The 230,686-nt window shown below is 39.2% G+C and carries 221 protein-coding genes, 1 tRNA gene, 1 rRNA gene and 5 pseudogenes; 41 read left to right on the forward strand and 187 right to left on the reverse strand.

Annotation, left to right across the window (positions count from 1 at the left end; translation table 11 throughout):
• Positions 1-105 precede the first annotated feature (105 nt).
• The 7 genes from AC4PHI_RS09900 to uppS all read right to left on the reverse strand — a co-directional run bounded on the left by AC4PHI_RS09900 (position 106) and on the right by uppS (position 12,167).
• Positions 106-1,665, reverse strand: a 16S ribosomal RNA gene (locus AC4PHI_RS09900).
• 408 nt (positions 1,666-2,073) lie between these two features.
• On the reverse strand, positions 2,074-2,517 hold the full coding sequence (locus AC4PHI_RS09905) for a Fur family transcriptional regulator (protein ID WP_492199733.1): 444 nt from the start codon (positions 2,515-2,517) through the stop codon (positions 2,074-2,076).
• A gap of 360 nt (positions 2,518-2,877) precedes the next feature.
• On the reverse strand, positions 2,878-7,215 hold the full coding sequence (locus tag AC4PHI_RS09910; protein WP_492199734.1) for a PolC-type DNA polymerase III: 4,338 nt from the start codon (positions 7,213-7,215) through the stop codon (positions 2,878-2,880).
• A 238-nt stretch (positions 7,216-7,453) separates the two neighbouring features.
• Positions 7,454-9,163 carry a proline--tRNA ligase gene (locus AC4PHI_RS09915; protein WP_492199735.1) on the reverse strand — a complete coding sequence of 570 codons (1,710 nt, stop codon included), beginning with the start codon at positions 9,161-9,163 and terminating at the stop codon, positions 7,454-7,456.
• 23 nt (positions 9,164-9,186) lie between these two features.
• Positions 9,187-10,464 carry an RIP metalloprotease RseP gene (gene rseP / locus AC4PHI_RS09920; RefSeq protein WP_492199736.1) on the reverse strand — a complete coding sequence of 426 codons (1,278 nt, stop codon included), beginning with the start codon at positions 10,462-10,464 and terminating at the stop codon, positions 9,187-9,189.
• A gap of 87 nt (positions 10,465-10,551) precedes the next feature.
• Entirely contained in the window at positions 10,552-11,358 is an 807-nt protein-coding gene (locus AC4PHI_RS09925) for a phosphatidate cytidylyltransferase (protein WP_492199737.1), read from the reverse strand.
• Positions 11,355-12,167 carry an undecaprenyl pyrophosphate synthase gene (gene uppS / locus AC4PHI_RS09930; RefSeq protein WP_492199738.1) on the reverse strand — a complete coding sequence of 271 codons (813 nt, stop codon included), beginning with the start codon at positions 12,165-12,167 and terminating at the stop codon, positions 11,355-11,357. Before uppS ends, AC4PHI_RS09925 begins: the two co-directional genes overlap by 4 nt.
• Positions 12,168-12,650: 483 nt before the next feature.
• Between uppS and AC4PHI_RS09935 the strand changes: the two genes are divergently transcribed.
• A complete protein-coding gene (locus AC4PHI_RS09935; RefSeq protein ID WP_492199739.1) occupies positions 12,651-12,782 on the forward strand; it encodes a hypothetical protein in 132 nt (43 codons plus the stop codon).
• Positions 12,783-12,826: 44 nt separating this feature from the next.
• Here AC4PHI_RS09935 and frr read toward each other — a convergent pair whose 3' ends face one another.
• The 6 genes from frr to AC4PHI_RS09965 all read right to left on the reverse strand — a co-directional run bounded on the left by frr (position 12,827) and on the right by AC4PHI_RS09965 (position 17,542).
• Positions 12,827-13,384, reverse strand: a complete 558-nt coding sequence (frr, locus tag AC4PHI_RS09940; RefSeq protein ID WP_492199740.1) for a ribosome recycling factor — start codon at positions 13,382-13,384, stop codon at positions 12,827-12,829.
• A gap of 1 nt (position 13,385) precedes the next feature.
• Positions 13,386-14,108, reverse strand: coding sequence for a UMP kinase (gene pyrH, locus AC4PHI_RS09945; RefSeq protein ID WP_492199741.1), 723 nt, complete (start codon positions 14,106-14,108; stop codon positions 13,386-13,388).
• Between the two features lie 137 nt (positions 14,109-14,245).
• A complete protein-coding gene (tsf, locus tag AC4PHI_RS09950; RefSeq protein ID WP_492199742.1) occupies positions 14,246-15,124 on the reverse strand; it encodes a translation elongation factor Ts in 879 nt (292 codons plus the stop codon).
• 117 nt (positions 15,125-15,241) lie between these two features.
• Positions 15,242-16,036: a 30S ribosomal protein S2 gene (rpsB, locus tag AC4PHI_RS09955; protein WP_492199743.1), complete on the reverse strand. Its 795-nt coding sequence runs from the start codon at positions 16,034-16,036 to the stop codon at positions 15,242-15,244.
• 323 nt (positions 16,037-16,359) lie between these two features.
• Entirely contained in the window at positions 16,360-16,971 is a 612-nt protein-coding gene (locus tag AC4PHI_RS09960) for a class I SAM-dependent methyltransferase (protein ID WP_492199744.1), read from the reverse strand.
• Complete coding sequence (locus AC4PHI_RS09965; RefSeq protein ID WP_492199745.1) at positions 16,964-17,542, reverse strand: SGNH/GDSL hydrolase family protein; 579 nt, start codon at positions 17,540-17,542, stop codon at positions 16,964-16,966. The genes AC4PHI_RS09960 and AC4PHI_RS09965 overlap by 8 nt, the downstream gene beginning before the upstream one ends.
• Positions 17,543-17,633: 91 nt before the next feature.
• On the opposite strand from AC4PHI_RS09965, the gene AC4PHI_RS09970 reads away from it, so the two are divergent.
• The 3 genes from AC4PHI_RS09970 to guaA all read left to right on the forward strand — a co-directional run bounded on the left by AC4PHI_RS09970 (position 17,634) and on the right by guaA (position 20,739).
• A complete protein-coding gene (locus tag AC4PHI_RS09970) occupies positions 17,634-18,158 on the forward strand; it encodes an acyl-CoA thioesterase (protein ID WP_492199746.1) in 525 nt (174 codons plus the stop codon).
• Positions 18,159-18,246: 88 nt separating this feature from the next.
• Positions 18,247-19,170, forward strand: coding sequence for a type I pantothenate kinase (gene coaA / locus AC4PHI_RS09975; protein ID WP_492201579.1), 924 nt, complete (start codon positions 18,247-18,249; stop codon positions 19,168-19,170).
• An 18-nt stretch (positions 19,171-19,188) separates the two neighbouring features.
• Positions 19,189-20,739, forward strand: coding sequence for a glutamine-hydrolyzing GMP synthase (guaA, locus tag AC4PHI_RS09980; protein WP_492199747.1), 1,551 nt, complete (start codon positions 19,189-19,191; stop codon positions 20,737-20,739).
• Between the two features lie 97 nt (positions 20,740-20,836).
• Here guaA and AC4PHI_RS09985 read toward each other — a convergent pair whose 3' ends face one another.
• The 7 genes from AC4PHI_RS09985 to AC4PHI_RS10015 form a co-directional block, all read right to left on the reverse strand.
• Positions 20,837-21,643, reverse strand: coding sequence for a site-specific integrase (locus AC4PHI_RS09985; RefSeq protein ID WP_492199748.1), 807 nt, complete (start codon positions 21,641-21,643; stop codon positions 20,837-20,839).
• Positions 21,644-22,262: 619 nt separating this feature from the next.
• Positions 22,263-23,093 (reverse strand): beta-keto acid cleavage family enzyme, encoded by an 831-nt coding sequence (locus AC4PHI_RS09990; RefSeq protein ID WP_492199749.1) that lies wholly within the window; start codon positions 23,091-23,093, stop codon positions 22,263-22,265.
• Positions 23,093-23,878: a cyclase family protein gene (locus tag AC4PHI_RS09995; protein ID WP_492199750.1), complete on the reverse strand. Its 786-nt coding sequence runs from the start codon at positions 23,876-23,878 to the stop codon at positions 23,093-23,095. The genes AC4PHI_RS09990 and AC4PHI_RS09995 overlap by 1 nt, the downstream gene beginning before the upstream one ends.
• 22 nt (positions 23,879-23,900) lie before the next feature.
• Positions 23,901-25,217, reverse strand: coding sequence for a GntP family permease (locus AC4PHI_RS10000; RefSeq protein WP_492199751.1), 1,317 nt, complete (start codon positions 25,215-25,217; stop codon positions 23,901-23,903).
• Between the two features lie 4 nt (positions 25,218-25,221).
• Positions 25,222-26,406 carry an acetyl-CoA C-acetyltransferase gene (locus tag AC4PHI_RS10005; protein ID WP_492199752.1) on the reverse strand — a complete coding sequence of 395 codons (1,185 nt, stop codon included), beginning with the start codon at positions 26,404-26,406 and terminating at the stop codon, positions 25,222-25,224.
• Between the two features lie 17 nt (positions 26,407-26,423).
• Positions 26,424-27,071 (reverse strand): 3-oxoacid CoA-transferase subunit B, encoded by a 648-nt coding sequence (locus AC4PHI_RS10010; protein ID WP_492199753.1) that lies wholly within the window; start codon positions 27,069-27,071, stop codon positions 26,424-26,426.
• Positions 27,061-27,756, reverse strand: coding sequence for a 3-oxoacid CoA-transferase subunit A (locus tag AC4PHI_RS10015; RefSeq protein ID WP_492199754.1), 696 nt, complete (start codon positions 27,754-27,756; stop codon positions 27,061-27,063). Before AC4PHI_RS10015 ends, AC4PHI_RS10010 begins: the two co-directional genes overlap by 11 nt.
• 132 nt (positions 27,757-27,888) lie before the next feature.
• Between AC4PHI_RS10015 and AC4PHI_RS10020 the strand changes: the two genes are divergently transcribed.
• On the forward strand, positions 27,889-28,800 hold the full coding sequence (locus tag AC4PHI_RS10020) for a LysR family transcriptional regulator (protein WP_492199755.1): 912 nt from the start codon (positions 27,889-27,891) through the stop codon (positions 28,798-28,800).
• A gap of 536 nt (positions 28,801-29,336) precedes the next feature.
• Here the strand turns inward: AC4PHI_RS10020 and AC4PHI_RS10025 are convergent.
• From AC4PHI_RS10025 to AC4PHI_RS10125, 21 genes and pseudogenes are all read right to left on the reverse strand, one after another.
• Entirely contained in the window at positions 29,337-29,585 is a 249-nt protein-coding gene (locus tag AC4PHI_RS10025; RefSeq protein ID WP_492199756.1) for a hypothetical protein, read from the reverse strand.
• A gap of 131 nt (positions 29,586-29,716) precedes the next feature.
• Positions 29,717-29,959: a hypothetical protein gene (locus AC4PHI_RS10030; protein WP_492199757.1), complete on the reverse strand. Its 243-nt coding sequence runs from the start codon at positions 29,957-29,959 to the stop codon at positions 29,717-29,719.
• Positions 29,960-29,992: 33 nt separating this feature from the next.
• Positions 29,993-30,139 (reverse strand): annotated as a pseudogene (locus AC4PHI_RS10035) (DUF4767 domain-containing protein); the annotation flags it as partial.
• 23 nt (positions 30,140-30,162) lie between these two features.
• Positions 30,163-30,444 (reverse strand): hypothetical protein, encoded by a 282-nt coding sequence (locus AC4PHI_RS10040; protein ID WP_492199758.1) that lies wholly within the window; start codon positions 30,442-30,444, stop codon positions 30,163-30,165.
• 132 nt (positions 30,445-30,576) lie between these two features.
• Positions 30,577-32,448 (reverse strand): DUF262 domain-containing protein, encoded by a 1,872-nt coding sequence (locus tag AC4PHI_RS10045; RefSeq protein ID WP_492199759.1) that lies wholly within the window; start codon positions 32,446-32,448, stop codon positions 30,577-30,579.
• The gene (locus tag AC4PHI_RS10050) at positions 32,448-33,800 is read right to left on the reverse strand and encodes a DUF262 domain-containing protein (protein WP_492199760.1); all 1,353 of its coding nucleotides are present in this window, start codon (positions 33,798-33,800) and stop codon (positions 32,448-32,450) included. The genes AC4PHI_RS10045 and AC4PHI_RS10050 overlap by 1 nt, the downstream gene beginning before the upstream one ends.
• A 297-nt stretch (positions 33,801-34,097) precedes the next feature.
• Positions 34,098-34,541 (reverse strand): recombinase zinc ribbon domain-containing protein, encoded by a 444-nt coding sequence (locus AC4PHI_RS10055; protein ID WP_492201580.1) that lies wholly within the window; start codon positions 34,539-34,541, stop codon positions 34,098-34,100.
• A 28-nt stretch (positions 34,542-34,569) separates the two neighbouring features.
• Positions 34,570-35,019: pseudogene (locus AC4PHI_RS10060) on the reverse strand (hypothetical protein); the annotation flags it as partial.
• Positions 35,012-35,299 (reverse strand): annotated as a pseudogene (locus AC4PHI_RS10065) (GIY-YIG nuclease family protein); the annotation flags it as partial. The pseudogenes AC4PHI_RS10060 and AC4PHI_RS10065, both read right to left, overlap by 8 nt.
• A 509-nt stretch (positions 35,300-35,808) precedes the next feature.
• Positions 35,809-36,543 (reverse strand): 23S rRNA (adenine(2058)-N(6))-methyltransferase Erm(G), encoded by a 735-nt coding sequence (erm(G), locus tag AC4PHI_RS10070; RefSeq protein ID WP_117474513.1) that lies wholly within the window; start codon positions 36,541-36,543, stop codon positions 35,809-35,811.
• A gap of 56 nt (positions 36,544-36,599) precedes the next feature.
• A complete protein-coding gene (locus tag AC4PHI_RS10075; protein WP_492201581.1) occupies positions 36,600-36,659 on the reverse strand; it encodes an erythromycin resistance leader peptide in 60 nt (19 codons plus the stop codon).
• A gap of 112 nt (positions 36,660-36,771) precedes the next feature.
• Positions 36,772-38,235: an ABC-F type ribosomal protection protein Msr(D) gene (gene msr(D) / locus AC4PHI_RS10080; protein ID WP_117474512.1), complete on the reverse strand. Its 1,464-nt coding sequence runs from the start codon at positions 38,233-38,235 to the stop codon at positions 36,772-36,774.
• A 323-nt stretch (positions 38,236-38,558) separates the two neighbouring features.
• Positions 38,559-40,103 (reverse strand): recombinase family protein, encoded by a 1,545-nt coding sequence (locus tag AC4PHI_RS10085; RefSeq protein WP_492201582.1) that lies wholly within the window; start codon positions 40,101-40,103, stop codon positions 38,559-38,561.
• Between the two features lie 19 nt (positions 40,104-40,122).
• Complete coding sequence (locus tag AC4PHI_RS10090) at positions 40,123-40,539, reverse strand: hypothetical protein (protein WP_061106162.1); 417 nt, start codon at positions 40,537-40,539, stop codon at positions 40,123-40,125.
• A complete protein-coding gene (locus tag AC4PHI_RS10095; RefSeq protein ID WP_492199761.1) occupies positions 40,540-42,102 on the reverse strand; it encodes a recombinase family protein in 1,563 nt (520 codons plus the stop codon).
• Positions 42,103-42,163: 61 nt separating this feature from the next.
• Positions 42,164-42,379, reverse strand: coding sequence for an SHOCT domain-containing protein (locus AC4PHI_RS10100; protein WP_214710947.1), 216 nt, complete (start codon positions 42,377-42,379; stop codon positions 42,164-42,166).
• Between the two features lie 55 nt (positions 42,380-42,434).
• Positions 42,435-44,375 carry a DNA polymerase gene (locus AC4PHI_RS10105; RefSeq protein ID WP_492199762.1) on the reverse strand — a complete coding sequence of 647 codons (1,941 nt, stop codon included), beginning with the start codon at positions 44,373-44,375 and terminating at the stop codon, positions 42,435-42,437.
• 72 nt (positions 44,376-44,447) lie between these two features.
• Entirely contained in the window at positions 44,448-44,990 is a 543-nt protein-coding gene (locus AC4PHI_RS10110; protein WP_425354863.1) for a DUF2815 family protein, read from the reverse strand.
• A gap of 14 nt (positions 44,991-45,004) precedes the next feature.
• Entirely contained in the window at positions 45,005-46,141 is a 1,137-nt protein-coding gene (locus AC4PHI_RS10115; protein WP_492199763.1) for a DUF2800 domain-containing protein, read from the reverse strand.
• On the reverse strand, positions 46,134-46,451 hold the full coding sequence (locus AC4PHI_RS10120; RefSeq protein WP_492199764.1) for an rRNA biogenesis protein rrp5: 318 nt from the start codon (positions 46,449-46,451) through the stop codon (positions 46,134-46,136). Before AC4PHI_RS10120 ends, AC4PHI_RS10115 begins: the two co-directional genes overlap by 8 nt.
• A complete protein-coding gene (locus tag AC4PHI_RS10125; protein ID WP_492199765.1) occupies positions 46,426-46,644 on the reverse strand; it encodes a hypothetical protein in 219 nt (72 codons plus the stop codon). The genes AC4PHI_RS10120 and AC4PHI_RS10125 overlap by 26 nt, the downstream gene beginning before the upstream one ends.
• A 280-nt stretch (positions 46,645-46,924) precedes the next feature.
• Here AC4PHI_RS10125 and AC4PHI_RS10130 point away from each other — a divergent pair, with 280 nt between their 5' ends.
• Positions 46,925-47,278, forward strand: coding sequence for a helix-turn-helix domain-containing protein (locus AC4PHI_RS10130; RefSeq protein WP_492199766.1), 354 nt, complete (start codon positions 46,925-46,927; stop codon positions 47,276-47,278).
• A 56-nt stretch (positions 47,279-47,334) separates the two neighbouring features.
• On the opposite strand, the gene AC4PHI_RS10135 is transcribed toward AC4PHI_RS10130, so the two are convergent.
• The 39 genes and pseudogenes from AC4PHI_RS10135 to AC4PHI_RS10325 form a co-directional block, all read right to left on the reverse strand.
• Positions 47,335-47,502, reverse strand: coding sequence for a cysteine-rich KTR domain-containing protein (locus tag AC4PHI_RS10135; protein ID WP_000336323.1), 168 nt, complete (start codon positions 47,500-47,502; stop codon positions 47,335-47,337).
• Positions 47,503-47,620: 118 nt separating this feature from the next.
• A complete protein-coding gene (tet(M), locus tag AC4PHI_RS10140; RefSeq protein WP_000691736.1) occupies positions 47,621-49,540 on the reverse strand; it encodes a tetracycline resistance ribosomal protection protein Tet(M) in 1,920 nt (639 codons plus the stop codon).
• 15 nt (positions 49,541-49,555) lie between these two features.
• Positions 49,556-49,603: pseudogene (locus tag AC4PHI_RS10145) on the reverse strand (hypothetical protein); the annotation flags it as partial.
• 313 nt (positions 49,604-49,916) lie between these two features.
• A pseudogene (locus AC4PHI_RS10150) lies at positions 49,917-50,201 on the reverse strand (conjugal transfer protein); the annotation flags it as partial.
• Between the two features lie 156 nt (positions 50,202-50,357).
• Positions 50,358-51,296: a GH25 family lysozyme gene (locus AC4PHI_RS10155; protein ID WP_492199767.1), complete on the reverse strand. Its 939-nt coding sequence runs from the start codon at positions 51,294-51,296 to the stop codon at positions 50,358-50,360.
• Positions 51,297-51,298: 2 nt separating this feature from the next.
• On the reverse strand, positions 51,299-51,706 hold the full coding sequence (locus AC4PHI_RS10160; RefSeq protein ID WP_138190523.1) for a phage holin family protein: 408 nt from the start codon (positions 51,704-51,706) through the stop codon (positions 51,299-51,301).
• 60 nt (positions 51,707-51,766) lie between these two features.
• Complete coding sequence (locus AC4PHI_RS10165; RefSeq protein WP_492199768.1) at positions 51,767-54,235, reverse strand: glycosyl hydrolase family 18 protein; 2,469 nt, start codon at positions 54,233-54,235, stop codon at positions 51,767-51,769.
• Positions 54,235-54,819 (reverse strand): hypothetical protein, encoded by a 585-nt coding sequence (locus AC4PHI_RS10170; protein ID WP_117474503.1) that lies wholly within the window; start codon positions 54,817-54,819, stop codon positions 54,235-54,237. The genes AC4PHI_RS10165 and AC4PHI_RS10170 overlap by 1 nt, the downstream gene beginning before the upstream one ends.
• 202 nt (positions 54,820-55,021) lie before the next feature.
• Entirely contained in the window at positions 55,022-57,547 is a 2,526-nt protein-coding gene (locus tag AC4PHI_RS10175; RefSeq protein WP_492199769.1) for a phage tail spike protein, read from the reverse strand.
• A gap of 4 nt (positions 57,548-57,551) precedes the next feature.
• On the reverse strand, positions 57,552-58,328 hold the full coding sequence (locus tag AC4PHI_RS10180; protein WP_492199770.1) for a distal tail protein Dit: 777 nt from the start codon (positions 58,326-58,328) through the stop codon (positions 57,552-57,554).
• A 12-nt stretch (positions 58,329-58,340) separates the two neighbouring features.
• Positions 58,341-60,947, reverse strand: a complete 2,607-nt coding sequence (locus tag AC4PHI_RS10185; protein ID WP_492199771.1) for a phage tail protein — start codon at positions 60,945-60,947, stop codon at positions 58,341-58,343.
• Positions 60,948-61,152: 205 nt separating this feature from the next.
• On the reverse strand, positions 61,153-61,536 hold the full coding sequence (locus AC4PHI_RS10190) for a hypothetical protein (protein WP_067632680.1): 384 nt from the start codon (positions 61,534-61,536) through the stop codon (positions 61,153-61,155).
• A gap of 3 nt (positions 61,537-61,539) precedes the next feature.
• Complete coding sequence (locus AC4PHI_RS10195) at positions 61,540-62,133, reverse strand: major tail protein (RefSeq protein ID WP_275163592.1); 594 nt, start codon at positions 62,131-62,133, stop codon at positions 61,540-61,542.
• Between the two features lie 2 nt (positions 62,134-62,135).
• The gene (locus AC4PHI_RS10200; protein ID WP_067632684.1) at positions 62,136-62,480 is read right to left on the reverse strand and encodes a hypothetical protein; all 345 of its coding nucleotides are present in this window, start codon (positions 62,478-62,480) and stop codon (positions 62,136-62,138) included.
• Entirely contained in the window at positions 62,477-62,908 is a 432-nt protein-coding gene (locus tag AC4PHI_RS10205) for an HK97-gp10 family putative phage morphogenesis protein (RefSeq protein WP_067632687.1), read from the reverse strand. The genes AC4PHI_RS10200 and AC4PHI_RS10205 overlap by 4 nt, the downstream gene beginning before the upstream one ends.
• Complete coding sequence (locus AC4PHI_RS10210; RefSeq protein ID WP_067632690.1) at positions 62,895-63,236, reverse strand: head-tail adaptor protein; 342 nt, start codon at positions 63,234-63,236, stop codon at positions 62,895-62,897. The genes AC4PHI_RS10205 and AC4PHI_RS10210 overlap by 14 nt, the downstream gene beginning before the upstream one ends.
• 23 nt (positions 63,237-63,259) lie before the next feature.
• Positions 63,260-63,568 carry a head-tail connector protein gene (locus tag AC4PHI_RS10215; protein ID WP_067632692.1) on the reverse strand — a complete coding sequence of 103 codons (309 nt, stop codon included), beginning with the start codon at positions 63,566-63,568 and terminating at the stop codon, positions 63,260-63,262.
• 22 nt (positions 63,569-63,590) lie between these two features.
• On the reverse strand, positions 63,591-63,815 hold the full coding sequence (locus AC4PHI_RS10220; RefSeq protein ID WP_067632694.1) for a Head fiber protein: 225 nt from the start codon (positions 63,813-63,815) through the stop codon (positions 63,591-63,593).
• A gap of 12 nt (positions 63,816-63,827) precedes the next feature.
• The gene (locus AC4PHI_RS10225; RefSeq protein ID WP_275163596.1) at positions 63,828-65,024 is read right to left on the reverse strand and encodes a phage major capsid protein; all 1,197 of its coding nucleotides are present in this window, start codon (positions 65,022-65,024) and stop codon (positions 63,828-63,830) included.
• Positions 65,025-65,040: 16 nt separating this feature from the next.
• A complete protein-coding gene (locus AC4PHI_RS10230; protein ID WP_275166368.1) occupies positions 65,041-65,772 on the reverse strand; it encodes a head maturation protease, ClpP-related in 732 nt (243 codons plus the stop codon).
• Positions 65,708-67,030, reverse strand: coding sequence for a phage portal protein (locus AC4PHI_RS10235; protein ID WP_492199772.1), 1,323 nt, complete (start codon positions 67,028-67,030; stop codon positions 65,708-65,710). Before AC4PHI_RS10235 ends, AC4PHI_RS10230 begins: the two co-directional genes overlap by 65 nt.
• Positions 67,031-67,044: 14 nt before the next feature.
• A complete protein-coding gene (locus AC4PHI_RS10240) occupies positions 67,045-68,646 on the reverse strand; it encodes a terminase large subunit (protein ID WP_230698135.1) in 1,602 nt (533 codons plus the stop codon).
• Positions 68,647-68,755: 109 nt separating this feature from the next.
• Positions 68,756-68,935: a DUF5049 domain-containing protein gene (locus AC4PHI_RS10245; protein WP_101355239.1), complete on the reverse strand. Its 180-nt coding sequence runs from the start codon at positions 68,933-68,935 to the stop codon at positions 68,756-68,758.
• Positions 68,925-69,155 (reverse strand): DUF4314 domain-containing protein, encoded by a 231-nt coding sequence (locus AC4PHI_RS10250; RefSeq protein WP_275166363.1) that lies wholly within the window; start codon positions 69,153-69,155, stop codon positions 68,925-68,927. Before AC4PHI_RS10250 ends, AC4PHI_RS10245 begins: the two co-directional genes overlap by 11 nt.
• Positions 69,142-69,831 carry a virulence protein gene (locus AC4PHI_RS10255; protein WP_275166361.1) on the reverse strand — a complete coding sequence of 230 codons (690 nt, stop codon included), beginning with the start codon at positions 69,829-69,831 and terminating at the stop codon, positions 69,142-69,144. Before AC4PHI_RS10255 ends, AC4PHI_RS10250 begins: the two co-directional genes overlap by 14 nt.
• Before the next feature lie 94 nt (positions 69,832-69,925).
• A complete protein-coding gene (locus tag AC4PHI_RS10260) occupies positions 69,926-71,662 on the reverse strand; it encodes a DNA cytosine methyltransferase (RefSeq protein WP_492199773.1) in 1,737 nt (578 codons plus the stop codon).
• Positions 71,655-72,890: a site-specific DNA-methyltransferase gene (locus tag AC4PHI_RS10265; protein ID WP_492199774.1), complete on the reverse strand. Its 1,236-nt coding sequence runs from the start codon at positions 72,888-72,890 to the stop codon at positions 71,655-71,657. Before AC4PHI_RS10265 ends, AC4PHI_RS10260 begins: the two co-directional genes overlap by 8 nt.
• Positions 72,880-74,043 carry a methionine adenosyltransferase gene (gene metK, locus AC4PHI_RS10270; RefSeq protein ID WP_492199775.1) on the reverse strand — a complete coding sequence of 388 codons (1,164 nt, stop codon included), beginning with the start codon at positions 74,041-74,043 and terminating at the stop codon, positions 72,880-72,882. Before metK ends, AC4PHI_RS10265 begins: the two co-directional genes overlap by 11 nt.
• Position 74,044: 1 nt before the next feature.
• Complete coding sequence (locus AC4PHI_RS10275; RefSeq protein ID WP_122864841.1) at positions 74,045-74,584, reverse strand: P27 family phage terminase small subunit; 540 nt, start codon at positions 74,582-74,584, stop codon at positions 74,045-74,047.
• A gap of 118 nt (positions 74,585-74,702) precedes the next feature.
• On the reverse strand, positions 74,703-75,086 hold the full coding sequence (locus tag AC4PHI_RS10280; RefSeq protein WP_492199776.1) for an HNH endonuclease: 384 nt from the start codon (positions 75,084-75,086) through the stop codon (positions 74,703-74,705).
• Positions 75,087-75,204: 118 nt separating this feature from the next.
• Positions 75,205-75,630 (reverse strand): DUF1492 domain-containing protein, encoded by a 426-nt coding sequence (locus AC4PHI_RS10285; protein WP_492199777.1) that lies wholly within the window; start codon positions 75,628-75,630, stop codon positions 75,205-75,207.
• Positions 75,627-75,851 (reverse strand): hypothetical protein, encoded by a 225-nt coding sequence (locus AC4PHI_RS10290; protein ID WP_492199778.1) that lies wholly within the window; start codon positions 75,849-75,851, stop codon positions 75,627-75,629. Before AC4PHI_RS10290 ends, AC4PHI_RS10285 begins: the two co-directional genes overlap by 4 nt.
• Positions 75,848-77,200 (reverse strand): SNF2-related protein, encoded by a 1,353-nt coding sequence (locus tag AC4PHI_RS10295; RefSeq protein ID WP_492199779.1) that lies wholly within the window; start codon positions 77,198-77,200, stop codon positions 75,848-75,850. Before AC4PHI_RS10295 ends, AC4PHI_RS10290 begins: the two co-directional genes overlap by 4 nt.
• Positions 77,181-77,462, reverse strand: coding sequence for a VRR-NUC domain-containing protein (locus AC4PHI_RS10300; RefSeq protein ID WP_492199780.1), 282 nt, complete (start codon positions 77,460-77,462; stop codon positions 77,181-77,183). Before AC4PHI_RS10300 ends, AC4PHI_RS10295 begins: the two co-directional genes overlap by 20 nt.
• Before the next feature lie 224 nt (positions 77,463-77,686).
• Positions 77,687-80,044: a virulence-associated E family protein gene (locus AC4PHI_RS10305; RefSeq protein WP_492199781.1), complete on the reverse strand. Its 2,358-nt coding sequence runs from the start codon at positions 80,042-80,044 to the stop codon at positions 77,687-77,689.
• A complete protein-coding gene (locus tag AC4PHI_RS10310) occupies positions 80,041-80,475 on the reverse strand; it encodes a DUF7768 domain-containing protein (RefSeq protein WP_492199782.1) in 435 nt (144 codons plus the stop codon). Before AC4PHI_RS10310 ends, AC4PHI_RS10305 begins: the two co-directional genes overlap by 4 nt.
• A gap of 1 nt (position 80,476) precedes the next feature.
• Entirely contained in the window at positions 80,477-81,259 is a 783-nt protein-coding gene (locus tag AC4PHI_RS10315) for a phage antirepressor KilAC domain-containing protein (RefSeq protein ID WP_492199783.1), read from the reverse strand.
• 64 nt (positions 81,260-81,323) lie between these two features.
• On the reverse strand, positions 81,324-81,866 hold the full coding sequence (locus tag AC4PHI_RS10320; protein WP_492199784.1) for an RNA polymerase sigma factor: 543 nt from the start codon (positions 81,864-81,866) through the stop codon (positions 81,324-81,326).
• A gap of 302 nt (positions 81,867-82,168) precedes the next feature.
• A complete protein-coding gene (locus AC4PHI_RS10325) occupies positions 82,169-82,312 on the reverse strand; it encodes a hypothetical protein (protein WP_167620309.1) in 144 nt (47 codons plus the stop codon).
• A gap of 245 nt (positions 82,313-82,557) precedes the next feature.
• On the opposite strand from AC4PHI_RS10325, the gene AC4PHI_RS10330 reads away from it, so the two are divergent.
• The 5 genes from AC4PHI_RS10330 to AC4PHI_RS10350 are packed head-to-tail and all read left to right on the forward strand — an operon-like array spanning position 82,558 to position 86,753.
• Positions 82,558-83,559, forward strand: a complete 1,002-nt coding sequence (locus AC4PHI_RS10330) for an ABC-three component system protein (protein ID WP_492199785.1) — start codon at positions 82,558-82,560, stop codon at positions 83,557-83,559.
• Positions 83,552-84,004 carry an ABC-three component system middle component 2 gene (locus AC4PHI_RS10335; RefSeq protein ID WP_046391918.1) on the forward strand — a complete coding sequence of 151 codons (453 nt, stop codon included), beginning with the start codon at positions 83,552-83,554 and terminating at the stop codon, positions 84,002-84,004. Before AC4PHI_RS10330 ends, AC4PHI_RS10335 begins: the two co-directional genes overlap by 8 nt.
• A gap of 5 nt (positions 84,005-84,009) precedes the next feature.
• Positions 84,010-85,839 carry an ATP-binding protein gene (locus AC4PHI_RS10340; RefSeq protein ID WP_046391919.1) on the forward strand — a complete coding sequence of 610 codons (1,830 nt, stop codon included), beginning with the start codon at positions 84,010-84,012 and terminating at the stop codon, positions 85,837-85,839.
• Positions 85,840-85,868: 29 nt separating this feature from the next.
• Positions 85,869-86,075, forward strand: coding sequence for a helix-turn-helix domain-containing protein (locus AC4PHI_RS10345; RefSeq protein ID WP_492199786.1), 207 nt, complete (start codon positions 85,869-85,871; stop codon positions 86,073-86,075).
• 24 nt (positions 86,076-86,099) lie between these two features.
• The gene (locus AC4PHI_RS10350) at positions 86,100-86,753 is read left to right on the forward strand and encodes an NgoBV family restriction endonuclease (protein ID WP_492199787.1); all 654 of its coding nucleotides are present in this window, start codon (positions 86,100-86,102) and stop codon (positions 86,751-86,753) included.
• A gap of 17 nt (positions 86,754-86,770) precedes the next feature.
• Here the strand turns inward: AC4PHI_RS10350 and dcm are convergent, their stop codons facing one another.
• The 15 genes from dcm to AC4PHI_RS10425 form a co-directional block, all read right to left on the reverse strand.
• Entirely contained in the window at positions 86,771-88,267 is a 1,497-nt protein-coding gene (dcm, locus tag AC4PHI_RS10355) for a DNA (cytosine-5-)-methyltransferase (protein ID WP_492199788.1), read from the reverse strand.
• A gap of 320 nt (positions 88,268-88,587) precedes the next feature.
• Positions 88,588-89,955, reverse strand: a complete 1,368-nt coding sequence (gene rlmD, locus AC4PHI_RS10360) for a 23S rRNA (uracil(1939)-C(5))-methyltransferase RlmD (RefSeq protein ID WP_492199789.1) — start codon at positions 89,953-89,955, stop codon at positions 88,588-88,590.
• Positions 89,956-90,030: 75 nt separating this feature from the next.
• On the reverse strand, positions 90,031-91,053 hold the full coding sequence (locus AC4PHI_RS10365; RefSeq protein ID WP_492201583.1) for a diacylglycerol kinase: 1,023 nt from the start codon (positions 91,051-91,053) through the stop codon (positions 90,031-90,033).
• Between the two features lie 13 nt (positions 91,054-91,066).
• Positions 91,067-92,497: an Asp-tRNA(Asn)/Glu-tRNA(Gln) amidotransferase subunit GatB gene (gene gatB, locus AC4PHI_RS10370; RefSeq protein WP_492199790.1), complete on the reverse strand. Its 1,431-nt coding sequence runs from the start codon at positions 92,495-92,497 to the stop codon at positions 91,067-91,069.
• Between the two features lies 1 nt (position 92,498).
• Entirely contained in the window at positions 92,499-93,965 is a 1,467-nt protein-coding gene (gene gatA / locus AC4PHI_RS10375; RefSeq protein WP_492199791.1) for an Asp-tRNA(Asn)/Glu-tRNA(Gln) amidotransferase subunit GatA, read from the reverse strand.
• On the reverse strand, positions 93,965-94,270 hold the full coding sequence (gene gatC / locus AC4PHI_RS10380) for an Asp-tRNA(Asn)/Glu-tRNA(Gln) amidotransferase subunit GatC (protein ID WP_492199792.1): 306 nt from the start codon (positions 94,268-94,270) through the stop codon (positions 93,965-93,967). Before gatC ends, gatA begins: the two co-directional genes overlap by 1 nt.
• Positions 94,271-94,430: 160 nt before the next feature.
• Positions 94,431-95,522 carry a CamS family sex pheromone protein gene (locus AC4PHI_RS10385; protein WP_492199793.1) on the reverse strand — a complete coding sequence of 364 codons (1,092 nt, stop codon included), beginning with the start codon at positions 95,520-95,522 and terminating at the stop codon, positions 94,431-94,433.
• Complete coding sequence (gene ligA, locus AC4PHI_RS10390; RefSeq protein ID WP_492199794.1) at positions 95,509-97,536, reverse strand: NAD-dependent DNA ligase LigA; 2,028 nt, start codon at positions 97,534-97,536, stop codon at positions 95,509-95,511. Before ligA ends, AC4PHI_RS10385 begins: the two co-directional genes overlap by 14 nt.
• Positions 97,537-97,560: 24 nt before the next feature.
• On the reverse strand, positions 97,561-99,804 hold the full coding sequence (gene pcrA / locus AC4PHI_RS10395; protein ID WP_492199795.1) for a DNA helicase PcrA: 2,244 nt from the start codon (positions 99,802-99,804) through the stop codon (positions 97,561-97,563).
• A gap of 167 nt (positions 99,805-99,971) precedes the next feature.
• On the reverse strand, positions 99,972-100,796 hold the full coding sequence (locus tag AC4PHI_RS10400; protein ID WP_492199796.1) for an aldo/keto reductase: 825 nt from the start codon (positions 100,794-100,796) through the stop codon (positions 99,972-99,974).
• A gap of 117 nt (positions 100,797-100,913) precedes the next feature.
• Complete coding sequence (locus tag AC4PHI_RS10405; protein WP_492199797.1) at positions 100,914-102,173, reverse strand: ABC transporter permease; 1,260 nt, start codon at positions 102,171-102,173, stop codon at positions 100,914-100,916.
• Positions 102,166-103,065, reverse strand: a complete 900-nt coding sequence (locus AC4PHI_RS10410; protein WP_492199798.1) for an ABC transporter ATP-binding protein — start codon at positions 103,063-103,065, stop codon at positions 102,166-102,168. The genes AC4PHI_RS10405 and AC4PHI_RS10410 overlap by 8 nt, the downstream gene beginning before the upstream one ends.
• A 42-nt stretch (positions 103,066-103,107) precedes the next feature.
• Positions 103,108-103,407 carry a hypothetical protein gene (locus AC4PHI_RS10415; protein ID WP_492199799.1) on the reverse strand — a complete coding sequence of 100 codons (300 nt, stop codon included), beginning with the start codon at positions 103,405-103,407 and terminating at the stop codon, positions 103,108-103,110.
• A 64-nt stretch (positions 103,408-103,471) separates the two neighbouring features.
• Positions 103,472-105,274, reverse strand: a complete 1,803-nt coding sequence (uvrC, locus tag AC4PHI_RS10420) for an excinuclease ABC subunit UvrC (protein ID WP_492199800.1) — start codon at positions 105,272-105,274, stop codon at positions 103,472-103,474.
• Between the two features lie 126 nt (positions 105,275-105,400).
• Positions 105,401-106,282, reverse strand: coding sequence for a hypothetical protein (locus tag AC4PHI_RS10425; RefSeq protein WP_492199801.1), 882 nt, complete (start codon positions 106,280-106,282; stop codon positions 105,401-105,403).
• 172 nt (positions 106,283-106,454) lie between these two features.
• Between AC4PHI_RS10425 and AC4PHI_RS10430 the strand changes: the two genes are divergently transcribed.
• Positions 106,455-107,036: a prepilin peptidase gene (locus tag AC4PHI_RS10430; RefSeq protein WP_492199802.1), complete on the forward strand. Its 582-nt coding sequence runs from the start codon at positions 106,455-106,457 to the stop codon at positions 107,034-107,036.
• A gap of 264 nt (positions 107,037-107,300) precedes the next feature.
• Here AC4PHI_RS10430 and AC4PHI_RS10435 read toward each other — a convergent pair whose 3' ends face one another.
• The 5 genes from AC4PHI_RS10435 to AC4PHI_RS10455 all read right to left on the reverse strand — a co-directional run bounded on the left by AC4PHI_RS10435 (position 107,301) and on the right by AC4PHI_RS10455 (position 110,363).
• Positions 107,301-107,873: a hypothetical protein gene (locus tag AC4PHI_RS10435; protein WP_492199803.1), complete on the reverse strand. Its 573-nt coding sequence runs from the start codon at positions 107,871-107,873 to the stop codon at positions 107,301-107,303.
• A gap of 149 nt (positions 107,874-108,022) precedes the next feature.
• Positions 108,023-108,907, reverse strand: coding sequence for a hypothetical protein (locus AC4PHI_RS10440; RefSeq protein WP_492199804.1), 885 nt, complete (start codon positions 108,905-108,907; stop codon positions 108,023-108,025).
• Entirely contained in the window at positions 108,904-109,446 is a 543-nt protein-coding gene (locus AC4PHI_RS10445) for a DUF6932 family protein (protein WP_492199805.1), read from the reverse strand. Before AC4PHI_RS10445 ends, AC4PHI_RS10440 begins: the two co-directional genes overlap by 4 nt.
• Before the next feature lie 142 nt (positions 109,447-109,588).
• Complete coding sequence (locus AC4PHI_RS10450; RefSeq protein WP_492199806.1) at positions 109,589-110,029, reverse strand: hypothetical protein; 441 nt, start codon at positions 110,027-110,029, stop codon at positions 109,589-109,591.
• Positions 110,030-110,290: 261 nt separating this feature from the next.
• Positions 110,291-110,363, reverse strand: a tRNA-Val gene (locus tag AC4PHI_RS10455).
• A 277-nt stretch (positions 110,364-110,640) separates the two neighbouring features.
• Here AC4PHI_RS10455 and AC4PHI_RS10460 point away from each other — a divergent pair.
• Positions 110,641-110,913, forward strand: coding sequence for an amphi-Trp domain-containing protein (locus AC4PHI_RS10460; protein ID WP_492199807.1), 273 nt, complete (start codon positions 110,641-110,643; stop codon positions 110,911-110,913).
• A gap of 126 nt (positions 110,914-111,039) precedes the next feature.
• On the opposite strand, the gene AC4PHI_RS10465 is transcribed toward AC4PHI_RS10460, so the two are convergent.
• The 13 genes from AC4PHI_RS10465 to AC4PHI_RS10525 form a co-directional block, all read right to left on the reverse strand.
• Positions 111,040-112,326 (reverse strand): TrkH family potassium uptake protein, encoded by a 1,287-nt coding sequence (locus tag AC4PHI_RS10465; protein ID WP_492199808.1) that lies wholly within the window; start codon positions 112,324-112,326, stop codon positions 111,040-111,042.
• A gap of 297 nt (positions 112,327-112,623) precedes the next feature.
• Positions 112,624-113,250, reverse strand: a complete 627-nt coding sequence (locus tag AC4PHI_RS10470) for a V-type ATP synthase subunit D (RefSeq protein WP_492199809.1) — start codon at positions 113,248-113,250, stop codon at positions 112,624-112,626.
• A 6-nt stretch (positions 113,251-113,256) separates the two neighbouring features.
• Positions 113,257-114,633 (reverse strand): V-type ATP synthase subunit B, encoded by a 1,377-nt coding sequence (locus AC4PHI_RS10475; protein WP_492199810.1) that lies wholly within the window; start codon positions 114,631-114,633, stop codon positions 113,257-113,259.
• Positions 114,626-116,410, reverse strand: a complete 1,785-nt coding sequence (locus AC4PHI_RS10480) for a V-type ATP synthase subunit A (RefSeq protein ID WP_492199811.1) — start codon at positions 116,408-116,410, stop codon at positions 114,626-114,628. Before AC4PHI_RS10480 ends, AC4PHI_RS10475 begins: the two co-directional genes overlap by 8 nt.
• 51 nt (positions 116,411-116,461) lie before the next feature.
• Positions 116,462-116,773 carry a V-type ATP synthase subunit F gene (locus tag AC4PHI_RS10485; RefSeq protein ID WP_492199812.1) on the reverse strand — a complete coding sequence of 104 codons (312 nt, stop codon included), beginning with the start codon at positions 116,771-116,773 and terminating at the stop codon, positions 116,462-116,464.
• Positions 116,770-117,762 carry a V-type ATPase subunit gene (locus AC4PHI_RS10490; protein ID WP_492199813.1) on the reverse strand — a complete coding sequence of 331 codons (993 nt, stop codon included), beginning with the start codon at positions 117,760-117,762 and terminating at the stop codon, positions 116,770-116,772. Before AC4PHI_RS10490 ends, AC4PHI_RS10485 begins: the two co-directional genes overlap by 4 nt.
• A 3-nt stretch (positions 117,763-117,765) precedes the next feature.
• Positions 117,766-118,356, reverse strand: coding sequence for a hypothetical protein (locus AC4PHI_RS10495; RefSeq protein WP_492199814.1), 591 nt, complete (start codon positions 118,354-118,356; stop codon positions 117,766-117,768).
• Positions 118,357-118,398: 42 nt separating this feature from the next.
• Complete coding sequence (locus tag AC4PHI_RS10500) at positions 118,399-118,875, reverse strand: V-type ATP synthase subunit K (RefSeq protein WP_492199815.1); 477 nt, start codon at positions 118,873-118,875, stop codon at positions 118,399-118,401.
• Positions 118,876-118,916: 41 nt separating this feature from the next.
• Positions 118,917-120,905 carry a V-type ATP synthase subunit I gene (locus AC4PHI_RS10505; RefSeq protein WP_492199816.1) on the reverse strand — a complete coding sequence of 663 codons (1,989 nt, stop codon included), beginning with the start codon at positions 120,903-120,905 and terminating at the stop codon, positions 118,917-118,919.
• The gene (locus AC4PHI_RS10510; protein WP_492199817.1) at positions 120,895-121,218 is read right to left on the reverse strand and encodes a hypothetical protein; all 324 of its coding nucleotides are present in this window, start codon (positions 121,216-121,218) and stop codon (positions 120,895-120,897) included. The genes AC4PHI_RS10505 and AC4PHI_RS10510 overlap by 11 nt, the downstream gene beginning before the upstream one ends.
• Before the next feature lie 313 nt (positions 121,219-121,531).
• A complete protein-coding gene (locus tag AC4PHI_RS10515) occupies positions 121,532-121,909 on the reverse strand; it encodes a VOC family protein (RefSeq protein ID WP_492199818.1) in 378 nt (125 codons plus the stop codon).
• 188 nt (positions 121,910-122,097) lie between these two features.
• A complete protein-coding gene (locus AC4PHI_RS10520) occupies positions 122,098-122,931 on the reverse strand; it encodes a Cof-type HAD-IIB family hydrolase (protein ID WP_492199819.1) in 834 nt (277 codons plus the stop codon).
• A 129-nt stretch (positions 122,932-123,060) separates the two neighbouring features.
• Positions 123,061-123,912: a MurR/RpiR family transcriptional regulator gene (locus AC4PHI_RS10525; protein WP_492199820.1), complete on the reverse strand. Its 852-nt coding sequence runs from the start codon at positions 123,910-123,912 to the stop codon at positions 123,061-123,063.
• Positions 123,913-124,238: 326 nt separating this feature from the next.
• On the opposite strand from AC4PHI_RS10525, the gene AC4PHI_RS10530 reads away from it, so the two are divergent.
• Positions 124,239-125,504, forward strand: coding sequence for an MFS transporter (locus tag AC4PHI_RS10530; protein ID WP_492199821.1), 1,266 nt, complete (start codon positions 124,239-124,241; stop codon positions 125,502-125,504).
• A gap of 88 nt (positions 125,505-125,592) precedes the next feature.
• On the opposite strand, the gene AC4PHI_RS10535 is transcribed toward AC4PHI_RS10530, so the two are convergent.
• The 8 genes from AC4PHI_RS10535 to AC4PHI_RS10570 all read right to left on the reverse strand — a co-directional run bounded on the left by AC4PHI_RS10535 (position 125,593) and on the right by AC4PHI_RS10570 (position 134,706).
• Complete coding sequence (locus AC4PHI_RS10535) at positions 125,593-128,016, reverse strand: ribonucleoside triphosphate reductase (RefSeq protein ID WP_492199822.1); 2,424 nt, start codon at positions 128,014-128,016, stop codon at positions 125,593-125,595.
• Between the two features lie 55 nt (positions 128,017-128,071).
• Positions 128,072-128,767, reverse strand: a complete 696-nt coding sequence (locus AC4PHI_RS10540; RefSeq protein WP_492199823.1) for an anaerobic ribonucleoside-triphosphate reductase activating protein — start codon at positions 128,765-128,767, stop codon at positions 128,072-128,074.
• A gap of 557 nt (positions 128,768-129,324) precedes the next feature.
• Positions 129,325-129,996: a DUF624 domain-containing protein gene (locus AC4PHI_RS10545; RefSeq protein WP_492199824.1), complete on the reverse strand. Its 672-nt coding sequence runs from the start codon at positions 129,994-129,996 to the stop codon at positions 129,325-129,327.
• Between the two features lie 2 nt (positions 129,997-129,998).
• On the reverse strand, positions 129,999-130,814 hold the full coding sequence (locus tag AC4PHI_RS10550; protein ID WP_492201584.1) for a carbohydrate ABC transporter permease: 816 nt from the start codon (positions 130,812-130,814) through the stop codon (positions 129,999-130,001).
• Positions 130,815-130,862: 48 nt separating this feature from the next.
• On the reverse strand, positions 130,863-131,762 hold the full coding sequence (locus AC4PHI_RS10555; protein ID WP_492199825.1) for a carbohydrate ABC transporter permease: 900 nt from the start codon (positions 131,760-131,762) through the stop codon (positions 130,863-130,865).
• An 84-nt stretch (positions 131,763-131,846) separates the two neighbouring features.
• On the reverse strand, positions 131,847-133,145 hold the full coding sequence (locus tag AC4PHI_RS10560) for an ABC transporter substrate-binding protein (protein WP_492199826.1): 1,299 nt from the start codon (positions 133,143-133,145) through the stop codon (positions 131,847-131,849).
• 25 nt (positions 133,146-133,170) lie between these two features.
• The gene (locus AC4PHI_RS10565; RefSeq protein WP_492199827.1) at positions 133,171-134,325 is read right to left on the reverse strand and encodes a glycoside hydrolase family 88 protein; all 1,155 of its coding nucleotides are present in this window, start codon (positions 134,323-134,325) and stop codon (positions 133,171-133,173) included.
• Between the two features lie 21 nt (positions 134,326-134,346).
• Positions 134,347-134,706 carry a hypothetical protein gene (locus AC4PHI_RS10570; RefSeq protein ID WP_492199828.1) on the reverse strand — a complete coding sequence of 120 codons (360 nt, stop codon included), beginning with the start codon at positions 134,704-134,706 and terminating at the stop codon, positions 134,347-134,349.
• Positions 134,707-135,387: 681 nt separating this feature from the next.
• On the opposite strand from AC4PHI_RS10570, the gene AC4PHI_RS10575 reads away from it, so the two are divergent.
• The gene (locus AC4PHI_RS10575; RefSeq protein ID WP_492199829.1) at positions 135,388-136,455 is read left to right on the forward strand and encodes a LacI family DNA-binding transcriptional regulator; all 1,068 of its coding nucleotides are present in this window, start codon (positions 135,388-135,390) and stop codon (positions 136,453-136,455) included.
• Between the two features lie 140 nt (positions 136,456-136,595).
• On the opposite strand, the gene AC4PHI_RS10580 is transcribed toward AC4PHI_RS10575, so the two are convergent.
• From AC4PHI_RS10580 to AC4PHI_RS10615, 8 genes are all read right to left on the reverse strand, one after another.
• A complete protein-coding gene (locus tag AC4PHI_RS10580) occupies positions 136,596-138,401 on the reverse strand; it encodes a DUF2264 domain-containing protein (RefSeq protein ID WP_492199830.1) in 1,806 nt (601 codons plus the stop codon).
• Between the two features lie 12 nt (positions 138,402-138,413).
• Positions 138,414-139,373 (reverse strand): sugar kinase, encoded by a 960-nt coding sequence (locus AC4PHI_RS10585; protein ID WP_492199831.1) that lies wholly within the window; start codon positions 139,371-139,373, stop codon positions 138,414-138,416.
• Positions 139,374-139,469: 96 nt separating this feature from the next.
• Positions 139,470-140,633, reverse strand: a complete 1,164-nt coding sequence (locus tag AC4PHI_RS10590) for an MFS transporter (RefSeq protein ID WP_492199832.1) — start codon at positions 140,631-140,633, stop codon at positions 139,470-139,472.
• Positions 140,634-140,713: 80 nt separating this feature from the next.
• Entirely contained in the window at positions 140,714-141,508 is a 795-nt protein-coding gene (locus AC4PHI_RS10595) for a gluconate 5-dehydrogenase (RefSeq protein WP_492199833.1), read from the reverse strand.
• A gap of 14 nt (positions 141,509-141,522) precedes the next feature.
• Complete coding sequence (gene kduI / locus AC4PHI_RS10600) at positions 141,523-142,359, reverse strand: 5-dehydro-4-deoxy-D-glucuronate isomerase (RefSeq protein ID WP_492199834.1); 837 nt, start codon at positions 142,357-142,359, stop codon at positions 141,523-141,525.
• Between the two features lie 206 nt (positions 142,360-142,565).
• Positions 142,566-143,354 (reverse strand): hypothetical protein, encoded by a 789-nt coding sequence (locus AC4PHI_RS10605; RefSeq protein WP_492199835.1) that lies wholly within the window; start codon positions 143,352-143,354, stop codon positions 142,566-142,568.
• Between the two features lies 1 nt (position 143,355).
• A complete protein-coding gene (locus AC4PHI_RS10610) occupies positions 143,356-144,120 on the reverse strand; it encodes an IclR family transcriptional regulator (RefSeq protein WP_492199836.1) in 765 nt (254 codons plus the stop codon).
• Between the two features lie 412 nt (positions 144,121-144,532).
• Complete coding sequence (locus tag AC4PHI_RS10615; protein WP_492199837.1) at positions 144,533-144,856, reverse strand: KxYKxGKxW signal peptide domain-containing protein; 324 nt, start codon at positions 144,854-144,856, stop codon at positions 144,533-144,535.
• 601 nt (positions 144,857-145,457) lie between these two features.
• Here AC4PHI_RS10615 and AC4PHI_RS10620 point away from each other — a divergent pair.
• The 3 genes from AC4PHI_RS10620 to AC4PHI_RS10630 are packed head-to-tail and all read left to right on the forward strand — an operon-like array spanning position 145,458 to position 147,759.
• Complete coding sequence (locus tag AC4PHI_RS10620; protein WP_492199838.1) at positions 145,458-146,222, forward strand: methionine ABC transporter ATP-binding protein; 765 nt, start codon at positions 145,458-145,460, stop codon at positions 146,220-146,222.
• Positions 146,219-146,905, forward strand: coding sequence for a methionine ABC transporter permease (locus AC4PHI_RS10625; protein ID WP_492199839.1), 687 nt, complete (start codon positions 146,219-146,221; stop codon positions 146,903-146,905). Before AC4PHI_RS10620 ends, AC4PHI_RS10625 begins: the two co-directional genes overlap by 4 nt.
• 11 nt (positions 146,906-146,916) lie before the next feature.
• Positions 146,917-147,759 carry a MetQ/NlpA family ABC transporter substrate-binding protein gene (locus AC4PHI_RS10630; protein WP_492199840.1) on the forward strand — a complete coding sequence of 281 codons (843 nt, stop codon included), beginning with the start codon at positions 146,917-146,919 and terminating at the stop codon, positions 147,757-147,759.
• Positions 147,760-148,054: 295 nt separating this feature from the next.
• Here AC4PHI_RS10630 and AC4PHI_RS10635 read toward each other — a convergent pair whose 3' ends face one another.
• From AC4PHI_RS10635 to AC4PHI_RS10645, 3 genes are read right to left on the reverse strand one after another with little or no spacing between them, the layout of a single operon-like run.
• Positions 148,055-149,116, reverse strand: coding sequence for a Gfo/Idh/MocA family protein (locus tag AC4PHI_RS10635; RefSeq protein ID WP_492199841.1), 1,062 nt, complete (start codon positions 149,114-149,116; stop codon positions 148,055-148,057).
• Between the two features lie 36 nt (positions 149,117-149,152).
• Positions 149,153-149,884: a ThuA domain-containing protein gene (locus tag AC4PHI_RS10640; protein ID WP_492199842.1), complete on the reverse strand. Its 732-nt coding sequence runs from the start codon at positions 149,882-149,884 to the stop codon at positions 149,153-149,155.
• A gap of 17 nt (positions 149,885-149,901) precedes the next feature.
• Complete coding sequence (locus AC4PHI_RS10645; protein ID WP_492199843.1) at positions 149,902-150,978, reverse strand: Gfo/Idh/MocA family protein; 1,077 nt, start codon at positions 150,976-150,978, stop codon at positions 149,902-149,904.
• A 110-nt stretch (positions 150,979-151,088) separates the two neighbouring features.
• Between AC4PHI_RS10645 and AC4PHI_RS10650 the strand changes: the two genes are divergently transcribed.
• Positions 151,089-151,880: a helix-turn-helix domain-containing protein gene (locus AC4PHI_RS10650; protein WP_492199844.1), complete on the forward strand. Its 792-nt coding sequence runs from the start codon at positions 151,089-151,091 to the stop codon at positions 151,878-151,880.
• Between the two features lie 400 nt (positions 151,881-152,280).
• Here AC4PHI_RS10650 and AC4PHI_RS10655 read toward each other — a convergent pair whose 3' ends face one another.
• Positions 152,281-154,554 (reverse strand): glycoside hydrolase family 65 protein, encoded by a 2,274-nt coding sequence (locus AC4PHI_RS10655; protein ID WP_492199845.1) that lies wholly within the window; start codon positions 154,552-154,554, stop codon positions 152,281-152,283.
• A gap of 31 nt (positions 154,555-154,585) precedes the next feature.
• A complete protein-coding gene (locus tag AC4PHI_RS10660) occupies positions 154,586-155,194 on the reverse strand; it encodes a DUF624 domain-containing protein (protein ID WP_492199846.1) in 609 nt (202 codons plus the stop codon).
• 296 nt (positions 155,195-155,490) lie between these two features.
• Between AC4PHI_RS10660 and AC4PHI_RS10665 the strand changes: the two genes are divergently transcribed.
• The 5 genes from AC4PHI_RS10665 (at position 155,491) to AC4PHI_RS10685 (ending at position 161,909) form a co-directional block, all read left to right on the forward strand.
• Positions 155,491-156,732, forward strand: a complete 1,242-nt coding sequence (locus AC4PHI_RS10665) for an ABC transporter substrate-binding protein (protein ID WP_492199847.1) — start codon at positions 155,491-155,493, stop codon at positions 156,730-156,732.
• The gene (locus AC4PHI_RS10670; RefSeq protein WP_492199848.1) at positions 156,716-157,678 is read left to right on the forward strand and encodes a carbohydrate ABC transporter permease; all 963 of its coding nucleotides are present in this window, start codon (positions 156,716-156,718) and stop codon (positions 157,676-157,678) included. Before AC4PHI_RS10665 ends, AC4PHI_RS10670 begins: the two co-directional genes overlap by 17 nt.
• Before the next feature lie 11 nt (positions 157,679-157,689).
• Entirely contained in the window at positions 157,690-158,499 is an 810-nt protein-coding gene (locus AC4PHI_RS10675) for a carbohydrate ABC transporter permease (protein WP_492199849.1), read from the forward strand.
• Between the two features lie 139 nt (positions 158,500-158,638).
• The gene (locus AC4PHI_RS10680; protein WP_492199850.1) at positions 158,639-160,387 is read left to right on the forward strand and encodes a sensor histidine kinase; all 1,749 of its coding nucleotides are present in this window, start codon (positions 158,639-158,641) and stop codon (positions 160,385-160,387) included.
• Positions 160,365-161,909, forward strand: a complete 1,545-nt coding sequence (locus AC4PHI_RS10685) for a response regulator (protein WP_492199851.1) — start codon at positions 160,365-160,367, stop codon at positions 161,907-161,909. The genes AC4PHI_RS10680 and AC4PHI_RS10685 overlap by 23 nt, the downstream gene beginning before the upstream one ends.
• Before the next feature lie 592 nt (positions 161,910-162,501).
• On the opposite strand, the gene AC4PHI_RS10690 is transcribed toward AC4PHI_RS10685, so the two are convergent.
• The 5 genes from AC4PHI_RS10690 to AC4PHI_RS10710 all read right to left on the reverse strand — a co-directional run bounded on the left by AC4PHI_RS10690 (position 162,502) and on the right by AC4PHI_RS10710 (position 167,269).
• The gene (locus AC4PHI_RS10690) at positions 162,502-163,317 is read right to left on the reverse strand and encodes an MBL fold metallo-hydrolase (RefSeq protein ID WP_492199852.1); all 816 of its coding nucleotides are present in this window, start codon (positions 163,315-163,317) and stop codon (positions 162,502-162,504) included.
• 11 nt (positions 163,318-163,328) lie between these two features.
• On the reverse strand, positions 163,329-164,717 hold the full coding sequence (locus AC4PHI_RS10695; protein WP_492199853.1) for a PTS transporter subunit EIIC: 1,389 nt from the start codon (positions 164,715-164,717) through the stop codon (positions 163,329-163,331).
• A gap of 103 nt (positions 164,718-164,820) precedes the next feature.
• Positions 164,821-165,663, reverse strand: a complete 843-nt coding sequence (locus AC4PHI_RS10700) for a PRD domain-containing protein (protein ID WP_492199854.1) — start codon at positions 165,661-165,663, stop codon at positions 164,821-164,823.
• A 9-nt stretch (positions 165,664-165,672) separates the two neighbouring features.
• Positions 165,673-166,119 carry a PTS sugar transporter subunit IIA gene (locus tag AC4PHI_RS10705; protein WP_492199855.1) on the reverse strand — a complete coding sequence of 149 codons (447 nt, stop codon included), beginning with the start codon at positions 166,117-166,119 and terminating at the stop codon, positions 165,673-165,675.
• A gap of 175 nt (positions 166,120-166,294) precedes the next feature.
• Positions 166,295-167,269 (reverse strand): dipeptidase, encoded by a 975-nt coding sequence (locus AC4PHI_RS10710; protein ID WP_492199856.1) that lies wholly within the window; start codon positions 167,267-167,269, stop codon positions 166,295-166,297.
• A gap of 293 nt (positions 167,270-167,562) precedes the next feature.
• Here AC4PHI_RS10710 and AC4PHI_RS10715 point away from each other — a divergent pair, with 293 nt between their 5' ends.
• The gene (locus AC4PHI_RS10715; protein ID WP_492199857.1) at positions 167,563-168,522 is read left to right on the forward strand and encodes an IS30 family transposase; all 960 of its coding nucleotides are present in this window, start codon (positions 167,563-167,565) and stop codon (positions 168,520-168,522) included.
• 12 nt (positions 168,523-168,534) lie between these two features.
• Here AC4PHI_RS10715 and AC4PHI_RS10720 read toward each other — a convergent pair whose 3' ends face one another.
• The 6 genes from AC4PHI_RS10720 to AC4PHI_RS10745 form a co-directional block, all read right to left on the reverse strand.
• Positions 168,535-170,202, reverse strand: a complete 1,668-nt coding sequence (locus tag AC4PHI_RS10720; RefSeq protein WP_492199858.1) for an IS1182 family transposase — start codon at positions 170,200-170,202, stop codon at positions 168,535-168,537.
• 562 nt (positions 170,203-170,764) lie between these two features.
• The gene (locus tag AC4PHI_RS10725) at positions 170,765-171,331 is read right to left on the reverse strand and encodes a GrpB family protein (RefSeq protein WP_492199859.1); all 567 of its coding nucleotides are present in this window, start codon (positions 171,329-171,331) and stop codon (positions 170,765-170,767) included.
• A 416-nt stretch (positions 171,332-171,747) separates the two neighbouring features.
• Positions 171,748-172,440 carry a tryptophan synthase subunit alpha gene (gene trpA / locus AC4PHI_RS10730; protein WP_492199860.1) on the reverse strand — a complete coding sequence of 231 codons (693 nt, stop codon included), beginning with the start codon at positions 172,438-172,440 and terminating at the stop codon, positions 171,748-171,750.
• Complete coding sequence (gene ulaA, locus AC4PHI_RS10735; RefSeq protein ID WP_492199861.1) at positions 172,440-173,723, reverse strand: PTS ascorbate transporter subunit IIC; 1,284 nt, start codon at positions 173,721-173,723, stop codon at positions 172,440-172,442. Before ulaA ends, trpA begins: the two co-directional genes overlap by 1 nt.
• Before the next feature lie 17 nt (positions 173,724-173,740).
• Positions 173,741-174,016 (reverse strand): PTS sugar transporter subunit IIB, encoded by a 276-nt coding sequence (locus AC4PHI_RS10740; RefSeq protein WP_492199862.1) that lies wholly within the window; start codon positions 174,014-174,016, stop codon positions 173,741-173,743.
• Position 174,017: 1 nt separating this feature from the next.
• Entirely contained in the window at positions 174,018-176,054 is a 2,037-nt protein-coding gene (locus tag AC4PHI_RS10745) for a BglG family transcription antiterminator (RefSeq protein ID WP_492199863.1), read from the reverse strand.
• Positions 176,055-176,569: 515 nt separating this feature from the next.
• Between AC4PHI_RS10745 and AC4PHI_RS10750 the strand changes: the two genes are divergently transcribed.
• A complete protein-coding gene (locus tag AC4PHI_RS10750) occupies positions 176,570-176,845 on the forward strand; it encodes a DUF1905 domain-containing protein (protein ID WP_492199864.1) in 276 nt (91 codons plus the stop codon).
• 121 nt (positions 176,846-176,966) lie between these two features.
• Positions 176,967-177,113 (forward strand): hypothetical protein, encoded by a 147-nt coding sequence (locus AC4PHI_RS10755; RefSeq protein ID WP_492199865.1) that lies wholly within the window; start codon positions 176,967-176,969, stop codon positions 177,111-177,113.
• Positions 177,114-177,462: 349 nt separating this feature from the next.
• Here AC4PHI_RS10755 and AC4PHI_RS10760 read toward each other — a convergent pair whose 3' ends face one another.
• The 3 genes from AC4PHI_RS10760 to AC4PHI_RS10770 form a co-directional block, all read right to left on the reverse strand.
• A complete protein-coding gene (locus AC4PHI_RS10760; RefSeq protein ID WP_492199866.1) occupies positions 177,463-178,413 on the reverse strand; it encodes a hypothetical protein in 951 nt (316 codons plus the stop codon).
• A gap of 1 nt (position 178,414) precedes the next feature.
• On the reverse strand, positions 178,415-179,254 hold the full coding sequence (locus AC4PHI_RS10765) for a hypothetical protein (protein WP_492199867.1): 840 nt from the start codon (positions 179,252-179,254) through the stop codon (positions 178,415-178,417).
• 1,027 nt (positions 179,255-180,281) lie between these two features.
• Complete coding sequence (locus AC4PHI_RS10770) at positions 180,282-181,130, reverse strand: P-loop NTPase (protein WP_492199868.1); 849 nt, start codon at positions 181,128-181,130, stop codon at positions 180,282-180,284.
• Between the two features lie 565 nt (positions 181,131-181,695).
• On the opposite strand from AC4PHI_RS10770, the gene AC4PHI_RS10775 reads away from it, so the two are divergent.
• Positions 181,696-182,307: a hypothetical protein gene (locus tag AC4PHI_RS10775; protein WP_492199869.1), complete on the forward strand. Its 612-nt coding sequence runs from the start codon at positions 181,696-181,698 to the stop codon at positions 182,305-182,307.
• Positions 182,308-182,568: 261 nt separating this feature from the next.
• Here AC4PHI_RS10775 and AC4PHI_RS10780 read toward each other — a convergent pair whose 3' ends face one another.
• From AC4PHI_RS10780 to AC4PHI_RS10795, 4 genes are read right to left on the reverse strand one after another with little or no spacing between them, the layout of a single operon-like run.
• Positions 182,569-183,855: an ABC transporter substrate-binding protein gene (locus tag AC4PHI_RS10780; RefSeq protein ID WP_492199870.1), complete on the reverse strand. Its 1,287-nt coding sequence runs from the start codon at positions 183,853-183,855 to the stop codon at positions 182,569-182,571.
• Between the two features lie 16 nt (positions 183,856-183,871).
• A complete protein-coding gene (locus tag AC4PHI_RS10785) occupies positions 183,872-184,702 on the reverse strand; it encodes a carbohydrate ABC transporter permease (RefSeq protein ID WP_492199871.1) in 831 nt (276 codons plus the stop codon).
• A 12-nt stretch (positions 184,703-184,714) separates the two neighbouring features.
• Complete coding sequence (locus AC4PHI_RS10790) at positions 184,715-185,608, reverse strand: carbohydrate ABC transporter permease (protein ID WP_492199872.1); 894 nt, start codon at positions 185,606-185,608, stop codon at positions 184,715-184,717.
• A gap of 4 nt (positions 185,609-185,612) precedes the next feature.
• Positions 185,613-187,859, reverse strand: a complete 2,247-nt coding sequence (locus AC4PHI_RS10795) for an FAD-dependent oxidoreductase (RefSeq protein ID WP_492199873.1) — start codon at positions 187,857-187,859, stop codon at positions 185,613-185,615.
• 121 nt (positions 187,860-187,980) lie between these two features.
• Here AC4PHI_RS10795 and AC4PHI_RS10800 point away from each other — a divergent pair, with 121 nt between their 5' ends.
• Entirely contained in the window at positions 187,981-188,757 is a 777-nt protein-coding gene (locus AC4PHI_RS10800; protein WP_492199874.1) for a helix-turn-helix domain-containing protein, read from the forward strand.
• A 227-nt stretch (positions 188,758-188,984) separates the two neighbouring features.
• On the opposite strand, the gene glnA is transcribed toward AC4PHI_RS10800, so the two are convergent.
• A complete protein-coding gene (gene glnA / locus AC4PHI_RS10805) occupies positions 188,985-190,325 on the reverse strand; it encodes a type I glutamate--ammonia ligase (protein WP_492199875.1) in 1,341 nt (446 codons plus the stop codon).
• A 266-nt stretch (positions 190,326-190,591) separates the two neighbouring features.
• On the opposite strand from glnA, the gene AC4PHI_RS10810 reads away from it, so the two are divergent.
• Entirely contained in the window at positions 190,592-191,482 is an 891-nt protein-coding gene (locus AC4PHI_RS10810) for a cation diffusion facilitator family transporter (RefSeq protein WP_492201585.1), read from the forward strand.
• Positions 191,483-191,554: 72 nt separating this feature from the next.
• Here AC4PHI_RS10810 and AC4PHI_RS10815 read toward each other — a convergent pair whose 3' ends face one another.
• Positions 191,555-192,988, reverse strand: a complete 1,434-nt coding sequence (locus tag AC4PHI_RS10815; RefSeq protein WP_492199876.1) for a hypothetical protein — start codon at positions 192,986-192,988, stop codon at positions 191,555-191,557.
• Positions 192,989-193,361: 373 nt separating this feature from the next.
• Here AC4PHI_RS10815 and AC4PHI_RS10820 point away from each other — a divergent pair, with 373 nt between their 5' ends.
• The 3 genes from AC4PHI_RS10820 (at position 193,362) to AC4PHI_RS10830 (ending at position 195,006) form a co-directional block, all read left to right on the forward strand.
• The gene (locus AC4PHI_RS10820) at positions 193,362-193,601 is read left to right on the forward strand and encodes a hypothetical protein (protein ID WP_492199877.1); all 240 of its coding nucleotides are present in this window, start codon (positions 193,362-193,364) and stop codon (positions 193,599-193,601) included.
• A 262-nt stretch (positions 193,602-193,863) separates the two neighbouring features.
• Positions 193,864-194,574, forward strand: a complete 711-nt coding sequence (locus AC4PHI_RS10825) for a YdeJ family lipoprotein (protein ID WP_492199878.1) — start codon at positions 193,864-193,866, stop codon at positions 194,572-194,574.
• 261 nt (positions 194,575-194,835) lie between these two features.
• Positions 194,836-195,006, forward strand: a complete 171-nt coding sequence (locus AC4PHI_RS10830; protein ID WP_492199879.1) for a hypothetical protein — start codon at positions 194,836-194,838, stop codon at positions 195,004-195,006.
• A gap of 24 nt (positions 195,007-195,030) precedes the next feature.
• Here AC4PHI_RS10830 and AC4PHI_RS10835 read toward each other — a convergent pair whose 3' ends face one another.
• Positions 195,031-195,900: an ROK family protein gene (locus tag AC4PHI_RS10835; protein ID WP_492199880.1), complete on the reverse strand. Its 870-nt coding sequence runs from the start codon at positions 195,898-195,900 to the stop codon at positions 195,031-195,033.
• Positions 195,901-196,116: 216 nt separating this feature from the next.
• On the opposite strand from AC4PHI_RS10835, the gene AC4PHI_RS10840 reads away from it, so the two are divergent.
• A complete protein-coding gene (locus tag AC4PHI_RS10840; protein WP_492199881.1) occupies positions 196,117-196,530 on the forward strand; it encodes a universal stress protein in 414 nt (137 codons plus the stop codon).
• Between the two features lie 73 nt (positions 196,531-196,603).
• On the opposite strand, the gene AC4PHI_RS10845 is transcribed toward AC4PHI_RS10840, so the two are convergent.
• The 3 genes from AC4PHI_RS10845 to AC4PHI_RS10855 form a co-directional block, all read right to left on the reverse strand.
• A complete protein-coding gene (locus AC4PHI_RS10845) occupies positions 196,604-198,499 on the reverse strand; it encodes an endonuclease MutS2 (RefSeq protein WP_492199882.1) in 1,896 nt (631 codons plus the stop codon).
• 536 nt (positions 198,500-199,035) lie between these two features.
• Positions 199,036-199,614 carry a histidine phosphatase family protein gene (locus AC4PHI_RS10850; protein WP_492199883.1) on the reverse strand — a complete coding sequence of 193 codons (579 nt, stop codon included), beginning with the start codon at positions 199,612-199,614 and terminating at the stop codon, positions 199,036-199,038.
• 10 nt (positions 199,615-199,624) lie between these two features.
• Positions 199,625-200,476 carry an aldo/keto reductase gene (locus AC4PHI_RS10855; protein WP_492199884.1) on the reverse strand — a complete coding sequence of 284 codons (852 nt, stop codon included), beginning with the start codon at positions 200,474-200,476 and terminating at the stop codon, positions 199,625-199,627.
• 116 nt (positions 200,477-200,592) lie between these two features.
• On the opposite strand from AC4PHI_RS10855, the gene AC4PHI_RS10860 reads away from it, so the two are divergent.
• A complete protein-coding gene (locus tag AC4PHI_RS10860) occupies positions 200,593-200,988 on the forward strand; it encodes a MerR family transcriptional regulator (protein WP_492199885.1) in 396 nt (131 codons plus the stop codon).
• A gap of 116 nt (positions 200,989-201,104) precedes the next feature.
• Here AC4PHI_RS10860 and AC4PHI_RS10865 read toward each other — a convergent pair whose 3' ends face one another.
• The 18 genes from AC4PHI_RS10865 to AC4PHI_RS10950 all read right to left on the reverse strand — a co-directional run bounded on the left by AC4PHI_RS10865 (position 201,105) and on the right by AC4PHI_RS10950 (position 217,281).
• On the reverse strand, positions 201,105-201,677 hold the full coding sequence (locus tag AC4PHI_RS10865) for a hypothetical protein (RefSeq protein WP_492199886.1): 573 nt from the start codon (positions 201,675-201,677) through the stop codon (positions 201,105-201,107).
• Positions 201,678-202,029: 352 nt separating this feature from the next.
• Positions 202,030-202,293: a hypothetical protein gene (locus tag AC4PHI_RS10870; protein ID WP_492199887.1), complete on the reverse strand. Its 264-nt coding sequence runs from the start codon at positions 202,291-202,293 to the stop codon at positions 202,030-202,032.
• A 185-nt stretch (positions 202,294-202,478) separates the two neighbouring features.
• Complete coding sequence (locus tag AC4PHI_RS10875) at positions 202,479-203,681, reverse strand: MalY/PatB family protein (protein WP_492199888.1); 1,203 nt, start codon at positions 203,679-203,681, stop codon at positions 202,479-202,481.
• Positions 203,682-203,697: 16 nt separating this feature from the next.
• Positions 203,698-205,284: a maltose/glucose-specific PTS transporter subunit IIBC gene (malX, locus tag AC4PHI_RS10880; RefSeq protein WP_492199889.1), complete on the reverse strand. Its 1,587-nt coding sequence runs from the start codon at positions 205,282-205,284 to the stop codon at positions 203,698-203,700.
• An 84-nt stretch (positions 205,285-205,368) separates the two neighbouring features.
• Positions 205,369-206,181: a PRD domain-containing protein gene (locus AC4PHI_RS10885; RefSeq protein ID WP_492199890.1), complete on the reverse strand. Its 813-nt coding sequence runs from the start codon at positions 206,179-206,181 to the stop codon at positions 205,369-205,371.
• A gap of 279 nt (positions 206,182-206,460) precedes the next feature.
• Positions 206,461-207,252 carry an acetyl-CoA carboxylase carboxyltransferase subunit alpha gene (locus AC4PHI_RS10890; RefSeq protein ID WP_492199891.1) on the reverse strand — a complete coding sequence of 264 codons (792 nt, stop codon included), beginning with the start codon at positions 207,250-207,252 and terminating at the stop codon, positions 206,461-206,463.
• A complete protein-coding gene (gene accD / locus AC4PHI_RS10895; protein ID WP_492199892.1) occupies positions 207,245-208,126 on the reverse strand; it encodes an acetyl-CoA carboxylase, carboxyltransferase subunit beta in 882 nt (293 codons plus the stop codon). The genes AC4PHI_RS10890 and accD overlap by 8 nt, the downstream gene beginning before the upstream one ends.
• A gap of 15 nt (positions 208,127-208,141) precedes the next feature.
• Positions 208,142-209,509 (reverse strand): acetyl-CoA carboxylase biotin carboxylase subunit, encoded by a 1,368-nt coding sequence (locus tag AC4PHI_RS10900; protein ID WP_492199893.1) that lies wholly within the window; start codon positions 209,507-209,509, stop codon positions 208,142-208,144.
• 3 nt (positions 209,510-209,512) lie between these two features.
• Positions 209,513-209,944 (reverse strand): 3-hydroxyacyl-ACP dehydratase FabZ, encoded by a 432-nt coding sequence (gene fabZ, locus AC4PHI_RS10905; RefSeq protein ID WP_492199894.1) that lies wholly within the window; start codon positions 209,942-209,944, stop codon positions 209,513-209,515.
• A gap of 12 nt (positions 209,945-209,956) precedes the next feature.
• On the reverse strand, positions 209,957-210,436 hold the full coding sequence (accB, locus tag AC4PHI_RS10910; protein WP_492199895.1) for an acetyl-CoA carboxylase biotin carboxyl carrier protein: 480 nt from the start codon (positions 210,434-210,436) through the stop codon (positions 209,957-209,959).
• A 3-nt stretch (positions 210,437-210,439) separates the two neighbouring features.
• Entirely contained in the window at positions 210,440-211,681 is a 1,242-nt protein-coding gene (gene fabF, locus AC4PHI_RS10915; protein ID WP_492199896.1) for a beta-ketoacyl-ACP synthase II, read from the reverse strand.
• A 12-nt stretch (positions 211,682-211,693) separates the two neighbouring features.
• The gene (gene fabG / locus AC4PHI_RS10920; protein ID WP_492199897.1) at positions 211,694-212,425 is read right to left on the reverse strand and encodes a 3-oxoacyl-[acyl-carrier-protein] reductase; all 732 of its coding nucleotides are present in this window, start codon (positions 212,423-212,425) and stop codon (positions 211,694-211,696) included.
• A gap of 11 nt (positions 212,426-212,436) precedes the next feature.
• Positions 212,437-213,369, reverse strand: a complete 933-nt coding sequence (gene fabD / locus AC4PHI_RS10925; RefSeq protein WP_492199898.1) for an ACP S-malonyltransferase — start codon at positions 213,367-213,369, stop codon at positions 212,437-212,439.
• Between the two features lie 63 nt (positions 213,370-213,432).
• Complete coding sequence (gene fabK / locus AC4PHI_RS10930) at positions 213,433-214,398, reverse strand: enoyl-[acyl-carrier-protein] reductase FabK (protein WP_492199899.1); 966 nt, start codon at positions 214,396-214,398, stop codon at positions 213,433-213,435.
• A gap of 84 nt (positions 214,399-214,482) precedes the next feature.
• Complete coding sequence (locus AC4PHI_RS10935; RefSeq protein WP_126809449.1) at positions 214,483-214,713, reverse strand: acyl carrier protein; 231 nt, start codon at positions 214,711-214,713, stop codon at positions 214,483-214,485.
• A 52-nt stretch (positions 214,714-214,765) separates the two neighbouring features.
• Positions 214,766-215,746: a beta-ketoacyl-ACP synthase III gene (locus AC4PHI_RS10940; RefSeq protein WP_492199900.1), complete on the reverse strand. Its 981-nt coding sequence runs from the start codon at positions 215,744-215,746 to the stop codon at positions 214,766-214,768.
• Between the two features lie 20 nt (positions 215,747-215,766).
• Entirely contained in the window at positions 215,767-216,210 is a 444-nt protein-coding gene (fabT, locus tag AC4PHI_RS10945; protein ID WP_492199901.1) for a fatty acid biosynthesis transcriptional regulator FabT, read from the reverse strand.
• 513 nt (positions 216,211-216,723) lie between these two features.
• A complete protein-coding gene (locus AC4PHI_RS10950; RefSeq protein WP_492199902.1) occupies positions 216,724-217,281 on the reverse strand; it encodes a TetR/AcrR family transcriptional regulator in 558 nt (185 codons plus the stop codon).
• 202 nt (positions 217,282-217,483) lie between these two features.
• On the opposite strand from AC4PHI_RS10950, the gene AC4PHI_RS10955 reads away from it, so the two are divergent.
• Complete coding sequence (locus AC4PHI_RS10955; RefSeq protein WP_492199903.1) at positions 217,484-218,596, forward strand: ABC transporter permease; 1,113 nt, start codon at positions 217,484-217,486, stop codon at positions 218,594-218,596.
• An 11-nt stretch (positions 218,597-218,607) separates the two neighbouring features.
• Positions 218,608-219,285 carry an ABC transporter ATP-binding protein gene (locus tag AC4PHI_RS10960; protein ID WP_492199904.1) on the forward strand — a complete coding sequence of 226 codons (678 nt, stop codon included), beginning with the start codon at positions 218,608-218,610 and terminating at the stop codon, positions 219,283-219,285.
• 63 nt (positions 219,286-219,348) lie between these two features.
• On the opposite strand, the gene AC4PHI_RS10965 is transcribed toward AC4PHI_RS10960, so the two are convergent.
• Positions 219,349-220,815 carry an aminotransferase-like domain-containing protein gene (locus tag AC4PHI_RS10965; protein WP_492199905.1) on the reverse strand — a complete coding sequence of 489 codons (1,467 nt, stop codon included), beginning with the start codon at positions 220,813-220,815 and terminating at the stop codon, positions 219,349-219,351.
• A gap of 108 nt (positions 220,816-220,923) precedes the next feature.
• Here AC4PHI_RS10965 and thiD (AC4PHI_RS10970) point away from each other — a divergent pair, with 108 nt between their 5' ends.
• Genes thiD (AC4PHI_RS10970) through AC4PHI_RS10980 form a run of 3 tightly spaced genes read left to right on the forward strand, consistent with a single transcriptional unit; the run spans position 220,924 to position 223,155 of the window.
• Positions 220,924-221,751 carry a bifunctional hydroxymethylpyrimidine kinase/phosphomethylpyrimidine kinase gene (gene thiD / locus AC4PHI_RS10970; RefSeq protein ID WP_492199906.1) on the forward strand — a complete coding sequence of 276 codons (828 nt, stop codon included), beginning with the start codon at positions 220,924-220,926 and terminating at the stop codon, positions 221,749-221,751.
• Positions 221,752-221,771: 20 nt separating this feature from the next.
• A complete protein-coding gene (gene thiD, locus AC4PHI_RS10975) occupies positions 221,772-222,581 on the forward strand; it encodes a bifunctional hydroxymethylpyrimidine kinase/phosphomethylpyrimidine kinase (protein WP_492199907.1) in 810 nt (269 codons plus the stop codon).
• A gap of 16 nt (positions 222,582-222,597) precedes the next feature.
• The gene (locus AC4PHI_RS10980; RefSeq protein ID WP_492199908.1) at positions 222,598-223,155 is read left to right on the forward strand and encodes an ECF transporter S component; all 558 of its coding nucleotides are present in this window, start codon (positions 222,598-222,600) and stop codon (positions 223,153-223,155) included.
• A 44-nt stretch (positions 223,156-223,199) separates the two neighbouring features.
• On the opposite strand, the gene AC4PHI_RS10985 is transcribed toward AC4PHI_RS10980, so the two are convergent.
• The 3 genes from AC4PHI_RS10985 to guaC all read right to left on the reverse strand — a co-directional run bounded on the left by AC4PHI_RS10985 (position 223,200) and on the right by guaC (position 225,660).
• Positions 223,200-224,144, reverse strand: a complete 945-nt coding sequence (locus AC4PHI_RS10985; RefSeq protein WP_492199909.1) for a permease prefix domain 1-containing protein — start codon at positions 224,142-224,144, stop codon at positions 223,200-223,202.
• Position 224,145: 1 nt separating this feature from the next.
• Positions 224,146-224,472 (reverse strand): PadR family transcriptional regulator, encoded by a 327-nt coding sequence (locus AC4PHI_RS10990; RefSeq protein WP_492199910.1) that lies wholly within the window; start codon positions 224,470-224,472, stop codon positions 224,146-224,148.
• A 210-nt stretch (positions 224,473-224,682) separates the two neighbouring features.
• Complete coding sequence (guaC, locus tag AC4PHI_RS10995) at positions 224,683-225,660, reverse strand: GMP reductase (protein ID WP_492199911.1); 978 nt, start codon at positions 225,658-225,660, stop codon at positions 224,683-224,685.
• A 268-nt stretch (positions 225,661-225,928) separates the two neighbouring features.
• Between guaC and AC4PHI_RS11000 the strand changes: the two genes are divergently transcribed.
• Complete coding sequence (locus AC4PHI_RS11000; RefSeq protein ID WP_492199912.1) at positions 225,929-226,132, forward strand: DUF2187 domain-containing protein; 204 nt, start codon at positions 225,929-225,931, stop codon at positions 226,130-226,132.
• 31 nt (positions 226,133-226,163) lie between these two features.
• On the opposite strand, the gene AC4PHI_RS11005 is transcribed toward AC4PHI_RS11000, so the two are convergent.
• From AC4PHI_RS11005 to AC4PHI_RS11035, 7 genes are all read right to left on the reverse strand, one after another.
• Positions 226,164-226,892: a class I SAM-dependent DNA methyltransferase gene (locus AC4PHI_RS11005; protein ID WP_492199913.1), complete on the reverse strand. Its 729-nt coding sequence runs from the start codon at positions 226,890-226,892 to the stop codon at positions 226,164-226,166.
• Position 226,893: 1 nt separating this feature from the next.
• Positions 226,894-227,223: a ribosome silencing factor gene (gene rsfS / locus AC4PHI_RS11010; protein WP_492199914.1), complete on the reverse strand. Its 330-nt coding sequence runs from the start codon at positions 227,221-227,223 to the stop codon at positions 226,894-226,896.
• Between the two features lie 84 nt (positions 227,224-227,307).
• Positions 227,308-227,892, reverse strand: coding sequence for a bis(5'-nucleosyl)-tetraphosphatase (symmetrical) YqeK (yqeK, locus tag AC4PHI_RS11015; RefSeq protein ID WP_492201586.1), 585 nt, complete (start codon positions 227,890-227,892; stop codon positions 227,308-227,310).
• A complete protein-coding gene (locus AC4PHI_RS11020; RefSeq protein WP_492201587.1) occupies positions 227,882-228,490 on the reverse strand; it encodes a nicotinate-nucleotide adenylyltransferase in 609 nt (202 codons plus the stop codon). Before AC4PHI_RS11020 ends, yqeK begins: the two co-directional genes overlap by 11 nt.
• Before the next feature lie 60 nt (positions 228,491-228,550).
• On the reverse strand, positions 228,551-228,865 hold the full coding sequence (gene yhbY / locus AC4PHI_RS11025) for a ribosome assembly RNA-binding protein YhbY (RefSeq protein ID WP_492199915.1): 315 nt from the start codon (positions 228,863-228,865) through the stop codon (positions 228,551-228,553).
• A 17-nt stretch (positions 228,866-228,882) separates the two neighbouring features.
• Entirely contained in the window at positions 228,883-229,992 is a 1,110-nt protein-coding gene (gene yqeH, locus AC4PHI_RS11030; protein ID WP_492199916.1) for a ribosome biogenesis GTPase YqeH, read from the reverse strand.
• The gene (locus AC4PHI_RS11035) at positions 229,989-230,516 is read right to left on the reverse strand and encodes a YqeG family HAD IIIA-type phosphatase (protein WP_492201588.1); all 528 of its coding nucleotides are present in this window, start codon (positions 230,514-230,516) and stop codon (positions 229,989-229,991) included. The genes yqeH and AC4PHI_RS11035 overlap by 4 nt, the downstream gene beginning before the upstream one ends.
• Between the last annotated feature and the right edge of the window lie 170 nt (positions 230,517-230,686).

Genomic DNA, 230,686 nt, shown 5'->3' on the forward strand with positions numbered 1-230,686 from the left:
AATAGAAAAAAATAAAGCTTTGAGAGTAGACCTCTCAAAACTGAACAATGTTTAAGACGTGTGTAGTTTCCGCAGCCAGAACAATGTCTGGCTCTTATTCCTTAGAAAGGAGGTGATCCAGCCGCACCTTCCGATACGGCTACCTTGTTACGACTTCACCCCAATCATCTATCCCACCTTAGGCGGCTGGCTCCCGAAGGTTACCTCACCGACTTTGGGTGTTACAAACTCTCGTGGTGTGACGGGCGGTGTGTACAAGGCCCGGGAACGTATTCACCGCGGCGTTCTGATCCGCGATTACTAGCGATTCCGGCTTCATGCAGGCGAGTTGCAGCCTGCAATCCGAACTGAGAACAGTTTTAAGAGATTAGCTAAACCTCGCGGTCTCGCAACTCATTGTACTGTCCATTGTAGCACGTGTGTAGCCCAGGTCATAAGGGGCATGATGATTTGACGTCATCCCCACCTTCCTCCGGTTTGTCACCGGCAGTCTCGCTAGAGTGCCCAACTGAATGATGGCAACTAACAATAAGGGTTGCGCTCGTTGCGGGACTTAACCCAACATCTCACGACACGAGCTGACGACAACCATGCACCACCTGTCTCTTTGTCCCCGAAGGGAAAGCTCTGTCTCCAGAGTGGTCAAAGGATGTCAAGACCTGGTAAGGTTCTTCGCGTTGCTTCGAATTAAACCACATGCTCCACCGCTTGTGCGGGCCCCCGTCAATTCCTTTGAGTTTCAGCCTTGCGGCCGTACTCCCCAGGCGGAGTGCTTAATGCGTTTACTGCAGCACTGAAGGGCGGAAACCCTCCAACACTTAGCACTCATCGTTTACGGCGTGGACTACCAGGGTATCTAATCCTGTTTGCTCCCCACGCTTTCGAGCCTCAGCGTCAGTTACAGACCAGAGAGTCGCCTTCGCCACTGGTGTTCCTCCATATATCTACGCATTTCACCGCTACACATGGAATTCCACTCTCCTCTTCTGCACTCAAGTTCCCCAGTTTCCAATGACCTTCCCCGGTTGAGCCGGGGGCTTTCACATCAGACTTAAGGAACCGCCTGCGCTCGCTTTACGCCCAATAAATCCGGACAACGCTTGCCACCTACGTATTACCGCGGCTGCTGGCACGTAGTTAGCCGTGGCTTTCTGGTTAGATACCGTCAGGGCGGGAATAGTTACCCTCCCGCTGATTCTTCTCTAACAACAGAGTTTTACGATCCGAAAACCTTCTTCACTCACGCGGCGTTGCTCGGTCAGACTTGCGTCCATTGCCGAAGATTCCCTACTGCTGCCTCCCGTAGGAGTCTGGGCCGTGTCTCAGTCCCAGTGTGGCCGATCACCCTCTCAGGTCGGCTATGCATCATGGCCTTGGTGAGCCCTTACCCCACCAACTAGCTAATGCAGCGCGGGTCTATCCATCAGTGACACCCGAAAGCGTCTTTCATCCGATGACCATGCGGTCACTGGAATTATGCGGTATTAGCACCTGTTTCCAAGTGTTATCCCCCTCTGATGGGCAAGTTACCCACGTGTTACTCACCCGTCCGCCACTCTTTTTCTTTCGATGGAGCAAGCTCCGGTGAAAGAAAAAGCGTTCGACTTGCATGTATTAGGCACGCCGCCAGCGTTCGTCCTGAGCCAGGATCAAACTCTCAATAAAAGTATGATTACATCTTGCGATGTTTAGCTCATTAAATATTTTGCTAGCGAATTGACTTCACTAAATTTAGTATGGTTTTACTAGAAGTAAACCCCCTACACATTTGGTTCGTCTTATTCATTGTTCAGTTTTCAAAGGTCTACGTGACAGCCGCAAAAGCTGTCGGTTGCCTTGTTGCGACAACTTCTAAATATTAGCATCATTAGTTGAGTATGTCAACTACTTTTGTTAACTTTTTTAAAAGTTTTTTTGCACACTTTTTAACGAGACAACTTTTACAGTCTATCATGGCCTCGTTTGTTTGTCAAACTATTTTTTTAAATAAAAAAAGCTTTTCAACACAAGACAACATCGTCCTAGGGACTCTTATTACTATATCAAGTCCTGTGTTAAAAAGCAACTAAAAATCTATTGTTGATTCTCTAATTTTTTTTGGCACTCTGGGCACAAGCCGTAAAGCTCCATACGATGCTCTTTTATCTGAAAGCCAGTAAGTCTTTCGACTGCGACTTCCACATCTTCCAATCCAGGATAAAATGTATCGACAATTTTTCCGCAAGACTCACAAATAGCGTGATAATGCTGCTGAGAGCTGAAATCAAATCTGCTTGATGCATCTCCATAAGCCATTTCCTTTACGATGCCAATTTTAGTAAACAGTCTTAGATTATTATAAACAGTTGCCACACTCATATTCGGAAAACGAGAGACTAGAACTTGATAAATTTCGTCAGCGGTCGGATGGTTGTCACTGTCAATTAAATATTCTAAAATCGCATGTCTTTGTGGTGTGATTCTTATGTCTGATTTTTTTAATTCAGCCACTGCGTGTGTTACTTTATCACTTGTCATTTTCTCGCCTCCTTCTTACCTTCTACAAGTATCATACTATATAAGTATCTTATTTTTCAAGAAAGTAGTCTGTGTTTGTTCAAACCTTTCTTCTTTGAAACGGATTTCTCATAAGCGTGATTAGTCTTTGTTTCCTACTTAGTGTTTAAAGTACCCTCTGTCAAATTGCCAATCCGTCAGATGAATCAATACCTAGTGAACTTAATCATGCTTAAAAGTCAGTAATCATTTTCACTATTTCCGATTTCATCCGGGACAAAAAGCGGCACGAAATTTTCGGCCGCCTTTCATATCCTATTAGTCAATCAGTATGTTTATTTTTTCAAAATCCTTAAAGCCTTCTCTGATGAATCGTTAGTGTTACAACATATCAAATAATGATAATTGATTTTCCTCCGGCATCCCGTCTAATACACCATTTTCTGAAAGGTACTCAATGATGGTTTTAGAAACTTTTCCTCTGGTGGACAGATCTTCTTTAGAAAGAAACTCTTTTTCTTCTCGTGCAGCGATGATTTGTTTCGCCACGTTTTCACCTAAACTGGGGATTGCGCGGAAAGGTGCAATAAGTGCATTCCCCTCAATAATAAAATCGTTAGCATCAGATTTATACAAATCAACCATTTTAAATTCGAAGCCTCGTTCAAGCATTTCGTTAGCAATTTCCAAAACGGTCAGCAGATTTTTTTCTTTGGTAGAAGCTTCCAACCCTTTGTCCATGATTTCTTTCATGCGGGCTTTTACCGCTTCTTTACCTTTGGACATGGCAACTAGATCAAAGTCGACTGCCCGCACTGAAAAGTAAGCTGCATAATACAAAACAGGAAAATGAACTTTAAAGTAAGCCACCCGCAAGGCCATTAACACATAGGCAGCCGCATGGGCTTTCGGAAACATGTACTTAATTTTAAGACAAGAATCGATATACCACTCCGGAATCCCTTCTTCACGCATAGAGGTTTGCCAGTCGTCAGGAATCCCCTTGCCTTTTCGCACGCTTTCCATAATTTTAAAAGCCAAGCCATCTTCCAGTCCATTGTGAATCAGATAAACCATGATATCGTCACGACAGCCGATAACTTCCGCTAAATTAGCCCGTCCCTGACGAATCAATTCCTCTGCATTGCCCAGCCAAACATCCGTTCCATGAGACAACCCTGAAATTTGGAGCAATTCGGCAAAAGTTGTGGGATGGGTCTGTTCAAGCATCCCTCTGACAAATTTCGTACCGAATTCCGGGATACCTAAAGAGCCTGTTTTAGAAAAAATTTGGGCACTATCGACACCAAGCACTTCGGGGCCTGAGAATATTTTCATTACTTCCGGATCATCAGTGGGAATAGTCTGAGGGTCGATTCCAGACAAATCCTGCAACATACGGATCATGGTCGGATCATCATGTCCGAGAATATCTAGTTTCAGTACGTTATCGTGAATGGAGTGGAAATCAAAGTGAGTCGTTTTCCATTCTGCTTCCTGATCGTCCGCCGGATACTGGATAGGGGTAAAATCATAAACATCCATATAATCAGGGATGACGATGATCCCGCCCGGATGCTGCCCAGTCGTCCGCTTGACCCCGGTAGCCCCTTTAGCTAACCGATCTATCTCGGCACTGCGCAAGTTTAAATTAAAATCTCTTTCAAATCCTTTCGCAAAGCCAAAGGCCGTCTTATCTGCAACTGTTCCAATGGTTCCCGCACGATAGACATACTCTTCACCAAAAAGCTCCTTCGTATAATCGTGTGCTTTCGGCTGATAATCCCCTGAGAAATTCAAATCTATATCGGGAACTTTGTCTCCATAAAATCCTAGGAACGTTTCAAAAGGAATGTCGTGCCCGTCTTTGGCTAAACGGCACCCGCATTTCGGACATTTTTTTTCAGGCAAATCGAAACCAGAACCAACCGACCCGTCTTCAAAGAATTCCGAATATTGGCACTCAGGACAGCGGTAATGGGGAGCGAGAGGATTGACCTCTGTGATTCCTGTCATTGTAGCAACAAAACTTGAGCCTACTGACCCGCGAGAACCGACTAAATAGCCGTCGCTAATACTTTTATGAACTAATTTTTGAGAAATCAAATAGATCACTGAAAATCCGTTACCGATAATACTATCTAATTCTTTTTTTAGACGTTTTTCAACAATATCCGGCAATGGATCCCCATATAACCGTCTGGCTTCATTGTAACTTAAATTGGTGATTTCCTCTTCAGAACCTTCGATTTTCGGCGTATACAGTTCGGTCTTGACCGGGGAGACTTCATCAAATGATGCCGCCAGCTCCTGAGTATTGCTGACCACCACTTCCATTGCTTTATCTTTGCCCAAAAAGGCAAACTCTTCCAACATCTCATCTGTTGTCCGGAATTGAACATCAGGCAAGTCATAGCGGTTTAGCGGGTTCGCTCCCCCCATGGAATTAATCAATACTTGCCGATAGATTTTATCCGTTTGCTCAAGGTAGTGGACATTGCCCGTTGCGATTACCGGCTTGTTCAAATCTTTGCCAATTTGGACTAAATTACCGATGATTTCTTCTAAATCTTCCTCGCTTTTTACTAATTCCTGTTGAAGCAAGGGAGCATAAACGGGTTTAGGCATGATTTCTATGTAATCATAAAATTCCGCCCGACGACGCGCTTCTTCATAGCCTTTCTGCATCATCGCTTCGAAAATTTCCCCGTTGCTGCAAGCCGAACCCACCATCAATCCGTCACGCATCTCACTGATTAATGAGCGGGGCACTCTTGGAACCCGGTAAAAATATTCCACATTGGAAGCAGAAATAATTTTAAACAGATTTTTTAAACCTTTTTGATTTTTCGCCATGATCACTCCATGGAACGGACGCGCTCTTTTATAAGCATCTCCTTCGCCTACATGAGCATTCAGCTCGTTATGTTTCAAGATGCCGTGCTCTTCTTCCGCTTTTTTGATAAAGAGCCAGCACAAATAACTGGTAGTTTCAGAGTCGTAAATTGCCCGGTGATGCTGCTCCAGATGGACGCCGTATTTTTTGGCCAATGTATTTAACCGGTGACTTTTCCATTGGGGGTGTAAAAACCGCGACAACTCTAGTGTATCGATTACGGAATTAGGTGCTTCAGGCAAATCGTATTTTTCATAACTGGTATTAAGAAAGCCCATATCAAAACTGGCATTATGGGCAACTAAAACCGCATCGTCGCAAAAATCTTTAAACAGGCGGAGCACTTCTTCTTCCGATTTTGATCCGCGGACCATATCATCAGTGATTCCCGTCAAATTAATCGTTGTTTGAGACAGGGGATGTCCAGGGTCGATAAACTCCTCAAAGGTTTCAATGATGTTGCCTTTTTGCATCTTTACGCCTGCCAGCTCGATAATCGTATCATAAACGGCTGACAAACCTGTGGTCTCCACGTCAAAAACTACATAGGTGGCATCAGATAAAAGGATGTCTGCTTCGTTGTAAGCAATCGGCACACCGTCATCAATGATGTTGGCTTCCACGCCATACATAATTTTCACCCCATGTTTTTGGCCCGCATGGTGCGCATCCGGAAAGGCCTGTGCCCCGCCATGATCTGTGATGGCAATCGCAGGCATCCCCCAGTCTGCGGCCTTTTTAACTAAATCGGCTGCACTGGGTAGTGCATCCATAGTACTCATGTTGGTATGGGCATGAAATTCCACACGCTTTTTATCATCAGGCGCTTTATCTTGACGGACTGCTTTCTTGACTTCTATCAAATCCTGCCCGTTCATCACCAAATCACGCATAAACGTGTCTTCCTGCACACTGCCTCGCGCTTTCAGCCACATCCCTTTTTTGATGTTCGCAAAAACCGCTTCGTCTCTCTCCCCATTGGAAAATTTCTTCACAATGAAAGAGGACGTATAGTCTGTCATTTTGATTATCAAAATCTGTCTTCCTGAACGGAGATCTCTGGCTTCAGCATCGAACACATAACCTTCAATGGTCACCCGGCGTTCTTCTTCCAAAATTTCCGCCATAGGAGTGATAGGTTCATCATTGGGAATATTTCTTCCCAGTTGAACAGGTCCTTCCAGCACAGCCGGCTCATTTTTTTTCTGCTGCTTGATTTGATCATTTTTTACAATCGCCTGAGCCGCAGCTTCCATCATTTTTTCCTGTTGATCTTTTTGTTTTTGCTCAAATTCCAGTCGGCGCGCCTCCGCTAAACGGTGATCTAACTTAGGAATGATTTTAAACTTGGGAAAACCAAACTGTTCATAACATTTAGCTATTTCAGGGAAAAACTGCGTTTCCAAATAGGATAGCAGTCCTTCTTTTTCCAGCGAAACGATGATCTGTTCACCAGCAATTACTGGTAAAACACCCTGCAAAGAACCGTTAATCATTGATTTATTCCCGTTGCTCTGCTGGATACAATACTGCCAATATTCCTGAAGCTGCTGTTCTGTGTATTGGTTGTTGTCTGCTATAATATTCAGCTCAATCGTTGCGATTCCGGAAAATCCCCGGTGAAGCTTCAACGTAAATTTTTGCAGCAACTCAATAGGCAACAACTCAAAGAAAGCAAAGTGAAATTCCCAAATCCGGCTTTGCTTTTTTACGATTACCTTCTTGATCTGCCCTTCTTTCATCAAAGGGACCTCATGCAGTTCTTGCTCCGGGTCGATCTGGTCTAATAATTTTTGAAAAAGTTCGTAGGGGTTTAAAGCCATCAGCTCGTCCTCCTTCTTATCACTAAATCCTACTTTCGGATAAGTCCCTAGCTGACTCAAGGTCAACTGAAATCAGCTAAAAACGCTGATACGCAACGCAAAGTCTATTTGTATTAAGAACTTATCGGGTTCAGATGTGGATTTCCTAAAAGAAAGAGACATCCAACAAAAAGGTTTTGTTGATTGCCTCTTTTCTTTTATATTATACTCTTTTTTGATTTTATTTCCAAGGCAGAGTCTAATCTTTCGACTTCAATAAAATATGAAGTGTACTGACCAGCTCATCCTTACGCACTTCAATCATCTCGCCAGTATTGCGAATTTTGACTTCAACTACACCGTCTGCGGCTTTTTTACCAATCGTGATACGGATAGGCAAACCGATCAAATCGGCATCCATAAACTTCACACCGGCACGCTCATTGCGGTCGTCAATCAGTACCTGATAACCTGCCTCTACCATTGTCTGATAAATCTCATCTGTTAGAGCGCTTTGATACATATCTTTCAGATTAAGGGGAACTAGATGCAAATCAAAAGGAGCGATTGCCAGCGGCCACTTCAAACCGCCTTCGTCAATATTTTGTTCTGCGATTGCGGCAACCAACCGAGAGACTCCAATGCCGTAACACCCCATGATGACGGGTGTTTTCCGTCCTTTTTCATCAAGAACTTCCGCTTCCATATCCACACTATAGCGTGCGCCCAATTTAAAGATATGGCCGATTTCGATTCCTTTCGTAAAAGCCAAGACACCCTCTCCATCAGGTGAGGGATCCCCTTCTTGTACCAAACGGATATCTTCAAAAATATCTGGCTCAAAATCCCGGCCCACATTTACATGTTTGAAGTGATAACCGTCTTCGTTGGCACCGGTTATACCGTTTTCAATATCTTGGGTATGCAAATCGGCATAGATTTTAATCGTGTCCGGAATTCCCACCGGTCCGAGAGAACCGAAATCAGCCCCAAGAAATTCTAAAGCTTGACTGTTTCCTGCCCGCTCCAACACGCTTGCCCCCACCGCATGCCGTAATTTTATTTCATTTACTTCGTGGTCGCCCCGCACCACAGCTAAAACCGGCTTCTCGTCTGCTATAAATAAAATCGACTTAAAGACTTTGTCAGCGGGAATACCAATATATTCGGTCAGCTGTTCCACAGTGTCGCAATCAGGGGTGGCGATTTTTTCCAAATCCTGCAGTGTCTCCCCTTTATGTTTAGGTGTATACAGACTTGATGCCATCTCCAAGTTGGCAACGTAGTCTCCGCTGGTAGAATAACAAATCGTGTCTTCACCGATATCCGACAGCGCCATAAATTCTTTGGACTCTCCGCCTCCCATAGCACCCCCATCGCCAATGATGACACTGAAATCTAAACCGCAACGTGCAAAAATTTTCGTATAGGCGGCTTCAAACTGCCGATAGACATTATCTAAACTTTCCTCGGAAGCATGAAAAGAGTAGGCATCTTTCATTATAAATTCACGACAGCGAAGCAAGCCAAATCTTGGCCGGCTTTCATCACGATACTTAGTTTGTATCTGATAGAGTGTCAACGGCAAGCGTTTATACGAAGTGATTTCATTGCTGATCAATTCAGTAAATGCTTCTTCATGAGTCGGCCCCAGCAAATACTCATGCTTGGCACGGTCTTTCAATTTAAACAGTAGTTCTCCATAGGTGTCATAACGACCAGTTTCCTGCCACAACTCCGCCGGCAACAAGGCTGGCATAGTCATTTCTACCGCATCGATTTTCTCAAGTTCTTCCCGAACGATTCTTTTGATACGTTCTAAAACTTTCTGTGCCAAAGGTAAATAGCTGTAAATCCCGCTTGCTACTTGCCGGATATACCCTGCCCGGAGCAGCATCCGGTGACTTAAAGCTTCCGCGTCGCTTGGTTCTTCACGCAATGTCGGTACCAACATTTTAGACTGTTTCATTTCTTTTCCTCCCAAAGTAAAAACTATCTGCCTAAAAATCTCATAATGTCATTCCACATTACTAATACCATCAGCCCAATCAAAAAGGCAGCCCCTACCATTGTAATCCGCATCTCCCATTCCGGACTCAATGGCTTCCGTCTAATCCCTTCTACCAAATTAAACAATAATTTCCCGCCGTCCAGCATTGGAATCGGCAGCAAATTCATAATCCCCAAGTTGACGCTTAATACTGCAGTAAAACTTAGAATGGCGATGATATTTTGATTGGCTATCTCTGAAGAAGCCTGAAAAATCATCACCGGTCCGCCCAATTTATCTAAACTGAAACTGCCCAATAAATCCCTTAACAAATTAAAAATCAATAATGCGTTTTTCTTTGTCTGTCTGCCTGCCTCCTTAATTGTCCCGGCAATCCCTAACTGCTCCAGTTCAACACCAGATGTGATACCAATCATCACTCTTTGCTCCCCATTATCCGTCATCTTTTTCGGAGTAATGGAAAGAGTTTTTTCCTCTCCGTCTCTGTCAACAACAATCGGAACAGTTGTGTCAGCATTTTTTTGAACCGCTTTGCCAATATCAGCATAGGCATCAATCTTTTCTCCTGCAATGGAAATAATTTTATCCCCGTCTTTCAATCCAGCTTCCATTGCCGGACTGTCTTCACTCACGCCGGCGATTTGATTGCTGGGCGTATAGATACCACCCTGATAAGTCAACATAATCACAAACAAGATAAAAGTCAAAATAAAATTAAACAAAGGACCAGCGAAGTTTGTCAGCATCCGCTGATATAATTTAGCCGACTGAAACTGGACATCAACGGGGGCAATACGGACTTCCGTACCGTCCTCTTCAATAATCATCGCGTCGTGGATGACGGAATAAACTGTTTCTTTTTCTTCGTCTCCATTGAGATAACCTTTGACAAATAGTTTTTCCTCCAAGTCTACTTCCAAGACTTCCATCGGCACACTATTAGCCAACTGAACCTTACTGCTCGTATTTATTCTAATTACTTCCTGCTGGTCATTTAATTCTAGAGAGATGGCTGTCCCGGGATTCAACTCTACTTCTTCCTCTCCAAGTCCTGCCATCCGAACATATCCGCCTAACGGCAATATCCTGATCGTATAGGTCGTTCCCGACTTATCTTGATAAGAAAACAGTTTAGGCCCTACACCGATAGCAAACTCACGTACCAGAATCCCAGACCATTTAGCAAAAAGAAAATGTCCTAATTCATGCATGATTACGATCAAGCCAAAAACAAACAAAAAAACTAATACAGCTTTCATAAATAATTCAACACTCTCCTTTCCTATAGTAAAACATCTGAGAGAAAACTCGTTCTTTTATTTCGAGTTATAATTCCGCTTCCTCACCTAAAAAATCCCTAAAAAGCTCATCAAAGGAAAAACAAACAGCAAACTATCAAAGCGATCCAAAATTCCTCCATGTCCGGGCAATAAATTTCCTGAATCTTTAACACCAAAGTGGCGTTTAAAGGCTGATTCCACTAAATCGCCCATCTGTCCGGCCATAGACAAGACTACGGTGACGGCTAGCATGATCGTCCATGGGTAATTAAATCCCGTTTTGGACGGATAGACGAAAATCACTAAGCAAGCCATGAGCACGGCACAAATCACTCCACCGACGGAACCTTCAATAGTCTTATTCGGAGAAATATGAGGGGCAAGTTTGTGTTTCCCGATTTTCCTTCCGATCATATAGGCGCCGATGTCTGTTGCCCAAACCACTGCAAGACCGTAAATGATATATAAAAATTCCGAACCGCTGCCCCTGGCTGAAACAAAGCTTTGAAATCCCACACCGACATACAAACTCACCAGCACTGGAAAGGCTGCATTTTCAAAAGTGTAGGTATTTTTCGAAAAAACCGCCATGCACAACAGCAACAGTACTATCAAATAAAACAGATGGAAATTGGACATGCTTTGAGGAAAAAAGAAAAACCACTTTTCTCTGGGCAAAACTAAGGCAACAGCCCCCGCAGCAGATAGAACTCCTTCCATACTCACTAATCGCAAACCATTCATTTTGAACAACTCGTGTACACCAATCACTGCCAAAGCAGCGACCGTCAATTCAAAAGCCCAGCCGCCATACCATACAATCGGTACAAAAAGGGCTAAGGCAACGACGGCGGTGATGACTCTTTGTTTCATTCTTCTGTAGTCTCCTTACCATTCTTTTTAGACTTTAGACCGCCAAAGCGGCGATCCCGATGTTGAAAACTCCCAATCGCATCGTTAAAGTGCTTTTCATCAAAATCCGGCCAATAGGCTGGCGAAAAATACAATTCGCTATAGGCGATTTGCCAAAGCAGAAAATTACTGATTCTTTCTTCCCCGCTGGTCCGGATCAACAAGTCAGGGTCTTGCCACTCAACGCCTAAGCTGGCTGTCATCAAATACTGCGAGAACAATTCCTCCGTGATTTCTCCGGTCAGTTCTCCTGCCCGCACTTCTGTCACGATTTGATTAATCCCAGTCAGCATTTCAGCACGACTGCCATAATTCAATGCAAAATTTAAAATCATCCCTGTACTCCCAGCTGTTTGTGCTACCGCGTCTTTAACAGCTTTTTGAGTATGTTCCGGGAGATATTCAGTATACCCCATGACATTTACTCTCACATTTTCTTTAATCAGTTCCGGGACAAATTCATCAAAAAAATCTACCGGCAGCTGCATCAGGAAGTCCACTTCCTTCTCCGGACGTTTCCAATTTTCAGTAGAAAAAGCATAGAGGGTCAAAACTTTAATCCCCATATGACTGGCATGCCTCGTAATTTTTTTTACGTTGTTCATCCCTTCCCGGTGTCCGGCAACTCGAGGCAGGCGTCGATTTTGAGCCCAGCGTCCGTTACCGTCCATAATGACAGCGACGTGATTAGGCACAGGTCGTTCAGGGTCAAATGACTGCCCTTCTTCTGCTTCCATATAGCGTTCTTTTTGAGGAAACAAACGAAACATTGTTACCCATCCTTCCTTTTTCTTTCTATCTTCATTATTGTAGCAAAAAGAACTTGAAAAACCTACACAAATTCGTTGATACAGATGATTTATCCTTCAAGCTAAAGTAAAATTTAACAAAATTAGCACCTAATAAGGAAAATATTGACTTTCGATGCTTATCTTCATACAATGGCACTAGAACGAATGCCAAAGGAGGAGAAGAAAATTGACAATTAAAGCGTTTTGCCCTATCCAAATTATATAATTGATGATAGCTTCGCCTTGCAAGGTGTTGCATGGAAAAACACTTAATTCGACATTTTCTTTATCCGCATCATGGATACTTTTGAAGTTGGCTTAAAAACCATCTTCAAAATCTTCTTTATGCGTGCCGAAAATCGAAAATAGCGGCATTTCGTTAAGATAGTCTTTTCTGACATATCTTCTGATTTCCAGCCCGCTCTGTAAGTTTAGCTGTCATCATTGGAAAGGAGTATCTCCATGAGTAAGCTAAATATGAACCGGCAGCGACGAAGGAAACAGGTCTTTGGCAGTCAGACATCAACAAAAATGCCCCGGCAAAAACCCAAAGGACGAAAACGTCCATTAAGATTTCCGCGTCCAAAAAAATAAACATAAAAAGTCTTACTTTCTCAAGATGAGAAAGTAAGACTTTTTTAAACTTCCAATAGCTCTTGTTCTTTTGCTTCTGTAATTTTATCAATGTTGGCTGTACTTTTATCTGTGATATCTTGCACATCTTTTTCTAATTTATGCAGGTCATCTTCAGAAATTTCTTTGCTCTTTTCCATCTTTTTTAACTCATCGATGGCATCCCGGCGAATATTTCGGACAGAAATCTTAGCATTCTCAGCATATTTCCCAACCTCTTTGGCAAGTTCCTTCCGGCGCTCCTCGGTTAGCTGCGGAATCACCAGACGAATCACGTTTCCGTCATTAGCTGGACTTAATCCTAAGTCGCTGGCTAAAATAGCTTTTTCTACGTCTTCCAAAGAATTTTTATCAAAAGGCGTGATCATAAGTACACGTGCCTCAGGAATGGTAATTTGTGCTAGTTGATTCAACGGTGTCATGGCACCGTAATACATTACTTCCACACGGTCCAAAATACTGGCATTCGCCCGGCCGGCCCGGATGTAGCCAAGCTCCCGCTGAAGATTTTCCTCAGATTTCGTCATTCTTTCTTTCGCATCTTTTAATACTGTTTGTACCATCTTACTTCCCCCTCACTGTCGTTCCGATATCTTCACCTAAAACTGCTCGTTTAATATTGCCGTGCTCATTCAAATTGAACACGACTAATGGGATGTCATTATCCATACTCAGAGAACTTGCGGTGGAGTCCATCACTGCCAGCCCTTTTGAAATCACGTCCAGATGTGTCAGTTCTTTAAATTTCGTCGCATCAACAACTTGCTTCGGATCAGCAGAGTACACACCGTCCACATTGTTTTTAGCCATCAAAATAACATCTGCGTCGATTTCCGCTGCACGTAATGCAGCCGTAGTATCTGTTGAAAAATATGGATTGCCTGTGCCGCCTGCAAAAATAACTACCCGTCCTTTTTCCAAATGACGGATAGCCCGTCTGCGGATATAAGGTTCTGCGATTTGACGCATCTCGATAGACGATTGGACACGGGTAGGCACACCAAGGTTTTCCAGTACATCTTGCAGTGCAAGAGCATTCATTACTGTGGCTAACATGCCCATGTAGTCAGCTTGGGCACGCTCCATCCCCATTTCAGCGCCGATATTCCCGCGCCAGATATTTCCGCCGCCGACAACGATTGCGATTTGCACACCTAATTTATGAACGTCTTTGATCTCTTTTCCGATTTCTTCGATTGTGGGTGGTTTGATTCCAAAACCAGTATCCCCGGCAAGGGCTTCTCCACTCAATTTTAATACGACACGTTGATATTTTGGACTAGACATCCGATTACCTCCAATTTTGTACTGAATCTATTTTAGCATATTTTACTTGCAACTCACACTGGTTACCGGTGAATTTACCTAAAAAAAGGGAGCGCACTTATGACAGCGGCTTCCCAATTTTTATGACAAGATAACTCTTATTTCATTTGACTTCTTACTTCGTCAGCAAAGTTTTCTTCACGTTTTTCAAGACCTTCGCCTACTTCAAAACGGACGAACCCTTTAACTTCAGTGTTGTTGGCTGCCACATATTTTGCAACAGTCACATCTGGATCTTTAACAAAAGGCTGATCTACCAAGCAAATCTCTGCCAAGAATTTATTCATACGGCCGATTACCATTTTTTCAACGATTTTTTCCGGTTTGCCTTCGTTCAATGCTTGTTCAGTCAAAATTTTCTTTTCGTGCTCTAACTCTTCTGCTGGCACTTGATCTTTAGTCAAGTAACGAGGATTGATAGCTGCAACGTGCATTGCGATATCTTTCGCTACGTTTTCATCTGATCCGTCCAGTACAGTTACAACTGCAATCGTTCCGCCGGCATGAAGATAAGCACCGAAAACTTGATCGTCATTTTTTTCAACGATTTCGAAACGGCGGAAAGCAATTCTTTCACCAATTACTGTGGTCGCTTCAAGAATTTCTTTCTCGATCGTGCCATTTTCAGTAGCGATAGCCAAAGCCTCAGTCATATCAGCCGGTTTGTTTTCTGCTACTAATCTAGCGATGTTAGCTACTAACTCTTTAAATTGGTCGTTTTTAGCAACGAAGTCTGTTTCAGAATTTATTTCTACAACAGCTGCCACGTTACCTGCCACATGGATATTTGCCAGACCTTCTGCTGCGATACGGTCGCCTTTTTTAGCTGCTTTCGCCAAACCTGATTCTCTCAAGTGGTCCACAGCTTTATCCATATCTCCATCAACTTCAACAAGCGCTCTTTTAGCATCCATCATGCCTACGCCTGTCTTATCGCGTAACTCTTTTACCATTGCTGCTGTAATTTTTTGTGCCATTTTTTCATTTGCCTCCCAAAGTATTTTCTTTTACAAAAAAGTCTCAAAGGTAAAGCGGGGCTACTATCGTTCGCCAACTACTTCATAGCCTTTGAGACACTCTATTTTTATGATTGATTATTCAGCGTTGTCGCCTTCGACTACTTCTACGATTTCTTCCATAGATTCAGCTTTTGGGGCTTCTTCTGTTTCTGTTTCAGCTACAAAAGTTTCCTCAACAACATCGTCTTCACCTTGACGTCCTTCGATGAAAGCATCTGCCATTTTCCCGGAAATCAGTTTTACTGCACGGATAGCATCATCGTTTGAAGGGATAACTACATCGATTTCGTCTGGGTCGCAGTTAGTGTCAACCATTGCAACAATCGGAATATTTAGTTTGCGAGCTTCTTGAACTGCAATGCGCTCTTTACGAGGGTCTACGATAAAGATAACATCAGGAATTCTAGGCATGTCAGCGATACCGCCCAAGAATTTTTGCAGACGTTCACGTTGTTTGATTAGGCCGGCAACTTCTTTTTTAGGCAATACTTCAAAAATGCCATCTTCTTCCATTTTATCGATTTCTTTTAGACGACCGATACGTTTTTGGATTGTGTCCCAGTTAGTCAATGTTCCACCCAACCAACGATGGTTGACGTAAAATTGACCTGCTCTTTCGGCCTCTTCCTTGATTGCTTCTTGTGCTTGCTTCTTAGTTCCTACAAAAAGAGCCACGCCGCCTTCTTCGGCAACATTTTTCATATAGTTGTAAGCATCGTCAACAAGACGAACTGTTTTTTGCAAGTCGATGATGTAAATCCCGTTTCTTTCAGTGAAGATATATTTCTTCATCTTAGGGTTCCAACGACGTGTTTGGTGTCCAAAATGCACACCTGATTCTAGTAATTGTTTCATACTGATTACTGCCATGTTTTGTTTCCTCCAATTTGGTTTTATTTTCCTCTCTCAAAGTCAACTGCATGAAAGACTTCTGATGAAGCACCCCTTCATCCATCCTTTGAGATGTGGTATTAGTCATGTATTTTTACATAACCTTAAACAGTATAATATAAATCATTAGTAAATTCAAGTTTTTTTGACGCTTCGTTTTTTAGAGTTTAAACGGACAAAGCAAAATCTCTATGATAATTTTTTACGTTCCTTTTTAATGATGGGATAATCAAAAGTCTATCAGCCGACTCAATATTTCCTGTGCCAAAATATTTTGATTGAAAAACAGCTTGTTGCTTATATTATTGTTCGTTTATTTTAAGGCTTTTTAAAATAAAGTAACCTTTATCTCTGGTCACTACTTCCACATTGCCGAAAACTTCCCGCATTTTTTTCTGGGCACTGGGAGCTCCCTGCTTTTTTTGTATCACCACAGTCAAAGTTCCTCCTTTGGCGAGCAGTCGATAGGACCCCTCAAGAATACTATGAACCACTTGTTTGCCGGCGCGAATCGGCGGGTTGCTGACGATTGCAGCATATTCTTCCAAATGAACATCGTCATAAATATTAGAAATATGGATATCCGCTTCTTTGATACCATTGAGAACCGCATTTTCAGCAGCTAATGCCACCGCACGTTCATTGACATCTACCATCTCCACCGACCGATTGGTACTGTACGCCAATGCTAATCCGATAGGTCCATAACCGCAACCCACATCCAAAATTTTCCCAGTCGGCAAATCTTCATCCGAAAAAGTGTCAATCAATACACGGCTGCCAAAGTCTACAGTCTTTTTTGAAAAAACATGACTGTCAGTGATAAATTGAAATATTTGCCCTTTCAGTTCAAACGACCACTGTTCTCTGTCGTGGGGTGTCTCAGGAGTGTGTGTAAAATAATGTTCAGTCATGGTTCCATTTCCTCTTTTTCTCCATAATTTTCTGCTGGAATAGCTCTGTCAGTTTTTCATAACCAAATTCTGAAAAGTGCAAGCCGTCTTCCTGCAGCCACTCGTCCGCCTGTTCAGAGTGAATCATCTCATCCAGAACACTCACGAAAGGCAGCTGTCTCTCTTTTGCTAGCTCAGCCAGCCCATCAGAAAATTTTCTGCAGCGGCTTAATGGACGATCAAATTTTCTGACTGCTTGTTTCGTATAAGGAGCGCTGAATAAGATGACTTTTTCAGGACCGATTTTTTCGATCATGACTGACAGATTCGCAAGGTATTTATTTAAACTCATCAACCGGTCGATTGCCACATCATTGGCACCAAAAAATAGAGTCACGATATCAGGCTGATAACGCAAGACATGCTCCTCCAAACGTTTTAGTCCGTCTGCCGTGGTGTCTCCAGGTATACCGGCGTTGATGACATGATCTTCGGAAAATGCTGCTGCCACTTTGCTGGTCAATGCATCCGTGATGCCTTCCTCATTCCAGCCGGCAGTAATACTGTCCCCAAACAAAATAATTTTAGCCAAGTTGTTCCATCCTTTCTCACAAATAGCCATATTTATGCTATACTCATACTATTATTTTTCAATTATCATAGCATAAGGAGCTTTTATTTACATGCAGAACGAAAATAAAACTGAAAAATTTTGCCGGGATTCGCGCACGATTCAAACTCATTTGGTCTTCCCTCAAGACACTAACAGTCATAATACATTGTATGGCGGGAAATTAATGTCCTATATCGACAGTTGTGCGGCGATTACTGCCTTACGTCACACTAAGAAAACAGTAGTCACTGCTTCTACCGACCGTCTGAATTTTTTAGCACCTATTCCGTCTAATCATGCCTTGACGCTGGAAGCTTTTGTCACCGGCACCGGAACTAAATCCATGGAAATTTTTGTCAAGGTTTCCGGGGAAGATTTACTCAACAACCAGCGCTATTTAGCCGCTACCTGTTTTACCACATTTGTCGTTGTAGGCGAAGATCTCCCAGAGGATTATGTGATTCCCACCATCAGACCTGAAACCAACGAGGAAAAGACCATTGCGGAAAACTATCTTGAACGTAAAAATAACCGTCTAAGGGATCTGACTTTAGAAAAAAAGTTTTTATCTGATATTTCTCTGACAAGTTATTGATTCTTCATAAATTTTAAGTACAATTAATAAAAATATGTTAAAATGTGACTTATGATTATCGTAAAGTAAAGGCGGTTGAATTATGAATATCAATGAATCGAGAAAATATCACCGGTTTTCTCGTGAAGAATGGAAAAGTTTTTATCGCAACGGTGTCCCACCTTTAACTGAAGAAGAACTGCAGGAGATAAAAAGTTTCAACGACAAGATTTCTCTGCAAGATGTTCAGGAAATTTATATCCCTATCACCCATCTTATCAAGCTGTATATGAAGGAATATGAATCGCTTCAGCTAAGTAAAGGTCTGTTTATTCAATCGTTTCAAGATGTGCCCCCATTTATCATTGGCATTGCAGGAAGTGTGGCTGTAGGAAAAAGTACGACGGCCCGCTTGCTTCAAATGATGCTGTCGCGCACTTTTAAAAGGAGAAATGTCCATCTGGTGACAACAGACGGATTTCTTTATCCTAATCGAGTTTTACAAGAACGCGGATTGATGAACGATAAGGGATTTCCGGAAAGTTATGATATGGAGCTTTTGATTAATTTTCTTGGTGAAGTAAAAAGCGGAAAACCGAAAATCAAGCTTCCGATTTATTCCCATGACATCTATGATATCGTACCAAATCAATACCAAGAAATCGTTGAACCTGATATTCTGATTGTTGAGGGAATCAATGTCCTCCAGCTGCCTTCCAATCAACAAATTTATATGAGTGATTTTTTTGATTTTTCTATTTTTGTTGATGCAGATCCAAAGACGATTGAAAGATGGTATCTGGATCGTTTCGAGGCATTATTGGAGACCTCGTTCCAAAACCCGTCTAATTTTTATTATCCTTACGCCATTGGTCCAAAAGAAAAAGCAATAGCCATGGCAAAAGATGTCTGGAAAAATGTCAATCTGCGAAATTTAAATGAATTTATCTTGCCTACCAGGCACCATGCAGATTTGATTTTACGCAAACAGGCTTCCCATGAAATCAGCGACATCTATTTAACCAAATATTAACTATAGAAAGAGTGAGCTTTGTTGACAGAAAACACCTCATTAGAAACTATCATTGTATTGGATTTCGGCAGCCAATACAATCAGCTAATCACCCGCCGCATACGTGAATTTGGCGTCTTTTCTGAATTATTGAGTCACAAGACAACCGCTGAAGAAATCAAAAAAATGAATGCAAAAGGTATTATTTTTTCAGGGGGACCAAACAGTGTTTATAAAAATGACGCGTTCAAAGTTGACCCGGAAATTTTCAATTTAGGATTGCCGATTCTCGGTATTTGTTATGGTATGCAGTTAATGACGGAATACCTTGGCGGAAATGTTGAACCTGCTGGGGTCCAAGAAAACGGTCAAGCCTTCATCGATATCAGCAACACAACAAGTGGTCTTTTTGCGGGCCTGCCTTCCAGACAGCAAGTGTGGATGAGTCATGGGGATTCTGTCACAAGTCTTCCCCCAGAGTTTGAAGTTGTTGCAGTCAGCTCCGACTGTCCTTTTGCGGCCGTTGAACATCAAGAGAAAAAATTCTACGGTGTTCAATTCCATCCGGAAGTTCAACACTCAGTCCATGGGAACGACATGTTAAAGAATTTTGCTTTCTCTATTTGCGGTTGTCAAGGCGACTGGTCTATGGAGAATTTCATCGATTTGGAAATCGCAAAAATCAGAGAAACAGTGGGAGATAAAAAAGTCCTCCTTGCCCTATCCGGCGGAGTGGATTCAAGTGTGGTTGGAGTGCTGCTCCAAAAAGCCATCGGCGATCAGCTGACATGTATTTTTGTGGACCACGGTTTGCTCCGCAAAAACGAAGCAGAGGAAGTCATGGAAAGTCTCGTTGGAAAATTTGGTCTAAATATCATTAAAGTAGACGCACAAAAACGTTTCCTCGATAAATTGGCCGGTGTTTCCGATCCGGAACAAAAACGTAAAATCATCGGCAACGAATTTATATATGTTTTTGATGACGAGGCTGCCAAACTTGACGGCATCGAATTCCTTGCCCAAGGAACATTGTACACAGACGTTATCGAAAGCGGCACTGAAACTGCAGAGGTCATTAAGTCTCATCATAATGTAGGCGGATTGCCAGAAGACATGACTTTCCAGCTAATCGAACCGCTAAACACACTTTTCAAAGATGAAGTTCGTGCATTAGGAACTGAATTGGGGATGCCTGACTCGATCGTCTGGCGCCAACCGTTCCCAGGTCCCGGATTGGGCATTCGTGTATTGGGAGAAGTGACGGAAGACAAGTTAGAAATCGTTCGGGATAGCGATGCCATCTTACGTGAAGAAATTGCCAATGCCGGTTTAGATCGCGACATTTGGCAATATTTCACCGTTTTGCCTGGCATTCGCAGCGTGGGAGTAACTGGAGATAACCGTACTTATGATTACACAATCGGTATTCGGGCCATTACTTCTGTCGATGGTATGACAGCTGACTTTGCTAGAATCGACTGGGATCTGTTGCAAAAAATCAGCGTGAGAATAGTAAATGAGGTCCCTCATGTCAATCGTGTGGTGTATGATATTACCAGCAAGCCACCGGCAACAGTAGAGTGGGAATAAACAACAACACTCTCAAATCCACTGATACGTAAGGGTTTGAGAGTGTTTTATTATTTTGTGGTAGCGCATTTGGTAGCATGTCATTTCTTTTTCATTTTTATCGCTTAAAATGTTGGTTACCGTTAAAATTTGTCAACGATTTTTTCGCTGTATCAATTTTTACCGTTCCACTCAATGCTTTAGCGACTTGATTATCACTCCTTTGATACAAATGCGAATATGTTCCTAGTGTTGTTTCGACATCTTCATGACCCAGTCGTTCTTTTATTATCAAGACATTCATATTATGCTCATTGATCAATAATGAAGCATGTGAATGCCGCAAACCTTTCGGTTGTATTTCCTTCACACCAGCAAGTTTTGCATGTCTTTTTACAACCCTGTTTATTGTACTTTTTATCATTGGTTTTCCGTCATATGATAGAACTAGTTCAGAGTTTATGTTCTGTTCTTGACGTTGTTTCCAATCCTTCAAAATTTCTATCGTATCGTCATCAAGAGATATCGTCCGTTTGCCCGCTTCCGTTTTAGTTGGACCAAAGCTCCAATCATTTTTGCTTTTCAATCGCAAAGAATGTTTCACACTCAGTGTTCCTTGATCCAAATCAATATCTCTATCCCAAACTAAAGCTGTTGCTTCATTAACTCTCAAGCCGGTCATAAAATACAACCATATCATTACAAAATATAGATGTTCTAAACAATCCGCTAAATTGAATGTTTCGATCACTTTTTCAAATTCTTCTTTCTCCCAGTATTCGACTATCACTTTTTCCTTTGAAATAGCCCCAACGCGTTGGGTTCTATTTTCATTTACCATTCCCAATTCTTTAGCTTTAGTCAAGCTTTTAGAAAATATCCCATAAACAGCTCTCGCGTAATTTTTTGAATATTCATTTAACAAATGGTTTTTCCACGATTTTATGATGAATGGTTTAATACAAATAAAATAACGGAAAAAGGAACCAAGCAGGAGTGTTCACTTCTACTTAGCTCCAAACTAATTTTTACTCATCAGTCCTATTTGACAAAGAGCCAAAATTCTCTTCCTTACTTCTGACACATATGACTTCTCTGAAGCACTAACATAGATAGACAAAAAAATAAGGAAACCCAAATCTTTTTATCGATTTTGGTTTCCCTTTTACTATTTTTGAGACTTATGGGTCAGCCCCGAACGATAGGAGCGAAATGTAAAAAAAAGAAAAGTAATTACCTTTGACAAATACTGTTTTTGCAATTTCAAAGTTCCAAATAGTTCGAATCCCCAACAATACTATTAAAGCTGTTGCTGAAAAAAGAAGCAAAAAATCAGAGCCTGCATTGAACTAAACCTATCAATAAGGCAGATCAACTGATTGGTTAAAGCATATAAAGAAAGAGGGAAAATGACATTTGAAGATTTTGATCAACCTATGGGATTGACAATAAATCTCAACAATCGCTGTATAAATTGATCACCAATTTATACAGCTCCGTTATTTAACTTTTTCAACATCCTCAAAAAAATACAGTTGTTTTTTCTAAACTTTTTTTTCAAGCTCCAATAAGGCACGTGCTTCATCTGGAGTTGCAACGACTTTCCCTAATTCTTCAATCAACAACTTAGCACGATTAACAAATTCTACATTAGATTTGGCCAGTTGACCTTTAAATAAATAACTATTATCTTCCATACCTACACGGACATGCCCACCTAGCGCTAGTGTAGTCATCAAAATAGGTGTACTTTCTTTTCCAATGCCAAAGGCACTCCATGTTGCATCTTCAGGTAACAAACTTTTCAAAAACACTAAATTTTCAACAGTTGCGGCAATACCACCTGGTGCTCCTAACACAAATTGGAAATGTAAAGGACTTTGTAAAATACCCTTTTCCAAATAGTACAACGCTGTATATAACATTCCTGGATCAAATATCTCAACTTCCGGTTTAACATGTGATGTTTGCATTTGTTTGCCTAATTTTTCCAAAAAGGCAGGGCTATTTTCAAAAACCGTTGAGTGTTGCCAGTTCATCGTGCCACAATCATAACTTGCCATCTCTGGCAACAATTCTACAAAAGGTTTCATTCGTTCATCATCACCAAATCCAGTTCCGCCAGATGTCGTGATATTTATGACAATATCGCATTTATCTCTAATTAATCCTACAGTTTCTTTGAATTTTTGGAAATCCATTGTAGGGTTTCCTTGTTCATCTCTAACATGAATATGGGCAATAGCCGCCCCAGCTTGATAACACTTATAGACTTCTTCAGCAATTTCTGTTGGTGTTAGTGGAACATTAGGATTATGTTTTTTTGTTGTATATCCTCCTGTTGTAGCAACAGTAATAATAACTTTTTCTTTCATTATGCACCTCCATCTTTCTCATCAAACATTGCGACTGCACGGATCCACCCAGCACTGGCAGCTTTAATTTTCACCGGGAAACAACTAAATTTAAAGCCTGTCGCTGGCACTTGATCTAAATTAGCTAATTTTTCAATGTGACAATATGCTTTTTCAATTCCAGCAAAATGTCCTTCCCAAATAATGCTTTTATCACCCGTTTCATCAAATTCTTTTCCGACTAATTTTAAAGGTCGATCCCAACTCCAAGCATCCGTTCCCATCATGTGAATTCCCTGATTAATCAACCACAAAGTTACCTCTCTTCCCATACCACAACCAGCAGAAAGATAATCAATCGTTCCCCATTTTTTTGAAGCGCCAGTATTTACTAAAACAATATCACCTGGCTTCAAGTTGTAGTTCAAACGAGAAAATTCCTTCTTGAAATCTTCTATTGTGGCTGCATAACCGTTGGGTTTATCCGTAAAATCAACAACCACTCCATCTCCATAGCACCATTCCAATGGAACTTCATCAATAGTCCATGCACGCTCACCATTGTTCATTGTAGGATGATAATGATAGGGAGCATCTAGATGGGTGCCTGCATGTGTTGTTAATTTAACATTTTCTAAAGCCCATGCCACACCACCGGGTAAATCATCCGTCGTAGCATTTCCAAAGAAACTTAGCATATAATCAATCTGATCCTCATGTGTTTGATAATCAATCTCTGGAATCATTCCTACTGGATCTGATGGTAAATTACTTTCAATAGCTGTACTTAAGTCAACAAATTTCATAATCAAAACCTCCAATTTTTTATTAAAACATTATTCCAACAAAGTATGCAGCAATAAATGCAATAAAACTTCCAACGACAACTGAAATAAATAGGTCTTTATACGTTTCTTTATGAGTTAATCCCGTCAATGCATACATCGAAAGTAAAGCACCACACTGTGGTAAACATGTTAGAACACCTGAAGCAATTGCTGATAAACGATGGATTATAGCTGGATCTATGCCCATATCAATATAAGATTGAATAAAATTATTCATCACAATACTTAGTGCGCCTGAAGAAGATCCTGTAACTCCAGCCATTGATCCATTTAAAATAGATAAGCTTATCAATGGATTGCCGGGAATTCCTTGAATCCATCCTAAAATCGTTTGGAAACCAACTGCTGAGGAGACCACAGAGCCAAATCCAACTGCTGCTGCAGAAAAGATCGTTGGTGAAACAGATCCAACTGCACCAGCATTTAAAATAGCTTTGTGACTTTTAATATGTTGATGAAACACACAAGCAGCAATGAGTATGGCAATAGCTAATGCAAAAATAATAATATCGCCTATCTTAAAATAACTTCCAACAAAAATAATAATAATCAAAGTCAGCAAAGGTGCTAAGCTAGCAACTAGACTGGGTAACGTTTTTGTAGCTAACGTTTCGTCTTTTTTAGCATATTTAGAATCAAAAGTTTCACCATTAGCTAAAGCAACGCTCAATTCTCTTTTCATCCGCCATAAGCCCCAAAGCGTCACGACAATTGAAGCCACAATCCCAACCATTGGAGCTGCCGTAAGCGTGGTCCCCAAGACAGTTGTTGGAATAACATTTTGAATAGCAGGTGTACCTGGCATCATTGTCATAGTAACAGTCGCTACTCCTAAAAAATAAGGAGTAATAATTAAACGCCATGGTATATTCAATTTCTCGAAAAGATTACGAGCTAATGGCACAACAGCAAATAGAACAACGAATAGACTCACCCCACCATAAGTTAATAGTAAGCTAACTAAAAATATAGCAATCAATACCGAATAAGGTTTTTCAGTTCCAGTAATTTTTAAAATGGCGTTTGCTATGGTGTTAGCCGCACCGCTTTCTTCAATATATTTCGCCAAAATAGAACCTAACATAAAAATAATAAAGAAGGATGTCACAAATCCGGATAAACCATTCATATATGATTTTTCACCAGAAATTAAACCTGTAATTAAATCAATCTTATTCGTAAAAATCACTATCAAAGCGGCCAATGGTGCTAAAATTAAAATATTAACTCCTTTTAAAGAAAACCATATTAATACAATAACAGCTAATAATACGCCAACAATTGGAATTATTGTCATTTTCTTAACCTTCTCTTTCTACAACAATGGACACTCCCATGCCACCACCAACACATAAGGTTGCCAATCCACGTTGAAGATTTTTGTTTTTTAATCCATGCAGTAAAGTTGTTAAAATACGAGCTCCTGATGCCCCAATCGGATGACCCAGAGCAATAGCTCCACCATAAATGTTCACCATATCCATGTCAAAATCAAGTTCTTTAGCAACTGTCAATGCTTGAGCTGCGAATGCTTCATTAGATTCAATCAAATCAAAATCAGCTATTTCATAATTTAGTTTGGCTAAAACTTTGCGTGTTGAAACAACTGGACCATATCCCATCGTATCTGGATCGGTTCCCTCAAAGGCATAACCTTTGACTACAGCTAAATAGTTTATGCCCAATTCTTCGGCTTTTTCTTTACTCATTAACAATATCATCGCTGCCCCATCATTAATACTTGAGGAATTCCCTGCTGTAACTGAACCATTCTCTTTAAATGCCGGTTTTAAACGTGCTAGTTTTTCAAGGCATACTCTTTCTCTAATCCCTTCATCTTGTGCGACCAAAAGCGGTTCTTGTTTGCGCCGGTTCACTAAAATAGGAATGATTTCATCTTTAAAAACATTGGATTGCCTAGCTGCACTCGCCCTTCTTTGACTTTCAATGGCAAATAGATCTTGTTCTTCACGCGAGATATCAAATCTTTCAGCTAGGTTTTCCGCTGTTATGCCCATATGATGATGAGAAAAAGCATCTGTCAAACCATCATTAAGAAGGGTATCGATAACTTGACCATTACCCATTCTCAAACCAAATCGTTGTTCAGGAAGTACGTAAGCTGACTGACTCATGCTCTCAACTCCACCTGCTAACACAACATCTCGATCACCTGTCATGACAGCTTGAACTGCATTTAAGACAGCTTTCAATCCAGAACCACAAACATTGCTCACAACATAAGCTGGAGTTGTCACGGGAAAACCTGCCCCAATTGCTATTTGGCGAGCAACATTCATTCCTTTTCCAGCTGACAAAACATTGCCAATTACTACTTCTTCAACCATCTCTTTTGTAACAGATGTTTTTTCGAATAATCCCTCAGTTGTTTTAACGCCTAATTCTGTGGCTGATAAACTAGCTAAGACCCCACCAAAACTACCGATAGGAGATCTAACAGCTTCTACAATCACAACATCTCTCATTTACTTTCCTCCATTTTTTAAAGTGTTTTTGAAAGTTTAAATCTTGCTTCTGTTTTTTCAAAAATTTCAGCAAGACTGCTATCTTCACTGATCTCAATGAGTGTTAGTTCATCTTCAATAAATTCAAATACAGCCAAATCAGTAATAATCATTGTCACTACTTTTTCAGCAGTCAATGGTAAACGACAATTTTTCAAAATCTTTGGAGCGCCATTTTTAGCAACATGTTCCATTGCAATAATAACTTTTGGTGTTCTCACTACTAAATCCATGGCTCCACCCATGCCAGGTACCATCTTGTTAGGAATCATCCAATTTGCAAGATTCCCCATTTCATCTACTTCCAAAGCACCTAAAACGGTGGTATCTATGTGTCCTCCCCTGATCAAAGAAAAAGAAGTTAAACTATCGACATAAGCACCACCGTCTATTATTCCAGATGGAATCCCTCCTGCATTGACTAAATTAGGTTGTATTTTATCTGCCACTTGATTAGCACCGACTAAACCATTTTCAGAATGAAAATATACCGCAATCTCTGGGGATATAAAATTGGAAACAAGCGTAGGTAAACCAATACCTAAATTAACAACATCGCCATCCCCTAGTTCCTGAGCTACTCGTTTAGCAATTTTTTCTTTGGTTGTTAACAACTCAATGCTCATTTTTTCCCCCCCTCTCGCTAACTAAAATTTTATCTACTAAAATAAAAGGAGTGATAATTTCTTCTGGAAGAAGTTCGCCTACTTCAACCAATTCATCTACCTCAGCGATAACAATATCTGCTGCCATTGCCATCAATGGATTAAAATTTCTGGCGGTTTGCTCATAAATAAGATTTCCTAATTTATCTGCTTTTTTCGCTTTAATCAAAGCAACGTTAGCTCTTAGAGGTTCTTCTAACAAATATGATTGATTATTTACTTCGATAACTCGTTTACCTTCCGCAACCACAGTACCTACGCCTGTGGGGGTTAAAATCCCACCTAAACCGGCTCCTCCTGCATGGATTCTCTCAACTAAAGTACCTTGTGGAACTAGTTCCACGTTCATTTCTTTTTTAATCATTTGTCGACCTGTTTCAGCATTTAAACCAATATGAGAGGCAATTAATTTTTTTACTTGTCGTTCTTTAACTAAAAAACCAACTCCTAATTGATCATCTTCTAATTCCTTTAGAACACCTGTATCATTGGTAATGACTGTTAAATCACGAACTGAACTTTTAGCCAATAATTTAATACAGTTTACAGGTGCACCAATTGTCATGAACCCTCCAATCATTATATGATCTTTGTCATGAATATAATTCATCAACTCTCCTTTTGATATCTCCTTCAAGGCTAACACCCCTCCCAAAACTTCAAACGCTTTCTTGTTGATGTGCTAATCATATCAACTTAATAAAATATCGTCTAAGACTTTAAATTCATAGCACCCATATGATATAGTTATAGGTAAATTATAAATAGAGGTGATAGCATGGATATTAAACAACTACGCTATTTTGTTCAAATTGTTGAAAGCGAAAACAATTTAACGAAAGCTGCAAAAAAATACCATTTATCTCAACCGGCTTTGAGCAAGATGATTAAAACTTTTGAAAATGAAGAAAACATTTTAATCTTCAATAGAAAAAACGGAAAAATATCAGAATTAACAAAGGCTGGAGAGCTTTTATATGAACATGCTCTAGAAATTATTGACTCGTATGACAATATGTTATTGCAGCTTGGCAACTTGGATAATCAATACAAAGGGACCGTAAAAATAGGTATTCCACCACTAGTAATTACTATTGTTTTTTCTCGATTTTTAGCCAAGTTTATTCTTGAAAACCCAACTATTAAATTAGAAATCACTGAAGCTGGCGCTCATGAATTAAAAAAAATGTTGCTCGTTAATGACATTGATTTAGCAATATTACTACAACCAACTGAATTAACAAATATCGAAGAATATATCATCGTTGCTGATGAACTTCATGCCTTTATGAGCACAGAAAACTCACTTGCAAACCGATCCTTTCTAACATGGGAAGAACTGTCTAAACAACCCTTAGCCCTATTCAACGAGTCTTTTATGATACATCATATGATTAATAAATATTTTCAAAAACTAAACTTAAAACCCAATATTAAGCTTTTGTCAGGCGAATGGGACATGCTTTTAAGCTCTACTTATAAGTCAAGCATTGTTTCCATACTCCCCTCCCCAATTGACAATATGATTCAAAATAAAAATTTTACTCATTTACCATTGAAAGAGCCTCTCCATTGGGAAGTGACAGTCTGTCGCACAAAAAAAATACATATGAGGTTAAATCAATATGTATTAGATGAAATTTTATATTTTTTTAAAACAGATTCTTCTGCCCTATTATTAAAAGATTAACAATACTTATTTGAGATTACCCAAAAATGCAGAAAAACGACTCCACATTTAATAAAGTAAAGTCGCGAAATACAAATACTTTATCAGAGGAGCTGACTCGACTATACCAATAAATCATTGAAAATCTATCAAGCGAAAAGAAGTTTATACCACTTTACTAGTAAATTGAGCTAGGACATACTGAAACCAACACAAAAATTCTTTTTAAGTATAGTTTATGGGCTTTCCAAAGGACAGTCACTTCTTCTTTATGAGATTGCTAGAAATCTGTAAGAACCAATTTATTTCCTTATAGGATTAAGGGACTCAGTCGCAACTCTATGAGCTTTTCTTCTTGCGCTTTTTTTCACAAAATATCTAGAGATGCTTAAGCCGACTCTAAAAGAGGATATGCTTGTTTTATTTGATGATTCTGACATTATTAAACCATATGGGGAACAATTGAATACTTACAGAAAAGTTATGAGGGCTCCACTAGGAAAATTGAAAATGGCTATCTATCAACTCTAGATAAAACTTTTAAAAATTAGAACCTCTCACACGATGATTTCTTCAACTGTAAATATTTTTATCAAAAATTTTTGTAGTACTTCGCACTTTATTTCGTCACCCACAAATATTGTCAGCATATAAATTTCTTCAAAAACTAAATCAATGGAATATTTTGAATCGCCTCCATTTGATTCAGAACAAAATAATTGAATCACTTTTTCATTCAACAATTCCTTTAAAAATTTGATTTGCTGAATGTCCTGATATGTCAATATCTCATGCCATGAAATCATGTACCCTTCCTCCTAAAATTCATTGTATCGCGCTTTAGCAAGGAATACAGCGTTGCTTATAAAAAAATATCCTAAAATAAGGATATTTTTTTATTACTTTTCAAGTGGCAATGGTGTCAAAACCAATTTAATTAAAATTGTGGCGGCAATCTTTCCTCAAAAAGATTCTTCATACCGATACGCTGCGAAATTCTGCCATTTGTGTATACTCTAAATTGTTTGCCATTTTTTAGTACTGGGTATTGATTATCATTTGTATCTACATCTACATCATAGAACTCGCCATACTCATCTGTGCGCATTCCCTGTGGAAACTCATTATGACTATAAACTTCAATTGTCGAAGGATTCTGTTTGGCTCCGTACGACCACACATCCTTACGACTCATCAATCCATTAAAACCATTAGTTTTTTCTATGATTTCTCGCGGCAGCTGATGATGACCAATTGCTACATTGGAGCCTTTAGAGAACTCTCGATAATTTTGTCCTATGGTCTTTTCCCATGATTTGATAAATGAATAGAGTTCTCGATTCTTTTCTTCATTCCAAATTGCTTAATTGCTGTGCCATTTTGTCAGTATCTATTTGCATCTCCATCCCTCTCACTTTCCTTATACTCATTCTTCTTAACTATTTCAGGTTCCCAATTATCCTTACCTGATTTACGGTTAGAATACTTGACAGAAGCTTTATTAATTGCAGCAGTTAATTTTGGCACTGCCTTAGTTGCTACTACTGCTGAACCAATTACAACTGAAGTTGCTCCAATAGTTCTCGCAATCTTGTGTGTTTTCTTTTTATCTTTTTCAACCGCAAAGTTCTCAATTTCTTTTCTTTTTCTTCCATATCGGGTCACCACCTAATTCGATTATATATATATAATTATATCACACGCGTTTTATGACTACCCTAGCGACGTTAATAAGTGTCCTGCCTCAACATGAATGCATCATCATAATAAGGACAGCTTATAATCTAAATTCCTAAGCTACATACCAATCTTTTCCACAAATTCAGCAAGAATCTCTTTCATTTGTTGACCTTGCTTACGGATTTGGTCAATGTACCAGATTCCCTCATCCTCTGCCATTTTCTGCATCAATTCAAATTTCAAACTTTGATCAGTTGACTTGAACTCTTTTATCTTGGCATCCGGCATTAAATTTGAACGCAACGAATTGTGGCCACGCGCCATGATACATAGATTTCCAAAATTATTTAGTTCTTCTGGCGGTAACTTCTCATGACCTTCGTCCGCATTAGGATTTTGAGGATAGAAATGCTCTACAGAATTTCGGTATTTAAAATCAAAATCTGAAGCTTTGATTCCACGATTAAAGCCATGTGTTTCTTGATACCATAGCACAAAATCAAGGAAGTTAAAGATGTAGTTAGAGGTATCTACTCCACTATCAAACACTGAATCATCTTTAGTGAGTGAGGTAAAACGTTGGCTGGCAAATGCTATCAACTTTTTAACCAACAAACCATTGTCACCTATGACAGCATCATCATTTAAAATTTGTAGCAGACCAAACAAGAAGCTCTTATAAATTTGACGTGGGTCGGTGACTTGAAACATAGATTCAATCTTTACCACGATATTCTGAGTATCATCGTCATCATAAAACGTATTGCGAGGCGAGAGCTTCTTATTGTTTCTACTCTTACCAACAAGCATATACGGTTTGTGCAAACTCCAGTTCGAATCATCAGATGAATTATCATTTATGCTGTCTGTCTTAATCACGTAGTTATCGAAAACAAAACGTGTCTTTAAAAGTAAGTACATGAATTCATAAACATCTTGATTTGACGTAATCTGTTGCTCAAATTGATCAACCAACCTCTTATCATCCAAAGAAATCCCTCTTGATTCGTAATTCCAATCAAATGTTTCTTTATCCTTGAACAGCTTCAATACTTGAAGAATAAAATTAGGGAAATTTATGATGGAATGATATCGACCAGTATCATCTGTTTCATCAGCTTTCTCTGGATTGGGCGTCATTTGCAACATATCATCTAGAGAAATTGCTTTAAAAACTGATGAATTATCGCCATTTGGAAATGCCGAAATAACTTGAGTAAAATCAGTTGGAAGAAACTGATTCCAATTGGTAGAAAATAATTGTTCACGAACTTCTGGCTTAAAACCAATCTGAACATATTTATCTAGTCTCTGGCAAGCATTCCAAACTTCAGAGATAACACTTCTTCCTTTTGGATCTTCTTCGGGTAGTAGCCCCAACAAATATGCTTTTACAATCTCATGCTTTTCAAGTTGCTCCCCTCGATTGTTCATTATTTCGAAGTAATGGTTCAAGTCAGTGTCTTTAGGCAACTCATTTTTGATTAAGATTACGTTATCGAGCAAATACCTAAAATAGCCCTCGTCAAACTTAGTGGATGAACTAGCAGCCTCTTTTTCCTGAAGCTTCTTCCTAATTCCCCGATAACCGTCGACTAACTCATTATCTAAATCCAATATCTTTTCAAAGTTATCTTCATTCTTGAGCATGCGAAAAATATCTGTTGAACGTTTTCTGCTCTCGAAGCTTAATGTCACATCTAGGTCATTAGCTAATTCAGGATATAGCGACTCATTTTTTAGATAACAAATTAGTAATGAGAGGGTTGTTAGCCTCTGCTGCCCATCAATTACACTAATTACATCATCACTGTCAGAATGAACAACCAAAGAGCCAATGTAATAGTTTTGGTTCCCACCACGACGATAATAATCATACACGTCATCAATCAGGGTATTAATTTCTTTTTCCGTCCAGGCGTACGCGCGTTGATAGATTGGAATACTGTACTCATCTTGAAATATATCACGAATATTGAAATCTGCCATCAACTCTCACCCCCTAGATATTTTTCAGCGATTTTTGCTGATTTAGTTTTCACTTTTTCTCGCTGAGTGTCCTTGAGCTTCTCATCGATTGGAACTTCAAAATGTGAAAGCTGTTTGGTTGAATATGATTCAGCTATATAGTTGAATAAGTTTTTAATCCCGGCATCGCTACTGATGACAAACTTGTTGATGCTCTTTTTCTGAACCTGTTCAAAATAAAAACGCGGATAGTATGCGTAATGGAAGCATACATTTTCTATCATGTCATATTGACAATCTGAAAATTTATCAATGGCATAAAGCATTGATGTCTTGAACAAAGATTGAACGAATCGGAAATACTTCTTATCCTTTGTTTGAGCATACAATGACAGGATAGACTCCTCGTCTGCCTTAGCTTCATCAGAATAGAAGCCATGTTTTTCAAGGATGTTGTTATAAAAATCAACAAATTTAAAGAAATACTCACCATTAATCATAGGTTGATCAATTTGGAATGCATAGTTCATTTCCGGTAGTGCATTAAACTCAATCATCGTTTGATTCTGACGATTGAAGGTATCCACATAATTCTTTGCCATCAAAATCGGCTTAGCCCAATTCAACTCGGAGTTGTTATCCCCTTCACTGACACCTTTAAATAAGTCGATATCATTATTCGAAAAACCCAAGTCCGGTACATTTTTGTTTTTAGACCATTGCTTTATCCTAAAAAGATACTCTGAAAACAACGTATGAATATGTTTAGGCTGGATATTTTCCCACAATTCAACCATTTCAAGTTTTCTTTCTTCTGTTCCTTTTAGCTCACGAAGATGGAAAGCTTTTAATAAGTCAGTTGGGTATAATGCTTTTCCTCGATTATTTGACGAATCAAATAGCTGAAAAGCTTCATCAAGATTGGCTAACTTCAAGACTTGCATGGTACAGTTCGAAAGGAAATAATCCTCAATTATTTCTTTATTTTGGGGGTTCCGTTCAAAATACTCACCAATGGCATTATTGTTATTTACAACATTTTCGATTGTTCTTTGGTGTTCTGGGAGATTAATTGAAGTTAGTTCTTTCCGCTGCTTTTCCGTCAAATATCGAGTTATCAGTAAACTTGTAATAATCCTTTGCTGACCATCAACAATCTCAAGCGCAGTACCGTTATAATGTAAAATAATGGTTCCAATTCGGTATTCAGGATATATAGAAAAGCGTACGACATCATCCAAGAGTTGAATTACGTTTTTAGCTTTCCAAGTATAAGGACGTTGATAATCTGGTATAGTCAAAGGCAACTTAGCGTTGTTGTTGGTTAGTAGCTCTTTTAAGGATGTCACATACGTATTAACTTTATTATCCATCGCAGTGTCCCCTTTCAGTAAATGTATATGCATCTATTTTATCACAAAGGACCGCCTTAACACCCGTCACATCTTAAAAAGCACCCTGCATCTGCAGAATGTTCCATAAAAAAATAAGTTAAATTTCTACAGCAACGCTCACCCCACTCTTGAAATCAACTACAACATTCTTTTCAAAAATGGTTATCTTTTCAATCAGCCTTCGAACTAGAACTTCTCTATACTCAGTGAGGGAATCGTGTCTTTTTACAAAAGCTTCCAGCTCATCAATCCGTTGCTGCATGTTAGCATCAGTGGCTATTTCTTTTGCAACCGTATCTCGCTCATCTCTCTCATTGCTAGGATTTTGCTTGCTAGTTCATCATATCCTTGGCCACCTATTGCCATGCTAATAATTTTAGCTTCAAGCTCTTTCAACTGTCTATCCAAATCAGCCAATCGTTCGGTTAATCCATCAGTTAGGACTGAATTAATGTTGTCCGTTAACTGTTGTAGAAAAGCTTCTCGATCAATCAAGGTTTCATTAATTGCCTTGATAATAGCTTGATGCAAGTCTTTCTCATAGATTGTTCGTCCAGTGCAGTTATCTTCTCGTTTATCCACTATGGACTTGCAGCGCCACACGGTTCCACGATTCTTCCAATGGACTCTGCGATCGACGTTTCCGCAATCACCGCAAACCGTGATTCCAGTTAAAGCATACTTTCCTGAAAAGCACTGTGAATGTTTGTTTTCATCGATTTACGCCGGTCTAGTTCTTGCTGAACCTTCATGAAGATATCACGTGGAATAATCGCCGGATGACTGTTTTCAACATAAGTCGTTCCCATTTTTTGGTAGCGCTAACACCTTCATGGGTAACGGCTTCACCACTGAATTTGTTCTCACCCATTTTCGGCTTTACATAAACTAATTTACGTCCTGACAATAGTTGGATGAACAAAAATCCAGATTTGTATTCAAACTTAATGCCATGCGTTGATGTGGACCGGCGTTCTTTCTCACAAGTCTTTACCACTCTATCGACATCTCACCAGAGTTCCGTAATGTAGTAATTCGAGTCACGCCAAGAATTAACAAGTGGTTGCAACTCATCCTCAGCTAGTCCCATTTCAATAGCTCCCATTGCTTTCAGTGCACCCACTGGCACACCAAACATCTGGCTAGCTGAAACACAATAAATGTCGCCCCCGTTTTTGAATACTTCTTGACGCCATTTTCCCATCTGCTCTTGTAAAGAATAAGACCGAATCAACCCACTCCTTGTCTTTTTTTAGAAAATGTTGTGATAGTCGAACTGAAATTGATTGCCCAGCAGCTTGGCCAACAGATCGTTTATTTCCGCCAATCAAAACATAGACGGCTGGATAATTTGCGAAATCCTGTTCCTTCAAATACGGCAAGTCACTGCGACTCATTGAAACCAAAATTACTGGTTCGCGTTCAAAGTAAGAAAAATTGTCTTTCTGTGTATCTGAAAATATAAAAATCTGCTTCATAACCTTGTCTCCCTTGAAAAACTCGATAATATATTATACCACGTAACCGCTAGCAAAAACATCTAGCCTATCAACTCTACGCCTACATAAACCGTCAACTCAAGGCCTCAAAGCAATTCAGTCAAGTCTATGATCAACCCAAAAAGCATCGTTTTTAAACGAAAAAAGAGCAATCCGCAGAGACCTGCGAACTGCTCAAAACCTTATTATATCAACGTTATACGCGTGTGAGCAGACCGACACACTCAACATGTGTTAAGAGGATAGGATAGCTATCAAATTCATTGTCCCAAGCCCTGTTTATATCAAGGGTCATTTGGGGGAACATATCCAAGCTTGACCATTGTTTGTGGAAACATATCTACTGCGTTTTTGGGGCTATCGGTAGACAGGAACATATCCAGTCTCTCTCTAGAACGTATACCTTACTTTAAAAAGGCAGAATAGCACTTAACCTATGCTATCCTACCTATAATTAAACATTTACAGTTACAAGTGATTTATTGTTTTTAGCCGTTAAATATTTTATAACTATTAAATAACGATAAAAATTGATCGAAACTAATATTGTTTAAATCATATATTCTCGCATGTTTTAAAGCTTTATTAAATTGATTTTTTGTAAACAGTTTTCCATACTCTTTGTTAACCCATTTCATTACAAAAGTTTTATATTTTTCTCTCTCTTTAAATGCCATTTTTGCTGGCTTTCTTTTTAATACAATTAATGTGCTATCCACTTTAGGTTTTGGATGGAAATAATGCCTAGGAATTTTTGCTAATATAGAAATATCTACCTCTGCCATTAACAGCAATGCTAGTGATTTGTTTGTATTTAATAACCTTTTAGCAAAACCATATTCCACTATTAAATAACTTACTGTGGCCGCACTTTCAAAAACAATTTTTCGAATTATATTTGTGCTTATGTTGTAAGGTATACTGCCAAATATTTTATATGGATTGTGGCTAGGAAATGTAAATTTCAGTATATCGTCATTTACTATTTGATAGTTAGGGTAATTTAAGAGCTTATTACGAGTTACCTCACATAATTTAGAATCAATTTCTAGCGCCGTTACAAAATTACATCTTTTTATCAATTCAACAGTAAAATGACCTTTGCCTGCACCTATTTCAAAAATGTTATCTTTTTCATCTAAACTAATGCAATTCATTATTTTTTCTATGTGATATTTTGAAGTAATAAAATTTTGACTATCTTTTATATTTACTTTGTTCATTATAACCTCTCCTTAAAGGTTATAATGAATTCATTTCAACAATTCATTATAACCTTTTATTTTTCGTTTGGTTGATAATAAAGTTTATCAATTACAAAAATTGAGTAAAAACCCATTAGAAAACCTCCTTAAATTCTTTCATCGCTTTTCGAATTCCTGTCATTGGTGCAGGATTAAAATCCATTTCTTCATAAAGCCACTTTTCTAAAATCTTATAGTTCAGTCCGTTTATCGAATCTGCTTTAAGCTCTTATCACTAATTTCATAAATTACATCAGTCACATTTTCGAGTAAGCGTTTGTCATGGGTGATAAACACTATAGTTCCGGCATACTCCTTCATTAGTATTTCCAAAGCCTCTAAGCTTGGTATGTCAAGGAAGTTGCTGGGTTCATCCATTAGTAGGATGTTATATCTACCCATAAGCATTTTAGCTAGCAACAATTTTATAATTTCTCCACCGCTTAAAACAGATAAGCTTTTTCCAATATCGTTCTGTTTGAACCCCATAGATGCTAGCACTGAACGAATTTCTGATATATTGTAATCACAATCCTCCTGCATAAACTCCATGACATTCTGATTACTGTTGTACTTGTAACCATTCTGTGCAAAGTAACCTATTTTCGCCTTAGGTGAAATAGAAATTCCATCTTCATGGTTTAAGATCATTTGGATTAAAGTTGTTTTTCCGGTTCCATTACCACCAGTTAATGCCACTTTTGCTCCTAGAGGAATTTGAAAAGATGCATTTTCAAACAGTGCCTTATCCCCAAATATTTTAGTAATTTCCGTACCGACAATAGGATATGGATTGTGGAGCTCCAATGCTTTACTTTGTCTGAAACGAATCCTGCGAATGTCTTCTGGAGCTTCTACATTTCCTAAGGCCGCAATCCTATGTTCTAGGGATTTAGCGGCATTATGCATCTTTTTTTCCTTACTACCCATTGATTTTTGATGAGCTAAACGCCCTCCGCCTTCAGTACTTTTTTTCTTTGAAGCACCTTTTGCCTTCTGTTCTATTTTACGGGCCTGTTTTCGCTTTTCCTCCGCAGCCTTTTCCAATCGCGCGCGTTCCGAAATGAATTGCTCGTATTCTGTAGCCTGGCCCTTGCGTTCTTCCTCTTTCTGGCAAAGATAATCAGAATAATTTCCCCAATACTCAGTGATTTTGCCATCTTTCAGTTCCCATATTTTATCTACTACCTCATCAAGAAAATAACGGTCATGGCTAATAACTAATAGTGCACCTGTAAAATATTTTAGCTGTCCAATTAGAAAGTCAATTCCTTCACGATCTAAATGGCTCGTAGGTTCATCCGCTAAAATACCATGAACTTGTGCCGATAAAGCCTGTGCTATTTTAAGCCTTGTTTCCTCACCACCGCTCATGGTCTGTATATCTAATTGCTCAATACCGAGCTTGCCTACAAGTGCAAAATCTTTCTCCTTCTGCAAAGTTACTTCATCCAACTGGGGAATATAGGCAAGTTCACCCAGTCGATTCATTTTACATCCTGGGGAAGTTAATTCTCCTAAAAGTACCTTGAGTAACGTGCTTTTTCCTGCACCATTTGCTCCTACTAAACCAATACGGTCATAATCATATACTTCTAAATCATCTATATTTAAAACATCGCGTCCTTTGAATTCCACACGAATGTCTTTTGCATTTAATATCAATTCCATTTTATTTCCTCCTGTCTATAATCGCATGCTTTCATTTGCTTGTACGCAGGGAAAACCCTGCGATTTAGCAGGAAGAATTACATGAAAATATAATACATAAAAATGTCCCTCCTATGAATTTTGTTTTTAAATCTAGGTAATAAAAAAGCCTATCATCGGGGATAGATTCTGCTTTTTTTATTGCCCGCTTATCTTAAACGCATTGAGGCTGTCATAGTTTCGGTTCCTCCTAAATTCTTATTTGTATCATCGTATATTTTAACACAAAAAGATGATATGTTCAATACAAGAATACAATTATAAACAAAACTGTGGAATGCGTCTCATACTCCAATTTCAATGCCTGATTTAAAGCATACTACAAAGTGGTCATCATACACCGTAACATTTTGGATGATCTTCCTTACAAGGGTATCATCATATAGTAAAGTCCGATATTTGTTGGTACGGATAAATTCTATCAGTTCGTTGATCCGCTCATTCTCACCACTTAAGGAGGCATCTTCTACTAAAAGGATCTGTCGCTTGTCTCTCAGCTCATCAATCTCATCTGCTAGGTGTTCATAGTCTTGACCCTTGTTCGCCAGCTTGATAAGTTCTTTTTGCTTTTCCTCCAGTAAGTTGTTAATCTCTGAAATTTGGTATTCTGTCGTTTCACCAATCACAGCATGAATGTTCTCTTCCAGGGTCTTTATCATGTTGTTGCCACCTGCAAGTAGCTTATTAATTGCGGTCATTACAGCACCATAGAGTTCATCTTCTTTTACGGTTCGGTTCTTACAAACTTCAGGACCTTGCTCGATTCTAGTCACACATCGCCAGACAAATTCTTTTCTTCCGTGGATATTCCAATAGACCCGTCTATAAATATCGCCACAATCTCCACAGAAGGTGATGGCACTTAATGCGTACTTACTACTATAAATTCGTTTGTTCTTGCCTTCTCCTGTGTAGATATTGCTTCTTCGATGAATTTCTTCTTGCACCTGCAAAAATAACTCTTTAGGAATAATCGCCTCATGGCTATTTTCAACATAATACTGGGGAAGATGACCTTCATTCTTAACTCGTTTCTTGGTTAGAAAATCTACTGTGACAGTCTTTTGCAGAAGGGCATCTCCGATGTATTTTTCGTTTTGAAGTATCTTCTTAACTGATTCTGGTCGCCATCTTGGTTTTCCCGCTGCTGTTAAAATACCATCCTTTTCAAGACCTCGACCAATACCCACTAGACTCTGACCTTCAAGGTATTCTCGGTAGATGCGTTTGATAATCTCAGCTTCTTCGGGGACAATAATTAAATTTCCATCTTCATCTTTCGTGTAGCCCATAAATCGCTTATGGTTGACCTGCACCTTTCCTTGTTGGTATCGGTACTGTAGCCCAAGCTTAACGTTTTGTGAAAGGCTCTGGCTTTCCTGTTGTGCCAAAGATGCCATAATCGTCAGCAAAACCTCACCTTTTGCATCCATTGTGTTTATGTTCTCTTTTTCAAAATAGACAGATATGTTCTTATCCTTGAGCTGTCTAATATATTGAAGGCAGTCTAGGGTGTTACGTGCAAATCGGCTTATGGATTTTGTAATAACCATATCGATGTTACCGTCCATGCACTCTGCAATCATACGATTAAATTCGTCGCGCTTTTTTGTGTTTGTACCGGAGATACCATCATCTGCAAAGATGCCAGCAAACTCCCACTTAGTATTCTTCTTTATAAACTCTGTATAGTGTGCGACCTGAACCTCATAGCTAGAATTTTGTTCTTCTGTTTCTGTAGAAACACGGCAATAGGCAGCAACACGAAGTTTCTTTATCTTTTCTTTTGCGGCTGTACTTCCTACTCTTTTACGAGCAGGAATAACCATTATATTTTTCTCTGTCACTTTATTCCTCGCTTTCTATCAGACTGTATAAGTATTCTGCTCGTTCAAAAGGATCAACTGGCATCTTATTATCTGCCTTTTTCATTTTGAATCGTTCTTTGGGAGGGGGAGAGGTGAAAGCGGCAAGCTCTACCACTCGTCCTAAATCCTTTGCACGCTTATCTCTAACTTCTTCAGCTTTATCAAATATCTCTTTATCAATAATTGCTGGATACGTATCATTTCCAAGGTAGTTGACGTTTTTCAAAATGCGACCCATCACAGAATGTGTCTTATCAATACCTGCCTGTTCGCCAGCCACTGTAAGGGATAGTCCTGATATGTATTTCTCAAAGAATACCTTTACTTGACCTGCTGCCTTTTCATCGACAGTAACCACTCCATCTTGAATTTTGTATCCATATGGAATATATGCCATTTATCTCACCACCTTTTCTTTCAGGGAGAGACCGCATTTCAAATTGAATGTCAGCTCATCCCTGGAATTTACAATGATGTTCTCTACAAATTCTTCAAATAGTTCTTCCGTGTAGTCACCATTAAAATTATCTGCTGACACGTAATCAATGAGGTCCTTTATCTCGTTTGCTCGCAAAACCCCACTTGTGGAATTTGATACAAGGTTTGTTTTTTCAGTTGAAAGATTTTTCATCTCACTATCTAAAACATTTCGTTCCTGATTAAAAAGAGCTGGCTCAAGGAAACCTTTGGCCATCAGTGTAATAAGGGTGTTGCGTTCTTCCATGAGTTGCTCCATTCGCTTATCAATAGCATCCATTCTTTCACGGTCGCTTTCTTCATCGATTTGGCTAATTGATTTGAAAAGTGGCTCTAGGATTAGTTTGTTACTGAAAGCAAGCTTATTCATCAGGGTTGTAAATGTGGCTTTGATTTCCCCATCTCGTAAGAACAACATGGAGCAACTCTCTTTGTCTTCGATATGACCGATGCAACTCCAAGCAATGTAACTCCTACCAACTGAGTAGTTTGTCTTTCTCCTGAAATTGCGACCACACTCTCCACAGACCATCTTGCCACTTAAAGCATATCGATTAAGATAAACGTTCTTTTTCACGCCCTTACACTTCATCTTGGCTCTTTCATCAATGAGATCTTGTGCCTTAGCAAAGTCTTCTCTACTAATAATTGCTTCATGATTGTCCTTGTAATAGTACTGGTCTTTTTCTCCTGTGTTTGGATGGCGATTGTAGTTACTATCGGTGTAAGTCTTTTGCAGCAAAACATCACCCATATATTTTTCATTTCTAAGCATGTCAATGATCGTGCCTGAACTCCAGTGATTCCCTCGTTTAGCAGGAATCTTATCTTTGTTCAAACCTCTTGCTATGGTACTGCTACCTTTTCCAGATAGGAATTCAGAAAAAATACGTTTGATGATTTCAGCTTCATCTGAAACTATAAACATCTTGCCATCCGTCTTGGAATATCCATACGGTGCAGTACCAACATAACTGCCATTTTGAAATCTCTTTTGAATGGACCATGTTGAGTTTTGTGAAATAGATGCAGACTCTTCTGCAGCAAATCCAGAAAGGATAGAAAGCATCAGTTCACTTTCCATATCACCCGTATTTAGATTCTCTTTTTCAAAATAAATATAAACACCGATATCAATCAGTTTTCTTACTAACTCTAGACAATCTACTGTATTACGAGCAAAGCGGCTGATTGATTTGGTGATAATAAAATCTATCCGACCTTGCTTACAATCTCGTATCATGCGGAGCAGTTCAGTCCGTTTCTCCATCTTGGTGCCGGAGATCCCTTCGTCATAATAAAGACCAGCAAATACCCATTCTGGATTAGACTTAATATAGCGCTCATAGTGTTCACGCTGTGCTTTAAGGCTTTCAAGCTGTTCATCACTATCGGTTGAGACCCTGGCATAGGCGGCAACCCTAAGTTTCGTATTAGGTAGTTGTCCCTGGGGCAGTTCATCTATTTTTGTTATCTTTTTCATCATCTCACCTCGCTTTCGCCCATTACATACATCACTCTAAAAGCTATTAATAGCAAGTTTTTTAGGACATAATCTCGGCTAAACGGGGAGAGAATTTCTGCTTGTTCAAGGCTGATATTTTGTGTAATTCATCCACTGTGATTTTGCCTTCTTTATATAGGTTTGCGACAATACTCTCGGCTATATGAAAGTCATATTCCTTTTGTAATTCTTCCTCTGTCATCTGATCGGTTTTGCCCTTTAACGGACAACCATCTTTTACTTCATAAATGTTCATAGAAAAACACCTCCTACCTAGTAGCCACGGCAGGAGGTGAAATCTGATGATTTCTTTAATCTTTTTGATAAAATTCACATTCATAGCCATCGGCATCAAGGAGCAGCCCTTTTGCCCAAGGTGGCACTTGACTCATCTGTTTACATACTTCAGTAACAGATATTTGAGTATTGGCTTCAACAATGACTTCATCATGGACATGAGCCACAATACGATAAGTACTAAGCATCTTCATTGAATACATTAAAATATCACGGGAGATGGCTTGAACAATATTCTCTACAAACTTAGGACCGTAACTTTCAAGACGCTCCCATTTCTTTGTTCCACCTACTCCTTCATAGGTAACAGACTCACCACCAAACTGATTCTCACCGATTCGAGGTTTTACATAGGCAAGCCGTCTACCTGAGGGAAGAATGATAAAAAGCATGCCACTAAGACAATGAAACTCGATGCCATGGGTTTCTTGTGATTTATTTTCCTTTACGCATTGTTTAGCCGCCCGATCTACATCCCACCAGAACTGTGTGATGTTGGGATTAGACATTCTCCAGGCATTCACAAGCGGTTTTAATTCTTCCTCTTCAAGCCCCATCTCTAATGCACCCATGGCTTTTAGCGCACCAACAGAACCACCATATCCAAGTGCCAATTCAGCAATTTTACCCTTCTGTCTCAAGTGACCGTTCACACCATGCTTTTCAACGGAAACACCAAACATCTGGGAGGCAGATGCGCAGTAGATATCACCACTACTAGCAAATACATCCGTTCGCCATGTCTCACCTGCAAGCCATGAAAGCACACGAGCCTCAATGGCTGAAAAGTCAGCCACAATAAACTTATGACCTTCTTTTGGTACAAAGGCTGTACGAATTAGTTGAGAGAGTGTATCGGGTATATCTTCATAGAGCATTTCCAGTGTTTCAACATCACCATTTCTGACAATAGTGCGCGCCTCTTTTAAGTCTGGCATATGGTTTTGAGGGAGATTTTGCAATTGCACAAGCCTACCGGCAAAGCGGCCGGTTCTGTTGGCTCCATAAAACTGAAACATTCCTCTGGCGCGAGAATCTGCACAAACCGCATTTTCCATTGCTGTATATTTCTTTACCGAAGATTTTGCCAGTTGCTGACGAAGTGAAAGAACTTCATTTAGTTCACCATCTGTTTCCTCAAGTTTCTCAGCGACAGCTTTTTTCCCGAGAGTCTCCATCTCTAGACCGTTATCTGAAAGCCAGCCTTTCATCTGTTGTACGGAGTTTGGGTTTTCGAGATGTGTTATCTGCTGCATGGCGGTTAGTAGTTTTTCATGAGAGATGTCATCCATAGCGATGGCCTGCTTAACAAAATCCATATCAACCTTTATCCCTCGATCGTTGATTTCTTGGTCGAGATGATACTCATCCCAGATTTCCTCTGGCACTGGAAACTTGATCAATCTTTGTTGTATCTGGATTTCTGCCTCCACATCACGCTTGTTATATGCTTTGAACTTTTGCCACTTATCGATTTCATCAGTGGGTAGGTTACGGGTCCTACCACCATTTGTTTTAGTCGGAGTACATGGAACACAAAAGTATCGTATCAGGTCTTTACCCTCCGTCAGCTTTTGCTTCTCAAGTCCTAGCACTGCACCTACACCTTCTAAAGAAAGAGGAAGTCCCATATAGGCAGACCAAACCATGGAACATTTCCATGAGGAAGGATTTAGATAAGTTCCAGTGGGGTAGCCCAAATAACGTGAAAGACAGACTCGCTCAAACTGAGCATTAAATGCCCACTTCGTAATGGTTTCATCGGTTAAGGCATCTAGGATTTCTTTTGGAATCTTTTCTCCATTCATCAAATCGATGACCTTAACTTCATCACCGTCAACCGCATAACCAAACAGCATCACCTCAAAATCATCTGCTTCTACGTAACGATAAACACCACTCTTTTGTAGATTGGTAGATGAATAGGTTTCTATATCAATTTCTAAGTTTTTCATAGCTACCACCTTTCCTAAATGAAAAAGGTGGCAGAGGGAAGACCTCCACCACCGTCAAGTTTATTGTTTCTATTAGGCAAGGAAGTCATCATCGACAAGAGTCGTAAAATCATCTACTGCAGAAGTCTTACCGCCTAGAGGTTCTCCGTCTCTAATTTTTTGAATGTTACCAAGACCACAAGCTACACCTTTATTACCATTTGAGTTGAAGGCATAGAAGTTAAGAGAAACCCTACCATAACAACCGCTGTACACCTCACTACGATCCAGTATCGGCTTAACACTTTTGTCTACAATCTGTGGCGCTGTCTTGCTATTCGCATTGATGAAGTAATGGCCTTTATAAGCCTCATCATCACGCTCTACATCACCATCACGCAGCGGTAGTTTAATGGCTGCCTTGTTTGGTTTCTTACCACCAAACTTTGCGATACCTTCCTCAATGGCAGCATCAACTGCTGCATGGATGGCATTAATGGTTTCCTTGTCATCCTTTGGAATAAGGACGGATACGCTGTACTTTTCTGCACCACCATTAATAGATACAGGCTCCCATCCGTGGAAGTAAGAAAATCTTGAGTTTACACCTGTGATAACTTTTGTTTTGTTTTGCATATTTGCCATAATATTTAATCCTCCATAATTTCGTTAAATTCGTTTTTAGCATCTGCTACGTTCATTGCCGGTCTTTTATCTGAGTTTGGAACAAGAGTCGGCTTACCCGGTGGTTTGTAAATGAGGTCACCGAGGAGTTCCTCAAATTTGGATTTACCCATCAGTTTTTGCATCTCTGTCAGCGGAATAAGGCTCTTTCTGTAAATGTCCTTATATCCACCTGCTACAGCTTTTTCTGCAATGGCTCCTTCATCTTTGTACTTGCGAACCGAGCGACCTTCCACAACTTTAAAGCCGTTCCACTCTTTACCGTGATTGACTGCTGCATCAGTGGCATAGGCTGTTATTTCATTTGCCCACTTGGTAAGGTCGGGAAGAACAAGTAAGATTTCTTCTATTTCTGTGTCCGTCAGTAACGGAGGCAGCTTGAATTCTTTCTCTGCAAGTTTCAGTTTTTCTTCGGCTCTAGCCCTACATTTGTTTGCCGCTTTACAGAAGGTACACCATGGACCGGGGATGTATTCACCCTCACCGTTGAAGGCTTTGTCAGCTCTGGGCTTTAGTTCCTCTTCAGCCCAGTCTTTTAGTTCTTCCACCTGTATTGTCCAGGTGCTGACATTATCTCTTCTAGGCTGAAAGATTGTCATAGACACTTCTTTGATGTCATACAGGTGATCATAGATTCCAAGTGCTCCTAGGGCATACAGTTTCATCTGTGGATTGTCGACTGCATCAACTAGCACACCCAGCCCATACTTAAAGTCTACGATGTGAAGTCTGTCATCTGAAATGATTACACAGTCTCCTGTCCCAAAACCATCTGGAACATAACAAGAGAAGTCAAGACGTTGTTCAATAAGAACGATAGGATCTGTGCAAGACTTTCTTGCAAGTTCCACCTGCTCCATAACAAAGTCCACGTAAGCATCTGCACATTCCTCCATCTCATCAGAGTTATACTCAGAGATAGGTCGCTGACTTCTCATATGAAGTGCCTTTTTTAGTTTGTGTTCACACAGGTCATGAGCCGCTGTGCCTTCTTTTGCTGCCTCACCACTTTGGTCTTCAAACTCCTGTTCAAGTCTTGCAGAGGGTAGGCAGTTGAGCCACCTGTGGGATGAAGATGCAGATAATATTGCATGATTACCCATTCCCAAGCTCCTCCGCATCTTTCAAGATGTCAGCATAATAAGTCTTATCAACAGCACTTAACTTGTCTGCACCATACTTCTGAATGAGTCCTCGCACTTCGGCAGTAAACCCAATCTGGCTCTTTTCAGCAAGTACCATACGCACTTTTTCAAGTGGGATATCTGGCTCTTTTACTGGTTCTTGTTCAGTGGCAGCTTTTGCACCTGGAGCAGGATCTCCTTCTGTCATCGCATCGCAAACTGCCTGTATGCTGTCAGCAAGACTTCGCATATCATTTACCACTTCAAGCAGTAACTTTATTTTGCTCAAGGTCAGTTCCTCCTTTCGTCATTTCACAGATAGAAAGTTCCTCGATGCTATCTCCAGGGATCACAATCGTTACACGCTGTTTACTCCCTAAAAGAAAGCGAAGAATTCGTTCCCTTACGGACACATTACGGTAGGCAACAAGTCCGCCTGTCTGTGGTTTCTTAGAAACACTAATTTTGAGATTGTGTTTCATATCCATCACCTCTTTCCAAAGGGCGATTTATTTGTTGCCCTCTACCTAGTAGCCTCGGGAGGTGATAGAATCTGACGGTTTAGAAAAAAAGAAAGCCTACCAAAGAGAAGTACTCCTTGATAGGCCATGTTTATACTTGTGAACCCATAATATACCGTAATGCTTTCGTATCCATTCCTTCATTTACATAGTTAGTACAGAATGTATGTTTCAAAATGTTTGGAGTGACATCCTGTTTCTAATTTGATAGGAACAGGAAAATATATAGAGGTGGTTTATTATGCGTAAAAAGGAAGATAGATATGATTTTAGAGCCTTTGGTTTAGCCATTAAAGAAGCTCGATTGAAGCAAGGTTTAACTCGTGAACAAGTGGGAGCATTGATTGAAATTGACCCACGTTACTTAACCAATATTGAAAATAAGGGGCAACACCCAAGTATACAAGTTCTTTATGACCTTGTATCATTACTTCATGTGTGCGTTGATGGATTTTTCTTACCTGCCAACGATCTTGTAAAAAGCACCAGACGGTTACAGGTAGAAAAACTTATGGATAACTTCACTGATAGAGAATTAGCACTCATGGAAGCATTAGCTAATGGTATCAATGAATCAAGAAATGTCAAAGACTAGTTAAAGTTCATACATAACAGAAAGAGCCGATAAGATGAGATTGAATTAACCTCAAATTATCGGCTCTGCGTCTTTGCGTCTGGCTCTGTAATCACAGTTACTTTGAACTGCTTTATTTCAATTAAATTTTCTTGTCTGCATTTCGGACAATAGAGGGGGAATTTTTTTAATTCAGTATCTTCCCTTATCTTTAATCGTGTTTTATTTCCACATACAGGACACAATATCCACTTGTAGTTTATAATAACTATCTCCTCCTTTACACTTTAATTCAAATCTTTATTAAAAAATATTTCATCTTATTTAACAAGAAACCATATTTATATAACAACATAAAATACACTAAGTTATTTTATTGAACATATATCGTACTTTATCTATCCGACTATTTGGACGACGGGGCTGGCAAACAGGTTCACCGGTAGTAACATGGTACCCTTTTAACTCTGTTAAACAAACACTACGTCCATTTGTAAAGAAAGTTAAATCACTACGATATTCTTGAATACACCGAGCAGGGATTTCTCCACTAAGAATGACCTCATTATTTTTCAATTGAGTGTCTACGATGTTCGCACAATATTTAGGAGCATCGTTGTATGCTCGTGAAAGATATTCCTGTGGCGCATAAATTTTAAAACTAAGATATGGCTCTAACAATTCTGTTCCAGCTTTTTTTAAGACTTGTTCCAATACAATAGGAGCAAGCATCCGAAAATCTGCTGGGGTACTAACAGGGCTATAGTATAAGCCATACTTAAAACAGATTTTACAGTCCGTCACATTCCAACCATACAATCCTTGTTCACAGCCATAGCGTATCCCCTCCATAACTGCATTTTGAAACGATTGATTTAAGTATCCAAGAGAAACCGAGCTCTCATACTGCATTCCACTTCCCAACGGAAGCGGTGATACAGATAAACCAATGGAAGCCCAGAAAGGATTTGGCGGCACTTCGATGTGAATGGTATATTCTGCATTTTTTAACGGTCTCTCCATATAAATGACTGTAGGCTCTTTTAGTTCTATCTCCACATGATACTTTTCTTGCAACAGTGCACTAATCACTTCCATTTGTACTTTCCCTAAGAAAGAAAGTATAATTTCATGTGTCGTAGAATCCACGTAATATCGTAGAAGCGGATCACTATCTGAGATTTCCAAAAGGGCATCAAGCAACATTTCTCTCTGTTCAGGTTTACTCGGTTCAACAGTTGTTTGTAGTAGAGGGTGCGGATTTTCAATCTTTTTTCTCTGTGGCAATAGTTTTGTATCTCCAAGAACACTATTTAACTTCAAAAACTCATTTTGCAAAATAACAATTTCTCCAGAATAAGCTCTATCAATCTTACATAATTCACCATTTATTGAAGTATACATTTCTGTAACTTTTATTTTTTCTTTTTCTGATACTCTAACCGAATCTCGTAAATGTAGTACTCCACTATAAAGGCGTATATATGCAAGACGTTGTCTTTTTTTTGTATATTCAATTTTGAAAACATTTCCGCAAAGTTCAGACGGACCTCGATGTGTTGATGAATAAAATTTATTAGTAATAACTTCTATAAGGTTATCAATCCCTATATTACTTTTTGCACTTCCATGATAAAGAGGGAACAGAGAACAATTCTGAAATCTTATGCTTTCCTCTTGTTCGAGTTCCAATGCTTCTAATGATTTACCGGACATATATTTCTCTAAAAGGTCATCGTTTCCCTCTATTACCGTATCCCATTGTTCAGATTCGGTAAAGTTCGTCACACACATATTAGGATACAGTTCTACCTTCTGTTTGATTACAATTTCGGCAGAAAGTTTCTCTTTAATATCCTGATAAACCGTTGATAAATCAATTCCATTTTGGTCAATCTTATTGATAAAAAAGATTGTGGGAATCCCCATTTTCCTAAGTGCATGAAATAATATACGAGTTTGTGCTTGTACGCCATCTTTTGCAGAAATCAGTAGAATTGCCCCATCTAAAACTGATAATGAACGATATACTTCTGCTAAGAAATCCATATGTCCTGGCGTGTCTATGATGTTCACCTTCGTATTTTCCCACTGAAAAGAGGTTATTCCTGTCTGAATTGTAATTCCTCTCTGACGTTCTAAAAGCGTATTATCCGTCCTCGTTGTACCTTTGTCCACGCTTCCTAATTCTGTAATCGCTCCACTGTTATATAATAAGCTTTCTGTTAAGGTAGTTTTTCCTGCATCAACATGAGCTAAAACTCCAATATTAATAATTTTCATGTGATTTTCCTCCATTCAAAAACCCAAAAGGGCATAAAAATCCCAGTGATAAATACTTTTATCACTGGGATTTTTATGCATAACCATAGGCATACAAAGCATACAGATATTCTCCGGATACTTTAGAATCACATGATAAAGGTATTCTTAAACTGGGTACAAAAAACTAAGCCCTCCTAAAAAAGGACATCCAATTATTTGTTCCCACTATCAAATTGACAGTTTATTTAAGAATACCTTGCCGCATATTTATTAACTCCTTTTAAATAGATACTTAAATAATAGCACGTAAGAGCATATTTGTAAAGGAATCTCCAATTTTTTATCAAAGAGAGTACGTGATTACAAAATAGCTGTAATAATGTACCAATATTTGTTATTCTATAATCTTCCAATTACTCCCGTTCTTTTCAAGTACCAAATCAAATTGAGATACCTGCGTTGCTTTGGTCTGCTGGTCGATATACTCCACTGTCAGCGATACCGTGACTTGATTATCCTTACGATTGTGAATAGGATTTACCAGTTCTTGAAAGATGTACTCTTTTCCGATTGGTTTTAATATCCCGTCATTCACATAGTAGGAAAGTTCACTGGCTGTCGCTGTAGGATAGAGCTTGAAGAACGTCGTTAAAAACTCATTGATTTCATTGGTTGGGACTAGGAAATAAACCCTAAATAATTAAAACCTGTGAAATCAGTCCATAACAAAGATTGATTTCACAGGTTTTCTTTTTGAGATTAAATAGAATTTTTGAGTTTATTTCTAGTCACTTTCAATATATGCAAAGTGTACAATAAGCATTTTTGATACTTCTTATTTCAAGAGTTCATTGACCCTTTTTTGTACCGAAATGTAGTCATAACCGGCATTTGTAAGTTTGTTTTTTCGATCTTGTCCGTTACCCCAATCGCCACGAATGACTTCCTTTGCGATGGCATCAATAGACTTTTTACTAGATAGCATTTCATTGACCTTTGATTGCACTGCCACATAATCATAGCCTGCATCCGTTAAGCGTTTCTTTCGTTCTTCACCATTACCCCACAACCCTTGAATGACTTCCTTGGCCAGCGTCTCGATCGATTTCTTTTCTGTAGGAGCAGGTGTGCTTTCTTCTTTGGCAAGATGATTTAGCCCTGCACATTGGATAATCGTTTTGTAATCCTTATAGGCATAGTTCATATCCAAATTGCCTGAATAACCATTCAATTTACCTTTGCTTGTGTACTGCCAGATACCATGACGAAGTGTCGGTTCTTTACTCGACCACTGAGCGACCCAGAAATCATAAGGTGCTAGACGATCCAGTTCTGTCAAATCTTGAAACCAAGAACTAGATGCATAGATACCGGCATAATAGCCTGCGTTTTCTATGGTTTCACAAAAGCCTACTAAAGCATCGGTAATGGCTTTCTTGCCACTTGGTCGCTGGTGATAATTATCCTCTGTATCAATAAATACAGGGTAGGAGATGGTCTTGCCTTTGATAATTTCAAGGCATTTCTTCGCTTCTGCTATTCCCTTGGTTTTGGTATTGGCACAGGTGTACCAGTAAACACCGACAGGAATACCTCTCTCGTGAAAGGCTTTGTAGTGTTTTTCAAAGGCATCATCCTTGTGCAAACTCACTCCTGTACCGTGGCCCGTATATCCTGCTCGGAGGATGACAAAATCAACTTCTTTTGCAAGTTGGTCATAGTTTATCTGACTTGGTTTTTGCCACGTGCTGATATCGATTCCTTTAGTTTTCATGATTATTCCTCCTCGTTCTTTTTATGGAGCTGCTTTAATACATCTTTTAGTTTTTCTGGGATAGGTAGTCCAAGGTGAGCTGAATTTTCTAACAGCGAAATTCCCTCATTTGATAAGTAGAAGAAAACAATCGCTGTTCTTAGTACGCTCCCATCACCAATCACATAAACATCTAAAATATTGGCTACACCCACTAAAACAAAAATCAGCACTTTACGGCTGATTCCGATAAATCCCACTTCACTTGATAGGGTCTTATCAGCGATTGCACATAAGACACCTGTTAGATAGTCGATGACTACAAAGACTAGTAGCGCATATAAAAAACCGTCTGCTCCTCCTAAAAACCATCCGAAGAATCCACCGATTGCTGTTATCACAACTTGGATCCAGTTCCATATTTCTTTCATTTAAAATTCCTCCTTTTGATGAAATAAAAAGAACACCTACTTTTGCAGATGTTCCTTTGATTACTCTATTTGTTTTGGTAGCCACTCCCAGAGTCTTAAATCCTCCTGCCCTAGTGACCACATACACATGCCTCGAAGTTTCCACCGATAAGCTGCTTCATTTGCCCAGTACACAAGGCTATCCACATCCTGATAATAAAGAATGGAAAATCCGTCACCATCACCTAAGAAAATACGAGATATCCAGATGTTAATATCCCTTGGAATGATGGTGACACTGTAGTCCTTTCCGCACTGGATGGATGGCATCATATCTGAATGAAAAAAATCATAATCTAGGGAGATGCTTTCGCTTCTTGTGGCTGATTCTTCAAGGTCTACTGTTAAAGTAAACACTTGGAATTCTTCATCCCAAGTGCAGTTACTTCTTGATAGCCGCCCATAAGTTTTAAATGTTCCATCGGGCATAAGCACGTCAAAGCGCTCATAAGGCTCATAGGTCCAGGCATCGCCTAAACGAAGCAACTGGCAATGGACTTTATTATCCGAACGAATACCTGCATAACCCGTTACATCCGAACAAGTGGCTATAAAGCGCAGTGTATTGGATGCAGAGGAATAGACCCGCACTTGATTGCCACGCTTTCGTATTTCTAGGGTATAAAAGCTTGGATTCGATCGAATGTTTGCGGCCGATGTTTTTGAAAAGCTAGTGGCATAACTACCTTTTAAAGTAGAGCCTTCATACAGTTCAATATGCTGGTTATCATAATTAAAGCAACAATAAATCGTTCCAATAAAAACACCCGCCTTGCCACTAAAGGTCTCAGGAAAAATAATCTGCGCCCTTAAATGGATATCTGAAAAATTGTTGTAGTTCCATGCTAACTGCCCCTTACCCTCCAGTTGGGAATAGGGTCTATTCATCGAACTGCTTGTATCTTGCCAAACACTCCATTCGCCTGATAATGTTGTCCAGTAGCTTTGGGGGAGAGGGTTATCATCTCTAAAATCCTCATACCACACAAGGGCAGAATCTGCTTTTCTTCTAAGCATTTCAAGCGTCAACTTAAAACCAGTTGCAGGTCCTACCATATCACCATTTACATCCTTGAAATGTCTAGGAGCAAGGGTATATTCTGCTTCACCAACTGATGGCTCCTCAGAAAATGAAGAACAGACTCTAAATCCATAAAACTGTACACCCTTTGCCCCAAGCGAAATGGTGATGGTGTGTGTTCCTGCAGAAAGGCTCACTCCTTTTTTAAGCACCGCCCAGAAAGTCGTTCTCCAATAAGGCCACCACAGTCTGTTTTCAGAAAAATCTACTTCATTTCCATCAAGGGAGATAAGAATATTATTCTTATCCCAAAATGGAAAGCCTAGCTTTACTGCTACATCATAAGTACCTGCCTGAGCAAGCGTAAAATGATAGGTTGCCGCACCTTCATCCCCCAGTGTTGTGACGCTATTAGAAACAGAAACAACACCAGAATAACTATCCGGCATGGCATCATGATCCACATAAACAGTACCAAAGGCTGTCTTTTGTTGTTTGCCATAAGCCGTCAGATACTGCCTGCCATTGTAGCTTGCAGATAAGAGTGGATAGTTATAGCGAGTAGCATCTTTTCCTTCCATATAATCGTAGACATGAGGTAATGCCCAAGGCACTTTATTATCATCATCCCAATAAGCCACGATGGGGATAAATGGTTGAGGAGGAGCATCGTCTGTGAAATTATAGGCTCCTGTCATCCAGTATTTTGCCGCATAGTAGGTATGAGACGTTCCCCTATAGGCTTTACCTAGGTTTTCTGGTGTGTCATAAATTTGCCAGTTCCAGCCATAAGCAGGCATCCCAAAGAAAATCTTATCGGGATTCATCACTGTAACAGCATAATCATAGATCCCTTCAAGCCAGCTCCTTGGAGATACAGGACCTGGTGCAGAGCCCGACCAAGCCATACCATAACTCATAATAGATGCGGTATCGCAGTAGGGGTCTAGGTCACCATAAACGCACCAATTCTCACCACCTACTGAACCATTGACACTGGTCATTCCCGGCAGGCAAATGTTCATCAGTTTGCTTGAATCATAGGCTTTGATGGTGTTGTAAATATTTTGAAACATGGCGGTTGACTCAGCATGAGTGGAATAGTCATCGCCCCTTTCTAGGTCAATATCAATACCATCGCACCAAGGATACTTTTCCATAATACGAATAAGCTCGGATAGAAACAGTTCCTGAGCACCATTTGTGTTGTCTCTCAATGCTCTGAAAATACTGTTTGCTCCATCATTGGCAATGGTCAGTAACCATTTGATGTGACGATAACGGTTGATGTAGGGGAGCATACTATTGATGGTGACACCACTCTCAACAATTTCACCTGTAGTTCGTACCTTAAAAGAAAAAAGACCGATGGTATCAATTCGATCTCCATATTTCTCTAAAGCTTCATACATTCGTGCATTTCCCATAAAAGTCCATACCATGATTTTCTTGCCTTTTAATCGTTCCATTAGAATGGTTCACCTCCGTCTTGCATTTCCTGCATGGTAAACAGCACCCTTGCAGATTTCCCTTTTTCAAGGGTCACTTTGTGCTTTGAGTCCCAGGCAGCACTGTATTGATAGAACCCCTCTTTGGGTTCGCTTGCTCCGTTTTTGGTACATGCTCGTGTAGATGCTAGGAGCGCCAAATCAACATCTTTTCCAATGGTTCCAGGGAAGGAGACCTGTTGCCCTCCTATACCTTGGCTTAGTTTCACTGTTCCAGCAGACATAGAAAGCTTTGGATAGATATGAATATCAAGTCCTGCAGAGGTTTCACCAACATTAAATAAAATAATGGTTTCCTCTGAACGGACCACACCGTTAAACCAAACAGGATTCTTGATACTGCCATCTTCCTTTAGTTTTTCTAACCTACTTTCTGTATGAGGCGCATAACCATTTAGAACAGGTCCTTCTTGTAACTGGATGTCCGTAAACCAAATCATGCCAGTGCAATCATAGAGGGTAGGTTTTATGCTTACACTCATGACACGTTTATCTTGTTTTTTATTTATGACTTCTGCCAACCTTATAAATTTAACCTTAGCCATCTAACGTCCACCTTATTTCACAGGGATGACCTACCCATCCCGTGACCACTGACCCTGCTTGTAAAAAGAGATCCGTAATATAAAAAGTGCCTGTGCAATTTGTGACACAGACACGGATGGTAATGGATTTTACTTTAGAAGAGTAGCTTTCTGGGAGTATCTTTTCTGATGTTCTTGAAAAATAGGCCACCAATCCACCTCCTTAATACAAATCAATAAACCTTGTTTCTGTCGTCCCATCTTCATATTCAATAACCACTTCAATGCCAACCTGTGAATTGCTACTCAGCTTTTCAAGGTTTTCAGATGCGATTTGTGCCGATAGCGTGTAGCTAGAGCGATTAGCCGGATAGATGGTCTGAGCCATACTCTTTGTCATATTGGATACACCCATTGCCTTAAAGGATGTCGACCCACTTACACCGTTATCACCATCTACTTCAAAGCCTGAGTTAATCCAGTAAGCCATGCCATCATCAGCACGAGAATTTCGCAGCAGATTAAAAGGCACCATTTCACGGATATCATTGTTCGTCACCATACTTGTGCCTTCAAGAGAATCTGCCACGTTATCCCACTGGCTTGCAGAACTACCCAGATTTTTAAGGGTAGTAGATAGTTCTAATACTGTATTCCATGGTTCTTGTAAGTTGTATTCTCTTCGTATAACACGAGTTGTCACCGACAGTCCTAAATCTTTATCTTCTACATGAACATAATCGCCAAGCGACCATGCTTCATGCTCATAACCCGTTAACACCGATAAATCCATTGCGTTTAAAACATAAGAGATGTTTGGTTTTGAATACTGAGCAAGCCTCATCTCGGTATATTCTTTCATCTGATAGGGATTGGTAAAGGAAGAACAATCAAGCGTTGATATTCGAATATCAGACGAATACGTATAGTCCTCCACATATGCCTTTCCTCCATTGATGTCTGCAAAAGTAAGACCCTCGCTACCAATGGCATAGAGCCTTGTCACAAGACTTCTGGTATCAACGACTCTTTTAATGCTCTTCATATTTTTCTTATAAGCAAACAATGCACCGCTATCCGTACCATAGACCGTTAAGAGATGGACCAGCCGATTGGGGCAATCAAAGACAAGGTCTCCACCATGTAAGTCCGCAACCGTGCGAAGGATGGATAGTGCATTCTTTTCTGTACTCGTCCAGGTTCTTTTGGTTCGAACATTGACTGTGCCTACACTCCACTCTGTTCCTTCTAACGCATATGCCATGGACACTTCAGCAGTTTCTGCATCAAATTTATGTTCTTCTTTTCGCACTGAAAAAGTCAGGTCGTAAAACTCTGCTTCAGCATACACTTCAGTCGCTAGATTTCCTTCGCTGTCTTTTGTATCCGTCAAAGTCCTTACTTTATAGATGTCATCAACAATCTGGATTTTCTTTTCGCTATCAATGAATCCCCGCTTGGTATCACGGTAAGGGATCATAAAGGAGAGCGTATCCTCGCCATTGATTTCACTGGTTACTACAATGTTATAAGCATTTTCTAACACAGCCTCCCAAGCCCCATTTGAATCCAGTACGACCGGTCTTGAAAAACCAATCCTCTCATAAGGTGACTTTGGAATGTCATATAGCCTGATATCAATAATTCGAGGGGTCTTACTCGTATCTGCCGTAGTAAGCGTAACCCTAAAACGAATGTATGCCTTATTCGGAGATACCAGTTTTCCATCAAGTGCGATGGCTACCCAGTCACTCCAATGAACTAGGTCATCGCTTGTTGAGGTTTCTATCGGCCCAACTGCAGATACCCCAGAGATATATTCACTGGTAACGGAGACCCGACCTGTGCCAGATAGATTGCACGTTGCCGGAGCCGTATATAGTGTTCCTTCCGTTGGATAGACACCTTCTGTTTCCTTTAAGCTCACCACTCCCGGTACGCTAAGGGCATCAACAGCACCGCCCATATCACCACCGTTAGTCAAAAGAGACCCATTGAAATAATCAATCAAATCATCCGTTGTAAGACTTGAATCCATATCAAAAAACCAGTCATCAAATCTTCCAGCATACCAGTAAGTATCTGCATGCATACCCATAATGATGTCGGCTGTACAATTAGGATTTAAAGTGCCTGTAAAGGAATAGGTCGGGGATACCCAGCTTGCACCACTTGTCTTATCTCCCAGTACAATCCATGCATTTTTATTGTTTGGCTCTATGACCATGCAAATAAAATACACTCCACCATTGATAAGTGAAAAAGGCGGTGTGGTTGTTTGGTCGAGTATAAGAGAACCACTAGCGTTATAAAGCATGATTCTAGGTCTGCCTGCAAAGAGCGAAAGATAAAAGATTGGCTGACCAGGACCATAGCGCGTATTTAATATGGGGCAATAGGTATTTCCCACCGAATAAGTAGTCGGTATCATCCAACCGCCAACAAGTATTCGCTCTCCCATCTCCGAAAAGAAAGTACCATCATTGGCCACTTTAAGGTAGGTTTTTTCTGTAGCGGGATTGTTGATGTTGATTCGGATTTGTCTTCCTTTTTGGCCGCTTTGAAGGCTTGCAGTTGTTCCTAGATAATTGACAAGCTCTATTTTTCTATCTAACCCAGAAGAGTCTGCAAGATAGCCATTTTCATCTACCGATACATCATTGAACCGCCACAGTCCGGATTTTGCATATTCGACTGGGAACTCTCCCGTAAAATCTGTCTGTTTATTTAAAATTGTTTTTAGTGCCACACGATCACCTCCATCTACTACCAGCCTTTATTTCAAGCGCAGTAAATACAGCATTATTTGTTGTTATTGCTAGGGTATTATTGCCTACATTGAGACTTGGAAAATCAATCTCCTCTAGGTAAGGCAAAGCGTTTCTTAAGATTATCCCGTTTTCGTCTTCCACATAAGCCGTCATCTTATCTGTATTAATGACAAGTGTTTCTTCTGCCAAAAGTACAGCATTCACTATTTTCATTTCCAAGCCATTGGTTGTAACAGAAATAGAATTGTTTACACCCGATGTGATGATTCCCTTCAAGCGATACATAGGATTGGATTCAACATTGCCGGTCTGTCTTAAAATCGTGTGATTGCCTTCGCTTTCTATCAAATAGACCTCATCTGTAATGGCATAGGCAAAAGGGTCAGGGCAGAAAAACTTCAAGTTAAAACTTCCTGCAAAACGAATGAGTCGTTCACAGTCCACTTTTTCATTCAGCCTTGCCATGAAATACCTGTCGGGTACATCATCAAAAACAAGTTCTTTTAACCCTTGCATGGGATCAAGCCATGTTGAAAGTTCATCAAGCGTACTCACCAGAGCAGAAAAGCTATGCTTGGGATAGATATTGCAAGCTACATTGATTTCTCGGTAATCAAAATCAGCTCCAAAGTCTGTCACCCCATACTTTCCAGGTACGTTGGTGGTGAAATTTCGCATTCCTCCACAGACCTGCCAGGAAGTGAGCCTGGCTTTTAGTCCCATGCTTTTTGAAGAAATATCGTCATATGAAAAACCCATCGGCACACCTCCTTATGTTGTAGAAAACCGACCCTGAGCACGAGAGCCTGTCTGAATTAAGTTATAAAGTTCCTGAGATACCCTTCTGATATCATCTTCACTTCGTACAATCATCTGCTGTACAGTAACTAGCGACCCACTGACACCACCTAGGGAAGAGGTCGCTGCATTTGAAATCACGCCGCCTACAGAAGTATCCACTGAAAAGTCTGTAGGCAAGGATGTACTCATATCGCTGGCCAGACTGGTCATCACATCGTTGATATCCTCGCTCATCATTTCAGCTGCTTTTACAGCCTCATCACCGTTATCTTGGATAGAACCTGCAAGACCTTTCACAAGCATTTCACCAACCCACCCCATCTGTTTCGATGGTGATTTGATACCGAAGAAATCCTTGATGCCAGTCCAAATGCCACTAATCCAACCACTGACTTTATTCCATAACCAAGAAGCAAGGGATTGAATACCCTGCCATAACCCTTTTACAATGTTGCCACCCACCGTCACGATGGAACCCATGGAGTTTGTAAATGCTCTTACGATGCCACCAATAATCTGAGGCACTGCTTTTACGATCTCTACTACAATGGTTGGTAAATTCTGAATGAGTGCTACAAATAGCTGAACCCCTGCCATAATGATCTTGTCGATGTTTCCAATTAAGGCATTTACAATACTTGAAATGATTTGAGGGATTGCCGCCACAATGGTGGTAATAATGGTCGGTAGATTTTGAATCAGTGCAACAAGTAAGTCGACACCCGCTTGTATGAGTTGTGGAATCGAACTTAAAATCCCATTTAGTATTCCATCAATAATCTGTGGAATCGCCTCAACAATTGCCGTAATAATTTCAGGCAAGGCTGTAACCAGCGATGTTAATAGCTGAATACCTGCATCTATAATCTGAGGAATTGCGCTTATAATAAAATCAACGATTGCCAAAATAATCTTAGGGAGAGCCTCAATTAGTTGCGGGATCGCTTCGAGTAGCCCCTGAGCCAAACCAAGTATTAACTGCAGTGCTGCATCGAGAAGCATAGGTAGATTATCCACCAAACCTTGCACAATCGTAGTAATTGCATTAACTGCCGCAGGAATCAGTTCTGGGAGAGCCTGCCCAAGACCGTCCACTAAAGCTGCTATTAACTGAACGGCTGCATCCACTAGCAGTGGTAAGTTTTCAATCAAGGCATTCACAATCGTAAGGATGGAATCAACCGCTACCGGTATTAAGGTAGGTAATAGGTTCATCAGTGCGTTCAGTACCTGAGTAAATAAATCTGTCACCGTAGCAAGTAGTGTCGGTAACAAATCAGAAACCGCATCCAATAATGCTTCAATTGCTATAGGTAAAGCCTTTACGATATTTTCAATCACTGGAGTAATGTTTTTTACCACCGACTGAAAGGCATCCACCATGTTTTTACTGAGTTGTTCCATATCCGCATCAGCATTTCCAAAACCAACTAAGAGATTTTGTAAAGCAGATTCAAAAGCATTCAAGGACCCTGAAATAGTTTCCTCAGCTTCAAGAGCAGTCGTACCAGCAATACCCATGCTTTCTTGAATGACATGGATGGCAGAAACTACATCGGCATAAGAAGAAACATCATACTCAATACCAGAGATGGCCTCGGCATCAGCAAGGAGTCGCTCCATTTCACTTTTTGTACCGCCATAACCTAGTTTAAGGTTATCCAGCATGGTGTAATTTTGCTTAGCAAAACCCTGATAGGCATTTTGAATGGATTCCATGTCTGTACCCATTTTATTGGCATTGTCAGACATATCAGTAATTGCCATATCCGCATATTTAACGGCTTTTTCAGTATCCCCTCCAAGAGAAGAAATAAGGCTTGCAGAAAAGGAAGTGACGGTTTCCATGTAGTCATTGGCAGAAAGACCTGCCGTCTTATAGGCATTCGATGCATAGTCTTGTAACTGCTGAGAATTCTCTTTAAAAAGCGTATCCACACCACCGACTAATTGTTCGTAGTCAGCATAAGCGGAAATGACTTCCTTACCAAGTTTAACAGCCGCCGCACCTGCTGCAACAGCAACTGCTCCCATGGCAATGCCGATAGATTTTAGAGTTGTACCTAAGCCTTTAAACTTAGATTCAGACTTTTCAGCAGAGTCAGCCGCCTCATCAATCTCTTTTCCCATACCATCGGCACTATCGGTGACATCGTTCATTTCACGGTTCATGTCATCGAGGGCATCTTCGGCATCATCATAATTGGAGTTAGCTTCTTCAAGAGCAGCATTATTGCTACTTAACTCTCGCTCCATATTGTTGAGTGCCGCCTCAGCATTGTTTAGCTGAATCTGCCAGTTCTGTGTTCTTCTATCAGTTTCTCCAAAGGAGGTAGCTGCATTTTCTAGAGCCGACCTCAAGGTATCAATTTTGCTTTTTTGGGTTTCAATCTCTTTATTGAGGACTGAATTTCTGGCGGAAAGTGCCTGGACAGACTTATCGTTTTTATCAAATTCTGAAGCTACCAGTTTCATTTCAGAGCCAAGTACTTTAAAGGAGCGATTGATATCTGTTAATGCCTTCTTAAATTCTTTCTCGCCTTCAAGACCAATCTTCAAACCAAAATTATCTGCCATGCTTTCCACCTCCTTTGTCAGATTCCATCAGGGATGATGTCATCAATAAATATCTCTCTTTTTGGTTTTGCCAGCCCCTGATACTGTTTGTGACACTCCCACAAGTCTAGTAGCAAACCAAACGGCATCAGCCAAAATTCATCCATGGTCAGATGTAATACGCTGATGCCGTAATATAAAAGCCTCGTAAATAACTCTTCGTCACTTACGGGGCTACTGCGTTTTTTTGGCTTTCCTCACTGAGTACATTTCTTTTTGCACCCTTGTAAAGGGCATTCATAATTGCCTCTTTGTACTCTGCCAAATCAATCGGGCTTGTGAGAATTTCTACCTCATCTTCTGTCAGTAATTCCTTCGGAGCATCCTTGTGCTTGATGTTATAGACAAGAGTACTTTGATTGGCCAGTAAGGTAATCAGCCACACAATCTCTGAAAGTGCCATCTCGACATTCTCAGACTTCATTAGCTTATCGCCTAAGTTTTCAAGACCACCATATCGTCCTGCGATTTCCTTTGTTGCTTTTGTAGTAAGTAGTAGCACATATTCATCGCCACCAATACGAATGCTTGCTGTTCGTTCGTTATCCATCGCTTAGCCCTCCGTAACTGTGTAATCCGGTTCATAGACTTCTGTATACCAACTGCTGATAACCGATGCCGGTACATCCTTATCGCCTTCGGTCACTTCCGCTTTCCACGGATGTTTACCGCTTGTATCCGGCTTGTTTCTTCGGAGAACCGTACCTTCAATTGTTGGTGTTGAGAATGTAATACTGTCACCTTTTGTTGCTAGGTTTGTCGCAGGAATACCGAATTTCACTCGATAGAGCCAATAGTATTTATACTTGCCATTGGATTTCTTTGCTCTAAAACCAACAGCCACAGGATCCCCGCCATCTTCACTGTTAGAAACCACAACGTTGTTCTTATCAACCGTGACTCCGGTTAAGGCGGCTGCAGTAGTCGAGCCAATATCATCCACTCCAAGAGAGATAGTGCCATTTTTAAATTCTTTAACGATTTCTGCCGCACCATCATCTGCATAGAGAGTTGCCTCTGCCAGTTCAACAGATAACTCTGCTGAGATTGCTTTTGCCAGCTGAGTGGGTGTGCCATAGATTTCTTCGCCATTTTCATCATCTGTGATGGTCGCATAATAAAGTTTATCCAGACCAATTGTTGCCATTTTTAATTACCTCCTATTTCATAATGTTTGGCTACATCCACGTTGTAGTGGTAATAGCCCGTATCATCTTCAAAGCCGATGTAGCTCCGTGCGGTTATGGTGAAACTGGAAGCCAACAATAACTGCACCACTTGATTTTTTAACGCTGTATAACTGCCTTTGCTATAAATTGAAATCCGTGCCTCTTGAACATCGATGCATGGTAGATTATCCGAATGAAGGTCAAATCTATCGCTCATCGGAACAATCACCATGTACTTTGACGGCGCAGTATCCGAGAACACGCCTGTTTCTATTGGAACATCCAGTGATTCTAAAGCGACTTGTAAGTCTGCTAGAATGCTCATATCTTTTTGACCTCCTCTTCAAAAGTGCTTTTCATTACTGAGATACACTCAGACTTTGATGCACTTTTAGCTGGTTTCAAAAAAGGTTTCGCAGGTTGACCGTGTTTGCCATACTCAAGGATGTTTGCTATTTTTGCGTTACTCTCACCATCAGGCCTTGGTTCAGAAAATCCAATTTTTATATTGTGGTTTCCGTTCCTATCTAGCCTGACTGAAGTGACACCGAGTGCCTTTTCTAATTCACCCGTTGATCGTGATTCATGCTTTGTACCTTTACCGATTACAGCAGAAAGATTGCTCTTCGTTCGTTTGAAAACGACTTCGCCACCTGCTTTTAGCACCTTTTCGGCAACAGGGTCAAAGTCAGATCCAAGCTTTGAAATCTTGAGCAAAAAATCATCGGGCATCTTAATATCAACTTTTGCCAATACTGCTCACCACCTTCTTTGCCAAAACTTCTGTATACATACCTCGACCTTTTACGTTTTCTACCGAGGTAATATCAAAACGCTCTCCATCACACACAATAAAATGTTCTGTCGTGACCTCGACTCCTGGAATCGCACGAAACCTGAATAAATCTGTAGCCTCTGAAAAAGTAGCTAGGTTAGCCCAGCGTTCACTGCCATGACGCCCTTCCCGGTAGACTCGAATCGAAGCAATCACGGTTTCTGATGTTGTCGCAAATCCTTCACTGTCTTTTGTTTTTGTGACTACCTTAATATCAGCAAATCCATTCATTTTTCCGAAACTCACAACCAGTACCTCGCTTTCAATGTTTACACCTTCCAATCCCGATCGAGTCTTAATAGTAGGTTGACCGTTTTCCAAACCTGCTGACCCGCCTGCACATTATCTGCAAAGAAGCCACCTGTACTACCATCTCTGCTTTCATAAAAATGAGAGGAAAGCATAATAATGGCTTGCTCTGTAGTCGGTGGCATAGGATTGTCGCTATAGAAATTTTCTGGTACATGCTGATAACTCTCGGCATAACTGACAGCAGCGGCGATGAACATCTCTAAGAGTTCGTCATCAGCTTCATGCTCTAAAATCAAGTTTGCCTTTACCTTTTGAATCAGTGTCATACCGCTACCATCCTTTCTCTTTTTAATCAGCTTCCATGAGTCCTGCTGTTTGAAGCTTTGAAAGCAATGCATTAAAATCAGCAACTAAACTCGTAATATCTTCTGCCACACTAGGTGCTTGGTTTTCTGCAGGAGTAAAAGAAGAAGGGAGACCTGTTACGGTTGCTCCCTCCTTAATCTCTAACGTTCCTGCGATGACGGTTTTATCTCCGCCTTGTTCGGTGTAGTTTTTTGTGTTGTAATCCATATCGCACCTCCGTTAGGCTTTCTGCTGAAGAACCTTGATTGCTTCAGGTAGTACTAACTTGCCATCCACACGTTCTTTAGCAACAAAACCGACCATGCCATTACCTGCAAACAGCTCACGAAGTTCTGCAAAGGAACGAGAACCACGATCTCCAATGTTGTAGTAAGACAAATCGCCAAAGATAATGGTCTTAGCACCTGCCTCAATGGTAGGCATATAAGCAGATGTATAAACAGGATAGCCAAGTAGTTTATCTGGTTCACCTGCAACAAGGGCCGGTTGCCACATATAGGCACCGTTACCGTCCTTTAGTTTTCTAAGGGCTGCAATGGTCTGGTCATTTAAAATGAACACGGCATTTTTACGGTAAGGACGCTTCAGTGAATACACTAGGTTAATTACTTCGTCAGCAGTAATCGCCGTTGCAGATGCTGTGGTCACACCGACTTCAGCTCCACCACTTGCAGCTAGAATACCCAGTGGTTTTCCTGTACCATTACCATTAATAAAGGCATCTTCTTCGGCATTGGCCAGTGCCTTATAAAACTCCTCAATGATGTAGTTCTCCAGTTGGAAGGCATTGTCATAGAGCAGCTCTTCAGTCACCTTTACAGCTACGTGAAGTTTGTGGGCATCCAGATTGATTTGAGAGAAGGTTGCATCACTAAAGGTCAGTGCCTCGCCCTCATCAATCCATGCAGCTGCAGGTTTTGTAGCTGCAATATTGATTTTTCGCTCACCTGATGTGGTAATTCTGTGACCCAGCTTACGAATGATATTCTCTTCTTCCAGACCATCAATCAATCTGCTGTCGTATTCTTCGGGTACGAGATAGCCACCATCTGCGTCTACCCCTTCTTGTAGGACATTGGATACATTACGGAAGTTTGAGCGAAGGGCTGAAAGCATGGCAGTCTTATAAGAATCAGCTGCTCGGCCGGTCTTAACTTCATCATTATCCACTCGGCCATTCATCGGGTTTTCAATGATTGGCTTGCTGACAGGTTTTTCAAGTTCAGCCTCGATTGCCTCACGTCTTTCCATACGATGGATTTCATTGGTAAGTTCAGTGATCTCATCTTCCATGGTTTTGTAGGTTTTATCATCTTCTGCGGATAATGTGCCATTCTTGGTTTTATGAGTGTCCAAGAACCCATCCATCGTTTCAATAAGCTTTTTGCGTTTATTACGCATTTCTGTAATCGTCATAGTAAAATTCCTCCATTTACATATATTTTTTGATAATCAAAAGACGCTCCTTGAGTTCATCAATTGAGCGCCCTTGGGGTTTGGCAGATTCCTCCGCCTGAATTGGTTTATTCTTTTCTGCCATTTTGTTAAGTAGGTTAGTTGCCACTGCTTTTCTAGAAAACGCATAGGCAGAAAAAGTGGGTTCGGATTGTTTCTCATCCTTTAGCACATCGTCTGCAAAGCCAAGTTCTATGGCTTTGTTGGCATTCATCCAGGTTTCAGCATCCATCAGATGAGATAGTTTGATGCGAGATATTCCAGTCTTAATCTCATAGGCATTGATAATGCTTTCTTTCACCTCATCTAACATCTCAATCGCTCGTTTCATGTCTTCATGATCACCCATCGTGATGGTTGCTGGGTTATGAATCATCATGAGTGCTGTCGGAGCCATTAGTACCTTTGTTCCTGCCATGGCAATGACAGAGGCGGCAGATGCTGCAATCCCATCAATCTTGACGGTTACCTCATCTGGATAATCCATCAACATGGTATAAATCTGACTTGCGGCAATGCAATCTCCACCCGGTGAGTTAATCCATAAGGTGATGGGTCCTTTTCCGCTAAAGAGTTCATTTCTAAACATCTGCGGGGTCACATCATCATCAAACCAGCTTTCTTCAGCGATTGTTCCATAAAGCTCAAGAACTCGTTCTTCTTGTTCGCTTGCTTGGTTCTTCCATCGCCAAAACATCTTGTTCTTCATCCAAGTCTTCCTCCTTTCCATCCTCGTTTGTATTTGCGAATGCACCTGCCTTTGTAAGAGGGAGCATATTACCGTTGACAAGGTACATGTCACCGCCATCCTCTGAAGGGATACGGTCTAGGTTTTCAAGTTCTCGAATATCATTTGCACTCATCCAACCGTTCTGCCTTGCTGTGGCATACCCGCTCATGCGACTAACATAATCCCCTCTAAGCAGACCTTCCACATTGAATCTAAAGAAGTATTTTTTCTTTTCTTCCGGTGTAAAAAGGGTGCGGGCTAGGGTTTGCTCCCAACGCACTACCCAAGGGTCTAAGGTGTATTTCACAAACTCAAGAGATTGTTGCTCAATATTAGAAAAGCTCGACTTCTCAAGGTCGCCTACCATGTGAGGAGGGACTCTGAAAATCCGAGCAATTTCATTTATTTGAAACTTCCTTGTTTCAAGGAATTGTGCTTGTTCTGGTGAAATGGAAATCGGTGTATATTTCATCCCTTCTTCAAGTACAGCTATTTTATTGGAATTGGCACTGCCACCAAATTGTGACTGCCAAGCCTCTCTGACTTTCCCAGGTTCTTTAATCGTTCCCGGATGTTCAAGCACACCACTTGGAGCCGCACCGTTAGCAAAGAACTTGGCTCCATATTCCTCTGTTGCAATGGCTAGACCAATCGCATTTTTAGCCATCGCAATCGGGGAGTAGCCAACCAGTCCATCAAACCCGAGTCCGGGAATATGAAGTACATCGGAGGTACTAAGTTTTACTGTCATACCCTTCGTACTGTTCACATCATCTGCACCTCTGGTATATAAGTAATAGAGCTGCCCACTCTCATCTCGATGAACTGACATCCGATTTGACATCAAGGGGTAGAGTCCTACAACTTCACCTTTTCCATTGCGAATAATCTGCGCATAACAATTCCCCCATAATAAAAGATGAGTCATCAGTGTTTCTCTAAACACAAAGGAACTCATCTCAGGATTCGGTTCATCATGCAAAAGTCGATACAAGGAATGGTCAATTGCTTTTTCCTTGCCACCATCTTCTGTATAACAATAAAGATGCAGAGGAAGCCCTGCTACTGCTTCAGCTAATATTCGAACACAAGAGTATACGGCCGTCATTTGAAGTGCCGACCGCTCGGTCACTGTTTTACCTGCTGTGCTTGAACCCATTAAAAAGGTATAGTTGGAACTCACCGCTCTATCAGTAGGCTTATCTCTTGCCTTAAAAATGGATGATAAAAATCCCAAAATCAATCACCTCCTCATATAAAGAGAATGCCTCGGTTGTCATAAACCGAAGCACTCGTATCGTTGCCACAACGAATCGCTCGATCAAGAGCCATAATCGTTGCCACTGCACCATCAATTTTTTCTGATGATTTTTCCTTGTCTGGCTTGATGTTTCCTGCCGGGTCCGTTCGAACAAAAATGTTATCCATCATCCAACGAAGTACTGGATGCCCACCATGAGCAACCTTTTCCTCTAGCGTTAGTTTCATCAGTTCCTTAGTCGGTGGACTCATATCCTTAAATCCCTGACCAAAGGGGACTACGGTAAAACCCATGCCTTCTAGGTTTTGAACCATTTGTACGGCTCCCCAACGGTCAAAGGCAATCTCACGAATATTGTACTTTTCGCCAAGTTCTTCGATGAACTTCTCAATAAAACCGTAATGGACCACATTGCCTTCCGTTGTTTTAAGCTGTCCTTGCTTTTCCCAGACATCATAGGGAACATGGTCACGGTTGACCCTGGCACTTAGAGTTTCTTCTGGCAGCCAAAAGTAGGGAAGAATGATGTATTTATCATCCTCATCTAGGGGAGGAAACACCAATACAAAGGCTGTTATATCAATGGAGCTAGAAAGGTCTAGTCCGCCATAGCATACCCTTCCAAGTAAATCCTCTTCATTTACGGCAAAGGCGCATTTATCCCATTTATCCATTGGCATCCAGCGAACCGCTTGTTTGACCCACTGATTAAGCCTTAGCTGTCTAAAGGCATTCTCTTCTGCAGGGTTTTGCTTGGCTGATTCACAGGCGGCTTTTACCTTATCAATCCCTACCGTTATGCCAAGGCTTGGATTCGCTTTTTTCCACACCTTTGGACTGGTCCAATCATCGGACTCATCTGCTCCATAAATAACCGGATAAAAGGTTGGATCAATCTTTCTTTTCTCCATGAGGTCTTTGGCTTTCTGATGGGTTTCATAGCAGATTGATTTTGTATCAGAGCCTGCTGTGGTGATCAGAAAATAAAGAGGCTGCGTTCTGGCATCACCAGAACCTTTGGTCATGACATCAAAGAGTTTTCTGTTGGGCTGCGTATGCAGCTCATCAAAAACAACACCATGAATATTAAATCCATGCTTTGAATAGGCCTCTGCTGACAGCACTTGATAAAAACTATTAGTCGGTTGGAAAATGATCCGTTTTGTTGCCGATAAGATTTTGACTCGTTTACTCAGTGCCGGACTCATACGCACCATGTCAGCAGCCACTTCAAAAACAATGGATGCCTGTTGCCTGTCTGCGGCGCAACCATAAACCTCGGCTCTTTCTTCACCATCACCACAAGTAAGCAGTAGTGCGACAGCTGCCGCTAATTCAGATTTCCCCATTTTCTTAGGAATCTCAATATAGGCCGTATTAAATTGCCGATAGCCATCTGGTTTCAGTGTGCCAAAGAGGTCTCTAATAATTTGTTCTTGCCAATCAATCAGTTCAAATGGTTTTCCAGACCATTTCCCTTTGGTATGACTTAAACATTCAATAAAGTTGACCGCATAATCTGCAGCATCTTTATCGTAGATAGAGTCTTTTGCCATAAAAGGTGTCGGTTTATATTTCTTGAGCTTTCTAATTGCGGTCACCTCCCTTCAAAATGATCATAAAAAATACAGCCTTAAGCTGTATGACGAGAGAAAGAGCGTCTGCACGCTCAAACCCCTGTACTATTGAATTATTTATGATTTAATCTTCATCACCGTTTAAAATGAACTTCACATACTTGGCTTTTTCTTCTTCAAGAAAAATGACCAGCTCATAAAATTCCATCTCATCTGCGATTCTTTGGACTGCGTTCACATCAAACATATTGGTAAGGCCTGTATCTCGAATGGCAATAATCTGCTCTTTTATCTTATCTGTCATCGTCAATCCTCCTGCAAAGGTCTTCTCCAAAAACAACGGATAAACTAGACCCTGTGTCCCAAGACACCATGATTGAGCCGATATCATCAACTCCTATTACTGTTCCTTTTGTTCCAATCACTGGTGCTTGAATATCATCCATTCTTAGTAATTCTACTCGGCAGCCTACAGGGTACTTCTCACGAAGATTTTGTAACCGTTCTTTACTAATTATCCTCATTTTTTGCTCCTCCTTTAAATGCCGATGAACCTGTCAGGTTTCTAAGCAGTATTTTTCGCTCATCTTTATAGTCTTTTCCAATAAAGCCAAGGCGGAGTAAAAAGCATCTGAAGGCGTATTTTTCATTTTCTACTTCTTTCTCTTTCACCGTGATGCGTTTCTGATTTATCGCCATCTCTGATAAGGCTGAAATGAAGTGGGTATATGCTTTAATCTCTTCTGGTGTTGGTAACTCTTCAAACCAAGGAAATGAAACTTCATCTTCAGAAATTTCAATCGGCAATTCTTCTACATCAAGTGCATGACGAATTAGTTCTCCTTTTGCCTCAACAAGTGCTTGTAAGTTTTCAAGTGCGCCTTCAGAAAAGTTGCTCCTTGGCATGGAAACTGTAAGGCCAAACTCCTCGCTGTCTGCCGTTTGTCTGCCCTCTGTAGCGCTTATCTCTTCCTCAGCAATAAAACCCTCGCTGGCTAAATGCCTAGCCACACGCTCGATTTCCGTGCGATTTGCCTTGTCGCTGAGTTCAAGGTTTCCATTCTTATCGATGATAAAATCCCCCACCTCATAAGCCATGCTAGGCATTCCTAGATACTTTGCTTTCACACCTGTAATTTTGCTCAGTGTTGTAACTAGCCTTTTTCGGTCTGCTCCTGTTACGTTATATTTAATGACCATGTACAAAACCTCCTTTGTTTTGGTATGTACATATATCACTCTAAACCACTACTATAGCAAGCTATTTCTCGCTTTTTAGGTGTAGAAATGAGACTTAATATTTCACCTCTAATTGTGTAAACCAAACAATGCCCGATAGGACAAAACATACATTGGGCAGGGCTACTCCATTACCCCACATCTTATATTCTGCAGAATCTGAATGAGGGTTTCTAAGCCACTTCTTGATTTGCTTTAGTGTCTTAGGTTTGGTGTAAGCTCCCGTTGCTTTACGAAATGTTTCGAAGATGTCATACCAAATCCGAAGGTCATCCGTCGTTGGGGTCTCTATGCCTAAATCGCTGCACCACCAATCTGGAAAACCTTGCAGTCTTGCACACTCTGTTGGCGTTAATCTTCTCACCGTGTAGTCTATCCCGTCATTATCATTGATAAGTGGCGGATCCTTATAGTCGGTAGCAACCAGTGTATTGGCCAGTTCCTCTTTAGCATCTGTAAAAAACGATGCCTTACTGGATGAATAGGTGGGTGTTGCAACAGCGCTTGGCCCTTGTGCCTTCAGTGTTGAATTAATTCCGTCTTCAGTAATTCCTAGGTTTCTAGCATAGTTTTGACCGCAGTTAAATGACTCTCTATCAATTGCATAGACCACAGCGTGTTTATCTACGGTATTTAAAGTAAAGCTAAGCTCTTCATTCACACCATCACCTTGAGGTCCATTCTTATCTGCCCGTCCTATCATAGAACCTTGTAAACCATACGATTCCACCACTGCAATACCACCTTGATTGCTGTCCGGTGCATTACCTGACGTATCAATCGTTCTTGCCGTATCACTTTCGTAAACATTGGAACGGGCATTTACAGTTCCTTCCGAGGTAAATCGCACATCATAAGTCTTAGAATTCTCCACAACAAATGGTTGGTTGTTGCCTCCTGTTCCATAGGTCGCTGAAATCGTAGGAGCAACATCTATCGGTCCAGTAAAACGTGTATCCTTTCCGTGATTATCAAAAACAGCCGAGTCCATAACACAAGGTGGATGATTTGACTTAGCACGTAGGGTACAAGTAATATCCTCTGTCACATCCATACGATTGCCGCCCTGGTCATTTAAGCAGATTGTGCCTGCCTCTCCAGTGCTGTCTGCAATATAGCTGGTAGCACCTTGCCACGAGCGGATGCTCTCCTTAGAATACCCAGACAAGCCTTCTGACTTAAATAGTATTTCTCCGGCACCCCCACCTGCAAAATCTGCGACAAGGAAGATTCGTTTTCTTCGTTGGGGAACTCCCCAGTATTGAGCGTCAAGCACTCGCCAGGCAAGGGAAAAATGGTCTCCCACAATAGTTCCTGCCTGTTTCCACTTATCAATCTTAGGAACTGATAAGGTTTCATCCTTGATGTGGCAGATGCCTTCAAGGACACATCTGAAATCTTCTCCTTTGTTTGATGAGAAGGCTCCAGGGACGTTTTCCCAGACAATATATCTTGGTTTTTTGCCATCTGTAGCACACCTCATTTCTTTTACAATTCGGATGGCCTCATAAAAAAGACTTGAACGTTTACCATCCAAGCCATCACGCTTACCTGCTATGGATAAATCCTGACAAGGTGAGCCAAAAGTAATAATATCTACCGGTTCTATCTTACTGCCATCCATGTAAGAAATATCGCCGTAATGTTTTATAAAAGGCAGCCTTTTCGTTGTGACCCTAATAGGAAACGGTTCAATCTCCGATGCCCATACTGGGGTAATACCGGAAATTAAACCGCCTAAAGGAAAACCACCTGAACCATCAAAAAGACTGCCAAGGGTTAGATTAACCATCAGCAACCTCCAGTTCATCATAGTTGTAGCTCAGCCCATCCCTTTGGACGCTGACATCAGTAGAAGTTCCGACCTGTTCAATGTAGCGTTTGATAATGACATCGCAAAACTTTTCATCTAATTCTGCCGTGTAGCAAATGCGCTCTGATTGTTCACAAGCAATTAAGGTACTACCACTGCCACCAAAAGGATCTAGCACAATGGTGTTACTCATAGAGGAGTTCAAAATTGGATAGGCGAGAAGAGGGATGGGTTTCATCGTAGGATGATCACCATTTCTCTTTGGCTTATCAAATTCCCAGATGGTGGTTTCTTTCCTGCCCGTATACCACTGATGCTTGCCTTTCTTTTTCCAGCCAAACAGCACAGGTTCGTGCTGCCATTGATAAGGAGAACGCCCCAGTACAAGTGAGTCCTTTTTCCAGATACAACAGCCAGACAAATAAAAACCGGCATCCGAGAAAGCTTTTCTAAAATTAAACCCTTCGGTGTCGGCATGAAATACATAGATGGAGGCATCGTCTGCCAGCACTTCTTCGATATTGATAAAGGCGTCTAAAAGGAATTGATAAAAGGCATCATTTCCCATATGGTCATTTTTGATTTTCCCTGCAGCACCTTCATAATTCACATTGTAGGGAGGGTCTGTTACACACAAGTTTGCCTTCTTTTTATTCATCAGCACATCATAGGTTTCTTCCTTTGTGGAGTCACCACAGATAAGCCTGTGTCTGCCAAGCGTCCAGATGTCACCAAGCTTGCTGATGGCAGGCTTTTTTAGTTCTGTCTCCACATCAAAGTCATCATCGTGGATCCCCTCTTTCAGCGTGTCTTTAAATAAGTCATCTAGTTCTTTAGGGTCAAATCCAGTTAGGGAAACATCAAAATCTACACCTTGTAAATCTGAAATTAAAAGGGCCAATTTATCCTTGTCCCAATCACCGCTGATTTTATTGAGCGCGATGTTGAGTGCTTTTTCTTTTTCTTCGTCCATTTCAATGATGACACATTCAACTTCTGTGATGCCCATATCAATGAGAACTTTTAGTCTTTGATGCCCACCAACAACATGGCTGGTCACCTTATTCCAGATAACCGGCTCTACATAACCAAATTGTTCAATGGATCGTTTTAATTTATCGTATTCTGCATCTCCTGGTTTCAAATCTTTACGAGGATTGTATGTTGCAGGGATGAGGTCTTTTGTGTTCTTCTTTTCAATCAACATATTTGTTTACCGCCTCCCTTAGTTCTGTATAGCAATCTAAAAATTCCCACGAGCTTAATCCATATCTGAAATGGCCGTAAGTAGCTGTATCTGCATAAATAACATCCGTCAGCTTTAGCTTTTCGATAATGGCTGCAGGTCTTAGATTGAATACATCTAGCACTGCACGACAAAGGATACTTTCTTCCACCGTGCCTGTTCCAAAGGTATCAATCTCAAGAGCAACCGGATCTGCTTTTCCAATAGCATAGGAAATCGCAACCTGACATCGCTTAGCAAAGCCACATCGAACAATATTCTTTGCAATCGCCCTAGCCATATAAGCACCACTGCGGTCCACTTTTGTCGGGTCTTTGCCTGAAAACGCACCGCCACCATGAGCGGCGAGTCCACCATAGGTATCAACCATGATTTTTCTTCCCGTAAGCCCTGTATCTGCTGCTGGTCCTCCTTCAACAAATCGTCCACTTGGATTAATAAGGATCTCAGTTTCATCGTCAAATGGATATTTTTCAAAGACAGGCCACAGCACCTGAGCAATGACTTCATTTCTTAAAACATCTAAATCTTTATCTGCACTGTGTTGAACGGAGGCAACGATGGTCTTAATTCGTTTTGGTTTGTCACCTTCATATTCAACGGTCACTTGAGCCTTACCATCTGGGCCAATATCTTTAATGACACCATTCTTCATCACCTTATCTAGCTTTTCGCAAATGGCGTGGGATAAGACTAAGGGGAGAGGTAATTTTTCACTGGTTTCATCGGTGGCATAGCCATAAACGGTGCCTTGGTCACCCGCTCCTAACATGGAATACCATGACGTATCACCCTCACGAGATTCCAAGGCCCTATCTACACCACCTGCGATATCTTTGCTTTGTTGATGGACATAGACAAAGACTAAAAACTTTCTAGGATTGTAGCCCACATCCGTAAGAACACGGCGGACAACACCTCTAATGTCAATTCTCTTTGAGCAGGTAATCTCACCGGCAACAATGATGTGACCTTTAGTTGCCATCACCTCGCAAGCAACACGAGAAGATTTATCTTTTCTTAAACACGCATCTAAAATGCTATCTGAAATAAGATCACATAATTTATCGGGATGACCTTTACAGACACTTTCGCACGTTTTATATTTTTTCATTTTATTTTCCTTTCCGAGCAGATAATAACCGCTCCATCAAATCATCTTGTGGACTTCTTCCACCGAACTCCACAGAGCAGTTTTCCTTCACAATCTGGTAAATCTGATACCAACACTGGTTGACCTGTTTCATGTATTCACGACTCATCGCAACATAAGGTGATGCGATGGCAGCGGAAGTGGTTGGATGCTTGGCAAGAAAGCCATACTCTGAAATGCACTCTTCGCACTGAATCCAACGAGAAACACTCATGGCATACTGCTCGATTAACTGGTTGTTTACTAACATTTCGCAGCTACGATCTTTCAGCCACTTGTAAGTTTCGATATATATATCTTCTGCACAGAGGTCTTTGCCATTTTTCTGAGTAGCCTTTAAATAATCTTTTACAGCTGGCACATCTGCACCTTCTATATCCGTTGGTTCTGGCAGTACCATGGCACCATTTAATCTGCCATCAGCAATTTTATCGGTTAGAGCCTTTGATTTCCTTCCAGCACCAACGCGCTGACCACCTCTTGCTGTACCATCTTTCGCCATGTTTTCACCCCACTTTCCTAAAAGTCTTTAATACCCCCTTTGATTTCTGATTTTTACACGCGAAGCCCCAGGCCGTTGTCCGCCATAAGAGGTCTAGAGATTTGACCTCCCCCTTGGCTCAGTTGCGAATCTGTCGATCACCGATTTCTAAATGAATCTTGTTGTGACAGGATTTACACAAGGACATCAAATTACTTCTATCGTGTGTACCTCCTTGAGAAACAGGGAGGACGTGATGCACTTCATCGGTGGGAGTTAGTCTTCCGTCCTCTTTACACATCTCACACAGGGGATGTTCCTGTGCATACCGGTCTCGGATTCTTTTCCAGGCTCTGCCGTATTTCTTATTAACATCCTTTGACCGTTGGTATTTGTCATAGCGCCTACGCTCTTCTACTCGATGGTCTTCACAGTACTGGCCATCGGTTAAGTTGGGACAGCCTGGTGTACTGCATGGTCGTTTTGGTTTTCTTGGCACCTCATCACCTCGCTTTCTGGGCATAGAAAAAGCCCTGCAGGGCGCATCCCACAAGGCTTGGTAAGTATTCTATCTTGCTGATTATAATGTAACATGGATGCCATAGTGGTATCTTGTTGCAAAGTGTTGCAAAATGTGCAAGTTATATCTGAATTGGATTTTCAGGAAGAACCACATGCCTAAGTGCTGCGTTATGCCACCTATAAACAGTAGTCCTGTCAGCGTTCAGCTCATCACCGATTTGTTCCCAAGTAAAGTTATGAACATAACGGTAACGTAACACCATACGTTCATCGATATCCGTTACTTTATTAATCACATCTCGAATCTCTGCTTTCAGTGCTACAAGATGATCTACCTCATCATTAATCTTGATTTGTAGTTCTTCAATGCGTTCCAGGTATCTGACAAACAAAGCATCGGTATGCCGCTGGTTTTGTATTCTTTCACCCCAGCTAGGGGAGGAAACACTCGTCGATAGCTCCCTTAGCCTTTCCATTTCCTCAATGTTTGATTGGATTCGTTTGTCTAGCCTGTAGGCTTGGTGTAAATATTCTTTTGCTTTCATTGCTCGCTCACCTCCGCTTGTAGCTTTTTGATTAGGACATTCCCATCAACAGAGGTAAGTTCTCTATACCAATCAGAGTGGAAGAACCTCTCCACCTCGTTTTTCATATCTTGTGCCGGTCCATAACGCGGACGTTTCTTTAATTTCTTTAAGGCATCTCTATAATCCTTAACAGCCATCAAAATAATGGCATTGGCTAAATTTTGATAAGGTTCTGTCATCGCATCACCTCTAAATTCGCCTTCACCGCATCAATCAAGGCATCTTGAGTTTTCTCCTTTTTTGTGAGTGCAAGTAGTACGTCTTCATCAATGGTGTTTTTGGTGATGATGTGGTGGACAATAACTGTATTCTTTTGACCCTGTCTATAAAGTCTTGCATTGGTTTGCTGATACAGCTCTAGTGACCAGGTCAGACCAAACCAGATCAGCGTTGAACCGCCGCTTTGAAGATTAAGACCATGACCGGCACTGGCTGGATGAATAACAGCAATGGGTATCTTGCCATCATTCCAATCCTCAATATCCTTTGATGACTGAATTTGTCTGACTGGAAATCGATCTTTAATTCGTTCTAAATCATGCTTATACCAATAAGCAACAAGGACTGGTTTCCCATTTGCTCCTTCAATTAAATCTTCCAAGGCATCTAGCTTTTTGTCATGAATTACATGGGCCTTATTCCCGCTATCGTATACTGCACCATTTGCCATCTGTAGCAGTTTTCCAGAAAGGACTGCCGCATTAACCGCATCAATTTCTTCATCACCTAAGTTAGCCACCATGTCTTCCTTAAAATCTGAATAGACTTTCCATTCTTTTTCACTTAAAGTGACAAGCACTTCATTACTGACATATTCAGGCATGGTGAGATAATCGGTAGATTTCATAGAAATGGTGATGTCTGATATTTGTTTGTAGATTTCCTCTTCAGCACCGGGCAGTGGTTTATAAGAAAATACAATCTGGGCATTTCTCTTATCTGGTGTAAAGTAGGTATTTCGGTAATGGCTGACGTAGCGTCCTAGCCTTTGACCCAAATCAAGAATTCGAAACTCTGCCCATAAATCCATCAATCCATTACTGGAGGGAGTACCGGTAAGACCGACTATTCTTTTTACTGAGGGTCTAACTTTGAGGAGACTCTTAAACCGCTTTGCTCCATAGGATTTAAATGATGATAACTCATCAATGACTACCATATCAAAATGAAAAGGAATACCACTTTTATGAACCAACCAATCCACGTTCTCGCGGTTGATAATGTATAGCGTTGATTGTTTCTTGAGGGCATCGATTCTTTCTTTTTCTGTTCCCACTACCACCGAATAAGAGAGTCCTTTTAAGTGATCCCACTTATTGATTTCGGCAGGCCATGTATCCCTTGCTACTCTTAAAGGCGCAATCACTAACACTTTACATACTAGAAAGCTATCTAAACACAAATCAAAGATGGCAGATAAGGTAATCACACTTTTACCTAAACCCATTTCAAGAAATACTGCCGATATGGGATGGGATAAAATGAATTCAGTGGCATAGCTTTGGTATTCATGTGGCTTGTATTTCACTGAGTATCCCTCCAATCTGTTTAACATCATCCAGGCAATAAACCAAAAAGCCTAATGCCTCTAATTGCTTCTTTCTTTTATTCTGTAAAGGTCGCATCTTTTTTCCTGTTGCCTTACATTCGACAAAGGCGATTCTCCCCATGGGAAGTAATACAATGCGATCGGGCATGCCATCTATTCCAGGACTCACAAATTTCGGTGCCATACCTCCCATGCTTTTTACTGCTGCTACCAGTTTTTGTTCTATATATTTTTCTTGCATAAATGACCTCCAACAATTCATCAGGAACAACAAGCACAACTTTTAACGTTTTTTCCTATACGCGCGCATACATACGCTCACGATGCTTTACTACTACTATTTATTAATTTATTACTAAGTAGTAAAACTCTTGTTCCACTCATTCCAGTAACGCCAAAACATCGGTAATGACTGGGTTTTTAAGAGAACAAGCATAAGGAACAACTAAAGAACAAGGAACGACCTTATTCAATTTTCTCGTAACAACGTTGTCTACCGTAAATGGGAAAATTACTTGTTCCATTCTTGTTCCCTTGGTACTTGTTCCACCCATTAATCTTTTTCATAATGCCTGCAATGGCATAGGAGTCCGCAGGTTTCATGGCGGAGGCATCCCTTCCAAAGCATTCACACCAAATTTCCATATTACAAACAAGCGTACGTTCTACCGTGCCAACACGGGATTCCCCACCAAATTCACTACCGTTTAGGTAGTTTCTTCGCTCGTATAAGGACAGGTCATTCCAATCATCGGGTAAAAGCGTATCGAGGTAAGTGCGAACAAGCCCTTCTCGCTCATCACTCTCCATGGCATCTGCCTGCTCATTCGTTGCCAACTCTACATCACTGCCCTCTAAATAGAGCTTTTCACCTTTGGCATAAAGCACCAAAGTTTCTGCCCAAATCTGCTCTACATCGTATACGGACATCTGCCATGCTTTTCTTTTACCATCACCACTAATACGCACTGGCCAGAATCTTCGGTTACCCGTGATATCTCGCAAGAATCCACTTTCTGCATTGGTAGAACCGACAATGATACATTGACGTGGGTGGCTTTCAACATTCACCCCATAACTGGCACGGTATTTATCATCTGATCTTGAAATAAAGGATTTCACAACCTCCACATCGGTTTTTCGCATGCCGGCTAGTTCGCCCAGTTCTAAAATCCAGTACCCCTGAAGTTTTTCAGGTCCTGCTTTGTCTTTCATATCGGTGAGGGTTAAACTATCGGAAAACCAATCGCCTGCAAGCTTTGCAAAGAAGGTAGACTTACCGATTCCTTGTGGTCCATTTAGAATTAAAACGCTGTCGAATTTCGTACCAGGATGAACAATTCTAGCGACTGCTGCCACCATCATTTTTCTAGTAACGGCTCTGGTATAGGAATTATCTGTTGCATTAAAATAATCAATCAGTAAGGTCTCAACGCGATCGGTTCCATCCCACTCTGGTAGATGATCCAGGTATTCTTTTATAGGATGATAGGATCGCTCTGCTGCGACTGCTAGTATTGCGTCCTTTGTTTTGGTTGGGGAGTAGATGCCATATTTATTAGATAGATAAACTTTAAGAGCTGCATTGTCTGAATCATTCCAGCCACCCTTCATCTGTTCCCAAGGTAGTCCGTCTCTTGCATCGATTCCATCACGGTGCTTATTAAAAGCAATGGATTCTAGTTCTGAATCGTTACGGATGATGAGAACAATATTATCCAAGGTGTCCTTAATCTTTCCTTGCTTATCCAATTCAAGGGCTGTCTGCCAGTTGTCTTCAGTAAAATCGATTGTTGCCTGTTCCATCCGCTCTTTCGTAAACTGTGCTTTTACTGCGTCGTCTTGGATGGCAAATTCACACATGTTGATAAAGGATGGTAGTTTACTTGGAGGTGTGCTTTCTGTCGCTCGATCATCTAAATGACCAAACTTATGAATACGAACGAGATCAAAAGCATTAAGAAGTCTCCCACTTGCAGGATCTGTTGCATGATGGGAGTATGCGAACTTATCATCATAGAGGATAACCCCGGCACTAGAATCAGCCGGGATATAATCATAGCGACCAGTCATTGCTGAAGGCTCGTATGTATCCTTTAAGAACATATCGATTGCACTGCTTACTGAGTAGCTACGGCAAAAAGTACCGATGACACCCTCCTTAGAAAGTGGATCGGCTTGTTCTTTTAATGAGCGATTAATGACTTCTGACTGACGGGAGGATACGGGCCAAGTACTGGTGTCTCGCCAATCATCGTATTTGTTTAGAAATACATCAGGATCTAGGAGAGAGCCATCTTTTTCCTCATACACAAAAATGCCGTTTCTTGAAGTAGACGGCCAATACATTAATCGTTCAGGTTCATAGGTCGTATCATCAAAAAGATCAATACCTATCTCCTTTGCGACCATACGACTAACGGCTGCATACTCTTCCTCTCCCACATCACGGAAGAGAGGAATGATCAGCCTTAGTCTTGGATTTTCTGGAGTATGCTTATGAGTAGAATAGATACAACACTGATAAGGGAAGAAGGTAGAGATTTCTTCCCAGATAGTACTTGTGCCATAATCCATATCAAGGGTGAGCATGGCGCGTGATAGAACATTCCCTTTTTTGCGTCTACCATCTTTTAAGTGACCGCCGACAAAACCCCCGACATCTTTAATGGAATCCTGACCACCTTTTCTCATTTTTCGATATTCTTCTACGGTTTCAGTGGTACGCTGCGTGGTCTTAACTCGGGAGCAGAAGTCCTCCCAGCTGATGTCTGTGTTTTTCCATTTCTTATCCATTCGGCTGTTGCCGTATGCTATCTTCATAGAGACTCTACCTCCTCAAAATCTTTATTAAAGTATCTAACCGGCTGTCTGCGCTTCTTTGCTTTTTCAATTTCAATACTCATACCTCTTGAGATCACATCACCTAGAACCCAGACCTCTTGACATTTGCCCATCAGGATAATATCCATGAAAATAGCGAGGTCACGTTCCTGTTCATTGCTGTCATCCATGAACTGTGGAAATAGAAGGTGTGGAGCAAGCGGGATATTGCCCTTATCTAAAGCAAAACGGCAAAATTCTCGTGTGCGCTTATTGTTGTTTTCAATATCGCCACTAAATGGAGAACAAATATAGACAAGAGGCTTAAAGGCAGCTTTTGCTGCTGCCTTTTCCTCACGGGTGATATTGCTAAGTGCTTTATGAGGAGTTGGGTCATGATATCCCTCTGCATTGAATTTATTGGTTCCCATATCACACCTCCATCTCAATCTGCGGATAAATACCATCCGCCTTTAGCTGTTCATAGATAAAGAGTCTGCCTTTTTGAGTCCACTTGGTATGCACTTTCGTATGTTGGATACCTTTACTATCCTCGTAAATGTGAGTGTTAGTTTTGGTATATCCATTTGGAGCATATTTCTGATAAAGCAACCAGATATCACCTTGCTTAAACTGAATGCCTTTTTCATGAAGGTACTCGTTCATGCGCATGGCACTCCAGCCGTAATCTTTGGCAATCACAGAAATGTTTACTGCATCCCTGCATTTAAGAACCACATCATAATAGGTAGCCTTGGGCTGCATCTCAGCAACTTGCTGCTGACTAATCGCAACAGCTGCCATCAATTCCTTGTTCTTTTCACGCTCCTCTTTCAGTGCAGTAAAAGCAGCAATGGCAAGGTCTGGGTTTGCGATTAAATCATCCGTAGCATAGAGTCCATGTTTGCGAATAGCAGGGAGGACTTCACTAGTCACCCATCGCTTAAACTTCTTAGCATTTGGCATCTTGCTTGAGAGGATGAGACTGTACAGACCAGACTCGTTGATAGCAGTCATCGTTTGATTTCTTCCGATGGCGTCACGAATCGTTACGTCATCCTTGTCCTCTTCATCAACATGGTCAATTAAAGCTTTGCGAGTATTTGCATAACCAAGAATGCTTGCTACATCCTTGCCAACAAAATATGGTTGCCCGCCAATCGTTGTAGTACGTACAGAGCCAAACTCTGCATTTTTGTAAACTTGTAATTCCATTCGAATTACCTCCTTGTGTTTTTTTGGAGGTCTTGACCTCCTACCTAGTAGCCTTGGGAGAAGGTCAAATCTGACGGTTTTTATATTCTTGTTCTAATTTCTTTGTGGCTCGCTTTAATTTCTGAGTAATGTTGTTTTCACTTACACCGATGGAACTGGCATATTCTCGAATCGACATACCGTCAATGCGTACTGCAATAAACATATCTGCCCAATCTTGCTTTTTACCAAGAGCAGTGCGTATCCATTGACAGACAGATTCGTACTCATCTTGGTGATTGCGTTCTATCTCCTGAGAGTTATCAGCGAAAGTATCCATGACATCTATTTCAACTTCATCATCTTTTCGATAAGGTGTCTTAGGATTACCAAGATGCCTATGATATCGACGCCAATGGTTATATTCCTTGTTGTTCATGAGGTCGAACATTTCTTGTAGAGTCTCGCAGCGTTTCACCTCTGCTTTCTTTTCAGGCTTTGCTTCTGCAAGACGTTGCTCATAGTCGATATCCAGCATGACGCTGTAATCTCCATCTGGAATTTCAATTGTGGTGTAGTTTTTGTGACCATTTTTGATGTTGTCTTCATATAAAACTCTAATCTTCATAAAGTATTCCTTTCCGCCTAGGCATTGGGCGGCGGAATACAAAAAGAGCCTGTGGTGAAGATGTCCACAGACTCCGCTTGTCCTAAAAAAGGGCACACGAAATAACGGTGGGTGCATCTTCATTCCAAACACAGTCTTTATCACTGTGTTCTGAACTCTTATGCATCCCGCCGTCCGTATGCGCACTAGGACTTTGAGATTGATTTTGTTGAGCGATAACCGCTCTGGATAGATTTCTCCCTTAGGGAGGATAGGTAGGCTGATTATTCAAATCTGTCTCTACCTATCATTTGTTCTGAAAATTACTTTTTCTTGCTTGGTCTAGTTTGACTTAAAGCACTGCCAGCCACTGACTTGGATTTCTTACTGTAGCGTCCATCACTAAGGATTTTGCTTGCTTTTGATGCAACTCTTTTAGATGTTTGCTTTGAATTACGCTTTGCCATTCCGACACCTCCTTTCATTTTTTGAAGATAAATTCAACTAGAACGATAAAATATTTACATTTGTGAATTTCTCCTCTGGTAATGTGTAATTTCTTGTGATATAATGTAAGCGATATTTTTTACCTACATTTCATACTCAACACCACTCAATTACTAATAAAATTGTATAAAAAAAAGCCCCTCCATTAAGGAAGGACTCGGAGAGGTTCGGAAAGATTCGGAAATATAGTTGGAGGTGCCGGATAATGCGCTTTAGTGAATTTGCGAATATACTTTATAAACATAGTGACACGTCATATAAACCATATGAATTTTTTCTGTCGCTTTTTGACAATATTATGAGAGACCCTCAATCGTCTGAAGAAATAGAACTATCTGCGAAAAATAAATACAATCCATTCGATTCCCTTGCACCGGATTCTTTGGATCGTTTTTTTAAAGGAACTCTCCCATTAAGTAAGAGAAACGTGCAAAAAGTGATTAGTCGAAAAGATACAGATAAATTTGCAAACTACATAAGTAAATTAAACGATCATAATCAGATGGCTATAGAGGAAGAAATCAAAACAGTGATTCCTAATTTCAATTCCGACGAAGTTTTTGGATATGCTTGTGCTGATTTATTTCTTCAAATCCTAGATGACATTTATGAGGGTAGAGAATCTTCTAGCATCAATGTTTCTAATAATTCAACCTCCACTTCTAAATTGACATCTTTACCTCCACAAACTATTTATTATGACGAATCAGATGGAAAATTACATATCGGTACTGTTGAAATATCTATTCCCAAGGAGATTGAGCCTCCACAAGATATTGCTCCTGAAGAAGAAAAATATGTTCATGAGTTGCTTGCGGCTTATGCAGAGGCTATTAAGTCTGGTGATTTGACAAAAGCTGATTTAGACTCGCTACCTACAAAATATAAAAGGAACTTCTCTGATCAACGAATTAATTATTATAGTGCATTGCGTATTGACCGCTTTATTCGAGAATCTATAGATAAAGGCGAAGAACATTCTAAGAAGTGGAAGTCTGAAACACATGATTACATTAAAGATACTTTATGGGATGATTACGATGATGGATACAAAAGGCTGTTAGCCGTTATGAAAAAGGTAGTCGATTGCTCTACCACATCTGTTGTTGATAATATCCAAAATCTAGTAGGCCCAAAAGAAAAGAAAGGAACCTGTCATCTATTGGTAAATGATGGTTGCGTTCGGTGGGTGGATGAAGATGAATGATAAAGTTTTCAATACTGAATTTGAAATATCAATGAGATTACTACTTGTCTTATCATTGTCTAATAATAATAAGTTTACAATTGATAAGCTGGTAACAGCAGATTTTATTTCAAATTACTCAAAAGAATTTGGATTATCAAATAGCAATCTTCATGGTGATAATGAATTTAGTTTTTCTGAATTTTCTGCGAGAAGATCATTATCACAACAAGCTATTAAACAGCTTGTTTTAGAAAACTTGGTTAGGGTTTCTTATTCAAATGATGGCTTTATATATTCTATTACAGAACGTGGACTTGCCTTATGCAGTTCCCTAGCTTCTGATTATGCCAATGAATATAGATTGTATGCACACAAAGCTATTATTTATATGGATTCGAAAAACGAAAACGAACTTCTTAATTTGATTAGTAGAGAAGCGTCTAAATCGTTAAGGAAGGAGTAACCTGTATGGCGTTTTATATTTCTAAAGTCACAGCAACCGGCACAGGGAAGTCCCCTGCTATTGTAACTTTTGATAAAGGATTAAATATCATTTGTGGAGTTTCCGATTCCGGAAAGACCTGCATATTAAAATGCATCCAGTTTGCTATGGGTGTAATTGAAAAGCCTTTTGAAAAAGAACAAACAGGATATGATAGCGTCAGCCTAGATATTAATACCCCAGAAGGCACTATTCATCTCTCTCGGATAGTTGGAAAGAATATAGTAAACGTGGTCAGCCAAATTAACTCAATTGATGGTGGTGACTATGACGTTAAATATAAGAGTAACGGGAATAAAAATCCTGTTTTAAATGAACTTTGGCTTAAATTGATTGGTATTAAAAAACTGCCAATGATAATAAAAAATCAAGATTTTGCTAGACAACGCCTCTCATGGAAAACTCTTATGGGATTGTTTTGGTTAAAAGAACAAGAAATTGAAAATCCAAAATCGGTACTTTTACCTTCATCGCCTACTCAAAATCCTTATTTTTTTGCATCCCTTCTATATCTTCTAACAGGAAATGAATTCCCAAATATGGAGGAACATGACAAGGATGAAATCAGCAAAGCAAAAAAAGATGCTGTTCGCCAATTTGTAAACGGTAGAATTTCTCAGATGTCTAAAAAAAGAGAAGAGCTACAAAAAGCATTATCTGCTTATAGCGATTTAGATGTGGAAAATGAAATGCAAAAGTTGATTGATAATCTCTCTGAAACTGAAGCTGCTATTGCTGCTGCTACAGAAGAAAGTAAGGATTTACTAAGTACTTTACTAGACTTAAAGGAAAAAGAAGCAGAAAACCAAGTTACTTATTCTCACTTTCAATCGCTACGAAGCCAATATACAGCTGATATAAAGAGATTATCATTTATTGTAGATGGAGAGGTACATCTACACTCTGTTGATAAAAATAAAAAATGTCCTTTTTGTGATGGTAATATGCAACCAGCAGAGAGAAAATCATACATTAAAGCATCAAGAGCTGAACTGAATCGCATAATTACGCAATTACAGGGCTTGTCTGAGAGTGAAGAAGATGTCGTTTCATTATTATATGAAGTTCGTGAAAAAATCGATCATCTTGAAAGACAAAGATCGGGGATAGATAAATTAATCGAAACCGAACTTACTCCTCAATCTAATAAACTAAGAGAAGGAATACAACAATATCGCTCATATATACAATTACAACAAGAATCAACTGTATTGCAAAGCGTTTCACAAGAGTGGATTGTTGAATTACAAAAGCAAGAAAGTGATGATTCGGATAACCCAAAATTTAAACCAAAAGAACACTTCCCTGTCGATTTTAATACACGTATAGATGAAATAGCATATTCAATTCTAGTTGACTGCAAATATGAAAATTTGAATACGGCTCATTTCAACATGGGTACGTTTGATTTAGAAATAAATGGCTATGCAAAAGAAGATAGTCATGGTAAGGGTTACTGGGCTTTTATCAATACAATTGTAGGGTTAACTTTTAGAAAGTATTTACACGAAGATGCTGTACATAGACCAGGAATTTTTGTGGTGGATACACCTTTGCTTGGTCTTGATCAAGGCGTTGATGATAATGCACCTACAAGCATGAGAACCGCCCTATTCCAATACTTTATTGACAATCAATCCGAAGGACAAATGATAGTTGTAGAAAACACAAAGGATCTTCCAGATTTAGATTATGAGGCTAGAGATGCTAAGGTAATAGAATTTACACATGGCAAATATGTAAGTAAGTACAAAGAAAGTCGTTATGGTTTTTTACATGATGTATATAGCAATTAGGATGGAAATCCAATAAAGGAGATAGAAATATGCTCAGAATTAGCTACAACAAACTCTGGAAAATGCTAATTGATAAAAATATGAATAAACAAGATTTGAAGAATGCCACCGGTATAAGCTCTGCATCTATAGCAAAGCTTGGTAAAGGCGAGAATATCACTACGGATATTCTGCTTAAAATATGTGAAGCTCTTGATTGTAAACTTGAAGATATAATGGAGACGATAAAAGAATAATATAAGTGTATGGAGGAATTTACGATGATTACTAATATTGAAGAACTATTTCAAATAACTCAAGATAGGCTCGAAGGGCAACACGGAACTATAACAATTAATTTTGCAAATAGAAGCCATGTGTATTCAGGAAATGATGTTATAGGTAATTGCCTGCAGGAATGGTTACCTAATTGGTTTGAACATTTAGGTGTTGATATTAAACCAGGTGATAACACTCAGTCATTTCCAGATTTTGTAGCTAATTTTGAAAATGTTAGCTATGATGTAGAGGTTAAAGCGTGGAATTATAACAATTCACCAGCTTTTGATATAGCAAACTTCTCAAGTTTTTTAGCTACAACTTACGAAAGCCCGGGTAAATTAGATGCTTCCTATTTCATCTTAGGATATAGACCTATGGATGATGGATTCTCACAAGGATTTGTCGTTGAAAAAGTATACCTGAAACACATATGGCAAATTACATCTCCTTCAAGAAATTATCCAATTGGTCTGCAAGTAAAGCGTGGTCAACCATACGCTATGCGTCCATTTAACTTCTCACGTAATGCAAGTGGAAGTTTTGCTGACAGAACTGAATTTATATACGCTGTTAAAAACACTTTTGAGCTTTTCCCGAATGCTGTTATACCGTTTAGTCCAGATGAATGGCTCGACAGAGTACTTTCTTATTAAAAAAAGAAGTGCCACTCTTATTTGAGTGCCACTTCTTTTTTTTCAATATTTTTGCTAGATTCAAGGTATGATTCTAGCAATTTCTCAGATACTGCCTTTATTACGGGAACACAAACAGTATTTCCTAACAAATCAAAAGCTTCACTTTCTTTCAAAAAATTAAGCTTATAATTACTTGGGAAACCAAATAATCTTAATCCCTCATTAATCGTTAAAGAACGTATTCCACCATTAACTGGAACTGCCATTTTGTGAACATCAGTTGCAACGATTGTTGGTGTAACACTATCTGGACAAAGTATTTTAGTGAATTCAAAGGATAGCTTGCCCGTAACAATATTATACCCTTTGTCTAATGTGGCATCAGGCACTCGTCTGTTGTTAATTAATTGTTTTGGATGTTCATAAGTGAGGTATCCCTTCATAACTAAGTCATCTAGCAACGATTGTAACTTAGGGTGAGGATAGAATGAAAAAATCATGTCTGCCGTTAACGGCATCCCGTCCATCCACTTTATTCCAATCTCATCTGCCCATTTCTTATTCCGCCTCTGTTTTAATAACAATTCTAGAAGCTCTTTTTGATCACTAGAAACATCGCCTTTTAAACCAATATCCCAACTATGAATATTGTTATTGCCACCACGTTTGTCTTTTATTGCTTTTCCATATACCTCATCTATTTTGTAGTGAGATAATAGCTTTCTGGTAAATTTTGTATCTATTGGCGGTGTTGATTCGTCTATAACATCCCTTAATACCGATGTCTTCTTACTGAATCCAGACAATTCTTTTACCTTTTGCCCTTTAAGTCCGATAATATAAATTCTATTTCTAGATTGTGCGAGTCCAAAATCTTTGCCATTTAATACTTGAGCTTGGATATTATAGCCCATATCTTCTAGAGTAGTACGTATTATCTTATATGTTCTTCCTTTATCATGGTTAACAAGTCCCTCAACATTTTCTAAAACAAATCCAGTGGGTTTTTTTGATAACAAAATTTTAGCAATATCAAAAAAAAGTGTTCCTCTTGTATCTTGAAAACCTAACCCTAGACCCGCTTGCGAAAAAGCTTGACAAGGAAAGCCTGCTAATAAAAAGTCAAAATTTGGCAAGTTAGATGGATTAATTTTTGTTATATCACATTCAGGATTCTCACCGAAGTTAAATTCGTATGCTTTTATTGCCGCAGGTTTGATATCACTCGAAAAAACACATTTACCTTTTAGCCCTAATTCTTTAAGTGCCTGTTCAAATCCTATGCGAATTCCGCCCAAACCACTGAATAAATCGATAAATGTTACTTCATTTGTGTCTGTTTTAAGTTCTGATTCCAATTTTTCTATCCCCATTTCAAGTAATCTTCTGCACTTTTGCGAGAAACTATTACAATCGGGCAGCGGTAAATTTTCTATAAGTTCTCTATCATTACTATTTAAATATATTGTTACAGGTTGTTTTTTATCTTTATCATTTTTCCTGCCAGATCCCTCTCTATATCCTCCGTGCATAATTACACCTCCATCAGGTGTTTATATTATACAATAAAGGCATTGTTTTTTCAAGTATTAAAAATCCCGACTTGATAACTATTTAGAATAGTAAGCAGTTCAATGTTACGAAGAAACTTTGCCATCAATCTAATCAACTCACCATTATTTTGCCAACCATCTTATCAACTCACCAACTCAATAACCGTATTGGCCGATGACTTTTTAATTTCATCAATCTTTGATAACTTCCCTCAAAGCAAAAAACCGTGATTATCCTTCCGGCTTAGAACCAGACCTCAAACCACGGAAAGCCTTTATTTACTTATCTTATTAAACTCTTACTTCTCAACCCTTGACATCAATACTACCGTCTCAACGTGACTAGTCTGCGGGAACATATCCACTGGCTGGACTTTCACCAATCGATAGCCAAAATCTGCATACCGCTTAACATCTCGGGCAAAACTGGCAGGATTACAAGACACATAAACAATTTTTCTTGGCTGCATCTCCGCTGATGTTTCGATAAAACTCTCCGTTAATCCTTTTCTAGGAGGGTCCACAATCAAAACGTCTGCTTTTACGCCTTCTGCCTGCCATTTTGGTAAAATTTCTTCTGCTGACCCTGTCTCAAAGGTTGCATTTTCAATCCCATTAATCTGCTGATTCTTTTTAGCATCTTTAACTGCCCGAGGAACAATCTCCATACCATAAACATGCTTGACCTTATTTGCAAGAGACAAACCAATCGTTCCGATGCCGCAGTACGCATCAATCACGGTATCGCCGGGCTTTAAATCGGCAAAATCAATCGCCGTCTGATATAATTTTTCTGCCTGTTCTGTGTTCACTTGGAAAAATGATGTCGCAGAAATTTGGTAGGTATTTCCTAGAAGCTGATCGGTGATAAATTCTTTCCCAAATAAATTTCTCGTTTCTTTACCTAAAATAACATTAGTCTTTTCTCCGTTAACATTTTGCATAATAGAAGCTACTTCAGGCAACTCTTCTGTGATGGCTGCCACGATTTTTTCCACTTGAAAAATCTTCGCCACACGCGTCACCAGTACAATCATCATCTCACCAGTATAAAACCCTCTTCTAACGATGATGTGACGGATCAGTCCCGTGTTCTCTTCTTCGTTATAAGGTTTGACTTTAAATCTTCGTAAAATATTTCTAACGGTAATGACGGCTTCATCAATTTCTTTATGTTGGATATAAAAATCTTCAATAGGCACTAAATCATGACTGTTTTTCCGATAAAAACCAGTCGCCAGTTCCCCTTCGACCCGGCGGACTGGAATCTGTGCCTTGTTTCGATAGCGGTATGGTTCAGACATGCCTAGGGTGGGAGCAACTTCGACATCTGTGATCTTCGCAATTTTTTCCAAAACATTCACAACTTGTTGCCGCTTGAATTTTAATTGAGCTTCATAGGTCATATGTTGCAAAGGAGCAATCCCCGTACGGATCAGCTCCTGTTTTAAGTTTTCATTTCGTTCCGTTGATTTTTCAAGATAATTAATAACTTTTCCGAAGCCGAATTTTTTTCGGATTTTTAAAATATGAATCTCAACTTTTTCTGTCGGCAAAGCATTTTCAACAAAGACCGGATAGCCTTCAATCTTCGCCACTCCCAAACCTTCATGGGTCAAATCGACTATATCTGCGATTACCCGGTCATTTTTTTTCACTGGATACATCTGTCACACTCTCTTTCTTTTCCAATCCAAACACAACAAAAGGAATCAGTTCCCTGATTCCTTTAATCTTTTCAGTTAAGAGATTTTCCCATCACCGTCTAAATCTTCACCAGTCAAGCCTTCAACTTCTTTCACAAAGGCTTCCGACACTTCTTGTATTGCTTCGTCCCCTGCGATGGCATCCTCTGAAATCTCATCAAGATTGACAAAAAATTCAATATGCTGAGGCAAAGCTTCAAATGTCATCGGAGCGTCTCCGCCGTATTCACCATCAAGATTGATCATCATACGCACATCATCATCCAGCGCCTCGGCATAAAGCTTAGATGTCTTAGTATACAAGATATTCGGATCATTGACATGCTTCCCGCCATTCATCAAAAGTACGATTAAAGCCAAAATCTCCAAAATATTGGCTGTTTTTACCACAATCAGCGAAAATTTCCCATCGTCTAGTTGGGCATCAGGAGCAATCGTTTCAAAACCGCCGATTGAATTCGTCAGCCCTAAGAAAAACATGGACGCTTTGCCGTTGTACTCTCCGTCATCATACTTTAATTTCATATTGATTGGTTTTACTCTCGGCAGCATCTCCGCACCTTTAACCAAATAGGCCAAATAGCCAAAAACACTTTTCAGTTGGGAAGGAACTTCATAGGTCAGCTCTGTCAAATACCCTCCTGCCCCAATATTAATAAAGTATTGTGTATCAGCTTTTCCGATATCGATCTTTAATGTTTGATTTTTGGCAATGACTTTAGCTGCTTCAATCACATCTGTACGAGGGATTTTTAACGCACGAGCATAATCATTCGTCGTTCCTCCCGGGATGATTCCCATCTTTGGACGGTTTTCAAGGGGAGCAATACCATTGATTACTTGGTTAATCGTTCCATCGCCGCCGGCCGCCACTATCAAATCAAAACCAGCCAATGCTGCACGCCGGGCTTCTTTTTCAGCTGAATCAGGCTCAGGAGTAGTGGCATAAGCACTTGCTTCAAATCCTGCATTTTCCAATATTGTCAGAATATCTGGCAGATTTTTCTTTAGCAGTTCTTTCCCAGATGTAGGATTATAAATTACTCTAGCTTTCATGATATTTCCTCATACATTAGCGCTTTGCTAACTCTTCCATCAATAATTTATTTACCACACCCGGATTGGCTTGACCTTTAGTTGCTTTCATCGTTTGTCCAACTAAAAAGCCCACGGCACGATCTTTACCATTTTTAAAATCTTCTACAGATCGTTGATTGTTGTCTAATATTTCTGTGATGATCGGCAGCAATTGTTTGGGATCAGAAAGTTGGACTAACCCTTTAGCCTCCACCACTTTTTTAGCATCTCCGCCATTTTTTATAAGTTCTAAGAAGACTTTTTTAGCCATCTTGGAGCTGATAGTGCCGTCTTTAATTAACAAGATCATTCCTGCCAGATTATCCGGCGTTAATTTAGTATCATGCAATTCCACAGCATTACTGTTAAGGTAAGCAGACACTTCCCCCATCAGCCAGTTAGAGGCTTGTTTAGGGTCGATTTGATGCCCAATTGTTGCTTCAAAGAAATCAGACATTTCTCTGGTCAGCGTCAGCACCATTGCATCGTACTCAGGCAAGCCCAAATCATTTACATAACGTTCACGGCGAATGGCAGGCATCTCCGGCAAGGTCTGACGGATTTCCTCAATCCACTCAGATGAAATATCGATTGTTGGGATGTCAGGTTCAGGGAAATAGCGGTAGTCGCTGGCCCCCTCTTTGACTCTCATTAAAATCGTTTCACCTGTGACATCATCAAATCTTCTCGTCTCTTGTTGGATAACTCCGCCAGAATATAAAACTTTTCTCTGACGTTTTTCTTCAAACTCCAAGCCCTTTTTTACAAAGTTTAGAGAGTTTAAGTTTTTAAGTTCTGTTTTTGTCCCAAAGGCTTCTTGTCCGTAAGGGCGGATGGAGATATTGGCATCACATCTCATGGAGCCTTCTTCCATTTTGACATCACTGACACCAGAATATTGAATAATCGAACGCACTGTATCCAAATAAGCATAAGCTTCTTCGGCTGAACGAATATCTGGTTCGGACACGATTTCGATCAGCGGTGTACCTTGACGGTTCAAGTCCACATAAGAATGACCGGCATCTCCGTGGATATTTTTCCCGGCATCTTCTTCCAAGTGAACACGCTCGATGCGGATTTTTTTCTTTTTCCCCTCAACTTCGATTTCTACCCATCCATTGGAACCAATCGGATTGTCATTTTGAGAAATCTGGTACGCTTTAGGATTATCCGGATAGAAATAATTTTTCCGGTCAAAATGAGTATGCTGGGAAATCTCACAATTCAGAGCCAATGCGGCTTTGATTCCATATTCCAACGCACCCTTGTTCATCACAGGCAACACACCAGGGTAGCTAAAGTCGATTTCGTTCGTATTCACATTAGGAGCAGCGCCAAAATGTGCCGGGGAACTGGAAAATATTTTAGAGTTGGTTTTTAATTCAACGTGGATTTCCAAGCCGATTACTGTTTCAAAATTCATCTTACCTACCTCCTAGAATTGCTGGTTGTTTTTTATGGAAGTCAGTCGCCTGCTCAAACGCATACGCCGCCCGATACATCGTGGCTTCATCAAAATGTTTTCCTAGCAGCTGCAAACCAATCGGCAATCCTTCCGAAAAACCGCAAGGGATAGACATGCCAGGAAGTCCAGCAAAATTACTTGGCACTGTTAGAACATCAGCCATATACATAGCTACGGGGTCATCAACGATTTCACCAAAACCATAAGCCACAGTCGGCGTTGTAGGTCCGATAATCAAATCATACTCGGAAAAGACTTTATCAAAATCTCTTCTAATCAACGTCCGGGCTTGACTAGCTTTTTTGAAATGAGCATCGTAGGAGCCCTCACTCAAGGAAAATGTCCCCAACATGATTCGGCGTTTCACTTCCGATCCAAACCCTTCTGAACGGGACATCACATAAACATCTTCCAGCGTTTTAGCTTCTGCTGAGCGATACCCGTAGCGGATCCCGTCAAATCTTTGAAGATTGGACGATGCTTCCGCTGAAGAAATAATATAGTAAGCAGCAACACCATATTTGGTGTGAGGCAGGCTAACCTGTTCCACAGTAGCTCCCAAGGCTTCAAAAGTTTTGATAGCTTTTTGAACAGCCTCACAAATATCCGGTGCCACTCCGTCTTTCAAATACTCTTCAGGAACGGCGATTTTCATTCCTTTGATATCCCCATTTAAATTCGCTGTAAAATCAGGGACAGCCAGCTTGGCACTCGTGCTGTCTTTAGGGTCATGACCGCTGATAGCATTAAGGATTAGTGCGTTATCTTTCACCGTCCGTGTAAGCGGCCCAATTTGATCCAAACTGGAAGCAAAAGCCATCAAGCCATAACGGGACACACGTCCATAAGTTGGTTTCATGCCGACAATACCATTAAAAGCTGCCGGCTGACGGATACTTCCGCCAGTATCAGAGCCTATTGATGCCGGGACTTGTCCAGATGCCACTGAAGCTGCGGAACCCCCGGAAGAGCCGCCCGGTACTTTCGTTTGATCCCAAGCGTTTTTAGTTGATTTAAAGTAAGAGTTTTCCGTGGTTCCCCCCATGGCAAATTCATCCATGTTGACTTTCCCCACATTGACTAAACCAGCATCTGATATTTTGTTGATCACTGTTGCATCATAAACAGATACAAAATTTTCCAGCATTTTACTGCCTGCTGTCGTTCTCAAGTCTTTAGTGACAATATTATCCTTCACACTGATTGGGATACCTGCCAGCAGTTTTTCAGATGTCAGTTCTTTTTCATCAATTTCAGCAGCTTTTTTCAAAGCATTTTCTTTGTTCAATGTTAAAAAAGCATCTATTTCTTTTTCAGTCGATGCAATCCTGTCAAAAGTATCTGTTATTAATTCTACAGCACTGATTTCTTTTTTCGTCAACAACTCTTGAAGTTCGTCAACACTTTTTTTATGCAGTTCATTCATTACGCGCCAGCCTCCCCGTTATCCATAATGGCAGGTACTTTGATATAGCCGTCCTCTGTTTCCGGTACTTGTTCCAATAATTTTTCAGTCAGATCAGCTTGGACAGCAATATCCTCTCTTAGCACCGTATGATCATGGGCCACGGTAAATGTTACCGGCACACCTTCCGTATCGACTTCATCCAAAAGTTCGACCATTTGAACAATGTCGACCATTTGACTTGTAAACATTCCAATTTCTTCTTCCGTAATTGCCAGTTTTGACAGATTAGCAACTTTTTTGACTTCTTCAGCATTAATCGGCATTTCGCAAGACTCCTTCTTTCCATTTAGCACAACTTTTCTTCCTCCATAATGGATTGTTCATTGTGCTCGTTCTTTTTTACAATAATCCTCTATAAAATAAATAAGTATTTTTTTGTTCACCTTTTCATTCTATCATACTCTATAAGATATAGTAGTAGGATCAGTCAAAAACTTGAGCGATAACGTCAGTCTCTCCAGCAGGTTTCAGCACTACTGCTGATGTCACTCCCAAATGATTGATTTGAACTTCCACTGCTCCGTCCACATTAAAAATCGAACGTACACTATTCCCCACGAACTGGGTAAAACTCTGCAATTCAGACGTATGGTAATATTTAGCTTCAATGATAATGGTTATTTTCTGCATCTGCTGGTTCCGGTAGTAAGCTTTTCCAGAAAAACCGCTCAAATTAGGGAAAAACCCTTGAACATTTTGTTTGAAATCTTTATATTTCACATTCATGCCATCTTCTGCTGCTGAATTATTTACTCCCTCGTCTACAGGCAAGATGATATATTCCTCATCCACAGCTTGCCAGTCTGCCAGTTTATCCCCGCTGCTGCTGACGACACTGGCAAAATAATTCCCTCCGGCCACATCGTCACTGCTGCTTTGTTTAAATAAACCGAAAATAATTGGGACATCTCCCACACCTTCCAAAGCTCTCAGGCGGGGAAGAATTTTTTCAACTATTTTTTTTCCTGAGTTGATGATGTCATCGTCGCTGATTTCCACTGGGGAGTCTCCGCTGTAGTCCACACTGTTTAGCGCAATTCCGATACTGATTCCCGCAAGTTTTTGAGAATCTTTATCCATAAAATTTTGTTCGATGATTTGTTGTAAAACAATGGGTTTTCCACCATCTGAAGGATTCAACCCTTCCTTGTTTCCTGTGGCTTCTCTGGCCAGCCACTCTTTTAACAGATTCCCTGTTAAAAACTGTCCTTCTTGGAAAAAATATTTATCAGTAGCAAATTGTTCCTTAGATAATTCCAGCAATCCTTTGTCATAATTATTTAGATTATAATTGCTGTTCATACGGCTGGCAGCCATCGTACGGGCGGGACTGGTTTTATACTGCCCTTCGATCATCAGTGCTTGATAGCTGTCACTATTGATTTGCCCGGTAGTTACGGCTTCGCCAGCACCCGTTTTCTCAGGAGTCATCTGCCCGCCGCTGTTTTCTAAATTGCCGCAAGCTGTCAACAGCAATGTGCCGGCTAGAAAAATAAACCATTTAGTTTTTTTCATCCTGTCCACCTCTTTCAAAGGCCTCGATCATTTGAGCTTCAGTCCAAACGGTGACGCCTAACTCCTGTGCTTTGACTAATTTGCTCCCTGCCTCTTCACCTGCGATAACTATATCTGTCTTTTTAGAAACACTTCCTGTCACTTTTCCGCCGAGAGATTCGATTACTTTTTTTGCTTCATTCCGCTTATAAGCCGTCAAACTTCCCGTTAAAACAACAGTCTTTCCTTGAAATTCTGAGTCAATCGAAGCAACTTGAGCACTTGACAGACCTTTATAAGACATGTTGACTCCAGCATCTGCCAGCTCTTTAATCAGCTGTTTGGCTTCTTCTTTTTCAAAGTAAGTTACCAGACTTTCTGCGATTACTGTCCCGAGAGAATCTATCCCAGTCAGTTCTTCCACGGAGGCTGTCATGATTTTATCCATCGTCCCGAATCTTTCCGCTATCAGCTGGGCAACTTTTGCTCCCACGTGGCGGATACCTAGACCGAACAACAATTTTTCTAAAGAATTTTCCTTGCTTTGTTCAATTCCCCGCAACAGATTTCCTGCTGCTTTTTCTTTTATTTTATCCATGGTCAGCAACTGTTCTTCCGTCAAAAGATACAAGTCTGCTACATCGTGAATCAAGTCACGGTCAAAAAGCTGTTCGATTATTTTTGGACCCATACCGTCAATATTCATCGCATTCCGCGAAGCAAAATGTATCACGCCCTCTTTCAACTGTGCAGGACACATAGGATTGATACAACGCAATGCCACTTCCTCTGCCAAGTGGACCAGTTCACTGTCACAAACCGGGCAACGTGTAGGTATTTCATACGGCTGACTATCTTCGCTGCGTTTGCTCGGAATGGAGCGGGTGACTTCCGGGATAATATCTCCAGCTTTATGAACCATCACATAATCGTTCAACCGGATATCTTTTTCCCGGATCAAATCTGCATTGTGCAAACTTGCTCTGGCAACTGTGGTTCCCGCCAAGCGCACAGGTACCATGATTGCTGTCGGCGTAACCACACCGGTCCGTCCTACTGTCCATTCAATCTCTAAAAGCTGTGTTTCAGATTCCTCCGCAGGAAATTTATAAGCGATTGCCCAGCGTGGAGCTTTGACTGTGAACCCAATTTCTTCCTGTGCCGCAAATTCATTGACTTTAATCACGATTCCGTCAATTTCATAAGGCAGCGTAGTGCGCAATTCCTGAAAGTTTTGAATAAACGTCCAAACTTCTTCCATATTTTGGCAGACTTGAGCTTCTTGATTGATGTTGAATCCCAGCTCCTTTAGTTCAAGCAAAACGTCTGATTGTGAAGAAGCTGTCAATTCGCCAAAAGACGCGACACTATAAATAAAACTGCTTAAATTTCGGCTGCTTACTACCCGAGTATCCAGCTGACGTAAACTTCCGGCTGCTGCATTCCTCGGATTGGCAAAAATGTTTTTCCCGGATTCTTCTCTGGATTTATTCAACTGAAGAAAAGACTCCTTGGGCATATAACATTCGCCCCGAACTTCTATCGTGTATGGCCGGGATAATTTTTTAGGAATCGATTTGACCATCTTTAAGTTTTCAGTAATGTTCTCGCCGATAGTACCGTCTCCCCGGGTTGCTCCTTGCACGAACTTGCCATTTTCATAGGTTAAAGAAATCGCCAGCCCATCGATTTTTAATTCGCAAATATAGGAAATCTGATGATTAGTCAACTTTTTGACCCGCTGATCAAATGCATAAAGATCTTCTTTATTGAAAGCATTGCCTAGGCTTAGCATCACATGTTCATGACGGACTTTTTCAAATCCTGCCAACACCTTCCCGCCAACCTGCTGAGTCATAGAATCCTCAGTGATAAAATCAGGATAAGCCGTCTCTAGCTGGACCAGTTCATGATACAGTTGATCGTATTCCTGATCAGTGACTGTGGGCTGATCCAACTCATAGTATTCTTTAGCGTATTGTTTTAGCTGTTTATTTAATTCAGTGATTCTTTCCCTGATATGAGATTCTTCCATAAGATTTATCTTCCTTCTGTTTGATTACTTTTTCGTAATTGGTGCAAATGCAGCCAACAAACGTTTGATACCCTTGGCTGGAAAAGCCACGTCTAACTCCAAATCATTTTGCGTACCGGTAACCTTAATGATGGTGCCTTCACCCCAAACTTTATGGAGCACTTTATCTCCCAACTGCCAGCCAAGCTGTTCGCCGCCCGTCAGTTGTTTTTTAGTGACTGCTTTTCCTTCCGTACGAGGCCGATGATTCGGTCTGACCGCCGAAGATTTGCCAGTCATTTGACTGGTGCCGCTGTAAATAGTTTTCCGGGCAGCACCTTCGATCTCCAATAAATCTTGGTTGATTTCTGAAATAAAACGGGAAGAGGGATTTTCCTGAAAACGTCCGTACAAATTCCGCGACAGACTGTTGGTCAAATAAAGCTTCTCCTCAGCCCGCGTAATCCCCACATAAGCCAAACGTCGCTCTTCTTCCACTGCATCGTCTTCCAACATACTGCGGGAAGAGGGAAAAAGTCCCTCTTCCATTCCGATGATAAAGACCACTGGAAATTCTAAACCTTTGGCTGCATGAAGGGTCATCAAGGTGACTTGTGATTGTCCTTCTTCAAATTCATCAATGTCTGACAATAATGCAAGGTCATTTAAAAAATCCACCAGCTTATTTTCTTCCGGCAGTTCTTCGCCAGCCACATATTCTTTATCGTATTCTTTGGTCACCGTCATAAATTCCTGCAAGTTTTCGATACGTGTCTCTGACTCCAAATTGTTTTGGATAGCCAGACTTTCTGTATAGCCGCTGCGTTTCAGTGTTTCTTCAACTAACTCTGTGATCGTCAAAAATGGAACCATCTTTTGCAGATCCTGTATCATTTGAGCGAATGCAGCCAATTCCTTGGCCGCTTTGCCCGTAATGTTTGCCAAGTCCACATTGGCAGCTGCTTCCAGCAAACTCCAATCATAAAGTGAAGCAAACTCGTACAGTTTGGCAATTGATGCTGCACCGATTCCCCGTTTAGGTTCGTTGACAATCCGTTGGAAACTTAAAGAGTCCTCTGGATTGGCAATCAAACGCAAATAGGCCATAATGTCTTTAATCTCTTTTCGATCGTAGAACTTGTGTCCGCCTACCATTGTGTAGGGAATGTTTGATTTCAGCAACATCTCTTCCAGCACCCGCGACTGTGCATTCGTCCGGTATAAAACTGCAAAGCCGCCATTTGAACGCTGATCTTGGTCTTTAAGTGTCTCGATTTGCTGGACAACGAACAATGCTTCTTCCCGTTCTGTCCTGCCGCGAAAATAAGTAATCTTATCTCCTGCCCGGTTCTCCGTCCACAATTCTTTTTTCTTGCGGTTGTCATTGTTGTTAATCACGTGGTTGGCCGCATCCAAAATCGTTTGAGTAGAGCGATAATTTTGCTCCAATAAGATGACCTTAGCGTCAGGATAATCTTTTTCAAAATCCATGATGTTCTGGATATCCGCACCACGCCAGCCATAAATACTCTGGTCTGCATCCCCCACCACACAAAGATTTCTAAAACGTGCCGCCAGCAAATTAACTAGCGTGTATTGTGCATGATTAGTATCCTGATACTCATCCACATGGATATATTGAAATTTATTCTGATAATAAGACAGAACTTCCGGGTGCTCTCGAAACAAACGGATTGTCAACATGATTAGATCATCAAAGTCCATCGACTGATTCCGTCTCAGCTCTTTTTGATAACGCAGATAGCATTTTGCTACTTGTTCCTGAAAATAATCCCCTTGACGGGCTTCGTAAGTTTCAGCAGTCATCAATTCATTTTTAGCCTGACTGATATGAGATAAAATAGCCCGGTGATCAAATTTTTTGGGATCAAGATTTAGTTCTTTAACGATTCGTTTCATCAAGGTTTGCTGTTCGGAAGGGTCAACGATCGTAAAGTTGCTGTTATAGCCAATAAGATCTACATCCCGGCGTAAGATGCGCACACACATAGCATGAAAAGTAGATACCCAGATTGCTTCACTGTTTTCTTTAACCAGTCGGCTGACACGCTCTCTCATTTCTTTCGCTGCTTTATTCGTAAAGGTAATCGCCAAAATATTCCAGGGATTGACTTCTTTCTCCTCAATTAAATAGGCGATGCGGTGAGTCAGTACCCGCGTTTTTCCGCTCCCTGCACCTGCCATAATCAATAATGGACCGTTGGTTAGCTTTACGGCTTCTTTCTGCCTAGGGTTCATCCCCTTAAGTAAAGAATTAATTTGCGACATACACAACGTCCTTTCTAATTTTGCAATCTCTCCTATTATAACAAAAAACTTTGAAAACTTCTCTAGGAATACGTTTGCTTAGACAATATTTTAAGAAAGAGTAGTGCTCGGGAAATAAAAAAATAACCTTCCAAAGAACTTCGCATTCTGGAAGGTTATTTTCATTTCTAAAAATCAAAGTTGTCCGGGTTAGAGCCAAATCTTTCATTTTTATTCAAGTAATCGATTTTAGTCATATCTTCATCAGACAGTTTAAAATCAAAAATACTGCCATTTTCAATGATTCGGCTCTTATTGACTGACTTGGGAATCGTCACAATATCATGCTGCAAATCCCAACGCAAAATGATTTGTGCAACTGTTTTGCCATGTTTTGCTGCAATGCCTTTCAATACATCATTTTCAAGAACTTTGCCCTGACCTAAAGGACTCCAGGCTTCCACAACGATGCCCTTGTCTTTGCAGTAGTCTCTCAACTCTTTCTGATTCAAATAGGGATGAAGTTCTATCTGATTGACTGAAGGTACTATCTCCCCGTGCGACATCAAATCCTCTAAATGATGCGCATGAAAGTTGCTGACACCGATGGCTTTCACTTTTCCGCTGGCATAAATCTCTTCCATCGCCCGCCAAGTATCATTGTATTTTCCTGCAACCGGCCAGTGAATCAGATACAAGTCGATGTAGTCCAACTGCAAATCCTTTAAACTGTTATCGAATGCCTGCAGCGTAGATTCGTATCCCTGCTCCTCATTCCAAACTTTTGTTGTCACGAATAATTCCTCACGCGGAATACCGCTTTCCCGTATCGCCTTGCCTACCCCTTTTTCGTTGCCATAGACTTTCGCTGTGTCAATGGAACGATAGCCAAATTCCAGGGCCCAAGTTACCGCATTTTCAACTTCTCCCCCCTCTTCAGCTTTCCAAACACCTAGACCTAAACGAGGCATTTCTACCCCATTGTTTAATCGAATTGTTTTTGCAGTGTCCATTAGTCATTACCTCCTTGACTATTATTCTACTATGAAACAGCTTTCTCTGCATGTAAAAAACAAAGACCTCTTCTTATTTAATAATAAAATAAGACAGATCTTTGCTTTTATAAGGAATTAAACAGTTTTTTTCTTTTGATTATTTCCGATAGAGCGCTTCAACGTTTTCCACATGCCATCATCACTGTAAACCAGTGCGGTAGATTTATACAACGTGGCAGAAACTTTCAGAAGCAAAATCACTGAAAGGGTTAAAATCACTAAAGAAATGACGACTTCCATATCCCTCACACCCCCGCTGGCAATTCGCTGAGGCATCGTATAAGAAGATAGAAACGGAATAAATGAAGATACCTTAAACAATACATGGTTGGGTGAATTCATTCCCAAAAATATTGTCAGGAAATAGCCGGCCATTGAAAGATATGAAACAGGTACAACAGCTTTGCTGGCATCTTCCGCTTTGGAAACAAGGGAACCGCTGAAAGCCGCTGCAATCGTATAAATCATGACTCCTAAAAGAAGGAATAACATATTGTAGCCCAGCAGACTTTTCGCTAAGTCTCGCAGAGGAACGACCTCCAAAAATCCTTTTACTAAATCCAAATCCTTCACTAATGGGAAAGCTGCAATAAAAGCAACCACATACGCGATTAACTGGGTGAGTATCACCAGTAAAATCCCCATCATTTTCCCGTAAAAATGTTTTGATGCCTTGGTACTGGATAAAATGATTTCCATGATTCTGGTTCCTTTTTCCGATGCAACTTCTTGGGCAACTATTTGTGAATACAATGTGATGATCATAAACATCGCTACACTGACGAGCATGGAAACCACCATCATCGCCAACTGGTTGCCTTTAGCTTCTGTAATCTTTCCATCATCGACCTTGACTGTTTTTTCACTCAAAGTGGCAGGTGTCAATAATTTTTGCAAATCATCTCCCGACAGATTCAGCTCTTGACTGACAAAACTCATTTGGATGCCGGACAAAATTTGAGTGGTCATCATTTTATCAGTCGTGCCCATTGTCGACGTTCCGATATAGCTTCCAGCTAACTCTTGTGTCTCTTCATCAATATCAATCATCAGGTACCCGCCAATTTTATCATCTTTCAACGCTTGCTCTGCCTTTGATTGAGTGTCAAATTTTTCAACCACAGACAAGTCGCTCTGTTCAATAAAAGCTTGGCGAATCATTTCATTGTCGGAAACCACAGCAATTTCATCTGCTTCTCCCATTTTTGATCCAATGAACCCGGAAAGCGCACCGATTCCTATCAATAACAGCGGGGCCAGCAACATGACTAAAAATGTAACGCTTTTGACGTTCCGCTTATATGTTTCCAGTGCAACGACCCAAAATTTATTCATGATTCTCCCCCACTTTCATCTTGAAAATTTCTTCCAATGTAGGCGGAGTCTGACTGAAAATCGGCATATAGCCCAAATCAGCACCCATTTTGAAAATTTCCTCTCCCACTTTTTCATTGGCCAAGTCAACTTGCAAAATGCCGTCCACACGGCGAACCACACGATTCACTCCCTCTATCTCAGAGATAGTTTCCATAGGCAGCTTGGAATCAATTAATAATTTCGTGCGTTCGAACTGGCGGCGGATGTCGTGGACAGCTCCGTCCAAAACAACTTCACCATCTCTTAACATGATCAAATGATCACATATTTTTTCAACGTTCTCCATATTATGACTTGAGAAAATCACTGAGGATCCCTGTTCTTTCAACGTAAGAATGGCGTCTTTCAGCAGCTCCGCATTTACCGGATCTAACCCGCTGAATGGCTCGTCCAAAATAATCAGCTTAGGACTATGGATCAACGTAGCAATCACTTGTACCTTTTGTTGATTCCCTTTGGACAAAGATTTAATTTTATCACTTTTTTTCCCTTTTACTTGGAATTTTTCCATCCATTGATCAATTAAAGGGGCAATCTCTTTTTTAGTTTTCCCTCTTAATTTTGCGAAGAAGATCAGCTGGTCTTCAATGCTGATTTTAGGATATAGGCCTCTTTCCTCCGGCAAATAACCAATCTCGTCATAATTTTTTTCAGTCAAAGGTGCCCCATTCCATAAAATCTCTCCTGAATCCGGGCTTAGAAAGTCTAGAATCAGACGAAATGTCGTTGATTTCCCTGCACCATTTTGACCAATCAATCCTAAAATCTTTCCGTTTGGTACCGTAAATGAAACATCATCTACGGCTTTCAAAGAACCGAAAGCTTTATTAAGATTCTTTACCTGTAACATGTTCCCCCTCCTTTAATCTCTTATCAAAAATTGTTTGTATCTTTAGTTTTTCGGCAATTTTACATTGTAGAAAATAATGCTCCCAGCATTGACAACAGAGACGATGGTTGCGTGCAACAAACAACTCTGAATGAAATTCCGCGTGGACATTCCCTGAATACTGATAACAATTAAAATCAAAGCAAAGCCGATCATATAACTGCTGAAAGTCAGTTGACTCGCTGCCGACAGCACCCGATTTCCGCGATCTGTCTGACGGTACTGAGGCATGACTTTTAAATAATATAAGATACTCACAAAAATAATAATCCCACAGATTATCTGAACAATAGCATTATTCATTTTTCCCCATCTCTTTCATTATCCCAACAATTTTATTGACTTCAAAATTGTACCACTTATTAATTTAATTGTCATCAGACTTTGGTCTCTCTGCCTCGTTGTGAAAGTGCTCATACACACGTTCAGAGACATTTTTAGGTAATCCGGCGACTTGGAGTTCTTCCAAAGTCGCCTGTTCGATACTTTTAATGGATTTAAAATGTTTTAACAAAGCCCGTTTACGTTTAGGACCTAAGCCTTCGATACCATCCAAACGAGAAGAAAAACTGCTTTTGCTCCGGACTTGGCGGTGGAAAGCAATCGCAAAACGATGGACTTCATCCTGAATCCGCTGCAATAAAAAGAACTCATGGGAATTTCTTTTGAGGGGCACCGTCTCCAAATCAGGACCAAACAATAACTCACTGGTTTTGTGTTTTTCGTTCTTGGCTAAACCGGCAATCGGCAGCTCCAGTCCCAACTGATTTTCCAAAACTTCTCTGGCTGCATCCACTTGGCCTTTCCCCCCGTCAATAATGACCAAATCAGGCAGGGGCAGTTCTTCTTTCAATACACGGGCATAGCGCCGATAGATGACTTCTCTCATGGAAGCATAATCATCTGGACCGGTCACAGTTTTTATTTTATATTTACGGTATTCGTTTTTAGCCGGTTTCCCGTCAATAAAGACGACCATTGCCGAAACAGCACTTGTTCCCATGATATTGGAATTATCGAAAGCCTCGATGCGGATTGGAGCGGGGATATTTAGGGCATTGCCCAACCCTTCCACAGCGCCGATGGTTCTTTCTTCGCGCCGTTCGATCAAGTCAAATTTTTCTGTCAGTGCCACCTTGGCATTTTTATTCGCCAAAGCCACCAACTTTTTCTTTTCCCCTCTTTTTGGTTGAAATACTTTTGTTTTGACCAATGCTTCCACACTAGCCAAATCAATGTCATCAGGAATAAAAAGTTCTTTTGGGATAAAATGCTGATTTTCCAAATAAAATTGACCTATGAATGTCAAAAAATCTTCTTCCGGCTCATTGTAAAAAGGGAACACCGAGACATCGCGTTCGATCAATTTTCCTTGGCGTATAAAGAAAACCTGGACACACATCCAACCTTTATCCACGTGATAGCCAAAGACATCCCGATCAACAAAATCGGCATAGGTCATTTTCTGTTTGACCATGACGGTTTCGATCGCCTTCATCTGATCCCGCAACTCAGCAGCCTTTTCGAATTCCATTTTTTCTGCTGCAGACAGCATTTGCTTTTCCAAATCTTTTTGGATTTCGGTATAGCCCCCATTTAAAAACTGCTTGATTTCCTCCACCATGTCTTTATAAATTTTCGGAGCCACATCCATAACACAAGGCGCCAAACATTGACCTAAATGGTAGTATAAACAGACTTCCTTAGGCAGCACTTTACATTTACGCAATGGATAGAGTTTATCCAATAATTTTTTTGTTTCATTTGCCGCTCTCACGTCAGGATAAGGACCGAAATATAATCCTTTATCCTTTTTAACTTTCCGCGTAATCAACAGACGGGGATATTTTTCATTGGTGATTTTTATAAAAGGATAACTTTTATCATCCTTTAACATGATGTTGTATTTGGGGTCATTTTCTTTTATCAGATTTATTTCTAGTAATAGAGCTTCTATATTGGACTCGGTGACGATATATTCAAAATCGGTTATTTCGCTGACTAGACGTTCCGTTTTCGTGTCATGACTCCCTCTGAAATAAGAACGCACACGATTTTTTAAATTTTTAGCTTTGCCCACGTAAATGATTGTTTGGTATTTATCTTTCATCAAATAGCACCCTGGACTTGAGGGCAGCAAAGCCAGTTTGTTCTCAATCAATTCTCTCATTCTTTTACTCCTTCTCAAACTTCTGCTCTAAGTATACAATAACTGCAGAATTCCTGACACAAAAAAAGCTGCACACTGATCAAGGGTTTAGCAGTGCTGCAACTTTTTATTTCTCACTTATCATTTTCAGTCGAAGGAATCATTGGTCATGTCATAGGTTTCCTCTGTTTCAATGGTCACTTCCCCAGGTGTTTTTTCATTTTTACTAGTGGAGGTGCCCGTTTTATTTTTGCTCACGCTCCCGGAAGTTTCTTCTTTCTGTTCTTCGTAATCTTCACGAATCATCGTTTGTCCCTCAGCCATGCTCTTTTGAACAGCTTTCTGCATTTCCACTGCTAGACTATCTGCTGACTCATGTCCGGATAAAAATGCCAACAAAAGTTGCGTCACTTTTTCTTCCCGTTCTGTCGGATTGATTTCCCATTGAGAGCCTTTCTTTTCAACGGTTAATGAAACTGTTGCAGCTGCTTTGCTTTGACGAATATTATCAATTGCATCAGTCATAGAAGCCACCATACTGTCTCCCAGTTTATAATTATTTGCAGCAATTTCAGGATTATTCAACATCTTTCCCACTAACTCATCTGTCATTACCTGATACGCTTGAATGAAATCCAGTCCTGTCACCGTAAAAAAAACTTCAAATTGACGTTGATTCAATTCTTTTACACTTTTTAATTGAAACTGAGTAGCGGTCATCATTTTTTCGAGCCACTTCTCTACCATGGTCTCTGTCTGCTGGGAAGAAATAACACCGCCAAACTGGTTAATGTCAGTGACAATGTTGCTCACCAGTGTCTTTTTCTGCTGGCCGATTTCTTTAGATAGTGCTTCTCCGTCGGTAAAATTAGCGGTAAACAAATCTTTATCTTCCTCAAAAATCAACTGGTTAACGAACAAAATCCCCGCTTCTTCCGGCTTGACAGCTTCCTTGCAGGAGGTCAGCATAAAAAAAGCAATCAGCGGATAAATGATTAAAAATGCATACTTTTTTATTTTAAGGGTCATCACTAACATCCTATCCTAATCTTGTTTATTAAACTACAGAGAATCGTTTAGTATTGCTCGATTTATGGTTCTACAAAGATATACCCATTATCCTTCAAAACCAACTATTTTTCAATGGATAGTATGTTGTTACCGAATTCTATTATAAATCACTCTAAGGAGAAATACTCTTATGACTTTGTTATTGCTTAACCTTCTGTTTCTGATATTGACTCCCATGTCACTGCCAAAATTGATTCGTCTGGAATTTTCCGAAACTCTGCCTATACAGCCGCTCCCTTTTTTGCGTTCGTTAATTTTTGTCTTTTTCTTTTTAGGGACACTTTTATCCAAAGAAGTTTTTTCACCAGTTATAGTTGTCTTATTGTACGGAAATCTTCTCCTTGCCTACACTGATATTCATTACACTTTATTGTCGCCCACTGTTTTATATGGACAATTTATTTTGATGCTTGGCGTTACGCTGTCATCTCCTGTTGCCACCTCATTTTTCTGGTGGGCACCTGTTTTTTTCTATTTATCTTTTCGTTTATTGGCTTTCATTGTGCCTAACGGTTTTGGTCAAGGCGATATAAAGCTCCTGTGTATCTGGAGCTGTTTTGTTGATTTTATTTCAGTGTGGCAAATCCTCTTTATCGCAACAATCTCGGCACTAATCTATGTTCTTCTGCTGATGGTTTTCGAAAAAGAAGCCGCAGCCCTTCCTTTTGTCCCTTTCCTATACATAGGGTTGGTGTGTGTGGTGGTGTTATGAAGATAAATTTTTTATTCTCCTTTTCCAAGGATAGAAAATTGAATTTATAGAGAGTAAAGCAAGGTAGCCTTATATCAAAATTTCACAGATGCGAACAAAACAAGCTTGTTTGCAATGATAATCAATCGTTGTCATATCAACACTTAAAACAAAACCACCCCGTCAACCTGTCCACTAATTTCTAATGGAGATGGTCAAAAGGATGATCAGTTAGATGGTCAATTCTCATTTACTTGCGGGCGGGATCAAACTTTAATCTACAAATTAATAATCTATATCTGGAAGCCGATTTTTTATATCTTTTATTAATATTGAGAACGTCTTAATTGCCTCATGAAAATCGCTTTTCTCTCCTAATTCAAATTTAGGAGTATTAAATGAGTGGATAATGTTTCTCTTATGTTGAACATTTTCAATAAAGGTATAAAATTCGGAACCTTCCCAAATCTTTGCAGAAAATTGCTTTAATTGTTCTAGTTTCAAATCATTGGGATCAATTAATTTTGTTTCGCCGGAATCATGATTGATGACTCTTCTAGTAATTCCCGTATCCTCACTTTGATAATCTTCATGATAAACTGTATAAAAAAATTTTAACCAACTTTCTACTAAAGAACCTAAAACGGTATTTAATATTATCAGTTTTCCATCACTAATTTCATTATCAGTAATTAAGGTGTATTCGTTAACTAACTCTTCAGTTAACGAAACAATCCAATCTGTTTTTGCTTGACTAAGTATTTCAATTGTTACTGGTGGAGCCTTCAACAAGGCTTCATTTCTCCACTCAATCATTACGAACCTAGTATTTTCCAAAATTTCATTTGCTGTACTCATTGAAACCTCCATCTATGAAAAAGTTTTTCAATTACCAAAGTGCTTTTAATAAAATGTAATTTTTAACATCCAAAGCTATTATCAGAAAAAATAGTGTTGAAATGGTTCATATAGGTTAGAAGATGAAAGATCATCACTTTTTAGATTCCTTAATTAGAAGTTATTAGATTTGTACCAATGATAGTGTCTAAAGAATATTCATAATTTATTCTTTCAAAATTGTCTAATATTTGTTTTCTATCAACATGCAAATTATAAAACGAATTAACTACAATCTCATATTCGGATAAGGAATTGTCTAGAATCTTGATACTAATCTCTTCATTATCTTCTGTTTCCAGACTAATTCTATTATTGTTTAGTTGATAGGATATTAGTTTACCATATACCTTTATCCTTTGAGTCTCTTCCTCCAAAACAACATTTGATAATTCATTTACGATTGAAATGATTTTCTGATTTGTAAAATTATACTTTGTATTTGAGTTTCTCTTTTTATAATTAAAATTGACGTTATTTTTAGCAAGTGAATTGAACCAATCTCTCGATCTAAGAACTGTTCTATTACCAAACTCTTGTTTTAAATCACCGAATCCATTTTCATCAATTCTATTAATCTGATCAAGCAACTTCTCCAGTACATCTAGTTTCTCATCTTCCGAATGTACAAATGACAGTTGATTTGGTTCCTTCTTCAATTGATCTAAGGTTGATAATTTTATGATAAAAGATCCTGCTTCAACTTCTGAAATTGCCAGCTTTGAAATTTCCCTAATATTTTTTGGGATTTTTCCAACTGATGAACCATTTCCCATAATATTATTTATTGCTGAAGTGAAAGTTGATTGTAATCCTTCTGTCATAGAAAACAAAGAGCTTAATTCTATCGCCCCACTTACTAATTCTGTTTCCATCTTAATAATAGGTAAATTAAAGTCTTTTTTTCTTTTCTCAAAATGTTTAATTGTATCATCCACATATTGAGCTGATGTGTAATAAAGCTCCATAAAAGTTTTACTTCTTTCATCACTCAACTTAAAGCACCTCCGTTCATCGTTACTTCAAAAATCCCCTTAGGATTCCTCTCCCTATCAAATGTGAATTGTCCCATCCAATACTTCAAATCTGTGTCAAATCGCTGTTGTAAGTTGCTAACATCATCTTCAGCCATTATTGTAAGATAATCCGATATATTCTGATTAAAAGCATCAACGTCATATATAGGATACAAATCGGAATGGTGACGGCTGTGAGCTTCGTGATGCCATATAGGAAATTCTTCCAAAAATTCATTCGTGATTTTTATCTTTGATGGATGGGGATCTAAAAAAAGCACTCCATCAATATCATTAGGATTGGTTTTGTCAGTACAAAAGCTCCCATCTAGCCATACTTTTGTTATAATTCCACTATACTTTTGCATATAAGAGCTATCAAAAAAACCTAAAAGCCCTTTTAAATTTCTCTGCCTAGTTGTTGAACCGATAATACCATTAATAAAAATATTTTGAAAATTGTTTAAATCAATTTTATGTATTCCTGGAGTATAGTTTCCAAACTGATCAAAACTCACTTTTTTCACCCTTTTTATGTTTTAATACAATCATACCATTATGATTTTTAAAATTAAACTCATTTTGATACAAAAATTATACCAAAAAAGCACCTCAAATGAGATGCTTCTTTTTATAATCTTGACTATTCATAAGTTCTTGCTAAAAGTATTTCTTAACCAGCTCACTGACTTCAACGTTGAAAAAATTAGTTTTGTACTGAATAGTGACATTCAAACCAGAAAAATCATCTTGTGTTAAATAACTTTGAAGTGGTTTCGCTAAATCTTCAGTATCCTCCACCAACTTATCAAAACCTTGATTATAATTCGCTGCCAATTCTTTTATTTTTTCCAACAGCTGTTCAATCTCTTTTAAAGTATCAGCAGCATTATTCTTATAATATTCAGTGAAAATATTTTGCAACGTTTCCTGTTCTATTCTTTTTTTCAAAACTCTGGAATTATTTTTAACCAATGATTCTCGTTCAATCAATAGACTATTATAAAGTTTTTTTACTTCACTCAACTCTCGTTCAGCATCTAACCTACGTTTAATATTCTCTTGAGAATAGATACGGTCTGAACGACTCACTTCTTTCAATTTATTTTAAAAATAAATCATACTTTCCTTCAAATCCCCTAGATTCGTGTCTATCTCTGAAAATTTTTGTCTCCAATCTACAATAATACTTTCTAATTCACCCATTCCACTATTCTTGATTCTTTTACTACTCCATTTATTGCCTATGATTAAATTTGCATCAATCCAACTTAACAAAGAGTATAAACAAAAAAAGAAGCAGCAAAACGTTATACGATTGCTGTCATACCAACGTTTATGCTACTTCTAATAAAAACTTGATGGTCCCTACTGGTCTCGAACCAGCGACCCCTACCTTGTCGAGGTAGTGCTCTCCCAACTGAGCTAAGGAACCCTAAAATATTTTTCCCAAGACCCATCCAACATTCTGAATAGATGCGGTCACCAATTGAGTATAACAAATACCAGTATCAAAATCAATGACCATTTCTCTATCAAGGACTATCATACTCAATTCTTTTCTGAAAATAAAAATCTTACCGAAAATTCGATACTCTCCCATTATATCTTATACGGAATACTTATTTGGCTAGCTAATTATAACGATAAAACTTAAAAATTTGTCGAAAATAAGGTATAATTTAAGTAACAACTATAAGGGAGCGATGACAATGAATAATAAACCTGTAACAAAAGTCTTGATTGATCGTGAAGATCGCCAAAGTTTACTTGAATTTGCCACGACCCTGGAAACCATTGCCAAGAAACTAAAAGAGGATGGTTCCTTTACGATGACGGAAGGAAGCAAAGAAACAGTTATTTCCCCATCAGATCACTTGAAAGTAGAATACTCCTATGAAATAAAGGGAGAAAAACATTCGTTTGAAATTGAATTTGACTGGTACACTGGTGCTAAGGCCCAAAGCGATTTCACTATCAATTAATTTTTTGAGACTCATAGAGAGTCTCTTTTTTAAATGTGTCTTTCAATAAAAATCATCCCATCAAAAAGCCAGACACCCACTTTCAGATGTCTGGCTTGTTTGATTTCTAGACAGTTCAAAACTATTTTACCCCACCATCAAAAACCCTTCAGGATATTTAAAGTAGTCATGAGTGCTTTGACGTTTTTTAATCAGAGAAAAAATAAAGGTGTAGATACCAATTCTACCGATGAACATCAACAGCATGATGACCACCTTGCCTGCAACCGTTAAGTTAGGGGTCAACCCCATGGTCACTCCTACTGTACCAAAAGCGGAAAAAACTTCAAAAACAATATACTCAATACCGAAATTTTCGGGAATCGTTTCTGTTACCGCAAGAATGATGGTTGACACTGCAATCAAAGTCAAAGCCAAAAAGAAAAGGGCGTAACTGGACAAAATCGTATTCTTTTTAATCGTTCTTTCCCTGTATGAAGTATGCTCTTTTCCCAGCAGAATATTTCTGATATTCAAAAACAGTACGGAAAATGTGGATACTTTCAATCCCCCCGCTGTAGAGCCGGAATTTCCTCCGATAAACATCAAAAAAGCAGTCAAGAGCAGAGAAGCCGTGGAAACGTTGGTGTAAGAAATATTATTAAAACCTGCTGTCCGCGGTGTTACCGTCAGAAACAAGATGTTGCTGATTTTTTCTGTCAGAGACAAGCCTTGCTCATGAATGGAGAAGCCTTGCTCAAAAAGAAAGAACAAAACAAAACTGACACCTAAAATAATCATGGATGCACGCAAAGTCAAAGAAGAATGCATTGACAATTTTTTACGTTTGGCAAACTCCAGCAACTCTTTCCACACGACAAAACCCAATCCGCCAGCAAGAATCAATAGGCTCAGTACTACGAGTAAAAAAGGCTCTTTCGTGGCACTTTCCAAACTGTCTCCGAACAAGTCGAAACCGGCATTACAAAAAGCTGATACTGCATGAAAAACACTGTGCCCAATCCCTTTCACAAATCCGTGTTTAGGCACAAAATAAAAGGACAAGAGAGCGGTTCCTATCAACTGAATTGACAGTGAGATTTTCATGGTATACTTTGCAATTTTAAAAACCCCGCTGAACTCTCCTAAGTTCATGTAATCTTTTATCAACATCCTAGTTGAAAAACTTGCTTTTCTCTTACTGGAAAACAAAATCATCAGGGAAATCAGCAGAAAGCTCATCCCGCCTATTTCGATCAGTATCATGATGACCGTCCGCCCAAATAATGTCCAATGTGCCGCCGTGTTAACTGTGGTCAGTCCTGTCACACACGTTGCAGAGGTGGCTACAAAAAGAGCATCCAAAAAATTGGTTGGACCTTTCACGGAAGCGATTGGCAGCGACAGTAAAAACGCCCCGATCAAAATTATCATCAGAAAACTTCCTGTGATAAATTGTGCACTCGATAATCTAAACGAGTGTTTTTTCTTTTGTAAAATCATTGATTCCTCCACAATATATCTAATAACTTCAATTTTTTATTAACCACATCACTATAACAAACAACTAGCTGGGACGCAATCCAATTAAATATTTTCTGCTCATTTTTAAAATCGCTTTTCCCATTATTTTGGTAAAAAACTACGGAGAAGACTCCCCCAAAAATACAGGGACTCTTTTCCGTTGGTCTTAGTTTTCACTAATTTGTACTGCTTCAATCAATAAATAGCTTATTGTTTCATTTTTTTCACTTTGATTAATCGTGTAATGTTGCTTCGTTCTGTTTCTTCCAGTTTATTTCTGATGGTGATAATCGTTTCCTCTAGCTCTGGAATGGTCATATACTCCAAAGCATTAACCCGTCTTCTGGTTTTTTCGATTTCTGTTGCCATCAGCTGACAAGTTTTTTCGACTTCTGCCAATTCCAGCATCAAGGGCAAGATTTTCGTCAATTCTTCAAAAGACTCATCCAACTCCACATTGGAGTTCAGGTATCCATACCTGAACGGCGGAGCAATCAAGTCTTCCTCATAATCAAAATTCATGATAGGAACTTTCACACTCATGATATTTTTCTCAATGACTTCCACGGACATTTCTCCAGTGGAGATTGCCATCAGCTCTTCGATATAAGATTCATTCAGCGTGGCGCTGGCCAGGGCAAAGGAAGAAAACGCTGCGGTCAATTTTTTCTCCATTTCCTCTCGCAATACGGCATTCTTGCGTATCAGTAAAATAAATTGACGCACCAGCTCATCTTGTTTATCTTTTAGTAATTTATGTCCTCTAACAGCGGTCACCAGCTGTTTTTTTAAACGGGAGAGCTCCATTCTCGTTGGATTAACATGTATCGCCATTTTGCATCACGCCTTTTTGTTTAAATAATCATCCAGCATATCATCTTTGATTCGCTTTAATTCCGTCCTAGGCAGCATGCTGAGCAATTCCCAGCCTAAATCCAATGTTTCCTCAATCGAACGATTTATTTGAAACCCTTGATTGATATACTCTTGTTCAAATCTTTCAGCAAACCGGCTGTAAATTTTATCAACTTCTGATAAGGCAGCTTCTCCCAGTACCACTGCCAATTCTTTGGCTTGTTTACCTTGAGCATAAGCAGAAAACAACTGATTCATCGTTGCCGCATGGTCTTCACGGGTTTTCCCTTTGCCTGTTCCTTTATCTTTCAAACGGGATAAAGAAGGCAATACGTCCACAGGGGGTTGAATCCCTCTCTTATAAAGCTCGCGGGACAAAATAATTTGTCCTTCAGTGATGTACCCTGTCAAGTCTGGGATTGGATGAGTTTTATCATCTTCAGGCATTGTCAATATCGGAATCTGTGTGACTGATCCTTGCAAACCGCGAATTCTTCCTGCACGTTCATATAAGTTAGCCAAATCTGTGTAGAGATAACCGGGATACCCCCGGCGGCCCGGTACTTCCCTTCTGGCAGCGGAAATTTCACGCAAAGCTTCACAATAATTAGTCATGTCTGTCATAATCACCAATACGTGCATGCCTTTTTCATAAGCCAAATATTCTGCGGCAGTCAAAGCCATTCTCGGCGTGGCGATTCTTTCGATAGCAGGGTCATCCGCTAAATTCATAAACACAACTGAGCGGTCCAAAGCACCTGTTTCTCTAAAATTCTCTACAAAGAAATCCGCTTCTTCAAAAGTGATACCAATAGCCGCGAAGACGACAGCAAATTCATCATCTGAATTCAAAACAGCCGCCTGTCTGGCAATTTGAGCAGCAAATTCTTTGTGGGGCAAGCCTGAACCGGAAAAAACGGGCAGCTTTTGACCTCGTACGAGAGTGTTCAAATGATCAATAGTAGAAATTCCTGTCTGGATAAACTCATCAGGATAGTCTCTAACGGCAGGATTGATAACTTCCCCATTGATGTTCACTTTTTTCTCCGGCAAAAGCTGGGCTCCTTTATCGATAATACGACCCATACCATCAAAGACACGCCCAAGCATATCTTCTGAAACACCAAGCTCCAAAGGCCTCCCTAAAAATCTCACCTGAGAGTCTCGCAGATTGATATCGCTGGTACCCTCAAAAACTTGTACCATGGCGCGATCGCCATCGATTTCCAGTACTTGCCCTCGTCTGGTTTCTCCATTTTGCAAGCGCACCTCGATTAGTTCCTCATATTTAACTCCTGTTACTTGGTCCACAATCATCAGCGGGCCGACCACTTCACTGATTGTCCGATATTCTTTAATCATCGTGGCTCATCCCTCCTTCAGCAACGATCTCTTTCATCCTGTTCTTCACACTGTTAGTCACTTCGTCTATTTTACTGATTTCTTCTTCCGGCAAATATTTGCTGCGGGCGATTTGATCACGGATGGCAACTGTTCCTTCCATAATTTCGCTCAAATAGGCATTTAAAGAAAGGGCATAGCGGGCTTCACGATAGAACGTCAAAATAAGATTCAGCATCTTATACTGCTTCTCAATAGAAGTAAAAGTATCCACTTCATCAAAAGCATTTTGCTGCAAATAATCTTCCCGAATCGATTTAGCCACTTCTAATACTAAACGGTCTTCATCTGACAAGGAGTCAATCCCCACCAGTCTGACGATTTCCGATAACTCTGCCTCTTCCTGTAAAAGTTTCATTCCTTCAACGACCATTTCAGACCAGTTAGTTTGCAAAAGATTGTCTAAATATTCCCCAGTTTGAGTGGCATACAACGAATAACTGTTTAACCAGTTAATCGAAGGAAAATGCCGTTGCTGGGCAAGTGGGGCATCCAATCCCCAAAATACATTGACGACTCGCAGTGTGTTCTGAGTCACTGGCTCCGAAACATCTCCACCAGACGGAGACACCGCACTGATTGCAGTGATGCTGCCTTGGCGTTCTTCCTGTCCTAACGTAATCACTTGACCGGCACGTTCGTAATATTCAGCCAGCCGACTGCCCAAATAGGCAGGATAGCCTTCGTCTCCCGGCATTTCTTCCAAACGACCGCTCATTTCACGCAGAGCTTCTGCCCAGCGCGAGGTAGAGTCTGCCATGATAGCCACAGAATAACCCATATCACGAAAATATTCGGCGATAGTGATGCCTGTATAAATCGAAGCTTCTCGTGCCGCCACCGGCATATTTGATGTGTTGGCAATCAAAACGGTACGTTCCATCAACGACTCCCCTGTTTGGGGATCAATCAGTTGCGGAAACTCATTTAGTACATCGGTCATCTCATTGCCCCGTTCGCCGCATCCTACATACACGACTAAATCGACATCCGACCATTTGGCGATTTGATGCTGCACCACTGTTTTGCCAGCGCCGAAAGGTCCGGGAACTGCTGCAGCCCCCCCTTTTACGATCGGGAAAAATGTATCGATTACCCGTTGACCAGTAATCATCGGCACTTTGGGATTAAGTTTTTGGGCGACCGGTCGTCGTTTACGCACCGGCCATTTTTGTTTCATGGTAAATTCCCGGTCTCCTGTCGCTGTTTCTAAAACATAGACGACTTCTTCGATCGTAAATTCTCCTGATTCAACCCTTTTGACTTTACCAGATACCCCCACGGGCACCATGATACGGTGAATGATACTTTTAGTTTCCTGAACAGAGCCGATGACGTCCCCTGCTTCGACTTGGTCGCCGACACTAGCTTCAGGGACAAATAACCATTTTTTATCTTCATCTAACGCGGGAATGTTAACTCCCCGAGTCAGAAAATTACTATTGCTTTGGATAGCAAAAGTATCTAAAGGCCGCTGTATGCCGTCAAACATTTGCTCCACCAATCCCGGAGCTAAATCTACCGACAAAGGCAGTCCAGTCGTAACGACCGGTTCGCCTGGTCCGATTCCGGTGGATTCCTCATATACTTGGATAGATGCAACGTCTCCCCGCATCTCGATAATTTCCCCGATGATTCCCGCATCACCCACGTAACACATATTTTGAATACTTGCATCTGACATATTTTTTGCCATTACAAGCGGACCTGATACTTTTGTAATTGTTCCTTGCTGCACAAATTTTCCTCCTTGCCTCTGGGACTTGCTGTCTTTATCATTTTGACATTATTATAAAATATTTTGACCGATGGCCCGCTCAACATTTTCTTTTATCTCTTCCACGCCTATCCCTTGACTGCCGTGCTGACTGGGAATCAAAATAATGGCTGGTGTCAGCTGGCTCTTATACTGTTCGATTGTCTCCCTTACAGAAGCTGCTGCTTCCTCAGTGATGAATATAACACCGTAATCTTTCTCTGCCATTTTTTTGAGTGTTTGTCTGATTTGACTGGCTGACTCTGCATAATAGACTTGAAAATCAAACAGTTTGAATATCATCACAGAATATTTATCGCCAATGACACCAACTTTTCGACTCATACAATCCTCATCCTCTCACGGATTTGATTTTCGGAAAACTTATTGTGCTTTCCAACTAAAATCAAACGCAAATTTTTCCATTCAATCTGTTTGTCATTCATATAAGCCAATAAGGGCAGTGGGCCAAAAGCAGTGGTATCCGATTTGGAATAAAAACCAGTCAGATAATCATCTTTCAAACGGTCCATTCCAGCTACGTCAATGACTTTTTGCTCCGGTGACACTAAAGCAGAAAGGACCTCGCCATATTTCGTCCCCAACAAGTACGCGGTAAATTCTCTCAATGAGCCATCGGCATAAGCCAGCAACTCTTCTTTGGGAATGCTCCCCGAACTAGAAAGAACTGTCGATAAAAATGTCGGTGTATTTTTACGCATGATGCCCCTTGCCAGAGTGTCAAAATTGTTAAAGTCGATAAAAGAAATGACTTCTTCCAGCAAATTTTGATCACCGATATCGTTAGCCAACTCCCGTTGATAGGTCAGATAAAGTCGATCATAGATAATATCGATTCCTTGTAAAATCTTCGACTCCTGAAGGTACTCCGCCACTTCCTGCACCGCCTTCAAAATCGTCGGCGGCAGTTCGTTGGACTTTTTCGTGCGAATCGCACTTTTTAGACTGGAAGCATCATACAAACCATCAGGCAATAACAAATGATCCAAATTACTTCCCGCCACTTCAGCTTTTGTCAAAATTTTTAAATTATGAAAAGTAAAGCGGGAGGAATATACATGGACGATTTTGACTTCCGGCACAATTTGATACAGCCAACTAAACAGTTTCCGTTGTTCTTTCGCGTAGACTTTATCAAAATTTTTCAGCAAGTCTATGGTGGCATAGGGCTCGTAGGCAGAATTTTTCAACAGGTCTATCACTTCTTCCAAACTGTCCGCCTGAATCATCTGTTCAAATTGATCAGTCGTCAACAATTCCGTTTCTTTCAAGCGGATTAGCGGATTGATCTGGTTATAAGCTGTCTCTTTCATCGCCTAATCTCCTTGCTGAAATAATTGCTGCGACACATAAAATCCTTCTTTTTCCTTTAATTCTTCGACTAGAGAAGAGAACAAGAAATTGTATTCGATCTTTCCCTGTCTGACGACGAAGCCCCCTTGTTCACTCACCTGCTCTTCAGACAAATGGTAGACTCGCTCAAGAGAGCGGAACTGTTCCAGCCACTCTGAAGTAATCAATCCTTTTGAATACTCTCCTAAAATAATCTCCGCCTCGCCAGAGACAGGTACTTTAGGTAGAATTCCCTCCATGAATTCCTGAAATTCTGCGTGCTTCCACTGATTCATCCGGTCAGTCAGAGCCTCAAACAATTCATCCAGCAAATCCTGTTTTTTTGTCAATACTCTTTGACGCATCTGAATACGCTGACGTTCCAGCATCAGCTTTGTGTCACGATTGATTTTATTTAAGTTTTTTTGAATTTGTTCGGCTTTGTTTTTTTCCTCTTTTTTCTTTTCCCGTTCGATGTCATTTTTCATCTCTGACAGACGTTCCTGCCGGTACGCCTCCATCTTCGAACGGCTTTCTTTTTCGATTTGTTGAATCATCCGTTCTATTGCTTCCATTTTCATCCCTCCAATGGTTTTCGGTTTTTACTGACATAACCTCTATTTCACATTAGAGACAAGGAAAAAGGAGATAACCAGTCCTAAAATCGCATAAGTTTCGACCATGGCTGAAAAGATAACACCTTTCGTTGCATGTTCAGGCTTTTTGGCCAAAATTTGAATACCGGCAGCCGATACCCGGCCTTGGAAAATCCCGGAAAACAAACCGGTAAAAGCAATCGGTAAAGAAGCAACAAGATAACCCAACCCTTGCACCACAGTCATTGTTCCGCTGCCTAGGTTTGTCATGATGACAAAAGCGATTACGAAACCGTACAATCCCTGAGTCCCCGGAAGCAGCTGCAAAATCAATGCTTGTCCGAATTTTTCAGGCTGTTCCGTTGTCAATGCCGCAGCAGATTCCCCTGCGTAGCCCACTCCTTTGGCTGATCCGATTCCTGAAAAAATTGTTGCTATCGCCATACCTAAGATGGCAAATAAATAACCGCCGTTCTCATTTGTTAAAAAATTCATCATTTTAATAATTCCTCTCCGTTTTACAAATTGTCTTAATCAAATTATTTTTTCTTTTCAATATTGATATATTTTTCTTCTGTTTTCAATGGGTTGAACGCCCGTCCTCCGCCAGTATAAAACTTGCCGAAAAACTCCACATATTGTAGTCTCGCTCCATGAACATAGGCACTTAACAAGGACAGGAAAATATTCAGCCCGTGTAAGACGACCAGCAAAACAATCCCGATGGAAAATTTTGCTGCAGGAGGCATAAACCCGACAATCATGTTAAAGGCTGCAGCGATACTGCCGCCGGAAATTCCCAAGGCCATCAACCGGGTGTAACTGACTAAATCTCCGATATAACCGGTGATGCCATATAGCCCGTACATCCCCTTTGCCAAACCTTTCAACTTCGATTTGGATTGAATGACAGGGACCACAATGATGGAAACTGCCGACAAAATCGCAACAACTGACCCGATAATCACGAAAGCCTGATTGTCCAAGAAAAGCATCCCTGAGACCAGCACGATGATTCCCACCAGCAACCCTTGCCAGGCAAAACTTTCGCTGACGCTGGACAAATATTGTTTACGTTTGATCAGCTGGATGCCGTTGACCAGCAATCCCGTCATGATTTGGATAAAACCAAACACCACTGATAAAATCAAAATTTGGTTCACATCTGTGGTTGTGGACAGCAGCGGTAAAGGCAAGTTGCCTACATTGATGTACTGGAAAATTTCAACACCAAAAAATGAGCCGTAGATAAATCCCCACGCCATAATCGGAAGGGATAGAATCTGGAATAATTTCACGAACCGGTCTCTTTCCTTTGGCAATACTACAAACTTTCTGACAAGGAACGTTGCTAAAAACATCAGTAATCCGTATCCGATATCTGCCGCCATCATCCCGAAAAATGTCAGATAGAAGGGCATCATGATTGGTGTGGGATCAATTTCATCATATCTTGGCAAACTGTACATTTCCGTCAGCATCTCAAACGGTTCGATGACAGGATGGTTTTTTAATTTTGTGGGTACGACCTTCTTTATTTCTTGTGCCGTCGGTTCTTCAAACAAGAGATAAACGTCTTGATCTGCAAATCTACGGTTCAATTCTTCTGACAAATCTTCTTCTTCGCTTTCAGGTATCCACCCTTGCAGGACAAAAAAGTCTTGGGAACGGGCCAATCCTGTTTTAGTCACTTCCCGCTGAATCTTCGCTCTGACAACCTCTTCAGCCAAATAAAGGGACTTCTTCCATTCATAGCACGCACCGATATCTTTTTTGACCGTTTTTTCTTCGGCAATCAGCTGCTTGACCTTTTCCTTCGTTTGCTGATAGGCTTGTTCCGGCAGTACGTCATAGGGATAGAAGTAGCGCTGAAAGCCTGATTTGGAAATAATCTGCTGAACTAGATTTTTTTCATTTTTCAGCACCAATAGTGCATAATACCCATGATGGGGACTGATATATATTTCTTCACAATAAACTTTTTCTAATTTTCTAATTTCACTTAAAAAATCAGCCTGATTCGTCAGATTCAACGAACCTAGGATTAATTCCGTATATGCCATGTCCTCGTAATCTTTGGGCAAGACAGTCAGGTTTTTCCAGCGTGCCAGCAAATTTTCTTCTGCTGACAAACGCTCCCTCTCATCAGCAATCATGTCTAATTTTTCTTTTAATGACAGAATCGTTTCCACATAATCTTCGATTTTTGACGGATCATACTGCTTTTCCAAATCTGCCAAAGTATAAACAGAACGTCTGACATGATTTTTCTGATTGCTGGAAGCAGCATATCTTTCAATAATCAATAAAGATTCCTGAATTTTCCCTAAAATATTTTCATAATTTTTTACATTCAATTTCGACAGTGTTTCTGGTTGAAAAGTTTCTTCTCCTCCAAGCTTGGTCAACACCTCTTCAGAGACTTTTTGAATCTCGACAGCTTGAAGGCCTTGAAGTATTTGAAATATCGCTTCTTCTTTTTCATTATCGGCCACGATGGTCAATTTTTTCATCTTATCAACTGCCATAATCTTGTTTCACCCTTTCAATCAAGTAGGAAAGAACGGTTTCTTTGTTGGTCTCAAATAATTTTTCAAACATGTGAAACTGTGCCTCTTCTTCCTGATGAAGCCTTTGACTGTTATCGGTTATGTCTTGATCTGCTTCTTTTTGTCGTTCTTCTGTCGTTGTCCGAATTTGCTGTAAATTTTCCGACTTTAACTGCTCCAGCTCTTGTTGCATTGACTGAAACTGGTCTTGTATTTCTTTTTTAACAGATTCTTCGTATAACCGGGCTTCCTCTTCGGCTCTTTTAACCCTTTCAATAGCTGTTAACTCCATGTTTTTCCCTCACTTTTCGACAAAAAAGGACACCTGCCCCAAACCAATTGTTCTCCACGCCCTTGAAGAACTGATTCCTTGAAGCAAATGCCCAACCTAGTATTTTATTTAATTATTACTCTATAAATGTTATCAAACTATCACCGAAAATGCAAGATGTTTGGATGATGTTCACTAGCAAATTCCTTAGTGTCAATGCTGGTTTTCTTATGATGACAACCTATTTTTATACTGAAAAATCCTGTCTGAAAAAATCCGCAGGCAGTAAATAATAAATATTTTTATCTCTGTCATTTTTAAGCTTAAGTGCCACTTAACAGGTTATTTCTATTAAATTTTCTTCCGGGTCTTTGATCACTGCTTCATAGTAGCCGTCGCCTGTGGTTCTGGGACCGTTGAGCAACTCAAATTGATCTGCAACAAGAGTCTGAACAAGGACGTCAACGGCTTTTTCATCTTTCAATTTAATGGCAAGATGGGCAAAACCAAAACTATCAGGCTGCAAATCTTGCAATCCCGGTTTGTTCATCAGCTCAAGCCGGCAGCCTGTCTCAAAAGATAAAAAATAAGAAGTAAAGCTGGTTTTTGGATTATGGTATTTTTCCCCCGCTCTTGCTCCAAAATATGTTTCATAAAACTTTTTCATTGCCTCCAAGTCTCTCACCCAGAGACCGATATGTTCAATAATCATCTAAAAACTCTCCTTTCAACTTTTATGTCAAGCATTTTGATTCTTTCCAGTACTAATTCTGACCTTTTAATAGATGAATGGCTGATCCCAATTAAAAACAGCCTATGACTTGGCAAAACAATGCCAGTTCTATAGGCTGAAAACAAGGTTTAGCCAACTGAATGTCACTACCCTTATACTACTACTTTTTAAATGAATTTTTCAAGCACGTGGGCAATCCCGTCACCATTATTGGACAATGTGATCTCATCGGCGATTTCTTTTAATTCTGACGTAGCATTTTCCATTGCAACCCCCACGTCCGCATATTGCAGCAGTGACATATCATTTTGCGCATCTCCAAATGCAATGATTTTATGGTCTCCGATTCCCAGCAACTGGAATACCTTGTCCAGCGATCTAGCTTTGTCGATGCCCTTAGCAGTAAATTCGAAATAAAAATCCGCTGTAAACATACAGTTCAGGGAATCTTTAAATGGCGCCATCATCTGCTGGTAATTTTTTTGCAAATACTCGGGATCTCCGGCAGTCAATATTTTATTGAGCGGAAAGTCTAAAAAATCTTCCAGATCTGCTTTCTCACACAACTTGAAGTTCCCGCCACGGGATTCGTATTGGATGATATTGAATTTTTCACCTTTATAATTAATGTGGCAATCGTAAACATCATTGACATACATATAATCATCTTTATCGATCATCACTTTTACATCAAATTCTTTCATGTGATGCAAAACTGCTTTTCCTTCTTCAACTGTCATTGTTTGGTTAAACAGCACTTCATTCGTTTGACAATCCACTACCCTAGCACCGTTGTAAGATACCAGCAAACCATGATACTTTTCCATCTCCAGCTGTTTTGCATATTTGAGCATGCCCGTGACCGGTCTGCCCGAAGCAAGAATCACCCTGATCCCGTTTTTCTGCGAAGCAATCAAAATATCTTTTGTTTTTTGGGAAATCTCTTTCGCGTCATTCAATAACGTTCCGTCCAAATCTAAAGCAATAGTTTCTATATTCATACAGACATCCGCCCTTTCTGAAATGATTATAGCATTTAATTTTGGCGTAAAGTGTCAAAGGACAGATTTTGAAAAGTTTTACTCAATAAGACGGGACAAACAGTCAAGAATTGAAACTTTCGTCTCAGTTTATTTCAACTCCCGATTTATTTTCTGATAATTCTTCAATTTGAAGGCAAGATTTTCTTTATAATGTTGATTAAAATAGACAGCGTACAAGGTGTCAAAAACATACAAAAGAGAGAGTCTTGTGGAAAATGACGACATTTTATCATAATGGTTTTCTTCAGAAGCCAAATACAATTTATGATTCGCATAGCTGCTCAACGGATTGGATTGGGTGGAGGTAATCAAAACGATTTCGGTCTTGTTGTCCTGCAAAATCCTTACAACTTCCCCAGTGTTCTTTCCCCTGCCCCCATAAGAAACAACGATTGCCAAATGATTTTCATCACTGTTGGCAGCCGACAGCTCCTGTATATACGCTTCTTCAGGGACATTGACCAGAACACCGATTTCTTGCATCTGAAACTTGAAATTCTCAGCAAAAAATAAATTCGCTGATGAAGCATAAATGTCAATGGTCTCAGCTTTCAACATTTTTTTCCCAATAATCACCAGTTCTTCCGGATCGGCAACATTCATCGTTTCGTCCACTGTGTTGCCGTATATTTGACTTAAATTTCCCATGATTTGAAACGAGTTGTCCGATTCTATGATGGGATAATCATAATCAATGGCTTCACTTCCATTTTGGACTTTAAGGCCTGATAACAGTTCGATTTTCAACTCCGCCACACCGCTCAAACCTAACTTATTAATCAAACGATACAGTGTTGCTAGTGAAACAAATGCTGCCTCGGCTATATCTTTGGGGCGGCTGCGAACTATTTTTTCAGGCTCAGATAAAATATAGTCTGCCAAGTGTTTCTCATTGCCCGTTAAATTTTCAAGCGCCAAAAGTTTTGCAAATATCGTCATATTCTAACACCCTTTAGTTAACTTTTATTTTCATCTTATCATACACTGACCCTTGGCAGCGTAAAATTTTTGTGTAGGTAAAAATTCAGGCGAATAAAAAAGTCCTTTCGGTTAGAATAAAGTTGCTACATCAAAAATTTATAGAAAGATTCCCTCAAAAAAGTTTTACTACAGCAATTATGGAGACACTTTGGGACTTTTACTAAGACATGTTTACAAACATGAATAGGATGTCTATAATCAAAGTTAGTTTGTAAAAAAATAACATTTTTTCAGAAATAACACAAAATATAAAGATAATGTTTATCATTTCTCTGGAGGTTTTCATGTTTTCTCTATTACTCGGTGTTATCTATCTTGCTTTTATCAGTCTGGGGCTGCCTGATTCCCTTCTGGGGGCTGCCTGGCCGATTATGAACGTTGAACTAGATGTGCCCATGTCTTACGCTGGCATTGTGACTATGACTATCGCCGGAAGCACAATCATCTCCAGTCTGTTTTCCGACAGGTTAACAAGTAAAATGGGGACAGGATGGCTCACCTGTCTCAGCGTGCTGACAACTGCCGTGGCACTTTGGGGCTTTTCAATTTCCCGCTCTTTTCTTGCTATCTGCCTTTGGGCGGTTCCTTACGGTTTAGGAGCCGGTGCTGTCGACGCCGGTCTCAACAACTATATCGCGTTAAATTATGCGTCCCGCCATATGAACTGGCTCCACTGCTTTTGGGGCGTCGGTGCTTCCATCAGTCCTTATGTCATGAGTTATTTTTTGGTTCGAAACAATAACTGGCACCAAGGCTATCAAGCTATTGCCATTGTTCAATTTATGCTGACAGCTGTCTTGTTTATCAGCCTGCCGCTGTGGAAGCCCAAGGAGACATCTCAAACAGGCACAACTAAAAAGAAACAACCCAAGCCGCAAAAATTTTCTCAAACATTGAGACTAAAGGGACTGCCTTATGCTTTGATTGCTTTGTTTGCCTACTGTGCATTAGAACAAACGACCGGTTTATGGGCAACCAGTTATCTTGTACAAACTCGTCACATTGAGTCGACAACAGCGGCTAAATTTGCTTCTTTATTCTTTTTAGGTATCACCGCGGGCAGATTTTTTTCAGGTTTTATTTCCGACCGCTTAGGTGACAGGAAACTCATCCGCATAGGTATTCTGACCATCTTTTTAGGAGTATCCATGATTATTTTTCCCACATCATACACATTGTTTCCTTTAGTCGGGCTGGTCATCGTTGGGCTAGGCAGCGCTCCAATTTACCCTGCCCTTATGCATGCTTCTCCTGACAACTTCGGTGTAGAAAATTCGCAAGCAGCCATCGGCATTCAAATGGCAAGCGCCTATGTAGGGACCACCTTTATGCCACCGCTTTTCGGACTGATTGCCACACAGATCTCTATCAATCTGTTCCCAATCTATTTAGTTCTTCTAGCAGCAGCGATGATTTATACGACAGAGAAGTTGAATCTTGCTACAAAGTTTGCCAAGAAAAGCCACACGCTCTATTCTTCCTCTCTAAGAGAACAACAAACACTGACAGTAAACGAAATAGAGTCAGACTATTACGAGAAAAAAGACTGATGAAAATAATTTTAAAAAAGAAGCACCGGTACAAGAGGTTTTCTCTCATATCGGTGCTCTTAATCATTTAAAAGTCTGCTTCCCCGTGTCACTGATTCCGGATAAATTCCTGTATACTTTGAACCCCAGCATAGATACTTACGCCATCATTATTTTTTACGACAAGTGTGGGTGCCTGCATGATGTCATACTCTGCCACTAAATCCGCCTGCTCATGGGCATCGACGACTTTATAATCCAGACCTTCTTTTGCTAATATATTTTTTGCCTGAACGCAGTTGGGACAAACTTTAGTGGTGAACAATAACATTGCGTCAGCAGCAGTTAAAACTGTCTCTGTCGAATATATCTGTTCCTGTAAATCTTCACCAGATTTTTCACTTTCTTTGTTTTTTGTTTTTTCTTTTACTAATATATTGCTTGAAAATTTATGCTTATTGGAGCTGTCTAACAAATATTCTTTTCTTTCCTTGAATTCTTGAGACTTCCCCGCATTCCAATTTTTTACCGGTCGATAGTAGCCGGTGATTCGGCTGTAAACTTCTGTCGCTTCCCCGCAAACAGGACAAGAATAAATTTCTCCAGAAAGATAGCCATGCTCTTTACAGACAGAATAAGTAGGCGACATCGTATAATAGGGCAGTTTATAATTTTCAGCAATTTTTTTCACTAAAACTTCGGCAGCTTTCCAATTAGGCAATTTTTCACCCAAGAAGGCATGGAAAACAGTGCCGGAAGTATAAAGTGTCTGCAAATCATCTTGGACGTCAAGTGCCTCAAACAGATCTTCGGTATAACCAACCGGGAGATGAGAACTGTTCGTGTAATAAGGCGTATTGCCATTTTCCGTTGCCGTGATGATTTCTGGATAGTGCTTTTTATCATGTTTCGCCAAACGATAGGAAGTGGATTCGGCTGGAGTGGCTTCTAAATTATACAAATCCCCATAAGTTTCCTGGTAAGTTACCAAACGTTCTCTCATATGGTTCAAAACTTTTTTCGCAAATTTTTGAGTGCTTTCATGGGTCAAATCTCCACTCAACCATGACGCATTCAATCCCACTTCATTCATCCCCACTAAACCGATTGTTGAAAAATGATTCTCAAAGGTTCCCAAATAGTGTTTTGTATAAGGATACAAACCTTCATCAAGAAGTTTGCTGACCACATCCCGTTTGATTTTTAAAGATCTGGCTGAAATATCCATCATGCGGTCCAAATGGCGGTAAAATTCTTCTTCAGTTTGAGAAAGATAAGCAATCCGCGGCAAATTGATCGTAACCACACCAATGGAGCCGGTACTCTCTCCGCTGCCGAAAAAGCCCCCCGACTTTCTGCGGAGTTCACGCAAGTCCAAACGCAAACGACAGCACATGCTGCGCACATCGCTCGGCTCCATATCGCTGTTGATATAATTTGAAAAATAGGGTGTGCCGTATTTTGCGGTCATCTCAAATAATAATCGGTTATTTTCAGTCTCTGACCAATCAAACTCCTTCGTGATAGAGTAAGTTGGAATGGGATATTGGAACCCTCGTCCGTCTGCATCTCCTTCGATCATTATTTCCAGAAAAGCTTTATTGACCATGTCCATTTCAGGTTTGCAATCTCCATAAGTGAACTCCATCTCTTTTCCACCGACGATGGCTTGCTCATCTTTTAAATCAGCCGGAACGGTCCAATCCAGAGTAATGTTGGTGAAAGGCGACTGACTGCCCCAACGGCTAGGAATATTGACTCCATAAATAAAAGATTCGGTACTTTTTTTCACTTGTTCATAGCTGAGATTATCTGCTTTGACAAAAGGAGCCAAATACGTATCAAAGGAAGAAAAAGCTTGCGCTCCCGCCCATTCATTCTGCATAATACCTAGAAAGTTGACCATTTGATTACACAATGATGCTAAATGTTTCGGAGGTTTTGACGTAATTTTCCCCGTTACTCCGCCAAGTCCTTCTTGAATCAATTGTTTCAAAGACCAGCCGGCACAATACCCTGTCAGCATGGATAAGTCATGGATATGGATGTCTCCATCACGGTGGGCATTTCCGATTTCTTCATCGTAGATTTCACTAAGCCAATAATTTGCAGTAATAGCTCCGCTGTTGCTTAAAATCAACCCGCCCACTGAATAAGTGACCGTAGAATTTTCCTTTACCCGCCAATCTGATGCATTAACATAACTGTCCACCAGTTTTTTATAATCCAACATGGTCGCATTGACATTACGAACCTTTTCCCGTTGCTTACGGTATAAAATATAGGCTTTAGAAACGTCAAAAAATCCCGACTCGCTGAGAACTTTTTCCACACTGTCTTGGATTTCTTCCACTGTGATGGTATCTTCTTGAATCTTATCACAAAAATCACTGCAGACTCGCAGTGTCAGAAGTTTCAAAACGCTGGGGTCTGATACTTTTCCAGTTCCTTCAAAGGCTTTTTTCATGGCATTGTTAATTTTAGACGCATCAAAAGCAACTTTTGAACCGTCTCTTTTGATCACTTTGTACATCCTTATCCATCCTTTCAACTATTTAAAAACATTTATCTTAAAAATTTGGCAACACTTAATCAACTCCGCGTAATTCTACTTTTGTTATATATTGCTGCAAATTTTTTTGAAACTCTCTCATCTCTTCGTCACTGCATGGATGAAGTCCCGGTTGAATGGTATTTCCACTGTCTAAAAATTTTTGAAGATAGCAGACAGGACTTCCTGAAAGCCATTCTCCCAGCTGGCGGATATCTTTTTCCTGATGCAGCTCCGCCACTATGGTACAACGAAATTCATAGGAAATAATTCCCTGCTTGAGAAAATCAATACTTTCTCTGATCTTATCAAGGGGCGCCTTCGCTAACCCTATCGTCTCCCCATATCGGTCAGGACTATTTTTGATATCCATCGCCACATAATCTACCAAATTTTTTTCAACTAAAGATTTTAACCGTTCAGGATAACAACCGCACGTGTCCAATTTCACCGATAAGCCAAGTTCTTTACATTGGCGGATAAAATTCTCCAGTTCTTTATGGAGCAAAGGTTCTCCGCCGCTGATACATACCCCGTCCAGCATACTGGAACGTTTCGCTAAATATTGGAGCACCTCATCCGAGGAAATCGTTTTCATTCCCTTCGGCAGAAAAACCAAATCTGCATTGTGACAAAAAGGACAGCGCCATGGACATCCTCCAGTAAATACTGTTGCAGCCACCTTGTCAGGATAATCAAGCAATGTTAACTTTTGCAGTCCATAAAAATTCAAATCAAATCACCGCTTCTTTCATTTGTTTCAACATTTATGCTAATTAAAAAAGCAAATTGTTCCTTGCTTTACTATCATAAAACATCTCAAACAAAAAAACAACTATATATAGCGTTAATTATAAGAATAAACACTATATATAGTTGTGTGTTGTTTTTTATTAAAAGAAAATAAATTTTCCTCAAACATATTTTTAGTCGAAAAATACAATGATTGAGTCCCTAACTACCACTCCACTTCAACCACAAAAGCTTCAAATGGGGAGAGAGAAACTGTGTCCAAAGAATCATACGATTTCTCATAGTTATTGTTCCTATGTCAAGATTTGGGACAAGTTAAAATGAAAGCTTCCTTTACTTAGCTGATGAACGGCCACTTGTTTTTTCGAAAACACCTTTTATAATGTTTTGGAAGATAGCTGGATGGAAGATTTAGTGATTTGATACCAATCCACTCACAATTTTTGTCTGGTACTTCAGGCGGGAGGCTAGATTATCCTTAATCTTACTTAACCATCGAAACTTTCAATAACCTTAGCTTACAGTCTAATAACCTGCTTATATTTGAGATTGAGAATCTTTATACAAATTTTTACAATTTATATAGAGTAACCAGCCAAAAATAGAGGGGGCTACGATATAGCCAAACTGCGGCTTAATAATCATCAAGCTTAACAAACCAATAAACAACACGACATTCAAGATAGAAATATACCATTTTTTTAAAGCAATGAAAAAGGATAGCTTTGCTACATCAACTATACTGTGCTTTGGATTGCGCACCTGAAAGTAAAAACAGGTCAAACATGTGCTTACCACTATAAAGGCCAGCAGGATAAAAGCTGGGATTACTACCTTGCCAACATCCGTCTTTACGAAGAACAGTATATCTATAATTAAAATCACACTTATAGATAAGCAACATCCCCAGTAAATCAAACCCTTCTTCCAAAAATGTTTGGTTACTTTAAAATACTGGCTAATCGGTTGAACGTTTCCGTTTTGATAAAAATAATCTATTGTCCCCACTATCCCTATGATGCCAGCTCCAAAAGGGATAGTGGACAATAGAAACGGAAAAATATTGCGTACATCAATAGCCAAAAATAAAGTGGTTAAAAAAAATGGTATATTTGTCACAGTAAAAAGGACATTTAACATTAAAAAAATATACAGATAATTGAAAATTTTCATATATACATTTTCTTCGTAACTTTGTTTTTTAAACACGGTTATCCCTTCATTCCTGAAGTAGCAATGCCTTCAACAAAATATTTTTGCATGGATAAAAATAAGATGGCCACAGGTAAGATTGAGACCACAGAAGCTGCCATGATCAATGCATATTCTGCATCATAGAGTGACACGAACATCTTCAATCCAAGTTGGATGGTCTTTTTTTCTGTCGTTGTTAAATAGATGAACGGCCCCATATAATCATTCCATGTATTGACAAATGTAATGATCGTCAAACTTGCCAAAGCCGGCTTCGTTAGCGGCAAGATAATCCGTCGATAAATCCCCCATTCACTCAGTCCGTCGATTCTGGCACTTTCACTCAGCTCGTCTGGAATACTGGAATAGTATTGTTTAAGCAAAAAGACACCAAAGGCACTGAAGGCTTGCATCAATACTAAAGATAATAACTTATCTGTCAATCCAAGGCGGCGCATCATAATAAACTGGGGAATCATATATACTTGCCAAGGCACAGCAATGGTTCCAATATAAGCTAAAAACAATGTATCTCTGCCTTTAAAACTTAATTTAGAAAAACCATATGCAGCAAAACTGCTAGTAAACAGCTGAATAAGAGTGATGACGACACTTAAAAATAGAGTATTTTTAAAAAAAGTCAGCAATGGTATAGTTTTCCAGATTTGCGAGTAGTTCTCAAAGTGATATTCTTTAGGTATCCATTGGATAGGGACTGTAAATACTTGGTTATTTAATTTAACAGAGGATGACAACATCCAAATAAAAGGTACCAAGACCAATACAGAAAGAATGGTTAGAAACAGGAAGATAATTATTTGCTTCACTGTCATTTTTTCTTTTCTTTTTGACATTTTTGCTTCCAATTGTCTCTCTCCTTTCTAAGCTCTCTCTTGCTTTTGATTCCATTTAAATTGGAGTACAGTGATACCTAAAACGATTACAAACAGTACAAGAGCGATAGCCGAAGCATATCCAAAATTAAACTTAACAAATGCTTCATTATATATTTGATACACAAGGACGTTGGTTGATCTTCCTGGTCCTCCATCAGTCATCACTTGAATGAGATCAAATACTTTGAAGCTGTTAATAATCAGCATGACCAGCACGAAGAATGTTGTAGGTCTTAGTGAAGGGATGGTTATATTCATAAATTGCTTCCATTTATTTGCTCCGTCCATTGAAGCTGCCTCATATAGTTCACGTGGGATACCTTGTAAACCTGCCAAGTAAAGAATCATATAGTAGCCCATCCCACGCCAAACACTTACAATGACTACGGCGAACAACGCCCAATCAGAACTCGACGTCCAACCTGGCGGATTAGACATAATCAGCTTTAATACTTGGTTAACAGGGCCCATTGTTGGGTGAAAAAGCATATTCCAAACAACTGCTATTGCCACCAATGATGTTACATAGGGAAAGAAAAAGGCCGTTCTAAAGAAACCGATCCCTCGGATCTTATTATTCAACAGTATGGCCAACCCTAATGAACATATTAAAGTTAACGGGACTACTCCTATTGTATACAGAAAAGTGTTTTTCAACGATATCCAAAACGTCTCATCATTCATCATCCGAACAAAGTTTTTAAATCCAATAAATTCTGGTGTATTAAAGGAGTCCCATTTCATAAACGCTAAAATAAATGAAAATAGTACTGGGATCAAAGTAAATATAAAAAAACCAACAAAATTGGGAAAAATAAACGACCATGCAATCAATGTATTACGACGTCTTAATTTATTGGGTGGAGTTCTTTTAATTTCTGCCATATTTTTTGTAGTAAACCTACTACTACCTCCCTTGAAAATAGTTAAGTAGCACTTACATAGATGAGTAAGTGCTACTTAAAGTAACTACTCAATTTCCTGCTTTACACGTTTTTCAATATTGGCGATACCTTTTTCTGGTGTCTGGTCCCCTACCATGATTAATTCATGTTCTTCATTCAAAATTTGATTGATAATTGCTGCATTTTTGCTTGGAAGAAGTTCAAAATCGTTCACATCAGGTTTTAATGTTGCTTTAGATGTCTCATCTTGAGGCATACCATCAAGGTTATATAAAACATCCAGCACGTCATCCGATTGATAGGCAGTTGTCATCCCTACACCCGCAACCGCTTTCGCTCCGCCTGGGCCTGCTGCAAATTCAACAAACTTCCTAGCTAATTCTTTGTTTTCAGAATTTTTGCTTACCCCAAAGCCTGTTGGCCCACCGTAAGTAATAATCTTGTTTGTATCATTTTGAGGTAACGGGAATATGCCCCAATCAACACTTGTATCTCCACTATTGATTGAATTAATTAATTTACCAATATAGAAGCTTCCAATTGGCATCATGGCTGTTTGCTCTGTTTCAAAAACAGAGGAGTAAGTTGTTTTTGTAGTTTTTATTGTTGAATAATCCATTGAAAAACCAGCTTCTTGCATACGCAAAGCACGGTCGTAGTAATCTTTAAAGTAACCGTACTCACCGTCTAAGTTACTGTGCCCAGTTTGGACAGCTGCCGTTGCTTGAATTAGCCCATTCCAAGAGTGCAGGTAAGCCCCATAAACTTTTTTACCATCTTTTTCAGTGGTCAATTTTTCTGCTAGCTTCTCATATTCATCCCAAGTAAGTTTTTCCGGATACTCGATACCGGCGTCATCAAACATTTTTTTGTTATAAAAAACGAAATAGATATCTTTACGGAACGGCATTGCATAATACTTGCCATCTTCTAGTTTATACCCATCCAATGTTCCTTTATAGCTTTCTGGATCCTCTACGGATTTAACACTATCTGTCAAATCTTCTAACTGCCCTTTATTCGCATAGTTAGTGTAGCTGCCCACATCTTTCATGGCTAGTACATCTGTTTTGTCCCCACCGGATAACATTGTTGTGATTTTATTCTCATAATCTTCAGCTGCAATGTCAACTACTTTCACCTTTACATCTGCATTCTCAGCCTCGAATGCTTTGATGATAGCGTCAAATTCCGGATTTGCATCATATCCCCACACAGAGACGGATAGTTCTTTGGATTCTTCAACATCTTTGCTAGATGATGAACTCTTATCGTCTTTTCCCGAATCCCCTGCAGAACATCCCGCTAATACTAAACCAAGTACTGATGCGGCAACTAACATTCTTTTGATTGATTTCTTCATTTTTTTACACTCCTTCAATTATATTTTACCAATATCTATTCCAGCTTTTGGAGAGTCGAGTTAACCCTTCTAAATAGTAGTAATCCCCCCATATCAAGCATTCTTCGACACCTCGATTTATGGGATAACTATACACTCCTTCCTTTAATAAGCCGTTAGACTCTGGATTTTCTATTGTAGTGTAGCTTTTAGATAAATTCTCTAAAATCTGGAAAGCTATGGTCTCATATTTACATTTATTTTGATCTAGCAAAGGTAGGTGACAGGCCAACTCAAGCAAACCACATGCAGCTATTGCCGCTGCAGAAGTATCTCTCGGTTGATTACTGCCTTCTCCAAATACAAGATCCCAATACGATATCAAATCGCTAGGTAATTTTTCAATGAAATAATTTGCTAATCGACTTGAAGTTTCCAAGAAGCTATAATCTCCAGTATAAACATAACTCAGAGCAAAGCCGTAAATTCCCCAAGCCTGACCACGAGCCCAGCAAGAATCATCCGAGTATCCCTGTGCTGTTTTTCCATGAAGCGGCTCTCCTGTCTCAACATCAAAGAAATAAGTATGAAATGTCGTATCATTATCTCTAACTATATATTTTTGAGTTTGCTTTGCATGTCGATAGGCAATGTCTCGATATTTGGATTCTCCTGTTTGATTAGCAACAAAATATAGCAATGGTAAATTCATCAGACAATCGATGATCATTCTTCCGCTTTCCGAAGGATCATCTAAGTTTCCCCAAGCTTGAATAATTCCAGCTTTCTCGCTATATCTTTCTGCCAATAAATCAGCTGCTTCGATTGCCATTTCTAGAGATTTTTTATTTTTATTGACTTTATAATCAGCAACGGCAGACAGACTATAAAGAAAACCGATATCGTGATGTTCTAATTCGATCCTTTGATCAAGCCTTCTTTTAAAAGACATCATTTGAGAATGTATTATCTCATCAAATTGAGAACTCTCAGTTAGTTCTTTAGCCAAAAATAGCATACCTAACCAAAAACTAGACGTCCAGTCCACATTATCTTCTGGTATGTATATCAGATTTTCGCTTGCGGCGGGCGGAACTTTTGTATAAAAATTCAACTGATTTTCTGTTATCTTTTTAATCGAAAAATCAATTTCTTCCTTAACCCAGTATCCTTTTGCCTTACGTTTCCCATTTGTCCTCATTTATCCAAAATCCTTCCAATTTTAATTAATTTCTACTTCATAGCATTTGATTAAACCATAGTATTCACCATAAACGACAACGTTGTCTCCAACAAACAACTCCGTCTCTTGATTATTTATAACATGATATTTGTTTCCGGTCGTTTTAAGAACAAAACGATCACCTAAAACAACTTTCCTCTCTTCACCATCGGTTTCAATAATTTTGCCCGTCAGTCTTATATACTCATTATTAGGTACTTTACCTTCTAAATAATCATTGTCTGAGTAAGTTTTAGCCTTTTCTTTCAGTCCCGTTATGGTCTGTTCGTCGAATAAATCAATATTTTCTTTTTCATTAGATTGACATCCACTGAATACAAAGAAGCATAAAATGATCATGAACACCATCTTATTTTTTACTATAATCACCCCAATACAACCGCTTTCTTTAACTAAAATTTTACCAAATTTTAGAAGTTTGTCAATACCTTTTCTAAGTTTAATTTGTTTTTCATTTCTTAGCTGCTAATCTTATGTCAAAACAGCAATATAAAGCGGACAACAGACAGCGCTTTTATTTGATTTGAAAAGTAATATAATTTTATTCCCTATACCATGATTGTCATATTCTCTGTTGTTTTTATCTAAAATTCGTCTGATCTTATTAATAGATACGCTCTGATGACAACACCTAATTAAATAAGGATCGAATAATGAACAAGCGATGATTGATGAGGCAACATAGAAAATAAAATTGTTGCTCAGAAACTCTATTTAAGAAGCAAATCTTTTACCTTTTGCTTAAATTATATTTACGATTCACAGATTATTTAGTAAAATATAAGGAGTCTTATTATTTATAAAAAATAACTTTTTTTTAATCATTTGAAGGTTGTTACAATTAAGACATTTTCAAGATAGTAATATTTCTCAATTTTTTCCAGAATTAACATCCTTAAAGTATGATTAGTAAAATAATCCTCTTTTATAGTGTTCTTTTTTGATGTTTTACTGCTAATTGAGTTTTTTTTGGTAAAAAATGTTACAATTAATTCAAAGCTATCAGAAAGGGGTGAAATTATGGCAACTATTACTGATATAGCGAAAGCAGCAAATGTTTCTATAGCAACTGTCTCTAGGGTACTAAACTATGATAAGACATTGTCAGTTACTGAAGAAACTAGACGAAAAATTTTTGAAGCTGCGGAAAATTTAAATTATACAAAATATAAAGTTAAAAAGAAAAAGAAAGATCAGGAAGAGTTATCTTTAAGAAAATCTCAATTCTCTAATTTTTTCAGTAAATCTATTGGGATAATCCAATGGAGATCAGATAATGAGGAATTAGACGACCTTTATTATATGTCTATCCGTTTCGGTGTTGAAAATAAAGCAGCAGAATTAGGTTATTCAATTATCAAACTTTCTAAGATTAATGAAGATATTGTCAATTCGTTAGAAGGGATCATAGCGATTGGAAAGTTTGATAAAAACTCTTTGAAAAAGTTTCGGGAGCTTCATACGAACGTATGTGTGATAGGAACAAATTTCCCATTGGAAAATTTTAATTCAGTCAATACTGATTTTTCTCATGCTACTGAATTAGCACTTAATCATTTATTCAGTTTAGGACACACAAAAATCGCTTTTATCGGTGGAGAAGAAAGCGAAAATATGTATGGCTATCGAAAGTTTAAAACTCCTACAATATTGACTTATTTGGATATTATGAAGCATGAAGGTCTTTTTCTGGAAGAATATTTTTTTGTTCAGGATCAACATGATATTGATATACAAATCGGAAAAGAGCTGACTCTTGAGGCGCTAAGGAAATGGAAGGGAAACTTCCCAACCGCTATCCTTGGTTTAAACGATTCTGTCGCAATCTCAATTATCAATACACTTAAAGAACATAACATTCTAGTTCCTGAAGATATAAGTGTCATGGGGATCAATGACATCTCAATTTCTCAATACGTATCCCCTGCTCTTACCACCGTCAAAGCTTTTACAGAAGAAATGGGAGAAATCGGGGTTGAAACTTTACATGAACAAATTAATTCTTCTTCTATTAGTAGACGGATTCTCTTAAATACGGAATTAGTAATTAGAGACTCCACAGCGCCACTTACAGATATCAAAAAATAAGCAACACTGATAGCTATATTAATTTGAAAACATTTGTAATATATGCCTAAAACACCAGATGAGTTTACAGAAAGCTCATCTGGTGTTTTGCAAACCATGAGACAAATAAGTCTATCTTTGCTACAGTTCTATTTAATTGATCACAATTTTATAAATTTGCTTTTTTCATCAAATATAATATTTATTCCTCCTTCAACCATTACTACTTGAGGTCTAGATAAATTATTTTCGTATTTAGAATGAATTTTAGGTTCGCCTCCTACTAAACTTATTAAATAATGTTTGCCTACTTGTAAGTTAGCTTTCGCTGAGGGATGCGCACTTAATTCAAAATACAAATTAGTATTTGGTTCCACAATGGTTAGTTCGCATTTATCATAACCATGAATCGGAAAAATACTACTTACTCCAACATCACTTTTGTAAGAAACTTCACTGGGTGTCTGTATGAATTCTTGATATCGATCAAATGGAATTGAGAAGCCTCCGTCCCTGACTATAAGTTCCCTACCCGAGTCTATCTCGTGAATTCGTATGTGCCACGAAGAATCTAACGGGTACACCCTAGACTTGACTGTAACATCTCTGTATGGATGCCACACAGTTACAGCCTCGTTTTCGGAAACAAATGATTCCGTCACTTTAAATGGTGTGCGATAAAATGAGTCGTCTTCTGAAACAGCTAAGACATTGTCAAAACCTCCTTGTGTGTAAAGCCTTTCACTTTTGCTGACACTAAAACCAAAAACTGTTGAATATACGAGTTTGGCATATTTAGCATCACTGTGTGCTTGATATGATTCCATTCGACCAGCAGGGAACATTTGTAAGTGATTTTTCCCTCTTACCATTAACATATTGGCTTCTTTGATCAATGTGCGATCTCTATCATAAATCGGTTCAATCATTTCAGTTGACCAAATAGGATGATTTTCTGGTGAGGCTAAAAGCAAAAATGTTTTTAAAGCCCAATATGGAGAGCCCGGCGCATTGTATCCTTCTGCCATCACAAGATTTTCATAGTGATAACCTATGGTCAAACGACCTTGTCTTGAAAAAATACGATGCTCAAACCAACGTTCCATATTCTTTCCCACCAGCCATTTAATTTCTCCCCATGGTAGAGCTTCTACATCAGCAAAAACCAAGGCAGACCAAAATGCACTCTGAGCAAAACGATACGTCAAACTGCGTCCAAAAGGAATTGCCTCTCCACGATCATCAAACCATGTTTTAAATGTTTGGGCGAATTCAATTGCTCTATTTTTAAACACTAACACTCTCTCTGGATCATCATCCGCCATAAATTTGCAATATATCAAACTGTAATAATGGATCGCAAAAGAAATATAGTAATCTGTTTGAGAAGGCCGTCCATCGTAATACCAACCATTCCCAATATAAAATGATTCAATTTTCTCTAAATCTTCTTCTACCATTTTCTTATCCCAAAGTTGTCCACTTTTTTTAAACCAAACATTGACTAGTACTCTGAAAAACAACCAATTATTTTGACTGAAAACACGATGATTTACAGTGTTTAACCATTGGTAAAGGTTGTCTTTTTCCTTTTCAGTCAATCCCTCCCACAACCATTCTTTAGTCAGCAATAAAGTAGTAGCTAAGGCTGCCATCTCAACAATAAGTTGATCATAATCTGATGGCTCTCCCCAATAGCTCGGGTGTTCTGGATTTGTTCCTGCAACGATACCTTCTTTAACAAAGCTCACTAATTTCTCGTCTCTTTTTGAAGTAAACAGTGGGCCTAAGCCCCACAATGTTCTTAGAAAACCTTCAGCCTGTCTCGTTCCTTCATTGTAAACAGAACCACTCTCACCGAATTTCAGATGACCAGGAAGATCGGCGTTATAATAGTTTTCAAATGCACCTATAATTTTCTCTAAACCAACTATATAATCATTTTTAGAATTAAATTTTTGTGCCATTTGTTTTCTCCTCTATTTACTTTCATGCTCTTTCATAAATTGAGCTAATTTATTTCTATCTGGTAAAGCCTCATTATCACTGATATGTTGAACTTGCATCGCTCCTATTGCATTCGCTTGTTTTACAATGGTCCTTACATCTAAATCATCCAATTGTCCACTAATAATTCCAACTGCAAAACCGTCACCTGCCCCAACTGTATCAATAACCTTTTCAACAGGATACCCTTTGATATGTTTCCCAAGCTCGTCTGTGGTTTGAACATAGGCGCCTCGGCTCCCATCTTTGATCACAACCATACTTGCCCCTTTGTCCAAGTAAAATTGAGCAATTTCAGAAATTTCTTTTTTTCCTGTCAAGATTTCTCCCTCGGATACACCTGGCAATACAATATCAGAGTAGTCAGCTATTTTATTGAGCACGCTTATCATTTCTTCCTGATTATCCCATAAAGAAGGACGCAGGTTAGGATCAAAAGAAACTATGCACCCTGATTCTTTTGCTTTCTTCACCATTGAAATCATCGCATTTCTTGTATCCTGACTTAATGCTGGAAAAATTCCCGTTACATGTAAAAGTCTGATTTCTGAAAAGTCAATCGTAGATACATCCTGCTCTGACATTGTCGAAGCAGCACTATGTTTCCTATAATAAAGAGTACTTGGGTCACCTTTTGCTACTTTATTTTTGAACATAATCCCAACTCTACCGTCTTTAATGAATTTAATATGTTCTGTATTTAGTTGCTCTTTGTGTAAATAATCAATAATATATTCTCCAAATTCATCTTCGGCAAGTTTAGTTAAATAACTAACCTTATACCCTAAACGGGAAAGCCCTATCCCAACATTTAACTCTGCTCCAGCGATTGCACGTTCAAATTTTACAGTCTGCCCAATAGGTGCTTCTTCTTGCCCAATGAAAAGAATCATGGGTTCTCCCACAAGCATTACATCTGTTTTTTTTGTCACTGTCTTTCCACCTCTTTTATACTTATCCTAATTACCATAAATAAATTTTTAAAAATTACTGTCACTTTATTTTCTCAAATCAATTAGCTATAAATACTAACTTCTAGCATAAAAAACCACACCTAGTACCATGATGATAATTGCTACTACAATTGCTGCCATTCCCGCTAATATACCAAACATTGATGACAAGAAACCTGTGATTATTGGCATCAAAATACCACCCATACCCGCCATTACAAGCAGCCAACCCATAGCCATTGGGTAATCTTTTATATCTCTTCCGGCAATTGTAATAGCTGTAGGATAAATGCCACCCATAGAAAAACCTAAACCTAACACTAAAAACAAAATTATTGAATAGCTAGTGGCAGTCAATAGGAATATATAGAAAAATGCAGTGCTAGCACTAATTAAAGTTAACACATTCCCTTTTGGAAATCTCATGCCGAACAAGGCCATACCTATTCGACCAATTAAAATTCCTATCCACAATACAGATGACAGGACTTGCGCTTCTGTGATTCCCATTATCCCAGCATCCACGAAATATTTCACTAACCAGCCAGTAATAGCAGCTTCCGCACAAACATAAAAAAACAATATCACGCTTGCATTCCAAAATACGCGACTTTTTAAAAATGCTAACCCAGCTGTCTTATCATGTTCATGTTTTTCTTTAGGCGATTCATCTGTAATTTTCATTTGAGAAAACAAAATTATTGAAAGTATGATCAGAAAAATTATGACTATTCCTGATACTTTCCAGCCCTTATCACCAAAAATCTTGCTTGTTAGAATGACTAAAAAAGGTGATAATAAGGCTCCTACAGCAAATAAACTATGAAGTAAATTTAATGCAGAGGGACTACTTCCAGTAATGTCATTGACTGTCTTATTATTAAAATTGGAGATACTCCCTCGACTAATTCCTGTAAAGAAAAATGCCAGCAAAAGCAGCCAAGGTTGTCCTGTTGTGATAATTAATAAAAATCCTAATACAGCAAAACTACTAAGAAACAAAATAGAATTTTTCCTACCTAAATAAACAGGTAATACGCCTGCAATAAAACTAGCAATCAAATTACCCAGCTGATGACTTGAAATCAATGCCCCACTTACGGTATCACTCAACTGATATGATTCACTCAATAAAGGCAGTAATGAACCGAACACCATGGCATATAAGCCATTAACAAAAAATATAAAAAAACTACAGATTAATATGTATCGATCTGTTTTGTTCAAATGACTAAACACGTTTCCTTCGACCTCTCCATCTACATTAATAAAAAAGAATAGCAACCTTTAATAGCTTGCTATTCTCCTTTAATTTTAAATTATTTTGGTTGTTTACCAATTGACGCTAAAATACCGCCATCTACATATAAAACATGCCCGTTGACGAAATTCGAAGCATCAGATGCCAAAAATACTGCCGGTCCTTCTAGATCTTCAGTTCTACCCCAACGTGCCGCTGGAGTTTTATCAATAATAAATTGATTAAAAGGATGACCGTCGACTCTAATAGGTGCGGTTTGAGGAGTCTCTATATATCCCGGTCCAATACCGTTACACTGAATATTATGCTCGCCAAACTCTGCGGCAATGTTTTTTGTCAACATTTTCAATCCGCCTTTTGCAGATGCATAAGCACTTACAGTTTCACGACCTAATTCACTCATCATCGAACAAATATTGATTATTTTCCCATGTCCCTTTTTGATCATCGAAGGTAATACGGCTTTAGCCATGATAAATTGCCCTGTTAAATCTACATCAATTACTTGACGATAATCTTCAGCGGTCATTTCTAACATTGGAATACGTTTTATGATTCCAGCGTTATTAACTAAAATATCAATGACCCCTACTTCTTCTTCAATGCGTGCAATATTTTCTGCAACAGCTTGCTCATCTGTAATGTCAAACACATACCCTTTAGCGTCGATACCTGCCTCTTTATAAGATGCTAAACCTTCTGCAACAGATTCTTCAGCATTACTGTTGAAAACTACTTTTGCACCTGCCTTATGTAAAGACGATGCTATCGCAAAGCCGATGCCATACACTCCACCGGTGACTAAGGCCACTTTACCATCTAGACGAAATGAATCCATATTAAATTCAGACATATTTTTCTCCTTTTCTATTTAAGATCCTTCATATCGATCATATCCATATCTGTATAAGTAATGTTTTCACCACACATTGCCCAAATAAATGTATAATCTGCCGTAGCTACCCCAGTATGAATAGACCAACTTGGTGAGATGGTGGCTTGTTCGTTCCCCATCACTAAATGTTTCGTCTCATCAGGTTTACCCATAAAGTGGAAAACACGAGTATCAGGATCCATATCAAAGTATAAATAAGTTTCCATTCTTCTTTCATGAGTATGAGCCGGCATTGTATTCCAAGATGAGCCTTCTTCCAAGATAGTATAGCCCATTTGTAATTGACAACTTTCACATACATTTGGATGGATGTATTGGAAAATTTTCCGTTCATTTAATGTTTTCGGTTCACCAGTTTCCATAGGTGTAATTTCATCAATACTTATTTTCACATTAGGATAAATTTTATGTGCAGGAACAGACACCACATAAAACTTTGCAGGGTTACCCGCATCGTCTGACTGAAACAACACTTCTTTTGTTTCCTTGCCAATATAGTAACCATCTTGTTTTTTCATCGGCTCTGTTTTTCCGTTAATAGTAATGGAGCCAGGTCCTCCAATATTGATGACTCCCAGTTCACGTCTTTCTAAGAAATAATCAACACCTAACTGTTTATCTAAAACAATTTCAAGTGTTTCTGTCGTAGGGGTCACACCACCAAAAATCATACGGTCATTATGGGTATATGTCAGGGAAATCTCTCCGGGAACAAACACCTTCTCAACTAAAAATTCTTTTCTTAGTTGCTCTGTAGAAAAATGTCTAATCGCGTCAGGACTTTGTGCATACCTTGTTTCAATATTCATTTTTACATCTTCTCCTTTTCCAAATAAGAAATTTTGTTTTCTTAAAAAGAAACACAACTAGATTATACTATTAGATCATTTTATTTTCAAGGGAAAGATTGTCAGATATTTTGTAACTGCTATTCAACGATTCGTTTTAATCAAGAAAAAGCATCTGTAGTATTCAAAGAGCAAATGTTCTCCGAATAAATAGATGCTTTTAGAAATTACTTATTCTTTCCGTACACCAAAAGTTGTGTCAAAGCAGGAAAGGGTGAATCATCTTCTGCTTTAATTAAATCTGAAAAAGTTAGCCATTCAATCTCTTTTTCATGGAAATTAAAGACTTGTTCTTCCATTAATTTCTCTAATTGAACGACCAGTTTACTGCCATCAGAAAATCTGAATGTCCCTTCTGTCCAATAACTGTCGTGAGGATAATCTCCCCGCAAAACTAAACCTATCGAATCAACCAATACAGTTCTGCCAAAATCTACTCTCAGCTCTGCCTTTGGATCTTGATTAATTCCCCAAGACTGAAAAGGATAGCTGCCATGATCATCATTAGCTAAAACACCATCTATGGCATTAATAGCGAAGAACGTACTATCATTTCGTGTCTCTATATTTGCAGTTGCGTGAGGATAAACACCACTGAAATCTTTTTGATCATGTGCATTGAAAGCCAGATTTCTATATGCGGCAATTTCAAATTCTTTGGCATATCGAACAGCTAACGCATGACGAACACCTTTAAAAACATTGGGATTAAATGCTGTATCCTCAGTTTCGGTAATAACATTATAAACCCATTTATTTTCTGGCATGTAGACTAGGCTTTCACTTATAGACCCATCTAGCTTTGCAACTATATAAGCAGGAGCTTTGTCAATCTCAACAACAATTTGGTCTCCCTCATTATATTCACCTTTGTAACCAATTGAAGCAGATCGTTTCCCACTTAGATCAGCTTTTACTTCCCCCTCTTTTGAAATAATAGACAGTTTGATTCCCATCTTACTTTCCCCCCATTTCAGATTCTATTTTTCCCTTCGTTACCTTAATTAAAGAAACCAATTCTTGTACTCTACTGTATGATGCTCTATATTTAGGCATACTTATACTAATTGCCCCGTATTGATTATCACCTAGATCGACAGCCGTACCAATACAAAAGATATCATTTTCCATCTCTTCATCATCAAAAGCTACTCCTTGTTTCTTCACAGCTTCTAATTCTTCTAACAATTTGTCTTCATCAGTAATAGTTTTCCCAGTATGTTTGATGAAGTCAGTTTGATTTATATAGTTTTCTACTGATCTTCGGTCCATTTTTGCTAAAATAGCTTTCCCCATCGCTGAACTGTACAACGGACGAGTTATACCAATTTTAGACGTCATAAAAATAGTTTGATTTTTAGGCTCAAGTTTTTCTAAATACATCACTTCATTTTGATATTGTATACCTAAATGGACCGTCTCATTAACTTCATCATTCAATTGTTTTAAGTGTGGCAATGCTGCCTTTAACAACAATGAATCATTTACATACTTATTAGCATATTTTACTAGTCGCGGCCCTAGCCCATATTCTTTTGTTACATCATCACGAGAAACAATCCCCATCATTAACAATGTGTCTAAAATTTTCAAGGTAGTTGAAGCTGTCATTTGAGTATGCAGAGAAATTTCTGTTAAATTTTTATTTACCTCAGAATCTGCTAAATAATCTAGAATCTTCACACCTCTAATCAAAACTGTACCATACGGTTTTTTTGTCAAAACATCTCCCTCTTTTCTTATTAAGAAATATGACTATCTATATAATAAAACAAAATGCATTCTTGTGCAACTATAGACAAAATATCAGAACTCCTATTGCTTATCTTTTTTTAAAAATTGTTTTTTAGTGACAGATTTTACAAACAAGTTGCCAACTTGAAGCAAAAAATAACGCCATAGCCAAATTTCATGTATTATTGAGGTTCCTAACACCAACAATAAGGGCTCTATAATTTATGGGACTGATGAATCAAAAATTGATTCATCAGTCCCATTTTTTTGTATTAAATAAAAAAACATATAGTTCTTCTGTTACTATTAAAGCGTCTAACCTAAACAGTAAGGAGAACTATATGCTATGACACATGATATCAAAAAATTACTAAGAATTATAGACCCTGATCTAACTATTTTAACTGTTTCTAAAGAAGCCTATCAAGACAGGCAACAACGACATCGGGCCTTTAAGATTGATAGCCACACCAATATTGTAAACAGTATCTCCCTCAATCATTGTGATTTGTTTTTCTTCCGGCTTAATCCTTTGAATAATTGATTCTGGAGAATTAGCTGCCCATTCTGATGCCTGCACTGTTTCACTAAACATTAAGCCACCAAGCAAAAGAGTCCCAAATAATGCTCCTCTAATAACCCAATGCTTTCCGCTCTTCCTCATTCTTGCTCGAAATTTCTTTTCTCCAACGGCAAGAATAGAGTCAAATTTATTCGATTTCAATCATCATCCACTCCTTAATATTTATATCTAACCTATTTTACAACAGCACGTATTCATAATACGGTTATTTTTTTAACGATGCTTACTATATTTTTTAGCAAATTAAGTTAGCCATAGGATCCATGAGCGAAAAAAATATCAAAAAGTATTACATACTTTTCTTAGGCGCTAATATCGTTATTTTTAGACATATTATGCGAGCCAACTTTATCAAATAGGTAATTGTGATTTACAAACTGTGTTTTGATTCTCCTAATCAGTTTCGGAGTATCCAAGCTATAAGTTTTATGTTAGAGGCTTTTGTACTTTTTAGAAATAGTGTTTTTTAGCCATTTCTATTTCCCAAAGTTAATTTTACAATTAACGACTTTAAAAATCCTGAGCTATTATTTGATAATTCTGCATGATATTTCACATAGGTAGCGCATTTGTACAATATTGTTCCTGATTACCGATTCTGGAAAAGCGGTTTAAAAAGCGTGATATCAATATCTCCCATATTTTAAATCAAAATATAAAATAAAATAAAGCAGAAATTCAGCCGTGAAGTTTTGCTAAATTTGTGAAATCTATTAGTATAGAGCATGTTACAGGGGACGCCTTGAACGAAAAAATTGCGCCTAGGGTGATAAGTTTGATTGAAATAAAAGAAGTCAGTAAAGAATTTAAGCAAAAGAAAATAAAAATTCAAGCGCTGAAAGCTATTTCTATGAAAATCAATCGGCATGAATTTTTTGGAATTGTGGGGACCAGCGGTTCAGGAAAATCTACTCTATTAAAGCTGATCAATGGTTTAGACGAGCTCACTGCAGGAGAAATTTTGATTGACGGTGATTCTTTAAATGATGTCGGTAAAAAAGAACGCCGTCAAAAGGTACAAACAATCGGAATGATCTTCCAACAGTTTAATTTATTGCAAAACTTGACGATTGGTCAGAATGTAGGATTACCTTTAAAAGTACAAGGAAAAAAAGAAACTCATAAAATCAAAGAGATGTTGACCTTTGTAGGAATGCTGGAACATATCGACAACTATCCTAGTCAATTAAGCGGCGGACAAAAACAACGGGTGGCGATTGCCCGAGCTTTGACGACAGCACCGACCATTCTACTTTGCGATGAGCCGACTTCTTCATTGGATGAGCACAATGGTCATGAAGTGATGAAACTGCTAAAAAAAACACAAGAAGAATTTGGTACAACGATTGTTTTTGTCAGTCATGAACTGGGATTGATTAAGCAATGGTGCGATCGGGCCGCTATTATGGAAGAAGGCCAGCTTTTAGCTGTTGTGGATGTAACTAAAAATCAGGTAGTCAATTCCGAAACTTCCTACTACCGGAAAGCAATGGACTATTTGGTATGAATAATTATTTATCAATTATGGAAGCCTACCAAGGTGAAATGCTGGTGGCCTTGAGCCAAACACTGGTGATGATTCTGATTTCAATGAGTGCTGCACTGCTGATTGGGCTGCCCATGGGGACCATGTTATTTTTGCAGAGGATTCATTTTTTCCATAGCAAGCCGTTACTGATGTTTAGCCGGCTAAACAATCTTTTCGTAGATATTGTTCGCTCTTTTCCTTTTTTGCTCTTTGTGGTGTTGATTATTCCTTTTACCCGTTTTGTTTTAGGCACCTCTTTCGGAACAATGGCAGCGGCGTTTCCACTATGTTTTGTTGCAACTGCCAATTATGCGCGAATGGCTGAACAAGCTTTATTGGATGTTCCGCGCGAAACACTGGAACTTGCTAAATCATTAGGTGCAACCACTTGGCAATTGATTTTTCATTTTTTGTATGTGGAAGCAAGGTCGAGTTTAGTCTTAGGATTTACAACGGTCACCATTGGGATGGTTTCGTATTCAACTATCATGGGAGTGGTCGGTGGTGGAGGAATTGGCGACTTTGCCATTCGCTACGGTTATCAATCCTATGAGTACGAATTAATGTATACAACGATTGTAGTGATGATTATAAGCGTCATAGTGATTCAAACAACGGGGACGCTTTTAGCTAATCATCTAGATAAACGAAAAATATTTTAAGGAGAATTCAAATGAAAAAATGGTTAGCAGGTCTGGCATTGACAGGGATGGTTTTATTGTTGGGAGCGTGTGGTGCAGCATCTAAAGCTGATAAAAGCACGGATAGCTCCAGCAGTAGCGTAAAAGATGACAAGGTGATCACAGTTGCCTCAGCATTGGATTCTGCTGAAAAAATCCTGAAAATTGCTAATGAGACAGCTGAAAAAGACGGATACACAATCAAAATGGTACGTGTCAACGACAATGTGCAGTACAATACCTTGTTGAACGATAAGGAAGTGGATGCCAATTTCTCCCAACATGAACCTTTCATGAATGATTTTAATAAAGCTCATGATGGAAACTTAGTAATCGCACAAAAAGTTTACGATGCGAAAGTCGGATTTTATTCGAAAGACTACAAAACAATTGAAGAATTGCCGGAAGGAGGCAAAATTGCTATCCCTAATGATGCTTCCAACCAAGGACGTGCTCTGGCGATTTTAGATGATAAAGGGATAATCAAATTAAAAGACGGTGTCGGCTTTAACGCTACAGTGAAAGATATTGTCGAAAATCCTAGCCAATTTGAGTTTGTTGAATTAGATTTATTAAATTTGGCTTCAGCTTATGATGAAAAAGACATCGTGCTGGTCTACAACTATCCTACTTATTTAACGAAAATCGGTCTGACACCGGCAGATGCTATGTTCTTGGAAACACCAAATGACAATCATTTTGCTATTAGTGTCGCAGCGAGAGAAGATAACATTGATTCTGAAAAAATCAAAGTGTTGATCAAATCAATCACTTCCGAACCAGTACGCAAGTTTCTGGTAGAAGAAGAGGGCGTTTCACTAATTCCATCGTTCTAATTTGGTTTTTTAAAGAATGTTATATCCAGCTTAATTGAATAAACGAAACTTTTATAAAGTACTATATCAATGCTTTCTTCATATTTTAAAATTTTATCAAGAATATCTGACAAGATAACTTGTTGGACAGATGAATCTAAAAATGATTTATCTGTCCTTTTAGCATATATTGAAAATCGCCCTTTATTGAGAGGCTTTCAATACGCAAAAAAATATCGTCCAAGTATCTTTTTAAAGATGTTGGTCGATATTCTTTATTTCTAAAAATTTATAGATTTTTAACTTCCTTTTCTTCTTAAATCTTAGACATGATATCTATCGGTTGACTGGCGTTACTGCTCTGTTCAAAAGCACTCAATACTTCAAGGACATGAAAAGTTTGCCGGATATCTGTTCTAAAACGGCTTTTTTCCCCTAAATTTCGAGCCATCTCAACTACTCCTAGACCGCGAGAGTTTTCCTTGTTTTCAAACAACAAGGGCATTTGTTTATAAGAGGACTCATTAGCCGTTAAAAGATAAATCGGACCGTCAAATGTATTAGGATCAGGAAGTCGCAGAGTCCCTTTTGAACCATAGATTGTCATGGCTGACTGTTCTTCTTCGAAACAATCAAATGTAGTAAACAACTCACCTGTAACACCAGAGACAAATTGTAAAATTCCCATATAATAAGTCGGGACCTGCACTTCAATTTTCTTTCCTTTTAAGGGGTCGCTGGTAATCAGCCGCTGAGCAAAAGTCTTTTTGGTAATGGCACTGACAGACGCCACTGAGCCTAAAAGATGAGTTAAAGCACTGACATAATAGGGGCCCATATCCAACATAGGCCCACCCCCTTGTTGATAATAAAATTCAGGTCCGGGATGCCATGATTCATGTCCGCGATTAATCATAGATGCTCTAAATCCAATCGGCTCGCCAATCATCCCTGCATCAATAATTTTTTTACAGGTTTGAATCCCCGCTCCTAAAAACGTGTCCGGTGCACCACCAACAGCCACCTCATGTTTTTGAGCCATCTCAAGCAACTCTTGCCCATCAGATAAAGTAGTAGCTAACGGTTTTTCCGAGTATACAGATTTTCCAGCCAATACGGCCGCTTTTGTGACACCATAATGCTCGTTGGGACGAGTCAAATTTAAAATAATATCCACAGCATCGTCCTGAAATGCTTCGTACATATCTGCATAAATCTTCTTTATATTAAATTTTTTTGCAGCTTGTTCCGCTTTGCTGCGAATCAAATCGCAGAGTCCCACAATTTCTATCTCATCTTGGAATTTTCCTGTCAAATTTTCCAGATAGATCCCGCTGATATCTCCGACTCCTATAAAGGCCACACCTTTTTTCTTCATATCTTTCTCCTATTCCTAATTTTAAATATGGATTTTTTAATACATCTTAGCGTCGTTTTTAAATCGGTCTGCACTCAACTGGTTTTGACGCACGAAGTCTCGACTCTCCCCTGCCCATAACAAACCATTTTTCATCAGTTCAGCAGCCATAGGCGAATGATCAAAAACGTTATCCTGATGCCCCAGAGATTGATAAAATACCCGACCATTGCCCCAGAATTTAGTCCAAGCCACTGGTACGTCTACAGGTTTATTAGATACATGATAATAAGGAACTTCGAGATGAGGAAAACGGGTTGTAGCCAGTACTTCAATAGCGGGATCCACGTGAACATAGTATTGTTCGCTGCAAACCTCAAAATCGGTTAAATTTTCGATAATCGGACTGGAACCATGGCAAATATTCACTTGATAACGAATCCCGTCACCTCCGGGATGTGATACCCACTGACCGCCCGTCATAAACTGCCATTCAGTATCCTGTCGGAAAGAATCACACATCCCACCATGACAACCAGCCAATCCCATACCGTGCCCCACTGCTCGGGAAACATTTTTCGACTGTTGGGAAGTGATTTCCCCCATCGTCCAACAGGGGACTAAAAGATCATGGGAATCCAGCCAATCATAATCTTCCAGACACTCAAGAGTATCTTCGATTTGTACTTGCCAGTTTTCCTCTTTCTCCAACATTTTTTTGAATCGTTGACTGACAAGCGCCGGTTCGTGCCCCTCCCAGCCACCTTGAATAATTAATGCTTTTTTCATAAGATTTCTCCCTTCCATTAAAAATCGACCGCGATAGTTTGTTTTTTTTCAGCAGACAAAAAAGCTGCCTCAATCACTTTAAGAACTTTTAGAGCTTCTGATATTTTCACAATTGCTTCTTCTTCCCCATCCATGACCTTAACAAGGTTACCGTAAAACTTTTCTGCTGAATAAAATTTGGTTTGTTTCATCTGTTTGCTATCTTCTAATTCCGGCAGAGATTGTTCCTGTATAGTTGACTTTGCCCGGGGTGCCATAGTTCGAGTGGGGCCTGCCGCCGTATAAACGATTTCACTTGCCCAAGTTGGAGTATCCCCCTCTACCAAGTGGACGATTTTCCCATCACAATCCCAGTTTTCAATAATAGCTGTTCCCGATTTTCCTGAGAGATGCCATCGGGGAAATGGGATAAAGCAATTGGTCGCCACTTCCAAGACCACACTTAAACCATCAGAAAATTCTAAAAACAACTTTACATTGTCATCGACTTCTTCAGAAAAAACATTTCGGATGTGTGCAGTCACACCTGTCAGCTTTGCCGAAGTCAGCTGTAAAATCTGATCAATCAAATGAACACCCCAGTCATACAACATTCCTCCGCCATTGATTTTAAAATCACGCCAGCCATGCAAGAAAACACTGGAACCGTTGACTCGGCTTTCGATAAAATAGGGCTGCCCAATCAAATTGTCTGACAGAATTTTTTTCACGATTCTAAAATCCGTATCCCAACGTCTATTTTGGTGGATTGTAAAAATTTTATCTGAACACCGGGCCTGCTCTTCAATTTCCAATAAATCTTTAGAGGTCAGTGTCACTGGTTTTTCGCAGACCACATGTTTCCCTGATTTTAAGCCAGCTAGCGCATAAGCTTTGTGTGAATCATTGGGAGTGGCAATTATAATCAAATCGGCTTCACTCGCCAGCACTTCTTCAAAAGAAGCATATATCGTCATTTTTTGCTCAATTTCTTCTCTGACTTCTTTTCTGATATCAAAAGCTCCTATCACGTCGATCAATCCCGTTGCTGACAAAGCGTCATGATGCCACTTTCCCATTCCGCCATATCCGATAATAATCGCTTTTTTCTTCATTGCCTCATCTCCTGTTTACTTTTATACGCCTTGATGATAGCATGATAAAAGCGGATACACTTGCCAAAAGAAGATAAAAAGCAGCCAAATATTGCGCAGGAGGAAATCAAATGACTATTTTTTTTGAACCTGAACAAAAAAAACAACGTGTCTTTTTTTCCAAAAATTTCAGTTTTCCCCCTCATCTCCATCACGAGGTGGAAATTATTTATTGTTTTGCAGGAACTATCACGGTTATCTATGAAAATAAAAAGTGCAGACTTCAGCAAGGTGAAATCGGGGTCTTTTTTTCAAATGTGATTCACGGTTATACTGATGAAACTTGCGGGAAATCGGTCATCTCTATTTTTAACTTGAGAAGAGTGCCAGAATTCAGTCAAATTTTTACCCAGATGATTCCTAAAGAGTTTATTTTTAAAGCGGGAGACCAGCTAAAGAACTTCCATATGATTTTTGATTATTTTCTGATTGAAGCCTCAGCTTCTCAATTGCTGGACAACGCCTACACCCACCTGCTGCTCGCCCTCATAATTGAACAGCTGGATTTGAAACCTCGTACGGTCCAGCCAAATGAACCGTTATTATCTCAAATCATCCAGTATGTATCGGCTCGTTATACCGAACCGCTGACTCTTAAAGAAATCGCTGGTGCAGTTAACTGTAGCGAATATACTGTGTCCCGCGTTTTCTCAGAAAAACTAGGGATTTCTTTTAGAAATTATCTTAATCAACTTCGCGGAGATCACGCTTGCCGACTATTACGGGAAACTGAAGTTCCGATTATTGATGTTGCTTTGGAGGCTGGTTTTACCTCTCTGCGCTCATTCAATCGTTTTTTTGCCGGTTTTTACCACCAAACGCCTAGTACCTACCGCAAAAACTGGCATGAAATCAAAGGTTAACAAACGAGGAATCAATCATTCACTGTAAGGCGACATACTTTATGTTTCGAGCTTCACCCTTTTTTTAGATATCCAACATGTTTTACGTGTTGATTTCAGATTAGTCAAAATTTTGGTGGCAACTTAATTGCCTCGATAGGTGCAGTAATCGAATTAGTTAATAAATCAGCATCAGTTTAAGCAGCTCCCAAGGTCCCGCCTAACAAAAGTTTTCAATGCATAAATAAACACTCTAAAACCTTAGATACATTCAGGTTTTAGAGTGTTTATTTGCGAACGTATATTTATTATCAGCTTGTTTTAATGCTTCTCATTGAAAGTATTCCTTGTTGTTCGATTTTATTAGTAATCAACTCATCATATATTTTCCGGAAGATTCAGCTAGTCATCTTAATAGACCCTAGGATTCTTCAACGGTTATTGTTTCCGGTCCGGCGATGTGGAAAATTTTTCGCTTTATCTCTATCTGGCAGGGTGTTTGAAAATTGTCAATCTGAAGGGTAAAACATTCTTTGGTTAGCGTGATTATCAATTGATTGCCTAAATAGTAAATTTGAGTAGAAAGTTCCTCTAAATAGTTGGGCAGATACGGATAAAAACTAAGATGCTCGACAGAAACTTCAATCCCTAAAAAACCAGTCGTGGCAATTTGCCAGACGCCGCCAAAATTAGCATAGTGGAGTCCGCTGATAGTATTTAACAAGCGGTCTTCCATATCAAAGTATAAGGCTTTAGTGAAAAGTTCTTTAGATTGCTGGTCATCTCCCAAACGAGCCGCCATCAAACCATACCCGCAAATAGAAAGGGAGGAATCGTGAGCCGTGCGTTCTAAATAAAAATTAAAATTATCCTGCTTCTCCTTGAAAGTATAATTTTCTGGTAACAAGTTCATCATTTGGACAATATCTGCTTGTTTTGTAATCTGATAAAGAGACAGTGCCTCATATGGTAATGTTGAATCAACCACCCTTTTTGCGCCGGGTTTCAACAGAGCTATCGGCACTCGCCGCCGGGCTAGATACTTCTCATCTTCCAGATACAACTTTTCTTTCATGTCGTAAGGAATCCAGATGTTTTCAGCCACAGATTCGAAGTTAGCCAATTCTTGAATCGTCAACCCTGTTTTCTCTGTTAATTCTCGAAAACTGACCGGATCGTCGGCTGACAGCCGGCTCAATAACTCAACCGTAACAGAGAGATTTTCAGCAGCCATCGTATTAGTATAGCAATTGTTATTGACAATAACATCATACTCATTAGGGCCTCTGACTGCTAAAATTTCATACCCTTTATTTTCAACACTCAAAGAAACGCGTGATACCCAAAACCTTGACGTTTCAATTAATAATTCTGCCAAAAACTCTTTTAAAGCTGCTTGATCATTTGTTACTCTCATGTATTTATTAATGGCATAAGCAATATCTGCAACAATATGGACGGCGTAATAAGCTCCAACATTTTTCTGAGTTTGCTCCACCCCTTGAGCTGACACTTGCCAAGGAAAAAAAGCACCATCAAATAAATTTCTTTTAGCATGTTTTTTTGCTTCTTGTAATGTATGATAACGAAAATGCAATAATTTTTTTGCTTCTTGAGGAAATTGGTATAAAAAGAACGGAAATTTAAAGATTTCCAAATCCCAAAAAACACATCCTTCATACATCTCACCAGTTAAACCACGCGCGCCTATACTCAATTCGTCAGTGTGACGCGGCGCTGATGAATATAACTGAAATAGATTATACCGCAAAGCTATTTGCATTGAATCATTATTTTTCAACCGGACATCACAATTTTTCCAGACAGCTTGCCACGCGTCTGATTGAGTACACTTTAATGTGGCATAATCTTTGACCCCGTCTAAATACTGGTCAACAGTGTCCAAATAATCTGCTTCTTCAGCATTATTAGTCGAAGCAATTATTCGTTGGAAAATCACTGATTTTTTTGAAGATAAAACAAACGAATATTGATTTGCCGGTGCTAAAGCATCTTTTTCATAAAGGGAAATACACTTATGATCCGCATTAGACAGCCATTCCCTTGATTTTTGCAATAAGCGCAAATTTTGATAATCTCCCTGTAAGTGCAGAAGATTAGGCTGACTTTCGATCAGGCTTAAATGCCGTCGACCAGGCTGTATCGGCCACGGTTCTGTACTTTCCAAATTAAGGTTAGTAACATCACCGTCTAAAAAAGTGGTAAGTTGAAGACTGATGTCATCTGAAGAATCAAAAACAATCTGTTGACCTAAAAGATGGTACTCGGTCAAATGGGCCAATCTTTCAAATTTGATTTTCAATTCTTTACCAGAGCTTAACACCGCTGTATAGCCTCTCTGGTAAAGACCATTCGCCATGTCTAGTCGTTGATAAAAATTTTTAACCTTGCAGTTCGTCTGATCAATCCTTTCCCCGTCAGCAACAATTTCAACCCTTAACACATTTGGGGTATTCAACAACTCAGTAATTAAAGAACCATCATAAGCCTCATGGACACCCTGACCAAAGAGACCAGCTTGGTAAATCCCTCCTAATCTCGTCAGAGGCTCCTGACTTTCTTCATGAAAGCCGCGGCATCCGTAGAAGCCATTGCCAACAGAAAAAACAGCCGCTTTTGATTGTTGCTTATCCGCTTCGTAATTTTTTTCTTCAAAAATAAATGTATTGACCATTGATTAATCATTTCCCTTCTTTTTACAATTTCTAATGGTTATTTAAACTATTAAATGAATAGAGAGATAGCTTGTTAACGATTCGGCAATTAACAAAAACAAAAGCTGCTAATGTAAAAAAAAGAAGCGGCATGAACTTTAAGGTCAGCCAAATACTCCCAGCAAAAAGTGCCATCAATAAAGTCGACCATGGCAAATGACGAAAAGCCAGGTAGAAGCTCCATTTAAGTCTAAAAAAAACATTTGGATCACTTTTTTTCCCGATTTGCGGCAAAAAGTACAACAATAATAAAATTGCCACTGGCAACAATAATAGTAAAATGATGCCGCCAAACTGTGCCCAACTCTGCTGAATGACAGCTAATTTTTTGAGTAATTTAAAATAGAGAACTGTGATTAAAAGCAGGACATTGCCCGGCAGTGTGTTCTTTTTAAACGCTGAAAAAAAATTTTGATAATAACTTTTGACGATACTTAAGTCTCTTTCATGCATGGTTTGTTGGGCAGTGATAAATAATGCAACTACTGCAGCTGGTAAGGTGAAAATCGCTAACGAGCTTACAAAACATAAAAAAGAAAGTAGTAATATATCCCCGATTCGCACCATCAGTTTCCAAAAGAAACTCTCCATTTTGAACATCATATTCCCTCCTGATTATTGAAACTACCTACTATACTGTAATCATAGGATACGTGAGAGCAGCTAATTTATAAATAATCTATTTTGCTATTTGTTATTCTTATTTGCAATCGTTTATGTTAATTGTTTCATGGGGTAAAAAAATATAAATAAAGGACATAAAAACATATGAACAGAAGATTCTGATAAAGGTTATAATGAATAAAAAGGATAAGAAATAAAAAAAACTCTCATTTAGATAAGATTTTCAACATTATATAATGAACTTGTCAAAACGACAGAAAGGGAGAAAAAAAATGAAAAAAAATCTCAAGAAAACCGCTTTATTTTTAGGAGCATTTTCAGCCTTATTGGCTCTAACTGCATGTGGCACAGGTTCTAAAACTTCTGAAACTAAGGAGTCAAAAAATGAAGATGTTGTATTAACTGTTGGTTTTTGGGGGTCATCCGGTGAAGATAAAGCAGTAGAAGCTTCTTTAAAAGATATTTCAAAAAATGTTCCCGGTGTCAAAGAGGTCAAATCAGCTCAATATGCTACAGTCGCGGATTTCTATGAAAAATTACCTGGACAAGTGGCAGCTGGAACAGCACCAGATATTGTCATTGCTACTAATGAACAGCATTTACAACTTATAGAAAATGAGGTATTAATTCCTCTGGACGAGTATGAATTTGATTTATCCGGATATGCCCAAAATGCAATTGAAGCATGGCAATACAACGGAAAACAGTATGGTATTCCAATCACTGCGGCCGCGTCAACCTTTGCAATCAACACCGACATGTGGAAAGAAGCCGGTCTAAAGGAATACCCGACAACTTGGGAGGAAGTTTACGAAGCCTCAAAAGCTTTGACAAAAGACGATGTGGTCGGTTTGACCATTGATATTGGAAATATTTTCCATCCTACTCAGTACATGAATTCTTTCGGAGGCGGCTGGAAAGACGGTACGGAAATTAACTCAAAAGAAAATATCGCCGGCTTAGAGTTTATCTTTAAAATGTTTGATGAAGGTTTGGCAACTACTGCTAAAGACATGGGTATGACTTGGGACGGTGAAGTATTTGCCGGTGAAAGAACAGCTATGTCTACTGGCGGAACGTGGTATATCGGTACTATGCGTGAATCTGCTCCTGATGTGAATTATGACTTTATCGCAATGCCGGGCGGCAACGGCAATAATGGCTCCACATTGCACAGCTATGGTATTTCTGTTACCAGCGGTGCAGTTGATAAAAAACTTGCCGCAAAAGTTGCTTACTACATGTCCAGACAAGAAGCTCAGGAAGAACGTTCTAAAATCATTGGAGACCGCCCTTCCATTGAAGCAGCTTTGCCTGTTTTCCGGGAAGAAAATCCTAAATTAAATGTCATGGATGAATATATCAATCAAGCAACCAGCTTTGGCTATCCTGCAGATCAAGAATTCAAAATCGACTTTACAACAGCACTTGAAGCACATGTCTACGACGGTGATAAAACGAGTGCAGCAGATGTTTTAAATGAATTGGGGAAGAAATATGAGAAAAAAGAGTAACATCACTGGCGCAAGTACTATTGCAAAAGGTTGGCACTCCAAAAAAGAAAAAAGGAAATCCGTGGGAGCAGATGAGAAGAAGGCAGGTCTTCTTCTCATCCTCCCATCAGCTATTTGCTGGATTCTATGGTTCGCTACCCCCTTTGTGCAGGCTTTTATTTTAAGTTTTTACGATTATTCTTATATCAATCCTGATGCAAAAAAATTTATTGGTTTAGGCAACTACGCAGCAATGATCCAAGACCCAAAATTTATCTTGGCATTGAAAAATACGCTGCTGTTCGTCGCTATCACTGTGCCGATTATGACAGTTCTGGCTTTGTTCTTGGCATTATTATTGAATGCTAATTTTAAAGGTCGCGGGTTATTTAGAACTATTTATTTCATTCCTTATACCATTGCCGGAGTGGCTGTTGCTACAGTTTTTATGTACCTGTTTGTTAAGGGCGGCGCTGTACAGCAACTTTTAGTTAATTTAGGTTTTAAAAACGTGACTTGGTATGCTGATACTAAGTTGGCCATGCCATTTTTCGGCATCATGTTCGTCTGGCAATTGGTTGGTTTCTTCATGATTTATTATTTGTCAGGAATGCAAACTATTTCAATCAATGTTTATGAGGCTACAAAAATAGATGGTGCCAACAGCTGGCAAACTTTTCGCTATATCACTTTGCCTCTGCTGAAACCCATCACTTATCTCGTCATCATCTACTCTATCATTCAAGCCTTTCAGGTCTTTGACCAAATTGCCGCTGTAACGACTGCAAATGGCGGTTTAGGGTCGCCTGCCGGGTCTACAAATACGTTACTGACCTACTTCTATCAAAATAGTTTCCGCTACTATAAAGTCGGCTACGGATCTGCCATAGCAGTGGTTTTATTCTTGATTATTTTGGTAGTGTCGCTGATACAAAACAAATTATCAAATGCTGACAGTAACGTCTAAGGAGCAATAAAATGAAAAAAATGAAACGAAGCCTTTTTTATCTCTTGGTGATTGGTCTTGGCTCGATTTTCTTATTACCACTGGTATATGCCATCTACAATTCCTTATTGCCGCTGCATTTAGTGAATAAGTTAGTTTCCCCAAAAAACTTTACTTTGGAAAATTACGTTAACCTGTTCACACAAAACCCTTTTTTTACTTGGTTTAAAAATTCATTGATCGTGGCAGTAATCACACTAGCGTGTCAGCTATTTACAGCCTTGACAGCAGGTTTTGCCCTTGCTAAATTAAAGTTTCCGGGACACAAAGTAGCTTTTATGGTGGTCATGGTCACTCTGATGATTCCTTTTCAGGTATTACTGACACCGCTTTATATTATGATTACAAACATGGGAATGAATGACACGATTGCTTCGCTCATCGTACCTTTTATGTTAAATTCCCTATATGTTTTCATGGCTCGCCAATATTATGTAACAATACCCGATGACCTTTTGGAAGCTGCTCGTATTGATGGTATGGGCTATATTGGTGCTTTTATACGAATCATCTTGCCCCTGTCAAAACCAATCATAGCAACTATCGCTATTTTCAACTTTGTCCAATCATGGAACGCTTATCTAGTGCCGTCGACTTTTGTCACATCCAAAGAAAACTACACATTGATTGTCGGGTTAAATACACTCAAAGATACCTACTTCAACCGTTTGAATCTTACGATGGCTGGTGTTGTCGCTATCACCATACCGATTTTGATCTTTTTCCTCCTTTTACAAAAACAACTGATTCGAGGCATCGCCTCTGAGGGTATCAAAGGCTAACGTAAAAATTGTCCTTTTGATGCTAGTTTATTTAAGACACAGGAACGGCTAACCCAGCCGCTTTTGTGTTTTTCTGATGCTTTAACCAACAAGAATGACAATAATCTGGTAATATGGACTTGTTAGGGGTGTTTACAGTATGAATTTTAAGACGAGAATTACTTTGATAACGTTCACTGCCATCACAATTTTTATTTTATTCAACACGATTATTATTTCGTTTTTTATTTCCAATAAACTAAAAAATAATGCTGAAGAAACGGCTGCTGCTGTTGAAACCCAACATATGCTGACAATCGAACAAATCTTCGATTCCATTGTTACGATGACCCAGAAGCCTATGATTACTCCTCAAATCGTAACAGCATTAGAAACTGACTACGACAATTTACCAGTTGAAGAGGCTCAAAAGAAAAAAAATGAAAACGATAAAATTTTTGACAACTTCTTTTATACAGACATTTATTACAAACATGACTACATCTACGCAGTTACTGTTTTTTCTTTCAACCAGGATGAGGTCTATTACAAACAATTTTCCGGCCGCTCAATTTTACCCCGTGACTACTCGGAAATGCTATGGTATCAAAGTCTCGTAAACAGCGAAGACAGGCATGAACAGGTTTTTCCGCAGCGTCAGCAAGATCTCTTCCGCGGAGATGACCAGCCGATAGTTTCTGTCGGGAGACTGCTGATTAATCCGACTACAAATCAGGAAATGGGCGCTATGCGTATCGATATTTCTGTAAAAATGTTACAAAACGTTTTAACTGCAACTGGGACACCTGACAGTAAAAGTGAATTTTTATTATTAAGTCAAGACCGTCAGCTTTTGGCCTCCTCTTTCCCGTTTGAAAACTGGCACAAAGACTTTGAAAAATCGAAAAAAAATAAAATAACTACCGAGGTCCACTCGGATAAATATGGTTTTATTCTTTACAACTTATTTCCTGAATCAGATATTTATAATTCTGTGTGGCCCGTTATACTAGCCATTTTTTTGCTTTCTCTACTATGTTTAGCAATAGCATTGTTCAGCGTGACAATCACAACGAAACAAATGCTGAAACCCATTGACATGCTCAATCAAAAAATGCAGCAAGTACGCCAAGGAGATTTGACCGTACAAATCCCCGTTCAACACTCTACCAGTGAGTTTGAAGAAGTGGTCCAGTCCTTCAATCTGATGATCATGGATACTCAAAAATTGATTACACTGATGAAGCAAGAAGAAGCCGAGAAACAGCGCCTAGAATATGAAGCCCTGCAATCTCAAATTTCCCAGCATTTTATTTCAAACACCATTTCAACGATTCGCTGGATGGCCTATATGGAGGGAAATGTTTCAGTTGAGAAAGCTTTGGACTCTTTCTACCATCTATTAAATTTTGCTGCCCGCTCTAATAGTGAAACGATTCCTATAGCCGTTGAACTCAAACAAATGCATCATTATTTGGATATTATTTCTTTACGCTACTTCGGTAAATTTGATGTGGTCTTTGATGTGGATGACGAGGTCAAAAATTTTTACACAATCAAATATCTTTTACAAACACTTGTGGAGAATAGTGTTTTCCATGGTCTGGAAAAAAGACCTACCGGAATCTTGATTGAGATTTCCATTAAACTTATCGATGATGATATCCACTACCAAGTAAAAGATAATGGCGTAGGAATAGATTCAGAAACTATCAAAGCTATCCTGAGTGGAAATTATAGGAGCAGTAAGACCAACGGCATCGGGATCGGAAATATAAACCGCCGTATTCAACTGATTTTCGGCCCTTCCTATGGTCTCACTATTGATAGTGTTGTGGAGGAATATACCATCGTTAATGTTAGAATTCCAGCTAAGAGGGTGATAGATGATGAAGATAGTAATAGTTGATGATGAATATTTTGTAAGAATAGGAATTGCTACTGTTACAAGCAAAATTCCCGGTATTAAAATAGTTGGAGAAGCTGAGAACGGCAAAAATGCTGTCGACATTATCTTAGACACCCAGCCTGACCTTGTTTTCTTGGATATCACCATGCCCATTAAAGATGGTCTGACAGTTTTAAAAGAATTACGGCAGAAAAATTTCAATAATAAAATCATCCTTCTTACCAGCCACGATGATTTTGAGCTCAGCAGGAAAGCATTGCGACTAGGCGCTGACGATTATATCCTTAAAAACGAACTCATCGGCGATAAAATGTTGAATTATTTAAAAAAAATCCAAAAAGAAACATCGGAAGAAAAAAAGACTGAAAACTATTCAGCCTCAAGTCATATTAGTGAGACAAACAGTCTTTACAAAGAACGATTTTTGCAAACTCTACTCAGAAGCGGTGGTATCAATGAACAAGATTTCAAATTAGCTCGCGAAGAATATCAGCTGCAGCTATCCACCAGCAATTTTTATATTGTTTTGATTGAATTTGATAACTGGAGAAAAATATTACAGAATTATTCTGAAGCTTCTCTGCAAACTTACTATCAGAAAATCAAAGCCATAACTGAAACTCACTTTTCCCGCCCTTTCGAATATGAAAGTTTTTACAATCGGCAAAATCAATACTCTTTGTTGATTGCTGATCCCTCAGAGCCCAGCGCACTTTCATTCGAAAACAGTCTAAAAGAAAAGTTGATAGCTTTTACTAAACAAATAAAATCATTGTTAAGTATTACCGTTAAACTAGCAGTTTATCGTAATCTTCACCCGCTAGAAGAAATAAATCGAGCCTATGTCACGACCCATCAGCTACTAGATCAGCAGTTTTTTGAACCAGACAAACAATTCTTTTGGAAAGGCGTGCTCAATTCTTATCCATCCAGCGACATGAGTAGGCTGAGACAAAAAACAGCTGATTTGGAAAAGAACCAGCAGCTTTTATCTACAGTTCTAAAAGAATTCTTGCAAGAAAATAACAACAAATTAATTGATGAGAAAGAATTTTTTTCGATTGTTCTCCCGATTGTCAGAGATTTGAATCACGATTCGCTTCGAGGTCAAGTACAATCAGAAGATTTCGAAAATATCAACAGCCTGATCAAAGCTATCAAAGAGATGGAAGAAGAAAGAGCAGCCTTAAATCCAGGTAAACAGTACAGCCACCTGACTAAGCAAGCACTGCTCATTATTCACAAAGAATTTAAACGTCGTGTGACTTTGGAAGAAATTTCCCGAGAGCTGGATGTCAGCCCCAGCTACTTCAGCCGGCTTTTTTCAAATGAAACAGGCATTCCTTTCTCCCAATATCTGACTCAAAAACGGATAGAATATGCCCAGTCATTATTGGTAACCACTAACCTTAAACTGTATGAAATTAGTGAGATGGCAGGCTTTTCTTCCCCGGTCTATTTTAATAATAGTTTCAAAAAAATTCATAAGATGACACCCCAACAGTATCGAAATCAGCACTGATTTCCAATAAATGACTTTAGAGCCAGTGATACTGAAGGAATTGCACTTATTGCTAAAGGCTTTTGGCTTGCTCACAAATCGGTCCCGCACAGCACAATTGTTGCCATATTATCTTGTGAAAAAGTTAAGCATGTTATATATTTTTTATTTGTCAAATTATGTGAGAAAAAACTGCCTTTTAAACACAGCTCAAAAAGATTTCATTAGGTAGTTGATAACTTAATATCTTTCTAAAGATAGGGTCTCTGTTATCACTAACAGAAGGAATAAAATATTAACTAATCTCTGTAAAGTCTGTTGATTTAAATGTGCACTTCCATAACGTAGACCACTATGGAGTGCACATTTAATCTCCTATTGTGAAGGAATCGGTACCGGAATTAGAATTAAGCTCGCTATCATCAAATATAATTGACTAAAAGAAATATTCATCGGATCTTATCACCACACTTTTAAATTTGATAAAATCATTAGTTTAGCAATATAACCAAAATCCGCTCCCACCGGTATATTCTGGTGGGAGCGGATTGAATATAATAATTGTTTTTCCCGAAGGAATATAGAGAGCTGATAATCATCTAAAAGCTAGTTCTTACAATTTATCCAATGTGTATACAATATTGCCGGTTTTTTCTTCTTCTGAATGTATTTTTTCTCGATCTTTCCCTGCGAAACCATCTATCCCGTGAACATGTACAGGAAGTCTGTCATCTATTCCCGCTAATATTTTTTCGCACGTAAGTATATTATTATCCAATAAATTAAGTGCTGATTCAAATAATCCGTGGTTTCTCAAAATCCGTTCATATCTTCCATCGTACTGTTTCAGTTTCTTAAGTGCTGCTAAATGCGTTGAGACAGAAGTACTTTCGGGGAAGCAAATCAATGTATTTTCACCTGATGCATCGCCAAATATAGCAACTTTTTCCTCTGGAATTAAAAATACCATCATGCCATGGGTATGTCCCGGAACGAGCATCATTTCAACCGTTAATCCGCCTAATTCAAAACTCATATCCTCTGACAGTGCCAAATAAGGAGACTGGCGTTGCGGAATCATATGACTAACTTCCCATAATTCAGGAATTGGAAAAGGTGCGCCTTTAATTTCCTGTAGCCGAAAATCCAAATTACAATGCCGGCGTTCTAAATCAAAATCCAGAGGACTGAGATAAACTTCAGAAAATTGTGCGCTACCACCTGCATGATCACAATGCCCATGGGATAAAATCACTTTGTAAGATGTTGTTGCTAAGGAATCAACAAAATTTTTCAAATCTCCACAACCTAGCCCAGTATCTAACAGGACACCCATGTTTTCTCCTTGAACATAGTAACAGCACACTTCAAAAGCTGTTCGAATACGAGTGATATGGTTGGTGATTTTTTCCGCCTTAAAATAATTCATATTTCTTCCTTTCACTTAATTTTACTATTAGTCTCATCCAATTGGAAAAACAACATGGTGACAAAACCTGAAATCAATCCAACAGCTACGGTTACACCTAAAATAATATAATTGTAGGTGCTGCCGCCTACAAAACCCGCAAGACCATAAACACCATTTGAAATATTCAGCACATGGGCCGTTAAATTAAATAATCCGGCAACTAATCCAGTGACAGCGCCTGCGATTATACTTGCTACCAAAGGCGTTTTGTAAGGAACATATAGACCGTATAACAACGGTTCTCCTACACCACCCAAAAACCAGGTAATCACATAACCCATCGTTAAAGATTTCTTTTCTTTCGCTTTAAATTTATAAACACATGCTAGGGCAACGCCCGCACCGGCCCAAGAAGAAGCTAAAATACCGGGCATTAGAAAATTGTCAAAACCCATTGCAGGGAAAGCCGTAAATAAATAAGTGAAAAGTACTGGATGCATACCGGTCATAACGATTACTGCAAATGTTGCACCAACGATAGCTACTGCGAGTGGTCTGGCAAATGTATTTAAAGCAATTAGCCCATTGCCGATATAGGTTCCTAAAAAACCGCCCAAGGGTCCAAAAACGACCAATGTCAAAGGAATCATCACCAACAATGTTCCAAACGGCACTAAAAATACTTTCAATAAATCCGGAGAAATATTTTTCCAAAATTTCTCCACATATTTCATCGCTGCAATGGTCAGAATCATCGGTAGCACTGTGCTTGAATAATTCTGGAGCATAGTCGGAATGCCATAAACTGTAAACTTCACACTTTGTTCTGCCATTTCCATAAAACTAGGATATAAAAGGACGGCACCGAGCAACATACCGATAGGAATGCTTGTATTTAGTTTTCTAGCAGCAGACCAGCCGATAAAAACTGGTAAGAAATAAAAGCCTGCATCTCCGACAAACATAAATAATTGGTGGATATCGCTAGTGTCGGAGACTACATTTAAAAGCGTAGGTCCTATAATCACTGCAATTGTTTTACAAAACGAAGCCACCAGTAATATCGGGATCAGCGGCGTCAAGGAACCTGAAATAAAATCCAAACTATTATTAAATGCTGTCTTCGTTGTCCGCTCACTCGGAGTTTTTGTTTCAGCGGATACTGTTTCTTTTATCGAGACTTTTTCATTTATCACATCATGTAGGCTGCTGACAGTAGGGCCGATAATCAGCTGGTACTGCCCGCCTTTTTTTGTGAGCCCCATCACCCCATCTATTGATTTGACTTTCTCATCATCTGCTTTCTTCTCGTCTTTTAATACAAAGCGCAGTCTTGTCATGCAATGTGACAGACCAGTAATATTTTCTTCACCACCGACGGCTTCGATTACTTTTGTTGCTAATTCTTGATTGTTCATTGTTTTGTACCTCCATCTATTTTATTTGATTAAAATAAAGGTCCAGCCGGCCGAACCGTAACCTCCCAGTACAATTATTTTGATTCCTTCTTGACTACTGCTACTATGATTCGCTCACTGTTGTCAGACGAATGATATGAATCAGCAAAAATAAACGCTCTCCCTCTATTTCTTTCTGATATTTCTTTGTGATAATGGCAATTACTGCTGAAACACATGCCGCTTGTTGGGGATAGCTTTCTATCAATGTTTCCACTAATTGATCGCTTTCATTATATTGCAGGATACCATCTTGCAATATACGCTGTAATAAAAAACGCATATGTAACACGAATCTGGAATAATTCAGTCTATCATTCTCATATTGGATGCTTGGAAATGATTGAGTGACTTCCTTCATGATTTCATTGATTGTATTTGTGATGTCTACGGTCCCCTGAAAATCTAAATCCATTTCAGAATTTACAATGTGGATTGCGATAAAATTAGCTTCATCATCTGGTATTTTACTGTTCATCCGTCGTTTCAAAATTTCAACGGCTTTTACCGCAAGCTGATATTCTTCTGGATAAAGAGCCTGAACGTTCCATAGGAGAGAACTGTCAAAACGAATATCCAGCGAGATTCTTTCTAATAAATTAGAGATATGATCTGTTAGTGTGATATAAATCTTATCATTGATTTTCTTAGTTGCTGATGCTTTAATAATTTCTATGATTTCCTCAGCTACTTCTATCACATCATCTGAGGTTTCTTTGATGATTGTCTGATATTGGTAAATCGTTTCTTTGTTATCTAGTCTGAAAACTTTTTCTACTTTCGTTTCATCTGCTGCCTGTCCAACTTTCTTCCCAAAAGCAATCCCTTTTCCCTTCACAACGATTTCCTCGCCCTTTTCATCAAGAACAATGATTGTATTGTTATTCAACACTCGTTTAATTATCATATTTTTCTCCTACTTTATTTTTAAAATAACATCGTTAATTGTTACCTTTCCATTTGCCGAAAGTGGTTCAACTATTTTTCCATTTGGGTTAGTGATAATAACCATTATGTCAGTGTCATATCCCGTGTCTTTAATACTTTGATAAGCCATATCGACCAAAAATTCTCCCGTTTCAATTTTCTGATTGACTGCCACCTTGCTAGTAAAATAATTTCCCTCTAATTCTACCGTATCCACACCTAAATGGAGCAACAACTCAATCCCTTCTTCCGTCTGCAAACACAGTGCATGTCCTGTAGGAAAAATAGCCGTCACGATACCATCAACCGGAGAAACAATTTGCCTGTCTTCCGGCACAATAGCTATCCCCTCACCCATCATTTTTGATGAAAATACCTCATCATTAACTATTTCAAGTGCTTTCAGTTTACCTTTAACGGGACTAAAAATATTCATCCTCCCAGCTCCTCTCTAAAAAAAACAAAAAAGACCCATTTACACAAAATCTCCTGGATTTTGGTAAACCGGTCATGCTTGGCAACGCCAATAACATTCCTTAATTACGCTTGTAGGATAACACAAATAAATAATAATGTAAACACTTTCCCTGTTAACTTACATATCTTCTTCGTTAGAGAATCTCTTTGATTACTCGTTCAGCATTTTTATAAGCAATTTTTTCAATTTCCTTTGCTGAAAGTCCCTCCTTGGTTAACGCTTCAAATAATGTCGGCATTTTATCTACACTGGAAATTTCTAAATTTCCTGACACACCGTCAAGGTCACTCCCTAATACTACAAACTCTTCTCCGCCAAATCGAATCATCTGTTTTATATGCCTGACCATATCGCTGATTTTTGACTTCTGACTAGTGATATCCGCAGACAAAAACCTTGGGCTAAAATTGATGCCTGCCACACCGCCTTTATTGGCTAGAACACGAATCATATCCTCGGTTAAATTTCTCGGATGGGGCGAAAATCCGCGATAATTCGAATGAGAAGCGATGAACGGTTTCTTGCTCAATTCCGCCACATCATAAAAACCTCCGTCAGAAAGATGGGATACATCAATAATAATTCCCAGTTCATTCATACATAGAATTGCTTCTTTTCCAAAGTCAGTCAATCCTTTACTCATCACCACAGGATCATCAGAGTTGGGATATCCAAAACAATTTTTATAATTCCAAGTCAAAGAAATTAGGCGAATACCTAAATCATAGTACTTTTTTAAATTATCCAAATCCCCTTTAATCGCCCGTCCGTCTTCAAAAGTTAAAAAGCCACTCATCTTTCCAGCAGTTTTATTCGCCTGATAACTTTTATAATCATAGGCAGGAGCAATAATGTCCCCGTGTTGTGTCATTGTATTTTGAAAAATCCTCAATAAAGAATCTATGTAAAAATCATCTTCGAAAGTTTCACTGGTAAGTGCAGTGTCGTGACCAAAGGGTAACATAAATATGGAAAAAAACTGCGCCAATGCACCTCCAGACTTCATTCGTTTCACATCCAGCATATCGTCAGGCAGGTCATAGACCGTCTCTTCCCCACCAGTAAATGCTCTCAGCAAAGTATCACAGTGCATATCTATAAATTCCATTCAAATAATCCTCTCTTTATCAAACATTGATTTAGCAGAATACTTTTTGATAGACTATTAAAATCTTATCATAGTTCTCAATGGAAAGGTGATTTGTTCAAAAATTACTCAAATATGTACAGATTATAAAATTAGGTTGAGTAGTTGAGACAGATTTTTAAATGGTATTATTGCAAAATGCCGTCTCTATTCTTTGGAAACGCCAATTGTAAAATTAAGCTAGACAACTAAAAAAGTCATTTGTGCTACACTCAGAATAGTTCCGACGAAAGAATTATAAGGAGTGCATACAAATGACCTACACCCATCTTACACCAGATGAACTCGTAATGATAGAAGCTTATTTCAAAGTAAATGAATCTGTCGCTAATGTCGCACGTCAATTAAATCGCTCAAGGCAAACCATACACAAGGTTTATCAATGTTTCAAACAAGGTAAAACAGCATTAGATTACTATCAACAATACAAACTAAACAAATCCCGCTGCGGGAGACGTTCGATTATTCTGCCTAAAGAACAAAAAGACTATGTTCAAAAAATGGCGGCTCAAGATTGGCCGCCCGATGTCATTATTGGCCGTTCAGAATGTCCAATGGATTGTTCTGTGCGTACACTTTATCGTATGTTAGAAAAAGGCGTGTTCGATGTGCTTGATCTGCCACTGAAAGGAAAGCGCAAGTCTAATGGGCATCGAGAAAAACGCGGAAAACAAGCGTTTCGTCGGTCAATTCATCAACGAAAAACCGATCATACTAATTACTTAGAAGAATTTGGTCACCTTGAAGGAGATACAATCGTAAGTGTCAAACACAAAAGTGCCGTCATTACACTTGTTGAACGCCTGTCTAAAGGAATCATTGCCCTGAAACCTCAAGGAAGACAAGCGATAGATATTGAAAATAGATTGAATCAATGGTTTGACGCTGTGCCTAAACATTTATCCAAATCAATTACCTTTGATTGTGGCAAAGAATTTTCCAATTGGAAGACCATCAGTAATACCAATGATATTGACATTTACTTTGCCGATCCCGGTACACCTTCACAACGTGGCCTAAATGAAAATTCTAACGGATTGTTACGCAGAGACCGTTTATCTAAAAGTATGGATTTTAATGAAGTGACAGAATCCTTTATTCAATCTGTTGCTTCAAAAAGAAATCATATTCCAAGAAAGTCACTAAATTATCAAACACCACTGGAAGTATTTATGAGCCATGTAGATGAAGATGATTTGTCTAACTTAATTTGACAAATGAAAAAATTAAAGAGGCTGACCCATAAGTCTCAAAAATAGTAAAAAGGGAACCAAAATCAATAAAAAGATTTTGGTTCCCTTATTTTTTTGTTTATTTAAGAGGTTCTTCCGCTGATAGGCAGTTAACTTTCTCAGATTAACCGCCATAAATGCAAAACCTAATTCGTTTCTCACCTTATCTTTACCTCTTACTGAAAATCGAGTGAAGCCTAAATTAGCCTTCAGATTTCCGAAGGCTGGTTCTACGTCTATTTTTCTTTGACCATATAATTTGCCTGTTCGTTCGTCTTTCAGAAGTGTCTGAACGTAAGCTTTAAAATAGTCCCAATTGCCGTTTTTTTGAATCATTCTATTACGACCCGACTTCGCTTTGGTACATTGAGAACGAACTGGGCAGTTTTCACAAGAAAGACATTCGTATATTTTTAATTGTCGTTGGTAGCCATAGTTATCTATACGATTGGCATAACGTTTAAACGGGACCTCACGGTCAATGGGACATAAATAGGTATCTCTTAACTCATCATACCGCCAATTCAAAGGATTAAAACGATTCTTTTTAAAACTTCTCTTTTTCTCTTTGCGGTACATCCCATAGGTTATCAAAGGTGTTTTTTCAAAGCCATCCACAATAGTTTCATAGTTTTCTTCACTACCATAACCGGCATCTGCCACAATATAGTCGGGTAAATCAAAATAGGTATTTTCTATGGTCCGTAAAAAAGGAACTAAAGTTCTCGTATCCGTAGGATTCGGAAAGATGTCATAAGCTAGGACATATTGTTGATTGGTCGCAATTTGGACATTGTAACCTGCTTTTAGTTGCCCATTGCGCATATGATCCTCTTTCATTCTCATAAAAGTGGCATCGTGATCTGTTTTGGAGTAACTATTTCTCTCACCTAAAATAGCTTTTTGACGGACATACCGTGACTGACGTTCTTTAAAATCAGAGAATTGCTTCAAGGCTTGTTTAGGTGCCTTTCGTTGAGAGCGTAGTTGTTTTCGTTTTTTAGCGCAGTCAGAGGTCTCAATTTCTTGAGTCAAATTTTCTACACTTGTTTCTAATGCCGTGATGATTTTTGAAAACTCTTTGTCTGAAAGGTCTTTGTCTTCATCACAAATAGAAGGAATGATGGTTTCCTTCACGAGTTGTTGATAAATCTCTTTTGATTTCTCTGTCAACTTAGCTTCATACTTTTCAATGCTTTTTTTCCAGACAAATGTGTATTTATTGGCATTGGCTTCTAACTTAGTACCGTCAATAAAGATGGCATCTGTTTCGATAAGATTCTGGGAAACCAAAAGGTTTCGGAATTGAATAAAGCATTCTTCTAATAACACTTGCATCTGAGGATGTACACGAAACCGATTAATCGTTCTAAAATTGGGTTGCTGGGATTGTGTCAGCCAGCGAGCGCGAATACTGTCTTTAGCTAGCGCTTCAATTCTTCTGCCAGAAAAAACAGACTGCGTGTAACCGCACAAAATCAACTTCAACATCATTTTAGGATGATAAGAGGTTGCACCCATCTGATGGTCAAAAACCGAGAAGGCTTTTTCTGGCATGCTTTCTACAAGTTCATTGATTGCAAAAGCGATGTCACCCTTTTCCAAATAAATTTCTAAATCTAGTGATAAAGTGACTTGATTCATGTTATAATCTTTGTACATAGATAGCACTCCCTTTTGGTTATGGTTGGTACTTTAATTATACAAGGAAGTGCTATTTTTATCGCTAAAAAAAGGAACAAAATCATAAAAAGATTTCGTTCCTTTTTGCATTGAATGAGGACTTATGGGTCAACCTCAAAATAAAAATAGGCAAACTATTCATCTAGTATACCCTAAAATATCTTTTACTTTTCCTCATAAACCGGGACTTGATGCACAACTTTTTCTGCTAACGGCTGAATCAATGTTCAGATACAACGAACAGCAACCATGAAGCCGAGAGCTAACAAACAAAACGCTAAAATGAGCTGCAAGCCGTCAGAGATGGGAATATTTCATTTGTAGCACCGTACATTTTTAAAATTTTGTTAATTCCAGCTCTGCCTTTTAGTTGCCCCATATCCCTTAAAACACCCCTAGAAGTCAGAATGCTTGTCTGGCTTCTAGGGGTGTTTTCAAGAACAACCTTATTTTTTTATTACAACAATCTAACCAAAACTTTCATCCATTCAAAACTAATTTCAAAGATTACAGGTGCCCTCAATGATTCAAATATCTTATTTTAGTGATTTATATTTATGACTTGCTTCGCTTTCTCCGTGTATTTTTTAATGAACCTTCCTTTTGCATTTGTATAGCCTTCACGATCATGTTCATATTGTTTCCAAAGAGAAAGTTTTAACTCTTCATATTGTTTAGCCACTGCTGAGTAATGGTTCAAATAGTCTCTAAAATATAACTCATCATTATCTCCGATATACCGCAAATGCAGATGATACACTTTTTCGGCAAACCCATTTTCAGTATAACCTTTATTAAAAGACATCCGATTGATACTTTCTGACATAAATAGGTGCCCGTTTGTCTCAAGCACCCCCTTCACAAGCTGTAACTCAACGCTGCGGTCAAACTCTAACAGAATATCAATGATTGGTTTTGCCCAAATATCAGCAATAGCTGTACTCCCAATATGGTGGATACGAACATCGCTAAAATCATCCAAAATTGTCAATAATAATTGCTTTTCTTCCATATACCATTGAACCCATTTATCCTGGTGTTGAGTAAGGATTATTGGGAACAGCTGCCATAGTTCTTCAAAACTCATCTTTGATAGTGGGCCTCCCATGATAAACATCCTTTCTTTGAAATGTTTTTCGCTGTCACCTTAACTATAGCATGAAAATGAATTATGTTTAATAAAACCACTATTTATGATCTGATGTTCGCTTAAATTTCAAGAGGAATTGTTTGATTTTAAAAAAATATTTTGTTCATCTGGTTCTCCAGCCAACATTTTACTTTTAACTTTGATGTCTCTTACTCTATTGATGATTGAGTCTTTTTATACTCATGGTTAAACCTTGATATTTTTTACTAAGTTTTTGACAGTGAGCAACTGTTATTCAATGTTGTTGAAACTGTTTAGAATCAAATATACTCCCATCAAAGTAGATAAATCTAAACTACTTCAATGGGAGTATGTCAATTTTCATTTGAATTACTACTAAAGAATCAAGAACCACACTATTTTCAAGAGATGATCTATTTTTGCAGCTCCTTCAGATAATCCCGTATGCCCTCAATCCCTGAATGTTCATATGTTTTAATAAATTCTGTACCGATGATTGCACCATCTGCACCATTGGCAAGAACCCTTTTCACGTCCTTATCATTCTTAATACCGAAACCCACAAATGCTGGTATAGATGAATGCTCATGAATAAATTTTATTATTTCCACATAATCTTCTGACAGTTGTTCAATTTGTCCCGTTTTACCTTGAGTTGATACCACGTATGCAAAAGGTGAATCTTCTTTTAACCAGCCCGACATTTCCTGCGTCGAACTTTCTGCGGTGAACAAATGCACTGGCCCTTTTAAGTTGCTCTCAGAGGGGGAATCATCCACACAAATCACGCCTTCATAAAGACCATGATCCAACTGATCCAACTGGTAATTTTCTTTTCCTTCTTTATAAGTCATCAAGATTACTTTAAATGAAAATCTTTCCTTTATGATTGTTAAGATTTCTGTTAGTGTTGCCAAAGAAAGAGAGATATTTTTCAAAGCTTCCTGATGTGTTTTCTGAATCAGCTCTCCGTCCAGAAACGGATTGGACACGGGAAGACCGATTTCGACAAATTCTATTTTTTGCTGATCAAGAACTTCTAAAATTTCAAAAAAATCAGACATCGTCGGATAAGCAATAGTTGTAAAAATAGCAAGTCGTTTCATTAAGCACCACCGCCAATAAGCTTAAGCAAGAAACCTAGAACAGGACCGTAAACAGTGTAATCTGTTTCACTTAAAATCCGCATAATCGGTGCATAAGAACCTACGAGGGGCAATAACAGTGCCTGTCCAAAAATTAGCACTAAGCCGTTTACAAAAGACCCGATTAAGGCGCCTCTTCTTCCACCATGTGCATTTCCAAAAATAGCAGTTGCAGCCCCAGTGAAGAATGTTGGAATCAATGCTGGAAAAACGATGACTGGATAACGAATGGCTGCCAGCAGAACCATACCCAAAAGACCCGCAGTTAAACTTGACAAGAACCCTACGATAACAGAAGTAGGATATGCCGGGAAAAGCAATGGTACATCCAGTCCGGGAATTGAATTCGGGATAATTTTATCAGAAATCCCATGGAATGCCGGAATAATTTCAGACAACATCATTCTCACACCTGTCACAATAACAGTTATCCAAACACCAAACTCCACCCCTCTTAAAATTGAAAAGACAAGCAAGTCTTGCCCACCGGTAACATTTTCCATAGTCCATGAAGGATGAGCAATTAAACCTAAAGCTAAAAATAAGATTGTCATAACGATTGTTAAAGCTATGGTCATTTCACGTAAGAAATTTAATTTTTTTGGAATGTTGATTTTTTCCAGATCATTTTCTTTATTCCCTAACATTTTTCCTAACACTGACGCAATCAATAATCCAAACGAGCTTGAATGAGCTAAAGTAAAGCCTTCTGCCCCTTTAACTTCTCCGGTAAACAGTGCCACATAAGCACATGAGAAAGTCATATAAAGTCCGAGTAATAAAGCCCCCACAGCAACGATACCCCAAAATGGCAATGGCGTATTAAATTTTAATAAAGCGGCAATCAATCCTGCGAAGAAAAATGATACATGTGCTGACAAATGAACATATTTGAATCGGGTAAATCTAGCTAACAACAAGTTCATAATAAATCCAAATGCAAAAATTAAGGCCATCTCTGTTCCGATTTCAGCCAAACTTTCTGTCTGTACGGCACCAATATCTGTCGAAATCGTTTCTACATTGAAAATTTTTGCAATCATCGTTTGCAGAGGCAGCAATGCTCCACCAAGAGTTTGACCGCCAATATTGATCATGGTAAAACCAATCATGGTCTTGACAGCACTTGGTAAAATTTTATCCCAAGATTGTTTCTGTGCAAGCATTCCGACGACGACTACAATACCTATAATAAATGCTGCCTGACTTAAATAGTTGTTGATGATATACATGAAAATCCCCATGTGTCTTTCCCCCTTTTTTATAAGCTTCCGATAGCTTCAAGCAACTGTCGTTTCAAATTTTCTTTATCCATCATATTGTCGATTCTGACTATTTTTGCTGTTGATTCCCTCATTGCATCGGCAAAATCCGATGTTGTGATAACAATATCGTACGCATTCGGATTAACCGAACCAATATCAGATGCTTCTACTTCGGCTTCAATGTTTTCAGCATCCAAAATTTGTTGGGAAAATAATCTCATCATCATTGAGCTGCCGACACCTGCTCCGCAAACTGTTACAATCTTTAACATCTTAGTTTCCTCCTTTGATTACATTCATGATATCTTCGGTCTTTGTTGCCGCAAGAATTTTCTTCATCTTCGATTCATCACTTAAAATTTCCACCAGTTCAGATAGGGCTTTCAGATGGGACTGATGATCTACGGCACACAATCCAATCACGATTTTTACCGGGTCATTTTTCGGATGTCCAAAAACAACAGGTTCTTTTAAAGTTACTATGCTCAAACCAATATCCAATGCACCCTTTTCAGGTCTGGCATGGGGCATGGCGATTCCGGGAGCAATCACAATATAAGTACCATTGACTTCAACGTTCTCCAACATGGCATCTATGTAAGATGGACTGGCAAGATGCTTTTGAACTAACAGTTCTCCACTTTTTCTAACCGCCTCTTCCCGTGAAGTTGCCGGAAAATTAGTTTCTATTAAATCTGTATCCAATACTTCAATTAACATAGGCTGATAGACCTCCAATTGATTATTTTTAATTTGCCTAACACCTAACAATTTTGCCAGCTGCTTGTTCAAATTTTTTTGCTGATATGTGTCCAATGGGACAGTTCTCTGAATTGTCTGCATAATATCGGTGATTTCTACTGTTTTCAAAAAAGGTTTTAACGCCTGCCGGATTTTATCCGAATCTTCTCTGGACAGTAACGGTTCGACTTTTAGCGTTTCAGCTGAGGGATGCTGAAAATCAATAGTGGAAATAATCAAATCCACCGAGTTGTCCTCCAGCCATTCATTCGCGTTGCGCCGATTGATTACCCCTAAAATATTTAAGCTAAATGCAGATTCAAGCTTGCTTTTCAAAATGGCTGAGGTGCTGATTCCCTCGCCGCAGACTAAAACGACGTTCGCTTTCCGTTGCAATAAATGATTATTTCTTTCAATAGAAGCAATAAAAAATAAGGTGAAATATGAAAGCTCATGATCGTCAAACTTTATTCCTAATTCTTCTTCGAATAGATTGGCATGTTTTTGAATCAAGCTGTTTAAAGAAACATAATTCTCTAATACGTAGAGGTACATAGGGTTCTCCAGCTGACTATTTGCTAAAACCCGATAGTACGCTGGCCGCAAATGATTGATAATTCCTTGAAATAACAGCGCATCATTAATAAAAGACGGAAAACGATAATCTTGGGACACCTGTTCTATAAATTGATTCACCAACAAATTAAAAGAGACCCAATTTTCAAATAAAACCTCTTTCGCTTGATTGATTACCGGTGATTCGTTAAATATTTCTGCTAAGTGAAGTATCTCAAGTACCGAAACTTCTCTTTCCCAAGAGGCCTCAATAGCTTTTTTTTCATTTAAAAAAGCCTTCTCTTCGTTCCCTAATACATTACTAGCAGCTTTTTTCTCCAAGTTTTTTTCAATCTGCAGACGCCGGTACGATACCCAGAAAGCTAAAATAAGCTTGTCAAACGCGGCATCACTTAATAAAATATCCAATTTTTTACAAATCTTCGTGAGAATCTTCTCTGCATCTTCCAAAATTTGTTTGTCCCTGTTATCTTCACTAAGATTGAAAAACAACGGGTCATCGGTTAAAGTTTGTAAAAGCAGATGGCGGATATTCTTTTCCTGCCCAATCACTCTAAGACCTTTAAACGGTTTAGTCTCCAAAGTAATAGAATAGGCTGACAGTTGCTTTTTAATAGAGCTTAAATCCTTTGTAATCGTATTACGGGAAACTGTCATCTTCTGCGCCAATTCTTCTAGACTGAAAAAATCTGGTGTCAGAAGTATCTCTTCTAAAATCCGCATACGCCGTATTTTAGGATCTGTCACCAATAACACCGGCTCCAGTAAAAGTAATTTTTCAAATTCAAAATTAATATCATCATTAAATGTCAAAATGCCCTTATTGATAATGATTTGCGGCTGACTTGCGGCTTGAAGCAGTTCATTCAATTTTTTTATATCATTATAAATCGTCCGATGACTGACACCGTATTTTTCCGCCAAGTCTGCAATTGACATTTCTTTTCGTTTGATGCAAATGAGGGTAAAAAGCTGAGAAAGTCGACTATCCATTTTGGTACTCCTCCTTTACAAATTTAGTATAGCTTAAAGTCAAATGGGCCACCAAAGCCAAGATATTTCACAAGTAATGAAATAAAAAGGTTTCGTCTTATCATCTCCAGTAACTAAACTCAAATTTATAATATTTAATCTAACATAATTTATTTCTTTGTATAAAAAATACATTTATCAATAAGTAATGATCATTTTTCGTCTTCAAGCTAAGAAAGAAAGCAAATCTTATCAGATAATGATATCTATCCCGATTATTTAGTTTAATTTACACAATCAATCAAGTCCAAAATTTTGTACTAAAGTAATTAAAAATTTTTGTCTTTGTTTTATTTTAGAGAATATGTTTCATTTTTTTATAGTGGAAAACACATCATAGAAAATGCCAGTTCATTTTAAATTTGTCAGGTAAATTGATGAATCGAGATATTCTTTTATCGTTGTTTGAAGTTCTGATACGGGGTATAATTTCATTAATAATCCATTGAAATCATTATTTGAAAGGAGTCATCACGATGAGCAAAACATATGAATTTGATGCTGTGATTATTAAAATTCCTGACAAGGATGCAGCCTATGTAGAAATACCATTTGATGTAAAGGAAATTTTCGGAAAAGGACGTGTTCTTGTTCATGCTACCTTTGACGGTGAGCCATACGATGGGCAAGTCGTTAGGATGGGAACTCCTTGCCATATCATCGGCATCCGGAAAGACATCCGAGCAAAAATAGGCAAACAGCCGGGGGATTTGATACACGTTACTTTACGGGAAAGAGAAACGAAAAAGTAGTCAACTTGTACAAATTTGAAAGTCAAAGGATAATCTCCCTCACATTAGAAAATATCAAACAATCCCAAAAAGTGATGTTTTTAATAAAATAAATGTCGCGGGTTAGTTAAGGATGAAGGATATGGATAAAAACGAACCTATCTACGGTTTGTATGCATTAATTGCAACCACTCCAAAGCCGCTACATAACACAGAAAAAATCACGCGACCAAACATAGAACAAAGTATCGCCTACCAAAAATTAGCAGAAACTTATTTCGAAGATTGAATGATGTTCATAATTACTGTATAGCAAAATACCAGCTTATCTTTTTTCACATACCAGCAAGCAATATAAAAAACTATGTTCCCTTTAGATTCTGAAATGAGAATATCCCACAATAAATAGCCATCCAAAAATGGATGGCTGTTTAGTATTTCATGTATTAGATTATTGCGGCCCTTCTGCTTTTACCGGGTATTTTAAAACAGCTAAGGACAACGCCGTTAAAATCAATGCACTGGATAGAAATCATTTTATCTGCCATTAGAGTCTTAACAAAACAGACCATAATGATAGTTTCAAAGTAAAGTGTTTTAAGCATTTTTTTCTTTTTTACTATCAAGTCCCTGTTTTCCTAGCGGTCTTCATCTAAAAAACCAATAATAAATGTATCAGTGTTCTGGGGTAGATAAACAATCTCAATTTCACCCTTTTTGAGAGTATGCATCTCCGTCAAAGGGATAACTTGTTTAAAATGTTTTCTTTCCACCCCACCTGAATCATTATTAAAACGTATTTTAAAACGTATTTGGGGCTGTTCATTTATGTACGTCCCTGTCTGAGAAAAATCAACAATCTCCCCTCGGGTGGTTTTCCCATAGAGCAGTAGTTTGCCAAAGTCTTCTCTTGATTTCAAAGTGCCCAGTTGGTAGTCTGTTTGAATCGCAGTATCAGCATTAAAGGTTGCTCTTAGTAGTCTTGAAATAAAAATACCAATGACCGGAGCCCAAAACCAAGGCGTAAAAGGAGTTAAAAATCTCCAGCCGTAACCGTCATTTAAAAAGTAGTAAGAAATCAGAAAAAAAGCAATCCCATAGATGATATTAAAAATAAGCCAAAACCACGGCCACGGTCTGAATCTAGTTTCAAAACGGGCAGCTTCTATCGTAAAAGCCGGGTTAAATCCATTTTGGTTTAATTTGAGGTCAATATGTTTCCCTGTTTCATATCTTCTTTCGTGTGGTTTGGAGTCAATCAAATTAATATTAGTTTTTATTTGATTTCCCGCCAGATTAGGAAAAACAACCACCAGACTAGTCGTCGGGTACTCCTCCAAATCATGGGACTCTTGATGCCCAATAATTTCTGCCTGAACAAGTTTACCGTTAGTTTGAACTTTTTGGTGTTTTCTTAGCAATTTTTTTGGGTGAGTGATAAAACCTAAAATTTGTAAACTTTGCACCAACCACAAAACAATGCCGATCAATAGCATAATCGTTGCAACGATAGGAGTTGTTCTAACAACAGGTAGTCCTAGAAAAAACAACGGGAAAATATACATAAAAAAGATGGGTAGAAAAAGCATATTAAAACCTCTCTTTCTGTAGTAAGGTACCCTCTGCATCAAAAGTTAAGTAGTAGCCTTCTCTTGACCCTTGAAGTATTGTTCCAAAGACCAGCTCCCCTTGATTAAGTCGCGTGTAAATATAAGTAATTCCTATTTCATGATTCATGGTATCAAATTCTCTATAGTCTCCCATTTCTTTTAAAATTTCGATGCCAGACTGTATGACTTTGTCAATAGTCTCAAAAGGAATATCAGCAAGGGGAATGGCTTGCGTCATCGGTGCAACCTCGGGACCTATTTTTTCCGGAGTTATTTTCCACTCATTTTCATTAAGGTACATATAACTATCAACATGATTAGGATTCTCTGGATTCACAAGCTTAATGAATAAATAGGTAGGATAGATGTATATATCTCCTTTATGGACGTATAAATCCTCCCTTCCTAAGACTTGATAGAGGTTTTCCCTGATCTGATTAAGTTTTTCGTGATTCAGCAACAGATTATCATCGTTTAACTGGCTAGCTATTTTTTTGATCTCTTCTTCCGATAAATAGCGTTCAATCTCATGTTCATTTAGATACTGCTCCATATTTCTAGAGAAAGTTGTTGAAAATTTAAAACCCATCTTGTCCTCAGCATCACTGACAATATCACTTTTAAAAATCCTTTCATTACTTTCATCTATAAAAATATCTTTTACCTTCTCAAAGAAACTCCTGTTTTTTAGTTCTTCTTCAGCATTGAATTTTCCCGGCTGAGTAGCAAACGTGTCTTCTACTGCTTTTTCTACCGATTTACAAGAAGACATAAAAATCATGGTTGCGAGAATCATCCCCGTAAACATTATTTTTCTCATTTTTTCTCCTTAGAATTGTGACATGCTTTGAAACTATTTGAAGATTGCGACTCCTTGTACCTTATTGAATCTCAAACTGTTATGACAAAAAGATGTCGTTTTTCAAACAAAAAGTGCCAACCTCACGTGCAAAAGTATCTATTCTGTTGTTTTATTCTTATTGATTTTGTAGTCATCCACTCATGAAACTTTCCTTATGAAAACCGCTTGTTAATAAGATTTTCAAAGTAGAAGAGTCGGTTTAGTCCATAAGTAGGATTAAATTTGAAACATCTATTTCTTTAATGATGACGGTGTAAAAAAACTAGTATCATTGAACTGCCTCACCTCCCTTCAAGTTACAGTCTCAGGTCTAATAAAAACAACAATGAAACTTTTGGCGTGTTGCCTGAAACCTGCTCTTGTTAAAAGTATTGGTTGGTCCTTACAATTTACAAAATTTTTTGCTTGAGATAATTCTAAAAAGTCTCTCTTAAACTGTTATTTAGAAATGAATTTATACATTATATTTCAGTTATATGCATTAAGTATAAGATGTCTTCATATCACCGTCAAAATATCTGTCCAACAATAAGATGATTTTTATTTTGTCAATTTTAACCACCGTTCCTTTTCGTAAGCCTTAAACTTCTACCACGCCCTAGGAGCTATAAACACCGTGGTGACAGTTGGAAGTAAGATATATTTTTTGTAAATCATTCCCCAAGAAGCTGCTGTCGTACTTTTGCTAAACTATTGCTCATGACCAAATCCGAACATCTTTTGTGATTGAAATTTGAGACATTTTCTTATAAATCGTGAAAGTCCTGAAAAATAAAAAGACCTTGAAAGATATGGTTCTTTCAGGGTCATAAATTCGTTATATTGTTCTATTTTCTTAACCGGTCGGGTACACTCCCGAAGCATGCTCATAGATTTCAGATACAGGCCGATTGAAATGCAATCAATTCACATGAAGTTCATGGTGAAAATAGTCCTTTAACCTAGCGTGTTCCATTGTTTTGAACCGCATTTAATTATACAAACCTTACTCTTCTGTTTCTTCAATCATCTCTTTTAAAATTTCCCCGACAGGCTCGAGCCAATGCCCTTCAAAAAGCTCTATCATCCCTTGGTCGCATGCTGCTGAAATTTTCGGGTCAATGGGTAATTTCACAAGAACATCTAAATTATGTTTCTCCGCTATTTCTTCGATATGACTCTCCCCAAAAATTTGATAATTTTTGCCGTTATCCGGACATTTAAAGTAAGACATATTTTCAACTAAACCGATAATAGGAACATTCATCATCTCCGCCATTTTGACCGCTTTGGAAACAATCATGGAAACCAGCTCTTGAGGAGAAGTCACAACGATGATTCCATCCACAGGAATGGATTGAAACACTGTCAAAGGAACATCCCCTGTCCCTGGCGGCATATCAATAAACATAAAATCTATTCCTGCCCATACAACATCCGTCCAGAACTGTTTAACCCTACCGGCAATAATCGGTCCACGCCAGACAACCGGGTCAGAAGGGTCTTCCAAAAGTAAATTTACTGACATCGTATCAATCCCTGTTTTCGTTCTGACAGGAAACAGACCAAATTCACTGCCTTTCGCTCTTTCTGTGAGACCAAATGCTTTGGGAATAGACGGCCCTGTGATATCTGCATCAAGGATACCCACGTTGTAACCCATCCGCTTCATCGTCACCGCAAGCATGGAAGTCACAAGAGATTTCCCCACACCCCCTTTTCCGCTCACAACACCTATCACCTTTTTAATACTGCTCATTTCATGGGGATTTTCCGAGAAGTCAACCATGGGATCTCTTCTTTCTGCACAATCTTCTGCGCAACTGCTGCAATTGTCATTACAATTTTCACTCATTCTTTTTTACTCCTTTATATCAGATCAACAATTCTCTACCCTTAAACAAGTAATAATTTTTCTTCCGCACTCAAGACTAAATAAAACTTCACTTATCAGGTATCATACGGCTCTGTAATTCCATTTTCCAGAAAATTTGTCAATCTCTTTTCTGTTTAACATGTTCAATATATCACAATTTATTATAGCACATTTCTCTTGTCAATCCGATAGCATCCATCGGAAAATATCTGTCAGTCAAAGTCAAAAACAGAATTATTCCTAAGAATTATCACATTTAATGAACCGACATGGAAACTGATTACTGGAAAATCAGTCCAGCAGTTTGAATGGTTACACTCAGTTCGATTCAACCACTAAAATAATCCTAATGAAGTGATTTTTTTTGCTGCTTGGATTCTTCATAAATAAAAATAACAGCATCTCGGAAAAAAACATCTATACTTGAAAGTATTATATCTATTTTGCCTGCTGACCTGTCTCACTTTGATTCTTTTAATAGTCATTTTAGTTCAATTATTTGTATGATATAATCAAAGCATTAGTTGTTGGGGGGACATCTGCCATGAAAACCACGATGAAAAAAATTAGCACCGCAGTGAAATATTGTTTGTTTTATCTTTTTTTATTCTCGATTATTTCCTTGACAATCGATATATTTGAACAGAAATATAGCTCAAATTACAGCGATGTAGAAATAACCGATTTTAACCTTTTAGTTTCTTTATTACTAGCCTTTGCCGTTTGCATCGCTATCTCTATCATAAATAAAGTCAAGAAATTGCGTGTACTGGAAGTGCAAATGAATCAAACAGTCCAATCATGGAATCACTATTTGAGTGAAAGAGAACAGCTTTTCACTAAGCTGACAGAGACTTATAATGAAACTTTTCAAAAAAGAGAAAAAACTATCGGATTTATGAGTACTGAAGTAAACACTGTTATCGTGAAAAAAATCCAATCCTATGAAGACATTGATATATTATTGGAAACTTATCCTAGGACAGAAAGAATCGACCAGTTATTGGGGAAGGTAACAGAGAATTCGGAAAATCTTCAGCAAATACAGGAAAATTATCAAGAAACTTCCTTTAATTATACTAATCTTACAAAAAGCTTCATTACCAGAAAATTTTCTAGCGCGAAAGTGGCAAATGAATTTTTTTCGCTCTCATGAGGGAGTGTTGGAAGAAGGCTAGCTATTGAAGGAACTCGTAGCAAAACTAAACTGAATAAGAACTGATCATCAAAAGAGAAGGAGCTTGGCAAGATAAAATTCTGCCCAGCTCCTTCTTTTATACTATTGAACTTAAAAGAAATATGTTTTAAAATTATCAGCTGTTTACTTTGAGTATCAACAAAATATATCATCATTTTAAGATATAGACTGTGACTCCTTCTTAGGAATTATTTTTGTAAAATCAATACTGTATTACTTCTACAAATCATCTTCTTCCAAAGCCTCACTTAGCCGGTCGCTTAACTTTTTGATACCATCATCGACTGTTTTGTCTCCACCTAGCATTGCTTGCAGCTCTTCCACCACAATATTATTTAATTCGCTGCCATTATCCAGCAAAGCAAATTCAAGCGTTCGCTGGTCACTTTCAATATGAAGCCAGTCGTTTACCCATTCATTTTCTTTAACTTCTTCTCCTTCGATAACATTTTTTACAACAGGCGGCATACCATTTGATTCCAAGTATTTAAGCGAGATATCATCTGATAAAATAGTTTTAATCAACTCTCCAGCAGCTTCTACGTTAGCAGACTTTTTAAATACTACTAGCAAATGTCCCCAGTTAGCTGCTTGAGAAGAATCACCTTCACTTTTGACTGGACGTCTCATGACGCCTACTTTATCAGTGTCCATGCCGCTACTTTCTGCCACACCTTTTGCAATGATTGCATCATCATAGAAGGCCATCTTTCCTTCTGAAAACATTTGACGTGCATCAAAACGTGTAATGTTCATTTGGATAAAATTATTATCTACCAATGATTTGTACCAATTAATTGCCTCTTTTCCTGCTTCATTGTTAATACTAACTTTTCCATCTTCTAACAAACTGCCGCCAAATGTCCATAACCAAGGCTGAAAGTCCGTAGACATTGTGCCCTCTTTAGTGGCTACACCATAAGGGATAATTGAATCATCAAGCTCTTTCAGTTTTTTCATGCAGTCTTCAAATTCTTCAATCGTTACCGGTGGCTCATTATAACCCACTTCTTCTAGAAGCTCTTTATTATACACCATCTCCATAGGTGCTGTTGACCACGGCACTGCCAGTTGTGCTCCATCAACTTGTCCGATTTCCAGTGTTTCATCACTGAAATTTTCGGATAAGTAATCTGCACCAACAACTTTCGATACGTCCTCTAAAATCCCCATTTTAGACAAAGCCCCAAACATTGTAATATCCACCTGTGCAACATCCAGCTGTTCAGACCCACTGTTCCGAATGATCAGCTGTTGCTGTGTATCTGCATAAGGCCAGCCTAACCATTCTGCCTTCACATCGCTTTTTTCATTGAACGTATCCACCATGCTTTTGATAATGTCTTTTGTAGCATCCTCTTCGCCAGACCAACCCGCCCATACAATCTTATCACTCGCATCTGTGCTTTTACTTTTTCCATCATCATTATCACCCTTACCACACCCGGCTAGCAAAACACCGGCTAACGATAAACAAAGAAAACCTTTCAACCATTTTCTATCCACAATAATTCCTCCTAAATTATTCTTTAACTGCGCCAGCAGTTAAGCCTGCGATAAAATATTTTTGCAACAAAATGAAAATGATCGTAACTGGAATTGAAACTAAAATTGAAGCTGCCATCATCTCTGACCAATTATTTGTAAACTCTCCTAGATACTTCATAGTTAATCCCGGTGCCAATGTTCTTTTTTCGGCATTTGTTATCAGTGTGATTGAATATAGGAGATCGTTCCAACTCCAAACGAAACCATAAATAGCTGTGGAAATCACACCTGGAATCGATATTGGGAAAATTAGTTTAAAAATGATAGTCAACCAGCCCGCACCGTCTATTTTTGCAGATTCAATCAATGAATCGGGCAGCTGGTCAAAATAAGCTTTTAGTGTCCATGTACCTACTGGCAAAATGAATGCCACATAAGACAAAATCAAAGATAAATAACTTCCATCCAAACCGAGTTTCTGCATGATGATATAAAGGGTCAATAACAAGATTGCCTGAGGAAAAGCTTGTGCCATCATAATCAAAGCCATAAATGACCCTCTGCCGCGGTAATGAAATTTTGAAAAACTAAAACCTGCAAACATTGAGACTAATGTACTAGCAAAGCTACTGATAAAAGAGACAAATAAACTATTACGCATATATCTCAATAACTGAGGATCTGTCACGACCTTTTTCAGATTCTCCAAAGTAAAACTGGTGAAGAACAATGACACATTATAAGTTTGATCACTTGTTTTTAGAGCCGTATTGATTAACCAAAACAACGGGAAAAAAACAAAGAGACCAATCAGTACTGCTGATAATAAGATAAAGAATTTAAAGCCTTTAGTTTTTGTAAACATGTTCTCCCCCCTTTACTTTTTATTAGACGACCTGACATAGAAAAGACTAAAGACAGCCAGTAACACTGCCCAAATAGTTCCTATCGTTGCAGCAATCCCTACCTTATAATTCTCAAATGCCTGTCTGTAAACTAAAATAGAAAGGGTCGTCGTTGAACCCGCCGGTCCCCCAGCAGTTAAAACTTTCGGAATATCAAAATGCTGTAGATTGCCAATAATCCCCAACATCAGCACGATAATCATAATAGGTTTCATCGCAGGTAAGACTACATTACGGAAAACTCTGATGTTTCCTGCTCCGTCCATTCGTGCTGCTTCTATTTGATCCTGAGAGATTCCCTGAAGTCCGCCAGTTAGAAAAGCCATGTACCAGGGCAACATTTGCCAAGAACGGGCAATAATCACAACGATCATAGCAGTAGTTGAGCTTCCAAGCCAATTAATATCTTGTGAGACGATGCCGATTTTTTGCAGCAGTTCATTGACAATGCCATGATTCGTATCAAAAATAAACGACCAGAGAAAACTTATTGACGCTCCGGGAATAATCCAATTGACAAGAGTAACACCTCTCAAAAAACCTGCACCACGAAATTTCAAGTCCAAAATAATCGACCAAATAAAACCTAAGGTAAAAGGTATCATCGTGGAAAACACAACAAAAACCATCGTATTTTTTAGTGCTTGGCGAAAAGTTTCACTTGAAAAAACCTTGACGTAATTTGCTGACCCTACAAACTGACTAACATCATTGACTAAAGTTCGATTCGTAAAACTCATAACAATAGAGTTTAAGAAGGGAAATAAAATGATTGTACAAAATACCACAAACGCGGGCAAGACTAAAATTACACCGACCGCACCATCAGAAAGTTTCGTTTTTTTATGTCGCTTTCCCTTTTCCATATGTCTACTCCTTTCTTTCGTACGCTCGAACCTCGACCAGAGAAAAATAACTGCTACCGTTTGTTTCTAGACAATTGATTCTAAGTTTTCTGGTTTTGATGGTCTCAGATAACTTAATAATGTGATGACGTTTACGGTTTTCACGTATTTTCTTAATTGTCTGCCAATTTTTACCTGTCCAAAAACAAATATCCGCATTTTTAATCAAATCAGGCATTACATCGAAGGGCGTGTAATGATGGTCCAAATTAATTAAATCTTCATTCAAATCATCATTAAAAGTTAATCGAATCTCAGCTATTTCTTTATTTTCTTCCCAGCTTAATTCAATCCAAGACATATCTTTTGCTGGCGCCACCCACATGTTTGGTCCTCCGTAGGGTCTGGAAAGTCCGTTGACAATATTTTTCGGATAATAGGCTGAAGTGTCAGAATCAATCGCAAACACAAAGTTCTTCCTATTAATCGTTTGATTCGTCCAATATAAGAGTGCCGTTTCTCTAACATACTGATGAAGCTCTGGTTGTTTCATTTCACTAACTGGATCGTAAACAAAGCTTAAAACACCATTGTGAGTTTCTTCTGATAAATATAAAGTCAGCTGCTCATTTTTCTTCACCACAAAAAAGATATTACTGAGTTTAGAAAGGTTCTTGTCTATAGCTAATGTGACCCATTTCTTTAGACTTTTATTGACAGATTGATGATAGCTTCCAATTTTTTTTGAAGGAATATAATTTTCTTTTCTGTCAGTTGACCAAATTTCAACTGTCACTTCTGTTTCCTCCATGCAGTCGCATAGTAAACTCAATTCCTTGATGTTACTTGACAAAGGGACTAAAAATGCCACGTCTTTATCAAGCTTATATCTAACTGCATTTTTTTCAGTAATCTCTATCTGATTAATCCAATTTTTTGCTGTCACTTGGGCCTCTCTCGCAATATCAAGCGAATCTTGATTTTCTAACCCAATGATTGCACCGTCTTCTTTCAGCAAACGTTGTTGAAATTCTTCCAAATGATTCCTATAGACTTCTCTCGGGCTACAATTTTTCTCTTTGGTGATTGCACTAGCTACACCGACGGCCTCCCCCATCAACGCACATGTTCCCATAATTCTGATGGCACCTAAACCGATATGACTGGCACTGATGTTTCTGCCTGCCATGAATAAGTTGTCAATATTTTTTGAATAAAGAATGCGATAAGGGACATGGTAATTACCATCAGCTACCGAATGTCTGGCACCGACTCCCTCAGCGTACATTCCCCCGGCTGGATGCAAATCAATTCCCCAACCGCCAAACCCAATCCTGTCTTCAAACAAGGTTTGATTCTCTACGTCCTGTTGTGTATAGACATAGTCTCCCAGCAGCCTGCGTGACTCTCTTTTTCCAGCGATACTTCCGACCCACTCCAACGTTAGATTATCTGCTTCGAATTTCCCCGAGTTTTTAATATAATCCCATATACCGAAGATAACAGCTTGGAGTTCATGCTGAATAGCATCATTGTCATGAATAATATCCATCTCGCCGCCCCACTCAATCCACCAGTAACGGGAACCTGAATCACCGGACTTTATGACACGGTTTTTCAATATAGGAGTCTCTTCAATATTTCTGGCAAAACTTGGTGCAACATACTTCACCGGATGTCCTGCATCTTTCGTAAAGAAAAATATCGTGCTTCCCAGCTTGTGATCTTCAAATTGTTTAGGAGCCAAAGATTCACCATATTCTTTCACACTTTCCGCCCCAATAGTAAAGTCTGCTCCAGCCAAGTAGCCAATCAATCCATCACCTGTACAATCACTAAAAATAGGACTAATAAATTCTATCTTTCTTTCCGCACCCTGCATCCAACCTACAACAGATTCTATCTGATTTTGATTTTTTTTGTTTATCTCAGTAACATCAGTATTCAAAAACAGCTCTATGTTGGTTTCGTTCTTTACTTTCTCCATCAATAATGTATCCCAAATCACTGGATTGCCTTCTTTGTTTCGATATTGGTTTTCGACAAACAGTTCCCCCATGATTCCATTCTCCCGGGAATAACGATTGATGCCATGCTTTGTAGCGCTTGAAACCCATACCCTGATTTCGCTACTGGAATTTCCTCCTAAGACCGGGCGGTTTTGAACAAGTGATACTTTCAACCCTTGTCTCGCTGCCGCAATGGCACTGCAAACTCCTGCTAACCCTCCACCAATAACAGTTAAATCTGCTTTTACTTTCTCAAATATCATGTCATTCATCCTTTTTGCTATTATTCAAACATGTGATATACTAATCATACAATCTTTGATATCGTTTTCAAATATCGTTTTTTTAGCAATATCTATCTTATTTTGACTTTTGGAGGAAAAAATGGATGAGTTTGTGATTCAGCAATATGTTTATTGGGATAAAAAAGAGGAATTCTTATATGAACAAGATACAGAAGCATACTATGTCCTTTATTTTATTATGGATGGTAAATGCTGGTACAAAACTGGAGAGCATCAAGGGTTTGCTTCCAAAGGTAGTATCATCTTGGCACCACCGTTCATTCCCTTTAGCAGAAAGATTATCTCACCTCTCAGTTTTCATTTTTTCCGTTTTTCGGTTTCAACAGGCACTGTGGACTTAACAGCTTTATTAGGAAAACAATCCCTTATTTTAGAATCTCGGATAGCCTCTACCCACAACTTTCTGATTGAATCTGAAATGACAGACAATGAACAAACCTTGGCATTCAGAAATCATTTATTAAAAGACATACTCTACAGTGCTTCAGATTTATATTTCCTAGAAAGCCAGACTAACATACGGAAGCGAGTAAAAGATGATTTAATCTATGAAGCCATGGCCATTCTTACCAATCCTGACTATGACACTTTCGATATCACTGATATCGCCATGGAACTAGGGCTGAATAACTGTTATTTTTCACGTAAATTTAAAAGTTGGACTGGTGTCAGCCCGGTTGATTTCCGCAATAAAGAAAGGATTAAACGGGCCCAAAAAATGCTGATAGAAAGCACTGACTCTATTGAAGAAGTTGCTGAAAAATGCGGTTTTTGCAATGGGTTTTATTTTAATCGTGTATTCAAAAAATACTTAAGTGTTTCTCCTTCTGTTTATCGCAAAACCCACCAGATTTAAGAGTGCCTATAATTTATTGAAATAGTAAAACTTTATCCGTTTGAACAAAGGACACTCGTCTTCCCATCAAACAAATAACTGTCTAAAAAAAATTTATCACAGCATTTCCTAATCCACCTATTTATTTCACTACACAAAAAACCATCGAAGAAAAAAATTCTCCGATGGTTTTTGTGCTGACTAGATTTGATTTATTAACTGCCGCCGTCTGACAGTTCCTTCTAATATCAATACCGCTCCATATAAGTATCAATTTCCCATTGGGTTACTTTCTCCCGGTAGATTGACCATTCTTGCTCCTTGCTTTCTACAAAATTAACATAGATATGCTCACCCAATGCCGACTGGATTACGTCATCTTTTTTCAGTGCTTTAACTGCGTTATGAAGTGTGGAAGGCAAATCAGAAATGCATGCAGCTTTTCGTTCTTCATCGGTCATGCAGTAAATATTTTGATTGACTTCCTCTGGGGGAGTCATTTTTTGGCGAATGCCGTCAAGACCTGCCTCCAGCAGAACTGCCATCGCCAAATAAGGATTTGCCGACGGGTCTACTGACCGCAATTCTAATCTCGTTGAAAGTCCACGAGATGCCGGTATCCGAATCAATGGAGAGCGATTCCGTCCGCTCCATGCCACGTATACAGGTGCTTCATAACCCGGAACGAGACGTTTATAAGAATTTACCAGGGGATTGCACACAGCTGTATAGCCTCTGGCATGGTAAAGAAGTCCTGCTAAAAATTGATAGGCTGTTTCGCTTAACTGCCTTTCCCCATCCTCATCAAAAAAAGCATTTTTTTCATTTTTAAACAAAGACATATTGCAATGCATCCCTGAACCGCTGATTCCAAAAATAGGTTTGGGCATAAATGTGGCGTGCAGACCATGTTTGCGTGCGATAGTTTTGACAACCAACTTGAATGTCTGAATTTCATCACATGCCTTTACAGCTTCTTCATACTTGAAATCAATTTCATGCTGCCCTTCTGCTGTTTCATGGTGGGATGCTTCAATCTCAAAACCTAATTTTTCCAATTCCAATACGATTTCCCGCCGGCAATTTTCCCCTAAATCAGTTGGAGACAAATCAAAGTAACTGCCGCTGTCATTCAAGCTCAAGGTCGGCTTGTTGTCCTCGTCCAATTTAAATAAGAAAAACTCCGGCTCTGCCCCTAAATTGAAAGCTGTAAAACCTAGGGATTCCATATTTTTAAGAATTCTTTTTAAATTTCCCCGCGGATCTCCGGCAAACGGCCGTCCATCCGGCATATAAACATCACAGATCAAACGGGCGACTTTTCCATGTCCCGTCTCCCACGGGAAAATCAGCCATGTATCTAAATCAGGATACAAATACATGTCGCTTTCTTCAATCCTGACAAACCCTTCAATAGAGGAACCATCAAACATCATTTTATTGTCCAAGACCTTATCAAGTTGACTGATTGGTACTTCAACATTCTTAATGATTCCAAGAATATCAGTAAACATCAAGCGTAAAAAATGCACATTTTCTTCTTTTGCCAGTTTCTTAATCACTGTAATCTTTGATTCTGCCTCATTCATACCGTCGCCCTCTTTAAATACTGATTTTCATTCTAGCTGAAAGCATTTTTAAAAACACATAGACCATTCATCATAAAACACTTTTTAAGCCATCCTGTAAATGAATGGAAAAATAATACCATTCATTTAAATATATGTCAATCCCCACCTAATCAACTTGTCAAATTTTAAAAATCTTATTATTTCGGTGTCCTTGAAAACTAGTATATTCATATTGTCTTTGTTATAATCCTATTTATCTGTAAATGAAAGGATGGCGATCTACCATCACACAAAATCGTATGAATCAACTGAAATCAGCTGAAAAAGGTGCTCTTGTAAGCATTGCGGCTTATCTTTTAGTTGCCGGGTGCAAATTGGCAGTCGGCTATTTCGCCAATTCCAGCGCACTGCTCGCAGATGGATTAAATAATACGACAGATATCGTTGCATCATCAGCGGTTTATATCGGACTAATACTTGCCAGACAGCCGGCAGACGATGACCATCGCTATGGCCACTGGAAAGTAGAATCTTTAGCCAGCTTATTGACTTCCATGATCATGCTTTTGGTGGGAGGACAAGTTTTTATTTCAGCAATCAAGAATTTATTTAAAAGCCACACCGTTTCACCTGGACCACTTGCAGCCTACACCGGTCTTTTATCTGCCGTTATCATGTTTGCGGTTTATTGGCACAACCATCAATTGGCCAAGAGAGTCAATAGTCATGCACTAGAAGCCGCAGCAAAAGATAATTTATCAGATGCTCTCACAAGTATCGGGACCGCAGTTGCTGTTTTTGCTGCTTCCTTCAACTTGATCTGGCTTGATAAAATCACGGCAGTCATCATCGGCGTCATCATTATCAAAACCGGCTTAGATATTTTTAGAGAAAGCAGTTTTAATTTGTCCGATGGGTTTTCAACAAATGAGCTAAAAAAATACAAGGAAGAGGTTGCCAAGATTGAAGGCGTAATCGAGGTGAAAAGTTTGCGGGCACGCAGTTATGGTGCCAATATCTTTTTAGATATCACCGTCTTGATGTCCCCCTCCATGACCGTACAAGAAAGCCACAATATCACTGAACAGATTGAACAAATGTTATCCGTCGAATACCAAGTGTTTGATGTGGATGTCCACGTCGAACCTGCCCAGACCAACATAACCACGAGATAAGTTCTCATAATTTGCAAAATGAAAAAGCGGTCCAAACACGTAAAGTTTGGATCGCTTTTTTAATAGAATATTTTACTTCTTCGGTGCACCTATTTTTTCCAAAAACTTGGATATTTTTTCTTCCATATTAGTCACATTTTCATCCGGAGAGTTCCCGGGTAACCGCCATTCCAGGACATCTTTTTTTAAATGGTCCACATCACGAAATTCCACAGCCAAAGTCTCTCTATTTGAAGCAACAATCAGCTCTTTTCCTGCGGTGGAATCTTTGACTGAAAAGCCAGACTCCAGCAGAGCGTCTTCCAAGCCGCTCATTGGTATCGTACCAAGGGAAGCCTTAGGCAAGTAGAAGCGCAAAATCGTCTTTTGTCTCATTGGCTGAAACAGCATTTTTTTGGCTTTGAGGTAATAGGAAATATAGTATAGAAAAGATTCGATTCCCCTATCCAGACTGTACTCAGTATTAAGTATCCAGTATGCCAAGCAGTCATTGTTTACACCCAGCTCAAAAGGAAAGTAGGCTTGAGAGTTTAAATATCCGAAACGGCGGCTCTCTACATAAAAATTTTGTGCATAGTTAAAAATTCTCGTCGTAAAATGTTTGGATTTTGTTTTCTCAACAGGCTGCAAATACTCATTTTGATATTGAATCATCTGCATTTTGTCTCCTGACTGGAGAAAATCTACGTAAGGTTCCGCCAAAACCCCTACACCGTTCGTCCATTCGATTTGTTCAAATCCCAATTGCTTTCTGAATAATTTTTGAAAATGAAGATTTGCTTCTTCACACCAATCAAGTGGCGATTGATACAAGGTTACTCGAATAATTTTATTTTCCAATTCCTTCACTTCATCTACTTGCTGCACATCTAAAAATGCCTGCTTGGGAACCACGTAAAAGTAATTTTCGGAGAACCACATCTTCCAACAAGAGGTCAATGCCAATCCGCGAAACATCAAATCATATCCGGAATATTGACTGCAATCCACCAGCTTAGTGCCTTTATCATCTTTCATGTAGCGGATATTCTCAGGATAGTGTAACTTGAGATCCAATCTTTCCTGAATATCTTCCACATTATGTGCCAAATATTCTTCATAGTCGCGAACGTAAGCATAAGTGCCAAAGCCAATCATCCGCTGCTCAAGATAATCCAGCAAAATATTTTCCAAGTGATGATACAGAGGCACATCGACAAGCAATGATTCGAGGACACGTTGACGTCTTATCAAAATTTCCATCGTAAAATGTTCGTGGGTGATTTTAAATAAATGTTGGCCCTCTTTTTCCTGTACCAACTCTTCCAACTGCTGATTAAAATCATCCTCGCTGATTTCTCTAGCTTTATCTTCAACGACTTTATAGATAGTCCTTGTAGAATTACTTGCGGAGGCCATGATTTTTGACAAAATCAACCAGTCTTTGACTAGATCGGCTAATTCTTTGGAAGAATCAACGGTATTAGATTGAAATACGAGATAGATTTTCTTCACATTTTCTGTCATTTTCATCCCTCCTGCCTTTATTATAACCTAATAAAACATGTTTGACAGTAATATGTACCTCAAATCAGTCTGTAGAATTTTACTTTATTGAATTTTTATGTTTGTTTTTTTAGTCATAGCCTACCCAAAGACAGTCATACGATGGCGAAACTTAATCAAAATATAAGAATAAGCTAAACGATATAACCTTTAACCGTGACATACTATTAAAAAAGTTGCTCTCTAAAAATATCTAATGAAGAACTTAACTCGAATAACGCACATTAAGTTTGACACACAAGAATTGTCTCTTTTGTCCATAGGCTTTGCAAGCTGCAAATTCCTTCGTCTATTAATTTAAAAAACACTATCTCAAACAAGAAAGGGAGAAACAATGAAAAAATTATGTATCATCAACCTTGGGATTGCTGTTGTCATTTCAATCTCATTTGGCTTCATAATCAAACTGGACAACGAATCCAGATTGCCGCAAAATATTGATACAGATTACTTTATGAATTCTTTGCCATGGATTTATCTTTTACTAATCGCCCTAGTATGTCTATTTTTAGTGAACTTGTTTTACTTGTTCAAAAAAATGCCTATTCAACAATCCGGTGAAAATAAAACCTGAAACAGTCCGATTGTTGACTCCTTTTGCTAGAGACAACGTCGATGTGTAGTACTCTACAAAACATTATGGACTTGATATTTTTTTCACTGCTGTTCCTAGCGATAGGAGTCTCAATCACTGAAACAAAAATACTGTGGGTGTCATAATAGGTAGTAATTCCCATCCCCAGCATGGCTTTAATAAAACACAAACCTTTTCTTACAAAAATGTAAGTTTCTCCTTCATTACAGATATGTTACAATTTCGTTACAAAAGAAAGGTTGTGATTATTTTGAAAAAATTTTCCCTCTTGATTTCTCTATGTCTTCTCAGTTTATGCTTTATCTCTGGGTGTTCATCTAAGAAAAAAACAGAAGTTAAAAAAAGGGAGCAGACAATTACCAAGTCAAAGGAAGACAGCACTACAAAATCCAGTCAATCTAATATCAAAGAAAATAGCAAACAATCTGATGAAAATGAGCTTGCTGCAAACGACTCTCCCAACCAAAATAAAAATAACAGCAATAATCCTCACTCTGCTCCAGCTATTACGCAAACGCAGAATGATATTTTAAGTGGCTATTCTCAGGAATATATTGAATACGCAAGAGTCTGGCTTGCCGTCATGGGAGCGGATTATTTCAACTACATAGACGATTCAAATTTCAATTTCAACTTAAATGTGCAAGCGATGCCTGCCGGCTCACCTATAAACAGATTTGATGAGAATAGCGTTACTTATCCAGTTGATACCATACATCTTTCAGGAAATGCTTCTGTACAAGGAGCCGTGGTCTATGCAAGTAATTATAATGGAACAGTGACCCTTTACGACACACCTTCACATTGGCAGTATCCCGAAGAAATTGCCAACGATCCAGCAGCTTTAAAAGCTTTATCACAAGATGTTATTGACAGGGCTAAAATAGTACCTGTTCCTGCCGGCAATCCGGATTCTGTCAAGCGTTTGATGGATACAATTATCATCCATTAAATAATTTACTCCCGATTTTAGGGAGATTTTCTTGTTGGATAATAGAGGATACTATGATTATTTCTGCCTTGCTATACCGTAAGCCGAAAAATATTTAGGCCTTCTCAAGCACCTAGTCAATAAAATCGCACTTGCGGCAGGGATTGTTGTTTTCATTATTCCGTTTGTTTTCATCTGCCTAAAATTTTATAGAGTTCAAACGATACATCCTTCCTGATAAAGTGATATAGTAGACTCAAACAAAACATAGGAGGAAGTCCCATGGCAATTAAATATACCAAAACAGATGAATTAGAGAAAAAACTTTCTGAATTTATCTTAGATGTGGATATTGATCAAGATGAAATTGACCGCAGAAGTAAAATTGCTGAGGAAGAAGCAGCAAAGTTCATCGAATTAGAAAAAAAGGCCAAAGAAAAAAACGGGGAGTAACCCGTTTTTTCTTTTGAGCCATTTTTAGTTTGAGTGCACACTCAGTTTTTCTTTAGCCAGCTGCAGACAACCGATAATCCCGCTATTATTTCCTAAGCCTGTAGGAAGGATGTAGTCGCTTAGCTTGGGATAGCTCACATAACCATTAATCACTTTTTCGAATTCCTGATGAATCAACGGGAATAAGTGTTTTTGCTGCATCACTCCACCACCCAATATTATTGCCTCAGGTGATAGCACAAGGGTATAGTTCATCAATGCTTGGGCGATATAATGAGCTTGCGTATGCCATACCGGATCGTCCTCTGTCAGTGTCTGCCCTTTTTTTCCTGTCCGTTTTTCCAACGCCGGACCAGACACCAGTCCCTCAATACAGTCTTCGTGGTAAGGACAAACTCCTGAAAATGTGTCACCCTCCAAACGTGTCACACGGATATGTCCCATCTCCGGATGACCGAACCCTTGGAGCAATTGACCGTTGATCACACCGCCTCCGCCGACTCCTGTACCGATCGTCAGATAAATACAGCTTTGCTTCCCTTTACCTGCACCGAAAGTCAATTCACCGTATGCCGCCGCATTGACATCGGTCGTCCAGGCAATCGGAACATCGTAACGAGCCTTGAGTGCCCCTAAAAAGTTGAAATTCTGCCATTTGATTTTAGGCGTGGAGGTAATGTAGCCATAGGTGACTGATTGCTCATTGACATCAATCGGCCCAAAAGAACCTACACCCAAACTTTTCAGCTCATACTGATCAAAGAAGTTAAACACTGCTTCCATGGTCACGTCAGGGGTCTCGGTCGGAATACTCACTCTTTCCACAATTTGTAATTCCTCGTCACTGACCGCACAAACAAACTTAGTCCCTCCAGCTTCAATCGCACCAAACATCTATTTTCCTCCTTAATCCTTTATCTTTTTATCATCAATTCAAAATTAGCCGTTATCTTTCAATAAAATACAACTAGCCTGCTTTTTTGAAATCTTTGTGTTATCTCCAGTATACTGGTTTTATCTGAAATATCCTATAGCAAATCTACGTTTCTTTACAGTTCAGGAGAGCAATGCTAAAATTAAGTTATAAGAGATAACAGGAGGCGATCACACATGAAGGAAGCCTATCAACATATTCTAATTGCGTTCGATGGTTCTGAACCATCTGAAAGAGCACTTGAACACAGTCTTTTTTTAGCGGAGTTGACAAATGGTCTGGTAACTGTTGCTCAGGTTTTGAATCCGCTTATCGAATATTATCCGGACGACCCTAAAATTCTTAAAGAAGAACAAGAAGCCTACAGCATTATCCAAAAGAAAATTGAGGGACTGCCAAAAGAAAAAACTGAGATAAATGTCATCAGAGGCAACCCGAAAGATAAGCTCATTGATTTAGCCAAGAAGAAAAAAGTTGACTTGGTCATTATGGGTGCTACCAGCAAGCACGGTATCAAACGCGTTTTTGTCGGGTCCACAACTTCACATGTGATCAATCAGTGTCCTTGCAACGTCCTCGTCATTCGCTAGTCGATAAAAAAATGAAAAGCATGTCCCCTGAGAGAATTTTCCTAGGAGACATGCTTTTTTAATTCAAGAAAATTTATTTTTTTCGTTTCCGGGCCTGTTTGTCCAGTACCGTATGCGCTTTTTTAGAACCCCGCAACAAATCTTTTATGAGTTTTCGCTCCTCGTAGTCACCAAATAAACTATCATAGTCATAATTTTCCGGATAGAGGACTTCACGGGACATAGTCAGAGTGACCCGGTGACGATAGACACTTTGTAGTTGTTCATCGATACTGATGATAACCTTGTCGCTTATCTGATCATCTTCAAAAATCAACCCGTAGGCACTATGCTGTGAAGAATAAACCTTATCTCCCTTATGAAAAATATTTTTATCGGTGTTTTGAAAAATAATTTCCGCCTTATTTTTTTGAGAAAATTCTTTTTTCGCAAAGTCGTAATCCCCCGTCTGCTCATAGACTTGTGCTTTCTTTATCACTTTAGGGGAAAGATGCATTTTTTCAGCAATCCAAAACGCATTACTTGTTCCCACTGCCCCCATCTGCAATTGGTATTTTGGCTGCAGTGTCTCCGGCTCAAACGACATGGCCGCTGTTTCAAAATCAGGATGAAGTTCAGAAAACCGTTTGATTTCACCGTAGTGAGTGGTCGTAATCAAAATGCTCCCTTTGGTGTAGAAATCTTCCATCATGGCAATGGCCAAAGCTGCCCCCTCTTTGGGATCTGTCCCACTGCCGATTTCATCAAGTAGCAGCAAACTGTTCCCCTTTGCTTGGCGGGCAATCATTGCTAGATTTTTCATATGACCCGAGAAGGTGCTTAAAGCATTTTCGATACTTTGCTGGTCGCCGATATCCACAAAAATCTGCTCAAAAATTGCGATTTCTGTCCCTGATGCCGCCTTGATTTGCAGACCGGTCATTGTTTGAAGGGTTAGTAAAGCTACCGTCTTCAATACAACTGTTTTGCCGCCCGCATTAGGGCCCGTGATTGTTAGACCACGGAAATCTTTCCCCACTGCAAGAGTCAGAGGCACCGGATCACGCAGCAATGGATGTTCCGCTTCAAGTAAAACAATTTTCCCTTCCTGATTGAGTCTAGGTGTGATGCCCTGTATCTGACGGCTGTATTTTGCTCTGGCAAAAATCACATCAAACTCTCCAATGATTTCGATGTTTTCTTTGATGACTGACAGGTGCTCCGCAATCAATCCGGTCAAACCGGCTAAAATTTGGTAGACCTCAGCACTTTCAGAAACTTTCAAATCGAAAAGTTTATCGTTTAGTTTTGCAACTGCAGAAGGTTCTATAAAGGCGGTTGTACCCCGTTTAGATTCTTCCACTATGGTGCCGTTCAGTTGATTCTTGTAAGTCGCTTTTATCGGAATCGTAAATCGGTCATGTTTTTTCACAACAATAAACTCTTGGATTTTTTTGCTATGATTAGGGTTCCTTAAAAATTTTTGTAACGTCTTTTCTATCTCCGACTCTGTCTCCTGAATTTTTTTCCTGATTCTTCTTAGTTCGCGGTGATAGTCGGAAGACACTTGGGAACGTTGAATCATTTTATTTATTTCATCTTCAACTTCAGAAAAAGATTGCAACGTTGTGCTATACGCACTAAGGGTGGGAGCAACAGCATGGTGTTGCTTAAAAAAATCTTTTATCCGTCTGCAGCTTCGCAAAAAATCAGCATACTGAACCAATTCTTCTGGATCAAGTATAAAACCTTTGGCGACCTGTTCTGTAAGAAAATCTATATTGGTCAGTCCCATAAAAGGCACGTGCAAATTCCCATCAAGAAGACGTCTGGCTTCTTCCGTTTCTTCTAACCGCATCTGCACCACTTTTATATTTGCACTTGGCTTAAGCTCAGCTATCTTCTTTTTGCCAAACGGGCTCATAGCCAAACCTTTCAACTCTTCGATTATTTTTATAAATTCTGTTTTTTCAATGGTATCTTGATTCATTAGTTTCTCCTTTACATTTCAAATCAAGACACTTTCTCTCAAGTGAACAGTATCAAAAAAAGCAAAAAAGACGGCAGTTTCCCACTGTCGTCTTGTAAACAATCTGAATGATCAGAGGTTGTTTGCAAAAAATAAACATTCTGTGAGAAAGTATCTGTTGACAGGCAAGCCAAATAAACCCAGACTACTCTGCAGTTTTACTTGCCATCATAATTTAGATACTTAGGACACTCACAAAATTCCCTCATTTGCTGTAGATTGATTTGATACTATTCGAAGATAGTGTAGCAGTTTATACAAGAGAAATCAATTCTTGAACTTGATATTTGGTAAATAAAGCCTGTAGATAATAAATATGCAGCTGACCATTTTTGAGTGCTGAATTCAGACCGTTTAAAAAGAGATACAAACAAAAAAACAGTGTCTGCCATCTGTTTATTAAGCAATCAGAGCATAAATTTATGACCGTTAAACAATACAAATAACTAGAAGCCTCCAATTTGCCAACTTGTTACCAGAGCTTCTAGTCATTTAACTTATTCTATTTCACTAAAATCATGATTAATAATTTCCTGCAAAACAAATTCATTGTCAGCGAAATGATACTTAAAAATCGAACAATTTTGGATTTTTCTTTGACGCTTGACCTCACTGTAATCTTCCCAAACTCTATAAAACTGCGCAATAGCTGCCCCATGAGAAACAATGATAATATTTTCCCCATTAGAGTTTGTGACTATGTTCATGATTGCTTTGCTGATTCGACCACGAAAGTCAAATTCATCCTCCCCTCCAAACTGTACAAAAAAATCTCGGTAAGGCAAAGGCGGATTCAAATGTTCACCCTCTGCCTCAAGTCTGCCGAAATTCCATTCTCGAAGGTCCTTCACTCGAGTGTAAGGGGTATCAGTTATCAACTCCAAAGTGTCAACAGCTCTTTCCGAAGTTGAGCAATATGCATCATCAAAAACCATACCTAATTCTTCTATATGTTTTTTGGCTATTATTGCTTGTTGCTTTCCCAATTCAGTCAGAGGTGAATCACAAAATCCTTGTATTTTTTTTTGCTGGTTGAAAAGCGTCTGACCATGCCGAATTAAATAGATTGTTTTCATAGAATACCTCCTAAACATTTCTTACCAGTGAAGCTATCATCTCTACAGCTTCTGGAGTTTGATGATCGAAAAATGAGCTTTTATTTGTATCCAGCAATTTGATTTTTGCCATATCTTCACTGGATAATGAGAAATCAAATATATTAATATTTTCAATCATTCGTTCTTTATTGACCGTTTTTGCAAGCGGTACAATGTTTCTTTGTACCAACCACCGAAGAATGACTTGAGCTGCGGTCTTATTATATTTATGACCTATTTCATGTAGGGCTTTGCTGTTAAAAATACCGTGTTGTCCTTCTGCAAATGGAGCCCACCCTTGTACTTGAACACCGTGGTTTTCATTAATGGTAAGCGCCTTGTCCTGCTGATAAAAAGGGTTGATTTCAATTTGATTCACCGCAGGAACCACTTCACCAAACAAACTGATATCCACAAGCCTATCCGGATAGAAATTACTCACTCCGATCGCTTTGATTAATCCTTTTTTGTACAATTCAACCATTGCTTGGTAAGCACCATAATAGTCCCCCATAGGCTGATGAATAAGCACCAAATCTAAATAGTCTAAGTGCATTGTCTCCAAAGATTTTAAAATCGAGGACTTCGCCTTTTCAAAACCAGTATTACTAATCCAAACTTTAGTGGTAATGAATAGCTCTTCTCTAGGAGTGTCGGATTTTAAAACAGCATCTCCTACAGCTTTTTCATTGCCATAAGCCTGCGCAGTATCGATTAGACGATAACCCGTGTTGATTGCCTCAAGTACCGCATTCACACACTGATTATGATCAGTTATTTGGTAAACACCAAATCCTACAGAAGGCATCTCAATACCATTATTCAAAATTATTTTTTTCATGTCATATTCCCTCCTTGATGATTTTGAAATTTCATCTATAATGAAAACTATACGACACGGGTGTAACTACCGGTCAAGGAGAAAAAGAAAAAATATCACTTCAGAGAGGAAAAAACATGAATAGTTTGAAAACAATGAAGCAAGTTTGCGAGCAGACTGGTCTGACATACGATACTCTTAAATATTATTGTAAGGAAGGGCTAGTCCCGAATCATAAAAGAGATCATAACAATCATAGAAAATTTGATGATAAAGATATAAATTGGATAAATGGACTCATATGTTTGAGAGAATGTGGGATGACCATCAAAGACATGAAAAAATATATGCAACTATGTATTGACGGAATGGATACAATTCCCCAGCGCCAAAAGATGCTGGAAAAAACTGAAAAAAACTTAAAAGAGAATTTAAAAAAGATACAAGCATCTATGGAGTATATTGAAAATAAACAAAAATATTACCAAGCCATTAAAGATGGTGCCATAGAGTATTCTAGCAATTTAAGTTAAGGGGTTTAAGTTAAGGGGTTTAATTAAAACTTTAATCATAAGTCGTATCCTGAAAAAATTCCCTCTCTCAAAATTAAAAAAAACACCCCTGAAATAATTTCAGGAGTGCTTATCAATTATTTTGCTTTTGTTACTCTTAGAAAAGCAGGGAAAGAGAAAATATTAATCGTCCGTTGTGCCACATAAAAGGCAATATAATAATCGACCATACTGTGGATTAACCCGCCCACACCTAGAATCAACATCATGTTAATCAGATAAGCGGTCGTGTATTCGGCATTGGGAATGCTTTTTGTCATAAACAAGGCAAAAACTACTGCCATCTCTACGATAGAGTGCAAAGCACCGATACCAAAGTTAAATAATGTATTTTTCTTCCTGCTTGATAAAATTTCCGGACGCTGCTGTAATAAATAAGCGCCAAAGACAGCAAAGATGATATGAGAAAAAGCCCGTAAAGCAATCGTAAAAGGAGCCGTCATCATAAATCCAACTCCAGTACCGATAGCCACAGCCACCGCAGCTCCCGGAGAAATAAACATCGATAAAAAGATCGGAACGTGACTGGCAAGGGTGAAGGACACTGGCGGAACCATGATTTTAATAGGCATAACCATCGGGATAATAACCCCCAAGGCAACTAATACGGCAGAATAAGTCAACTTCTTTACATTACTAAACTCAAACATCTTGCTCCTCCTCATTTCTTTTTAACACTTAGTATATCACTTCACAGAGTTAAAATCACGTAAAAGAATTAAAAAATAAAAAATTTATCAGACAGAATATTGTTACGACACAATTTATGTTTCTGCAAACACGTTCTCTAGGTCAGTTAACATTGAATGTTATTACCAAATTGAATGTTAGATATCTTTCAAATAAATTTTATTCAATAGTGTTTCATTATTTTTAATATTTCTACAATTCTGTCTTGTCTAATTTATTAAAAATCGAATTTTGGGCAAAGAATGACTTCCCTAGAATTTTTAGCCCCATTGTTTACTTCTTTGCCCAAAGCTATAGCATTCAAAAATGTCCTTAACATGCAGGAATCAAGTGTTCAAAGTAAAGTTCGATTCTTTCAAACTCACTAAATTCGCTGAGTACTTGAAAGAGTATTTCCCACATTTTTGGCTTCAGCTCCAATAAATAGATAAGGAAATAGACTTTGATTGTGATTGAAAAATTAAACTCACCAACACTTAGTCCGAATTGCTCACTATATTTTTCATAAAATTTATGACCACTTCGATGAACAACGAATACGTTGGTTGACAATTGATTCATGCTGATTATATACACATTGTCTTTTCCGCCTTTCCATTACTATTGCATACTTCATTTTTGGATGATTAACCATTTCCAAATGAAATTATTTACACCAGCATTTATGTAACAGACACAGTTCAGCACGCTAAATCTATTGGATTAGCTGAATCAAAAAGAAAAATAACTCTTCGAGATTCCCCGAAGAGTTATTGACGCGTTTAGTTCATGATGTTTTGTTTTATCCATTTATCATACTCTTTTTTCATTCGAAATAATGCTTCAGCCAGTACTTTTCTAGGCATACCTATACTCAATCTGATGAATTTATTTCCATCTTTAACAAAATAACTTCCCTTGACAACAGAAATATGACAATTCTGGAAAAACAAATCTTTCTGTTCATCTGTTTTTAGTAACTCATCCACATTTATCCATGACAAGAATGATGATTCTGGTTTCATAACCTTAAAAAGAGGCATTTCCTGCTCAATGAATTTAGATAAATAGTGATGATTTTCTTCTACGTAAGCAACCATCTCTTTCAACCATTCACCGCATTCATCATATGCTGCAACAATAGCAGGGATAGCAAAGACATTGGGAGAAGTGATTTGATTTCTTTTCAATTGTTTAGAAAATTTCTCTAATAGATACTCATTTCTTATAACGACATACGATGTCTTCAACCCCCCAAGATTAAAAGCTTTATTTGGCGAAAAGCACATAATTAGATTTTCATTCGTTTTGGAAAATTCCCACATTGATGTAAATGTGTAGCCATCAAAAACATATTCTCGATGGATTTCATCTGATACTAAAATGACATCATATTTGATACACAACTCGTTGAGTAGGAATAACTCTTCTCTAGTCCAGACACGTCCTGAAGGATTTTGAGGATTGCATAGAATAAAAATTTTCACATCATTATCTTTCATATCTTGTTCCATCCGAGAAAAGTCCATCTCATATCTGCCATCTTTTTCAACTAAGGATGAAAAAACAGGTACTCTACAATTATTCTCTACAGCTTCACAAAAAGGGTCATATGCTGGCGTGTGAAACATGATTTTATCACCTACTTCAGTAAAGCATTGTACGATATTGTGTAAGGTAGATACTGTGCCATATGTTAAGGTAATCCACTCTTCTTTAAAATCACATTGAAAATTATTTTTGTTCCACTTCTTTACCGCTTCATAAAATTCCGAAGAAGTATAGGTATAACTATAATCAGGTATGGAAGCACGGATTGTCAAAGCCTGCTGAATTGGTTTTGCTACTGGAAAATCAATATCTGCCAAATCCATTGCAATAGCATCTGAATCTTTTATACCAAATTTCTGATTCAAAACCGCTGATGACCATTTTCTTGCATTACCTTTTCTTCTATCAAATATCTCATCAAAATTGAAATCCATTTTATATCTCCTTTAACTACAACAGCATTTCTATTCCTGTTTTGACCGTTTGTACTTGGGCGCCAATAATAACTTGTATATTGTGTGCGTCAAGTTCTACAACACCCAATGCCCCAGCTTTTTTTAAAGTGTTTTTATCTACTAAACTAATATCTTCAATATTTAACCGTAACCGAGTCACACAATTATCGAGTGTTTTTATATTTTCCTTACCGCCTAATGCTTCTAAAATAATTGCCGGATCATACAAACCATCTCCTTTAGTAAACACTTTAAGATTCACATTACCATCTTCATCTATTTCGTCTTGTCCCGCTGCTTCTCTCCCTGGCGTCTTGATATCATGCTTTTGAATATACCATTTGAAAACAAAATAATATATCATAAACCAAGCAATTCCAATCGGTATCAGGAGATACCACTTCGTGTAATTCCCTTGCATAACACCGAATATAATCCAATCAATAATGCCACCATCCGTATTACCAATAACCACACCGGCTAACGACACTACCATCATTGCCACACCTGACATCAATGCATGAAATATATATAGTTGTGGTGCAACAAATAAAAATAGAAACTCAATAGGTTCAGATATCCCTGTGACCAACGAAACTAATATCCCTGAAATTAATAACCCTTTGATTGCCTTTCTATTCTCAGGTCGTGCTGTCATATAGATGGCAATCGCAACAGCGGGCAACCCGAACATGAATGTCGGCATAAAACCTTGAGATAAAAAAGCAGTAGCTTTAGCACTAATCGGCTCTCCTGCATTGAGTTGTGCATAGAAAATATTCAGAGCTCCTGAAACTTTATCACCATTCACAAATTCTGTTCCCCCAGCGTCGGTAAACCTGACCATTGCTAATAAAATATGGTGCATGCCAAAAGGTTTTAAAGCTAAGACACCTATACCATACAAGAAAGGTCCAAAAATACCAGCCTGTTGAATCAAGTTACCTAAAGCAGTAATTGCGTTACCAAAAATCGGCCAAATGAACGGCAATAGTAATCCTACTAAAAATAATACGATTGCAGAAATAATCGGTACAAATCTAATTCCACCGAAAAAAGAGAAAGCATCTGGCATAACCATATCTTGATATTTTTCATGAAGAACATGCGTCACAAGACCTGCAATAATCCCTCCTAAAATTCCCATTTCAATTGTCTGAATGCCGAGCATCATTCCTTGCCCTGCTGTCCTCAAATTTTCTGCATCAGCTAATTGATTAGTCACTGTCAACATAAAATTGATGCCCATGTTCATAAGCATATACCCGACAAACCCTGAGTAGGCAGCAACACCTTTATTGCGCTTACTCAATCCCAGTGGTATCGCCATAGCAAATAAAACAGGCAAATAACTAAACGCAAAACCTCCGAGTGTTGACATCGAATTGAAAAAATGCTGTAGCATTTCATTTCCCAACCAAGGAATCTTGTCAATCATTGCCTGAGAAGTGAGAGAGCTCCCTAATCCTAACAAAATTCCCAAAAAAGCCAGTAACGATACAGGAAACATGAACGTCTTACCTAATTCTTGAAAAAATCCGAACAGTCTTGTTTTTAATGAAGTTGATTTTTGATTTTCCATTTTTTTCCTCCTAAATAAAATAAAAAAACTAAAATTAAACTGAAATCAGCTTAATTTTAGTTTTTGCCTACTTAAAGTAACACACTAAGAATTAATTAGTCTGCCCAGATGAAGATTAAGATAGTACTCTTCATCTTTGCCTATTTTTTTATGATATACGTTGTAGATATATGTGCTGATTTCCCCAACCACAGCATACTGCTCAATTACAGGTTTAGCAGCTTTCGACTCATCGGAATCTACCCTTTTCCATTCCTTTCTTTGCAATCTTAATAATAAATATTTTAAATGGGTAACAAATCTTGAATACTCAATAATATTTTTTTTGAAAGTCATCTGATAATAATCTTCGATTATATTAACTATCTCATCAATTGTTTTTGGCAGCTTTTCTATAAATTCGTCATTGTTATCAATTGATGAATTCACAATATGCAACGCAATATAACCAGCTTCATCAATAGGTAATTTAATGCCTGTTTCTTTATAAATGTATGCTAAAGATTCTTGACCAATCTTATATTGTTTAGGATAAAGCAACTGGATTTCATTCATGAATATATTCGGAGTAATTTTTCCTTCTTTGCAGCGAGAAATACTAAAGTTTATATGGTCCGCCAATAATATATAACTTGTTTTATTTAATTCTGTTTTCAACTCGGACTCGGCGATGTCAATGATGTCCTTCGATAACCTAAAATAGCAATCATCTAATTCATAAATAGCTTTATTTACATTTAACGCAGAATCGACAACATACTTTTTTTCAATTCTCGTTTCATCTACTTTATCACCCGCTTTTTTATTAAAGCCAATCCCTCTCCCCAATAAAATCATTTCTGTCGTATTGTCAGATGCAATTACAGTACTGTTGTTTAGAACCTTTTCAACTTTCATGTTTAATCACCCCCAAAAAATAAAAAACCTAAACACATGAAATGTGTTTAGGTAATGCTCTTGTAATCAGATAACACCCTAAATAATCAAAAAGTATTCGCTTTCTACAACACATTATACCACAAAAATATAAAAAGAGAATATCTTTTAACATTTTCTTTTCTGAGTCCTCAATTAAATTATTTAGAATGATCAAGTTAGCTAGAAGCTTGCCTTTTTTGCTAAACAACTTATTTTTCACCATTTCTTCCTAATTTTACAATTCAGGAAATGTAATATTTAATAGTGTCTGAAACGCTGATACCTTCGCTCCGTAAGTTCTTCTGAGGATAACGTCCGCAAGTGCGAAAGTTTAGCAAGTAATTGTTTTTTCAACAGTCCATTGATTTGTTCTTGAGGAATTTTTCTGCCATTTTTTTCTTCAGGAATGATGTCATCAATCACCTTCAACTTTTTCAAATCATAAGATGTCAGTTTCATGATTTCTGCTGCTTCGGCAGATTTACTGCTGTCTTTCCATAAGATGGAAGAAAAACCTTCCGGCGAAAGGATGGAGTAGATACTGTATTCCAACATCAAGATATCATCCGCCACTGCCAGAGCAATCGCTCCGCCGCTGCCTCCTTCACCTGTAAAAACGGAAAGAATCGGCACTTTGATATCACTCATCTCATATAAATTCCGGGCGATTGTTTCGCCTTCTCCCCGTTCTTCTGCTTCGATACCGCAAAAAGCCCCAGGAGTGTTAATGAATGTAATAATCGGACGGCCAAATTTCTCTGCCTGTTTCATTAGACGTAATGATTTTCGATACCCTTCCGGATGGGGAGAGCCGAAATTTCGGCGGATGTTCTCCTGCAAGTCTCTTCCTTTTTGGATTGCGATCACAGTGACAGGTTGACCATCCAAAAATGCCACACCGCCCACAACGGCCTGGTCATCTCCATAGTAGCGGTCGCCGTGAAATTCCATAAAATCATCAAAAATCGTTTCGATATACTCTAAAGGAGTGAACCGCTTAGGATGGCGAGCCAGTGCTACGAGTTCATTCGCTGTTTTTGTTTTATTCATCAGCCAGCCTCCCCGCCGCAGGATTATGCACCTTCAGCAAAAAGCCGAGGGATGTTTTCAATTCTTCCCGGGCAACTATTTTATCCACAAATCCTTTTTCTAATAGATGCTCCGCTTTTTGAAAAGATTCCGGCAGTTTTTGTTTGATTGTTTGTTCAATCACCCGGCGGCCGGCAAAACCGATAGTTGCATGAGGTTCAGCTAAAATAATATCTCCCTGCATGGCAAAACTTGCAGTAACACCGCCAGTTGTGGGATCAGTCAATACCACGATATACAATAACCCAGCTTCGTGATGTCGTTTCACCGCAGCAGAAATTTTTCCCATCTGCATCAATGAGAGGATTCCCTCCTGCATTCGTGCTCCGCCAGATGCTGTAAAAATAATCACAGGTAATGATGAGACAGTCGCCCGTTCAAAAGCCCGGGTGATTTTTTCTCCCACGACCATCCCCATGCTTCCCATGATAAACTGGCTGTCCATGACCCCAATCACCGCTTCATGACGTTCGATGGTACCTTTGCCTGTGACAATCGCTTCATGCAAACCAGTTTTTTCGCGTACAGCAGCAATTTTTTGTTCATAACCAGGAAAATCAATCGGATTTTCACTGAGGATATCTGTATCCCATTCTGCAAAGGTCCCCTCATCTACAATCAGTTTTAGCCGTTCCTTGGCGCTTAATCGAAAACAGTAACCACAATTCGTACAGGTTTTATTTTCGGACATGTCCTTAGTGTAAATGATTTTTTTACACTTGGGACATTTTTCCCACAAATCATCAGGGACTTGCGGTCTGACGGTTTTTTCCGATGTTGACATTTGACGTTTAGGATTGATGCGAATATATTTTTTCTTTTTAAATAGAGCCATATCGCCCCTCCTTCACTAGTCTAGTTCAGGTTCCCAATTAGGTAAAAATTTTTCTTGTAAAAAAGCTGTATCGTACTGGCCTTTGACAAAACTTTCGTCTGTGATCAAATCCATTTGAAATTCTTGGTTCGTCACGATGCCATCAGTCACCAGCTCGACCAAGGCACGTTCCATTTTGCCGATAGCCGCTTCACGGGAGTCCCCGTAAACGATGACTTTGGCAATCATTGAGTCATAGTATGGAGGAATCGTATAACCGCTGTACACGGCACTGTCCACTCTTAACCCCATGCCTCCGCTAGGCAATAATAGATTTTCAATCGTACCCGGACAAGGGGCAAAGTTGAATCTTGGATCCTCTGCATTAATCCTACATTCGATCGCATGACCTTTTAACTGGACATCCTCTTGTGTGAAAGACAAGGGCTGTCCGTAAGCAATCCGCAACTGTTCCCGGACAATATCTATGCCCGTCACCATTTCTGTTACGGGATGCTCTACTTGAATCCGTGTATTCATCTCCATAAAATAAAACTGTTGTTTTTCATCCATCAAAAACTCGATAGTCCCGGCATTTTCATACTTGACGGCAGTAGCCGCCCGGACGGCTGCGTCACCGATATCAGAACGCAACTGATCGGTTAGACCTACCGCCGGGGATTCTTCCAGCACTTTTTGATTATTCCGTTGTAAAGAGCAATCCCTCTCACCTAGATGAATCACATTGCCCTGATTGTCCCCCAAAATTTGAACTTCAATATGTCTGGCAGGATAAATGATTTTTTCAATATACATCTCTCCGTTGCCGAACGCTGCCAGAGCTTCTTGTTGTGCAGATTGAAACTGCTGAGGAAGTTTTTCAGCCGATTCGATTTTGCGGATGCCTTTTCCACCTCCACCGGCTGCTGCTTTCAGCATCACGGGAAAACCAATCCGTTTAGCCACTTCAAGAGCCTCTTCGACAGTTTCCAACGCACCATCGCTTCCGGGAATTACCGGCACTCCTGCTTTGATCATCAAACGGCGGGCATTGATTTTATTTCCCATCTCCCGAATGATTCCGGCACTTGGCCCGATAAATTTAATTTGGCATTCTTCACACATTTCTGCAAAAGTACTGTTTTCTGCTAAAAAACCGAAACCAGGATGGATTGCTTCGGCTCCAGTCACAATGGCTGCACTGATAACGCTTTGCATATCCAAATAAGATTCTGCCGCTTTAGCCGGACCGATGCAAATAGCTTCATCGGCCAGTTCTTTATGCAGTGCATCGCGGTCCGCTTCTGAATAAACAGCTACCGTTTCAATACCCAGTTCCCGGCATGCACGGATTATCCGGACCGCAATTTCACCTCGATTAGCAATCAATACTTTATTAAACATAGGCTACTTCGCTCCAATAATGAATGTCATCAATGCTGAGCAGACAACTTTTCCTTCTACAGAAGCTGTTGCTTTGCCCACACCGATGTTCCCTTTACGCTTAATAATTTCCATTTCCATTCTCAGTACATCCCCCGGGACAACTTTCTGACGGAATTTGACTTTGTCAATCCCTCCCAGATAGCCTGTTTGTCCCTCGAATTCTTCGCTCTTGAGCAACGGAATCGAGCCTGTCTGTGCCAAAGCTTCAAGAATCAAGACTCCCGGCATCACCGGCTCTCCCGGAAAGTGTCCCGGGAAGAAATGTTCATTGTAAGTCACATTTTTGATAGCAACCACGTGTTTGCCCGGTACCAGTTCCAACACCCGGTCGACCATCATGATTGGATAACGATTTGGAATAATTTCCATTATTTCTTGTACATTTAATTGCATTGATTTTCCCTCCTAAACAATTTGAAACAAAGGCTGCCCATACTCGACAACTTCTTCATTTTCAACCAATACTGCTTCTATAATGCCATCTGTATCGCTGGTAATTTCATTCATCAGCTTCATGGCTTCAACGATGCATAAGACATCGCCTTTTTTCACCTTATCCCCTGCCGATTTGAATACCGGCTCTCCCGGTGCAGGGCTCAAGTAAGTCACTCCCACTAAGGGCGAATTGATCGTCTTTCCTTTGAGCGGTTGTGCTTCGGGAGCTGATACTGCTTCCTGCTCCTTGATAACTACTGGCTGTTCCGCAACAGCCGGCTGAATCTCTGGTGCCGGTTGAGTCACTGCCAACTCCTCTTTTGCTGGTCTTGCTGTCTCAACTTTATCTTTACTGATAAACAAATGAAAATCTTTCTTTGACAGATCCAGCACTCTGACAGTAGAGGCATCAAACTGTTTTAAGATCTCTTGTAGTTCAGAAAATTCCACCTGTTACTCACCTTCCCACTTCTTCATGCACAAAACAGCATTATGTCCGCCAAAGCCCAGCGAATTACTCAAGGTATACTTGACTAATCTCGCTTTACCGACTTTTGGTACATAATCCAAATCACAATCGTCACTGACATTTTCAAGACCAATCGTTGGCGGAATAAAATCTTCCTGCAAAGCACCCACACAGGCGATTGCCTCTACAGCACCAGCTGCTCCCAACAAATGTCCTGTCATACTTTTCGTACTTGAAATTGCCACGTTATAAGCCGCATCTCCCAAAGCATATTTGATGGCAGTGGTTTCCGCTCCGTCATTGGTTGGGGTGCCCGTGCCATGAGCATTAATATAATCTATTTCTTCCGGACTGACGCCCGCTTCTTCCATAGCATTTATCATACAAATCCCAGCACCGGAACCATCAGGATTCGGACTAGTCATATGATAAGCATCACTGTTGGCACCATATCCCACGACTTCTGCCAGAATATTAGCACCGCGAGCCAACGCGTGTTCCAACTCTTCTAATACTAAGACTGCTCCGCCTTCTCCCATGACAAATCCTCCTCTGTCTTTGTCAAAAGGAATGGATGCACGGTCAGGGTCTTCTGCTGCCGTTAAAGCTGTTAATGCAGCAAAGCCGGAAATACCTATTTCACAAACCGTGGCTTCTGCTCCGCCAGCAAGTATCACATCAGAATAGCCGTGCTTAATGGAACGGAAAGCATCTCCGATAGCATTCGTAGAAGAAGCGCAAGCGGTGACCACACATGTGCAAATCCCTTTGGCTCCCGTGGCAATGGATATATTTCCAGCAGCCATATTCCCAATAGCCATGGGAACGAAAAACGGGGCAACCCTTTTAGGTCCGCGTTCATGCATTTTGATAACCTGTTCCTGAATGGTGGTCATGCCGCCGATTCCTGAACTGACGATTACTCCTGTACGGTGGGGATCTGCATTTTCGCCGATTTTCAATCCAGCATCTTCAACTGCCTGTTTCGCCGCTGCAACACCATAAACTGAAAACAAGTCCATCCGTTTTGTTTGTTTTTTTGCCATGTACAGAGTCGGATCGAAGTCCTTGACTTCTGCAGCAACTGTGATGCCAGTATCGGCGGCATCAAACTTCTTGATTGGTGCAATGCCGTTTTTCCCTGCTTTAAGTCCTTCCCAAAACTCTTTTGCCGTGTTTCCCAACGGGGTCACAGCTCCTTGCCCGGTTATAACTACTCGCCTCATTTTGTTCCCTCCTTAACCATTCATGACCATGCCGCCGTCAACATTCAGCACTTGTCCGGTAATATATTTATTCGTTGCTAAAAATACCGCTGCATTGGCAACATCATCTACTGAACCAAATTTTTTCAGCGGTATCTGTGTTTTTGATGCTTCTTTGACTTTGTCGCTCAACACATCTGTCATATCTGATTCGATAAAACCGGGAGCGATCGCATTACAGGTAATTCCTCTTGAAGCCAACTCCCGCGCAACTGATTTTGTCAATCCGACCACGCCAGCTTTACTTGCTGCATAGTTAGCTTGACCGGCGTTGCCGACTAAACCGACGACACTGGCTAAATTGATGATTGTTCCGCTCTTTTGTTTCAGCATGACTGCCGAAACCTGTTGGATTGTATGGAAGGTCCCTTTTAAATTCACATTGATGACAGAATCAAAATCTTCCTCAGACATACGCATCAGCAATTTATCATTGGTCACACCTGCATTATTTATAAGAACATCAATAGACCCGAATTTTTCCCGAGTGTCAGCAATCAATCGTTTAGCATCTTCGAAATTCTGAACATCTCCCTGAATGTAGTGAGACTTGACGCCTAATTGGTCAAAGGGAACCAGCAAAGTGTCATCCAGCTCTTTTCGTCCGTTTAAGACGATATTGGCACCAAGTTTTGCAAATGCCAAAGCGATGCCCAACCCGATCCCTCTCGTACTTCCTGTTACAATTACCGTTTTATTTTTCAATTGACATCCTCCTAACCTAAATTAAATGAGGTCAACGCCTTTTCTAATGTGTTGACGTCTTCGATATTTTCGACCTTGACTGTACGATCGATTTTTTTCACGAATCCTTTCAAAGCTCTTCCCGGTCCTAATTCCAAAAATGTGTCCACGCCATTATCAATCATTGTTTTGACACAATCTTCCCAGTAAACAGGAGACTTCACCTGTTGAACCAATGTAGGAATGATGTCATCTTTGGATGGGATAATCTCACCGGTCAAATTAGTCACAACTGGCAGAGCCATCTCCCGAATCGTTACCTCTGCTAAAGCAGTCGACAATTTCTCAGCTGCCGGTGCCAGTAAATTAGTATGGAACGGTCCGCTCACATTCAGGCGAATGATTCTGCTGCGCTTGTGTCCTTCTAGTAACTGCTCAGCTTTTTCTACGGCTGCCACCTCGCCAGAAATAACAATCTGATTGGGCATATTGTAATTTGCCGGAACCACAACTCCTGAAGCACTGGCTGCCAGACAAGCTTCTTCCACTGCTTCACGGGGAATATTCATCACGGCAGACATCGCGCCCTGACCACGGGGAACGGCCTCAGTCATCCAACGTCCGCGCTTTTGAACCAGCTGGACTGTTTCTGAAAAATCAAAAGCACCGCTAGCTACCAATGCAGAGTACTCTCCAAGGCTTAATCCTGAAACGATTTGGGGAGTCACTCCCAGTTCAGCCAATACCCTATGGAGACCAACACTCATAGTTAAAACAGCCGGCTGAGTAAATTCAGTTTCATTTAATTGCGAGTGTTCATCGAAGCTTAAAGCCTTCATGTCCCAACCCAGGGCATCTGAAGCTTCTTCAAGAGTTTGATCGTAGATTGGGTAAACTTCAGAAAGTTCTTTGCCCATTCCGTGATATTGCGCCCCTTGTCCACTAAAAATAAATCCAATTGTCATAACTAACTCCTCTTAACAAAAGTCTTGCAAAAATTTTGAGATTTTTTGAATGTTCCACCGGCTTTATTTTAGCCAGCGTTCCGCTCTAGCTTTGATGACTTCTTGACATTCTGTTACCAGTTCTTGAATGATATCTTCACATGTCTGATTTTCTTTGGAAACCAAGCCGGCGATTTGTCCAGACATCATGGAGCTGTTTTTAGTATCTCCGTCAACCACAGCCCGTTTTAAAGCACCTTTGCCCAAATCTTCCAGCAAATCCCAATTAGGTTCAGCTTTTCCAGCCTCGATACGTTCTAATTTGTTATATTCCCGGGTAAGTTTGTTTCTCAAACCCCGTACAGGGTGCCCTGTAGCTAAACCGGTTACGTCAGTGCTCAAATCATTGGCCTTGAGAACAAATTTTTTGAAGTTTTCATGGGCAGTACATTCCTTTGAAATCAAAAAGCGTGTGCCTAATTGTACTCCTTCGACTCCCAGCATCAAAGCAGCTGCCATACCTCGGCCGTCACCCACACCGCCAGCAGCGATGACCGGAATGTTTACAGCGTCTACTACTTGGGGAACTAATGCCATTGTCGTAGTTTTCCCGATATGTCCGCCGCCTTCCATTCCTTCAGCTACGACAGCATCTGCACCGTCGCTTTCCATTCTCTTTGCCAAAGCTACGGATGCTACCACAGGGATAACAACAATATCTGCTGCTTTAAATTTTTTCATATATTTTCCAGGGGAGCCAGCACCAGTGGTCACCACTTTCACCCGTTCCTCACAAACTAAATCCACTATGTCATCCACATGGGGGGACATCAGCATGATGTTGACCCCAAACGGCTTGTCTGTCAGCTTTTTTGCCAAATCAATTTGTTCTTTTACAATGTGTTTAGGTGCATGTCCAGATGCTATGATGCCTAAACCACCCGCATTAGAAACTGCACTTGCCAAATTGGCTTCTGCTACCCACGCCATTGCTCCCTGAATAATAGGGTATTCGATATCTAACATCTGACATATTTTTGAATGATTCATTCTTTCACCTTCTCTGATTTGTTTTTTCACTTAATTAAAAAAGCTTAGAAGCTCGGCTTCTAAGCAACTTCTTTGGCAGGTTCCTTATTTAGCTAACTCACCGTCAACGAATTTTACTAAATCTTCCACAGTGTTCAAGCCTTCGTCCGTTTCAATTTTCACGTCAAACTCATCTTCGATATCATTGATGATTTGGAATAAATCTAAGCTGTCAGCTTCCAATTCTTCCCGGAAGTTAGTAGTTAATTGAACTTCTTCCTCTTCTTTTCCTAGTTGGTCCACAATGATTTCTTGAATTTTTGCAAAAGTTGCCATTTTATATTCCTCCATAATGTTTTTTATTTTTATTTATTAACGACTTTTACAGCTACAATGACAAGAGGATACTCCCCCATGTCAAGCCACCGCCAAAACCGGTTAACACGATTTTTTGCTGACTTCCTAATTGCAAGGTGCCTTCTTCGATACACTCATTTAAAAGTATTGGAATACTTGCTGCCGATGTATTTGCATAGGAAGCGATGTTGCTTAAAAACTTTTCTCTTGCTATGTTGGATTTTTTTGCTACTGCATCCAAAATCCTGACATTCGCCTGATGTGCCAAAACATAGTCGATGGTCTCATCAGAAAAATGATTTCGCTCAACGATTGTCCGGATATTGGCCGAGACATTTCTCAAAGAAAAATCAAAAATGCTGCGTCCGTCCATTTGAAGAGCTGTTGAAACTTTTTTTTCCGCCTGATAAAAGGGGCTGGTATTATGTAAATACGAATTCGTCAAGCTCATGCCCCGGGTCCCGTCAGACTGTAGGTATTCGTCTATAAATTGCGAAGGACCGTCTTTACTTTCCAGTAAAACGCCCCCGGCACCGTCTCCGAACAGAACAGCTGTGGAACGATCCTCCCAGTCCAACACTTTTGACATCGTTTCGCCGGCAATGACCATTCCGGTCTGATACTTTCCGCTTGAAATCAATTTTTCTCCCATGGACAGCGCATAGATAAATCCGGAACAGGCTGCGCTGATATCAAAAGCCAGAGCATTGGATGCACCCAAATTTCCTTGAACTAAACAAGCAGTGGAAGGAGCGCTGTAATCCGGCGTCATGGTTGCCACGATGATAAAATCGATGTCAGAAATATTTTTACCGCTTTTTAAAATTAATGATTTCCCTACTTCGGTACATAAGTCAGAGGTGTTTTGGTTTACTACCACCCGACGATTTTTTATGCCTGTACGACTGTAAATCCAGTCATCACTTGTCTCCATCATCTCCGCCAGTTCTGTATTAGCAACTACTCTGGAGGGAAGATAGGAGGCGGTGTGCGTGATACGTGTTTCGTTCATACTAGTTCCTCAAAACTTTCCTACTGATAACTTCCTTTTAGAAATTCGTGCAAATTCCTTAATCCTTTGATAACAGCTTTTTTTTCAGCTTCATCCATGTCTGTCAATGCAGCTTCTACCATTTTTTTATGAAAATGCTGGTGCACACGGTAGAATAACCGCCCCCGGTTGGTCAATTTCAACCGGACAACTCGACGATCGTCTTTGCTTCGAATTCTTTCTACATAACCTTTTTTTACTAGATTATTGATTGCAACGGTCAACGTGCCTACTGTAATAGAAAGTCTCTTGGCCACTTCACTGGAGGTCCGCTCATTGTGAAGACCAATGGCTTCTATAGTATGCATTTCTTTGATCGAAATATCTTGAAATTCACTTTTTTTTAATTCAGACTCTTCAATGGTCAAAATGTCATTGAAGACTGCAATCAAATAAGAGTTGATAAGTTCTAAATTTGCCTCCACGGATAAAACCTCACTCGGTAATGATTTGATTATCAAATAATTTGACTATCAAACTATTCGATAGACAAAGTATATACATAAAAAAATATTAATGCAACTACTTTCTGAAAATTATTCATTAAAAAAGTCTGAAACGTTACAATAGCAACATTTCAGACAAAGCATTTTTAGTGTATTTTTAGTTGAAAGCTGACAATTTCTTCTACACAAGGACTGATAATATCTATTTGATTTCTGTCAGATTTTCAAATTTATGTCCTGATAAAAATTTTATTTGTCAAATTAAGTTAGGATAACGACTTAAAATTATTAGTCATGATGAACAACTCCCTCTTGTTTTGCTAGAACAACTTTCATACTAATGAGTTGTCGGCCGAAATCAAGGTATGATACGATAATGATTCAAGGAACTCCTGATAATATTCATCGTGAAAGTGTTGAAGTGCTGACAATGTGACTTTAGAAATTTATCATTATTGCTGCAAGATGAAATGAAATGCTTTCTACATTATTTCAGTCTCTTTTCACAATCCCAAAAAAGAAAATATGAATGAATTCTGCTATCGGCAAGTCATTATGTGAGTTGATATTCTCATCTACATACGCAGACAAGGCTCTCAAAAAATGAAGGGAAATATTTTTTGGCGGTATCTCATCATTAAGTTGCCCCGATAAGCTTGAAAAAAAAGTTTCAAAAGGAGCAAAATAATTTTCATGCCAAAGGATAAAAACCTGTTTCCTGATATCCTCCGGCAGTTCATTCTCCATATCTGTCATCATTAATGAAAAGTTCATTGGATGCCTCTCTATCAGAAATTCAGACATTTTGAGCAAGATTATTTCTTCGGATAGCCCGCTGTCTAATAGTTGATAAAGTTGACTGCCAATTTCGTTTGCAAATTTTTTCAACACTTGAATATAGATTTGTTCTTTATTTTCAAAATGATAATAAATAGCTGGTTGTGTGATATTCAATTCTTTTGCAATTTGTCTCGTTGACGTAGCAAGGTATCCTTGTTTCATAAACAACTCTGTAGCAAGTTCAATAATTTTATCCTTCATGGATTCCATAGATAACTCCCCATTTCACATAAAAAGTAAGTACGAGATATTTTTGATAAAAAAATTATATCACAAAACTTATCGCTTGATAAGTTTAAGACTATTTGATATTATCTGTTTATAAAATTTAAGTGTTTATTTTTTTTTTAAGATGAAACTTATCATCTGATAAGTCGAAGGAGGGAAAAACCCTATTTTTTTAGGGGATAATATGTATCTAGCAATAAAAGAAGTGAAAAAAGAAAAACTGCGATTTTTCATGGTTATCATGGTCACAGTGTTGATTGCATACCTAGTCTATTTTTTAACAGGACTTGCTTATGGATTGGCCAACGCTAATACTACTGCGGTTAACTACTGGGATAATCGCAGCATCATTTTAGAAAAATCAGCGAACGATAATATTTATGCTTCTTCCATAGATGAGGACGTTCTAAAAAAAGCCGGCATAACAGAGGGTGAAAAAATCAATTTAGCAACCACTGTTGTGACTGTTAATAAACAAAAATCAAAACAATATGACCTTGTTCTGATGGGTGTTGAACAGCCTGATTCCAATGTAATGTCCCCTCTTATTGAAGGAAGAGAAGTTGAAAGTGAAAACGAGATTGTTTTATCCCGCACTTTTAAAGACATCGCTGGAGTTAAATTAAATGACCAACTTAAAATCAGTAGTACTGGAAGAGAATTTAAAATCGTCGGCTTCACTGAAAAATCGGAATATAATACTCAACCTGTGGGATATGTAAATTTGGAAATGGCATCACAAGCCATGATGATTTACTCAACCGGTGATGATGAAGTAGATGCGACCACCACATCCACACCTAATATGCCAAACCGAGTTTCAGCAGTCGTTACTAACAAAAAGATTTCCAAGACCAAACTTGAAGAGAATAATTTACAGTATTTATCAAATGAAGAATTTATTAATGCGATCCCCGGTTATCAGGCCCAACTGTTGACATTCGGGTTGATGATTGTGTCATTAATCATTATTGCTGCTGTGATCATCGGGATATTCATGTATATCTTGACGATGCAGAAAAAAGGGATTTTTGCCATTCTTAAAGTTCAGGGAATCAGCAACAAGTTCATCAGTCATTCTGTTGTCTTTCAGTCCATTCTTGTCAGCGGAATCGGTGTAGTCATAGGACTGATTCTAACGTTAGTGACAGCCTACTTTATACCTGCCACGGTTCCAATCGAAATCAACTGGATGCTGATGGGAATCATCACTGCACTGTTTGTGGTTTGTTCTCTTATAGGCAGTATTTTCTCAGCCAGAAGTGTGCTTAAAATCGATCCGCTGGAAGCATTATAGGAGGAATAAAAATGAATGTCATAGAATTAACTGAAGTAACAAAATCTTTTAATGTTGCCGGTAAAGAGGTCAACATATTAAAATCAACTGATTTAGTGATTCGGCAAGGGGAATTTGCCGCAATCGTTGGTCCAAGCGGTTCTGGCAAGTCCACATTGCTTACAATTATGGGGGCATTGCAAAAACCGACAGCAGGTACGATTAAAATCAATCATAAAGAGCTGAATGGAATGAATAGCGAAGAATTATCTGATGTTAGATTTTCAGATATTGGCTTTGTTTTACAAGCTTCCAATTTGGTTCCATTCCTGACCATCAAGGAACAATTTGAGTTAAAGTACAAATATAGTGGTGAAAAAACTAATCCTGAACGAATCAGCCAAATCATGGAAGAACTGGATATTTCTCATTTGCAAAAAAAATATCCTGAAGACATTTCTGGCGGAGAGAGACAACGGGCAGCAATTGGGCTGGCACTGCTGCGCGAACCCAAAATTATTTTAGCTGATGAGCCAACTGCCAGTTTAGATACGGAACGGGCGTTTGAAGCCATCGATATCTTCAAACGGATATCTGAGAAAATGGAAACAACTGTCATCATGGTAACTCATGATCAGCGCATGCTGAAAAAATGTGACAGAGTGTTAGAGATGAAAGATGGCGTATTGACGGAAGTGGATACAAAATAATCAAGCCATAACAGCTTTTTAATTAAAATTGTCAACAAGTACTGATAGTAAACCTAAACTATCCTAACTCTCCAAAAAAAGAGCAGGATAGTTTTTTTTCTGCCACTTTAAACAAAGTTTTTTTAAAATTTCCACCACACGAAAACAGTCTTCTTCTGAAAGACGTGCGTAATTGATTCGCATACTTTGTTTGTCCTTACCTAGTAAAAAACTGGGCATCACCAGCAACTCTGTCTCCAATAAAGACTTCCAGTCGCTGACTGACAACGTCGGCTGTAAAAACGTCAACCAAAGATAGTAGCCCCCTTCAGGCGTGTAGAAAGAAAACTCTTCGGTCAGCTCTTTTTTCATTAATGCTACCAGCAAATCTTTTCTTTTTTCCAACACATCTTTCAAATGATGCAGCTGAGGGGTAAAAGACTGGTCTTGCAAGCCGAAAGTTGCCAACATTTGCGGGAAAATACTCAAAGAAAATTCCCATCGTTCCCTGACCTTGATCATCTGTTCCAAGACACGCTTTGGGGCATTGACCCAGCCAATCTGAATGGTAGATCCTAATATTTTAGTTAACGAGCCGATATAAATAACATTTTCTTCCGATAATTCTTTCAAACGGGGAACGGGCTTAGTTTTAGAAAATTTCAAAAAGCCGAACACGTCATCTTCGACTATGGCAACTTGATATTTTTTACATAGCTCAATCAATTCTTTTCTACGTTCCAGTGTCAGACTAGTACCTGTGGGATTCTGATAAGAGGGATTAACAAACAGCATCTTCACCGGAAATTGTTGAAATTTTTTCTCCAAAATGTTTAGCTGAATCCCTTCGCGGTCCACAGGAATCCCCACCGTTTTAATGCCTGCATTGCTGAAAACTGGCAGCGAATAAAAAAATGAAGGTGTTTCGATCGCCACCATATCATCTTTTTTCAAGAGAGCATGAATAATGTAAAAGATGGCTTGCTGCGCCCCTTCAGTAATCAAGATTTCATCCAAGTCCATCTTGTACGAAAATTCCTGCGTCATCAAATGTTGCAATGATTTTCTCAGCTCAATATATCCAAGTTTTTCTTGATGCAGATCTTCTTCCAAAATATCCCGCCAGTTCATACTTGGAATTTTCAACTCTGGAATCAATTCGATAGGCAGCTCAGAGGAATAGCCGTCAATAACATGATGGTTTTTCTCTGCCAGCCGGGAGTAGATTTCCTCTCTGAAAGTTCCTTCTGTACTTAACGTTTCTTTTTGCAGATAATGGCGCCAGTTGATTCCTTCAAACATTTGGATATCCCATTCCCCGTCATTGATTATTGTCCCGCTTCCCCGCTTACGAATGATAACACCTCTGGAAGCTAATTCATCAAAAGCTCTGACAATAGTCGAGCGGTTCACATTTAATATTTTGGCAAGCTCTCTTTCTGAAGGCAGTTTTTCACCAGGTAAAAGTTCTCCTGTGGTCGCTTTGGATTCTATGAGCTGTACAATTTGCTGGTATAAAGGCTGATGGTTTTTATGATCTATCTTCCACATGCACTATCTCCTCCTAAAGTGGATGGGTCCAATATACTCTAATTGGATGTTTTATTCAACCTTTAGCTTTTGTATGATGAATGTAACAGAAAAAAGGGGGATATATGCATGATCAAGAAAACTTTAACCATAGCCGGTTCAGATTCAAGCGGCGGTGCCGGCATCCAAGCAGATTTAAAAACTTTTCAAGAATTCGGAACTTTCGGTTTTTGTGCGATTACCAGCGTGGTCACCATGGACCCAGATGATAATTGGTCACACCATGTCACACCTATGGAACCGGCACTCGTAGAACAGCAATTAAAAACAATTTTTTCCGGCGAACCGATTGACGGTCTAAAAACAGGTATGTTGGGAGCTATTGAAACGATTGAAATAGCGGCTGAGTACATAAAAAAATATAACGTCAAACAGGTGGTCATCGATCCAGTGATGGCTTGTAAAGGTTCTGATGAATTGCTCCAACCTGAAAATGTCGAAACCATGAAAAAATTATTGCTGCCTTTAGCAACAATCGCCACGCCAAACTTGCTGGAAGCAAAATTCTTGGCAGAAGTACCCACAATCACTTCATTGGATGACATGAAGGAAGCGGCGAAAAAGATTATGGACTTGGGTCCGAAAACCGTAGTCATCAAAGGCGGCAAGGCACTGGGAACAGATAAAGCCATTGATTTATTTTATGACGGCAAAGAATTTACTGTTTTTTCTGACGATAAAATTCAAACTCACAATAATCACGGTGCCGGCTGTACTTTTGCCGCTGCTATCACTGCCGGTCTCGTTAAAGGACTGAGCACAGAAAAAGCAGTGCAGCAAGCTAAAGAATTTGTGACAGAAGCAATTAAAAATGGCATAGATATTTTCCCATATGTGGGTCACATTTGGCACGGTGCGTATAACCACGCCGAGAAAAGAATAATTGACGACAACTAACAGTCATTGAGGAGCATGAGATGATTAAGAAAACACTGACAATCGCTGGTTCTGACGCTGGAGGCGGTGCTGGCATCCAAGCGGATTTAAAAACTTTTCAGGAGTTTGGCACCTTTGGCATCAGTGCCATCACCAGCATATTGACCGTAGACCCGACAAATAAAAAGCATCATATTTTTTCCATACCGGATGATGTTGTGGCGCAAGAATTACAAACAGCTTTTTCGGGAGGAGCTTTGGACGCCGTAAAAATCGGCTTGCTTGGCAGTTTTGAAATGATCGAGTTGATAGAAAAACAATTAAAAAAAGAGAAACAAACAAATATTGTCGTTGATCCGGTAATGGCTGTCAAAAGCAGGAAAAAACTTTTGCATTCTGATATGTTGAAGGAGATGGTGGAACGCCTTTTTCCTATGGCAACAGTTGTGACACCAAACCTTGCTGAAGCTGCGATTCTGGCACAGATGCCAGCTATCGAAACAATCGAGGAGATGACAGAGGCGGCAATCAAAATCAAACAGCTGGGGCCAGAATATGTGGTCATCAAAGGCGGCTCCCGTATCCCGGGAGACAGAGCCGTTGATTTGCTTTATGATGGGAAAGACTTTCATTTTTTTAAAGAAGAAAAAATCGAAACTCTGACTAATCATGGTGCCGGTTGCGCCTTCGCAGGGGCCATCACTGCCAACCTTGCTAAAGGAATGACAATCAAGCAAAATATTCAAGTGTCCAAAAATTACATCACTGCCGCCATCAAAAACGGCATTTTTCTTAATCCTTATACTGGATATATCTGGCATGGCGCCCTTCGCTATTCCGAAAAACTTTAACAGAGGAGTTGTTAATATGCAAACTAAAAAAATAGATCTCCGGGACATTGTTTCGATCGGCATTTTTGCCGCTTTGGTGACCATTGCCACCACAATCAGAATTCCTCTACCGGCGTTAGTAGGGACACCCTTTGTCCATTTTGGCAGCAGCGTCTTTATCTTGTCTGTCTTACTGCTGGGTTACTGGCAAGGAGCTCTTGCTGGCGGCATCGGTTTCGCTCTTTTTGATGTCCTCAATGGATTTGCCATTGAAGCGCCATACTTTATTCTTGAATGTTTTATCGTAGGAGGAGCAATTTACAGTTCCTTTAAAATTTTTAAACATCAGCAAAATAAGTTTATCAAACTTTTTGTTCCTGCCTTTGTTGGAGGAATCGCTAAACTAATCATGACTTTTTTCAAAAATCTGGTCATGTCTCTATATTTGGGAAGTTCTTTGGGAGTAGCAGTCACTAATAGTATCAGCACTCTATACATCACTTTACTTAATGCTATTGCCGCTATCATTATTGTCCTAATTGCTTATTATCCATTGAAAAAAATACTAGCTGCTTCAATTTTTAAAAATAAATAAAAAATACTGATTTAGCGGACCTCGTTCAACACTCACCAGCTAAATCAGTATTTTTTATTTATACGATTCCAAAATACCACCCAAAATTGCAACAATAGGGAAGATAATCCAAGCAATCCCAAAGCCGCCAAACATAAACCCCAAATAAAGAAAACAACTAAAGCAATAGGCCCTAAAACTGCATCAATCTTTTGAACCAGCAGGGATTTTTTTAATTCCGTTTTTGTGGGCTGTTTTGTCAGTCCTTTTTCCAACAGGAGTGTGTATGTCCCTTGGATAACGCCTGCGTAAATGAACAGAAAGACACCTATAGAAGCAATGAAGAACATCACCGCAAGCATTCTCTCTTCGTAGGGCGCGCCATCATTATTAATAACTGAAGTAACCATGAACGGAATCACTGAAAGGATACACAAAACAACTCCTAGAGTAATACTTACGATAAACGTTTTTTCAAATGCCTGTTTCTGTTTTTCCACTTTCCGGCGAATGGCTCCAGTCATCACAAAAGGTTTCTCTAGATATTCAAATTTACTATTTTGAAAGCCTCCAAGGATAAACAAAGCCACACCTATAGCTGCCATCAAAAAGAAACTGATAAAACCTAGACCTTCATTCATATTTGCATTACTCGCAAAAAACATCCCCACACCGACACAACAGGCCATCACTCCTAAACCGACTTTCAATCCTACCCCTCTTTTTGCTGCCATGATTTTTTCCACTTCGACAGAATCAATCGTTGGCAAGGCTTCGTCTGTCGTCATCTCCTGCTCTTCCCCGATATTAAACTCTTCAAGGACTTCTTCAATATTGCCGAATTCAGAAATCACCTGACCGATAGCAGCGTTCTCTGACATGCCTTCCTCGCGAAGTTCCTCGAATTTATCTTCCATATTGGCAAGAATATCAGCCTTTAGCTGTAATATTTCCGGTATTTCCGGTAAATTGATAAACATTGTTTCAACATAATTTTTGATAGTATCCATGCTAGTTTCCTCCTAAAAAAATCTTGACAACCTCTTGGGTAATCTCCCATTCTTCTCGCTTTTCAATCAGAAATTCCAAACCTTTGGCGGTGATTTTATAATACGTTCTTTTTTTTCCAAAAGTTTCATCCCCTGGATAAGAAGTAATCAAACCGTTTTTTTGCAATCTGGCAAAAGCAGAATATAATGTGGTCTCTTTGATAATATACTTGCCCTTTGACATCTCCCTGATTTTTTTCGAAATCTCATAGCCGTAAGAATCCCCATCCGTCAGAATCGATAAAATAATGGGGTCATTGTACCCTCTAATCATTTCACTGCTAATCATACTGTCACCTCGTTTTACTACGACCATCATACTACGTCTATCGTAGTAGTTAGAGTTTAGCATTTTTACTACGATGAATCAAGTAATTTGATAAAAATCCGTCTCAGGTACTAGAATGATATTTTAAAAAATAATTTTCGTCAATGATACTATTGACTGGAAAATAAAAAAGCACAGACTTTTAATTAAGTCCATGCTTTTTAACAATGATTAAATTGTATCTCCGTTAAAGATAGAATTTTTTACGATAACATAATCCACTTTCCGTATGGCTTCTAAGTCCCGGCCGCCGGCATAGGAAATAGATGATTGAAGATCTTGCTGCATCTCAACTAGAGTGTCAGCCAAAGAACCTTTGTGGTGAACCCAAATTTTCTTTCCTTCAACATTTTTCTTTTCGCCTTTTTGGAATTCTGACGCGCTGCCAAAATACTCTTTGTAAACTACGCCGTCTTCTACTTTTGTTTCTCCCGGTGATTCCTCATGACCGGCAAATAAAGAACCTATCATGACCATACTGGCACCGAAACGAATGGATTTAGCCACGTCCCCTGGAGTACGAATGCCTCCATCCGCAATAATCGGCTTTCTTGCCGCCTTGCTGCAACGTCTGACTGCCGCCAGCTGCCAACCCCCTGTGCCGAAGCCTGTTTTGATTTTAGTGATGCAGACTTTTCCCGGACCGATGCCGACTTTTGTTGCGTCCGCTCCAGCATTTTCCAACTCTCTCACAGCTTCAGGTGTGCCCACATTTCCGGCAATCACAAATGTTTCCGGTAAATATTCCTTTATATGTTTGATCATGTTGATTACCGCATCTGAGTGTCCATGAGCGATATCAATCGTAATAAACTCTGGAAGCAATTTTTTGTCAGCTAATTCTCTGACGAAATCATATTCGTAATCTTTGACTCCCACACTGATGGAAGCAATCAAACCTTTACTATGCATTCTTTCAATAAAAGGTATCCGCTTGTCCTCTTCAAAACGGTGCATAATGTAAAAATAACCGTTTTGTGCCAGCCATTCCGCAATTTTTTCATCAATAATTGTTTGCATATTTGCCGGTACCACAGGCATTTTAAAAGAGTGTTTCCCTAAAGTAACACTTGTATCGCACTCTGAGCGACTTTTGACAACACATTTGTTTGGAACCAATTGAATATCTTCATAATCGAAAATTTTCATATTGGAAACCTCCCTTGATCATAATTTAGGAAAAACCGAACATTGTTATTTTTCAAGAGCAACAACCGTAATCTTCCTCAATTAATTTACACTATTTGAATAAGTAAATCAAGGGGCAGAGCTTACAATACTCTAAATAGACTGACTAAAGAAAAAATGATGTTTTTATAGTGAATAATTTTACAAAACGACTCGACCGTGGTATCATCTATAAAAAAAGAAGATGTCTTATGACATTTTTTGAGTTGTCACACGAGAGGAGCGCACTATGGAAGCGGACAAAATTATGATCGGTGAAACTTATCGCTGTAAAAGCCCACTTTTAAAAGAACATTTTGTTGCGAAGGTTGAAAAAATGTATGATTTGTCAGCACTGGTCGAGGTGAATAGTTTTGAAGTAAAAGATGCTGATAAAGTAGAAGATTTAAATGGACGTTTAGTTGTCCCATTTTACTGTATAGATAAAATCTAAAAAATAAAAAACGCTGAATCCAGCGTTTTTTTTATTTCTTACAGACGAAAAACCAGCGTGCTGTCTGTTCGTCAGGTTTCGTATCGGAAAAGTCCCCGTAAATGCTGATGTGACTAAAGTTAGCATTTTCCAGCAGTGTATAATAGTTTTCCAGTGAATAGGTTCTTTCTTTATGCAGTTCGTCAAACCTTAGAAATTTGTCGTCCTCTCTGACGAAAAATGTCAAGAAATGCTCCACACTGTCTTTTTTTTCGCCGGGATAGCTGTCCCACAAAAAGGCAAAATCTTCTGTTTGATAATGGTAAGAGTAATCGAGAAATCCCTGGTTGATCTGATAGACGGAATGCACATCAAACATAAACACGCCCCCGTCTTCTAACGCTGAATAAACGGTATCAAACACTTGTTGGACAGATTGGCGGTTGGGCATATAGCACAGAGAATCTGAAAAACAAGTGACGGCTTCATAAGTACCTACTTCAGACAGATCCAACATGTCCCCCTGAACAAATTGCACCTCTACCTCTTCAACAGCCGCCCTGCTGCTGGCCACCATAAGCATTTCTTCAGATAAATCCAGTGCTGTAACATCAAAACCTTCCCGTGCAAACGCACAGGCTAACGCGCCTGTCCCGCACGCCAACTCTAACAGCCTCTTGGTTTCAGGAGCAAAATGGCGTTTCGCAAACGCCAGCCAAGAAGTGTATAAACTTTCATCCATGACTTCATCATAGATGAAAGCAAAATTTTCATAAGTCATTTTAAGACACCCATCTAGTGATTGAAACGGATGGCGCATCGGACCACAGTTTTTCTAGATTGTAAAATCCTCTTTCATCTCCGTGGAACACATGGACGATCACATCGCCAAGGTCTGCCAAGACCCATTTGCCCATCTCTCTGCCTTCCACTCTGCCCACATCTACGCCGGCCTTTTGGGCTGCTTCGATTACACCATCAGTGATGGCTCCGACTTGTTTTTCACTGTTCCCATGACAAATGATGAAATAATCTGCTAGTACTGAAATCTCACGAACGTCCAGTACTAATAAATCTTCTGCCCTTTTGTCATCAGCAGCTTTAACAATCAATTCTAATAATTTTTCACTGTTGATAATAAATCCCTCCTTGAATGGTTCGATTGTCGAATATCTTTATGTCTTTTTTATCTTAAATCAGTTTGCTACCCAAGCGTTATAGGTCTCAATGGTTTTTGGGTATATCTTAACTTCTTTTTCAATCAAAAATTGTAACGTGTGCTTCGTTTCAAAGGCAACAGCGGATGCCAAGTTTTCAAACGCCAGTCGTCTGGCTGCGGCAACACCGGGGAAATCCCGTCCTTCTTCGATAAAATCCGCCACGTAAATGATTTGTGCCAAAAGGGACATTTCCTTTGCTCCCGTCGTATGCAGGCGGACAGCCTGTAAAATATCTTCATCAGATATCCCCAGCTCCTGCTCGATAAAATCTGCACCAATGATGCCGTGCCAGATTTCATTACCGTAACTTTTCAGTTCCTGAGAAAATTTCCCCTCATCAATTAGGCTGATAAAAACTTCATCGGGACGCTCCTTTGCATAATCGTGAACCAGAGCCGCCACGCTTGTTTTTTCCAAGTCTTCGCCGTAGCGCTCAGCCAGTTGTAAAGAAGCTTTTTCTACCCGGAGGACATGAGCAAATCTTTTTGTACTCATACTAGCGGAGATTTTTTCCACCAGTTGCTCACGAGTGCCGGCAAAGTATTTTTTACTATAAAGAATCATTTAGATATAAGCCTTCCTTCTTTATATATTGTAACACTTTTTCCGGAAGCATAAAATTCACACTGCACCCGTCTTTAATCCGTTTGCGAATCAGGCTGGAGCTGATGCTTGTTTCGGGGATTTCTACCCAGATGACAGGGTAAGGTGTCTCTACCTGATAATGGGGCCGTTTTATGCCGACAAATTTAACCAGCGACACCAGCTCATCGATTCGGTGCCAATTAGGCAGATCTTCCACCATATCGCCGCCGATGATAAAATAATACTCTACGTCAGGATTCTTTTCTTTAAGTGCCTTCATTGTATCATAAGTATAGCTTTTACCTTCCCGTTGAAGCTCGATTTTTTCAATACCGATATAAGGATAATTTTCTACTGCCAACTCTACCATTTTCACCCGGTGATGACTGCTGATGGTCATCTTGGCCGCCTGATGAGGGGGTATATTGCTGGGCATTAAATAAACTTCGTCCAAACCAAGTTGATGATAGACCTGATCGGCCATCAACAAATGAGTGTAATGAACCGGATTAAAATTGCCTCCAAGAATCCCCACACGCTTTTTTTTAATGATTTCTTCCACACTGACCACCACGTCAGTAACAGGATTAAAAAATGTTTGTACCTTTTTACCAACCACGCTCTTCACCCCGAATTATTTCATAGTTTTAACCATAGTGGAAAAATGTTGAAATTTTTCTTTTGATGACGGTTTATACAATACTAATACGCGGCCGATGATTTGAACGACATGACAATCAACTTTTTCTTCCAAAATCGCTGCTGCATCTTCCGCTACCTCATCCGTATTTTGTAATAGACTGACTTTTATTAATTCACGTTTCTCCAATGCCTCGCCGATTTGAGTCATCATCGCTTCATTTAAACCGCCCTTGCCGATTTGAAAAATCGGATTCAGATGGTGTGCCTGACTGCGTAAAAAACGTTTTTGCTTGCCTTTTAATTCCACTTAAAAAACCTCTTTTCTTAAATCAATGCTTTGCGTATGACGACTTCTACCCCTTCAGGTGCATAAGCTGCAATCACTGCTTTTTCTTGGACAGAAATCCAACCTAAACCGGAAAATACAATATCTGTATTTTTATCAACAGAAAATTCGCGGCGGGTAAGTTTAGGAAACTCCCCGACTTCATTTTGTTGCGGCGGACTCAACAAGCCCCCCACATGTTTTTTATAAAATTCATCTGCGCCATGAGCCTTTGTCCGGTGCACAGCCAATTCATTTGAAACATACACAGTCAAAGAGTTTTTCTCACCTTGAAGATAGTCCACTCTTGCCAGACCGCCTAAAAATAGTGTCTGTCCCGCATTCAGCTGATAAGTCTTAGGCTTGATTTCTTTGGAGGGACTGGTGATTTTCAAATCTTTTTTGCCAAGATAGTGAGCCATTTGATGTTGATGGATGATCCCCGGTGTATCGATCAAGAAATGTCCGTCATCCAAAGGTATCTCGATTTTATCCAGCGTCGTTCCGGGAAATTGGGAAGTAGTGATGACTTCCTGCAGACCGGCCGTTGCTTTGATGATGCCGTTAATAATCGTAGACTTGCCCACATTGGTCACACCTACCACATAGACATCTTTCCCGCGGCGATATTTTTCTATAATTTCCATCAGCATTTCCATGTCAGATGTTTTTTTACCGCTGAGCAGCACCACATCCACCGGTCTCAGCCCTGCCTCATGGGCACGCTCGCGCATCCACTGTGTCAATTTTCCTCGTTTCAATGACTTAGGCAGAATATCGACTTTATTCCCCACCAGCAGTACCGGATTATTTCCCACGAAACGATGCAAGCCGGGAATCAAACTGCCGTTGAAATCGAAAATATCAACTACATTCACGATCAAGGCATCCGTTTCAGAAATCGAATGCAGCAATCTCAAAAAATCGTCATCTGTTAAACTGATATCTTGTATATCATTATAGTGTCTTAAACGAAAACATCTTTGACAGTAAACTTCTCCTGTCTCTAAACCTTTTTCTAATGCCGACTTTGGCGTGTATCCTAACTTGTCCTTATCTGTCGTCTGGATAGTTGCCCCGCAGCCGATACATTTCAGTTGTTCATTCATTCCAAGTCACCTTTCCAAACCATTTCAGGATGTTTTTTCAGCAAATATTTCATGACGATTTTCTCCATCGCGCGATTGAGCTTTGTTTTCCAAGAATCAGTATTGACGATTGGTTTTACTAAAATGGAGCGGACACCTGCTGCATTAGCTGCCCGGATATCTGTCATGAGCTGATCTCCCACCATGACCACCTGCCCGGCCTCCATCCCTAACTTGTCGACTCCCCGGCGAATCCCCAAAGACAGAGGTTTCAAAGCACCGTGAATAAAATCCAAGTTGATTTTTTCGACCGCCTTTGACACTCTTGCCCGGTTATTGTTGGAAACGACAATCACTGGAATCCCGGCTTCATCCATTTGATCCATCCAATCATGAAACTCCTTTGTTCCCTTGGGATTATTCCAGGCAATCAATGTATTGTCCAAATCGGTTAAAATCCCTTTGATATTATGTTTTTTTAATTGATCAGGCGTTAACTGGTAAATCGCCTCAATCATCCATGTAGGTTTATATTTTGAAAACATATAGACTCCTTTCATCCATCTATCCTCACGGGACTGTTCTCATTTTCTAAAGTGGTTTGAATTGCACCCATCTAATTAATGAAATACAGCAATCTACAACAATCTGCTGTCCCGGATGAATGGTCTTCTAATAACAAAAACAGGCGTACTGTAATGGTACCCCCTTAGGC

This window comes from Vagococcus sp. QWL-13 (assembly GCF_058683555.1).

Excerpts from the sequence above, each read along its gene's own strand:
- AC4PHI_RS10840 (WP_492199881.1), top strand. The coding sequence starts at position 196,117 with ATGAAGGAAGCCTATCAACATATTCTAATTGCGTTCGATGGTTCTGAA.
- uvrC (WP_492199800.1), bottom strand. The coding sequence starts at position 105,274 with ATGAGAGAATTGATTGAGAACAAACTGGCTTTGCTGCCCTCAAGTCCA.
- AC4PHI_RS10560 (WP_492199826.1), bottom strand. The coding sequence starts at position 133,145 with ATGAAGAAATCAATCAAAAGAATGTTAGTTGCCGCATCAGTACTTGGT.
- AC4PHI_RS10875 (WP_492199888.1), bottom strand. The coding sequence starts at position 203,681 with ATGGATTTCAATTTTGATGAGATATTTGATAGAAGAAAAGGTAATGCA.
- rseP (WP_492199736.1), bottom strand. The coding sequence starts at position 10,464 with ATGAAAGCTGTATTAGTTTTTTTGTTTGTTTTTGGCTTGATCGTAATC.
- frr (WP_492199740.1), bottom strand. The coding sequence starts at position 13,384 with ATGGTACAAACAGTATTAAAAGATGCGAAAGAAAGAATGACGAAATCT.
- AC4PHI_RS10765 (WP_492199867.1), bottom strand. The coding sequence starts at position 179,254 with ATGAGAAAAATAATGTTTACGGGGATGATTCTCGCAACCATGATTTTT.
- fabK (WP_492199899.1), bottom strand. The coding sequence starts at position 214,398 with ATGAATCATTCAAAAATATGTCAGATGTTAGATATCGAATACCCTATT.
- AC4PHI_RS10010 (WP_492199753.1), bottom strand. The coding sequence starts at position 27,071 with ATGAGCATTGAGTTGTTAACAACCAAAGAAAAAATTGCTAAACGAGTA.
- AC4PHI_RS10505 (WP_492199816.1), bottom strand. The coding sequence starts at position 120,905 with ATGGCAGTTGATAAGATGAAAAAATTGACCATCGTGGCCGATAATGAA.
- AC4PHI_RS10085 (WP_492201582.1), bottom strand. The coding sequence starts at position 40,103 with ATGGTTATTCCTGCTCGTAAAAGAGTAGGAAGTACAGCCGCAAAAGAA.
- AC4PHI_RS10095 (WP_492199761.1), bottom strand. The coding sequence starts at position 42,102 with ATGAAAAAGATAACAAAAATAGATGAACTGCCCCAGGGACAACTACCT.
- AC4PHI_RS10250 (WP_275166363.1), bottom strand. The coding sequence starts at position 69,155 with ATGAGGATAATTAGTAAAGAACGGTTACAAAATCTTCGTGAGAAGTAC.
- AC4PHI_RS10105 (WP_492199762.1), bottom strand. The coding sequence starts at position 44,375 with ATGAAAAACTTAGAAATTGATATAGAAACCTATTCATCTACCAATCTA.
- AC4PHI_RS10245 (WP_101355239.1), bottom strand. The coding sequence starts at position 68,935 with ATGACAGATAAGATAAAAGAGCAGATTATTGCCATTCGAGATACAGGC.
- AC4PHI_RS10550 (WP_492201584.1), bottom strand. The coding sequence starts at position 130,814 with ATGACAGTGAAGCAAATAATTATCTTCCTGTTTCTAACCATTCTTTCT.
- dcm (WP_492199788.1), bottom strand. The coding sequence starts at position 88,267 with ATGCACGGAGGATATAGAGAGGGATCTGGCAGGAAAAATGATAAAGAT.
- AC4PHI_RS10340 (WP_046391919.1), top strand. The coding sequence starts at position 84,010 with ATGGCGTTTTATATTTCTAAAGTCACAGCAACCGGCACAGGGAAGTCC.
- AC4PHI_RS10775 (WP_492199869.1), top strand. The coding sequence starts at position 181,696 with ATGAAAACCACGATGAAAAAAATTAGCACCGCAGTGAAATATTGTTTG.
- AC4PHI_RS10850 (WP_492199883.1), bottom strand. The coding sequence starts at position 199,614 with ATGAAAACAATCTATTTAATTCGGCATGGTCAGACGCTTTTCAACCAG.
- AC4PHI_RS10115 (WP_492199763.1), bottom strand. The coding sequence starts at position 46,141 with ATGGGTAATCATGCAATATTATCTGCATCTTCATCCCACAGGTGGCTC.
- AC4PHI_RS10155 (WP_492199767.1), bottom strand. The coding sequence starts at position 51,296 with ATGAAAACTAAAGGAATCGATATCAGCACGTGGCAAAAACCAAGTCAG.
- yqeH (WP_492199916.1), bottom strand. The coding sequence starts at position 229,992 with ATGAATGAACAACTGAAATGTATCGGCTGCGGGGCAACTATCCAGACG.
- AC4PHI_RS10520 (WP_492199819.1), bottom strand. The coding sequence starts at position 122,931 with ATGAATATAGAAACTATTGCTTTAGATTTGGACGGAACGTTATTGAAT.
- AC4PHI_RS10670 (WP_492199848.1), top strand. The coding sequence starts at position 156,716 with ATGAGAAAAAAGAGTAACATCACTGGCGCAAGTACTATTGCAAAAGGT.
- rpsB (WP_492199743.1), bottom strand. The coding sequence starts at position 16,036 with ATGGCAGTAATCAGTATGAAACAATTACTAGAATCAGGTGTGCATTTT.
- AC4PHI_RS10255 (WP_275166361.1), bottom strand. The coding sequence starts at position 69,831 with ATGGTCATTAAATATAACGTAACAGGAGCAGACCGAAAAAGGCTAGTT.
- AC4PHI_RS11005 (WP_492199913.1), bottom strand. The coding sequence starts at position 226,892 with ATGACTTATGAAAATTTTGCTTTCATCTATGATGAAGTCATGGATGAA.
- AC4PHI_RS10285 (WP_492199777.1), bottom strand. The coding sequence starts at position 75,630 with ATGAAAGCAAAAGAATATTTACACCAAGCCTACAGGCTAGACAAACGA.
- AC4PHI_RS10160 (WP_138190523.1), bottom strand. The coding sequence starts at position 51,706 with ATGAAAGAAATATGGAACTGGATCCAAGTTGTGATAACAGCAATCGGT.
- AC4PHI_RS09915 (WP_492199735.1), bottom strand. The coding sequence starts at position 9,163 with ATGAAACAGTCTAAAATGTTGGTACCGACATTGCGTGAAGAACCAAGC.
- AC4PHI_RS10790 (WP_492199872.1), bottom strand. The coding sequence starts at position 185,608 with ATGGAAAAGGGAAAGCGACATAAAAAAACGAAACTTTCTGATGGTGCG.
- AC4PHI_RS10595 (WP_492199833.1), bottom strand. The coding sequence starts at position 141,508 with ATGTCTGAATTTAATATGGATTCATTTCGTCTAGATGGTAAAGTGGCC.
- AC4PHI_RS10855 (WP_492199884.1), bottom strand. The coding sequence starts at position 200,476 with ATGAAAAAAATAATTTTGAATAATGGTATTGAGATGCCTTCTGTAGGA.
- AC4PHI_RS10330 (WP_492199785.1), top strand. The coding sequence starts at position 82,558 with ATGCGCTTTAGTGAATTTGCGAATATACTTTATAAACATAGTGACACG.
- AC4PHI_RS10510 (WP_492199817.1), bottom strand. The coding sequence starts at position 121,218 with ATGGAGTTAACAGCTATTGAAAGGGTTAAAAGAGCCGAAGAGGAAGCC.
- AC4PHI_RS10985 (WP_492199909.1), bottom strand. The coding sequence starts at position 224,144 with ATGGATACTATCAAAAATTATGTTGAAACAATGTTTATCAATTTACCG.
- AC4PHI_RS10935 (WP_126809449.1), bottom strand. The coding sequence starts at position 214,713 with ATGGCAACTTTTGCAAAAATTCAAGAAATCATTGTGGACCAACTAGGA.
- AC4PHI_RS10845 (WP_492199882.1), bottom strand. The coding sequence starts at position 198,499 with ATGAATCAAGATACCATTGAAAAAACAGAATTTATAAAAATAATCGAA.
- AC4PHI_RS10535 (WP_492199822.1), bottom strand. The coding sequence starts at position 128,016 with ATGTACAAAGTGATCAAAAGAGACGGTTCAAAAGTTGCTTTTGATGCG.
- AC4PHI_RS10555 (WP_492199825.1), bottom strand. The coding sequence starts at position 131,762 with ATGGCAGAAATTAAAAGAACTCCACCCAATAAATTAAGACGTCGTAAT.
- AC4PHI_RS10605 (WP_492199835.1), bottom strand. The coding sequence starts at position 143,354 with ATGGGAATCAAACTGTCTATTATTTCAAAAGAGGGGGAAGTAAAAGCT.
- AC4PHI_RS10165 (WP_492199768.1), bottom strand. The coding sequence starts at position 54,235 with ATGGAACGATTAAAAGGCAAGAAAATCATGGTATGGACTTTTATGGGA.
- AC4PHI_RS10125 (WP_492199765.1), bottom strand. The coding sequence starts at position 46,644 with ATGAAACACAATCTCAAAATTAGTGTTTCTAAGAAACCACAGACAGGC.
- AC4PHI_RS10310 (WP_492199782.1), bottom strand. The coding sequence starts at position 80,475 with ATGGGAACCAATAAATTCAATGCAGAGGGATATCATGACCCAACTCCT.
- AC4PHI_RS10025 (WP_492199756.1), bottom strand. The coding sequence starts at position 29,585 with ATGATTTCATGGCATGAGATATTGACATATCAGGACATTCAGCAAATC.
- AC4PHI_RS10575 (WP_492199829.1), top strand. The coding sequence starts at position 135,388 with ATGGCAACTATTACTGATATAGCGAAAGCAGCAAATGTTTCTATAGCA.
- AC4PHI_RS10215 (WP_067632692.1), bottom strand. The coding sequence starts at position 63,568 with ATGACACTGATTCAAAAGGTAAAGGCAAACTTGATTTTAGAGCATGAA.
- AC4PHI_RS10230 (WP_275166368.1), bottom strand. The coding sequence starts at position 65,772 with ATGAAGAACAAGATGTTTTGGCGATGGAAGAACCAAGCAAGCGAACAA.
- gatA (WP_492199791.1), bottom strand. The coding sequence starts at position 93,965 with ATGAATGAACTGCATAAAAAAAGTGTTGACGAACTTCAAGAGTTGTTG.
- AC4PHI_RS10410 (WP_492199798.1), bottom strand. The coding sequence starts at position 103,065 with ATGTTACAGGTAAAGAATCTTAATAAAGCTTTCGGTTCTTTGAAAGCC.
- malX (WP_492199889.1), bottom strand. The coding sequence starts at position 205,284 with ATGGAAAATCAAAAATCAACTTCATTAAAAACAAGACTGTTCGGATTT.
- AC4PHI_RS10725 (WP_492199859.1), bottom strand. The coding sequence starts at position 171,331 with ATGGGAGGCCCACTATCAAAGATGAGTTTTGAAGAACTATGGCAGCTG.
- AC4PHI_RS10885 (WP_492199890.1), bottom strand. The coding sequence starts at position 206,181 with ATGAAAGTTGAAAAGGTTCTAAACAACAGTACTGTAATTGCATCTGAC.
- AC4PHI_RS10525 (WP_492199820.1), bottom strand. The coding sequence starts at position 123,912 with ATGACGATATTTGCAAAACTTTTGGCGCTTGAAAATTTAACGGGCAAT.
- glnA (WP_492199875.1), bottom strand. The coding sequence starts at position 190,325 with ATGAATGAGGCAGAATCAAAGATTACAGTGATTAAGAAACTGGCAAAA.
- AC4PHI_RS10740 (WP_492199862.1), bottom strand. The coding sequence starts at position 174,016 with ATGTTAAAGATTGTAACAGTTTGCGGAGCAGGTGTCGGCAGCTCAATG.
- AC4PHI_RS10185 (WP_492199771.1), bottom strand. The coding sequence starts at position 60,947 with ATGGCAGATAATTTTGGTTTGAAGATTGGTCTTGAAGGCGAGAAAGAA.
- AC4PHI_RS10530 (WP_492199821.1), top strand. The coding sequence starts at position 124,239 with ATGTTTTCTCTATTACTCGGTGTTATCTATCTTGCTTTTATCAGTCTG.
- AC4PHI_RS10760 (WP_492199866.1), bottom strand. The coding sequence starts at position 178,413 with ATGCTTTTTCTACCCATCTTTTTTATGTATATTTTCCCGTTGTTTTTT.
- AC4PHI_RS10045 (WP_492199759.1), bottom strand. The coding sequence starts at position 32,448 with ATGGCAGATTTCAATATTCGTGATATATTTCAAGATGAGTACAGTATT.
- AC4PHI_RS10350 (WP_492199787.1), top strand. The coding sequence starts at position 86,100 with ATGATTACTAATATTGAAGAACTATTTCAAATAACTCAAGATAGGCTC.
- AC4PHI_RS10955 (WP_492199903.1), top strand. The coding sequence starts at position 217,484 with ATGTATCTAGCAATAAAAGAAGTGAAAAAAGAAAAACTGCGATTTTTC.
- AC4PHI_RS10695 (WP_492199853.1), bottom strand. The coding sequence starts at position 164,717 with ATGAACAATCAAGAATTAGCAACAAAAGTAATCGAAGCCGTCGGTGGT.
- gatC (WP_492199792.1), bottom strand. The coding sequence starts at position 94,270 with ATGCCGATTAATGCTGAAGAAGTCAAAAAAGTTGCTAATCTGTCAAAA.
- AC4PHI_RS11000 (WP_492199912.1), top strand. The coding sequence starts at position 225,929 with ATGGAAGCGGACAAAATTATGATCGGTGAAACTTATCGCTGTAAAAGC.
- tsf (WP_492199742.1), bottom strand. The coding sequence starts at position 15,124 with ATGGCACAAAAAATTACAGCAGCAATGGTAAAAGAGTTACGCGATAAG.
- AC4PHI_RS10710 (WP_492199856.1), bottom strand. The coding sequence starts at position 167,269 with ATGGAATTTATAGATATGCACTGTGATACTTTGCTGAGAGCATTTACT.
- AC4PHI_RS10475 (WP_492199810.1), bottom strand. The coding sequence starts at position 114,633 with ATGATTAAAGAATATCGGACAATCAGTGAAGTGGTCGGCCCGCTGATG.
- AC4PHI_RS10465 (WP_492199808.1), bottom strand. The coding sequence starts at position 112,326 with ATGATAATTTTGATCGGGGCGTTTTTACTGTCGCTGCCAATCGCTTCC.
- thiD (WP_492199907.1), top strand. The coding sequence starts at position 221,772 with ATGATTAAGAAAACACTGACAATCGCTGGTTCTGACGCTGGAGGCGGT.
- AC4PHI_RS10645 (WP_492199843.1), bottom strand. The coding sequence starts at position 150,978 with ATGAAGAAAAAAGCGATTATTATCGGATATGGCGGAATGGGAAAGTGG.
- AC4PHI_RS10470 (WP_492199809.1), bottom strand. The coding sequence starts at position 113,250 with ATGGCGATACATGTTAATCCAACGAGAATGGAGCTCTCCCGTTTAAAA.
- AC4PHI_RS10495 (WP_492199814.1), bottom strand. The coding sequence starts at position 118,356 with ATGGAAGCAATAGAACGGATGATTCAACAAATCGAAAAAGAAAGCCGT.
- AC4PHI_RS10720 (WP_492199858.1), bottom strand. The coding sequence starts at position 170,202 with ATGTACAAAGATTATAACATGAATCAAGTCACTTTATCACTAGATTTA.
- AC4PHI_RS10315 (WP_492199783.1), bottom strand. The coding sequence starts at position 81,259 with ATGGAATTACAAGTTTACAAAAATGCAGAGTTTGGCTCTGTACGTACT.
- AC4PHI_RS10290 (WP_492199778.1), bottom strand. The coding sequence starts at position 75,851 with ATGACAGAACCTTATCAAAATTTAGCCAATGCCATTATTTTGATGGCT.
- AC4PHI_RS10835 (WP_492199880.1), bottom strand. The coding sequence starts at position 195,900 with ATGTTTGGTGCGATTGAAGCTGGAGGGACTAAGTTTGTTTGTGCGGTC.
- AC4PHI_RS10195 (WP_275163592.1), bottom strand. The coding sequence starts at position 62,133 with ATGGCAACAATTGGTCTGGATAAACTTTATTATGCGACCATCACAGAT.
- AC4PHI_RS10130 (WP_492199766.1), top strand. The coding sequence starts at position 46,925 with ATGCGTAAAAAGGAAGATAGATATGATTTTAGAGCCTTTGGTTTAGCC.
- AC4PHI_RS11035 (WP_492201588.1), bottom strand. The coding sequence starts at position 230,516 with ATGTTTTCAAAATATAAACCTACATGGATGATTGAGGCGATTTACCAG.
- AC4PHI_RS10635 (WP_492199841.1), bottom strand. The coding sequence starts at position 149,116 with ATGAAGAAAAAAGGTGTGGCCTTTATAGGAGTCGGAGATATCAGCGGG.
- AC4PHI_RS10990 (WP_492199910.1), bottom strand. The coding sequence starts at position 224,472 with ATGATTAGCAGTGAAATGATTAGAGGGTACAATGACCCCATTATTTTA.
- AC4PHI_RS10050 (WP_492199760.1), bottom strand. The coding sequence starts at position 33,800 with ATGGATAATAAAGTTAATACGTATGTGACATCCTTAAAAGAGCTACTA.
- AC4PHI_RS10325 (WP_167620309.1), bottom strand. The coding sequence starts at position 82,312 with ATGGCAAAGCGTAATTCAAAGCAAACATCTAAAAGAGTTGCATCAAAA.
- AC4PHI_RS10680 (WP_492199850.1), top strand. The coding sequence starts at position 158,639 with ATGAATTTTAAGACGAGAATTACTTTGATAACGTTCACTGCCATCACA.
- AC4PHI_RS10630 (WP_492199840.1), top strand. The coding sequence starts at position 146,917 with ATGAAAAAATGGTTAGCAGGTCTGGCATTGACAGGGATGGTTTTATTG.
- fabD (WP_492199898.1), bottom strand. The coding sequence starts at position 213,369 with ATGACAATTGGATTTATTTTTAGTGGACAAGGGGCGCAATATCACGGA.
- AC4PHI_RS10795 (WP_492199873.1), bottom strand. The coding sequence starts at position 187,859 with ATGATATTTGAGAAAGTAAAAGCAGATTTAACTGTTATTGGTGGAGGG.
- AC4PHI_RS10830 (WP_492199879.1), top strand. The coding sequence starts at position 194,836 with ATGGCAATTAAATATACCAAAACAGATGAATTAGAGAAAAAACTTTCT.
- AC4PHI_RS10500 (WP_492199815.1), bottom strand. The coding sequence starts at position 118,875 with ATGATGAATTTTTTAACAAATGAGAACGGCGGTTATTTATTTGCCATC.
- AC4PHI_RS09995 (WP_492199750.1), bottom strand. The coding sequence starts at position 23,878 with ATGAAATTTGTTGACTTAAGTACAGCTATTGAAAGTAATTTACCATCA.
- guaC (WP_492199911.1), bottom strand. The coding sequence starts at position 225,660 with ATGAAAATTTTCGATTATGAAGATATTCAATTGGTTCCAAACAAATGT.
- pyrH (WP_492199741.1), bottom strand. The coding sequence starts at position 14,108 with ATGTCTAGTCCAAAATATCAACGTGTCGTATTAAAATTGAGTGGAGAA.
- thiD (WP_492199906.1), top strand. The coding sequence starts at position 220,924 with ATGATCAAGAAAACTTTAACCATAGCCGGTTCAGATTCAAGCGGCGGT.
- AC4PHI_RS09970 (WP_492199746.1), top strand. The coding sequence starts at position 17,634 with ATGCAGAACGAAAATAAAACTGAAAAATTTTGCCGGGATTCGCGCACG.
- AC4PHI_RS10650 (WP_492199844.1), top strand. The coding sequence starts at position 151,089 with ATGACTATTTTTTTTGAACCTGAACAAAAAAAACAACGTGTCTTTTTT.
- AC4PHI_RS10180 (WP_492199770.1), bottom strand. The coding sequence starts at position 58,328 with ATGGGTTTTTCATATGACGATATTTCTTCAAAAAGCATGGGACTAAAA.
- AC4PHI_RS10220 (WP_067632694.1), bottom strand. The coding sequence starts at position 63,815 with ATGGATTACAACACAAAAAACTACACCGAACAAGGCGGAGATAAAACC.
- AC4PHI_RS10335 (WP_046391918.1), top strand. The coding sequence starts at position 83,552 with ATGAATGATAAAGTTTTCAATACTGAATTTGAAATATCAATGAGATTA.
- gatB (WP_492199790.1), bottom strand. The coding sequence starts at position 92,497 with ATGAATTTTGAAACAGTAATCGGCTTGGAAATCCACGTTGAATTAAAA.
- AC4PHI_RS10260 (WP_492199773.1), bottom strand. The coding sequence starts at position 71,662 with ATGGTTAATCTAACCCTTGGCAGTCTTTTTGATGGTTCAGGTGGTTTT.
- AC4PHI_RS09910 (WP_492199734.1), bottom strand. The coding sequence starts at position 7,215 with ATGGCTTTAAACCCCTACGAACTTTTTCAAAAATTATTAGACCAGATC.
- AC4PHI_RS10280 (WP_492199776.1), bottom strand. The coding sequence starts at position 75,086 with ATGCCCAGAAAGCGAGGTGATGAGGTGCCAAGAAAACCAAAACGACCA.
- AC4PHI_RS10745 (WP_492199863.1), bottom strand. The coding sequence starts at position 176,054 with ATGGATAGTCGACTTTCTCAGCTTTTTACCCTCATTTGCATCAAACGA.
- AC4PHI_RS10090 (WP_061106162.1), bottom strand. The coding sequence starts at position 40,539 with ATGGCATATATTCCATATGGATACAAAATTCAAGATGGAGTGGTTACT.
- AC4PHI_RS10580 (WP_492199830.1), bottom strand. The coding sequence starts at position 138,401 with ATGGCACAAAAATTTAATTCTAAAAATGATTATATAGTTGGTTTAGAG.
- AC4PHI_RS10565 (WP_492199827.1), bottom strand. The coding sequence starts at position 134,325 with ATGAGGACAAATGGGAAACGTAAGGCAAAAGGATACTGGGTTAAGGAA.
- uppS (WP_492199738.1), bottom strand. The coding sequence starts at position 12,167 with ATGTTTCGTTTGTTTCCTCAAAAAGAACGCTATATGGAAGCAGAAGAA.
- AC4PHI_RS09935 (WP_492199739.1), top strand. The coding sequence starts at position 12,651 with ATGAGTAAGCTAAATATGAACCGGCAGCGACGAAGGAAACAGGTCTTT.
- AC4PHI_RS10980 (WP_492199908.1), top strand. The coding sequence starts at position 222,598 with ATGCAAACTAAAAAAATAGATCTCCGGGACATTGTTTCGATCGGCATT.
- kduI (WP_492199834.1), bottom strand. The coding sequence starts at position 142,359 with ATGAATATTGAAACAAGGTATGCACAAAGTCCTGACGCGATTAGACAT.
- AC4PHI_RS10860 (WP_492199885.1), top strand. The coding sequence starts at position 200,593 with ATGAATAGTTTGAAAACAATGAAGCAAGTTTGCGAGCAGACTGGTCTG.
- AC4PHI_RS10435 (WP_492199803.1), bottom strand. The coding sequence starts at position 107,873 with ATGAGTACAGCAAATGAAATTTTGGAAAATACTAGGTTCGTAATGATT.
- AC4PHI_RS10385 (WP_492199793.1), bottom strand. The coding sequence starts at position 95,522 with ATGAAAAAAACTAAATGGTTTATTTTTCTAGCCGGCACATTGCTGTTG.
- AC4PHI_RS10685 (WP_492199851.1), top strand. The coding sequence starts at position 160,365 with ATGATGAAGATAGTAATAGTTGATGATGAATATTTTGTAAGAATAGGA.
- AC4PHI_RS10750 (WP_492199864.1), top strand. The coding sequence starts at position 176,570 with ATGAGCAAAACATATGAATTTGATGCTGTGATTATTAAAATTCCTGAC.
- AC4PHI_RS10965 (WP_492199905.1), bottom strand. The coding sequence starts at position 220,815 with ATGTGGAAGATAGATCATAAAAACCATCAGCCTTTATACCAGCAAATT.
- AC4PHI_RS10940 (WP_492199900.1), bottom strand. The coding sequence starts at position 215,746 with ATGAACGAAACACGTATCACGCACACCGCCTCCTATCTTCCCTCCAGA.
- AC4PHI_RS10110 (WP_425354863.1), bottom strand. The coding sequence starts at position 44,990 with ATGCAAAACAAAACAAAAGTTATCACAGGTGTAAACTCAAGATTTTCT.
- AC4PHI_RS10425 (WP_492199801.1), bottom strand. The coding sequence starts at position 106,282 with ATGACCCTTAAAATAAAAAAGTATGCATTTTTAATCATTTATCCGCTG.
- AC4PHI_RS10405 (WP_492199797.1), bottom strand. The coding sequence starts at position 102,173 with ATGAATAAATTTTGGGTCGTTGCACTGGAAACATATAAGCGGAACGTC.
- ligA (WP_492199794.1), bottom strand. The coding sequence starts at position 97,536 with ATGGAAGAATCTCATATCAGGGAAAGAATCACTGAATTAAATAAACAG.
- AC4PHI_RS10755 (WP_492199865.1), top strand. The coding sequence starts at position 176,967 with ATGGATAAAAACGAACCTATCTACGGTTTGTATGCATTAATTGCAACC.
- AC4PHI_RS10515 (WP_492199818.1), bottom strand. The coding sequence starts at position 121,909 with ATGATTATTGAACATATCGGTCTCTGGGTGAGAGACTTGGAGGCAATG.
- AC4PHI_RS10275 (WP_122864841.1), bottom strand. The coding sequence starts at position 74,584 with ATGGCGAAAGATGGTACAGCAAGAGGTGGTCAGCGCGTTGGTGCTGGA.
- fabF (WP_492199896.1), bottom strand. The coding sequence starts at position 211,681 with ATGAGGCGAGTAGTTATAACCGGGCAAGGAGCTGTGACCCCGTTGGGA.
- accD (WP_492199892.1), bottom strand. The coding sequence starts at position 208,126 with ATGGCTCTATTTAAAAAGAAAAAATATATTCGCATCAATCCTAAACGT.
- AC4PHI_RS10100 (WP_214710947.1), bottom strand. The coding sequence starts at position 42,379 with ATGAACATTTATGAAGTAAAAGATGGTTGTCCGTTAAAGGGCAAAACC.
- AC4PHI_RS10305 (WP_492199781.1), bottom strand. The coding sequence starts at position 80,044 with ATGAAGATAGCATACGGCAACAGCCGAATGGATAAGAAATGGAAAAAC.
- AC4PHI_RS10400 (WP_492199796.1), bottom strand. The coding sequence starts at position 100,796 with ATGGACACTGCAAAAACAATTCGATTAAACAATGGGGTAGAAATGCCT.
- pcrA (WP_492199795.1), bottom strand. The coding sequence starts at position 99,804 with ATGTCGCAAATTAATTCTTTACTTAAGGGGATGAACCCTAGGCAGAAA.
- AC4PHI_RS10640 (WP_492199842.1), bottom strand. The coding sequence starts at position 149,884 with ATGAAAAAAGCATTAATTATTCAAGGTGGCTGGGAGGGGCACGAACCG.
- AC4PHI_RS10200 (WP_067632684.1), bottom strand. The coding sequence starts at position 62,480 with ATGAGCATTCTAGCAGACTTACAAGTCGCTTTAGAATCACTGGATGTT.
- AC4PHI_RS10715 (WP_492199857.1), top strand. The coding sequence starts at position 167,563 with ATGACCTACACCCATCTTACACCAGATGAACTCGTAATGATAGAAGCT.
- AC4PHI_RS10430 (WP_492199802.1), top strand. The coding sequence starts at position 106,455 with ATGACTTTGTTATTGCTTAACCTTCTGTTTCTGATATTGACTCCCATG.
- AC4PHI_RS10265 (WP_492199774.1), bottom strand. The coding sequence starts at position 72,890 with ATGTTGATTGAAAAGAAGAACACAAAAGACCTCATCCCTGCAACATAC.
- AC4PHI_RS10705 (WP_492199855.1), bottom strand. The coding sequence starts at position 166,119 with ATGAATATTTTTAGTCCCGTTAAAGGTAAACTGAAAGCACTTGAAATA.
- AC4PHI_RS09990 (WP_492199749.1), bottom strand. The coding sequence starts at position 23,093 with ATGAAAGAAAAAGTTATTATTACTGTTGCTACAACAGGAGGATATACA.
- AC4PHI_RS10345 (WP_492199786.1), top strand. The coding sequence starts at position 85,869 with ATGCTCAGAATTAGCTACAACAAACTCTGGAAAATGCTAATTGATAAA.
- AC4PHI_RS09905 (WP_492199733.1), bottom strand. The coding sequence starts at position 2,517 with ATGACAAGTGATAAAGTAACACACGCAGTGGCTGAATTAAAAAAATCA.
- AC4PHI_RS10675 (WP_492199849.1), top strand. The coding sequence starts at position 157,690 with ATGAAAAAAATGAAACGAAGCCTTTTTTATCTCTTGGTGATTGGTCTT.
- ulaA (WP_492199861.1), bottom strand. The coding sequence starts at position 173,723 with ATGGGGATTTTCATGTATATCATCAACAACTATTTAAGTCAGGCAGCA.
- AC4PHI_RS10485 (WP_492199812.1), bottom strand. The coding sequence starts at position 116,773 with ATGAGTCGAAAAGTTGGTGTCATTGGCGATAAATATTCTGTGATGATA.
- AC4PHI_RS10820 (WP_492199877.1), top strand. The coding sequence starts at position 193,362 with ATGAAAAAATTATGTATCATCAACCTTGGGATTGCTGTTGTCATTTCA.
- AC4PHI_RS09925 (WP_492199737.1), bottom strand. The coding sequence starts at position 11,358 with ATGAAACAAAGAGTCATCACCGCCGTCGTTGCCTTAGCCCTTTTTGTA.
- AC4PHI_RS10020 (WP_492199755.1), top strand. The coding sequence starts at position 27,889 with ATGGATATTAAACAACTACGCTATTTTGTTCAAATTGTTGAAAGCGAA.
- AC4PHI_RS10660 (WP_492199846.1), bottom strand. The coding sequence starts at position 155,194 with ATGTTCAAAATGGAGAGTTTCTTTTGGAAACTGATGGTGCGAATCGGG.
- AC4PHI_RS10190 (WP_067632680.1), bottom strand. The coding sequence starts at position 61,536 with ATGGATAACGAACGAACAGCAAGCATTCGTATTGGTGGCGATGAATAT.
- AC4PHI_RS10625 (WP_492199839.1), top strand. The coding sequence starts at position 146,219 with ATGAATAATTATTTATCAATTATGGAAGCCTACCAAGGTGAAATGCTG.
- AC4PHI_RS10865 (WP_492199886.1), bottom strand. The coding sequence starts at position 201,677 with ATGTTTGAGTTTAGTAATGTAAAGAAGTTGACTTATTCTGCCGTATTA.
- AC4PHI_RS10900 (WP_492199893.1), bottom strand. The coding sequence starts at position 209,509 with ATGTTTAATAAAGTATTGATTGCTAATCGAGGTGAAATTGCGGTCCGG.
- metK (WP_492199775.1), bottom strand. The coding sequence starts at position 74,043 with ATGAAAAAATATAAAACGTGCGAAAGTGTCTGTAAAGGTCATCCCGAT.
- AC4PHI_RS10665 (WP_492199847.1), top strand. The coding sequence starts at position 155,491 with ATGAAAAAAAATCTCAAGAAAACCGCTTTATTTTTAGGAGCATTTTCA.
- rlmD (WP_492199789.1), bottom strand. The coding sequence starts at position 89,955 with ATGTATCCAGTGAAAAAAAATGACCGGGTAATCGCAGATATAGTCGAT.
- AC4PHI_RS10950 (WP_492199902.1), bottom strand. The coding sequence starts at position 217,281 with ATGGAATCCATGAAGGATAAAATTATTGAACTTGCTACAGAGTTGTTT.
- AC4PHI_RS10005 (WP_492199752.1), bottom strand. The coding sequence starts at position 26,406 with ATGAGAGATGTTGTGATTGTAGAAGCTGTTAGATCTCCTATCGGTAGT.
- AC4PHI_RS10960 (WP_492199904.1), top strand. The coding sequence starts at position 218,608 with ATGAATGTCATAGAATTAACTGAAGTAACAAAATCTTTTAATGTTGCC.
- AC4PHI_RS10570 (WP_492199828.1), bottom strand. The coding sequence starts at position 134,706 with ATGATCATTTTATGCTTCTTTGTATTCAGTGGATGTCAATCTAATGAA.
- fabZ (WP_492199894.1), bottom strand. The coding sequence starts at position 209,944 with ATGCAATTAAATGTACAAGAAATAATGGAAATTATTCCAAATCGTTAT.
- AC4PHI_RS10700 (WP_492199854.1), bottom strand. The coding sequence starts at position 165,663 with ATGATAATTAAACGAGTGTTGAATAACAATACAATCATTGTTCTTGAT.
- AC4PHI_RS10490 (WP_492199813.1), bottom strand. The coding sequence starts at position 117,762 with ATGAAAGAGACAGCTTATAACCAGATCAATCCGCTAATCCGCTTGAAA.
- AC4PHI_RS10300 (WP_492199780.1), bottom strand. The coding sequence starts at position 77,462 with ATGCAAGAAAAATATATAGAACAAAAACTGGTAGCAGCAGTAAAAAGC.
- AC4PHI_RS10770 (WP_492199868.1), bottom strand. The coding sequence starts at position 181,130 with ATGAGTGAAAATTGTAATGACAATTGCAGCAGTTGCGCAGAAGATTGT.
- AC4PHI_RS10415 (WP_492199799.1), bottom strand. The coding sequence starts at position 103,407 with ATGAATAATGCTATTGTTCAGATAATCTGTGGGATTATTATTTTTGTG.
- AC4PHI_RS10785 (WP_492199871.1), bottom strand. The coding sequence starts at position 184,702 with ATGTTTACAAAAACTAAAGGCTTTAAATTCTTTATCTTATTATCAGCA.
- AC4PHI_RS10890 (WP_492199891.1), bottom strand. The coding sequence starts at position 207,252 with ATGAATAAAACAAAAACAGCGAATGAACTCGTAGCACTGGCTCGCCAT.
- AC4PHI_RS09960 (WP_492199744.1), bottom strand. The coding sequence starts at position 16,971 with ATGACTGAACATTATTTTACACACACTCCTGAGACACCCCACGACAGA.
- AC4PHI_RS10815 (WP_492199876.1), bottom strand. The coding sequence starts at position 192,988 with ATGACAGAAAATGTGAAGAAAATCTATCTCGTATTTCAATCTAATACC.
- AC4PHI_RS10225 (WP_275163596.1), bottom strand. The coding sequence starts at position 65,024 with ATGACGATTACAGAAATGCGTAATAAACGCAAAAAGCTTATTGAAACG.
- AC4PHI_RS10655 (WP_492199845.1), bottom strand. The coding sequence starts at position 154,554 with ATGGTCAATACATTTATTTTTGAAGAAAAAAATTACGAAGCGGATAAG.
- trpA (WP_492199860.1), bottom strand. The coding sequence starts at position 172,440 with ATGAAACGACTTGCTATTTTTACAACTATTGCTTATCCGACGATGTCT.
- AC4PHI_RS10320 (WP_492199784.1), bottom strand. The coding sequence starts at position 81,866 with ATGAAGATTAGAGTTTTATATGAAGACAACATCAAAAATGGTCACAAA.
- AC4PHI_RS10170 (WP_117474503.1), bottom strand. The coding sequence starts at position 54,819 with ATGGCTAAGGTTAAATTTATAAGGTTGGCAGAAGTCATAAATAAAAAA.
- AC4PHI_RS10000 (WP_492199751.1), bottom strand. The coding sequence starts at position 25,217 with ATGACAATAATTCCAATTGTTGGCGTATTATTAGCTGTTATTGTATTA.
- AC4PHI_RS10460 (WP_492199807.1), top strand. The coding sequence starts at position 110,641 with ATGAATAATAAACCTGTAACAAAAGTCTTGATTGATCGTGAAGATCGC.
- AC4PHI_RS10800 (WP_492199874.1), top strand. The coding sequence starts at position 187,981 with ATGGATGAGTTTGTGATTCAGCAATATGTTTATTGGGATAAAAAAGAG.
- AC4PHI_RS10690 (WP_492199852.1), bottom strand. The coding sequence starts at position 163,317 with ATGAATTATTTTAAGGCGGAAAAAATCACCAACCATATCACTCGTATT.